The organism is Pontibacter ummariensis (assembly GCF_900188175.1).
GTDB lineage: Bacteria > Bacteroidota > Bacteroidia > Cytophagales > Hymenobacteraceae > Pontibacter > Pontibacter ummariensis.
This window is the reverse complement of sequence record NZ_FZOQ01000013.1, coordinates 1-185400: the sequence shown is the minus strand read 5'-3', so window position 1 is coordinate 185400 and position 185400 is coordinate 1. Positions and strand designations below refer to the sequence as shown.

Genomic DNA, 185400 nt, shown 5'->3' with positions numbered 1-185400 from the left:
GAGAACCGGAGGGAGGCTGCAGTAGAGATATTCGAATACATCGAGATCTTCTACAACAGAGAAAGGCTCCATTCAAGTCTGGGATACCGTACACCTGAGCAAATGGAAGAACTATTAAACTTTAAACCTTTAGCAGCTTAATCATTTGTCCACTTTTTTGTTGCAAGTCCAAGAGCGAGGTGCTCACCATTCTGACCCTCTATCACCTCTCTGGCTTCAAGTGCTTCGAGTACTACTATCAGCGGCTGGTGCTCGGGGAGCTGAAAAGCTTCTTCCCACGTGCCGTCTCTTACACGTAGTTCCTCTCCCTCTCCCGCCAGAGCTGCTTCCACGCCTTCCTACTGACCCAGTGCCGCTGCAGTCTCTCTGCCCGCACCGGCCACTACTACGTCGACTCCAAGAAACTGCCTGTCTGCCACAACCTCCGCATTCACTCCCACAAGGTCTTCGAGGGGATAGCCTCAAGGGGAAAAGGCTCCATCGGCTGGTTCTTCGACCTCAAGCTGCACCTGGTCATAAACCAGCACGGGCAGCTAGCCCGCTTCCTCCTCACCCCGGCCAACGTGGCTGACAACAACCACCGGGTGCTCAGTTATCTGTTCCAGGGGCTCAGGGGCAAGTGCTACGGGGACAGGGGCTACCTCTCCTGCCTGATAGAGGAGCTGCTGCAAGAGGGCCTGCACCTGGTCATAAAGGTCAGGAAAAACATGCTCCTCACGCTGCAAGACAAGCTCAACCTGATGAAAAGAGGGGGCATAGAGGCCGTCAATGACATCCTGATGACTGTCTGTGATATCGACCAAACCCGTCACAGAAACCCGCTTAACGCCCTGGTCCACATCCTCTCAGGCCTGACCGCCTACACCTTTCTTGACAACCAAAACAGAAGGTTTGACCTTGCCAGAGCATTGGCTTGATTCCCGAATTCACGTAGGAGTAGCGAAAGAAAGCATTTGATCAGGTTTGCCAGGGAAACGTATTATTCAAGCGGTATAAATAAATGTCAGCTTGCATCCTGACTGTTCACACTATAAGCAGTATTGTGGTGCGCAGGTATCAGAAAAGCGAGATGCTTGAACATTCCTAATATTAATCAGAGCTCTACTATTACTTGCTCAGGAACGTTTTCTTTCACTGTTAGCCCAGTTGAGGCCTTGCTTATAATCTTGTAACCGTGTCCGAAATTGTTTTCTAAAATATTTGCCTCTTTACAGTCTATTAATTGTACAGTGGTCCTGCTTTGCGTAAGCTTTATAGCATCAGTGTTTCCCTCAAGTACTATATTGTTTGTCTTTTTGAAACGGATAGATGCCACTGGGCTTCCAAAGGCGCCTATCCTGGTGTTGTTCTTGACAGTCCAGTTTTCCCTTGTAACCTTTTCGCTTGAATCGTGACAAACCAGAAAGGGGCTAGTCGTTGTATAAGTGTTGTTATGGATATAGATGTTACTTACATCTCCCCTGCCTGCAGCAGCGATTGCGACCATTACAGCTTCCAGTCTACAGTTTTGAATCTTCACATTTCGAACAAACCCCTGGTGGTTGTGCGGTTCCAAGTCGATTGAAGCTCGTCTGCCTTTATCCACCCAGACTTTATCAATAAGTAACCCATCAACACTGTTAGCCACGCCTATTCCTTGCCTGCCTGTGAAGCGTAGATGAAGGTTCCGAAGGACTATGTTTTCAGAAGGACTTGTGGTGCCGCCCACATACACCCCATCACCCCAGACGCCAAACACGAAGCAGTCCTCGAGCGTGATGTTTTTACACCCTCTGATATCGAATGCATGTTCGAGTTCCCAATAGGACCTGTAAGCAGGTGAGCCATGTAAAGCGCCATTGTCTTCTCCGCCCTGCCAGAAAGACGGAGTAAGTGTAGGTGTAGTGCCTATCACCCTTCCATCAATCGTGTTAGAACCCTCTACTCTAATTTTCCTAAGGGTAATATTAGTGCATTCGATTAACCAGAAATGTCTTCTTCGGGAATAATCTCCTTTATCGACGTTACCTCCATATGCTGTAGCAGGAGCTTTGGTATAGAAAGTGCCGCCTTCTATAATAAGATTATGTCTGTTTGTTAAATTGATAATTCCGTTCCTGCCTTGTGAATTATTCTCCAGGTCCCCCTCTGTCCAAAATCTTCCATCAGGGAACCTAATAATATTTGGTTTTGTAGGAGTGCCATCTGGGATAGCATCTAGTTGCTTTTGGATAGAAGCTGTCTGATCTACAGTGCTGTCTTCCGAAAGAGTAATCTGATAAACATCCCAAAGTTCTTGCACATTAGTGGTATCTACATTCGGGGTTGCTATCTCCTCAGCACAGCTGGTAAAGCCGATCAGGCAGATTATAGCAAGAATAGGGGTAAAAAGTTTGCTTTTCATTAGTCTATGGATTGTGCAGCAAATATGCGAAAATTCCTATAAACTTATTATATCTACTATATTAAATGTTTGCTTGTAGGCTAAGATGTACTATTGTTTCATGAATAGAATATGAGCTGTATGATATTAGCATAGTGCTTCTTTTTTTTTCGGAAGCAGGTATCTTTATGACTGTTCTTCTATTCCCAATCCTCAGTTTAAGCATCAGAACTTAGGCAGGAACGGGTTACTTTTAATATTTATATCCTTTGTCAGCACCTATACAGTAGCTGTACTTATCGGTGAGATGATCTTCATAAGTTTCATTCCTCCACAAGCGCTCTTACTCTTCTTATTTGCTGTTACTTCTGCGTTGTTTTTCCTCTTGGTGTTGCAGTTTGAGAACCGAGGCGGTCTGGGTAACTTTCTGTTTACCAACAAGCTGGTTTGCTTTACTGGCACGATTAGCTATGGGATCTACCTTTACCACTTCCCGATCTTTTACTTTTTTGGAATGACGCATGATCAACTTGCAGGGCGACCTGTTCCTCCGGACCTTGTTGTTGTGCCTTTGCTGCTTGTCTTTATAGTCCCGATCATTTCCTTTTATCTGCTCGAAAAGCCCTTGCTAAAAGTGAAGAGTAAGCTAGACAGGCCTAAAGCCCTATTTAGAGAACTTGCACCTGCATCCTGAATAGAAAGTGCTGTTAAGGCTTGCCAGTTCCTTCTAGTAAATACGCTGTTCAGTGCTAGAGCGCTTCAAGTGCTGCAAATCTGTAGGGCTGATTTTTGTAACGGCTGAGGTAGTTCAGGCATTGTTGCTTAAGCAGCTTAAGATACCTGCAGGTGAGCTTATGGCTTACTGTGGAGTTTCTGCATTTATCTAATAAAGCACTGCTACCGAATCACTGTTGTCTACAATTACCTCATACGCGCGTCCTGAATACTTGCTAGTAAAGTCCTCGCATAAATTCAAGTGAACGGTCAGTTCAAGAAAATGCTTCGGCTGCGGACTGTAGAGGTTCCCTGAATACATAGCCGTGCCTGAAGCGTTGTTGGGACAGAGCTTATCGCAAGAAAGTATTAAAGCTAAAGAAAGGCGACAGTACGATTGTATGTTTCCTAGTAAGACAAAAGCAGCTAGACAGAAGTGTCAGCTGTTTTTCCTGTTGTCAGACCCATTCAAGCTTAGAATTGATTATCAATATCCAAATTAATATAAATATATAATAAGTTTTGTAACAAAGTACTTCTAACAGTGGTACTGCATATTTATATAAAATAATACATTAATATAAATGGGGCGCCTGTATAGGGTATGGTTATACTCTATCTTGCTGAGCGGAAAAAACATATAACTTATGAGAATAAAAGAACTAGATGCTTTACGTGGGCTAGCCGCGATAGCCGTTTTCCTTTTTCATTTTCAACTGCTTGGCTACGGGTACCTGGGGGTACACCTGTTTTTTATGATTTCAGGTTTTGTCATATTCCTAACAGCAAAGAGCGTTAAAACACCTTTTGAGTTTGTCATTGCCCGTTTTTCAAGGCTTTATCCAACGTACTGGGTGTGTGTGCTCCTTACCTTTCTTGTGGTACTGTTAGATGGAAAAGGAGTAACGCTGGAACAACTGTTTTATAATCTGACTATGTTCCAGATGTTCCTTGGCCAGGAGAATATCGACGGGGCTTATTGGAGCTTAGCAGAGGAGTTGGTGTTTTACGGGATAGTATTTGGGGTGCTCGTAGTTGGTGCACTAAGGAATGTACGCCTTTGGACTAGCTTTATGTTGCTTGCAGCAGTCGGAGGGCTGTTTCTGAACCGGGAGGTCGAGATGCAGAAAAACCTGCAGGACGTAGTCAAGTACTTCGGACTGTTTGTGGCAGGGATTCTCTTCTATCAAGTGTATGATACCCCGAAACTAAAACTGGAGCATGTTATAGGTCTCCTGCTGTGTCTAATCATATCTACGCAGTATCCTTACGGCTGGTACCTGGATTATCACAATCATACGTATGAGGTGCTAATTCTGAGTACTTTTTTTGCTGTCTTCTCACTCTTGGTGGTGGGCAAACTGGCCTTTCTTAGCAAATATAAATGGCTCTTGTTTGTGGGGGAGGTTTCTTATCCGTTTTACCTGCTGCATGAGGAGATTGGCTTAGCCTTTCGCAGGCTTTTTCCCTCGGAGGATATTTTAGTGCATTGGGTCTTGGTCGGGGTAATCTTTGCAGGTATTGCCCTTGCGTCCTCACTTATTAATAAATATATAGAAAAAGAAGCATCAAGAAGTCTTAAAAACTATCTTAAGTCCTGGAGCAACAGGAAGCAAGGTGCTGCGAGCGGTGTTCCCATTACGCCTCCGGCTACAGAAAGAACAGCAGGGGAAAAAGCCGCAGCGAATGTCTCTCAAACACAGGCAGGCAAAGTAACTGTATCCTAAGGATACTGCTTATCGAGCCAAATCCTGCGAACGGTTGGCATCAATAGCGATCAGGATAAACAGCAAAATCGTAAATGACCATAGCGAAGAGCCACCGTAGCTAAAGAAAGGCAGCGGGATACCCACCACAGGGGCCAGGCCAATGGTCATGCCCACGTTCACCAGGAAGTGAAAGAAGATAATGGATACCACACAATAGCCGTAGGTGCGGGCAAACACGGACTTCTGCCGCTCGGCTATGCTGACGATGCGGATAAGCAGTAGCATAAACAGGCCGATCAGAACCGTGCTCCCTATCCAGCCGTGCTCCTCCCCAATGGTGCAGAAGATGAAGTCTGTGCTTTGCTCTGGCACAAAGTCAAATTTGGTTTGGGTACCCTCTAAAAATCCCTTGCCCCAGAAGCCGCCGGAGCCAATCGCAATCTTAGACTGTGTCACGTTCCAGCCATAGCCGAGGGGGTCTGCCTCCGGGTTGATGAGGGCTTTGATACGGTTCTGCTGGTGCGGCTGCAGAATGTTGTTTACAAAGAAGTCCACGCTAAAGACCATGCCCACCACGGCTACCCATAACAGGATCATGGTTTTAAAACGCTTTAACAGACGGTAGTCTAGCCAGGTGGCCAGACCCATCAAAAGGGTAATGGCAATGATCAGGTACAGCTTAGGTACAAGCAGCGTCAGGATAAAGATAGCGGCCGCAGTACCCCCTACGATCAGGAGCAGGGGCGACATGCCCTCACGGAAATAAGCCAGCACAAAGGCCGCGAACACCAGGGCCGAGCCGGTCTCGTTCTGCAGGATGATGATAACAGGCGGAAGCAGGGTGATTCCCGCCAGGATCATTTGGTCCTTAAACCGCTGCTGACGCAGGTTCACGCTGCTTAGGAACTTAGAGGCTGCCAGGGCTGTGGCGAATTTGGCCAGCTCTGCCGGCTGTAGACGAATGCCTCCGCCCAAGTCGAGCCAGGAGCGGGAACCGGCGATGGGTTTCGCTACGACTAAGGTAACCAGCAGGAGGAGTATAATGCTTCCATAAATAGGATAAGCCAGGTGCTCATACACTTTATAGTCCACCACCAGTAGCATCACAATCAGTACGACGGCTGCCGAAATCCACACCAGCTGTTTTCCCGAGTTAATGTCGAAACTGAGGATGTTGACCACATTGTCAGGACTGTAAACAGCAGCATAGATGTTCATCCAACCCAGGGCTACTAACAGGAAGTACAAGAGCACAGTAGGCCAGTCCATGTACTGAAGTACCCGGTTAGAGGTGCGTCGGCTTTTTGGCGCTGCTACTACTTTATTTCTAAGTACTTTCGGCTCAACACCCATTGTTCCATTGGTTTTCTAGACACGGAGTCTGTTAAATACTTCTCTATCATCAGGCCCGCGATAGGGGCTGCTGATTGTGCGCCGAAACCTGCATTCTCGACATACACGGCGATGGCAATTTTGGGGTCATCCTTTGGGGCAAAGGCAACAAACACGGCATGGTCCTTTCCCTGTGGGTTTTCGGCCGTACCTGTTTTACCGCACACCTTTATCCCAATCTTGTCTAGATTGGCGTTTCGTCCGGTACCTGACTCCACCACGGCTGCCATTCCCTCTACAACCGGCGTAAAGTGCCTGGACTCCACGGTAGTATAGTGGCGCTTCTGGTACTCTGGCAGCGGCTTCCCTTTTTCCCCTATCGAGCGGATAATATGTGGGGTGATATAATAGCCTCTGTTAGCGATGGTAGCCATAAAGTTAGCCATCTGCAAAGGCGTTACCCCTAACTCGCCCTGCCCAATGCTTAGCGAGTAGATGGTGGAGAACTTCCAGCGGTTTTCCCCATACACTTTGTTGTACATGTCCGGGGAGGCAATAATTCCTTGCTTTTCATTGGGCAGGTCTATGCCAAGCTTGGTGCCGAAGCCAAAGCTCGTGATCTGCTCGCGCCAGTCCGCCAGTCCAATAGCCGTGTCTTTGAACGTGTTCTTAGACTTGCCCTGGTTCAGCACAGCCCGGAACACCTGATAAAAGTAGGGGTTGCAGGAGGTCTTAATGGCAATGGACAGGTCGGTAGGGGCTTGGTGGGCGTGCGAGCACTTTACCAGGCTCTGGTTACAGGGGTACCCCGTGTTGGGAGTGATGATACCCTCTTGCAACGCTATAAGAGCCTGTGCCAGCTTAAAAATGGAGCCTGGTGGGTTGCTGCTGGCCATAATAGGGCGGTTGAAGAGCGTCTTATTCGGCTCGTTCAGCAGCGCCATATAATTCTTGCCGTACTCTTTACCGGTAAACAGGTTGGGGTCATAAAAAGGAGAGGAGACATAAGCGAGTACTTCGCCTGTGCTCGGCTCTATGGCCACCACACTACCTTTGGCTCCGTTCATGAGGTACTCCCCGTACTGCTGCAGGTCCAGGTCTATGGTGCTCACAAGATTCTCGCCGGCTACTGAAAGCGTATCATAGGCACCGTCTTTAAAGGAGCCTTTTTCCACACCACGCACGTTCACCATTTTGTACTTCACGCCGCGCTTGCCCATCAGGTACTTCTCGTACTCCAGTTCTATGCCGCTCTTGCCAATGTAGTCGCCGGGGCGGTAGCCCTTGTAGGTAGGGTCCTCCAACTGCTTTGGGCTAATCTCGGCAATGTACCCCAGGGCATGGGCCAGGCTTTGGTGCGGATAACCGCGTGCCGTGCGGGCATTGATGTAAAAGCCGGGGAAATCGATCAGGTTATCCTGTATGCGGGCAAAATCCTCTGTGCTTAGCTTTTGGTAAAAGGCAGAGGGCTGCACATAAGAAAAAGCGCGGGCCTTTTTCAGGCGCTCCCGCACATCCTCCAGGGGCAGGTTCACCAACTCCATCAGGCGCAGTGTATCCAGGTCCTTTACCTCTTTCGGGATAACCATCAGGTCATACACAGGCGTGTTCTGCACCAATAGTTTCCCGTTACGGTCGTAGATGAGGCCGCGGAAGGGGTACTGGATAACAGGTTTGATGGCATTGGTTTCGGCAGCCTGCTTGTAGCTGCTATCTACCACTTGGATGTAGAAAAGTCTTAAGGCGAACAGGACACCGACCACCAGGAAGATGCCTTGGATGACGTATTTTCTGTTTTCTAAATATTTCATCGATAATCTACGCGCTCTCTCTTAGGGGAGAAGAACAGAAGCTGCAGGATCACCATCACAGTAGTTGTAAACAGGGTGCTGAGCAGGATCTTGGCCAGCGTATACCAGGCATCTTGTAAGCTGATCTTCTCGAGGAAGAAAACAGCCGTATGATGCAACAGAATCAGCATAAGCGCATACGCCAGGAACCAGCGCCACCCCATCACGTGTATGTTGACGGAATCATTGGTATCGTAACCATCGCGCGGTGTCAGAAGGTTCAATACGAGAGGCCTTAAAAAGGCCAGGAGCACAGAAGCCGCTGCGTGTATGCCGATTGTGTCATAAAAAACATCCACTGTAAAGCCGGTGATGAATCCCAGGATAAGAAGCCACATCCGGCTGATGCCAATGGGGAGGAAAAGCAGGAAAGCGACGTAAATAAAGCAGAAGCCGGTGCCGAACAGCACCAGGTTGTCCACCAGTAGGATCTGCAGGGCCACGAACAGGATAAACTGTGCGATATGTTTTATGCCAAAGCTACTGTTCATCGTCTACGATACCTGCTTGTTCCTCCAATTCCTCACGTTCCTCCCTTTTAGTGCTCTCCACTACATACACATAAGACAGCTGGGCGAAATCAACGGACAGCTTTACATCGATGGTGTAAAAGCTCCTGTCCTGTTCTTTTTCCACGTTGCTGATGGTCCCGATCATGATGCCCTCCGGAAACACGGTATTAAAGCCACTGGTTACGATCGTGTCGCCCACGGCGGGTTTTACGTGTAGCGGAATATAATCCAGCGTGGCGGTGCGGTAGTCGCCCCCGGTCCACTTCACGGTGCCAAACGTATTACTCTTCTGTATTTTGGCTGATACCAGCATTTTAGAGTGCAGCAGCGACGTAACAGTGGCGTAGTGCTCAGACACGGTTTTTACCCGGCCAACCACCCCATCCGGCGAGATAACCCCCATTCCTGGCTGAATTCCGTCGGCTGTGCCAATAGCTAAGGTCAGCGTGTTGTTTGTGCGCCGCACCGAGTTGTTGATCACCCGCCCGGCATACAGGATAAACGGGTAGGCCTTGCTGCTGTCGGTAGCGGCATAATACGTGGTGTCCAGCTCCGCAACGCTGTCTGTAACCGCATGCAGGCGATACAGCATGAGCTCCTTCCGGAGCGCTGCATTCTCGCTGGCCAGGGTATTGTTGATGCTCGACAGCCGGAAGTAATCCGTTACGCCACTCTGGAATTCCAGTACCTGCCCCACGTATTTTGTTGCGGAGTTAAAGAACGCCGCACCTTGGTACGTATTATAACGCACAATCAGGTACACGCAGAGCACCTCCAGCAACAGGAACACGAGGAACGCACGGAACCGGTAAATAAATGCAAAGAGATTCCGCATGTAGCCCTGTTAGGTTAGCAGGACGTTCTTAAATCCTTCTATGTTTTTGATGGCGGCGCCTGTGCCACGCACTACCGCTCTTAATGGGTCTTCGGCAATGTGGATCGGGAGCTTTGTTTTGGCAGCCAGGCGCTTGTCCAGTCCGCGCAGCAAGGCCCCGCCTCCTGTCAGGTGAATACCGTTGTCGTAGATATCGGCAGAAAGCTCCGGCGGTGCGATCTCCAACGCCTTCAGCACTGCTTCCTCGATCTTCGAAACTGATTTGTCCAGCGCAATAGCAATTTCCTGGTACGTTACCTTGATCACTTTCGGAATGCCTGTCATCAGGTCGCGGCCACGGATCTCATAGTCGGCTGGCGGGTTTTCTATCTCGGTCAGGGCGGCTCCTACCTCGATCTTGATTTTCTCGGCAGAACGCTCCCCGATCAGCAAGTTGTGCTGGCGGCGCATGTAGTCCAGAATGTCTTTCGTGAAAACGTCACCGGCAATACGGATAGACTGGTCGCACACGATACCGGAAAGGGCTACCACGGCAATTTCTGTTGTACCACCCCCGATGTCCACGATCATGGAACCGATTGGCTGCTCCACGTCGATACCGATACCAATAGCGGCGGCCATTGGCTCCTGTATCATCCACACTTCTTTGGCACCAGCGTGCTGGGCAGAGTCACGCACGGCGCGCTTTTCCACTTCTGTAATGCCAGACGGGATACAGATCACCATGCGGTGCGACGGCTGGAACAGGCGGCGACCTGTGTCGATCATCTTGATCATGCCCCGGATCATCTCTTCAGCGGCGTGGAAGTCGGCAATTACGCCATCTTTCAGGGGACGAATGGTCTTGATGTTTTCGTGTGTTTTCTCGTGCATTTGCATGGCGTTGCGGCCAATGGCAAGCACTCGGCCCGTAGTACGGTCCACCGCAATGATAGAAGGCTCGTCTACTACTATTTTATCATTATGAATGATCAGGGTATTGGCGGTACCCAGGTCAATCGCAATATCACTTGTTAAGAAATTAAATAGTCCCACTAGCTATATTTTATATATATAATATTTCTGCTCAAAAACTTGCGGCAAAATTAGTCAATTTCAGCGGAATTAATAACGTGACAACCTATCTGTCATCAGAATAAAGTTTTTTCTAGGTCATGCCTAGCCCGCAAAAAGGCAGGATCACCTATAACAACGGCTGTGGCTGGGTAAAATTGGGTTTAAGGACGGGTTAGTTTTGAAGGTAAAAATGGTACTGCCGACCCTTAAAGCACAAAAAGCCCCGGCTTTTGCAAAGACCGGGGCTTTTTTTATATCCGCCGTAGTGCGTGGCTTAGTGCTTGAAATGGCGCACGCCTGTCATCACCATGGCCATGTTATGGGCATCGCAATAATCAATAGAGTCCTTGTCTTTGATAGAGCCGCCTGGCTGTACCACGGCTTTGATGCCCGCCTGATCCGCGATTTCCACACAGTCCGGGAAAGGGAAAAAAGCATCGGAAGCCATAACTGTCTGGCTAACGTCAAAGCCAAAGCTCTTCGCCTTTTCAATGGCCTGACGCAGGGCATCCACACGTGAGGTCTGACCCACGCCGCTGGAGAACATCATCTTGTCTGTTGCCAGTACAATGGTGTTAGATTTGGTGTGCTTGCATACTTTGGCGGCAAATACCAGTGCTTTTTTCTCTTCTGACGTTGGCTCGCGCTTTGTAACGGTTTTGAAGTCAGCTTCTGTTTCCGTGGCCAAGTCTTTGTCCTGCTCAATCACGCCGTTCAACAAGGTCTTGAACAGCTTGGTTGGCAATTCTACCGGCTTTTGCTTCAGCAGGATGCGGTTCTTCTTCGTTTTCAGCAGCTCCAGTGCATCTTCGTCAAAGTCAGGGGCGATGAGCACCTCGAAGAACAGCTTGTTCAACTCCTCGGCAGCAGCCAGGTCTACTGTTTTGTTGGTGATGATCACTCCGCCAAAGGCAGATACTGGGTCAGAAGACAAGGCGTTCAGGTAAGCTTCCTTTACAGAGTCTCCTGTAGCACAGCCACAGGCGTTCGTGTGCTTCAGAATAGCCACCACTGTCTCGTCAAACTCAGCGGCCAAGGCCACCGCAGCATCCACGTCCACCAGGTTGTTGTACGACAGCTGCTTGCCGTTCAGCTGCTCGAACAGGTCCTCCAAGTTGCCGTAGAACGTGCCTTTCTGGTGCGGGTTCTCGCCGTAGCGTAGCGGTGTTGCCGCGCGCACGCTTTGCTTGAATACGTCTTCGCTCTCATTCAGGTAACTGAAGATGTGGGTATCGTAGTGCGAGGAGATGTCGAAGGCCTTGGCGGCAAAGCGCTTGCGGTCTTCCATGTCGGTTGCCCCGTTCTTCGCCTGCAGCAATTCCACTACTTCGCCATACTGGTCGCGCGATGACACGATCAATACGTCTTTAAAGTTCTTGGCTGCGGCACGAATCAGAGAGATTCCGCCAATATCAATCTTCTCGATCACGTCTGCCTCAGAGGCTCCGGAGGCTACTGTCTCCTCGAAAGGGTAGAGGTCTACTACCACCAGATCGATCGGCGGGATTTCGTATTGCTCTCTTTCAGAAAGGTCACCTGCATTCTCTCGGCGGTGCAGGATACCTCCGAACACTTTTGGATGCAGGGTCTTTACACGGCCACCGAAGATAGACGGGTAGTTGGTCAGGTCCTCTACGGCGACTACGTTAGCGCCTTGCTCCTCCAGAAAGGCTTGGGTGCCGCCGGTAGAGTAAATAGTAACATTTTGCTGCTTCAGAAGCTCCACAAGGGGCTCCAGGCGGTCTTTGTAGTAGACCGAAATCAAAGCGGATTTAATTTGAACGGATTGCATTTGGTATTGCTTGGGTTGATTGTCTTTTAACTTACTTCTTCTCCAACAGCAGCTTTTCTACTACCAGGGGCAGGTGCTTGTGCTCTAGCTGCAGCACACGTGCCGCCAACTCTTCCGGAGTGTCCTGTGGCAGCACCGGGCAACGCTCTTGCAAAATAAACTCCCCTTTGTCGTACTCCTCGTTAATGTGGTGGATGGTAATACCCGACTCCTTTTCGCCGGCCTGTACCACTGCCGCATGCACATGGAGCCCGTGCATGCCTTTGCCGCCATACTGGGGCAGGAGGGCAGGGTGTATGTTGATGATGCGGTTCGGGAAGGCCTGCAACAGGTTCTGCGGCACCAGCCACAGGAAGCCAGCCAACACAATGAGGTCCGGCTGAAAGGACTTGATCTGCTCTACTACCTTGTTCGTGCTATAGAACTCGTCGCGGGAAAACAAAAGAGCCGGGACGTGGAAGGTCTCGGCTCTTTGAAGGGCATACGCTTTCGGGTTGTTGGAGAACAGGGCGGCCACACGTATCTCGGGGTGGTGCTCGAAGTGCTCCAGCAGGCGCTGTGCATTACTTCCTGATCCCGAAGCAAAAATGACTATGTTCTTTTTATCTGCTCGTTTCAAAATAGGGTACTGAAATGAAGCCGCAAATATAGGGCGTTTGCTTATAAAGTCAGCATAGGGGTACAGAATCTATTGCAAGAGGACTAAAAATTCTAGTGTAGCCCTTGGCTTTTGTTATGACCCTTAGCCAAGGTACTTTTCTATGGCTACAGCCACACCATCCTCTATACTCTTTAAGGTGACCTCATCGGCCACGGCTTTTACTTCTTCCCGGGCATTCCCTACCGCAATGCCCAGGCCCACAGCTTTTAGCATGTCAATGTCATTGTAGTTGTCACCAAAGGCCATGACCTCCGACAGATTTATACCGTAGCGGTTCTCTAGCAGGAGCTTTAGGGCTGTTGCCTTCGAAATAGTTTTGGGGGCGAGCTCCAGGTAGGTAGACTTCGACTTATAAACAAAGAGCTGATCACCGAAGCGCTCTGTTAAGGCTGCCGCCATGGCAGCGATTTCCTCTTCCGGCCCCATGCACATCACCTTATGAGCACCGGCCTCTGTTTCTTGCCACCTGTCCAGTACCGGCTGTAGTGAGGTTATCTGAGGGGAGGCCTTGGTGATCCGTTCCTCACGCTCGGCCCACTGGTCTGCCTTCGGAGCGTACCAGTAGTCTTCGGAGTACAGGCTTATGTGAATATCTGTGCCTTGCGCAAGTGCTAGGATAGCAGTGCAGGTAGAAACAGGTATGTGTACAGAGTCCAACACAGTAGGCGCAGCTGTGCTGTCCTCGTAAGAAAGGATATAGCCGCCGTTAAAGCAGATCATCGGGTGATGCAGGATGTCGAGCTCTTCCTGCAAATGGCGCATGGCGCTGGGCATACGGGAGGAAGCCAAAACCACGGGAAGCTCATCAGGGAGACTTTTTATGGTAGCAATAGTCCTGGGCGACAGTTGGCGACGGCTGTCGAGTAAAGTGCCGTCGATATCAGTACAGATAGCTCTTATCTTCATCGGTTTAATGCAAGCGTTGTTATAAAAGATAAAGATAGGCAGTTCCGGACTCTTAAGCCAACGGCTTGTTTTTCGCTTTTAACGACCAGATAAAGCGAAATATAGCTACCTGTTCTCCTTTTTCATCCAGCCCTATACTGCTGACCGTTACGGTTACACCCTCTCCTGTGGCTTTTGTCTGCGCTACGGCCTCCTGGAAAGGCTTGCCATCCTCGCATGTAAAGGCAACCGTACCTGCTGCTTTTTTGGTGAAGTCGGCCTCCATGTGTACCACCAGCATCGACACGGCTGGATCAGACTGGTAGGTATTCATCATGCAGAGAACACCTGTCGAGAGCTCGGCGGCCATGCTCAAGCAGGCAAAGTAAATAGAGCCGAATGGGTTTTTGTTGAGGTATTGGTACTTGATAGAGACCGTAGCCTGCTCCTGGGTAAGGGATGTAACCCGCAGACCAGCCAGGTAGGCCATGGGCAGCTTCGCCAGCATAAACAGTCTGAGTTTTGTAGGGGAGCCTATCAGATCTCTGAAAGCTGCCGTTGGATCTTTCTGGCTGTTCATGCTTGCGTTGTTAGCGTACTTTGCTGGATGTTTTTTCGAAAGTCAGGCCTTTGGAACTGGCGCAGGACTTCTAAATATAGGGAATAGTAGAAATAAATGCAGCCCTACTTTACTGTCTCTCTGCATGCCTTGCAGGTGCCTTGAGCGGAGAGGTGTAAGCGCTCCACGTCAAAATCTGTTGGTAGCGATAAAGTGGGTACGGGTACTTCGTTCAGGCAGAAAGTCTGGCCGCAGGCAGTGCAGCTAAAGTGAATGTGGTTGTGATGCTGGTGTTGATCGCAGGCTTCCTGAGAGAGGGCATACTTTACGGCACCGCTTATGTCGTTGATACTGTGCACCACCCCTTTTGCCTCAAAGGCATGTAAGGTCCGATAAAGCGTGACCCGGTCGTACTTATCTCCCAGTTGCTTTTCCAGGTCGGAGTGGGCCAGCGCAAAATTATGGTGCAGGAGTAGGTCCAGTACCTCTAAGCGGCAGCTTGTCTTCCGGAGGGAGTAACGCTGTAGTAACTCTAAAGCCTCTTCCTGCGGTTTCGCCATAGTGTATGCCAAAATTGTTTTAACCTGTGTTCTTACTCCTCAAAGGCGAAAACGGTTTTAGTGACATCTGCGCTTGCCGCTGTGCCTGCTGTTCTTGGGCCTTTGCACTCGTCTGTAGCAGACAAAAGAAGCATAGGAGAGGTAGGAAACGGGCATCCCTAAATAAGCTAGTAAGGAGGCTGCTGAATGTAAGGGGCTGTCTTTTACTTATGTGGCTGTACAAAGCGGGGCTAGTGGGAGGTGCTCTTATAAAAAGAGCATAGACAGAATGCCGGTGAGCATGATCAGCTTGTTCAGATTGCTAAGATACGTGAAGTCGCGCTTACGGTCTGCTCGCACCAGCTTTACTACCATCCAAATGCTGGGTAAGAGCACCAAAACGATCATGTAAGCATCAAAAAGCTGCTTGGTGGTAGGGTGCAGGACCACTACCAGCAGAAAGGCCTGAAAGACGGCGATTAGTGGATAGAGCACTAACTTGGCCCCACGGAGCCCCGCTACAATGGGCAAGGTGCGGCACTCAAAGGAAGCGTCACCCTTTACGTCCTCCATGTCCTTGATTATTTCGCGGATGAGGGAAATAAGTAGGGCAAACAGGGCATAGCCCAGCGTAATTTTGTTCAACCGGTCGTTGTACACGGCCACCACCAGCAGCATGGAGGCAGACAGCAGCGAAATGGCCACATTGCCAATGAGCAGCATTCTCTTTAACCTGTCTGAATAGCCCCAAAGCAGTAGCACGGCACCCAGGTTGATCAGGCCCACCTTCCAGGAAAGGAGGAAACCGATGCCTACCCCGATAAACGAGAGCAACAGGTGCGCAAACATTGCCCGGCGCCTGCGGATAGCGCGGCCCACCAAAAGCCGCTCCGGTTTGTTTATCGCGTCAATTTTAACATCATAGTAGTCGTTGATGATGTAACCGGCGGCGGCAATCAGCACGGTGGAGAACGTAAGCGCGAGGAAACCCGGTTCTAGTATTTTGCGCCATTGTACACCCTCCGCCAACAGACATGCCTGCACGAGTGCCTGGCTCAGAAAAACCAGCACCAAGTTCTGGGCGCGGATAAGCGTTAAAATAGGTTTCACGGGTTTTCTTACAGGAGGTGATGAAGGTACAAAGGTACGCCGGCTCGCGGATATGGCAATAAAAAAGCCCCTGAAAGGGGCTTTTCCTGTAACGGTAAAGTATGCTATGTTTAGACTCTTTTCACGTTTACAGCGTTGATCCCTTTTTTACCTTCTTGTGTGTCAAACTCAACACGGTCGTGCTGCTGGATCTGAACACCATTCAGGCCAGTAACATGCACAAAGAAATCTTCGTTTGTTTCGTCCTCAGTAATAAAGCCGAAACCTTTAGACTCGATAAAGAACTTTACTTTTCCTGTTTTCATAAAAAATGAATAATTGTTGGTAATTAAATTTACTGTAAACTAGAAATTAAAATCTATATATGCAATACGCCATTAAAATAAATCTAATATAATTTTATATAATAAGTACAAATACCTAAAACTACCAGGTATCCTGTGCTTTCATGATCATTTCTATGAGTTCACGCACTGCGCCGCGCCCACCTTTGCGGGTGGCGATGTAGGTGCTGATCTCTTTGATGTCATCAGCGGCATCGGCAGGGCATGCCCGGTAACCGCAGTGCTGCATCACCTCATAATCAGGCATGTCATCTCCCATATACGCCACCGTAGCCGGGTGTATACCCTGCATGTAGAGGTAGTCCTGGTAGGTGTCTACCTTGTCTTCGATGCCTAAAAAAATGTCCTCGATTCCGAGTTGTTCCAGTCTGTTTCGCACACCGGGTTCGTTTTTGCCGGAGATGATGGCCACCCGGTACCCCTGGCGCATGGCGTGCTTAATAGCGAAACCATCTTTGATGTTAAAGGCCCGTACCTGTTCTCCGTCCGCGAAACTGTATAGGAGGCCGTCCGTTAAAACGCCGTCTACATCAAAAATAAAGGTATTAATGCGGGTAAGGTCTGTTTGTGTAATGGACATGGTATGATAATGGACAAAGGAGTATTGGACAAAAGGTAAAAAAGGTGCCGACAGAGTGCTTCCGGGCCTCTAGGCGCCGCTCTGCCCTGCTTAAACACAAAAGGCTCTTCCGGTGAAGAGCCTTTAAAAGTATTAAAAATATAGTATATTCAGCTTATAGCGGATGAAAAAGCTTAGTCCTGGTTATCACGCCACTCATACACCCAGGCAGCCTGTATCTGCTCCAGGTGTCCTTCGTTGGCCTCTTCGCGCTTGCCTTCGAAGTTTGGTAAGGACAGGACCCACTCCAGTAAGTCCGTAAAGCGGATGCGGTAGATCTTTGATTCGGTGAAGTCGTCTCCAAACTTCTCGTATAACGCCATGGCAATGTCCTCGTAGTCATTCCAGTGTATCGGCGGCTCGTAGCTTTTATTCATCTGTTTTTTAGTCTTTTGTATCAAGGCGCCTTTTCGCTTACACTAAGGGCCTTCTGATCTATAGTTCTATTGAATGAGAGGCTTAGTGTCCCAGGAAATCCTGTTCTGGTATGGTGATCACAATGTCCTCGTTGCCCTGCACCACGCACTGGCAGCCTAACCTGGAGTTAATGCGCGGGTCCACGGCGCGGTCGATGTAGTCTTCTTCCTTGTCTGATATCTCGGGCAGGTCATCCATGCCCGCCTCTACATATACGTGGCAGGTACTGCAGCCGCACACGCCGCCACAGTTATGCTGCAGTTTTATGTTGTTGTTTAGTGCCACGTCCAGTACTGACTCCCCCTCCACAGCAGGATGGGTTTCGTCAGGCGACCCGTCAGCAAACTTAAAGGTTATATTTACAACTTTCATCTTAGCTCATTTTGAGGGCGCAATTTACAAAGGCCATGTGCCGAATCAAAACCGGTTAATTTGTTTCGGCTGCTTCAGTTAGACCGAAAGGCACTTTCAACTAGCCTTGACCTTTGCCCAAGCCATCCTCTGAGCTTTGGACCTGTATACTTTGCGTCAGAAGTTCATAAATTGACTGAAAGCGGGGATGCCCTTGCAGCATGCGCAGATGGTCCTGCAGCACGTTCGCATCGCGGCGCACGGCAGGGCCTGTTTGTACGTTGTACGGATCTTGCTGAGAAGCCTTGGCTACCGTTTCCTCTATCAAAGGTTGTAGCAGTTCTTTCGGCAGATGGGCCTCCTGCAGGATCTGCTGGCTTATGCCTAACAGGTGATTTGTGAAGTTGCAGGCAAACACAGCAGCTAAGTGCAGGTGTTTACGGGCTTCTGTGGCCACTACATGCACACTTGAGCTAAGACTGCCGGCCAGTACCTTTAAGGTATTTAACGTTTGCTCGTCCTGGGCTTCCAACAGGAGGGGGATGTGTGAAAAGTCAACTTGTTTGGACTTAGAGAATGTTTGCAAGGGGTAGAGCACTCCTGTTCGCGCACCTGCTACAGTCTGGAGTACCTGCAAGGGCTGAGAGCCTGACGTATGCGCCACGATAGTACCTGGCTGTACGTGCAGCTCGTCTACCACAGTGGCCAGTACGGCATCAGGCACTGCTACAAGTACTACGTCAACCGGTACGTTCAGTAAATCCAGTGAAGCCACCGGAAGCGCTCCGGGTAGCAAGCTTGCCAGGTCTTCCCTAGATTTGGGAGTGCGGCTGTAAACTGCTTTAACCTGCTGGCCCACTGTGGCCAGTGCTTGTGCCAGGTGCCAGGCTACGTTGCCTGCACCGATAATGGCTATGTTCATTTACCTGTTGCTTTGTTTGGAGATAATTTCCTGGTACAGTCTATGCAATTGTGGAAGGACTGCTTTGCTTGAGAACCTGCTCATGAAATCCCGCCGGATCTTATGGCTGTCGTAATGGCTGTAATTGTTTATCAGTTGCCTTATAGCTGTTGCCAGCCCTTTCGGATCATCTTTTTCTACCAGCAAGCCGTTTGTTTCATTCACGATGCTCTCGGGCCCGCCACATTTTGTGGCTATCACGGGCTTACCGCAAGCAATGGCTTCTGCATAAACATTCCCGAAAGATTCCTCAAAGCTTGGTAAAACAAAAGCGCTGCTCTCCTGAAACGCTTTAAGGGCTTCCTCCCGATTAACCTGACCAAACCATTCGATCCTGTCCGCTATGCCCAGTGCCTGAGCCATTTCTTTATAAGGAGCAAAGTTTCCGTTACCTCCTATTCTGAAGGTAACTTCAGTTGGTGCTGCTGTTGCCGTAAAGTCTTCAATTGCTTTCAGCAGCACATCGACCCCTTTTCTAGGTATGGCTGTCGTTAATGTTAAAAAAACAAATGGAGAGGGGGACGTCTGTAAACTTGCAGGTACGAAGAAGGCTTCGTTCAAGAAGTTAGGGATGACTCTTATGTTTGAGATGCCTTGCTTTTGCATGAGTGCAGCCTGTGCGGGGCTAATCGTGATGTTCACTGAAGAAGCGGTATAGGGAGCCTTCCAACTGCTTTTGAGTTTGCCTTTTTTGTCTGCTTCATACTGTGACGGGAAGGGGCTCATTCTTTCTGTAACGCAGAACGGAAGCTTTGCTGCTTTCGCAACTTCCATGGCAATCCGGCCCGCAGGGTGGTTTACCTGTGCGTGGATCAGATCCGCTTTACCATAGTCGGCCTCAAATGCTTTTAAGTTAAAGAGATTCGCTTTCACGATGCTTCCCATGTTGCCGCCGGCGATTTTATTAGACCATGTAAAGGCCGGCTTGTGATACTCTTTTAAATTAGGAAAGACTAACGCTTCGGATGGGCTTAACTTTGCTGAAGCCACTTTCAGGACGTTTTTAAAATGATCTTTACTCCACAGCAAATACTGTTGCTCCTGTTGCCCCCAAATACTAATCCCAACGTTCACCTCGCGATACTTTTGGCAAAAGGCTCTTGTCTGCTCTTTGATCATGATCCCATTCAAAAGGTTATCTTGTGAAGGATACCAGGAAGGAATAACGAAAACATTCATAGCAGTAAGAGTTTCGGAACCTGTAAGGTAACATATCCTTTAAAGGGTCCAAAACAACACGCCTGTTTATCTTGCAGTGGCATTTGTAAATGAGGCAGATGTTTTATACCCCTTGATTGTAACAAGCAGAGCCAGGTAATTAAGACTAATAAACTGTTTCTTCTCTAATGCCGGTGATTTCTGAGGCTACTTGCGAGAAAGAGCTGAAGTAAGATCCTAAGATCTTATTCGTCCTCGAAAGGCAGCACAGGTCTACCAAGGCATCCTGTATCCCTTGGGTTGAGTTTCTGTTATAAGATGTCTTCTCAAAGGTGATGATCCTATTTTTATACTTTCTTTTAAGTTCGCTTTCCGTTCGCGGGCAATCCGTTGCGAGAAAAAAGGTTGCGTTCTTGTCTTGCCGCAGTTCTTGGTCAATGGCTTCTTTGAATTTGTCCAGGTTACTGTACTGTAAGGCTTGACTGTGGTCTGTTCTTCTGATGTGGATCCCTATCGTTTGGCCAAAGCCTTGGGTTAATGCTGTAACCTTCCTGTTTAACCGATCGACTGGTACAAGGTTTTGCTTATAGTTTTGTTCCGGGTGTAACCGCCAGGCGGAGCAAACAAACGCGCTACCCTCATCTTTTAGTCTGGTTAGTAGTGGGGTGATATGTTGATAAGACTTTTGCTCAAAGTCTTTCATACCCGTAATCCTAGGTGGCGCAACGTCTCCTAAGGGCAACAAAGCGTCCTCTAAGTCCTCAAACAGTATCTCGCTCCTGATACCTAAAGCGAGTTTCGTAAAACTATAGAAGCTCTGTCGTAAGAGCGATGATGGGCGGGACCCAGGAAGGTAAGGGAACAAAGCCTTTTTCCCATAATGCTGGTTTTCTTCCAGTACTTTGAAATGCTTCGGCTGCTGAAAGAGGTCTGAAAACTTGCAATTGACAAAACGGTCTCTCCCCCAGAAAACGATTAACTGTTTATTCAGCTCAGAGGCTAATGCAATCGATGAGTCTACTGCTCTCATTCTGTTGCACAGGCCACCTACCGGCTTAAGGAAAAGGGAGGTTTTCTTCATTGTAACCTGATTGTCATGACAGCTTACCTCTGTACCGAGTTCTAAGTACTAAGGGTAGCACTTAACAGCTATTTCCGGGCAAGGCGAGGTGCTGCAACCATAAAAGTAAAGTTATTCCGAACTCTTAGCACTTTACACCCCTCATTTTTCGTAACAAACCTGTAAAAAATAAAACAAGAGAGGCCGGCCATGTACATAGCCTGCCTCTCTTGTTTTAAAGTATGAAGTAGCCTTAGGCGGCCTGCACCTTTCTTGGCTTTTTAGGGCGTGGGGCTTTCGCAGCACCTGGTCCTTCCTGGTTACGGCGTACAATGGCCATGGTAAAGCCAACTGCCATCAGGATGGTTCCTATCCAAAGCACGTTCACAAGAGGTTTTTCCATGGCTTTCAGGATGATGTAATCCTTTTGAGTAGCGTTAACACCAATCTTAAAGCGGTTATTCTCTGTGTCGATGTTCAGGAAGGTGATACGCAGGCCAAGGTCAGCAATTTCCTCTGGCAAGCGGCCCATCATCTGATCTTTGATCATCAGCACCGGATGGGCGTGGTAGTCCTTACGCTCTCCGTAAATCTTCATGTCGGCCTGCACAGCCACATCGCCCTCTCCTAAAACAACCCCAGGCACCTCCTTGATTGGCTCAATACCGTTGAACACAGCCACATAGTCATTCAGGATAATGGTATCACCGGCAGCCACTTCGTACTCCTGTAACTCACCCCAGTCTTTTTCCTCGCTTGGGTCTGGTACAGATGATACGTGCGAGTAAAGGTCTTTATCAGCAAAGTGCTTGATGTCCGGAGAGGCGAGCAAGCCCATGTTCGGGTTTACCTGAGCACGTGGGTAAAGGGTAAATTGGTCGTCGCCCTCACGCTCCTTGTATTCTACTTTGTAGTAGGTGTTCTCCGGAGAGTGCAGCTCCAGGGTGTCTCCTGTTTTAAAGTACACCTTGTCGTTTACCTTGATGTCTGCCCGGGCAATGGCCTTATACTCGTCTGCGGTAGGGAAAAGTAGCTCGCGGTTTACGTACTCCGGTACGTCTTTTACCTCCAGGTATTGTCCGTGGTAGCTAACCGTGTACTTGTCCATTTCCACGGGCGTGTTACGCCACAGCAGCACGTTATCACGGTTTATTTCCTCAGGAAACTCTCTGGAGTAAAGCATGCCAGAAGTGTTCTGAGAGATAATGTTGGAATAGCCGGAAGAGAAAAGAATACCGATCAGCATTAATGCAATACCGATATGCGAAACAGCTCCGCCTGAAAGAGACACTTTCTTGTGCAGCAGGTTCAGGATAATGCTCAGGTTGGCGAACACGGCAAACAGGGCTGCAACCAGCAAGGTGATGTACACCGGGTTGTCAACCGTTTCCGGGAATGCCCCCAACTTTGACAGCACAATGATCAGGCTGGCAAACAAAAGCGTAAGCATGCCTGGCAGCATAATGGAATCCAGGAATGAGCTTTTCGTTTTCTCGCCTTTTTGCCACCACAGTAGCTGCCCGATACCGGTAAGCAGAGCAATGCCCACACCGGCCCACAACTGGAACTTGGTATAGTGTTCAATCTGGTCTGCTGGCAAGGCTGCATTTGACTCAATGCCTATAAAGCCCAGGAAGGAGTTGTAAACCGGGATAGAGGTCGTTACCAAAACCTGGAAACCTGCTAAGCACAGCACCGCTGCACCAATGAATACCCAGAACTCACCGTTATAAGTAGAGAGCTCTTTTTCAGTGGTTGGGATGCTCTTCCACTTGTACACCAGCAAACCAATAGCTAGCACCGCGAAGGCTGCCAGGTAGGCAAACAGCTGCCCGGACAGGCCAAGGTCTGTGAAAGAGTGTACCGATGCATTACCCAAAATACCGCTACGGGTCAGGAAGGTCGCATAAAGGATCAGCAAGAAAGAGCTTATCACCAGAATGTAAGAAGCCTTCAGGCCTGACTTACCCCGACGGAAGGCTATCATGGTATGGATAGCTCCCACCAAAACCAGCCATGGGATGTATACGGCATTCTCTACCGGGTCCCAGTTCCAGTAGCCACCGAAGTTAAGCGTTTCGTAAGCCCAGTAAGCGCCCATGATAATACCCACTCCCAGAATACCGGCAGCAAAGTGTGACCATGGCAGCGCCGGCTTTACCCACTCCGTAAACTTACCTTTCCAAAGACCTGCCATTGCAAAAGCAAATGGCACCAGGGTAGCGGCAAAGCCCAGGAACAGTGTTGGCGGGTGAATCACCATCCAGTAGTTCTGTAGTAGCGGGTTCAGGCCCGTACCATCCTGCGGTACAAAGTTCGGGTCCATGGCAAACACCGGGGCATCTGTCATGAAATCACGCATCAGGATGAAAGGAGAGGAGCCGATTTTTACATCACCGATCACTACGCCCAGGATCATCGAGGTCAGGAAGAGCTGTACGAAGGAGAACATGGCCATTACCGGGGCCTCCCACATTTTGTTCTTCTTGCCGCTATTCATCAACACTACGCCCAGCAGCACGTGCCAGAAGATCCATAGCAGGAAAGAGCCCTCCTGGCCTTCCCAGAAGCAGGAGATCATGTAGTACACCGGCAGGTGATTGGAGGAGTGGCTCCAGGCGTAATAGTACTCGTAGCGATGTTCGTAAATGATATTAAACAGGGCAAAAACAACCAGCAGTACCGCGGCTCCGTGCACATAAAATGCACCACGGGCCAGGTTGCGCCAGCTGTTGTCTCCCGTAGCCTCTACTTTGGCACGAGAGGCCATAAAATATGCATAAGAGGATACAATGGCCGCTACAAAAGCCACAATCACACTCGCATGGCCAATATCCCCGATCAGCGTATTAATCATTTCTGATAGTTAAAAGTTTAACGTTATAAGTTGGTGAATATTAAGAGCCACTACTGTTAACTCTTAACTCTCAACTAAATTAAAGGCTTGCTGTATTCTGTTGAATTTCTTTTTCCACGTACTTGGACGGGCACTTCAAAAGGATCTTATCTGCCACGAACACATTGTTTTGCATGTTCCCAGTGATCACCACCTGCTCAGAGCGGTCAAAGTCCTGCGGCTTGGGGTTGAAGTATACCACCTGTTGTTCCACACGGTTGGTGTCCACCAAGGTAAACGTGAAGTAGTTCGGATCCACCAAAGGGTCATAGTTCATGCCCACGATATGGCCTTTGGCATCTTTCTTCAGGCGGCCTACCACGTGCACTTTGGTGGTATTACCGTCTTCGGCACGCTCAATGGCCTCGTCAAAAGAAACATAAGTACTTGCATCGCCCACAGAAGACATAATGATGCCAATGGATAGTGCGATGATAATGATTCCGATGATATGCGTCTTTTTCATCTTGGTTTGAAAATGAGTCCTCTTCTCCTGTTTCCCAACACGCTTTGGCGTATTATAAATCCAGGCGGGAGCTTATTGGTTAACTAAATCGTCTTTCAGCTGCTTTTCGAGTTTACCTACTTTCCGGTCCAGGGAGATCAGGTAGATGATCATCCCCACCAGCACGGTCAGGAGCACGGCTACAACCACGTAAATTTTACCGTCCTGGCGCAGAATATCCGCCATTTCTACTTCGGGCTGCGCGACTACGGTAACAGAGGCTTCGGCCTCTGTGGTTTGAGCCTGTGCTGGCTGTAAGCCGGCGAGGGCACTAAGCACAAAAAAGCAGCACAGAGCCAGTATTCTAAACAGTTTCATATAAGCGTTGTCTGAGTAATTCTAACCTTGATTTTACATTGATGATCCAGATGCCAAGAAGCGTCCAGCCAAGCACGGCCGGGTAAAAAACCACGCGCAGGCGGTTATCCAGGTCATAAGAGTTAAAGCCGGGATTGCCACCGTTGCCGGGGTGCAGCGAGTCTGTGAGGCGCGGCAGAATGAACAGCAACGGGATCAGGGCAGCGAAGGCAAAGATATTGTACACGGCGCTGATCCGGGCCCGCTGCTGTTGCTCCGCAAAGGAGCTGCGCAGCACCAGATAGGCAAAGTAGATCAGCAGGCCAATGGCCGCCGCGTTCTGTTTGGGGTCGTTACTCCAGTACTCCCCCCAGGTAAACTTAGCCCACTCCATGCCCGTAACAATGCCCAACACGCCGAAGAGGATACCCACTTTCGCGGACTCGTAGGCGACCACATCGTTGCGAACGGTAGGGTTGCGGAGGTATTTGATAGAGTAGATAACCGATATGAGCAGGATCAGCGTCATACCAAACCACATCGGCACGTGAAAGTACAGGTTGCGGATGGTTTCGTTCAGAATTGCCAGCCGGGGCACTTCTGTTAGCATGCCGGCCACTACTGTAAAGATCAGGAGCAGCACAGCCAGGACTTTCCACCAGTTCTTCTTCATTTTCATTTAATTAAGACACAAGTGCTTGGGTGCGGAGCCTAAGGAGATACTTGCCATCATGCCGCTCCAGTGTCTGTCTAATGTGTAGAACAGCATTCGTACCAATAATGTCTCCAATCAACACGTAAAATTTTAATCCTCTTGTCTCTGCCATTGCAACCTCATGATTGTCTGCAGTTTCCGCACTTTACCCTTTGGCGCTTGTGTATCACAAGCTTACGAACGCCAAAGGTACGGGAATAAGATATAAGAAACAGTGACAACGATCATGTTTATGGCAAGCAGCGTAAGCAGTTCGTCGAGGCTCAGGCTACGATCAAGGCCATCCAGCGCATTTTTAGACATCTTGATCAACATGAGCAGCATCGGCACGATCACCGGGAAACTGAGCACAGCCATCAGCGTGCTGCTGTTTGCGGCTTTGGAGGCAATGCCCGAAATCATGGTAAGGGAAGTGGAGAAACCAATGGCCCCGAGCAGAATAGAGAGCAGGAACATGGGCACGTCCTGCACGGGGTTGCCTAACACAAAAGCATAGAACACAAAGCAGATCAGGGCTAACACCAGCATCAGCAGGGCATTGTACATGATCTTGGCCAGAATAACTCCTTGTGGGCTTACGATCGAGTAAAAGTAGAGCAGGCGCCCCCTGTTCTCCTGCATGAAGCTCTTGGCGATGGCGTTAACAGAGGTAAACAGCAGAATGATCCAGAGCACGGCATTCCAGACAGGTACGGTAAGCACATTAGAGCGGAGGCCAAAGCTAAGATAGCACACAAACACTGTACTGCTGACGTAGAGCAGCATGCCGTTAAAAGCATACTTCTGTCGCCACTCTAGCACCAAGTCTTTCTGTATGAGGGATAAAACCTCTCTGAGTAGTACCATGTTGTAATTTTACCGCAAAGGTAAGACACAAATAGGTGGGAAGGTAGCCCTAGGTAGCTTATTGTTCGGTGCGGAAGGCGAAATGGCTTGGAAGGTGTAAAGCAGAGGGAGGCTGTATGCCTTCCTGAGCCTAAAAACAGAAGCCCGAACCATTACGGCTCGGGCCTCTGTTTTTAAAAACTGTGTCTGGCAAGTAACTGCCGGCAGCTAGTCTTTCTTCTTTTTCTTGTCGGACTTGTGCTTTACTACCTTCGCTTCGCGGTAGAAGATGATTTCTTCTGCAATGTTGGTAATCTGGTCGCCCACGCGCTCTACCTTTTTGATAATGGAGAGGACAGCCAGCGCTTCAGAGATCTTGTCTGGGTTGTCGCGCATGTAGGTTGTTACAATGCTGTCTGATTTGCGGTAGATCTTGTCTAGTGCTTTGTCCCGCTTGATGAGTGTTTTCGCCAGCACCGTATCGTTCTCTTTAAAGGCCTGGCGACACGTGGCGAACATGGCCAGCGCCTCTTCATACATAGGAAGCACCTTTGTTACCTCCAGCAGCTGTGGGTCTACGGGAGCCTCCAGTTTTTTAGAGAAACGGGCGATACCCTCGGCGGTGTCGCCAATGCGTTCCAGGTTTGCGTTTATCTTAAGTACGGCCAGCACCATGCGCAGGTCCACTGCTACTGGCGTGAACAGAGCGAAGAACTTCTCGCACATGCGGTCGATCTTCACATCAAACTGGTTTACTTTCCGGTCGCGCTTGATAATATGCTTGGCAAGTTCCTGGTCAGCATTAAGCATGGCCTCCCGGCCACTTTGCAACTGGTACTCTACCAGGTCCCACATTTCCAGCAGCTTTGTTTTGAGGCGTTCTAATTCGGTATCTATATGAGGCATTTATGATGTCTTTTAAGGGTGAGAGAACAAGTATACGGAAAACTTAATGTTTGGGATCAACCGAAACGGCCCGTAATATAGTTTTGCGTACGGTTGTCCTTCGGGCTTGTGAACATGGTCTTTGTTTTGGCATATTCCACCAGTTCTCCCATATAAAAGAAAGCTGTGCTGTCGCTCACACGGCCTGCCTGCTGCATGTTGTGCGTCACGATTACGATGGTATAATCGTTCTTCAGCTCGTAGATCAGCTCCTCTACCTTCGCCGTGGAGATAGGGTCCAGGGCAGAGGCCGGTTCATCCATCAAAAGCACCGACGGAGAGATAGCCAGTGCGCGGGCAATACACAGGCGCTGCTGCTGACCGCCAGAAAGCGCCAGCGCCGACTTGTGCAGTTTGTCCTTTACCTCATCCCACAGGGCAGCCCGCTTCAGCGAGGTCTCCGCGGCCTCTTCCAGCACCGACTTCTTTTTAATACCCTGTATCTTCAGGCCATAGACCACGTTTTCGTAAATGCTCTTCGGGAAAGGGTTGGGCTTCTGGAACACCATGCCTACCTCTTTGCGCAGTTCGTCTACCCGCACGTTTTTCTGGTAAATGTCCTGGCCGCCTATCAGGATTTGCCCCTCTACTCTAAACCCCTCAATGTAGTCGTTCATGCGGTTAAAGGTGCGCAGGAACGTGGATTTACCGCAGCCAGAGGGACCGATGAAGGCAGTAACTGCCTTCTCCTCCATGTCAATGTTGATATTCTTAAGGGCGTGGAAGTCGCCGTAGTATGCGTTGAGGTCTATCGCCTCCAGTTTACTTGCTGTTTTGCTCATGGGTGTTTTTACCACTTAACTTTTTTCTGCTGCCTGTTACGCAGGTATACGGCAATGCCGTTCAGCAGGAAGGTAATGACTAATAGTACGATAATAGCCGCGGCGGCATTGGTCAGGAACTCCTCCTGTGGCCGGGAGGTCCAGTTAAAGATTTGGATCGGCAGTACTGTAAATTCATCAAACGGCGAGGACGGTGTAAACGGTACGTACGCCAGGGCGCCGATCACGATCAGGGGAGCGGCTTCGCCCACTGCCCTTGACAGAGCCAGGATAATGCCTGTTAGAATTCCCCCGAAGGAAGCCGGTAACACCTGATTCCAGATGGTTTGCCACTTGGAGGCGCCAAGCGCATAAGAACCATCCCGCACACTGCGCGGTACAGCTTTAACCGCCTCCCGGGTTGTTACGATGATGATAGGCAGGATCAGCAGCGACAGGGTAAGGGCACCCGCCAGCAGGCTGCCACCCAGGTTCATCTGACGCACGAAGATCTCCAGGCCCAGCAAGCCGTAGATGATAGACGGTACCCCCGCCAGGTTCGCGATGTTTATTTCTATAAAGTTGTTCAACCTGTTCTTGCGGCCATATTCCTCCAGGTACACACCGGCTGCAACGCCAAGCGGAAACGCAATGAGGGTTGTTAGCACCAGAATCCAGAGCGTGCCTACCCAGGCCGTGAGTATCCCCGCGCGACTGGCCCTGCGTGAGGGCAGGTTCGTCAGGAAGTCCCAATCGATACGCGTGATGCCTTCCACAATAATGTCGATCAGGAAAACGGCCAGCACTACCAGTCCTATGAAGGTACAAAAGATACCGAAAACCTGAAAGGCTTTGTCTTTAAGCCTGTTGATGTCGGAGTTAGTCATATTTTTCCTGGTATTTCTTTTTGATCCAGAAGCTGAGGTTATTCAGCGCGAATGTGAAGACGAAAAGCGTGATACCCGCCGCGAAGATGGTCTTGTACTCCAGTGAGCCCTGCGGCACGTCTCCTAAGCTTACCTGTACAATGTACGTGGTGATGGTTTCGATGGGCACCAAAGGGTTCAGCGTGAGGCGGGGTTGCTGACCGGCGGCGATGGCCACGATCATGGTTTCGCCCACAGCCCTGGAAATGGCCAGGATCACTGACACCACAATGCCGGAGGAGGCAGCCGGCACCATCACGCCAAATGAGGTTTGTAAGCGGGTAGAGCCCATCCCGTAAGCGGCTTCCCGTAAGGAGCGTGGTACCGAACTGATGGCATCCTCACTCAGGGAGGAGATCATCGGGATGATCATTATACCCATCACAATACCTGCCGACAAGGCGTTGAAACCAGCCAGGGAAGGGATCAGGGTTTGCAGGAAAGGAGTAACGACGGTTAAGGCAAAGAAGCCATACACTACCGTTGGGATTGTCGCCAGCACTTCCAGCATGGGCTTTACAATTTGCTTCATGCGGGCATGGGCATACTCATTCAGGTAAACAGCAATGGTTAAGCCCAGGGGGAGTGCAACGGCAATGGCGATGGCTGTTGTCAGGAGGGTGCCTGCCACCAAGGGTAGAATGCCAAACTCCTTCTCGGCAAAAAGGGGAGTCCATTCATCCTCTGTCAGGAACTCTGCGAGCGACACTACCTGAAAGAAACTGATAGACTCGGATAGGAGCACCCAAATAATGCCGGCTGTGATGAGAATTGTGATTACGGCGGATAACCACAATAAGCCCTCGATAATTTTCTCTGATACTCTCAAGGTGCTGTTTATTTATAGGCGCAGGAGCGACGGCAGCTTTGGGCGCCATCGCTCCTGCGCATTATTGATCTGAATCTTACTTTTGAGCCTGTGGGGCGCTTGTACCTTTCGCAAACTGCTCAAACTTCTGTTTTTGCTCTTGGTACATTTCGGCTGGCATTGGGATGTAACCCACCTCCTGGCTCAGGGTAGGGGCGTTATCCAGGTAAAAGTTAACAAACTCTACTACCTCCGGGCGCGCTGAGGCCTTGGAGTTCACATAGATGAACAGCGGACGGGATAGCGGGGCGTAAGTTCCGTCTTTCACGGTCTCCAATGTTGGCAGGATAGCGCCTTGTCCGTTGCTGTCGTTCTGGTCATCTACAGGCACCACCTTCAGCTTGTCCTGGTTCTCCTCATAATAAGCGTAGCCAAAGAAGCCCAGTGCGTTAGGATCTGTTGATACGCCCTGTACCAGTACGTTGTCGTCTTCGCTGGCAGTATAGTCGCCGCGGCTGGCGCCACTCTCGCCTACGATCGCCTCTGTAAAGTAATCATAGGTGCCAGACTCTACACCAGGTCCGTACAGATGAATCTCTCTGTCAGGCCACTCCGGGCGGATCTGGTTCCATCTGGTGATGGTGCCCTGTGCGGCAGGCTCCCAGATTTTTTTCAGCTCTTCCAGGGTTATGTCTTTCACCCAGTCGTTCTCCGGATTCACTACTACTGTAAGTCCGTCATAAGCTACAGGCAGCTCTACATAGGAAATGCCGTTTGCCTGCGCCAGGCTGTCTTCTGAAGGCTTTATCTGGCGGGAGGCATCCACCACATCAATGTCGCCGCGCGTAAATTTCTTAAAGCCACCGCCGGTGCCAGACACACCCACTGTTACCCGCACATCCGGAGCCTCTGCACGAAACTCTTCGGCTACAGCCTCAGTGATAGGATACACGGTAGAAGAACCGTCTATTTGTATGTTGCCTGCTAATTCGCCTTCGGCACCTTCGTTGTTACCGCCACAGGCGCTGAACATCAAGGCACCGCCTAACAATACAGCGGCGTTTAATTTTGAATAGTTAAGCCTAAAGTTTAACATACAAGATGATGTTTTTTGGTTGAAAATGTTTTGTGTGAATGGCTTTAAACTTGTTCGGGACCTGGTTTACAGCTGATATACTAGAATGTTTATCAAGTAGTTATTTGTTGTGTCTGTAGTCCCCTTCAGTCCTTGTTATTGGGTGATTTGCCAGTGCAAAGTTGGGTACAACTTGGCACACTTTACACTGGCCATTGTTAAGTTATTGTTAAGCTTTTATTAAGCTTATAGGGCAATCTCTAACTGCCACCTGTACATGTAGATGTTTTCCAGCCCGGGTTGATCCTGTAGCGTAATGTCGCTTTGTACCTTCAGGCTGTGGCCCACAATGTACTTCGATACACCCAGTGTGTATTGCTCTTGTGGGCGCAGGCCTGTCTCTTCTGTGGGATTATAGGTGGTGTAGCGGGCTGCTACTTCCCAGTCTGTATCGAACAGGTACCCCCCCTGAATGTTAAAAGCACTACCTGTTACAAAAGTCTCTTCCACAATGCCTTCATCTGTTCTCAGGACCACTGGCCCTTCCGGTGCGGTACTGTTTGCATACTCTGCCATGGCCGAGAAGCCTCTGTACTTAAACATGGCGTCTGCAAAGAAGGTGCGCAGGTCGCGCTGCTCACTCAGGAAGTCTCCCAGCTGCCCCCTGGAGCGGGCGGCATCCTCATTATAATCAAAGGCGGCGGCAATGGCTAACTTAGGAGTCTCTTCGCGGTAAACGTCGCTGCCAACATAGGCACCGTCTCCCTCAAACTCCCCGAAAGGAAAGATTTCAAGTTTGGCTGTATAGTCATAGCCGCCATAGTTGTTCACAGCAATGTTACGCCCTTCACCTGTCGAGACGGAGGCTACCTCCCGGAAGATCACCTCGCCAATGCGATGTTCGTGGTGGAGTTGTACCCCTGCATCACGGTCTATGTTGAAGCGTCCGTTAAGAAGGCTCCGGTCCACAAACTGCATTTTCTGCGAGGAGATGATGCGCTCACGGTTACCGGGTAGTTTTGTCTGCCCTACCCACAGTTCCCAACGGGGGGCAAAGTGCCATTTTGCGACCGCGTCCAGCACGATGTTATTGGCAAAGTCAAACTGGGGAAGCAGGTCGCTGCCAATGTCATTGTTACTCAGGCCCAGCTCAATTTTATACTCCAGGTTAGGCGTATAAACAAAACCCTCAAACTTGAGGCGTGCCCTGCGGATCAGGAAGCGGTCGTCCCACTCTTCTGCTATGGGGTCTGTCACGCCCTGGTAGAGTGTTTGGAAGCGGGTACTGAACTTTAAGCTGAAAGAGGAGTCGGCGGCCATGAACTGAAGGCCCTTGCCAAATCTGGAGTTGTTGATGCTTTGTCCGGAAACGCTAACGCTCCACAGTATAGTTGTTAAAAATATAAATACGGTTCCTGTTAGTTTGCGGTAATTCACTTGTTTTAGGTTTTATGAAATGGTTTACTTGTTATTGGATGTCGTGCAATGTTAGAAGAGCGTGAGCACAAGTTTTCTGCACCCTAATGCTCCGGCTCTTTCTTAGAAGTTAAACTGGGCCTGCAGTCTTAGTCTGCTGCCCGACTGCCTGTTGTTAAGGTTTGCTGCGTTTCGGGTCGTGCGGCTGGCAATGCTGTAGTCTGCCACCAACTCAAAGTTCTTGAATGGCTGCCACTCGGTACCAACCTCGGTTTCCTGTACCAGATGGCTTGTCGCGTCGCGCTCATGCTTTTTGCCGCCTTCATAGTACTGCACTTTGGCGAAAGGTATCAGCACCTGGTTGCCAACTGTCTTTCTGTACATAACTTGGGCATAGCCGCCGTGTAAGGGCTTAACTTTTATAGAGGAGGTCTTCGGGTCAAACTCAGGGCCCTCGCCCACGTTGTACTCTGCCTGGAAACCGAGCGGCTGGGGATACACTGTTAAACTGCCTGCCACACGGCGGTCTGTAAACCCTTCCTTCAATAATTCTTCGGAGGCTACTGTTACGCCTGATGAGATTTGGTCTGGTGTTACCACGTACTTGCCAGAGTAAGCCTGGACACCTGGCTCAATAAACTGCCCATTGGGTAACTTGAACGGGTAAGCCAATCTGGCGGCAGTGTGCAGTTGGTCGTTCGCGTCTGGTTTGTTAGAGGTCTGGCCATTGAATAGGCCAACACCCAATACCCCATAGTCGCCACTGCCCTTTAGGCCGGAGCTGGTCAGTTCCTCGAAGCGCGTTCTTATTTCGGCTGGTGCCCAGTAGAACATCAGCCCCAAGTCACGCTCATTCGCGAAAGCACTGTTAATGGCATCGCTACGGTCCAGAGCCAAGCGATTACTGCTGGATTGCATGTTCTCAAAGCCGTAGGGAATCTTACTTTGCCCAACCCGTATCCGGAACTCCTTATTAGCGTCTAAAGCCAGGTCGAAGTAAGCATCGCGCAGCTGCACAAAGTTTAAGGCAGAGCCGCCAGGCGAGGAGGCAAAGTCAGGCTGTATATAGATAAAGAGCCGCTCGTGCACATTGCCGCTGAAGACGATGCGAGCACGTCTGATAAAGAAACCGTTTCCTGCGCCCAAAGACTTGTCGCACTGGTCACACTTCAATAAAGGGTTTGTTTCTAGCAGGCGGTTGTACCGTACCTGCGCGTAGCCCCGGATAGAGATGCTCTTGTACCAGGGCGTTTTAGCTGGTGTAGCTTCAGGTGGTGGGGTATAAGCTATATAAATAGTATCGGTACGTGGAGTAACGCTACTGTTTGTGATGGTCTCGGTTACAGGTACTGCGGCGGCAGCACTTTCAGTCTCAGGCGTCTGGCCTGAAACCTTGTTTGCCAGAAAACCGGCAGACAGGAAAAGAACAATAGCTCTTCCTAAAGCTTTCTTCACTTCTTTACTGATTAAGGTGAGATTTAATCAATTTCGGTTTACCTGTCTCTATAGCTATAGTGCCGAGGAGTTAATCCGGCCTGCATCAGGAAAGCGGCAGTTAGTCAGACTGCACTTGCTTTCGCTGCTGTAGCGCAATACAAAATAACGGCGCTACTGTTACTGCTTTATTATCGCAATGTTATGCTAATGTTAAGAAATACAAAGCGCCCTGCACGTGCTCAGTAACTGTAAGTTGCTGTGAGCCAATATTGTTTGTATTAGGCGTCTGCACCTGGCGGGAAAAACTCACAGAAAAACAGGCCGGATTAACATTGGGTTAAAACAACGGTAAAGCCTGGGTAACATTCAGGTAAAAGTGACTTAACAAATATCCCGGATACTTAACGGTATCATAACCCCACCTTAAAAATGGCTTAAAGTAGCCACTCTACCTTTGTTGCAGAAATCAAAGGAAACATGGGCTATGCATTGAGTGTCAGATCTTTTTCGCTAAAGGATGGCAGGCCTTCACAGGTTTCGCTCTTAAAGAAGTCACTAATTACTAAACTGGAGAATTCATGAAAGTAACGAGTAAGTTTTTGATCGCGCTGTTGCTGACAAGCTCAGTGTGCACCTTTACATCATGCAACGACGATGATGAAAAAGTTGAACCAGGCATAGAGGAGCCGCAAGGCCAGGAGATTGTTGTAACAGAAAGCGCGCAGGGAACAGGCACAGTGACCTGGACGGCAAACAACACTTACATTCTGGATGGTTTTGTGTTTGTGAACGACGGCCAAACGCTCACCATTGAGCCCGGTACCGTTATCAAGGGCAAGCCAGGCGAAGGGGAGAACGCAAGTGCTTTAATCGTGGCGCGTGGCGGTAAGATCATTGCCGAAGGCACCGCTGAGAAGCCGATCATCTTTACTGCACTGCAGGATGATGTTACCAAAGTGGATGACATGCCGCTTGACGCCAACGGCCTTTGGGGTGGTGTGATTGTCCTGGGTAAGGCGACGATCAACAAAGCTGGCGGGCAGGGCGCTATCGAGGGTATCCCGGCAGAAGAGGCGAGAGGTGTATACGGAGGCACGAATGATGCTGACAACTCCGGTGTTTTAAAGTATGTGTCTATCCGCCATGGCGGTACACTGATTGGTGCCGGTAACGAGATCAACGGCCTGACGCTCGGTGGCGTTGGCTCTGGCACTACCATCGATTACATAGAGGTGTTCTCGAACCAGGACGACGGCATTGAGTGGTTTGGTGGTACGGTAAACACCAAGCACCTGGTGTCTGCCTTCAACAACGACGACATGTTTGACTACGACCAGGGCTGGAGAGGAAACAACCAGTTCTGGTTCGGTATCTACAACGAAGGTGCCGGTGGAACTGGCGGTGAGTTCGACGGTGGTTCTAAGCCGGATGACGCTACACCGTTCTCGATCCCTACCATCGCGAACGCTACGATTATCGGTGGAATGAACCTGGATGGCCAAAATGCGGTGATGCTGGTGGACAACGCGGGTGGCAAGATCTACAACAGCATCTTCGCTGATTTTGCAGGAGGCCTGGTGGTAGAAGACCTGGATGATGCCAGTGTTGGCGACAGCCGTCAGCGACTGGAGACAGGTGACCTGGTATTCAAAAGCAACATCTTCTCTAACGTTGCAGACAACACTTTCGCGGGAATCACCGCAGTTGCCCCTAACCAAGGCTATCTGTTAGAGCACCTGAATGCGAATAACAACCGAGTTACAGCAGACCCTGTTCTGGCAAGCATCAGTAGACGCAACAACAAAACGCTGAGCCCACTGGCAGCTTCTGGTAGCGCAGCGCTTTCTGGTGCCACTGCACTGGAGGGTAGCTTCTTTACAAACGTCAACTACATTGGGGCTTTCGACAGCTCGAACAACTGGATGAAAGGCTGGACTTACCTGGATCAGCTTGGTTATCTCAAATAACAATAAGCCGGAGCCTGGGTACCCCGACTAAGGTGCCAGGCTCCGGCTTTCTTTTCCTGGATTTTCTCACCCAATCTATATTAAGATTATGTTACGAAAAATTACGAGCTTGATAAGCTTATTAAGCCTTACTGTATCTGTTGCTTTTGCACAAAGCGGCACCATCAGGGGGCAACTCACAAGTAGCGAGACTGGCGAAGAGCTAATAGGGGCTACCGTAGTGATAAAAGGGACGTCCAACGGCACAGCCACTGATTTGGACGGGAAGTTTAACCTGACAAACATTAAGCCGGGTACTTACGAAGTACAGGCCTCCTACATCTCCTATGAGCCCAAAACGGTAACAGGGGTTGTAGTAAAAGAAAACGAAGTAACAGTCCTGAACATTCCGTTGGGGGCTGCTACCACAAAACTGAAAGAGGTGGTGATTGAGGGCAGAGCCATTAAGAGTTCTGAAAACAACCTGCGCAACACCCAGAAAAAAGCGGCCGTGGTGATGGACGGCGTTTCGGCCGAACAGTTCTCCAGAAGCGGCGACAGTGATGCAGCCGCAGCCCTTACCCGCGTCACGGGTATTTCGCTGGAAGGCAGCAAGTACGTGTATGTGCGCGGCCTGGGCGACCGGTACGTAAAGACCTCCCTTAACGGAGCTGAAGTTCCCGGCCTTGACCCTAACCGGAACACCGTGCAGATGGACCTCTTCCCGTCTAACCTGCTGGATAACCTGACCGTTTCCAAGACATTTACCCCCGACATGCCGGGTAGCTTCTCCGGCGGCTTTGTGAACATTACGACCAAGGACTTCCCGGACCGGTTTACCATGCAGTTCTCTACTTCTGTTGGCTATAACGACCAGGCCTCCCTGAACGGCAAGTTCCTTAGCTCAAACAAAGGAGAGCTGGACTGGCTGGGTTTTGACAACGGCACCCGCGCTGTGCCAGATGAAGTAAATTATACAGTTCCCTTTGCTAGCTTTACAAACAAGCAGGATGCTGAGCGCATAGACGAGGCCACAAAGGCCTTTAACACAGAGATGGGGCCTGTCAGAAGAACAGCACCTCTTAACCACTCACATTCTTTCTCCTTAGGTAACCAGACAGAGGTGTTTGGCCGCCAGTTAGGCTATGTGGTAGGCCTGTCTTATCAGCGGAACTACTCTTATTACGACAACGGTACCTTCGGCCTGTGGGAACTTAACAGCGTGGGCGCCGAAGGCCTGAACAACAACAGTTTGTTTGAGGATGAAAGAGGGGTTGAGGAGGTGTCCTTAGGCTTTCTGGCTAACTTCGCCTATAAGCTAAACAGTAACAACAAAGTATCCCTGAACCTGATCAGAAACCAGAGCGGTAACAACTCCAGCCGCTTCCTGTTTGGTACTTTCCCTGCTACCTCAGGGGTATATGACGACCGGGCCATCTTCCAGTCCCGGGCCCTACACTACACGCAGCGCGCCCTGTCCAGCGCCCAGCTGAAAGGCGAGCACGTACTACCGGGCTTTAAAAACAGTAAGATAGACTGGCTAACCTCGTTTACCCTGTCGCAGCAGGATGAACCAGACCTCCGGTTCTTTGCCAACGATTACTATGTTAATGGTACCGACACTACTTACCGCATACAGCCTGCGGCCTATACCTTGCCGGCACGTTTCTTCAGAAACCTGGATGAAACGAACCTGGACGTGAAAGTGAACATAGAAACACCTTTTACGATCTGGAACGGCCTGGAGGCGAAAACAAAGTTCGGGGCGGCAGCCCTTGTGAAAGACCGAAAGTTCAGAGAGAACATTTACCGCTATAGATTTAACGATGGCTATGGCTACAACGGCAGCATTGAGAACTTCTTCGCTCCTGCAAACCTTGGTGTCGTAGCACGTCCGAGTGACGCTGAAAGCGGAGGTATTTATCGCTATGGCGTTTACCTGCAGGATGGCTCCCAGCGCACCAACAATTATGATGGCGAGGAGGCTATCTACGCAGGCTACGGCATGATCGACCTTCCCTTATCAGAGAAACTGCGCCTGGTAACTGGGGCGCGTGTTGAAGTAACGGACATCTTTGTGGAGAGCTTTAACAAGTCGCTGGAGCCGGGTGAACTTAACCAGATAGACCTTTTGCCTTCTGTTAATGCTACCTACAGCCTGACAGAAAAAATGAACCTGCGGGCAGGTTACTCCAGAACACTGGCAAGGCCAAACTTCCGGGAGATTGCCCCTTATACTTCCTTTGACTTTATCGGGGAGCCGGCCTTTACAGGTAACGCTGACCTGGAGCGAACAACCATCGACAACTTTGACGCGCGGTGGGAGTGGTACCCTAGCCTGGGCGAGTTCTTTGGCGTGAGTGCTTTTTACAAGAACTTCCAGAACCCTATTGAGCGCACCATCAATACGCTGGCACAGAACAACGAGATCTTTATTCAGAATGTGGACAACGCCAAAGTGTACGGCTTAGAGTTTGAAGTAAACAAACGATTGTCCTTTATCTCGTCCAGGCTGGATAACTTCATCGTTAGCTCTAACCTGTCCCTGATCAAGTCTGAGGTGAGCATCAAACCGCTGGAACTGGAGCAGATCCGCGCGGTCCGACCAGACGCGGATGACACAAGACCTTTATTTGGCCAGTCGCCTTTTGTGGCAAACGCCAGCCTGACGTATCAAAACGACTTATTAGGATTTGTGGCCACTGCCAACTACAACGTGTTCGGCGACAGAATCTCTGCGATCTCAGTAGGCGGTACGCCCAACATCTACGAGCGCTCCAGGCCAATCGCCAGCCTGGTGGTATCCAAGCGCCTGGGTGACTCCTTTACAGCAAAAGTGTCTGCGGACAACATCTTTAACCCTGATTTTGTGAATAGCCACGAGTACAACGGGCAAGAGTATATCTACTCGTCCTACAAGCAGGGCAGAACATTTGTAGTAGGAATAACCTACCTGGTGAACTAACACAATTACTGATTGCACATGTATGGGTGAGAAACAACGTGTCAATCAGGAATAGAGTGGCCTAGTCTCCCACTCTATGAAGCCCGCCGCTAGGCGGGCTTTTTTATTTCAGTCATCTTCTAAGAAGCGCTATTACAACAACGTTTCCCTATGCATATGGCAATCCCTTCTGAAGTTACGATGCCTTTACCTACTCGCTAAGTATTTTTCGTTGTAAAGTGACTGTTAAGAGAGCTAAGCAAAGGCGCTTATATCTTAATGTTCCCATATTATTGTCATAACATCCAGGTAAACCTGCCGCTATAGCTTTGCCAGCAAATAAACAAGCAAAGTTATGAGTTTGAAAAGTTCTACTGTTTTAAGAAAACACTTGGGGGCAACCGTTTTGCTGCTGCTGATCTGCTGCTATAGTGCCTTGGCACAGGCCCAGACAGTCAGCGGGAGGGTGTCCGACAGTAAAGGTACGCCACTACCCGGCGTTACGGTGCTGTTAAAAGGTACTGCTACAGGCACAGCCACTGACATGGATGGCTCTTATAGTCTCCGGAGCCCCAGGGCCCTTAGTACGCAGGACGTGCTCGTGTTCAGCTTTATAGGTTTCAAAACAACGGAAGTAGCTTACATTGGCAACACAACCATCAATATAAAGCTGCAGGAAGACGACAAGCTGCTGAATGAAGTCGTAGTGACGGCACTGGGCATAGAGCGTGAGCAGAAGGCCCTTGGCTATGCCACGCAAACCGTTAGTAGCGAGAGCCTGAACGATGCCCGCTCCAACAACTTCGCGCAGGCTCTGTCGGGCAAGGTGGCCGGACTAAGCCTGATCTCGCCTGGCTCGGGGCCAGTTAACTCCACAAGGATCTCCCTGAGAGGTGATAACTCCCTGAATCCGGATGGTAACAATGCCCTGATCGTGTTGGACGGGGTGCCGATGAGCAGCGAGATGACGAGCTCTGGCGTGAACAGCGCCTACGGAGCAGGCTCCGGCAACGATGTACCCATAGATTTTGGTAACGGCATTGCCGACATCAACACGGACGACATAGAAAGCATCACCGTACTAAAAGGGCCCAGCGCCGCAGCACTTTATGGCAGCCGGGCAGCAAACGGCGCCTTGATCATCACCACGAAGTCTGGCGCCCGCAAGCAGAAAGGCCTGGGGGTAACGGTTAACACCAACGTCAGCTTCAACGATGTGCTCCGGTGGCCTGATTTCCAGCATGAGTATGGGCAGGGGACGGAAAACCTGAACAAGGAAGGAAAGCCTTACTACTCTTACCGGCCCTCAGCAGATGGTGCCAATACCGGCAGTACCAGTAGCGCCTATGGGCCTAAGTTCGACGGGCAGTACTATTACCAGTACGATCCCACCCTGGAAGGGCAGTCGGTGGAGCGACAGCTGTGGAGACCTTACAAAGACAACGTGAAAGGCTTTTTTAGAACAGGGTCTACCATCACGAACAGCGTGGCTGTAGAAGGAGGGAACGAAAAGGGCTCGGCCCGTGCTTCTATCACCCATTCCAAAAACGAGTGGATTATGCCTAACACAGGTTTTGAGCGCATGACTGCTGCCCTTAGCCTGAACTACAAGGCCTCCGATAAACTAAGACTGAACTCGAAGGTTAACTTCACGCACAAGAAAAGTGATAACCTGCCGGCCACAGGCTACAACAACCAGTCGATCTCCTACTTCATCATTTTCCAGAATCCGAACGTGGACTTGGCCTGGTATGAGCCGCGATGGAAGAAAGGGCAGGAGCAGGTTGATCAGATACACCCTTTCAGCTCTTACATCGACAATCCTTTTGTGATTGCCTACGAGATGATCAATGCCCTGAATAACTACTCCACCATTGGCAACATCGCGGCCACCTATGAGTTCTCGCCAAAACTCGACCTGATGGTGCGCTCAGGCGTTGATCTAAGCAGCGAGGACAGGGAGCAGCGCCGCCCCTTCAGCACGGCCAACTTCCAGTACGGCTATTACAAAGAGCAGAACATTTTTGACTACGAGGTGAATACGGATGCCTTGCTGACTTACAAAGACAAGATCGGAAGCGACATCGACGTAAGGGCCTCCGTTGGGGGCAACACGATGAACCGCAAGTACAGGGGCACCAACGGGGTGGTAGATGGCCTGGTGATTCCGGGAGTGTTCAAACTCTCCAACGGTATCAGCACCCCTATGATGACGACATTGCACAAGAACAAGAAGGTGAACAGCCTTTACGCCCTGGCCTCTTTTTCTTACCAGGACAAGATCTTTGTGGACGTGACGGGCCGTAACGACTGGTCCAGCACACTGCCGGTGCAGAACAACTCCTTCTTCTACCCGTCTGTCAGCTCCAGTTTTATCTTAACTGACCTGCTGACCTTACCGAGACAAGTATCCTTTGCCAAGCTGAGGCTGTCGGCGGCGCAGGTAGGTAATGATACAGACCCCTACAAAACCAGGAAATACTACGGGCAGAGCGATTTTGCCGGCTCGGGCGCTGTGCCGACCACCCTGCACAACGTGGACTTTAAGCCGGAAATTACCACCAGCTATGAAGCAGGCTTAGAATACATGTTGCTCGGTGGCCGCATCGGGATGGACGTGACCCTGTACAGAAGCTTTACAAAGAACCAGATTCTGGACGTGCCGCTCGACCCTACCACGGGTTACAGCAGGGCCGTGATGAACGCCGGAAAAGTACGCAACCAGGGGGTAGAGCTGGTGCTGAACGCACAGCCTGTTGACAACCCCTTCTTTAAGTGGAAGTCTACCCTTATCTGGTCTAAAAACGACAACAAGGTGCTGGAGCTGGCCGATGGAATGGAGGATGAGCAGATCATCGCCTCTGGCGGTCAGGCCACCATTATTGCGAAAGTAGGCGGCACGACCGGCGATATCTATGGCTATGGCTTTGTCAGGAGCCCCGACGGGCAGATCGTGTATGACAAGGCGGGCCTGCCTGCCTACCCGGACAAGACCCAGTACATTGGCAATGCCTATGCCGACTGGAAAGGGGGCTTTTCAAACGAGCTGTCCTATAAAAACTTCCGGTTTAGTTTCCTGTTGGATGGCCAGTACGGCGGCATCGTTTACTCCCAGACACACCACAAGATGTCGGAGCAGGGCAAGCTGAAGCACACCCTGAAAGGCCGTGAGGAAGGATACATCATTGGCGAAGGCGTGGTAGATAACGGCGACGGCACTTACTCACCCAACACGACCAAAGTTAGCCCCATGGAGTACTACAAGCGCTACTACCGCCGCGCCAACGTGGAGTCTAACTCGTTCGACGCTTCTTATCTGAAGCTGCGCGAAGTGCGCCTGGAGTATAGCCTGCCAAAAGCGCTGCTGTCCAGAACGAAGTTCCTGAATGGTGCCAGCCTGGCCCTCTACGGACGTGACCTGGCGATGCTTACGGACTTTCCGATCTTCGATCCCGAGACAGCGGCCCTGAACGGTTCTACCATTATGCCGGGTGTTGAGATAGGCCAGATGCCTTCCACCAGAACATACGGTGCCAACCTAACCCTTCAATTCTAAACCCATCTTTCACATCCATTACAGAAGTAAAGGAACAGCCGGCAGTACCCGGTGCAGACGGCTGTTCTCCAAATAACAAGACCATGACAAGAAGCATAAAAAAGATATTGGTTTTACTGGTGGCCCTGAGCTGCGTTAGTGTGTCGTGCACAGACGACTTCGAGGAGATTAACCTCGACCCCAACCGGATAGAGAAGATTAGCCCCGGCACGCTGCTCAACCCCATTATTTATGAAATGGCGAGCTTCAATTCTTCCCGAAGCGACGCCTTCACCTTCGAGATCATGCAGGTGGCCCTGCCGTTCCCGAGCCCCTCGGGTGGGGAGCACCGCTACGACATCAGCGACAATGCCGGCAATTCTACCTGGAACACCTATTACCGCTGGCTTACCAATATCAAGGAAATGCAGGCGGCGGCCGTAGCTGCCGAAGACCCGAACTACGAGGCCATCGCCCTGACCCTGAATGCCTGGACCTACTCTCTGCTGACCGACTCTTTTGGCGATGTACCCATGGAGGAGGCAAGCCGCGGTGATGAAGGTATCCTGTACCCCCGGTTTAACACGCAGCAGGAGGTCTACACCAAAATCCTGAGTGACCTTGATCGGGCCAGCGGACTGTTTGACAGCTCCAGAAAGATGAACTATGGCACCGACATCCTCTTTAACAATGACGTGATCGGCTGGCAGCGCTTCTGTAATTCGCTGCGCCTGCGGTTGTTACTACGGGTATCGAAAAGAGCTGAGATGAACGCCAGCACCAGAATGGCCGCGATTATCAATGACCCGGTGAAGTACCCGGTGTTTACCAAAAACGAGGAGGCGGCTATTCTGAAGATATCCGGTATCGCGCCGCTGGTGTCGCCTTGGGGACGTGCTGTTGACTTCAGAACCGGACGCGCTGCCTCAGCCTTCTTTGTCGATAACCTGAACGCGCTGAACGACCCACGCCGGGAGAAGTTCTTCGGGGAGGCCACCTCGATGGATGGAAAGACAAAGTTAGGCTACAAAGGTATCCCGAGCGGCTATGCCGGTAATGATGCCCAGTTTGGCTTTGCCCCGTCTAACATGAACATTGCCCTGGTAACAGCCCCGATGATTTCGGTGATCATGAGCTATGCCGAGGTCGAGTTTATCAAGGCCGAGTTAGCGCAGAAGGGCCTTATCAGTGCGGATGCGAAAACGCACTATGAGAAGGGGGTAAAAGCCGCCATCGAGCAATGGGGAGCGGTGGTGCCCGCCGGATACTTCGAAAACCCGGCTGCTGCTTATGATGGCACACTGGAGCGCATCATGCTACAGAAGTACCTGGGCCTCTACTTCAACGATTATCAGCAGTGGTTTGAGTACCGCCGTACAGGCCTGCCTGTGCTCCCTACCACCGAGGCCATGCTGAACAACAAAGCGGTGCCTGTGCGCTTCCGCTATCCTGCCACGGTGCAGCAGATTAACAGCGCCAACTACCAGAAGGCCGTGGAGGTAATGGGTGGCGACGATATCAACACCAAAGTATGGTGGGAAAAATAACAGTTCCTCTAAATAATACCCTGAGGCGGGCGCTCCTGGTGCCCGCTTCTTGCATCATCCCAACCTTTTAATTAGTATGACCATGTCTCAGAAAAGAAGAACCTTTCTTAAATCACTTGGCCTTGCCGGTGTTGGTGTCACCCTTACGCCTAACCTGCTGCAGGCACAACCTAGGAAACCTGTTAGGGGAAAAGACCTGTCCATCGTTACCCTCTCCGGTAAAGTGCAGGCAAACGGTAAAGGCCTAGCCGGTGTGGCGGTGACCGATGGGTATAATGTGGTGCTGACCGATGCCAGCGGCAGGTATGAACTGGAAAGCAATGCCACAGCCGAGTTTGTGTATATCTCCATACCGCGGGGCTACGACTTCCCGAACGAGCAACGTGTGGCGCGCTTTTACCGGCGCATTAACCCTGACCGTGGCCGCTTTAAGGCTGATTTTACCCTCCAGCCACTCGCGCAGGACGATACCAGGCACAACTTCGTGGTGTGGGCCGACCCGCAGATCATCTCAGAGGCAGATGCAGCAGAACTAAAAACGAAGACAGCCCCGGACCTGAAGCAATTGGTAGGCAGTTACCCGAAGGACACCCTGTTTCACGGGGTGGGCTGCGGTGACCTGGTGTGGGACAAGTTCGAACTGTTCGAGGATTACCAGCAGGCTTTGGCTATTGCGGGTATCCCGTTCTTTCAGGTGATCGGCAACCACGATATGAACCTGGACGCGCGTACGGATGATGGCTCGGCAGAGAAGTTCAAAGAACTGTTTGGCCCCACTTACTACTCTTTTAACCGGGGCGAGATCCACTATGTGGTGCTGGACGACGTTTTCTTTATCGGCACCGCTAAAAAGTACATTGGCTACCTGACGGAGCGCCAGCTGGCATGGCTGGAGCAGGACCTGGCCAACGTAAAGCCGGGTAGTACAGTCGTCGTGAACGTGCATATACCGGTATATACCCACCAACACCGGCGCAACAAGGAGAAGGAAGAACCCATGGGGGGCGTGGTAGCTAACCGCCGGGAACTATACCGTATCCTGAAGCCCTATCAAGCACACATCATGTCGGGGCACACGCACTTTAACGAAAAGGTTTTTGAGGGTGAGAACATCATAGAGCACGTGCACGGCACTGTTTGTGGTGCCTGGTGGACCGGGCCGATCTGTTTTGACGGCACGCCCAGCGGCTATGGCGTGTATGAGGTAAACGGCAGCGACGTACAGTGGTATTATAAGCCCACGGGCTTTGGGAAAGAGCATCAGCTGCGGATTTACCCGGTAGGCGCTGTGCCAGAGAAGCCGGAGCACCTGGCCGTTAACGTCTGGAACTGGGACCAGGCCTGGAAGGTAGAGTGGTTTGAAGACGGCAAGAAAATGGGGGAGATGCAACGGGAAATAGCACTGGACCCGCTGTCGGTGGAGTTGCATGCAGGCACTGCCAAGCCGGCGAAACACAAATGGGTAGAGCCCCAGCTCACAGACCACCTGTTCTTTGCCAAGCCATCAGCCTCGGCTGAGCGCCTTACCGTGCAGGTAACAGATCGGTTTCAGAATATCTTTAAAGAGGAAGTGAGGTTGAAGGACCTGAAGTTAAGCCAGCGATAGCAAAGGTTTTGTCTCTGGGAATTCCATATAGGAGCCCAAGTCTAATAAAAGAGCCCCGGCGCAAGCTGAGGCTCTTTTTATGCAAAGGTGAATTGTCTTTTTCAGTAGCTTTTGGGTTTCACCTTCCTGTAAAATCAGGATAAGTGCGTCAGGGGGAGGGTACGCAGAAAGAGGCCTCGTCTAAAAGATGTAACGGATATCGCACCAAGGGATCACCTCCTGCTGCAGGGCTTTGAACTCGCTGATCCACCTGGCCTTTCGCTGGTACTGGTACCGGACGTTGATGCCGCCAAACTGGCTCTGCTTGGTTTCCTGGATCTTCGGAGCCCAGATCAGCTCTTCTGCCCTCGGGTTAATGGCAAGGTTGGCCTCGTGCTGCCACTGGTTATGCGTGAGAAAGATCACCTCACAGCTCATTTTTTCCTTTAGCTTGGGGTGCACCGCTTCGTTCAACTGCTCAAACAACTCTCTGTAATCCTCCAGCCATCCTCTGTAAACAATAACCGGCGAAAAGTTTACCTGCACGTCGTATCCGGCCTGGTAAAAGTCGTTGATGGCCGCTAAGCGCTTTGCCAGGCTATCTGTTCGCACGTCCACCAGCTTGCTCACCTGCTGGGGTAAAAGACTGAACCTGATGCGCGTCTTTTCCTGCGGGTCGTAGGAGAGCATCTCCTGATTTACAAACTTAGTGGCAAAGGTGGCAAAGGCTTTCGGGTGCTCCCGAAAGAAACCAATTGTTGTCTGTACGCTGTCGGAAAGCGAGGCATCCACAGACACATCAGAGTTACAGCCGATGTCATAGGTATAATACCGGGCATGTGTCTGGTTCGGTATTTTGGGCCAGACTTGTTGCTGCACGTGCTTGTCTACCGCTGCGAGTATTTCCTCAGTGTTGGTAAAAAGGGTAATCGGGTTTACATTCTTGTTCCGGTCTACATAGCAATAGGCGCAGGCCCCGAAGCAACCGTTGGCCAGGCTGGGAGCTATAAAATCTGAGCTGCGGCCGCTTGCCCGGCAGGTAAGGCTTTTTAAGCGACCCAGTACCAATACCTCCGATTTTACCTGGTAGTGGTTGCCCTCTAACAGAGGCAGCCTGTTGTGTTGGGCAATCTCTTGCTGAGCCGCCGCAGGATAGGCATGTAAAACCTTTTGCCCCCGCTCATTCAGGGCATCGGGCGTGTAAAAGACAGTAGTTGGGGCAAATTTATGCATACTCTCTACTAACAGGTAGCCCTCGCCTATGTTTAAGCGCTGAGACAGGCATAAGAGCGGCATGAGGACAGGAGCTAAAAGAATGTTTAAACGTTGGATTATATTGCCTTTTGTTTTAAACATTTTAGCTAAAAAGTTTTTGTTGTTAGTTAAATTCATCAAATTATGAGGTACTAATGTGGAACTTTACCGTAGTAGCGACCTCTTTATGCTTTTAACTGAATGCGAAAACAAGTAGTTGGTATACATTGACTTACAGGTGCGTGCCTGCTAAACCTCCTTCTCTCTGACACGCGGACCATGTCCGCGGGCACCCTGCTTTTTCTGACTCTTATTACTGAATCAATTACTTATGGAAAAAGAGCATTACTCATGCTTGCGAAGGCTCATATTCTTCTTTTTTTGCTTTGTTCCGGTTCTTTCCTATGCGCAGACCGAACAGGATGCCCTTATGATGGGGGAGCGGCAGCTATGCGCGGCTGCAACAATCAGCTACAACAGCTGGACCAACTACTGGGAAGGTACATTTAAACGCGATAATGAGAACATGGGCAGGGTTTCTACCAGATCGGCTGTGCTGATGGTGAACTACGGTATAACCCCTAAGCTGAATGTGCTAGCTGCTGTACCTTATGTTCGGACCCAAGCCAGTGAAGGTACGCTGGCAGGTATGGACGGTGTGCAGGACCTGAGCCTGTTCGTGAAATGGAAGCCTTGGGAGTGGCAGGGCGGTCATGAAACAATTTCGGTGTTCGCCGTTGGTGGTCTTGCTACTCCCTCTAGCAGGTATAACATTGACTTGCTGCCCATGAGCATTGGCCTGGGGAGCAGGGTATTGAGTGGCAGGGTGATCGCCGACGTGCAGGTAAAGCAGTTTACCGCTACGCTATCTGCTGCTTATTTACACCGAAGCAATGTAGAAATTGACCGCACGGCTTACTATACTGACCGGCTGATTAACTCGCGGGAGGTAGACATGCCCAATGCCACCAACTTCCAGTTACGCGCCGGCTACCGGACCCCGCGGCTAATAGCAGAGGCTGTTGTCGATAACATGACAACCCTAGGTGGCTTTGACATCCGCAGGAACGACATGCCCTTTGTAAGCAACCGGATGAACAGCACGAAGGTGGGCGTGGAAGGAAAGTATTACCTGGCTCGCCACCCGGCGCTGGGTTTTCATGCTGGTGCCTGGCACACACTTGCCGGCCGCAACATAGGTCAGGCAACCGGGGGCATGGCGGGGATGAGCTATATTCTGGATTTTACAACCAATACCATTAAAGATTAGGCACATGAAGAAGCACCTTGCCCTTATCCTTTCAGGCTTTTGCCTCTGCCTGCTGGCGTCTTGCGACAAAGACGTTGTAGAAAGCAATGCAGGCTACCCGGCGCTCGATCCCGCTAACATTGATGCGGACGCCGGTAGCTGGGCACCCATGGTTGTTTCTTCTGCCGCTGCGTTTTCGTTGCCTGCTCCCCAGCCAACCAGCAGCGCAGCGTACCAGCAGGAGTTACAAGAGCTTAAAGAACTCCGTTCTTCCTTAACCGAGGAGCAGAAACGCGTCATTAACTACTGGAAAGTAGGCAGTGTGGTGCGGTGGAATGAGATCATGCGTGAGCTAGTGGCCAAGCATAACCTGCCGCCCTACCAGAACCCTGATAATACCTACCCTGTGCCGAGCGCAGCCAATCCTTTTGCCTACCCCACCTTTCCTTTTTCCAATCCGCCTTATGCGGCCCGGGCTTATGCTTATGTGAGTGTGGCGCAGTACGATGCTTTGGTAATGGCGCACTATTTCAAGGAGAAGTATAAGCGGCCGGCTCCTTACCAGGTGGATGCCGCTATCAAACCGGCGGTGCCTGAAAGTGCGCTGGCGGCCTATCCCTCTGAAGACGCAGTAATTGCCGGGGCCTCCCTGGAAATGATGAAGCTGCTGTTTCCCGGGGATGTGGCGTACCTGACAGGGATGGCGGAGGAGGAAAAGAATTACCGCCTGTGGAGTGGGGCCAATGTGCGCAGCGACATCATAGCCGGCGACTCCCTGGGCAGGTGGGCTGCCCGTATGGTGATACAAAGGGCCAAGGCAGACGGTATGGGCGCAGCGGGCGGCAACCAGGAGGTCTGGGCCAGGCTGGAAAATGACTGCAAGGCGAGAGGGGAGACGCCCTGGTATTCGCTGGAGGTACCCAAGCGCCCGCCCATGCTTCCGCTGTTTGGGGAGGTAAAGCCTTTGCTGTTCGATAAGGCTGAGGTGCCGGCCTTGCGTCCTGGCCCTCCCCCCTCGGCTAACTCTGAGCAGATGCGCAAAGAGCTGGAGGAGGTCCTGAGCTATACCAGGAATGCAACCCGCGAGCAGATGCGCATTGTTAACTTTTGGGCTGATGGGGTAGGAACTTATACACCCCCCGGCCACTGGAATGCCATCGCCACGGAATCCTTCGTGAAAAAGCAGTACAGCGAGGTGCGGTGGGCCCGAAACTACGCCTTGTTAAATGCCGCCCTGATGGATGCGGCCATCCTGTGCTGGAACACAAAGTACTATTACTACAATGCCCGGCCCTGTCAGTTAGACCCAAGAATCAAAACGCTGACGGGGGTGCCTAACTTCCCGGCCTATATTTCCGGGCACTCGACCTTTAGTGGAGCAGCAGCCACTACGCTGGGTTACCTCATCCCCGAAAAAGCCGGGGAGTTTCAGAAGATGGCCCAGGAAGCATCTAACTCCCGTTTGTTTGGCGGCATCCATTACCGAGCAGATTGTACGGTAGGCCTGGAGACCGGACAAAAAGTAGGATATTATGCCATTGCCCGTGCCAGAACAGATGGGGCAGATTAACGCCTGGCTTTAAAGGCAACACTTTATACAATCATAATACCTCGTTTCTATTGCCTTAACATGCTGGTAGTAGTTTAGTGGCACATTAGTTATGGCACTAAATGAAGCGTTATGTTAGAATACGTTAAGATGATTTTAATGAAAGTGAGCTTCGACGAGACACTGTTCGAGAAAGAGTTAAAGAAAGGCTTAAACGTCCTTGAGGGAGACGAGAAACTACAACTAGCGCAATGGTGCGATGAGAGCTTTCCGCAAAGGCGCTTTTCTTTTACCCTAAACTGAGTATGTCTCACGTGGAGAAACGTGCTGTTTAAGAGGAGGAATAAAATGAAAAAGGGGCTGTTGTAAAGCAGCCCCTTTTGTGTTAGCATTTAACTGATTGGCACTTTCCGTAGAATGGCCTCTATAAAGTCTTTTGTCCGGATGCCATCCGCCTCGGCCTCATAGTTTAGAATAATGCGGTGGTTCATCACGTCATAGGCTACCTCTTTTATGTCCTCCGGCAGCACATAGTCACGGGCATCGAAATACGCTACGGTTTTAGCGGCGCGGTTTAAGGCGATGCTGGCTCGGGGCGACACCCCGAACTGAATGTAGGGGGCAAACTCATTCAGGTCATACTCTGCGGGGCGGCGTGTGGCAAACACCAACTCGATGATATATTTCTCCAGTGTTTCAGATATCTGCACCTGGTTAATCTCATTGCGGATAGCGAAGATGTCCTCCTTGCTTAGCACCTTGGTCACCGAGTCGGTATAGGTCATGTTGGCCATGCGCCGCATGATCTCCAGTTCGTCTTCCTTCTTTGGGTAGTCGATGTAGACTTTCATCATGAAGCGGTCTACCTGGGCCTCTGGCAGCGGATAGGTTCCCTCATGTTCCACGGGGTTCTGCGTCGCCAGCACTAGGAAGGGCAGGTCCAGCTTGTATGTTGTCTCCCCAATCGTTACCTGCTTCTCCTGCATGGCCTCGAGCAAAGCCGACTGCACTTTAGCCGGGGAGCGGTTCACCTCGTCTGCCAGGATAAGGTTGGCGAAGATAGGACCTTTCTTTACCTCAAACGCAGAGGCGTTCTGGTTGTAGATCATGGTACCGATCAGGTCCGAAGGTAACAGGTCCGGAGTGAACTGGATGCGTTGGAAATCCAGATGAAGCGCCTTGGACAAGGAGTTGATGGTGAGCGTTTTAGCCAGGCCTGGTACACCCTCCAACAGAATATGGCCGCCGGTAAACAGGCCAATCAAAAGGCGGTTAACCATATAGGACTGCCCTACCACCACTTTGCTGACCTCGTTAAAAACCTGCTTTATCTTTTGCTGGTGTGTCCGCACCCTTTCCGTATAAATCAATTCGTCTGTTGGCATAGGCTTCAGGTTCTGAAAAAACCCCTAAATATAGCTATAATACGACTTACCTACTAAGATATTATAAGGGGCTGGAGCACTATAACAAAAAAGCACCCCTAAAGGTGCTTTATGACGTGTTCAAAGTTCTTTCGCTTATGCAGCCACTACCATTTTGCCTTTAGGGCTCGGTACTGGGTCTGTAGTGGGATGCACCTGGCGTACCATCTGTAGCAGGCTGCTGATACAGGCCTCGTCCACTTCTACTGGCAGGAGCACCTCTTTGCTAGCGGTTTTCAGGTACACGCGGCGGTGGCGCGTCATCAGGAACAAGGCCAGAAAGAAAAGCGGTAGCAAGGAGAAAGAGGGGATAAAGAAACTGGTAACGGCACTTGCTATCCCGAGGTACAGGTACAGAAAATGCCCTGTGGCTTTCACGTCCCAGCCTGTTATGTCATCTAACAGGAGCGACTGGTTGTGGCGCAGCGCCCATGGCGCCTGCTTAAGGATCAGACGGTGTGTGGTCACCACCATTCTGTTATCCAGGGTTTGCGTGAGATACTGTTCTCCCGTAAACAATTTATTTTGAGCCATGATAGAAGGAACGTTAAGTTTGTTTAGGGTCAGGTTGCGTCGTAATAATAATCGTAACACTGCTTTTGGTCTTTCATCATAGAGTAGATTCCAAAAGCCAACAAATGGTTGCATCAATGGTGGAACAAATATAGCTAATATTTAAACTTCCCCGCTAAAACATGAATTTTATTAGGAAAAATTTGTCCCTCACTCTTAAAGCAATGTTTCAACGCCGATTTAGGATGTTAATAAAGTTTAAACAGAAATAAAAAACAAGCGCCCGGCCTGATCATCAGGCCGGGCGCTTGTTAACAGTGTGTGGGAGCTAGGCAGTCAGGTACAGTTCGCCTTCGTACCCATGCGCGCGCTGGTTCTTAAAGCGGGCAATGTCTGCCTGCATGTTATCGTAGATCTCCTGAATCTCTTCCGACTCTTCTGTCAGAGGCTTGATGTGCTCGCTTAGGAGTTTGGCTGCTAGGGGGTAGAACTTCGAATCGTCTGTGTTCTTCGCGTTTACCTTAAAGGAGTTAACAGAGCTTTCCAGCTTTTTCAGTGTCGGGTACTGTGACTTGTACTCCTGAATAGTGTCACGTAGCTTCTCCCGTATCATTAAGTACAGGTCCTCTTCAAACGTCATTCCGAAGTCATCATCCTCTTCTTCGTCGTCGTAATCGTTGTAAGCGAGGTCGTCGTCGTAGTCAAAATCGTCTCTCATGGCAGGTAAAAGGTTCTGTTTAAGTTGATAGTACGGGTTAATTCTCTGTTTGTGTCGGATGCCTTTGATTTTTGCCTCAAAAAAAACAGGCATGCCCTTCGCACAAGAACAGCCGGAAAAGGCAAAAGCGGCTGCATAATTAGTATTTCACGTGCTTATTTGCAACTGCCTACGGGCTCAGGGAGCACTTGTTGCCATACTTTTTGGGAAGGGCCGGCTTTTTGTCTGTATCGATCCTGATACTTAGTAAAAGCTATAAAAAGCGAGTGCCCCTGTTGTTGGCAGAGGCACTCGCTTTACTGGCATGTATAAGGTTTGTTTAAGCGAACTTGCGTTCGATCAGGCGGAGCAACTTACTCACGTGGTCCTGCTTTTTACTCCAGTCGTATTTAGATGCCAGGTCCTGCGTTACGTAGCGCTTGGCCACCTCCGGGGCAGGATAATCGTCCAGCGTTTTGATAGCCTGGTAGTAGGCCATGTTATCGCCGTTAAACAATTCATTGATAAAGCTGAAGCGCTGGTTGATGGAGATAGAGTTCTTGAGCGACTCAATTTTCCGGTTCGTGTGCGACTCGGCAAGGGAGGCACTGGACGCCTTCCGGAAGTTGTCGTTAAGTGTCGGCCGCACGTTTACGGGAGCATCCTCCGCATCCTCATCCTCTTCTGCCTTGCGGTACATAGGGCGTGCGGTTGGGGCAGAAGCTTCCCGCTGCGTGTTGTGTATCGGGGCCACAATTTCTGTTTCCCGTGCTGGGGCAGCCGGAGTAGCCTTCGGAACAGGTACAGGAGCCGGGGCTGCTGGTGTTGTTCCTTTGATCTCTTCCTCTGTAACCGGCAGCAGACTGTTAAATTTTTCCACCAGCTTGCTGAGCGGAGTGCGGCTGTCCGGGTTCGCTTTCACATACAGCGTGAAGCGGCTCAGGATATACTCCCGGTCACGGTTGTTTGGCGACAGGGTTTCCACAAAACCAGCAAACAGGGCCTTGTCAATGTCAATGTACTTCAGGTTTTCCTGCAGCTTAGGCAAAGTAATCTCCTCCTGTATGCGCAGAAACTTTTCCTCGAAAGTGGTAACGGGGGCCAGTACCACCAGGAACGTGTCGTAAATCGCTTTTTGCAGCAGGGGCTCAAAGGCATTGCGCTTCATGAGGATTTTGCGCGAGAGCACGTTCATGAAATTTACCAGCGCCTCTTTTACCTCCTCGTGCTCATAATCAAAATAAGGGCTGCGGAGGTTCGCCATCTCGTGGTGCCACTTCAGGAGCAGCTCCTTTATCACGAACAGGTTCACCTGCTTGATAGGGGTAAAGCCAAGTAGCTGGGGGCCGTTCAGCGTGTCATGCGTCGCGAAGTGGCGGTCGCATAACAGATTTGCCAGCTGTTTGCTGTAGCGCTCTAGGTGCAATTGATTATATTTGTCTTCCATTGTGGTCACTTTCTTCTGTAAAGTTATAAAATTATGCCAAAGTTGACGGTGCAAAACCTTGCCAACCTTGAAGTAAAGGTCGGGCAGGGGCAATCGCTGCTGAAGGCCCTGCAGGCCCAAGGCACCGATTGGATGCATGCCTGCGGAGGCAAGGGCCGTTGCACTACCTGCCGCATCATTGTGTTGCAGGGGATGGAGCACTTCGGGCCACTGACGGACCCTGAGATACGCTACCGCGAGAAGGGCCGGCTGAAGGATAACGAAAGATTGACGTGCCAGTGTACCCTAACCGGTGGCGAAGTTATGGGGAGGGTTCCTGACCAGACCAAGCTGCCGCACCTTACTTATACCAGTTAGTTTTTTTATTTAAGATGTTTATTGAACCGCGCGTTGGCAACGAGAACCACGCTACCAGAAGAGGATGGATTGAGGTGATCTGTGGATCGATGTTCTCAGGCAAAACAGAAGAACTCATCAGAAGACTGAACCGTGCCAGGATTGCGAAGCAGAAAATAGAGATTTTTAAGCCTACGGTGGACAAACGCTACCACGAAGAGGACGTGGTCTCGCACAATGCCAACTCTATCCGTTCTACCCCCATCGACTTTGCCCAAGATATGCTGCTGCTGGGTGGCAGCTGTGACGTGGTGGGTGTGGACGAGGCGCAGTTCTTCGACGATGGCCTGGCGGAGGTATGTGTTAAGCTGGCCAACAGCGGGGTGCGTGTTATCGCCGCCGGCCTGGACATGGACTACCAGGGCAAGCCCTTTGGCCCCATGCCTGCCCTTATTGCTGTAGCCGAATACGTGACCAAAGTGCATGCGGTATGCGTGCAGTGCGGAGATATTGCTAATTACTCTTTTCGAAACGCGCCTTCCGAGCATCAGGTGCTTTTAGGCGAAACAGACTCTTATGAGGCCCGCTGTCGCCATTGCTTCGTGGAAGGGATGAAGAAAAAGCAATAAACGTTGTGCGCCTGTAGTTTAGGTAATAGTTGCCAACTCAGAAGTCTGTTCCGAAATTCCAATGAAGTTACAAGTTATCTCCAGCTGTCGATCGTCTCTTCGCTCCCTGGTCCGGATGCTAGGCTTGGTCGTGTGGGTGTTCTCTTGCTTTCAAGGATATGCACAGAGCAAAGGACCGTTGGGGAGCTGGCAGGTGCACGTGCCTTACAGGCAGGCGAAAACCCTTGCCAACGCAGGCGATAAAGTGTATGTGGCTGCGGAGAAAGGCCTTTTCTACTACGACAAGGAGTTCAATACAACCGAAGCTATCACAAAGGTAGATGGCCTGCAAGCGCAACAACTCAGTACAATAGGCTACGATGCCGTAACAAACACGCTGGTTATTGCTTACGCCAATACCCAGGTAGACCTGCTGCAGGAAAATAAGCTCTATAACATCAGTGATATCTACCGCAAGCCCCTTGCCGGAGAAAAGAAGATCAACAGTATACGGCTGCATAACCGGCTAGCCTACCTCTCCACCTCCTTTGGCGTGGTAGTACTGGACTTGCAGAAGCGGGAGGTAAAAGAAACCTATAGTAATTTAGGGCCTTCCGGCGCGCAGGTTACTGTCAGCGCATCTGCCATACGACAGGATAGTATTTACCTGGCCACCGACCATGGCCTTCTGGCAGCCCCACTACAAGGCCTAAACCTGCAGGACTTCCATAGCTGGAAGAGACGTGATGAAGGGCTGCCTGCTACAAGTGCTGTTGTAGACCTGGCTGTTCTGGGAGAGACGTTGTATGCAGCTACCGCTACAAGCGGTACTTATGCCCTGAAGGGGAAAGCCTGGCAGGAGAACTTGCTGTTACCCAACACAAGGGTAAACAGTATCAAAGCCTCAGACGGATACTTGGCTGTGGCGACAACCGAAGGGCTGGTGCTTCAGAATAAAAGCGGACAAGTGCAGAAGCTTAACCACACGTTATTGGCGGCTCCGCAAAAAGCTGTTGTGGAGGCAGGCGTAGTGTGGGTGGCGGATAGCCGGAATGGTTTGGTGCGGTTAAACCAGGATGGAACCAGAGCCGAGGCTTTTGCCCCAGCCGGGCCCTTTGCCAGCGATGCCTTCCGCCTCTACGCCAGCCAGGGAAAGGTGTACGCCTTTAGCGGGGGCTACGACGAGAACAATCAGCCGAATGGAAACAAAGCAGGCTTTTACGTGTACAGCAAGGATTGGCAAAGTTACAACAGTACACTGTCTCCTAACCTGACTTTTTTCGAGGACTTGGTAGGGGCAACTTTTAACTCCCAAAACCAGAAGCTTTACATAGCGAGCTATGGCCGTGGCTTGATCGAGTGGAATGGGCCCGACGAGGTGAAGGTTTACAATGGCAGCAACAGCCCCTTACTCAGCGCACAATCTTACACAGAGAAAGAGCAGGGCATCCGTGTGACCGATGTCGCTACCGATACAGAAGGAAACGTGTGGGTGGTTAACCGCAGTCAACTCCCGAGTGCTCCCGGCTTACTGGCGCTGCGACCTGATGGCACCTGGACGCCTTTCGTACTGCCTGACATAGCAGATGGCAGTAACTTAGACCAGCTTCTCCTGGATGATGATGGGCAGAAGTGGCTTTCTGTAGCACGCAGGGCTAACCGGGGCAATGGTTTAGTCGTGTTCGACAGCGAGCAAAACAAAGTACGTCGTTTGGGCACCGGTGAAGGGAGAGGCGGCTTGCCGGACGGTGCCGTCTACAGCATGGCCAAAGACCGGAACGGTGATGTTTGGGTTGGCACCGGCAGTGGGGTGGGCGTGTACTACAACCCAGGCTACCTGTTTGAGTCGCAACCTTACGACGCCCGCATCCCGGTCATTGCCGGGCGCCCCTTACTGGACGGACAGACGGTCAGAAGCATTGCCGTAGACGGGGCTAACAGAAAATGGATGGGGACGGACAATGGCCTTTGGCTGTTCAGCCCGGAAGGTGACAAATTAATCCAGCATTTCACAGTTAAAAACAGCCCCTTGCCTTCTGACAAAGTACTGTCGGTGGCTGTGGTGCATGAGACAGGGGAGGTATTTGTCGCCACAGACGCTGGCATTGCCTCGTACCGGGCAGGAGCTACCGTAACGGAAGGGAAGCCGGAGTGCGCTGTTGTTTTCCCGAACCCTGTGCGCCGCGACTATACCGGCCTGATCGGTGTTTCAGGGCTCCCCAACAATGCTGACGTCCGCATTACCGATGTCTCTGGTACCTTAGTGTATAAAACGCAAGCGACCGGGGGCACACTTGCCTGGGATGGCCGCGATTATAACGGAAAACGCGTGAAAGCCGGAGTGTACCTGGTCCTGAGCTCAGGGCAGGACGGCGAGCAAACCTGTATCAGTAAAATAGCCGTACTGGATTAAATGCTAGTTAAAACAAGGGGAATCGTACTGAACCACATCAAGTACCGCGAGTCATCCATTATTACCAGGGTGTACACAGAGGCACTGGGGGTACAATCCTACATCGTTAACAGCGTGCGCAAAAAAGGCCCTGGTTCCCGAATCGCCCTGTTTCAGCCCTTCACACTCCTCGACATGGTGGTGTACACCTCCCCTAAAGGTGGCCTGACCCGTATTTCGGAGTATAAAACTGCCTATACTTTCTCCACCATCCCTTTTGATATCCGGAAAAGCAGCATGCTCCTGTTCCTGTCGGAAGTAGTGGCGCGATCCCTGAAAGAGGAAGAGGAGAATCCGCCACTGTTTAACTTCCTGTTCAACGCCATTGTGTTCTTCGACGAGCAAAGGCAGGGCTTCGAAAACTTTCATCTGGTGTTTTTATTGCAACTGAGTTACCACTTGGGCTTCGGGCCAGGTTCCGGGGCAGAGATCGTAGAGCAAGTGGCCTTCTCCAACAATGCACAGTCAGCCTCCTCGGCACCGCCTGTGTTGGCCCTGTTGTCGCATGAGGCCTATTTCGATGAGTTGATCCGGGAGCCGGAAAGGGCGGTGATTCCGAACGGGAAGGTGCGCAGAGAACTGCTAGACGTGCTCATCCGCTATTACCAGCTGCATGTAGACAGGCTAGGGGAGATAAAATCGCTGGCGATACTGTCAGAAGTATTGGCAGGTTAAGGAAACTCTTAAGGCCGAAAGCAAAAGCCCTGTACACGTGGAACATGTACAGGGCTTTTGCTTTAAACAGGTAAGGTGTCTTTACTTGATATCAAGGATTTCCATGTCAAACACCAGGGGGGCGTTTGGCGGTATTGCTCCCCTTGAGCCAGAGCGGCCATAGGCTAAGTGCGAGGGAATGTACAAGCGGGCTTTTTCTCCTTCCTGCATCAACTTCAATCCTTCGTCCCAGCCACGGATCACCATTCCTGCTCCAACTATAAGAGGGTTTGTGGGGCTTCCGCCTATTGTGCCTTTGTCGAACTCGGTACCATTTAGTAGCTTCCCTGAATATTTTACTTCAACTTCGTCACCGGACTCTACCTGAGGGCCTGTGCCGGGGGCTAGTTGCTCATAGTAAAGGCCGGAGGCTGTTTTGACCACGGCGGAAGTGTCCACGCCATTTTCCACCATATAATCCAGGAGAAGTCTATCGTCTATCTCGCGCTGCTTAATAGGGTCAAAAGGCTCTGTGTCGTCTCCACAGGATGCGAGCAGGCCAATCGAGAAAAGGAAGAAGAGCGCCTGTAGCAGGCTGCTCCTCTTGCCGAAAAATAACTTTATATGCTGCATAAGAATAATCTTAGCGTATTTTACTGCTTTTCTACATTTACCAGTTCCACGTCGAAACGCAGGATAGAGTTGGCCGGCATGTCTGGTCCGCGGTCCTGGTCGCCATAAGCAAGTGGCGAAGGAACCAGCAAGGTGGCCTGGCTGCCTTCTTTTAACTCGGCAATGGCCTCATCCCAGCCCCGGATCACCTGACCCTGCCCCAGCGTGAACTGGAAAGGCTCGTTTTTCGTCATCGGGTTGTTGCGTGATGACTCCAGCTCCTTGCCATCCAGGTGGGTGAGCGTGTAGTGTACCGATACCTGGTCACCAGCGTCTGCCTCAGGACCTGAGCCTGGCTTGGTAACGGCATAGTACACGCCGCCTTCTGTTTTCTGCACGTTCTGGAGGTTGTTCTCCTTGATGTACTGCTGGATCTTCTCGTCGTCGATCTTGATCTGCTTCTCGGCACGGGCCTGTGCCTCCTTCATCTGCTCTTCGAACATTTTCTGCTGATCAGCCATGGCCTGCTCGCGCGACTGTACTTTTTCTGCTTTCAGGAAGAAGGTGAGCTGTGAGCCCGGCTTGATGAAGGGAGGAAGTGGCTGTCCGAACGTTTTGGCGAACAGGGAGTCAGCGTTCACTTTGAACACGCCGCTATCCCCTGGTGATAGCATCATCAGGGCCTGCTCTAAGCTACCCTTGAAGGTAGGCTCCATTACCGGGATCATGATCGGCTGGTTCTGTGTGCGGGAGTCGAACAGTACAGAGTCCTCAGAGTTCTTGTACAGCATCTGCAGGGTCACGATCTCTCCGATCTTAGCACCGGTAGTATCTTCCGGGGCTACCTCGCCTTTGTTTTTGTACTCGCCGTCTTCCAGCTCGTAGACTTTATACACAAGGCCATCGGCCGTGGTATGGAACTCATCTTTATTGCAAGCCTGCAATAGTAGGGTGCCAGCTAATACCGGCAGCAAAAATTTTGTTCTAGATAGCATTGTATAAGTTGAGATAAAAAAATGTACTACTTGGTTGAAGCCTGCTGCAGTTTATCTTTGTAAAGAGGCAGCAAGCTCTCAAATTTAGCGACGGTAGCCTCCAGTGTGTCCATGGACATACCGCCAGCCGCATTCTTATGGCCACCTCCATTAAAGTGGGCCCGGGCAAACTCGTTTGCCGAAAAATCTCCTACCGAGCGGAAAGACATTTTAACGGCTTGTGTACGGTCGATGATCAGCGCTGCAAATACTATGCCTTCTATGGACAGGGCATAGTTCACAAGCCCCTCGGTATCACCGGTTTTGGAGTTATAAGCCTTCAGTTCATCCGCTGTGATAGAAATGTAAGCTGTGTTATACTCCGGCAGCACAACCAGCTTGTCTTTCAGGGCATAACCTAAAAAGCGCAGGCGCAGCTCTGTGGAGCTGTCATAGATCAGGCGGTGGATATCGGAGGTCTTAACCCCTATGTGCAGGAGGTCTGCAATGATAAGGTGTACATTTTTGGAAGTGCTGGGATGGCGGAAGGAGCCTGTGTCCGTCATGATGCCGGCATAGAGGCACTCGCCGATTCCTATATCGATGAGGTCGCCGTCACCCATTGCTTTGATCAGGTCATACACGATCTCAGCTGTGGCCGCGGCCTCGGTGTTCGCGTAGTCCAGGTCTGCGAAGTCCTCTGGCTGCAGGTGGTGGTCCACCAGTACCTTTGTCCCCTTCGCGTGCCGGATGTACTCGCCCATCTCGTTAATACGGGACAGGTTGTTGAAGTCGAGGCAGAAGATGACCTGTGCCTCATTGATGATGCGCTGCACCAGGGCGTCGTTGTTCTCCGAGTACACGATCACATCGTCGTTTCCCTCCATCCAGTTCAGGAAGTCCGGGTAGTCAGAAGGTGTGATCACGGTAACCCGGTGCCCTTTCTTTTTCAGGTACCCGGCCAAGCCCAGCGACGAGCCCAACGCATCCGCATCTGGTTTATGGTGCGTGGTGATCATCACCTCTTTAGGCTCTTTTAAGAGCTCTTTCAGAGCATTGATATTATGCATACTGTCAATTTAAATCCTCTGATTAATAAGGATATAAGGCGCGAATTTCTGAATAAAATACTTCTAAAACAATAAAATAGCGTTTAAGCCACCTCCTGGCCTGTTTTGGCAACCCTGCAGCGGTGGCAAGAGTTAATCAAAGTAAGAAGAAAAGTATGCGAATTAGGTAAAATGCCCTACTTTTGCAGCTTCATTTTTAGAAGTATAAACCATAACTATTGAAGAGACATGGCCGGAAACATCACATTTACTATGATCAAGCCTGACGCAGTGGCTGAAAATCACATTGGTGGCATTACACAGATGATTGAGGAAGGCGGCTTCCGCATCGTGGCAATGAAGAAAACAAAGCTGTCTGAGGAGCGCGCTGGTAAGTTCTATGAAGTACACAAAGAGCGTCCTTTCTACGGCGACCTTGTAAAATACATGTCTTCTGGCCCTATCGTGGCAATGATTCTGGAGAAAGACAACGCTGTGGAAGACTTCCGCAAACTGATCGGTGCCACTAACCCTGCACAGGCAGAAGAGGGGACTATCCGTAAGAAGTATGCCAAGTCTATTGAGGCAAACGCGATCCACGGTTCTGACTCTGATGAGAACGCCAAGATCGAAGGTGACTTCTTTTTCTCTGCCGACGAGCGTTTCTAAGCGTTAAAAGCATACTTATTGATGTAAAGCCGCCTAGCTGTAAAAGTTAGGCGGCTTTTGCTTTTATGCTATATTAGCACAGTGATATACCAACACTACCACTGACATGAAACAAGCTTTACTTTTTTTCTTCGTGCTTCTACTGGCGTTCGCGGGCGCGCAGGCCCAGCAACAGGTGGCTATTTACTATAACCAGAAATGGGAGGTCACCAGAAAAGAAAATGCCGCCTACACCCGGTTGGCGACTGTCCCCGACTCGCTTATCCGAACAGGGCAACTCTTTAACATGCTTTTCGATCAGGGGGTGTCTGATTACTACGGATCCGGGCAGGTAATGGCCAGAGGCAACTACAGCAGAGGGCTAAAACAGGGCAACTGGCTATTTTACTTTCCGAACGGGCAGCTGCAGGCACAGGGTAGCTACAAGAATAATGTGCCAGTAGGGTTATGGAAGTTCTGGCGCGAAAACGGGCAGGCTTTGCAGGAGGTGGTGTATGACTGGCCGAAGTTCAGGTTTCAGAGTTATTGGGATGAGAGCGGGACGCAGACCATCGTGAACGGAAAAGGTACCTACGTCACCTTGTTCTCAGGAGAAGACGGCCAGAGCCAGGCGCAACTGAAGGGTGATTATGCTGGAGGCGTCCGTGTGGGGAAGTGGCAGTACACCGAACTTACAAACGGCAAGGCCGGAAAGCCTTTAATAGAGCAGGTCTACAAAGATGGGGAGATGGAGAAGGGGTACGTTCAACAGCAGAATGCCAGGGTGGCGTATACCTCTGAAGACAGGTTCAGACTAGGGACCGACTTCCCTTACTTAGACAAGGTGGAGAAATGGACTGTGGATGAAACTGCCTTCAAGTCGAATTTCCCGCTGCTGGCCTACGTGTTGAAGTTAGACGTGCAGGAGGTACAGGAAAAGAATGAAGCGCAGCAGCAAGTAAGCTACTACCAAGTGGTACACCCTACAGCGTCAGGAACTGATACCTTGAAACTGGTTGTGGAACTGGTGCCTGATACCAAGCCAGAGTTTCCGGGAGGCGAGATGGCAATGCTGAAGTTCTTGGCCAGCAATATCCGCTATCCGGCAACAGCACAGCGGGCAGGGGTAGAAGGCTTCGTGGTGGTTACATTTACTGTGCAGCCTGATGGCTCCGTTGAAGGCATTAAAGTGATAAAGTCATTAGGGTACGGCCTCGACCAGGAATCAGTACGGGTCGTGAAGCTGATGCCAAAGTGGAAACCGGCTCTTGTCAACAACATGCCAGTTGCCACTACTTTTACGCTGCCCGTTCGGTTTTCTATAGTTCAGTCGCCCTCAGGAGGACTTTTGCCTACCCTGGGAGGACGAGCTTACTGATGGGGACTTCTCAAGACTTGGGCAGTCGTGCAGCAGTAGCAGAAACTTGCCTGCCGCGCGCGTTGCAGGGCGTAGTTAGGAAACAGGGATGCTTATGAAAACCCTGCTATCGCCTCAAACAAATTGTTGACATCGGTTCCTCTAAACTAAGCTGGTCCTATTCTGTGGAAGAGCGGTACTTTTGTTATCTTCCTCCTCTAAATAACGATGTATGAAAGCACACCTGTATACAATGGCTATAGCGGCCTTGCTTTGCCTGAATGGCTGTAAGCAGCATGATCCGGAGCCAGACTATTCGGGGCTGCAAAACCTGACGTACAGTGTGCAGCAAAAAGCGGGTAGTGCAGCAGGCGGTAATGTAGGCATCTCTGTTGCCCCTAATCCCTTTGTGCACGAGGTAAAAGTGAGCCTCTACGATCCAAACACAAGTACCGCTACCATCTCTTTTTCCGATGAAAGAGGGAAGTACACGAAGCGGATTGCGGTAGACTATGTCTACGACGGCATTAGCGTGCGTGCAGCGTTTGATGGTATGCCCAAAGGCGTCTACATTTGTGAGGTGCAGTTGGGAGGGCAAGTGAGCCGCTACCGTTTAATTAAAGCAAATTAAGAGGGGAGGCGGAATGAAAAACTTACTGTGTATGCTCGCCTTCCTGCTGTCGCTCGCTGCCAGCGCCCAGGAAAATACTTATGGCCTTACAGGCAGGTTTGGCGTGTTTGAAACCCTGGTTAACAGCAACAAAGAAGTGTTGCAGGATATTGACTACGCTCCTGGTCTGCAACTGGAATTAGGAATGTGGATGCACAAGCCCCTTACCGAGAAAGGTTTCCTGCAGCTAACCTACCTGATTTCGCTTGAAAGGCAAAGCGGTGGGACCATGCAGACCTGGGATGTGAACGAAAACCCCTGGGCAGACGTGAGAACGAGGTACGGCAACTTTACTGTGGGGCTCGCGGCACAGTATCTGCACCAAGTCAGCGAGAGATTTGCTATAGGGGCAGGTGCAGGGGCCAAGTATAAGCTCGCAGCCATTATGGCCACGCAGTTCCCCGGGACTCACGGGGGGAGCACTACTGAGTTGGATGAATTTTACGAGAACCATTACCACCGGAAGCTGCGCCTCTATTTGCCGCTGGGGGCGCAGTTGACCCTGGGACCACAAGTGCACCTGCTAGGGCAACTGCAACTATCGGTTATGAGTAGGCTTGCAGCCAAAGAGTCGGCTTTCAGAGAGCGTGACTTTGGCCTGGTATTAGGAGTGAATTATCATATTTGGTAGGGTCCTTATATAGAACACACATAAAAAAGAGTGGCCGGCACTTACAGGTGCCGGCCACTCTTTTTTATGTGTGCTTAATTAGTCTCTCGGGATCACAATACGCAGCCCTGGGCGAATCAGGTCAGGATTGCCGCCGATTTTGTCTTTGTTCGCATCATAAATGCGCGTCCAGGAGTTCGCATTGCCATAATGCTTGCTCGCAATCCCAGACAGTGAATCACCTGATTGCACGGTATAAACGTCCTGGTGCGGGCCAGGGCTCGTTTGCTTCTGCTTGTCCTCTTTATTATAAAAGGCCTTACTCGGGTCTCCTTCTGTACGGGAGGCCATGTCCGTGCCTTTACTGATCGGCTGTGTGCCTTCTGGCGTCTTTAAACGATCAGAGGATTGTACATTGGTGGTTGGTTTTTGGGGTTCTTCCTTGCCCTTCTTAAAAAAATCTAACAGTCCCATATTATAAATGCTTTTGTTCAAAATTTATTTCATGCAACCGGCATTACCCCAGTTGCTTACCTAAAGATACGCCTCTACAGAGGACTTAGTTGTGGCGCGAAGTTGCGTAACGGTGACGGTGGTGGGTTCGTAAGCAATGCCAGGCATCGCTTTTCATAAGGCGGAAGGGGTGCCTTTGCATAACCAACAGCAACAGATAATGAACAGAATAAACTGGAAGCAACCCTGGCAACTTCTGCTGGGCATGCTGTTCGTACTTTTTACCACCAGCTGCGGCGATGACGAGGTGGGGTCGGAGAACATGATATCCGGCGTAGAGAGTAAAACCTGGGTCGCTGTGGAGGAGCAGGAGGCCATAGAGCGCAACAGCATGCAGTTCTATGCCGATGGCCGCTTTGCACTGGGCGGCGAGGGCACCGTCCAGACCGGCACCTGGGCCTATGATGAGGCTGCCCGGCGTATTACCTTACAGTTTGAAGGAGACGAGACGAGCCTTACCTTTGAAGTACTCAGGCTAACAGACGAGGAACTGACTTTAAAGGCTGTGGATGGTTCTGTGTTAGAGCTGGAGGTAAAGGAGGTGTAACTCTTTCAGGAATTTAAAGTATAGTAAAACGGTTTCGATTGAGCGTCAGTAGGCAGGTGTGCCGGCTGACGCTTTTATTTTTTCAGCAAAGGGCGTACGGCCATGAGGCCTAAAGCCGGTCCAGGGGCCAGGAACAGGAATACCTGGGGCAGGGGGAGCTGTGTAAGCAGGTAACTCGTAAGCTGTATGCTGCCAATGGTGATGGCAAAGCCAACAGAAGTAACTACGGTGAGGGCGGTGCCTACTAAGTATGGCGGAGCCGTTTTAGCTGTAAGAGCAGAGAACTGTGGGGAGTCGCCGGCCACCACTATACCCCAGAACAGCAGAAAGGGCAGGAGCGCGAGAGGGTGCTGTAGGACCGCCACAGAGGCCAGGCAGCAGACACCGGACAGTAGTAGCTGTAGGAACGCCACTTTAGCGCTACCCCAGAACTGGCTAAGATAGCCTCCTCCCACACAGCCCAGTGCACCAGCTGCTATGGTCAGGAAGGCATAAAAAGAAACTTGCTCCTGGCTAAACTGAGGGTAAGCGTAGGCCAGCATCAGTGGAACAAAGGCCCACAGCGTGTACAACTCCCACATATGGCCAAAGTAACCAAAGGCAGCAGCTCTGAACGCACGTGACCGGAACACCTGCAGCATGTTGCTTAGCTCAAACCTGGTTCCTTTGCTTAAAAACGGGCCATCGGGTACCAGCAAGTACATCAACACGCCGCCCAGCGCCGCCAGGCCGCTGATAGAAACGAGCAGTGTTTGCCAGGGCAGTACAGCCCCAAAGCTGCGCAGCAGGTGCGGAAAAGCGGTGCCTAATACCAAAGCCCCCACCAAATAGCCAATGGCTTTTCCTAACCTGCCGCTGTACCAGCTGGCAGCGATCTTCATGCCTACCGGATAAATACCCGCCAGCAAAAAACCCGTAATTGCCCGTAGTGCCAGTATTCCCGAAATGCTGCTGCTGGCAGGCAGCACCAAAAGATTGGCAATGGCCCCGAGTATTGCGCAGGTCAGGAACAGGAGCCGGGGAGATACACGGTCTGCCAGCGAGAAGAAGGCAAAACAGAGGGTGCCTCCTATAAAGCCCAGCTGTACTGCCGAGGTTAAAAGGCTGAGTGCTCCCTCCTCCAGGTCCAATGAGCTTTGTAGCTCAGGCAACACAGCATTGCCGGCAAACCACAGCGATGTGCCGGCAAATTGTGAGAACACAATCGTGGGCAAAATGCGGGCAGGCGTGGCTACGGAGGCAGTGGACATGGCTTAAGTTTTTGAGGTAACAAGGTAAAGGTAGAGCGATTTTACGAAAAGGCGCAGAAACTGAGGGAGGTCAACCAAGCTCCTCCCTCAGTTTCCCTAACCGTAGATCGTTTCCGCGAATTTTTGTAGCGTCTTACGCGTTTCGTAGGTGCGCTCAAACATGCCCATGTGCCCCACTTTACTTATAAAGTAGACCATGCTGTTATCGGGCAGGTGGCACTGTGCCAAAGCTTTATCCATGGGCACCGCTCCGTCCTCTTTCCCGAAGATGAACAGTACCGGGTACTTTGCCGCTCCCAGTACGGCTGTTCTGTCGGGTCTGTCGCGCATGGCAGCCAGGGCACCGGTGATGCTTTCCTGGGGGGTAGCACGGCCTATTTCTTTCATTAGCTCGATCTCCTGGCGCAGACGGTCCCGATTCTCCTGGTAAAAAAGGGGCTCTACGAAGGGATTGATGAAGTTAACGACGCCATGGCGCTCCACAAAGTCGATGCTTTTGCTGCGGTTTTCCTTTTTCTCCTCTGTGTCAGGCAGGGCAGAGGAGTGGAAGAGGCAGAGCCCGTTCAGCATGGTGCTGTATTTTTCGGCAAAGGCCAGGCTCACATAGCCTCCCATCGAGTGCCCCACCAAAATACATTTTCGTACGCCTAGCTCCTCCAGCTGGCGCCTGACATTGTCTGCCATGCCTTCCATGCTGTAGCTGCTAACGTGCTCTGTGTTGTCTCCAAAGCCGGGGAGGTCCAGGGCTATCGTTCTGAATTGTGCTTGCAGCGGTTTTATAAACTCAGCCCAGACTTGCTTGCTCTCACAGAAGCCGTGCAGAAAAACTAACGTTTCGCCGGAACCGGCATCAAGGTATGTATTGGCCATAGAGTAATAGAATAGACGTTGTTTGAATCAGGATTTACGGGATTTTAAGATGAACAGGGGCTGTCTTCCCAAATTTAAGAACAGGAATTAAGCCTAGGCAAGTAAAGCAGTGTCAGAGTTAACATGCATAAAAAAATCCTGCTAGCCTGATACTGCTAAATAAAAAACCTCACAGGCTTTACAGCGCTGTGAGGTTTTGAAGACTTTTAACCTTTATTCTTTATCTAACTTTCACTGCCACGTTCAGGAGTTCGCGTACCGCGTTTTCGATATCAATGGGGGCAAAGCCGGCCTCGTGCTGTAGCTCCAGCTGAGAACCGTGCTCGAAGATTTTATCCGGAATGCCTAGGCGCTTCACCTGTGCAGCGTAACCATTGTCTACCATAAACTCCAGCACAGCGCTTCCGAAGCCTCCCTGCAGGCAACCGTCCTCTACGGTTACCACCTTGTCGTATTTCTGGAACACATGGTGCAGCAACTCCTCGTCCAGTGGCTTGGCAAAGCGCATGTCGTAATGGCCTGGTACCAGTCCGTCGTAGCGTAGTTTGTTACAAACCTCTACCGCGTAGTTTCCGACATGGCCAAAGGTTAAGATCGCCACTTCTTCCCCTTCCTGTATCGTACGGCCTTTGCCAACCTCAATAGCTTCCAGCGGAGTGCGCCATTCCGGCATCATGCCTTCGCCACGCGGATAGCGGATCGTGAAAGGTCCCATCTTATCCTGCGAGGCAGTAAACATCAGGTTGCGCAGCTCCTGCTCGTTCATGGGGGCAGATACCACCATGTTCGGGATACAGCGCATGTAGGCGATGTCGTAGGCACCGTGGTGGGTAGGCCCGTCGGCCCCGGCAAAGCCAGCCCGGTCGAGGCAGAACACCACGTTCAGGTTCTGCAGGCACACGTCATGCAATACCTGATCATAGGCGCGCTGCATGAAGGTGCTGTAAATATTACAGAACGGAATCAGCCCTTGTGTGGCCAGGCCTGCAGAGAAGGTAACCGCATGCTGTTCAGCAATGCCCACGTCAAACGCCCGGTCTGGCATAGCCTTCATCATAAAATTGAGCGAAGAGCCGGAAGGCATGGCCGGTGTGATACCCATGATCTTTGGGTTCTGCTCCGCCAGCTCTATCATCGTATGGCCGAACACGTCCTGGTACTTGGGCGGCTGCGGCGCGTCGTAGTGCTTCTTGTAGATCTCCCCTGTGATCTTATCAAACAGGCCGGGTGCATGCCACTTGGTCTGGTCTTTCTCGGCCAGGGCAAAGCCTTTGCCCTTGGTGGTAAGGCAATGCAGGATCTTCGGACCCGGAATATGCTTCAGGTCTTCCATTACCGATACCAGGTGATGGATGTCATGGCCATCGATCGGGCCGAAGTAGCGGAAATTCAGGCCTTCGAACAGGTTGCTCTGCTTCAGAATAGCCGCTTTTACGCCGCTTTCGATCTTAGAAGCAATGGCGCGGGCGTCCGGGCCGAACTTACTGATCTTGCCCAGGATCTTCCAGGCCTCATCCCGCATCTTATTATAGGTGCGGGAGGTGGTAATATCTGTTAAATACTCTTTAAGGGCACCTACATTGGGGTCAATGCTCATGCAGTTGTCGTTGAGCACCACCAGCAGGTTCGCATTGGCAACACCGCCGTGATTCAGGGCCTCAAAGGCCATGCCGCCGGTCATAGCCCCATCGCCGATAACAGCTATGTGCTGGCGCTTGTCCTCGCCTTTGTACTTGGAGGCAACCGCCATACCCAGTGCCGCTGAGATAGAGGTGCTGGAGTGGCCTACGCCAAAAGTATCGTACTCGCTTTCTTTTCTTTTCGGGAAGCCGGAGATGCCGCCGTATTTACGGTTGGTGTGGAACACGTCCCGCCGGCCGGTCAGGATCTTATGGCCGTAGGCCTGGTGTCCTACGTCCCACACGAGCTGGTCGTAAGGCGTATTAAACACATAGTGCAGCGCTGTTGTGAGCTCCACTACGCCCAGGCTGGCTCCAAAATGGCCACCATGTATCGAAACAACGTCGATGATGTATTGCCTTAGCTCCTGGGTCACTTGCAGCAACTGCTCCGGCTTTAGCTTCCGGAGGTCGGCAGGTGAGTTAATGGAAGCTAGCAGCTCTCCGGGTTTAATCATAGAATTGTCTTTATAGACTTCTAACAAAATATTTTGGCGAAAGTTTGCAACCTGAACCTGAATGTCCTTTGCCAACTCGTAAAGTTAATAAATTAAAAAACACAAGCTGCCAATTACCCAGGGTTGCACAGTGATTTAGGCTGTACGATAAATATAGGATAATGTGTATTTACTTGAGGAAAAAGCCGCAAGAAGGCCGACAGGAGCATTTCAGGTTATTTCCTTACCAGCATAAAGCTATACCTTTTTTAGGGGACAGTAGTTCCGGAAATAGTTTAGCCCTTCGAATTAAGCCAGGAGCGGGCCTAGACCTTGTAATCTGTTGGAAATGATTATTTTTGCGATCTGCGCAGCAGCACGCGCCATATAATACGTTGAAAAGGTGAGTTTCGAGATTAAATTACCGTTGTTTGAGGGGCCCTTCGACCTGTTGCTCTTTTTTATTGAGCGCGATGAACTTGACATCCACGACATTCCGATCTTCCAGATCACAAATGAGTTTGTGGGCTACCTGCAGCAACTGGAGCAGTTGAACATAGAAGTGGCCAGTGATTTTATCCTGACTGCCGCCACACTCATGCGGATAAAGGCCAAAATGCTGCTGCCCCGCACGGAGAAGGACGAGGAGGGCAACGAGATAGACCCGCGTGAGGAACTGGTGCAGCACCTGCTGGAGTACAAAAAGTACAAAAGCGTGATGCCCGACCTGACCTTAATGGAAGAGCAGCGCATGGCCCAGGAGAACCGAGGTAACATACAGGAGGAGCTGCAGCAGATAGCTAACGCCAACCATTTTGAGTACGAGCTGCAGGACCTGAGCCTTTATAAGCTGATGCGGGTGTTTGAGAAGGTAATGACCCGTTATGAGGAAGAGCAGAACAAGCCCAAGCATACCGTTATTACTTATCCTTATACCATCGAAGAGCAGAAGGACCTTATCCTGAACATGGTGCGGGATCGGCTGAAGGTTGCCTTCTCTCAGATCATCTCAGAGTTCCCGGATAAGATCGGGATGATCTTCAATTTCCTGGCTATCCTGGACATGTTGCAGCTAAACCTGATTGACATTGAGATAGGGGACGGCTTTAATGATTTTACCATTACCGTATCCGAAGGGCAGGCAACGCAGGTCATGCAGCTTTTAGTGGAGTAAGCCGTTTTATGCTCTTGTTAAACTTGCCTGAATAAAGATCGCCTGCTACCGTGGCTACCGAAAAGAGTGGTGCGCTACGGTGACCCAAAGGCAATTACCGGATGGATCAGAACAAAAAAACAATACTCAAAAGCTTTAGCCCGGTTAAGGTACTGATACCAGTGGTACTCGGTTTAGCGGCCACGGCCTGGCTTTTTATAAAAGACGACAGGATTAGTGAACTAAAGGGCATTGCACAGGCCAATGTGTGGTGGCTGGTAGCGGCGCTGGTGGTGCTGGTGGTGCGTGACGCCGGTTATATGTACCGCATCCGTTCCCTTACCGATAAGTTCCTGACCTGGCGCAACAGCCTGGACGTGATCATGCTCTGGGAGTTTGCTTCTGCTGTTACGCCTTCTGTTGTGGGAGGTACTACCGTTGCCACCATTATCCTGAATAAAGAAGGGATATCGCTGGGGAAATCGCTGGCCTATGTAATGCTCACCGCAGTGCTGGATAACATGTTCTTTATTGTGGCGGCCCCTATAGCGCTGCTGCTCACCCAAGGGCAGGTGTTCCCGACCTTTAATCTGGAGCCGGAGGATGTCGCGAAGCTGCAGTCTGCTTTCTATATCAGTTATGGTCTGATTGCTGTGTATACCATGGTCATGATCTATGCCCTCTTTGTAAAGCCAAGGGCGTTTAAGTGGTTACTAATTAAGCTTACCTCTGTTCGGCTACTGCGCAAATGGCGTGTAAATGCCTTTCAGCATGGCAACGAGATTATGTGGGCATCGGAGCAGCTGAAGGGGAAAGATGCCGGGTATTGGGCCCGCGCCATTATCTCCACCATCTTTGTGTGGAGTGCCCGTTACTTCCTGCTTAACTGCCTGATCGCTGCTTTTGTGGACGTGAGCCTGAGCGAGCACCTGCTGATCCTTTCCCGTAACCTGATCTTCTGGATCGTGATGCTGATCGCCATTACACCAGGAGGGGCCGGTATTGTTGAGATGGCCTTCCCAAGCTTCTTTGGTTTGTTTCTGGGTGCTTTCAGTACAGTCGTGGTGGTGCTGTACCGCCTGATCACCTATTACCCGTACCTGGTGCTGGGGTCTATCTTCCTGCCCAGGTGGATCGCCAAAGTCTTTGGCCGGCAACCACGGGAGGACGAAGTAAGCGTATAAGGAAACAGAATGAAGAGGGGGCATCGGAGAAGCAGTATAGGAAAAGCTATACTGCTTTTTCGTTTAGGGCTTGGAGGGAAGGCTACAGCAAGTTTATAGCGTAAGCAAAGAAAGATGAAGGTAAGCATTATTGGAGGTGGTATTGGTGGCTTGTGTGCGGCCATTGCCCTGCAGCGGCAAGGCATAGAGGCGACCGTATACGAGGCGGCTCCGGAATTAAAGCCGGTGGGCGCGGGCGTGGGGCTGGCTGCGAACGCGATACAGGGGCTCCAACGCTTAGGGGTGGCAGCGGACGTGATAGCGCGTGGCAAGCAACTGGAAGCCCTGGTGATCTTTGATGAGCAGGGCAATATTATCAGCAACATGGATACCCGACCGCTGAGCAGGAAATACGGAATCAATAATTTTGTCATCCACCGGGCCGACCTGCACGAAGTGCTGCATCAGCAGCTGCAGCCGGGCTCGCTGGTACTGGACAAGCGTTGTGCAGGCATCACACAGCCGGGAGAGCAGGTACAGGTCCTGTTCACGGATGGCACCCAAGCCACAGCAGACCTGCTTATTGCTGCAGATGGAATAAATTCAGTCGTACGGCAACAACTACTGCCGCAAAGTAAACCCCGCTATGCCGGTTATACCTGTTGGCGCGGCGTGGTGGAGAATCCTGGAGTCACGATCAATCGCATGATCTCGGCTGAGACCTGGGCCCCGCAGGGACGCGTGGGCATTGCTCCCCTGCAGGACAACAGGGTGTACTGGTATGCCTGCGTTAATGCGCCTCAGAACGATCCCCGGATGCAACAAATGACACCAGCGGACTTGGCATCGCATTTTGCTGACCTGCCTGCCGCCATACCTGCCATACTGGCTGCGACTCAACCCGAACAGCTTATCTGGAATGATATTGCCGACCTGAAGCCTTTGAAACACTTTGCCTATGGGCGCGTGCTCTTGCTCGGGGATGCTGCGCATGCCACCACCCCCAATATGGGGCAGGGCGCCTGCCAGGCGATAGAAGATGCGGTGGTGTTGGGGCAATGTCTGCAGCAGGAGAAGGACCTGCGCCTGGCGCTGGCATGGTATGAGAAGCGGCGCCTGGCCCGTACAGCCAAAGTAATCCGCCTGTCCCGTTTGTTAGGAGACGTATCGCAGTGGCAGAAGCCGCTGTTGCGTTACACACGGAACATGGTGTTTCGTGCCATGCCTAAAACCGTGACACAAAGCCAGATGGAGTGGCTCTACCAGGTTGATTTTTAGGGAAGCGAAAGGTGATTTTACCGCTGCATTTGCTTCTATAACGTAAAGCTAAAGCTAAGACAGCCGCTACAGAGCTCGGAAATTTTATGTAGTTTAAACCCTTATTACGAATACCTTATCTGAACAAGACCGAACTATGCTGAAAAACATACTATTCTTCGTGTTTGCCCTGCTGCTGTTTAGCTGCTCTGATAGTGATAGCTCCCTAAATGAGAAGCTAGAGGAAGCTGTAGTGGACGGAGAGGCAGGACCGGAGGGCTATAAAACAATACAGATGGCCGAACTGACCGACTTTGAGTGGGAAACCATGTATTACTTTCAGCCAAACGAAGATAAAAAAGTGATCAGCGATGCCATTGGTTTTAAGTGGGAAGGGGACGCTGTGCCTGAGAACCACCGTCGTCTTCTATTCGTGAATGGCGAGAAAGTAGTGTCTTACGTGGACTACTATTATGAGGAGCTCCCGCTTTTTGTTTACGGCTGCGAGGGCGACAGGTGGGTTTACCCGAAAAGCCGTACGGATTTCGCCTCCTTCAAGTACTGTGAGGGTGACAAGGAAGTCTATACCTTTATCCCGGTGCAGTGTATTGATAATATCCGGGAGTTGATGGAAAATAAGTGCCCGGAAGGCGAGGAAGTAGCATCTGTAGAATAAAGACAAGCCGGTCTTTGCCGGCTTGTCTTTGTGCACATAAAATGGGGAAATAGAGTAAAAAGTGCTATAGGGCCTTTTCGCCCTATTCAGCGCCTCATACCTACCGGCATAGAGCTCGTTTCGGTACTAAGAGTAGTCAGCGTAAATCAGTTCTGATGCTGTTACTTGTTCAAAGGCGCGCCTACCGGAATAGAGCAGTCATGCCCTAGTTCCCCGTGTGGCGGATTAACGTCGACTGCTATCACGCCTTTAGTGGATGGGGCCGGCGGAGCAACCGTTGGTTGTACGCCTAAATTGGGCTGTACCGGGAGGCTTAACGAAGCCCCAACGGGTATGTCGCAGCGGTGGTTTGGCTGTCCGTGTTCCGGATTAAGTCCTGCCGTTGCGCCCTGTGCCGGGGCTCCTGTTGGCTGGGCAGGAGCCGACAGGTTCAGGGGAGTTATAGCAGCGGAAGGCGTATTGGCCTTTTCCTCGGTTCCGGAGCAGGCAACAAAGCCAAGAACAGCAGCAGACAATACAGTGCGGGTTATGATCTTCATGGTGTAAAGGGCTGAGGTAAGGGTTTCATGTTCGCAGCATAGGCGTTTACTTATGCTGTTGTACTAAGTTAGTAAATTTGTAGACAAAGTTATGCCTTCACCTGGTTCCGGACTCTCTTTATTTTGCTAAAGCCTGTTCGTTTAAATTATTCAACCAACGCTCCTCGGGTTTCATAACTTTTCTGAAATAATGACGGGGACTAAGACGCCCCCGTCAGATAGTTTCGGGTAAAGGGCCGAAACAGTATTTTGAATGGAAGTTTAAAAGCCTCATTTGTTTAAACGATGCCGGTTTGCTACGATACCATCAGGTAGATAGTCCTGCCTCTATTCAAAGGCTACAGCAGTTACTTCCCGAACGTCTCGTTCTCAGAGAAAGGCATTTGGCGTATGGTGTATGTTTCGTGGGGCGGTTGCGCGTTGCTTAATAGTTCATGCAGATAAGCATACAGCACAAACACTTCATCCCCATAGCCTGTCGCTGCTGTTGGGAACACAGGGCCAGTCTCAAAGCTGTCGGCCAGGGTGGCTGAGTCCCACCTGTTTTCGCTCTTGAAAGACAATACCCTGCCAGGGTCTTGTCCGCCTGCGTTGTTCACTACAACCAGTTGTTTGCCATTCTCGCTCAGCAACAGGCCATCCGGTGACTCGAGCGGAGTATCAAGCTGAACCCGGGTGATATCAGCCGGGCTGTTTAGCGGAATCCTGTAAAGCGCATTATTAGCAGAGTGTGTCACCAGAAGATAGCCAGCAGGGTGGTAGGCGATCCCGTTTAGCCCGAAAGCGCCTTGTGGCGTGGTCAGGCTCTCGTACTCATAAAATACCGTGGCGTTCCCTGCCCTGTCAACTTTATAAATGACAGGGGAGAAACTGTCCGTTACGTAAGCGTTCCCTTGCTTATCCAGGGCAATGTCGTTGGCAAAATGGGACGGGTCAGGCCGTAGGGCTGCCAAGTCAACGAAATGGAGGGGAGCACCGGTTTTCAGGTCATAAATGCCTAATACAGCTGTTTGGCCTGCTGTAGCCGGGCTGGAGCCTGCTGCAATGCCTGGGTCTGCACCGGCAACGAGTACTCGCTTCCTGGCCTCGTCCACCTCTAGCCCCAGGCTGGCGATCAAGCGTTCGTCTGTGATAAAAGGGGAGTAGCTTCCGGAATAACTTACAGTGCCCACTGTCCCCTCGTAGGCAGAGGAGACCAGAAAGCGGCGATAGATGGCATCATGGCTCACCCCCTCCGGGTAAAGACCGGCCTCGGTAAAGGTAATGACCTCTGGTACACCCTTCGGCTTATCGGGGTCGCCGATCAAATCTTCAAAGTCATCCCAGAAATCGTCCGGGGAGCAGGAAAAGGACACAAGCCCTAGCAGAAGGAGCAGGAAGAAGGAGGCTTGCTTCCGGATAAAAGCGGTTGTTTGTAAGGATAACTGTTTCATAGCTTACTTTAGGTTTTAAAACACAAGAATTGAAAGGTAAACGACAGCGATGGAAGGCCCTGGCAGGCGGGTGAAGCAGATGCGGGGCTTCTTGCAATAGCACGGCAGAATGACTAAGTATACTCCGTCGTTCCAGAAGTAAGCTACTGAGTTGCTTTATTTCTTAGTAAAACTCCTGTTTTAGCTAGGAAAAGTTATGCTGTAGGCGGGTGAGGAAAGAACTGCTATTTGCTTGGCCTGTAACATGCTAAGCTAAGAAAAGGCTTATTGTTTATCCCTCTAAAGTAATAGCAAGAGCCGCTGCTTTAAGAAGTTCTGAGCGCATGAAGCAAGTCCCTTGCGGACAGCTTGCTAGTGGTTGGTTCGGGGTTATTCCTTGTATAGCAGGAATAAGTGCTACTTGCTTTCCGTACCCAAGGAAGGTACGAACAGCAAGTATGCCTTTCAGTGTTAAGTGGTCAGGGAGGGGAACTTTTGTTGGGTGAGCTTATCTAACCGCCAATGTATCATGGTCTCGTCTCTGTTCACCTTCTGCATCCCTAGCTTCTCCAGTATCCTCGCAGAGGGTGCATTGTGGATCAGGCACTTTGCTGTGATAGCTTTTACCCCCGGCTGCTCCAGCGCCCAGCCTGCTAAGCCTCTGGCTACCTCTAGGCCATAGCCCTTCCGGTGTTCCTGTTCTATAATGGCATAACCGATGTCTACTTCCCCTTCCGCGTTAGGTAGACCCTTGAAGCCGGCATCGCCTATTACGGTTTTGTTGCTTTGTAGTACGACCATCCACGACTCAAAGCCAGTCGGCTCCTGCACCAGTTCCAGGTTGTTAATGATCTTAGGCAGGGTCTCAAGGGCTTCCTGGTCAGGCCAGTAAGTAGTTGGTTGTAGCTGGAGCTCCTCCAGCACGCTTACATTACCCTGTAAAAGCGACTGTGCTACTGTAAGGGTAAAGGGAACCAGAACAAGTCTGTCAGTATAGATTCTTAAGGCGCTCATGTGGGTTTGTTTTGCGAAGGTAGTTAATAAGCTTAAGAGACGGCATCACTAAAGAGCATCCTATGGGCCAAAGGAGGTAAAGGTAACCGGAAAGACAGGCTATGAAGAGAACAAAGATGAGGGCAAAATGAGCCAGAACATCGGACTGTTGCAGGCGTAAAGTTTACTACATTTCCTCTTCCGCGTAGGTCTGCTAAAATGGCTGTCCTACTTTTGCTTTACACGCTACACCTTTGCCAATTTATTTTTTAGCTTATGCCTGTCATTCCTGCCACTGCTACGTCCTCCCCAAATAAGCCGGGCTTTAAAGAGGCCTTTTACTTCTGGCTGAAACTTGGCTTTATCAGCTTTGGCGGCCCGGCCGGCCAGATCGGCATCATGCACGCGTTTGTGGTAGAGCAGAAGAAATGGGTGTCTGATTCCAGGTTCTTGCACGCACTGAACTATTGCATGCTACTGCCGGGGCCGGAGGCGCAGCAACTGGCCACCTACATAGGCTGGCTGTTGCATGGCGTGCGAGGAGGTTTAACGGCAGGTATTCTATTCGTGCTGCCTTCGGTGTTTATCTTGCTGGGCCTGAGTTTGGTGTACGTGACCTATGGCAGTATTCCCTGGGTGGCGGCACTGTTTTATGGACTAAAGCCAGCCGTAGTCGCCATTGTAGCGTTGGCGCTGGTGAAGATAGGCAAGAAGGCTTTGGTCAGTGGGTTGCACTATGGCCTGGCCCTGCTAAGCTTTGTCCTGATTTACTTTCTGGAGGTGCCGTTTCCCTTCCTTATTTTGGGCGCTGCAGGCATAGCTCTCTTCCTGCTTCGCTTTTCCCCGCGAGTGCTTAAACAGCAAAGTGCAGAAGAGAAAAGACCTGACTATGAGACAGGATATTATATCAACAGCGCCTCCGCATTGCCCCAATCAGGATTCAGCTGGAAAAGGATGGCGAAACAGCTTTCGGTGGCTGCTTTACTTTGGGTAGTTCCTTTTCTCTTGTTCTACTTGTTGCTGCAGGAGACCGGTTTCTGGAACAGGCTATCCTTGTTTTTTACGAAAGCAGCCCTTGTGACTTTCGGCGGTGCCTATGCCGTGCTACCCTACGTAGCACAGGTAGCAGTTGAGAAGTTTAACTGGCTTAGCAGCTATCAGATGATCGACGGACTGGCCCTGGGGGAAACTACCCCGGGACCTCTGGTAATGGTGCTGGCCTTCGTCGGGTTTATGGCCGGGTATAACTACTTTGCCGGCTCTCTGCTCATGGGTACACTGGGGCTGCTGGTAACCACCTACTACACCTTTCTGCCCTGCTTCCTGTTCATACTTGTTGGAGCTCCTGTTGTAGAGAACTCGCAAAGTAACGTGAGGGTTAAAGCCGTGTTAAATGTTATAACGGCTGCTGTAGTCGGGGTTGTTCTGAACCTGACCGTTTACTTCGGCCAGGCGGTAGTGATTGGAGGCATTCATACCAACCTGGGGATAGACTATTTCGCCCTCGGCTGGATTGTCGTCTCTTTACTTGCCATGTACCGCTATAAAGTAGGAATGATTCCCTGGATAGGAATAAGCGCACTGGCTGGCCTGGTCATGTACCTGCTCGGCTATTGTCAGCCCTAAACTTTAGGGGTTACCCTGCGCCAGCACCTTGTGCTTTCTTGATTACGTTGTTAAAACCTATTAGCTATGCACAGTGCTATGGGTAGTCTTGTTGATTGATCTCGTTTACCATCTCCCGAAAGGCAATCCGCCCTTCTTGCATCACGGGTAAAATAGGCCAGATGTGCGGCAGCCCTTTTCCTACTATTACTTTAACGTCCACTCTGGCATCCCCCATCTTTTGAACTGCTATTTTCTGGTCTGGGTATGTGATGTCGTTTTCGGCAAGAAACATGACCACACGTGGGAAACTCGTGAAGTCTCCCTTAATTGGCGAAATCCTGGGATCCTCCAGATTACCGTTTAATGCGCACATGCTTTTAGCACTCAGAACTCCTGCTTTTGAAAGCATCGGATCAATCTTGTCTACCTGCTCTATTTCTGGGTTAGAAACAGCTGCGTCCATGACAGGGGAAATCAGTAGCAGTTGTGATGGTCGGGCTACTTTACCTTCTACGAGTCGTTGTGTCAGGCTTGTAACCAGGGTGCCACCCACAGAGTCGCCAAGCAAGGTAACACTGCCGGCATCATATTGGGTAAGAGCCTTCGCGTAGACCTGATCGATGTTTTGTGAAATGACGTCTATTTTGTGCTCGGGTGCTTTGGGGTAGTCCACCATCCAAAGTGTACAACCTGTGGTTGACACTAAGCGCCTGGCGGCATCCCAATGGTGGCGGGCCGGTCCATACACAAAAGCCCCGCCGTGGCAAAATATAATCAGGTGGCCATTAGAATGAGGAGTTCGTATTTCAGTGACCAGTGTTTCCGCAACCTTGAACTGCTCTAGCTGGTGTGGCCGGAATGCCTTGCTGTTTGGTGTATGCACATCCTCCTGACGTAGCTTCCTGTAGTCAATCGGGTCTTTCGAAAACTCCCGCTTAAGGCCCTTCAGTTTTATAACCAGAAGAGTCAGGTAATAGGTGAAGCTTTTCATCAGCGTAGTGGTGTCTTTGGTTTGTGCAGTGAATGAACATAAAGTTAGTGAGAGGCAGCCGAAGGGTGACTTTTGTGCTGCGTCAGATAAAAAGGCTCTTCTATTTTCTTTATTTAAAACCTTGAGCAGAATGATTGAAGCAGATTGCTGCCTCCTCAGGGTAGCTATTTAACTAGCTCTCATGTTGATATATGGAGCCTTGCTAAACTTGCCAAGAAAGCTTAACCTCGCAATTTGTAAACGGCTGCTACTAATCCTATGCAGAGGAGCGTCAATAGGAGAATATTTGCTGTGAATGGGATTCTCAGGTTTCTAATTTCTTTAGGATTAGTTACGTTCCCCGTTACTATTGCTAAAAGAATAGCATTCGTCATGGTCAGACCTTTATTAATAGAGCTCCATACTTTTCTAATTCCTGTCGTCATGGTTACAAGCTTGATGTATACTGAAAGTACTTAATAAAGGCATACGGTAAAACTAAATATTTCTATTTAAGATGTTTTAGTGTTTTTTAGTTATGCACAAGATATCGAGTCGTATAGGCTTCCTTACTCACAGAGCCGCTCCGCGTGTTACTAAGCAGTAAGCCCCTGTCATCGTAAGCGTATTTAGTAGTCATTGTCATGCCATTTGATGATGTATCATGCGACAGAGAAAAAGCCGGCCTAAAAACAGAAGAGCCACCCTGTAATCAGGGCGGCTCTTCTGTGTGAGTTATAACTGCTGTTAGGGTTACACCAGTTGGTGTTTCACCAGGTACTCGGCAATCTGCACAGCGTTAGTGGCGGCACCTTTACGCAGGTTATCGGCCACGATCCACATGTTCAGGGAGCGTGGCTGTGTTTCGTCCAGGCGTACGCGGCCTACCAACACCTCGTCTTTGCCGTGGGCGTCCTGCGGCATCGGGTACTTCAGGTTCTTTACGTCATCTACTACTACCACGCCTTCTGTCTCGTTCAGGATGTTGTAGACCTGGTCCAGCGTAAAGTCCTTCTCAAACTCTACGTTTACTGACTCCGAGTGGCCACCCATTACCGGTATACGCACGGCTGTAGCCGTTACCCGGATAGAGTCGTCGCCCATAATCTTCTTCGTCTCGAGGATCATCTTCATCTCCTCTTTGGTATAGCCATTGTCCTGGAACACATCGATGTGTGGTAGCACGTTCAGGTCGATCTGGTAAGGGTACGCTTTCTCACCTTCCTTGCCGGCACGCTCGTTCATCAGTTGGTCCACTGCCTTCACGCCTGTACCTGTCACGGACTGGTAGGTGCTGACTACAATGCGCTTCATCTTTAACTGCTCGTGCAGCTTGTTCAGCGCTACTACCATCTGGATGGTAGAGCAGTTCGGGTTCGCAATGATCTTGTCTTCTTTTGTCAGTTCCTTGGCATTGATCTCCGGTACTACCAGCTTTTTGCTAGGGTCCATGCGCCAGGCAGAGGAGTTGTCAACGACCACAGTGCCTGCTTCGGCGAACTTAGGAGCCCACTCGGTGGAGGTGCCACCGCCGGCAGAGAAAATTGCTATTTGCGGGGCAGCCGCAATTGCGTCCTGCATCCCGATAACCTTTATCTGTTTACCCTTAAACTCCATCTGTTTACCAACAGACTTCTCAGAAGCAACCAACAATAACTCTGTCACCGGGAAGTCACGCTCCGCCAGCACTTTCAAAATCTCGCCGCCAACCAATCCTGTGGCGCCTACAACTGCTACTTTCATTGTTTATGGGTTAAAAATGACAAATGGTTCGTAAAGTTTGGGTAGCCTAAAAGCCACCGGTTTTGTCCAAAACCTGTTGTGCCTCCGTAAAAGTTTCTGAGATAGTTCTATAAGCGAGAGGCCTGCCGGGCTTTGTCCCTTCGTTGCGCAAAGGTTGCCAACTCTCTTCGCCTTTGCAGGGCCTTAGGATACCGGGGCTTTCTTTTGCACAATCGCAAAGTAAACAAGTTTTCATCACAATTCTACAAATGAAGCAAACTTTACGCGCTATCCTTCTGCTACTTCCATTGTTTGCGCAGGCTCAGCTGCGGGAGAGTTTTACGGACGGGAACATTACCCACAGCCCCCCTTGGGCAGGAGATGTGGAAAGCTTTGTGGTTAACAGCGAAAAACAGCTGCAAAGCAATGGACCCGCTGTTACGGGTACCTTCCTGCAGCTGATCACCCCGTCACAGGCCGTGACCGGTACAACATGGGAATTCTGGGCAAACCCGAAGCTTTCCACATCTTCGGGCAACTATGCAGACGTGTTTCTGATGGCAAGCGAGGCTAGCCTGAACCAAGCAGAGGGCTACTTTGTGCGCATTGGAGGTACTCCGGATGAGGTGAGCCTCTTTCGCAAAGACGGGGGTAAAAGCCCGGTGTATCTGATCAACGGGGACGGTGGTACCATTGGCAGTAGCACGCATAATCTGGTGCGGGTGCGGGTAAGCAGAGACGTAAACAATGCGTGGACTTTAGCCATAGACCAAACGGGCACCGGGCAAAACTATGTGCTACAGGGTACTGCCACCGATGCCACTTACCAGCGCTCAGACTACTTTGGTGTGCTATTGAAATACGCTGCGGCAAGTAGCCAAAAGTTCTTCTTTGACGACTTTACGATCAGGGATGACCAGCCGCCACTCCTCGAAGTAGTAGAGCCTCTGAGCCAGGAAGAGTTGGCCTTGCGTTTTAACGAGCCCTTACAGCCTAGTCCGGCGCAGGAGGTGCAGCACTATGTCCTGAACGGAAGTCTGCAGCCAACGGCTGCCGAGCTAGTTGAGGAAGGAACGGTCAGGCTAAGGTTTGGGCAGAAAATGAATGGTGGTGATAACAAGCTGTTAATACGGAACCTGGCGGATCTGTACGGGAACCAACTCAAAGCCCCGATAGAAAGAACCTTCGCGTTTGTGCCCCCGGCTGCCCTGCCTGCCTATAATGAACTACTGATTACAGAGATCATGGCGGATGAAACACCTGCTGTGGGATTGCCCGGGCAAGAGTACATCGAGCTGTATAACCCGACAGACAAAGTGCTCTCGCTGAAAGGCGTCCGCTACTCCGACGCGACCTCCACGACCGTGCTGCCAGATGCACAGCTACTGCCGGGGGAACATGCGGTGGTGGTGCCAAAAAGCCAGGTGCAACACTTTTCTGAGTATGGCAAGGTGATTGGCATTAGCAATTTCCCCAGCCTGAATAACAGTGGCGAATTGCTACAGTTGCGCCAGCCGGACGGGCACCTGATCTATGCCGTTCATTACTCAAACAACTGGTACAAGGACCGGAGTAAGCGCGAAGGTGGCTGGAGCCTCGAAATGATTGATGTTGGGAACCCTTGTGCGGGTGTTGATAACTGGACGGCATCCACAGACCCACGGGGTGGTACCCCCGCCCAGGTTAACGCTGTTGCCGCTTCCAATCCGGATAATACACCTCCTTCGCTACTGGAGATAACCGCCCTTGCCCCGGATAAACTACAGCTGCGCTTTAACGAGCGGCTGGACAGTACACAGGCAGCTGCCATAGCTCATTATACTCTTAAGCCGGATGTACCACTAACAGAGGTGGAGGTAGCAAGGCCATTATTTGCGGAGGTTACCTTAAGCTTAGGCACTCCTTTGCAGGAGGGCCAACAGTACACGCTTACAGCCACAGGTATAACAGACTGTTCTGGTAACCTTAGCACCCAGCCCTTGACTGCTACCTTTGCCTTACCGGTTCCTCCCGAACCTGGAGACGTGGTCATCAACGAAGTGCTGTTTAACCCCCGGCCCAACGGAGTGGACTTTGTAGAGTTGGTGAACCGCAGCGAAAAGTACCTGAACCTGCAGTACTGGCAACTGGCCAGCACAAGCGGAGACAGCATCCGGAACAGGAAAACAATTACGGCAGAGAACTATGTGCTGGCACCGGGGCAGTATGTTGTACTTACCTCTGACCCCGGCAACGTTAAAATGAACTACCCGGCAGGTGAGCAGGACGCTTTCCTTAAAATGAGTACCTTGCCCAGCTATCCGGATGAGGCCGGCACGGTTGTACTGCTGCAACCCGACGGGCAGGTGGCCGACAAGTTTAGCTACAACGAGGGCATGCATTTTAAGCTGATCGATGACGTGAGCGGCGTATCCTTGGAGCGCCTGCGGCTGGAGGGGCCGAGCATAGCCGGCAATTTCCACTCAGCGGCTACTACTGTTTACGCCACGCCCGGTTATAAGAACTCACAATCGCAGGAGGGAGTGGCCGTGCGGCGGGTGTTTGAAGTAGCACCTCGTGTCTTTTCTCCGGACGGGGACGGCTATGAAGACTACACCACGATTAACTACCACACAGACAAAACAGGCTTGGTTGCCAACATCACCATCTTCGATTCAGAAGGTCGCCCCGTTCGCCAGTTGGTTCGGAATGAACTTCTCGCACAAGACGGTTTTTTTCGATGGAACGGACTCCGCGAAGACGGTAGCAAGGCTACTATAGGCTATTACCTGTTTTACATAGAGCTGTTTGGTTTGAACGGCGAGAAGCACGCCTATAAGGAGAAGGTGGTGCTCGGAGGGAGCTTATAAAAGGAAGCACTTGATAGGCCGGTATGCCTGAAAGTATTTGTCTCTGAACCTATCTATCGGAATTGATTAACATTTAAAGTTCCTCCATCCAAGTAATGCTGTATCTTGCGCCGCTTTCAGCAGGGCTGGAGCACTTAACGCCTGTTGCTGCATGGCAGCCTAAGTTGAGGAAAGTAAACAGTACGAATAACCATTCCGGGCTTTCTCACGATGGAGAACATCCTATACCTGTGCCTGTTTGCCTTTATGGCGGGCTTTATCGATTCTGTGGTGGGCGGAGGAGGCCTGATACAGTTGCCGGCTTTGCTGGTCTTTTTGCCGAACGTACCGCTTCCTGCTGTTTTCGGAACAGGTAAGTTTGCAGGCATTGCCGGTACCACAGCAGCCATGGTGCGTTATGTGCGTACTGTTAAAATCAATTATTGGGCTATTCTGCCGGCGGCAGGATCTGCTTTTGTCTTTTCCTTTTTAGGAGCCAGAGCATTGAGCCACCTGGATGCCGGCATGCTTAAACCGCTCATACTGGTGCTGTTGGTGCTGGTAGCCGTCTATACCTTTATCAAAAAAGACTTCGGGGCCCTGCACGCGCCAAAGCTGACGGCATCGAAAGAGCGCCTGTACGGTTTGTTGATAGGAGCGTGCATCGGCTTTTACGACGGCTTTTTTGGTCCGGGTACTGGCAGCTTCCTCATCTTTATCTTTATTGGCCTGTTCGGCTTTAATTTTTTGGCTGCTTCTGCCGCCGCTAAAGTGGTAAACGTGGCGACTAACCTTTCGGCACTGCTATACTTTGGCTACAAAGGCTACATCCTGTATGAAATAGCTGTTCCGATGGCCTTATGCAGCATCCTGGGTTCCCAGCTAGGCACCCGTACCGCCCTGAAGCGCGGAGTTGGGTTTGTGCGTGTGCTGTTCCTGGTCGTCGTGTCGGGTATTATCATCAAGTTTACGTATGACACCTATGGGGCCGACAGTGGTGAACTAACGAAACTGGCGACTACTGTACAACAGTGGCTTGGCCGAAAGGGGTAAGCCATTAGGACTAGCACTTAAAACAAAGAGAGGCGCAAAACTTTGCACCTCTCTCGAACATTTTCTATAAAAAAGCTGCTGGTCCTGCGCTACAGCTTTAACTTATTCCACCGGAATTTCGCCAGCAGCCCAGAACAGCGTGGTTTTCGCTTTGGCGTACTTCGCGCGCAGGGCATAAAGCTTGGCCTGTGCCTCCAGCAACTTTACTTCTCTGGCATTGATAAGGAACAGGGAACTTTCTCCACTCTCAAAGCGGATTTGCTCACCCTGACGCAGAGCGAGGGCATTGGCCACCAAGCGTTGCTGCAGCTCCAACTGCTCTTCCAAGGCCTGTAACTCGTTGTAGGCGGCCAGCACGGCATACTCAATCTCCCGACTTTGCTGCACTAGTTCCATGTTGTTGGCTTGAAGCTTTGCCTTAGTAAGTTGCAGCTTGCCACGTTCCTGCCGGAGAAAAAGGGGAACGCTAAAGCTAAGGCCTAACTTGTAATTGCCCTGCAGGTAGTCCTGCTCCATCACTTCCGGGTGCAGGTAAAAGTCGCGCTGCAGCACATTGTACTCTGCGTTCAGTTTGGGCAGGAGCTTATTAGCGGCATAACGCCGTTCCACTTCCAGTTGCTCTCCCTTCAGGCCTAGCTTCAGCAGATCGGGATGGTTTATTCTGGCAGCAGCTAGCAGTTCTGCTAGCTCTTCCTCTGTTACAGGGTTTACTTCTGCCCCCAACAGGGCAGGAATAGTACCCTCCTGCAGTTCCAGGGGTACCTGGTCCTCTGCCCACAGGTGCACGGCTACCTCTAGCCTTGCATTCTGCAGCGCCAGTAAGGCCTGTTGCAGCAATAACTCGCGGTCCTGCAAGGCCACCAGTGCCTCCACGGTATCAATAGCCGCCAGGTCTCCTTCCTGAACCCTTGCTTTCACGGCTTGTAGCCGCACGCCTGTCAACTCCATTGCCTCCTGGTACAGCTGCGCTGTCCGGTACTGTTGCAGCCACTCCCAATAGTCTTTGGTGGCATCCAGCAGCAACTTGTTAATCAGCTTGACGCGCTCTGCCTCGGCTATACCCTGCATTAGTTTGGCCTGGCGTATGGTGGCACGGCGCTCGTCGATGAACAGGCCTTGTCCCAGCGGAACGGATATGCCAGCATAGCTTAAGCCTTCAGGAGGCAGTACGTTCTCAGTGCTCAGGTACAGGCCGGAGTTTTTGTCGAAACCGGCTACCAACTCCGGACCGAACCAGGTGGGTATGCGCAGGGTGTTACTCCAAAGGTTATAATATTCTTTGCCGTTATACTCTTTGCGGTAAAGCTTACTGCTAACAGTAGGGTCGAAGGCACCCCGTGCTATCCGGAGCTCCTGGCGCGCCTGCTCCGTAAGCAGGGCCGCCTGGGAGGCAACAGGGTGGTACTGGAGGATGAGGCGGTGGTATTCCTGTAGGGTCAGCACCTGCACAGAGTCCTGTTCCTGCGCCTTTGCCAAGGGCACCCCGATTACCAGAAGTACCAGGGCGAACCACAGCCTTATATAACTATTCTTCAATCTCATGCTTCCGCTTATTCCTCGTAGCTTATTTCTGCTGTCTTCTTGGTTTCTTTTGTTGCAACTTTTTGGTCACCCGTATAGTCAGCCGGGAAGTTGTTCAGCTGGCGCCAGAGCTCATACCAGATGGGCACTGTGTTTAGCATGGCCCAGCCTTGCACGCCGGAGCCTACGCGGAGGGCATCAGGCCATTCTTCCCCGTCCGGGTCCGGCACTACCAGCAGGCGGTACTTGCCATCGGTGCCCGCATTGTCAATCACAGCCACCTCACCAGGGAAGGTGCCAAAGCTGGCGCCTGGCCAACCGGAGAATACCAGGGCAGGCCATCCCTCAAACTGCAGCCGCATGTCATCCCCCGGCTTTATCAACGGAAGGTCGAGGGCGTCTACATACAGCTCGGCGGCCATGTCCGGGTCGAAAGGCATGATGGTAGCCAGTGCCTCTCCCTCTTTCACCGTTTCCCCAATACCTGCTTTGAGTGTTCGCACCAGGTACCCGGCCTGGGGCGCCAGCACATGGTAGTACTGGCTTCTGACCTGCGTGCTGTTGTACTCGCTTTGCAGCTTGGCCACTTCTGCCCGTGTACCTAACACATAGGAACGGGTAGCGTTGAGCTCCGCCTCTGCCTTTGCGATCTTGTCGGCATACTCTGCCTGCAGCGAGTTAAGCTCGGTGCGGGCATTCTGCAGCTCTGCGCGGGTAGATGCGACCTTGTTCTCCAGCGATAGTAGCTTTGCCTGTGCCTCCTGGAGTTTCAGGCGGCGTTGCTCGAGTTCTGTCAGCGACTTAAGGCCCTGTTCGTATAGGCTCTCCTGCCGCTCAAACTGGGATTCGGCAATGGCTAGTTCTGTGCGTTGCGCTACCAGGTCTATGCTGTCGCTTTGCAGCTTCAGGCGGGTTTGCTCTACCTTGTTACGACCTTTCTGCAGGCTGAACACCAGGCCCTCGCGCAGCGCCTGAATCTGCTCCTGCATGGCTTCTGCTTTGGCCCCCGTTGCCACGGCCGACCCTTGCTTTGCCTCCAGCTGCTCTTCCAGGTTAGCTAGCAGGTTCGGGTCCAGGTACTTTTCCTTTATCTCCGCTAAGCTCGCAATGGTATCGCCTTTATTTACAAAAGTGCCCTCCAGCACATGCCACTCTACAATACGGCCTGCTATGATAGCCTCTACTGTCTGCGGCCTGTCCTGTGGCGAGAGGGCTGTTAAAACTCCCTGTGAACTGATGTTCTGCGTCCAGGGCAAAAAGAGGCAGAGCAGAATCACCAGAAAAATGCCCCCAATCCAGTAGGTGAGTACACGCCCCTGGCGAGGTGTCTGCACCTGTTTCATGGCCTCCAACTGCAAGTAGTCGGTTTGGCCAGTATCTTTTGTTGTCTTCGACATAATTTCTTTAGGCTGTTACTTCCGTTAGTTCTTTCAATAGGTCGTGCTGGCTCAGCTGCTCATAGCTGCCGGAGGCTACCAGCTGGCCATCCTGCAGCAGCAGTGTGCGGTCGCACAGCTCCATCACGTCCTGGTCATTGGACACGATGATCATCGTCCAGTTGAACTGCTCGCTGGCCAGTGTGCGCATCAGGTTCATCTTCTCCTTTTTGCTCATGCCTACCCAGAAGTCATCAATAATGAGCAAGTTCGGGCGCCTCACGATGCTGCGTGCCATCACTATTTTGCGGGCGATGCTTGCCGGTAGGCGCTGGCTCCCGCCTACGAGATAAGTCTGCAGTCCTTCCGAAAGCTCATGCACAAAATCAGCCAATCCCACCAGTTCTACTGCCCACAGCACATCCTGTAGTGGCAGGTCACGGCCCAGGGTAATGTTTTCCAGCAGTGTTCCGTCAAAGACCTGCTCTTTCGACATGTTGTCGCCTATCAGACTGCGCAGATTCCCGATGTGCAGGTCGCGCAGCGATACCCCGCTGTAGATGATGCTGCCCTCGTAAGACGGGTACAGGCCCAGCAACAGGCTGATAAGGGTGCTCTTGCCGGAGTTATTGTAGCCTGCCAGGCAGACATGCTCCGATGGTTTTATCTGGAAGTTGATGTTTTTGAGGACTGTTCTCTTCATGTCCGGATAGGTGTAGTTCAGCTTTTGAACTTGTATGCCGAGTCCGCCATTAAGCGGCAGTTCAGCGAGCTGTATGCCCTTTACCTCCTCGATAGGCAAGTCCGTTACATGGCCTATTTTATCCAGGCTTGTCAGCACGTCGTACACAGTGTCCAGCTTCACGATGATCTTCTCCACAGCTGTCATTATCAGGATGATGACGATCTCGGAAGCTACAAACTGGCCGATGTTGATCTCCCGCTGCACCACAAGAACAGCCCCCAGTACCAGTAAGCCGCCTGTGATAAAGGTCTTGAAACCCACAAAGCTGAGATACTGTGTCATGAGCACGCTAAAGTGCTCTTTCCGTACTTTCAGATAACTGCTCACATAGCCGTCGGTGCGCTCCATCGGCAGGTTGGTGTGGCCCACCAGCTTAAACGTGCTCAGAGAGCGAGCCATCTCCTCCAGCCAGGCTACCAGCTTGTACTTATACTTCGATTCCATCAGGCTTGTCTCGACGCCTCTGCTGCCAGTCGACCAGATGATGAAGACCAAAGCGATGACTAGTATGATTCCCAGGAAAATGAAGTAGGGGTGGTACAGCGAAAGCAGGATCAGGCCAAACACGATCTGGATAACCGCAGTCGAGAAATCCAGCAATATCTTGGCAAGTCCTTTCTGTAGCGACACCACGTCAAAAAAGCGGTTCATCAGTTCTGGCGGGTAGTACTGGTTCAGGGCCTCTGCCTGCAGGCGTGGGATGCGGTGTGCAAAGTCAAAAGCGGTTCTGGCGAAAATACGCTGCTGCAGGTATTCTACCAGCCACAGTTGCATCACCTGCAGGCCGCCTACGATCAGCAAGGCCAGCACGATCAAACCAATCAGTACCACGACCGACACGGATATCTGTCCGCCGGAGATAAAGCCGATGATGCTCTGTATACCCAGGGGCAGTGCCAAACTGATAAGTCCGGCAGCTACGGCATACACATAGAGATAGACAATTTCTCGTTTCTCTACTTTTAGCAGGGCCAGGAAGCGCTGCATGGGGGTTATATGCGTTTGTGTGCTACTACTAGCCATAGTTTTACTGTTTACTGTTGTACTCAACACTATCAACTGCAGAAAAGAGCAGGTGTTTTAAAAACTCCAGTGTTTCTTCTTTAGCGCGCTGCGTGTCTTTTATCTCTGTTAGCGACGGCAGGTGTTTTGCGAAATAAGGTTGCTGGTGCGCTGCATCCATGATGGTGCTGATGAGGGCGTGTGGGTAAGGATAAGCGGGGTTTATGTCCAGTACCAGTTGCGCTAAGTGACGGCACAGACGCTTTATCTCCAGAAAGTAGCCCTCTTTGTTTTCGGCATCCACCTCTTTGGTGTGGTACACCTTAGACGACTCCGCTACCACAATGCGGTACAGGATGCGCTCATCTATGTAAGCCACAGCCGGGTCGTCATCCTGTCCTGCTTTGGTCAAAACCTCCAATGCCCGGCACAGGCGCTGGCGCGGGTCCTGAATGTTGTGGGTCTGGAACGTAACATTATAGTCTACCCAGGCCCAGTACCACGACACCAGGTATACCAGCAGCTTATGCTTGTTCTCGAAGTAGCGGTAAACAGAGGCCTCGGTAGAACCGATCTCTGCCGCCAGCTTTTTGAAGGTGAACTGCTCAAAGCCTAACGCGTCGATCAGCTTGATGCTTTCCGTAATAATCTTTCTGCCCAGTTCCGTACTCTCCGGCTCCCGGAGGTAAGACTTATGACTCAGGTTGATGTGAATGCTAGTGGCCATTCTTCTTTTATGTTAATCCTTTCCGAAAGCTGGTCCTCTTTTTAAAGAGCCTTTCCCTGCTTCGGGGCTGCAAAGTTATGCAAGCTTTTGTTAATAATAGTAATACTATCATAAAAGTTTCTGTAACTATTATTTTTTACCTGTTTCTTTTGTAGCCCGCTGGTGGCCTTTTTATAACCTGGATCGTAATATTATTAGATTATTTTGTTTAAAAATTTACTTTTATAAAAGGTCTTTCCGCTGTTATCATGACAAACATTAATGAAATTGCGCCAGATTTGTACCGGATCAGCGTGTATGTGCCTGATTTCGACATGCAGTTTAACCACTTCCTGATCCTGGATGAGGAGCCGCTGCTCTACCACACCGGAATGAGAAGTATGTTCCCCTTGCTAAAAGAGGCCTTGGCCAAGGTAGTTGCCCCGGAAAAGCTCCGCTGGATTGGCTTCAGCCATTTTGAAGTGGACGAATGTGGCTCGCTAAACGACTGGCTGCAAATAGCGCCGCATGCGCAGGGTGTGTGTAGCGAGGTAGGGGCTATTGTGAACATGAGTGACTTTGCTATCAGGCCAGCAAAAGGTTTAACAAGGGCGGATGTACTGACTACGGGGAAGTACAGTTACCGCTTTATACCAACACCACACCTGCCGCATGGGTGGGATGCAGGCGTTATGTTTGAGGAAAAGAACAAAGTCCTGCTGTGCTCTGACTTATTTCACCAGAATGGCAACGTTACAGCCATTACAGATAAGGACATTATGGAGAGGGTGCGTACATCGCTGAGAGCGGGGCAGCAGTCTCCCTTAAGCGACTACATGCCCTATACCCACAAAACGGCGGGTATGCTGAAAGAGCTGGCGGCGCTACAACCAACCACACTGGCTACCATGCACGGCTCCTCCTACAACGGCAACGGTGCGCAGGCGTTGCTGGATTTGAACCTGGTGATGAAAGAAGAGCTAGGCGAAGAGAGGCTGGTACTGGAAAGCTAGCGTTCACCTCCCGGACTATCTGTTGATGAGCAGTTCTGTAAGCGAGGAAGCCTTTTGTAGCGGGTAAGAGCACAGAGGGGAGGAAAGGAACAGCCAGGCTATAGATGCCGAAAAGATAAACTACCTTTGCAGTACGCTTTTACCGTACGTACTAAAAGCAGGTACACTTATACAGTAGCATCTCCATGAAGTTTGAAGATTACCGCATCTCTGATGAAATAAAGAAAAGCCTGAGCAAGCTGGGCTTCAAAAAGCCAACCGATATCCAGTTTAAAGCCATTCCACCCATTATGAAAGGGGAGGATGTGCTGGCTATTGCGCAAACCGGAACAGGTAAGACTGCCGCCTTTGCTATTCCGGTGCTCGACCGGTTTCAATTTAGCAAAAACCGCAAACGCGGTGATGGCATTAAATGCGTGGTAATGGTACCTACGCGGGAGCTGGCGCTACAAATTACGGAAGTGTTTAACGAGATCGGACGCGGCACCCGCGTGAACACGTTCTGTGTGTTCGGCGGAGTGGAGCAGGGGCCCCAGATCGCAAAGCTGGAGGCAGGCATTGATGTACTGGTTGCCACACCTGGGCGCTTATTCGACCTCGTGAGCCAGGGGTATATCCAGCTGCACCGCGTAGAAGTGCTGGTGCTGGACGAGGCGGACCACATGCTGGACCTGGGCTTTATCCATGACATTCGCCAGCTGATCACGAAACTGCCCCGCAAGCGCCAGACCCTGTTCTTCTCGGCTACCATCAACGAAAAGATAAAAGAACTGGCCTATTCTCTGGTGAACAAGCCGGTGCGTATTCAAATTTCGCCGAAAGACCCGGTGTCCAAGAACGTGGATCACTCCGTGATGTACGTGGACATGGACGACAAACGCTTTTTCCTGGAGCGCATCGTAAAGGAGAACCCTGAGAAGAAGATCCTGGCCTTTGTGCGAACTAAAGTGCGTGCCGAACGTGTGGTAGCCGCCATGGAGCGCGCGGGTATCGAGGCAATTGCCATACACGGTGGCAAGGAGCAGAAAGACCGGCTGGACGTGATGCGCAAGTTTAAGAAAGGAGAGGTGAAGCTGTTGATCGCTACGGATGTAAGCGCCCGTGGTATCGACATTCCAAGCGTAGAGTACGTGGTGAACTATGACCTGCCGGAGCAGCCTGAGAACTATGTGCACCGGGTGGGGCGTACGGGACGTGGCACTGAGAAAGGCATTGCCGTGAGTTTCTGCTCGCCGGAAGAAAAGCCGATACTTGATGAGATACAAAAGTACCTGACGAAAGACATTAAGGTGCTGGAGGTAGACAAAGAAGACTACGAAGCCACCATCGACTTCAGCGCCGACGCCAAATATGACTGGAAAGCACTGTTGAAAGAGGCGGAAGAGCAGGAGAAGGCGGGCCGGAAAGGTAAGAAGAAGCGGTAAACACGTCTTATAACCACTACACTGGTCTTTATAAGTCAAAAATGTGCACGGCGGGCCCTGAAGCAGTAGGCTTCAGGGCCCGCCGCGTTTTAGTTTTCTATCCTCAAGTTGAAGGCCTTCGGAGGCACTAGTTTTTTACAAATCTCGTATAACAGAGTATTGGTAATAATTTAATTTATTTTTTAACTCGTGGAGGTGTGTGCCTGCCCGAATTTTAGAAAGGAGTGCGTTATGAGAAGAAGAGGTAGAAATTTCCTTTCAGATTTGTTTTATAACACTGGGGATCTAAATGAGAGAACGGTAGACGATAGCTTTGGCTTTTCCAGGCAATTCGCCGACACGGTTACAGAAGGCATGCTCGAAGATGAGCGCATTAAGCGGGCCAGATTAAAGCGGGAACAGGAAAGAGCCGCCCATCCGCAAGTCCCTCCCGTAGACAGCACGGCTGAAGAAAGCCCAACCCATTAGGAAGTCGGAACTACCCGGCATTGTTTTTTTAGTTCTGTACACCGTACACAGCGAAGACAAGTTACCCACAATCTTAATGAGCCGCCCCGCTCCCAAGCGGGGCGGCTTTGTTATGCAGCAGCCTTTTGCTCCTGAGCAGAATCAAATGCTTCGTATTTGCGTAAATGCTGTTTATCTCCAATCTTTCTAACATGAAAAAGATGTTATTACTCAGCCCCCTGTTTCTGTGCCTGATGGCAACAGTAGCGTTCCGATTCGTACAAAGCACAACTACGGCAGCCTTGGAGCTGGATGCAAAAGCCCGGTTAGGAGAGGGCGCGCTGTGGCATCCTACCGAAAATAAGCTGTACTGGATAGACATAGAGGGTGAGAAACTACATGTTTATGACCCTGCCACAAAAAAAGACACAGAGTTCCTGGCAGGCGCGCGCATCGGCACGGTAGTGCCTGTGCAAGGCGGAGGAGCATTAGTGGCCTTGCAGAATGGCATTCATAAAATAGACACCAAAACAGGCAAGCTGACTTTTATCGCGAACCCGTTGAAAGAGGGTATCCGGTTTAATGATGGGAAAAGTGATCCTGCCGGCAGGTTCTGGGTGGGCTCTATGGCCCTCGACTCAAAGAAAGGGGCTGCCAGCTTGTATCGGATGGACAAAGACAGGAGCGTACACGAAGTACTGGACAGCGTGACGATCTCCAACGGAATTGTTTGGTCTCCGGATAAAAAGACGATGTACTACGTGGATACACCTACTATGGCGGTGCAGGCCTTTGACTACAATAATGAAACAGGGGAAATCAGTAACGGCAGAGTAGTGATCCGCATTCCGCAGTCGGCAGGGGGGGCGCCGGATGGCATGACGATTGACGCGGAGGGTAAGCTGTGGGTAGCGCTGTGGGGGGCTGGAGCTGTTACCCGCTGGGACCCTGCCACCGGCGAACTGCTACAGCGGATAGAAGTGCCCGCCCCACATACAACTTCTGTTGCCTTTGGTGGGAAGAACCTCGATAAACTGTACATTACTTCTGCGCGTGAGTGGCTAAGCCCGGAGCAGCTAGAGAAATATCCTTTAAGCGGAGGCCTTTTTGTTGTAGAGCCCGGAGTGCGTGGCGTACCAGCTGAGTTTTATGAGGGAGCATTGTAATGCAGGGCGGTAGTGGGTACAAACGAAAGGGGGTGTGTCTTATAGCACGTTCCCTTTCGTTTGTAAGATGCTATTCCCGGATCAAGTTGCGAGCCTGCTGCACGAGTGCAGGATTCCCAGCCTCAATCGCTTGCTTCAGTTCACGCACATACCACTTCACCGTCCAGGTTAACTCCTCGCCAGGTTGTAAGGTCTGGTAAGGTCCCTGCGGTTCTATCTCTGTAAAGTTTGCGCCTGATTTCGCGACGTAGATCTCCACGTCGCCTTCACCCGGCGCCTGTTGTTGGGGTGCTACATCCTCAAACTGTTTTACCAACAGGAGTCCGTCGTTCGCGTAGGCCAGCCAGCCCTCGGCACCATCCGTTATCAGCTTTTCTCCCTCCGAGAGCATATCAGGCTGGAGCGACAGCCATACAATCCCGTCTTTTTCCTGCACAGGCACCGTTTTAAAGTGCTGCCCTTGCGTGAGGGGCTGCTTGCCCTTCGGGAAAAACACCAGCCCCTTTTTCTCTATCCTGGAGTTTTGCCAGGGGGCTACCTGCTGCACCGTATCAGCGATGTTTCGAATGGTATAGGTAATGGAAACGGCAGTATCCTCAGGCAACAGCGTGATGTCCTTTTCAAACTGCCAGCCCAGCTTTTCATCCCGCCGACTCACCATCCGCAGTACCTTGTCGGGTACAGTGGCAGTATATGGGGCGGCATCCAGGGGGTAGGAAGGAGGCCAACCCCAGGCGCCTTGCGGGCTAGGCCAGAAGGTGGATCCGAAGCTAAGTGTGTCGAAGGAGGCAAAAAGTTCTTTCCCTCCCATTTGCAGCGAGGTGATTCTGCCTCCCTTCTGTGGTGCTATTTCTACTTCTAAGCCTGCAAAGCTGAGCTGATAGGTGCTGTCCTGCCGGCTTTGCAGTTGCACTTCTGGTGCTCCCAGTTCTTCTACTGTCGCATCAGGTTGATTGCTGCAACCGTAAACGAAAACTACTGCAAATAGCAGGTTCATTGCACTTAAAGGACGTTTCATGAGAGGGTGTCGAGTTATGATGATTTGCTGGCATTAGCTGCCATCCTTTTTTGCTCCGGTCCTTCCCCGGAAATGGCGATTGCAAGATTGGCTACGCTTCCAGGTAAAAGACACCCACGAAAATAAGCAAGATATAAGTACGTCGCTTATTTCCCCGCCTTTACTTTCTCCAGCAGGCGCTCTATCCAAAAAATGAGGAAAAGCGCTACCAGGTTAATGCCAATGAACTTTTGGCTAGTGTCCGCTCCGAAGTCAAACTGGAAGGAGGAGAGTGCCAGGCGGAACTTGAAAGTCCAGGAACCCGTCATGTCCATTCCCAATCCCACCCGAAGGCCCGCCACATACTGAAAGCCGTAGGCCCCAAAAGCGAAGTAGACCACCTGCAGCACCTGGTTGGCCAGCGAAAGTACAAGCCCCCGTTCCGGCTTGCGGAACAACATCCGGCCGCAAAGTAGGGAGAACACGAAAAGGGCAGTGGCAAAAAGGGCAATACGCAAGACTTCCTGGGTAATAAGTACCTGTCCGCTGAACATGACCCAAAGGGTGAAGGCAATGCCTAAAATACCTCCCGCTATCTGGTAAACAGCGAGTGCTTTTACCTGGTTCTTTAGCTGTTTATTCACTGTAAGTCCTTAAAAAGACACTTGTTGCTACAAGTGTGCAGCAAAGGTAGCTAAAATTATACTCCCTGTAGCGTCATGAGGCAGCCGTGTGCTTTTCGGGTAGCGGAGCGATCGGGCTGAGCAGCACCTTGTCAATACGGCTGCCGTCCATGTCCATGACCTCCAGTTCAAAATCAGCGACAGTTAGTTTAGTGCCCACCTGCGGGATGTTGGAAAGCTCGTAGAGGATAAAGCCCGCCAGCGTGGAGTAATGTTCCGGAGCATTAGGAATCAACTCCAGGCCAAGCGTCTGGTTCAGGTGGTACACTTGTGTAGAGCCACTGACCAAATATGTGCCATCCTCACGGATAAATACGTCTGGCTCCAGCGACTCATTTACATCGGGCAGGTCCCCTACAATGGCTTCCATAATGTCGTGCAGGGTGATGATACCGACAATGGAGCCGAACTCATTTACCACAAAGGCCAAGTACTGCCGTTTCTGTTGGAAAAGCTTCAGGGTGTTCATGGCCAGCATATGCTCCGAAAGAAAGATGGGCTTGCTCAGGATGCTTTGTAGCTGCACGCTCTCACGGCTTATGCACTCAAAATAGTCCTTTACTGACAAGACCCCTACCACGTTGTCCAGGTCGCCCTGGCACACCGGGAACTTTGTGTGCGCACCCCTGGAGATGGCTTCCTGTATTTGCTCCGGCGTCCAGTTCAGGTCCAGCCACTCCACATCCGTGCGGTAAGTCATGAGGCTACGGTTACGTTGCTCGTACAGGTAAAAGATGTTGTCGTGTATGCGCTGCTCCTCTTTTTCCAGCACCCCCTCTTTGCCTGCTATCCGTATCATGTGGCGGAGCTCCTCTTCTGTAAGAGATGCTTCGGAGTCCTGTTTCTTGATGCCGAGCAGCCGTGTAAGAAGGCTGGTAGAGCCAGAGAACAGCTTTACCAGGGGGAAGGTAAGGACGGTGAACGCTTTAATGATAGGGGCAACAGCCAGGGCAATGCCATCCGGGTTGTTGAGGGCAATGGTCTTGGGGAGCAGCTCCCCAACCACAATGGTGAAATAAGTGATCAGGCCGATCACAATAACGATGGACAACTGGGGGGCATAAGGGGCTAAGGGGGCTACCGCTGCGATTACCGGCAACAGGTCATCAGAGAGAGCCGCGCCACCGTAGGCACCCGCCACAATGCCGATCAGCGTTATTCCCACCTGCACTGCCGAAAGAAAGTTCTCAGGGTCCTCCAAAAGCTGTAGCACCGTTTGGGCGCTGTAACTTCCCTCTGCTGCCTTCTGTTCTATGCGACTACGCTTCACAGACACCAGGGCGATTTCGGAGAGGGCAAAGAAGCCGTTAAGCAGGGTTAAAATAAATAAGACAAGTATTTCCATAGTTTAGCCGGAGGCCTTCTGTTAGCCGGGCGCTGTGTGAGCGTATTTGCTTGTGCATACGCACAGAAGCGCTTTTAAGCTGCTCTTTGTATGTTGCAGGTGGCTCTTTTGGAAAGGAGGGTACGTTCAGGCGTCCCTGAAGAAGAGTTTCGTAAGCTTATAAAAGAGGTCTCTGTTGTCTGCGACCACACGGTATGCTAACTCAAATACTTTACTTGCAAAAGGCACACGGTAGTACAGCCACCTCCCGGCCCTGAAGCCGCCGATCGCTAAAAGCTCAAAGGCCGCTGCAGCACTATGCAACTTCCGGCCGTCCTCCATGATGAGCCACACCGACCGCTTAAACTGAAGTTCACTGATCTCGTGAAAGCCTTCCGGCACCTCTTGAAAAGGGACGTAGCTTACCCTGTCACCAGTTTTGCGCTGCCACCGGCGCACCCAGTATTTGCAGAAGCTGCAGTCTCCGTCGTATACAAGTATGGGCTTTTCGGGCATGGGCTGGGAAGAATTTAAAATTAACGAAGGTGTATGCTGGCGTACAGGAGCTTGGTCTAATTTGTTTGGTAAAGCTTTTAGTTGGTTTTTTGCCTCGGCAGGTGGGGCTTATTTCTCCTTAGCGGAGGAAGGTCTTCCCGAGAAAAGAGATTTACCACCCCGCCTTCGGCACCCTTTCTTGAAAAAAGGAGGGGTGCAAAAGAATCAACACGGTTTTGTTTAACGGAACTCCTTCCCCCACTCGCTGAACGCTCAAATAAAAAGTTGTCATGCGCGCACTTGGCAGGCCTGTTTGCGCTGTAGCTAGCAAAGCTTTCTTCTGTTGTTAGTTTTCTCACCCCCTAATGCTATAGCTTTCACTGATAGGTTCCCGGTAAGAATCAGCTAAAAGCTTATACTGTCCAGTCATCCCGAACCTCGTGAGAAATCTATTCAGAATTCTGTTTAGATCTTTCATAAAGTTTGGGGTACCAGTGATACAGGGAAGAATCACTTGCTGGTCGAATAAGTAAGCTTTCGGGTTCTATTTGTGGATGTTGCGGTGCCCCGAAGGGTAGCCCGCAGTGGAGCGAGGAGCAGCCTCAGGCACACAGCGCTGGACGGAGAACGCGCCTCACCCAAGAAGGGCCTCTCCCATAGGCAAAGAGACCTCCCTCAGTTAAATAAGCGAACTGTAGAAAGCTAATCCAGGTCAATATCTTTCTTATCTGTCTTGCGCAACTCATTGATATAAGCCATCAGGTAGTCGAGCTCTTCATCCGAAATGACCTCTTCCTTAAAAGCCGGCATCATGCCCAAACCGTTTCGGATCTGGAAACGGATCAGAAAGCCTGGAACAGGCTTGTTGTTGATGGCGGGGGCGAGGCCAGCCGTCCCTCCCGGGTGGCACTTCTGGCAGTAGGCCATAAAGATCTTCTCCCCTTTAGCCACAGCCGGGTTTTCTAGGTTGATGGGAGAGAACATGGGGACACCACGGCGGGCCGTGCCGCAGTGGCTAAGCATGAGGAGTAAAAAGAAGCCGGCACTGAGTAAAAAGTATCGTTTCATAGGCCGGGCTCCGTTTTCGTGATTTTCCAGATAACCCCGGTTTCAACTTCCGGGTTAAGGTCTTCCTCTCCTGTTTCCATAATCCCGAAATCCACTATGTAGAGGCTCTCTCCATCTGGGGAGAACTTTACGCTTATGGGGCGCTCCAGCCCGCCTGTCATCAGTTTGGAGGCAGGAGCCACCATTTTACCTTTGTTGGCCGCAAACTCTGTCACTACGCCCGTTTCCACGTTTACCCGGATCACCTTAAAGCCTACCGGGGCCAGGACTTTGCCCACACCTGGTGCCAGGTCGCCGTACTGTGCTATAAAAGCTTCCCCTTTATACCCAAAGGCGTCACTACGGGAAAAGTCCAAACCGTTTGAGGAGGAGTGAACCCCCAGCTTGGCGACTGGCTTGGGCGGCTTGCTCGGATGCCTGGCAAGTATGGGGTTTGGCACCTTCTTGTTCGGGGCCTCATACCGTTCCCCGTCAATCAGTTCACCCCCGGCGTAATCGGGCCAGCCATACCACTTGCCCTGTTGTACCTCCCACAGGTTGTCGGCAACGCCCCAGACCGGGCGGCTGCCGCGTACATCGTAGGCGTTTTCGGTTACATAAAGCCTCCCCGCAGGTGAGAAGGCCAAACTGAAGGGGTTGCGGAAGCCCCAGGCCACGAGCTCGGGCGCTGCACCGCCATTCACTGGTATGCGCATCACAGCGCCCGAACAGGGAATGCGGCCTTCTATCACCTGGCCCTCCGTTGTGGCTGTGCCATAGGGCGAGTAAGCACCTGTCACGTGCTCGGCGCTTTCAGGCTCTGGCGGCAAATCGCTGACGTAATTTCTGCCAACTAGTACAATGTCTTCGCAGGGAATATCATGGAAATCAGGGTAGCGTTTCAGCCAGCCGTAGTCGTAGTTGTCGGGTCCCACCACGCCGGAATTCGTTGCCGTGCCCAACGAAAAGTAGAGTTGGCCATCGGCACTAATAACGGGACCGTTGGTATGATGGTCGCCCATGGTAGGGAGATCTTCTACCAGGCTGGTGATGTTGCCATCCGGGGAGATGCGCAGAATTCTGCCTCCCAGTAGTTCGCCCCCTTCTGCCACATAGAAGTTGCCCTTGTAATAAGTAATACCCGTCCAGGGCCCGTTCTTTACGCCTGTCGCAATAGTGGTGAGGCTGCCGTCCGGTTCCACGCGCAGTAGGCGGGGCTCAAAGAATATCTCCCCATACGAGTAACCGGACTCTATAACGTACAGGCGGCCCTGCGCATCAAAAGCCGCCCCTGTCGGGAAGGTGAGCCCAGTGGCTACGACCTCGGCCTGATACCCGGCAGGCAAAGCGATCGCCTCCGGGTCAACAGGGCGCACGTCCATGCGGATCCGGCCCTGGCCACCTCCGTCTGAGGACAGCAACCTGAAGCAACCGCTCAGAGAAACAGCCAGAAGCAGCGGAAGCAGGTAGTGTAAGGACTTCATGTTTGGGATATCAGGATTTTTAGTATAAATTATACCATGCGTTTCAGTACGGAACCTAACCTCTAAAGTTGAAATTACTGCTGCGACACCGTTCCCGGGCTTCGTTTTTACGACAAACGAGTTACTTATTGGAGGTGCTGCTTTGGGGAGCGGGGTTGTTTACCCTGGCTTTCCTGAAGCCGGAGGGGGAGCATCTGTTTAGCCTGTGTCCTTTTAGTTGGCTGTTGGAAGGTGGCTGCCCGGGCTGTGGGTTGGGGCACGGTATTGCCTATTTGTTCCGGGGTAATTTAGCGGCTTCCTGGGAGGCGCATCCGCTCGCGGTGCCGGCGGTAGTACTGTTGGCCGTACGCTGTGGCAAGTTGCTGCACTGGCAAAGGAATCATTTCAAGAAACAACCATAACAAGAGCATATGGCAAACATATTACACCTGATGCCCGACCTGGAGCCGGACGAAATGGACTTTGTGCAGTCGCTGGTGCAGGACATGCCCGAGGCCGAGGCCCGGCAATTTGCCAGCATCTACCGGGCCCGCCGCAAAGAGCCCCAGCTGGTGCTGATCACAACCCTGCTAGGCTTTGTCCTGCTGGCGGGCCTGCAGCGCTTTATCCTGGGGCAGATCGGGATGGGCTTACTGTACCTGTTTACGGGTGGGTTGTGCCTTGTCGGCACAATCATCGATCTGGTCAACTACAAGCGCCTGGCCTACGAGTACAATGTGAAAGAGGCACAACAGGTCATCCGGATGATGCGCTATTAGCTCTCTTGGTAACCGGGCCGTTAAGAAGGTAAAAGAGGCGGGCAGGTAAAACGGTTATCCTCCGTCAACTTTGATGAAACCGGAACGGTAAAGCAGGTTGCCATTGCTTAGCTGTAGGACGTAGTACCCGGCTGCCAGCCCGGACAGGTCCAGATCGAGGTCGATTGTTTGATTGAGCTGATAGCGCCTGACCAGTTTTCCGGTGGTGTTGTAAATGATGGCAGTGGTGGGGGAGAAGTTGAGGTTCTCCACTTTTAGGCTGGTGGTGGCCGGGTTCGGGTACAGGAAGGTGATGCCTAAGGCAGGGACCTCGAGGGCCGGGTTTTGCTGTGAGAGGAGCGTTTGGTTCAGGACCCAGTTCAGGGGGTCTACCTCTACTCCGGTTACGAGGCCATCTACCTGTACCAGGAGTTCTTCCAGCGGTTCGTCGTGCCTTGCCCGTATGGTGGTGGTGCCGGTTGTTGTCCGGATAAGGTACTGCAGGTCGGTTGCAAAGAAGGGCGTGGTGCCGCTGGTTGTTTGCCTGTTTAGGATCAGGAGTCTGTTTTCTTCCTGGTTCCACTCCACACTAAATAGCGGATATCCCTCGCCGCGGTACCACTGGTCGAAAAAGTAGTCCAGGTCTTTGCCGGTCGTCTCTTCAAACACCTCCTTCAGGTCGGCTGTTTGTGCGGTGCCTCCTGCAAATAACTGTAAGTAGTTTCGGAGCGCCTTAAAGAAGAGCTCATCGTTGTTTACCTCGAAGCGCAGCATGTGCACCACCGAGGCTGCTTTCTTGTAGGTTAAGCGGTAGTCAAAAAGGCGGTTTACGTTTAGGGTGTCGATAACCCGCACACTGCCAAAGGGGCGTTGCAGGGCCAGCAAATGCGCGTCCCGCATCCATTCCTGGGCCAGCGTTTCGTTAAAGGGCTGCAGGGCCAGGTACTCTGCGTAAGAGGCAAAGCCTTCGTTCAGCCAGATATCCTGCCAGCTGCCACAGGTTACCAGGTCCCCGAACCACTGGTGGGCCAGCTCATGGGCTGTAAGGGTATAAAAGAACGTGCTTTGCGTTGTCATCGTCTGGTGTTCCATGCCACCGCCTATAGGCGCCATGCTGTGCCCATACTTTTCCCGCCAGAAAGGGTACAGTGTGAACAGTTCGGAAAAGAGCTCGAGCAGGTCAGCTGTCTGGTTCAGTTCCTCCCGGTAGCGCTCCAGGGCACCGCCGTTGTAGACGTAGTTCAGGATAGGGACCGGGGTGGAGGCACCTTCTGGGTGGGCGTACAGCAGGTACTCCTCGTAGTTCGAGACCGCTACGGACACCAGGTAGTAGGCAATAGGGTAGCTGGACTTCCATTCGTACCGCTTCAGGTTCCCGGGTAAATCCACCACCTGGGTCAGCACCCCATTGGAGCCTACCTTGTTCTCAGCGCTTGTCGTGACGAATACATGCACGGAATCGGCCTTGTCGGTCAGCACTTGTTTGGTTGGCCACCACTCGTAGGCAGCATAAGGCTCGCTGAGGCTCCAGGTAACGGCGTTGTTCCACTCAGGCTCTGTCTCCGTGTCAAACCCGTTCCCGATAGCGGCTGAGGCTGCGTCAGGGGCAAAGCCATCGTAGTAAATTGTAACTGAAATGCCCTGTGCAGGGGCGATGGGGTTACTTAGCAGTACGGCTACATCGCTGAATTCGCGGACGATGTTTTGCTCGCGCCAGCCGTTAACCACCACAGAGTCGATCTCGAAGTTAGGGTGCAGTTCAAAGGCAAACACCGGCACAGGCTTTTCCTTTGCCTTGGCCGCCAGTGTCACATGGCCGGCAATGTACACGCTGTTTCGCTCCAGGTGCAGGTCTAGTTTATAAAAGGTGATGTCGTACAGGGCCATGAAGCGCTGATGCTCCGGAGAGGCCACTGCCTGGCGCTGTGTCCCGGTAGTGCGGCTTTCATAGCAACTGGCAGCGTGTTGTGCTTTGGCACTTAAGCTACAGAGGCAGGCACAAAGCAAGAGCAGAAACAGGGGCTTATAGCTTTTGGGCATAGGATCTGGTTTGCGGAAGCAAATGGGCTTAATAGGTGTAAATACGGAGAATTCAGATTTTAGAATAGCAATAGCGGTAAAAGGTTAAGCCGCTTTGATTTTAAAATACCGCTATCTGCCCTACATTTGTTTGTCCTTACACGAAGTAAAACCTAATAGCTTCTAGCACAAACAAGCATGGCCGATCTCTACCTGTCAGAAATCTATATCTATCCGATCAAATCCCTGGGAGGGATCAGCTTGCAGGTAGCGGAAGTGGAAGACCGTGGCTTGCGCTATGACCGCCGGTGGATGTTAGTGGATGCGCAGGGGAAGTTTCTGACACAGCGGCAACACGCTCAAATGGCTTTGTTGCAGGTGTCGTTGCAGCAGGAGGGCTTACTCGTGCGCCACAGGCAAGAAACGATAACGCCCCTGTCCATTCCTTTTGAAGCAAGCGCCCCAAGCCAGGATAAGGTTGAGGTAAGGGTGTGGGATGATACGGTACTGGCAGAAGAGGTAAGCGCTGAAGCCAATGCCTGGTTTACAGAGGCACTGGGGATGCATGCCCGGCTGGTACGCATGCCGGAACAGTCCTTGCGACAGGTGGACCCTCGGTACGCCACCCAGGGGGAGATTGTCAGTTTTGCCGATGGCTATCCCTTTCTGATTATTGGGCAGGCCTCTTTAGACGACCTGAACAGCAGGCTGGAGAGGCCAGTGCCAATGGACAGGTTCCGGCCGAACTTCGTGTTTCGGGGAGGAGTTCCTTTCGAAGAGGACACCTGGGTTGATTTTACAATAGGGGGGCAGCCGTTTAAGGGCGTAAAGCCATGTGCCCGCTGTATACTCACCACCGTTGATCAGGAAACAGCAGTAAAAAGTCCTGAGCCGCTGCGTACACTGGCTACTTACCGCCAGCAGAACAACAAGGTGATGTTTGGGCAAAACCTGCTACATAGCGCTACCGGCACCCTTCGGGTTGGCGACGCGGTAGAAGTACTTAGCCGTAAGTAGCCAGGCGAACCGCAGTTAATCTGCTTTGACCAGGGTAAGGGAGTTGCTACTTGCTCTTTTCTCTCCTGTACCTGTTACTGTAACATCTGTTCGGTCTTAGGGCTCCAGAGGGCTCTCGCCTCCCTCAGACTGCCGTGTAAGAGGGGCAGGTGGAGGTCTATGTGTAAGTAATTGCACTTAAATAATAATAACTTGTTTTGGTGGTAGGAGCGTAGCTTCCCCTTTACCGTTAATGTGCCTTTAAGGCAGTCTATTCTTTCTTACTTCTTCTTTAGCGAAACGGCTTCGCTTTTCTTCCTAATGATAAGGTTTTCAATGCTTTTTAAGCAGGTGCCTGATATCGGTCCGGCTGTGAAGATCCAGGGTGAAAAATAAATTCCGGCAGGTAGGTGTATCGCTTTGCCAGATGCCAATTGGATTGCTTTCTGAAACCTTTTTAAACGTTCCCTGTATTAACATTATCTTTCTTCTATAACCCCTGCAACAAGGGGCGTTAAGTTGCTGTTGGATAGTTGCTTGTAAAAGTTATAAAAGATGTCTTTAATGGTGTTTAGCCATTAAACTAAGGCGTGTGCAGCAGCTTGAAAAGAGCTTAGGTTTATGTGTCTGTTGTTAAGCCTGAATTTAGCGCTTTTTAAGAGTAACAGGGTGAATTAGGGGAAAAGAGTAACTTACTTATTTGTATTTTATTTATTTTATAATTGTATTATTTTGATTGCTTTGTGGTGGGTAACATAGGGTGCAACCGTTTATGTTTTTCTTTGCGACATAAATAGTTATATTCGTGTTCCAAAACAATGCTAACCTATTTTTTCCTAACCTTAATTTACTAACGTATGAAGAAGAGTTTACTGCTCAGTTTTATTTTTGCGCTAGGCCTCGTTTTGCAGGCATGGGCGCAAGAATCAAGGCTGGTAACGGGACGAGTAACTTCTGCCATTGATGGTAGCCCTCTTCCGGGTGTTACAGTATTGGTAGATGGCACCTCAATTGGAGCCAGCACGAACGTTGAAGGACGTTACAGTATCGATGTGCCGGCTGGTAAAAACACCCTGGTGTTTTCTTACATTGGCTTTGGCGAGCAACGGCTGAACATTGGCTCCCGAACAACTGTGGATGTTGCCCTGTCGCAAGACGATCAGCAATTATCAGAAGTAGTGATCACTGGTTACGGTACCACCATCAAGAAAGAGGTGACGGGCGCTGTGGCTACGGTAGATGCCTCTAAGATAGAGGACAGACCACTTCCTTCGGTGGATCAGTTGCTGCAAGGCCAGGTAGCTGGTGTGCAGTCTGTTGGTGCTTCCGGACAGCCGGGGGCTAACCAGCAGATCCGCATCCGTGGTATCGGCTCTATCAATGCCGGTTCTGATCCGCTTTATGTGGTGGATGGTGTGATCATCAACACAGGAGACGTATCACGACTAACAACTACCTCTAACCAGTTGGCGGGTATCAACCCGAATGACATCGAGAGTATCACCGTTTTAAAAGACGCTGCTTCTACCGCTATTTATGGTTCCAGAGGTGCCAACGGTGTGATCCTGATCACGACTAAGAAAGGCCGTGCCGGTAAAACAAGATTCAAGCTTTCTTCTGAGATTGGCTATACGGATCTGGTAGATGTGCCAGATGCTGGCGACTTCCTGAACTCAGAAGAATGGCTGGCACTTACCCGCGAAGGCCTTTTAAATGCCGGTTACGGGCCAAGCGTAATTGACCCTTTCTTAGAGTCTTTTGGTGAGGGGTCCGGTGTTGATACCGACTGGAGAGATTTGGTAACCAGAACAGGTACGCAACAGCAGTACAACCTCTCTGCCTCTGGCGGTAACGAAAAGACGACCTTTTACATTTCTGGGGGCTATTTTAACCAGGAGGCTCCAGTTATTGGTTCAGAACTTAAGAGGGTTTCTGGTTCCATTAGCCTGACGCACCAGGTAAATGATGACATCTCTTTCTTTACTTCCATCAATGCCTCTAATGTAAACCAGCAGACTCCGTCTAATGGGGGAGCTTTTGCCAACCCGGTGGGTGCTATTGGTTTCCTGCTGCCAATGCAGAATCCATTTAACCCAGATGGAACCCTGAATGTGTCCCGGGAAGGCAACCTTGGTTTCTCAGGCAACTATAACCCGCTGTACTTAGCAGAGAATGATGAACGGGACCTTTCTAACAGCAAGATAATCGGTGCTGGAGGACTGGAGTGGGATATAGTGGATAACCTGAAGTTTACTTCACAGATCGGTATCGACTACATCAGCTTAGAAGAAAGAATGTTCTGGAACCCTATCCATGGCGATGGCAGAACCTATAATGGCTATGGCTTCGACTATTATACCCGTATCTTCAACTGGACCTTTACCAACCTGTTGAACTACCGTTTTGAGGTTCCGGGAATAGACCAGCTGCAGGCAGACCTGACAGTAGGCTATGAGGCGCAAAAGTCTAATGGGTATTATATTACAAGTAGTGCTACTGATTTTCCTACAACTGATGGGTTGATAGGAACAGTCATTGCTTCCAGCCCTGTGGATGCCAGTGCGACAAACACAGACTACACCTTCTCTTCCCTTATATCAAGAGGGTCTCTTAGCTATGCTGACCGGTATGTAGTAACAGGTAGCTATCGTCGGGATGGTTCTTCCCGTTTCGGTGTTAACAACCGCTTTGGTAACTTCTGGTCTGTAGGCGTTGCCTGGAACATCGACCAGGAAGACTTTATGGAGCCGACAGAAGACTTCCTTTCTTCGCTGAAACTGCGTGCCTCTTATGGTGTGAATGGTAACGGTGATATTGGTAACTATGCTTGGAGGCCTTTGTTTGGCTTTGGCCTCAACTATAACCAACAGCCGGGCGGCGCCTTTACTGAAATTGGTAACACAGACCTTACTTGGGAAAAGAACAAGCCATTTAACGTGGGTGTAGATGTTGGTTTCTGGAGAGACCGCTTGACGCTTTCTGCCGACTACTATGTAAGAACAACAAGCGACCTGCTGTTCAACCGCCCGCTTTCCAGAACTACTGGTTTCGTAAACGTGCTGCAGAACATTGGTGAGATGCAGAACCGTGGCTTTGAGCTTTCGATTGGTGGTTACCCAATAACCGGAGGAGCCTTCCAGTGGCAGACCAACTTTAACATTGCTACTAACGAAAACGAGATCACCGAACTTCCTGACGGTGAGGATATCATCAGCGGAGCCTTTATCTTAAGAGAAGGCGAAGATTTCCGAACATTCTATGTGCGCCAGTGGGCAGGGGTAGACCCGCAGACAGGCGATCCGCTGTGGTTCAGAGACGCTTCCAGAACGGAGACAACAACAAACTATAGCGAGGCAGAGCGTGTGCTGTACGAAAGCGCGTCTCCGGATGCCTTCGGTGGATGGAGCAATACCTTCACCTACAAAGGCTTTGTACTGGAAACCCTTGTCAACTACAACTTCGGTAACTATGTGAGAGAAGGATGGGAGTACTACCTGATAGATGGTGCTTATCCGTATGCCAACAAGTACCGTAAAGTGCTGGACAGATGGCAGGAACCAGGAGATATCACGGATGTGCCAAGATACGAATTTGGCCTGAACAACAGCTCCAATGCCTTCTCAACGCGCTTCCTGTACAAAGGCGACTATATCCGCCTGAGAAACGTGACCCTGGGCTATGAGCTGAAAAACGAGTGGATCTCGAAAGCGTCCCTCACCAGAGCTTACATCTATGTGCGTGGCACGAACCTGCTAACCAAAACGTTTGATGACAACCTGCCAGTTGACCCTGAAACAGGGGTGAACAGTACAGCCAATGCTGACATTCCGACCAGCAGAGTGCTGACGGTTGGTGTAAACGTAAGTTTTTAATCTGAAATTTAAATTACCTAAGTTTATGAATAAGAAACTCATATATATGTCTTTACTCTCAGCAACTATGTTGCTGGGCTCGTGTGGTGAGGATTTCCTGGAGCAGGAGCCTTACGATGCGGTGCCAGTGGGAGAGGCGATAAATAGCCCTGCTGAGCTACAAACTGCCGTATTTGGTATGTATGCCTCGCTACGTACGGCAGACGCATACGGCAGAACGATCCCGGTTCTGGGAGATTTGATGGCAGATAATACGTACGTTGCCCCTCTTAACTCGGGTCGATACCTGGTACAGAACGTGTACCGTACGGAGGCTGTAACAGGTGAACCGAGAGAAATTTGGACAGCCTTGTATGCTTCTATTTTAAGGGCTAACCAGATCATCAATGCAGATATCCCTTCCACTCCTGTAGTAGAGCAGTTGAAAGGAGAGGCTTACGCCGTTAGGGCATTGGCCTACCACGAATTGGTGAAGTTCTTTGCGCAGCCTTTTACCGTAGCTCCTAATGCGCCGGGTGTGCCTATCATCACAGAGTTCGACCCGGAAAACCCAACTGATTACTATGTAGGATCGCAACCTTCTCGTAATTCGGTAGCTGAAGTGTATGAGCTGATCATTAGCGATTATCAGACGGCGTATGAATTAATGGAGGGGAACTTCGTTAACTCCTCATACATGAATAAATGGGCTGCCAGAGCTTTGCAGGCCCGTGCGTACCTGTTCATGGGTGCTTATGAAGAGGCAGAGGAAGCGGCGCTGGATGTGGTCACCAATAGTGGCTTTGAACTGGTTGAACTGGATGGCTTTCTAGATTACTGGGCAAGCCGTACTCCCTCATCAGCAAAAGAGGAGACACTCTTTGAGATCTCGTATGATGACATTGATAACGTTGGAACTAATGCACTGGCGAACATTTACAATCAGGCAGGTTACGGCGATATCCTGGCTACAGAGGAGCTGGTAAGCCTTTATGGCGAAAATGATATACGGGGAATCATTCCGAATGTGGATGATGAGGGTGCCCGTTACATCGTAGACGAAACAGACGGCGACACGATCAACATAACGGCAGCTCCAGTGATATTGGTTGGTGCGCGTGGTAATGTTGAGCCGGCTTATATTAATAATAAGTACCAGTATGTTTCCGGAGACCGGAATGAGGTGAAAGTGATTCGTTATGCGGAGGTGCTGCTGATCCTGGCAGAGGCCTATGCCAGAACCGGTGAAGAAGCAAAAGCACTGGAAATACTGAACGAATTAGCGGAAGCCAGAAATGCGGCCCCTCTTGTAGGTCTTGCAGGGGATGAACTACTGGAGGCAATCATTGTAGAAAGACGCAAAGAGCTTGCCTTTGAAGGACACCGCTTCTGGACCTTGGCTCGCCTAAACCTGCCGATCGAGCGTGAGCCGGAGCAGCCAGCTTCAACTGCGCTGATCGAGGTAGGCAACTTCAGACGCATCTTCCCGATACCACAAGCGGAGATTGATGCGAATCCGAACATCGAACAAAATCCTGGTTATGGGTTATAAGCCATAATTGATTTAGAAAAAATAAGGGGTAGGCATTGTGCCTACCCCTTATTTTTTGATCCCTTTTTGTATTTTGGGTGTTTAAACGGCAACAACAGAAAGAGAAATGAGAAAAAGCACCCTTGCTTTGCTTGGCACAGCCTGCTTTGTATCAGGAGCGTTTGTGACCAAACTGGCAGAAAATACGATTACCATAGACATGATGCGGGATGCGCAGAACCTGATGGGCTTGCACTTTACAGATGCCCAGCTAGACTCGGCCCGTGCAGATATGGAGGACTTCCGAAAAGATTATGAGACCATCAGGAAGCAGCCCTTGTCAAACGATGTAGCGCCTGCTCTGATGTTCAACCCCATTCCGGTAGGCTTTGCCTTTGAGCAGGGGGAGTCTTCTTTTGAAGTGGCCAGGCCCGCCCATGTAAAGCTGCCAAAGAAGCGTGAGGAGCTGGCTTTTTACACTGTCCCGCAATTAGCTGAACTGGTGCGTACGCAGCAGATCACGTCAGAGGAGCTCACCAGGTTTTACCTGGAGCGGCTGAAAAAGTACGGCCCTACGCTGGAATGCGTAACCACGCTCACAGAGGAATTAGCCCTGCAGCAGGCACGCCAGGCAGACAAGGAGATAAAAGCCGGTAAGTATAAGGGCATGCTGCATGGCATTCCGTTTGGGGTAAAGGATTTGCTTTCTACCAAAAAGTATAAGACTACCTGGGGGGCGATGCCTTACAAAGACCAGGTAATAGATGAGGATGCCACGGTCGTGCAGCGCCTGCAGGATGCCGGAGGCGTACTGGTAGCCAAGCTAACACTAGGAGCACTGGCCATGGGGGATGTCTGGTACGGCGGTAAAACACGTTCCCCCTGGGATCTCACGAAAGGGTCCAGCGGTTCGTCGGCTGGCTCTGCCTCGGCTGTGGCGGCCGGCCTGCTGCCCTACGCCATCGGTACGGAAACCCTTGGCTCTATTGTGTCGCCTTCCACTGCCTGTGGCACGACAGGCCTTCGTCCAACCTTCGGCCGCGTGAGCCGGAGCGGCGCCATGGCCCTGAGCTGGTCGATGGACAAAATCGGTCCGATTGCCCGCTCTGCCGAAGATTGTGCTATCGTGTTCAATGCCATTTACGGTCCGGACGGAAAAGACCAGTCGGTATATGATGTGCCTTTTAATTATAATGCTACCATCAATCCGAAGAAGCTGCGGGTAGGTTACCTGAAAAATGACTTTGACGGCAAGTACGGTTTCAAGGAAACAGACCAGGCCACGCTGCAGGTATTACGCGATGCAGGGGTAGAGCTCGTGCCAATTGAGCTGCCTGACCTGCCAGCCCGTGCCTTAACCATGACCATATCCGTAGAAGGTGCTGCCGCTTTTGATGAACTGACCCGTAGCGGCCGCGATAGCCTGTTGGTTGCCCAGCACAAGTACGCCTGGCCAAATACTTTCCGGGGAGCCCGCTTTATCCCGGCAGTGGAGTACCTGCAAGCGCAGCGTGTAAGAACCCTGCTGGTGCAGCAAATGCAGGAGAAACTGAAGGACGTGGACGTGTACATCAGCCCTTCCTTCGCGAGCAGCAACCTGGTTATAACTAACCTGACAGGGCACCCATGCGTGGTCGTGCCGAATGGCTTCCAGAAGAACGGGATGCCAACGACGATTACCTTTATGGGCAAGCTGTTCGGGGAGGCAGAGCTCTTGAGCTTCTCTAAGTTTTACCAGGATCTGACAAACCACGAAGAGCAGCACCCGAACCTGAACTTTACTAAGAAAAAGAAGGCATAGTATAAGCATAGCTAAAACCGCCACCTGCTGCAACCAGGCCCCAGGTGGCGGTTTTGCTTTTAAAGGACTGAATGCCTTATTTTACCTATCTACCTAATAATCTAATCACTGAAAGAACCATGTTTCTAAAACGAAAAGCGGTAGCCCTTGCCGCTTACCTGCTGCTTTGCGGAGGCGCATTGCAGGCACAGGAAGGCAAAATGGAGCTAAGCGTGGAGAAGATCATGCGCGACCCGAAATGGATCGGCACTTCGCCAAGTAATGTTTTCTGGTCGGAGGATGGCAAGAAGATCTATTTTAACTGGAACCCCGAAGGTAACCGGGAAGATTCGCTGTACAGTGTTTCGGCCGACGGCAAGAACATCCGCAAAGTAAGTGCGCAGGAGCGGCGCAACCTCCCTTCGCCCTGGGGCGACTACAACCGGGCGGAAACGAAGAAGGTGTATGAAAAGAATGGAGACATCTTCCTGTATGACATTAAGTCGGGCACGGCTCGGCAAATAACCAATACCGTGGAGCGCGAGGGGAACCCCGCCTTTAACCACAGCGAGCAGAAGGTGGTGTACGAGAAGGACGGGAACCTGTATGCCTGGAACATGGCCAGCGGGCAGACCGTGCAGCTGACTGATTTTAGAAAAGGACGCAAGGCGGCTAGCGAGAGCAGCGATGCACAGCGCGACTGGCTGAAGGAACAGCAGTTGACCCTGCTACAGATTGTGCGCGACAGGGAGGGTGATAAAGAGGCCCGCAAAAAGCAAAGGGAGGCAGATGCCCCAGCCCGTCCGAAGGAGATCTACGTGGATGACAAGGCAGTAGATAACATTACCCTGAGCCCGGACGAACGCTTCATCACCTACCGCCTGGTAAACCGGCCAAAGAGTGCGAAAGTTGCTATCGTGCCAAACTATGTAACGGCTTCCGGATACACAGAAGATATCAATACCCGCACAAAAGTAGGGGATGCCCAGAGTGCGTATGAGTTCTTCGTGTACGATACGGCAAAAGATACTGCCTTTGCAGTGTCGATGAACGAGGTAGTGGGAATTTATGACCAGCCGGCCTACCTCCAGGAGAAAGAGGCGAAGGCAAGTGCCGCGAAAGAAGTTTCCGGTGGCAAAGCGAAGAAGCCCGAAGTAAGGCCAACCATAATGTATGGCCCCTATTGGTCGGATAACGGGAAGCAGGCCGTGGTGGTGGCGCGCTCCCAGGATAACAAGGATCGTTGGATTATGAAGTTAGAGCCCGCCACAGGAAAGCTGACGCTACTGGACCGCCAGCGCGACGAGGCCTGGATCAACGGCCCCGGCATTGGTTATGGCGCCGGCGATATCGGTTGGATGCCGGACAACGAGCACGTGTGGTTCCAGTCGGAGGAAAGCGGCTATTCGCACCTGTACACGGTGAATGTGAACAGCGGCCAAAAGAAAGCCCTGACTAGCGGGAAGTTTGAGGTATCGGACGTACGTATGTCGGACGATAAGAAGCACTGGTATTTTACGGCCAACAAAGTACACCCCGGAGAACAGCACCTGTACCGCCTGCCACTGCAGGGAGGAGAGTTGGTACAGCTAACCTCCATGCAAGGGGCAAATGAGGTGAAACTGTCGCCAGACGAAAAGACGCTTGCCGTTCGCCACTCCTACAGCAACAAGCCATGGGAGCTTTACGTGATGGACAACAAGAAAGGGGCAAAGGCAAAGCAGGTGACCAACTCCCTGACAGAGGAGTTCAAGTCCTATGATTGGCGGGAGCCGGAGGTCATCACTTTTAAGGCAGAGGATGGGGCGGACGTGTACGCCCGCTTGTACCGGCCGGAGAAACCGGAGGCAAACGGACCGGCAGTGGTCTTTGTGCACGGGGCTGGCTACCTGCAGAACGCCCACAAGTGGTGGAGCAGTTATTTCCGGGAGTACATGTTCCACAACTTTTTGGCTGATCAGGGCTACACCGTGCTGGACATCGATTACAGAGGCAGTGCAGGCTACGGGCGCGATGTGCGTACAGGTATTTACCGCTTTATGGGAGGCAAGGATCTGAGCGACCACGTGGATGGCGCGAAGCACCTGGTGGAGAAGTATAACGTGGACCCGAAGCGCATTGGCATTTACGGTGGTTCTTACGGGGGCTTTATTACCCTGATGGCCATGTTCACGGAGCCGGATGTGTTTGCTGCCGGTGCCGCCCTTCGTTCTGTAACCGATTGGGCACACTACAACCATGGCTATACCTCTAACATCCTGAACACCCCTTATACTGACAGTACAGCCTATGCCAAGAGCTCCCCGATCTATTATGCGGAGGGGCTGAAAGGCGCGTTGCTTATTGCGCACGGCATGGTAGACACCAACGTGCACTTCCAGGACGTGGTGCGCCTGACACAGCGCTTGATTGAACTGGGGAAGGATAACTGGGAGCTCGCCGTGTACCCGGTTGAAGATCATGGCTTTGTAGAACCTGCCAGCTGGACGGACGAGTACAAGCGGATTTACAAGCTGTTTGAGGAGAACCTGAAGGAGAAAGACTAGGCGCAGTATCTGTGCAAAGTGTAAAAGGCGTGGGAGGTCCCCACGCCTTTTTTTATTATATCGGGTTGTTATAATATAAGGTGTAGCGAGGATTTTAGTTGAAAATTTATACTTCGGCCTGTTAAGGAAGAAGAAAAAAAATAGGATAAAAATAGCCCTGTTTTTCGCCCCTTTTTCTTCTGATAATGCAATAAGATGTTATAACATTAGATGAGTTAAATATACGAAAACAGCACGCAGAAGCACTTTTTGTTAATGATCGACAATTTGAGGGGAGGTTTTGTTGAGAAGATATCTCGTGTTAGCGAAGAAAAATGGACTACGTGAAAAAGCAAAAAAAGTTTTTGAAATTTAAGTTTAGGTCTTAATTTGGGATTCACTTTAAACAAACAATCACTAATCCTAATCTAATTTTATGAGAAAAGTTCTACTGATGAATTTGGCTCTGCTCCTGTTGCTTGTGAACCAGGCATGGGCGCAAAGCCGAACGATCACTGGTAAGGTAACTGACGCCGCAAGCGGGCAACCGCTGCCGGGCGTGGCAGTTATTGTAAAGGGCACCACTGCTGGTACAGCAACAGGTGTGGATGGCTCTTACTCGCTTAATGTGCCTGAAAAAGGCAACACCCTTGTTTTCCGTTATATCGGATATGAAACAAAGGAGCAGGCTATCGGAAGCGCAAGCACTGTAAACGTAGCGCTTGGCGTTAATAGTGAGCAGCTTTCAGAGGTTGTGGTGCAAGTGCCTTACGGTTCTGTAGCTAAAACAGCTTTTACAGGTTCTGAGGCTACCATCTCTAGTTCTGCTATCCAAAAGCAGCAGGTAACTTCAGTTACACGTGTGCTGGAGGGTTTGGTACCAGGCCTGCAGACTACAAACGGTGGTGGAGCCCCAGGTTCTAGTGCATCTGTGCGTATCCGTGGTATCGGCTCGATCAATGCCAGCAGCGACCCGCTTTACGTGGTGGACGGTGTGCCATTTGACGGAACGTACTCTTCTATCTCTACAGACGACATCGAGGCTGTTACTGTATTGAAAGATGCCGCTGCCTCAGCTCTTTACGGTGCGCGTGCCGCTAACGGCGTGATCATGATCACCACTAAAAAAGGTGGTAAAGGCAAGCCAAGAGTAGCAGTTAACTTCAGAAAAGGTGTTTCTGAGCGTGGTATTCCAGAATATGACCGAGTAAACTCTCAGGAGTACTACGAGTTGATGTGGGAAGCGATGCGTAACTCTTACGCGGCGTCTACAAACCCTGCTACGAAACTGCCTTACACGCCAGCCGAAGCTGCTGCTGCCGCCTCTAAAAACATTGCAGGACCAAACGGCCTTGTTTATAACCCTTTCAACGTTGCAGGTGACCAGGTAATTGATCCGGCTACTGGCAAACTGAACCCAAGTGCCCGTCTGCTGTACGAGGACAACTGGTCTGACGTACTGTTCCAGGATGCAACAAGAAACGACCTGAACGTAAGCATCTCCGGTGGAGCTGAAAACAGCGACTATTATATCTCTGCAGGCTACATCAATGAGGACGGTATTGCTAAGTTCTCTGACTACGACCGTTTCAATAGCCGTGTAAAACTGAATACTGCTGTTAGCAAAGCTGTAAAAGCAGGCATGAACATTTCTGCTACCTTGTCTAACTCTAACGGTAACTTTGCGGATGGTACTGCTACAGCAAACCCTTTCTACTTCTCCAGATACATGGGCCCAATTTACCCAGTATGGCAGCGTGATGGCGAAGGTGCCTTTGTAATTGACCCTGCTACAGGAGAGAGAGCACTTGACTGGGGTGTCCCTGGCCAAATGGGTTCAAGACCTTATGCCGGTAACTCTAACCTGTTAGGCTCTTTAGGCCTGGATGAGCGTTCTACAAGAAGAAGCGAAGCAACAGCAAACGCTTACCTGGAAGCTAAATTCCTGAAGAACTTTACGTTCAAGACGACACTTGGTGGTAACTACTACAACGGTCTTGGTACTACTTTCCAGAACTCGCTGTTTGGTGATGCTGCTAACGTAGCAGGTCGCTCTACAAAGTCTGATACACGCCAGATTTCTTACACCTTTAACCAGGTGTTGTCTTGGAACAAGCAGTTTGGCTCACACTCTATCAGTGCATTGGCCGGTCATGAGAATTACTCTCTGGAGAGCAGATTCATGTCAGCAACCCGTACAGGATTCCCATTCCCTGGTACGTCTGAGTTAGCGCCGGCTGCTACAGCAGGTGCATCCACTTCGTACACAGACGAGCATAAGCTGGAAGGCTTCTTTTCGCAAGTAAGCTACAGCTTCGCAGACAAGTACCTGTTATCTGGTAGCTTCAGAAGAGACGGTTCTTCACGTTTCTTTACAGACTCTCGCTGGGGTAACTTCTACTCAATAGGCGCTGGCTGGAGAATCTCTGAAGAGAACTTCTTCAACGCTGAGTGGGTAGATGAACTGAAACTGAAAGGTAGCTACGGCGAGCAGGGTAACGAGGACGTTGAAAACTACTATGCGTGGCAAGGACTTTATGGCCTGGGCTGGAACAACGTGAATGCTCCTGGTTCTATCGTTTCTTCACTGCCTAACACAAACCTGCAGTGGGAGAAAAACGCTTCCTTCAACGTAGGTGCTGACTTCAGCCTGTTCAATAAAGTGCAGGGTACAATCGAGTACTTTGAGAGAACTTCTGACAACCTGCTGTTCGAGGTGCCATTGCCAACATCTACTGGTATAAAGTCGATCTGGGATAACGTAGGTACCATGAAGAACTATGGATGGGAAGCTCAGTTGGGCTACAATGCTATCTCAACATCTGACTTCGACTGGAGAGTAGACCTGAACCTGACTAGCTACAAGAACAAGATCACAAAGCTGCCACAGGAAGAAATCGTGAATGGCACGAAGAAGCTGATGGTAGGACACTCTGTTTATGACTTCTGGCTGCGTGAGTACGCTGGCGTAGACCCTGCCAACGGTGATGCCCTGTACTACAAAGACGTGCTGGATGCAGACGGAGAACCAACTGGTGAGCGCACGACAACTAACGTGTACAACGAAGGCACTTACTACTACCATGGGTCAGCTATTCCGAAACTGGTTGGTGGTGTTACAAACGCGTTCCGTTACAAAGGCCTTGACCTGTCTGTGTTGCTTACATTCCAGAGCGGTGGCAAGTTCTACGACGCTAACTATGCTAACCTGATGCACAGAGGTTCTTACGGTACACACTGGAGCAAGGACATCCTGAACAGATGGCAGAGCGAAGAGAACCCAGGTGACGGCAAGACGCCAAGACTGCAGAACGGCATTTCTGGTCAGGACGGAGCTTCTACAAGGTGGTTGTTCGATGCTTCTTACCTAACTGTAAAGAACATCAACATAGGCTATACCCTTCCTAAGTCGCTTACTGGCAAGTTGGGTGGCGCTACACTGCGAGTATTCGGTGCAGTTGACAACGCCGTAATCCTGACGAAAAATGAGGGAATGGACCCACAGAGAAGCTTCAACGGTACATCAGATTATACTTACCCAATCTACCGTACTGCCACTGTAGGTCTTAATGCCAACTTCTAATTTAGATTTGATTTCAAAATGAAAAATATATTAAAAAAATTGAGCCCGTTGGCATTAGCGGTATTAATGCTAACAAGCTGCGAAAAAGATTACTTAGAGACTGCCCCAACGCAGAGTGTGGCCAGCGACGAAGTTTTCAAAACGGTTGATGGTGCTTTCGTAGCCCTGAACGGTACTTTCCGATCCATGTGGACCAGCATGGGCGGAAGCCACGGACACTTCGGACAGAAATCGCATGACCTGACGATGGACCTGATGGGTACTGACATTGTGCTGCATACCAGAGGGTACAACTGGTTTACCGGCGAGTATAACCTGTCTGCCTATGCATCCGCGACAGACGGTTCAAGATCAGGTCTGGCATGGGAATACTATTATAGAACGATCAGTAACGCGAACAGGATTATTGCCAACGTAGACAAGGCGACAGGTAATCCGGCAGACAAAGAGTACATTAAAGGTAATGCTTTGGCGCTGCGTGCTTACTCTTACTTCTATCTGGCAAACCTGTGGCAGCATACCTACAAAGGGCATGAAACTGCCCCTGCTGTGCCCTTGTACACAGAGCCAACGACAGAAGGCAAGCCTAGAGCAACTGTACAGGAGGTGTATGATCAGATTGTGGCTGACCTGACACAAGCCGAGACTTTACTGGCAGGAAAGACCCGCAAGCACATTTCCCACCTCAACGCTGCAGCCGTAAAAGGCATAAGAGCAAGAGTTGCTTTGCAAATGGAAGATTACGCGACAGCAGCTGCAAAAGCTAATGAAGCGCGCCAGGGACTGGCCCCAATGTCGGCAACCGCTTATACAGCAGGTTTTGGAAAGGCAAACAGCGAGTGGATGTGGGGATTGGAAATTCCTAATGACCAGTCTACTATTTACGCGTCTTTTTTCTCTCACTTCGACGCCAAAGTTGTTAGCTACGCTAGCCTAGGCCTGCAGAAAAAGATAACAAAGGAGCTATATGATCAGATACCTGCGGGAGACGTAAGAAAGTCTGTGTTCATAACTCCGGGAACAGGAACTGCAAAGCTGCCAGACTATAACCAGACAAAGTTTACGCTGCCAGTTGCAGGGTCTTGGGCTGCTGACTATATCTTAATGCGTGCCAGCGAGATGTACCTGATAGAGGCAGAGGCACTTGCCCGTTTAGGAAATGAAGGCGAGGCGCAAACAGTATTGAACGCTTTAGTGCAGGCCAGAAACCCAGCGTACAGTGCAACGCAAACTGGCTCAGACCTTATCAACGAAATTCTCCTGCAAAGAAGAATTGAACTGTGGGGTGAAGGCTTCTCGCTTCTGGACTTAAAGAGAACTAAGACAAACATTAAAAGGCCTGATGGTGATGGGAATCATCAAGCAGCTCTAGCTGTAGTATTTGAAAGAGCTATTGATGATCCAACGCTGTTATGGAGAATACCGCAGAGCGAAATCGATGCAAACGATGCTTTAGCTCCAGCAGATCAGAACCCATAAGGTTAAATTATAGTAAATTGGTTAGAAATTAACAGAAAGCCGCTCCATGCTATGGAGCGGCTTTTTCTATTTGGTGCATCTAATGGTGCTGCTTCTGCACCAAGCGTGCTTTTCCGGCAAAGGCGAGGACCCGGGAGTTGAGACGCGGTTGCGATTTGATCGGTAGAAGGCAACATGTGTCATGCCTAGTCTATCGGAGTGGGGAGCAAGAGGCCCCAGCCTTTGAGCAAAAGCAAGACGAAAGCAGCGCTTAAGTGCTCCTAAAGTACAGAGAGAACCCACAGGGAAAGGCATGCAGAGACATACTTCGTGTGCCTTTTTTGTTATGTTTTTAGTCCCCCTGTAGTGCGCATTTTACCAAATTCTGCGGGAGCCTACAATGGGAATGTCCAAGAAAGGGCTACTGATAGCTTCCTTAACACAGGGTGTATAAGTCTGTGAAATAAAGAATCGGCTTTGCTGGTGGCCACAAATTTTGAACTATAGATCCAGGTGAAAGTGGTCTTAGTCAAATATTACAATTTTCTAATGCTAATAAGTAAGGTGTTGGTACATAAGGTGTTATCAGAAGGGGTGAGCGAGGGTTTGTTTGTAAAGTGGGTTTAAAACGTTTAGAGGCTATTTTTTTTCGCTGCCTGTTTACATTGTGGTAACATTGGTTTACATTTGGGCACAATTAATCTACACATTTACCAACCAATCTTGTTTAACTTTATGAGAAAAGTTCTATTTATTGGTTTGGTGATGCTCCTAACGCTTGTAAGCCAAGCCTGGGCGCAAAACCGAACCATCACAGGAACAATTACGGATGCTAGTAGTGGGCAGCCATTACCTGGCGTAAACGTGGTAGTGAAGGGTACTACCGTGGGGACGTTTACCGGTGCCGATGGTAGCTACTCTGTTGGTGTTCCTACTGCAGAGGCAGTAATCCTGTACTCATTCCTGGGTTATGTGCCCCAAGAGATCAGCACTGCTGGTAAAAGCACTATCAACGTAAAGCTGGCTGAAGACAGCAAAGCTTTATCCGAAGTGATCGTGGTTGCTTACGGTACGGCCGATCAAAAGTCTTTTACGGGCTCCGCGTCTGCTGTTAAAGCCGAGGCCATCGAGAAGATCCAGGCAAACGACGTGACCAAGGCACTGGGTGGTTTAACACCAGGTGTGCAGGTAGTACAGACAAGCGGGCAGCCTGGAGCAACAGGTCAGATCCGTATCCGTGGCGTGGGTTCTGTGGCTTCTTCCTCTACGCCACTGTATGTTGTGGACGGTGCTCCTTACTCAGGCGATCTGAATGCGATCAACCCGAACGACATCGAGTCCATGACCGTTCTGAAGGACGCTAGTGCAGCCGCCCTGTACGGTTCGCGTGCCGCCAACGGTGTGGTAGTGATCACGACTAAAGGTGGCAAGGCCCCTAAGAAACCATCCATCACGTTCGGCGCTACTTACGGTATCTCTGACTTTGCCGTGAAAGATTATCAGTCTGTAAACACTGACCAGTACTATGAACTGACATGGGAAGCGCTGCGCAATGACGCTGTGGCGGACCCGACCAAATGGAATGGCAAATTTGCTTCTCCGGAAGAGTACGCAACCAAGAATGTGGTTAGCCGCATAGCTGGTGGTTCAGCTAACGGGCAGCAGTACAACCCATACAACGATGCAGAGCCAGTTGGCTTGAATGGTAAGTTGAAGAATGGGCTTACCGCTGCCTGGGAGGATGACTGGAAAGATGCCCTTTTCAGACAAGCGACCCGCCAGGAGTATGACTTCGGTATCCAGGGTGGTAACGAAAAGACAAACTATTACTTCTCTGGTAACTACCTGAATCAGGAAGGCGCTTTCATCACTTCTGGCTTTAAGCGCTATACTTCCCGCTTACGCTTGTCTTCGCAGGTTACGGACAAGATCAAGTTCGGTGTGAATGCCCTGATCGCCAACACAGATCAGAGCTCTCCAACATCCAGCGGTACGGCTTTCCGTAACGTTGTGTCCTGGGGAAGAAACATTGCGCCTGTGTATCCTATCTTCAGAAGAAGAAACGCTGACGGAACGTTTATTGACAACCCGACAGAGTTTGACTTCAATACTTCCCGTCCTTACGGTGGCAACAGCAACCCGGTAGGTACCACCGAGCTGGACATGCTGGAGCGCAATGTGCTTACCTGGAGCTTGAACACGTTTGGGGAGGTAAAGCTTCCTTTCAACCTGAACTACAAGACAACAATCGCACTTAACGGAGATAACACCAAAGACTTCACGTTCTATAACCCGCTTTACGGGGATGGTGCTGGTGTAGGAGGTCGTGGTACGCAGTGGAGAAGCTCTTACATGGAGTACACCATCAACCACATCCTGAGCTATAGCAAGTCTTTCGGACAGCATCAGGTGGACGCCTTAGGTGGTTTCGAGGCTTTCAACTACAAGTATGATTACCTGTATGGCCAGAAGACCAGCTTCCTGAACCTGCCGGGCTTAACGGAGTTGGACAACGCTTCTACTATTAACGCATTGAACAGCCAGTCTGACAGACGCTCTTTAATGAGCTTCCTGGGACAGGTCAATTACAACTTCCAGGACAAGTATTACCTGTCTGGATCCTTCCGTCGTGACGGTTCTTCCCGTTTCCACGAGGATAACCGTTGGGGTAACTTCTTTTCAATCGGTGGTTCTTACAGAATCACTCAGGAAGACTTCATGAACGCCCTTCCTTGGGTGAACGATGCGAAGATCCGTGCAAGCTATGGTACTTCCGGTAACGAAGGCCTGTTAACATCCGGAGGTGGAGCTGACTTCTATGCTTACAGAGGTTTGTATCAGACTGGTTATAGCGACTTATCCGCTCCTGGTATCATCCTGGATAAACTGGAGAACCAGGCGCTTTCATGGGAAAAGCAAGCTGCCTTTAACGTAGGTATTGATGCGACGATCTTTAACAAGGTGGACGTGTCCTTAGACTACTATGACAGAACTTCAGAGGACCTGCTGTTCAACAAGCCGCTTTCTCCTTCAACTGGTTTTACGTCCGTGTTCGACAACTTAGGTGCCATCAGAAACAGTGGTGTTGAAGTAAACGTGAACGCCCGTATCATCGAAGGGGACTACTTTGCCTGGGACGCGAACGTGAACGCAGCGCATAATAACAACGAGCTGACGAAACTGCCGCAGGAAACGATCCTGCAGGGAACCAAGCAGCTGAAAGTAGGCCATTCTATCTACGACTTCTACATTCAGGACTTTGCAGGCGTAGACCCGCAGACAGGTCTTAGCCTGTGGTACACCGATGTGAAGGATGCGGATGGCAATGTAACTGAAAGAACAACAACTTCTGACTACAGCAAAGCTTCCCGCTACTATGTAGGGACAGCCTTGCCTGACCTGACTGGTGGTATCACAAACAACTTCCAGTACAAGAACTTTGACCTGAGCGTGTTCTTCACTTACAGCCTTGGCGGTAAGATCCTGAACACTGACTACAGCAACTTGATGCACGGCGGTGAAAGAGCCGGTACTAGCTGGAGCGAAGATGTTCTGGACAGATGGCAGAAGCCAGGTGATGTGACAGACGTGCCAAGATTAGGTACAGCACAGACCCTGAACACTAACTCACAGTCTTCCAGGTTCCTGGTGGATGCTTCTTATGCACGTCTGCGCAACGTAACGCTGGGTTACACTTTACCACAGAGTCTGCAGGAGCGAATTGGCCTGAAGAACGCCCGCGTGTTTGTACAGGGTGATAACTTCTGGACACTGTTCAAGACTCCAGGCTTAGACCCGGAGCAAGCTGTTGATGGTATTACAAACAGCCGTTTCCCTGCACAGAAAACGTTCTCTGTAGGTGTACGCGCAACTCTTTAATGGTTGATTTTTTTAAAAGAATGAAAATTAAGAATATAAAATTTGCTGCAGCTATTCTTGGTGCTACGCTAAGCTTAACAGCATGTGAGAAAGACTACTTAGAGGCCGTTCCTTCTAACGCTGTGTCTTATGATCAGGCTTATAGCACCAAGAGCGGTATAGAGGCTGCTATGACTGGTATCATCCGCCTGATGCGCCAGGCCCCTGTAAACCAGGGTGGCGTAAGCCACGATAGCTATGGTGTTCCGTCTCTCATGATGACCTTCGACGTGATGGGGCAGGACGTGATGGCAAACAACAGCTGGTTCATCTATCAGTACGAGCTGGATAACAAGTTGGCGACATACCGCGGTACCCGTATCATCTGGGGGCACTCCTATAACCTGATCACCAACGCAAACAACATCATCGCAAACGCCAAGAATTTGCCTGATGCTTCAAGTGTAGAGAAGGACGGGTTTGAGGCGGAGGCGAAGGTGGTTAGAGCATTTGCTTACTTCAATCTGGCTCGTGTTTATCAGCACACTTACCTGAAAGACAAAAACGCGCTTGCGGTTCCGTTGATGCTGGACCCTGCTACTCCTCAGACAGAGGGCAAAGAGCGGGCAACGCTGGAGCAGGTGTATACCCAAATCCTGGCCGACCTGACGGATGCTGAGCAGAAACTTGGAACTTCACGCCCAAGCAAGAGCCGCATCAACAAGAACGTGGCGCAGGGCTTGCTGGCACGCGTGTACCTGGAGATGGGCCAATGGAATAAAGCAGCTGAGTTTGCTGCAAAGGCTCGTCAGGGCTATCCGTTGATGTCTGCCACTACTTACAAAGCCGGTTTCAACAACTACAGCAATGGGGAGTGGATCTGGGGCTTGCCGCAGTCTGCTGACCAGAATAATGCTTACGCCTCTTTCTACTCCTTTATCGACGGCCGTTATACAGTAAATGCAACGGGTAGCAGAACATATACCCGTAGAGGGTATAACAACCTGCGTGCTAACGATCAGTTCGTAGCCTTGTTCGACGAGGCAGACGCCCGTCGTGAGTTTCAGGAGGACGCCAAAGCCTTTACTACAAACAACGAGGGCGTAAAGGTTTGGAATTCTGATCGCTATACGATCACGAAGTTCAAAGACCTTGTGGACCTGGGTGGGCATATCGTGCTGATGCGCTCCGCTGAAATGCTGTTGATCGAGGCAGAAGCCAAGGCACAGCTGGGTGACTTCCTGGGAGCGCAGGAGCTGTTGCTGGAGCTGCGCCGCAGCCGTTATACCGATCCTGCTCTGGTGTTACCTTCACTTAACGTTGGAGGTGCCCTTCTGGAGGAGATCTATGTGGAGAGAAGAAAAGAGCTGTACGGGGAAGGCTTTGCCTTGTTTGATATCAAGCGCTTGCAGAAGCCGTTAGTAAGAGAGGGTAACCATACGGCTAAAGTTGGTACTACCCCAGCTAACTCAGACCTGTTCATCCACCAGATTCCACAGGCCGAAATGGACGCGAACCCTAAAATGGTGCAGAATCCATAAGGGGTCTATCATAAAAGAACAAAAAAGGCAGCTGTTTCAGCTGCCTTTTTTGTTTAAAAGCTGTAAGCAACCTTTACCCCGTCATACAGAGGCGTGTTCTCCGGTAAAACCGATAGGCGGTTGTCTTTCCGGTGCAACTCAGGTACCAATATCCCGATGCCCGTCCCTATGGCGTACCCGATCAGGTTATCACTCAGGAAGTGCTTTCCTGCCCGCAGGCGCAGATAACCCACCGTGGCGGGAATGGCAGCCGCGGCAGCCCAAACATAGGGCCTTGCCTTAGAGTCTGGGTTAAAGTCGTGAAATACCTTGGCGGCAAAAAACGTAGCGCTTGCCGTGGCGGCAACGTGTCCTCCATAGAACGAGTTGGTGGCATATTTATGCAGGCGGGCTTCCAGCGGCGCGTCTTCGGCATACACGCTAGGTCTTTTGCGGTCGATCAGGCCAGCCGATAGAGCGTAGAGGCCGCCTGCCATAGCCATTGCCTGCCCATACAGCAAGTAAACCTGCGGCGCGCTTTGCTGTATATCCTTATCCAGGAGTAGGAGCAGCGGTGTGGCAAAGGAGCCATAAAAGAAAAAATCGCTGGTGGTTTCTGCCTTCGCGCTGTAGTTTCCTGCTGCAAACCGATCAAAGCCGTTTACGTCCTGCTTGCTTATGCCTGCCAGGTCAGCTGCTGTGAGCCTGTCTTTGTTCTTGATAAACGTACTGCCCACAACAGTGGCACCGACTCCGCCTGCGATCACGGCGCCGTCGCGTAGCCAGTTTACTTCGTATGGTGATGAGGGGGCTGACTGACTCCACGCAGCGTAGGGGAGCGTCCCTATCAACACCATCCACAACAGTAGGACCCTCTTCATAAGGCACTAAAAAGAGTAGGTGAGCAAGGCCCCGTTAAAATAACGGCCGGAGACAGGGATGAGGCTAAGGTTTGTCTTGTTCGTTTTTTTGTGGAGCTGTGGTACCAGGATGCCGGCGGCGGCCCCGACGGCGTACCCGATCAGGTTATCACTCAGGAAGTGCTTTCCTGCCCGCAGGCGCAGATAACCTACTGTGGCGGGGATGGCAGCCGCGGCAGCCCAAATATAGGGCCTTGCCTTAGAGTCTGGGTTAAAGTCGTGAAATACCTTGGCGGCAAAAAAAGTAGCGCTCGCCGTGGCGGCCGTGTGGCCGGCGAAAAAGGAGTTCCGGGCATTCCCGTCGTTCTTTTCAGAGATGTCAACGTCCTCACTGTACACTAAGGGTCGCGTGCGCTCTACATTGCCGTTTGTTAAGGTAAAAATAGTGCCTGTTACCGCCATGGTCTCTACATACAACAGCATGACCTGTCCGGCTTTGCTGCCCACATTGTCGTTTAGCAGCAGTAGGACGGGGAGACCAAAGGAGCCATAGAAGGGAAAGTCGCTTACTTTCCTGGCGCTTTCCGAATCATAGCCAGCAGAAAAGCGGTCGAAGCGGTTCACATCACGCCTGTTGAGGCTATTGATCTGCTCCTCCGTCAGGCCGCTTTTGTCCGCGATAAGCGTAAGGCCGTAGTAGGAGAGGCCAACTCCTGCCGCAATAATGGGGGCATCTACTTTAAAGCTTGTTGCGTATGGAGAATCTGCCTGGCTGAATGCCTGCCCTGACAGAAAAGTGAAAAGTGTCGTTATAAATAAAAAGTGTCTCATAGTAAAAGAGCCAGATGGTATGTTTGGAATGTTCTTGAAACGACGCTCCTATTTAAAAGTTTTAAGGAAAAAGGCACTGTAGCCATCCCTCTGGAGGTTAAAGGAGGGGTTTGCCTTCCGCTTTCGGCCTTAGGACCGGCATGGCCTTCGTATCTGCAACAGCGCTGTGCATCCCCGCGATGTCTGTTTTATGTATGGCAGAATTGTCTTAGTTTTGTGCCTGCTGGTAAAAGCCAGTTGGTTTATACTTTGTACCTAAACCCCTAGAAAATGCCTTATTTATTTACTTCTGAGTCAGTGTCAGAAGGACACCCGGATAAAGTGGCGGATCAGATATCAGATGCGCTGTTAGATGAATTCCTCAAGCAGGACCCACAATCGAAGGTAGCGTGCGAGACGCTGGTAACCACAGGCCTGGTGGTGCTGAGCGGTGAGGTGAAAACAGAAGCCTACGTGGACGTGCAGCGCGTGGCGCGCGATGTGATCAAGCGCATCGGTTACACAAAGTCGGAGTATATGTTCGACGCGGACGCCTGTGGTGTGATTTCAGCCATCCACGAGCAGTCGGCAGACATTAACCAGGGGGTTGAGCGGGCTAACCCTGAGGATCAGGGAGCGGGTGACCAGGGGATGATGTTTGGCTACGCCACGAACGAAACGGACAACTACATGCCGCTGGCGCTTAGCATTTCGCACCTGCTGCTGCAGGAGCTTGCCGCTATCCGCAAGGAAGGCAAGGAAATGACTTACCTGCGCCCGGATGCAAAGTCGCAGGTAACGATTCGCTACAGCGATAACCACGTACCCGAGAAGATTGATACCATCGTTATCTCTACCCAGCACGATGAGTTTGTGAAGGCAGAGAACGAAAGCCCAGCCGCTAAGGATGCTGCCGAAAAGCAGATGGTCGATAAGATCAAGCAGGATGTGGATAACATCCTGATTCCGCGGGTCCTGAAACTCCTGCCAGAGCGTATTCAGCAGCTGTTCAACGACGATATCATTTACCACATCAACCCAACCGGGAAGTTTGTGATCGGCGGCCCACATGGCGACACTGGCTTAACAGGCCGTAAGATCATTGTGGATACCTATGGCGGGAAAGGGGCACATGGGGGCGGGGCTTTCTCCGGGAAAGACGCCTCTAAAGTGGACCGCTCGGCCGCTTATGCCGCCCGCCACATCGCCAAGAACCTGGTGGCTGCCGGTGTGGCTGACCAGGTGCTGGTACAGGTAGCCTACGCCATTGGGGTGGCCAAGCCCGTAGGTTTGTATGTAACGACCTATGGCTCTACTAACGTGAAAGATGCCAATGGCAATGTGATGAGCGACGGAGAGATTGCCGAGAAAGTTAGCAAGCTGTTTGACATGCGCCCTTACGCGATCGTGCAGCGCTTCGGGCTGCAGAACCCGATCTTCTCCGAAACAGCAGCCTATGGCCACATGGGCAGAACGCCCCAGCTGAAGAAAGTAGAGATCTCCCGAAACGGGCAGAAGGAAGAGAAGGAGTTCGAGACCTTTACCTGGGAGAAGCTCGACTACGTGGACAAGATTAAGCAGGAGTTTGGCCTGTAAGAGAATAATAACAGGAGTATTTCACATACTACAAACAGGAAGGGCCTGCTACACTTAGCAGGCCCTTCCTGTTTGTAGTCGTTCTCTGGGCAGGAAAGCTTGTCGTTCTTAGTTCCCGGCCAGAAGTATCATTCGCTTAGTGCGCTGTTTGCTTGTCCTTCAGCTTCTTTAGCTGGCGGCGCATCGCGTCCACAGCGGCGTCTGTCGCAGCCTCAAAGGAATCTGCGTTTTCCTGCGAAAAAAGCGTTGTGCCAGGTACAAACAACCGAACCTCTACCTCTTTATTATTAGTGCCGCTCTGGCTGCTGTTATCCTTGATAAAAACCTCTCCGTCTAGTATTCTGTCGTAGAAGGTTTCCAGTTTGTTCAACCTCTGCTGAATAAAGGACTTCAGCTGCTCACTGGCTTCGAAGTTGATCGAATACATTTGTACTTTCATAGTTGTGTCTTTTAATAGTTTAACTTACGCTTTTGGATGAGCTTTCTCGAAAATCGATTTAAGCTTCTCAATCGAATTGTGTGTATACACCTGCGTTGCTGCTAAGCTCGAGTGCCCCAGTAAATCCTTGATCGCATTCAGGTCGGCCCCCTTGTTCAGCAAGTGCGTAGCGAACGAGTGTCGCAGCACGTGTGGGCTGTTATGTTCGGAGGTTGTGATCAAGCTAATGTATTTTTTTACGACACGATAAACGAATTTCGGATAAAGGGGACGAGCCCTATTAGTAACGAGCAGTTTTTCCGAATAGTTATCGCTATGTTCCCTTTTCTTGTGCTCCAGGTAGCTTCTAATGCTCGTGATAAGGGAATCGTTGATGGGGATAACGCGCTCCTTGTTGCCCTTGCCAAGCACGCGAACGGTCTTGGCATGCAGGTCAATAGCAGCGTGGTCAATGCCAATGAGCTCGGCCAGGCGGATGCCGGTGCCGTACAAAAACTCCAGGATCAGCCGGTCGCGCTGCCCCTCAAAATTTTCTTCAAAGGTAAAGCTGTCCAGCAGGGAGTTGAAAGACGCTTCCTCCACAAAAGCAGGCAGCTTTTTAGAGGCCTTGGGCGCTTTAATGCGCAGCATGGGATTCACTTTGATCTGTTGCTGTGCCAGCAGAAACCGGTAGTAGGAGCGCAGGCAGGCAATCTTACGGTTGATGGAGCGGGGCTTGATGTTCTGCTGCACCAGCGTCAGTATCCAGGAACGGATAATGGTGTGGTCGGCTTCGGCAGCGTCCGTGATCTCATACACCTGTTGCAAGTACTGGGAAAACTGCCCCAGATCGGTATGATAGGAGGTGAGGGTATGCGGACTATACCGCTTTTCGTACTGAAGGTACTTAAAAAATAAATCCATAACTTAGTATACCTGATGTCTGAACCAGGTATACTAAGTTATGGAAAAATCAAATATCTTGTAAGAAAGACTAGTAGTTTTGCTCAGCGAAAAGCTTCTGCTTGTAAGCGGCTCTCTCTTTTTGCTTTCTCTTAGAAACAGATGGCTTCTCGAAATACGTTCTGGAACGCAGTTCTTTCAAAACACCAGTTCTTTCGAATTTCTTCTTAAATCTCTTTAAGGCACGGTCTACAGACTCGTTATCTTTTACGTTTACAATAATCATGTTACTTCTCGCTTCTCTTTAATTAGGGTTGCAAATTTAACTAAGCTTATACTTAAAAATCAACATTTTGACTAAAATTTTATCTTTCGTCTCTGATATAATGTACTTAGAGTAAAAGAGGAGGGTTTCAGGCCCCTTCTTTAAGTACATTACTTAAGTATCGCTCTGGCTATAACAAGCTTTTGTATCTCACTTGTTCCCTCCCCAATGGTGCAGAGCTTCGCGTCCCGGTAATATTTCTCGGCAGGGTAGTCTTTCGTAAAGCCATAGCCGCCAAAGATCTGCACGGCTTCGTTTGCCACCCTAACCGATACTTCGGAGGCATACAGCTTCGCCATGGCAGACTCCCGGTTCACATTCAGACCACGGTTTTTCATATCGGCTGCCTGGTAGGTGAGCAGCGAGGCCGCCTCTATCTCGGTGGCCATATCCGCGAGTTTAAAGGAGATCCCCTGAAAGCTGGAGATAGGCTTGTTGAACTGCTGACGCTCTTGCGAGTAAGCCAGGGCTGCCTCAAAAGCTCCCTGGGCGATGCCCAGCGACAGGGCGGCGATAGAGATGCGTCCGCCATCCAGCACTTTCATCGCCTGCACAAAACCTTCGCCTACTTCCCCGATCACCTGGTCTTTGTGCACGCGGCAGTCCTGGAAGATAAGCTCGGTGGTTTCAGAGGCCCGCATGCCCAGCTTGTCTTCCTTACGGCCTGCGCTAAAGCCCGGCGTGCCTTTCTCCACGATAAAGGCCGTCATGCCATGCGAGTCGCCCACTTCTCCGGTACGCACGATCACGACGGCCACGTTGCCCGACTTGCCATGGGTAATAAAGTTCTTGGCACCGTTAATTACCCAGTAGTCGCCGTCCTGTACCGCCACGGTGCGCATGTTGCCGGCGTCCGAGCCTGTGTTCGGTTCCGTGAGGCCCCAGGCGCCGATCCACTCGGCAGTGGCCAGCCTGGGGAGGTACTTCTTTTTCTGCGCTTCGCTGGCATGTTGCAGAATATGGCCCGTGCACAGCGAGTTGTGTGCCGCCATCGAAAGGCCAATGGAGCCGTCGATTTTGGCCAGCTCTGCAATGGCTGTCACGTACTCCAGGTAGCCGAAGCCGGACCCCCCGTATTCGGTGGGCACCAGCACGCCCATCAGGCCCAACTCGCCCAGCTGCTTGAACACCTCCACCGGGAACTCCTGGGTCTCGTCCCATTCCCGCATGTAAGGCTTAATGTGCTTTGCGCCAAAGTCGCGGACCATGTCTGCGATCATGCGCTGGTTCTCAGTAGTTCTTAATTCCATTTGTAGTTGTTGTTGCAGGTAAGGATGCCGTTTACGATTTAAGGCAATCGGTTGTTTACAAAGCTATACGAATAGAGTAGAACGGCAAATCCACTATATAGTTTTACTGGCATACAATGGCCTTAGCACCTGCAGCCTTTATTTTGACAGGGACTTTTATTTCTGTTATTTTGAGGCTTGTTAAACCTGCTATCGTAAGTGTACTAACACAGGTGCCAAAATTTAGGAGATGATACAGTTTTTGAAAAACTTGTTTGGGGAGAGTACTGCGCAGGAAACTTCTTTAGAAGCTGTCGGTGTGGACATGCACTCGCACATCCTGCCGGGCATAGACGACGGCTCAGAGAGCATCGAGCAGTCGCTGGAGCTGGTGCGGGCCATGAAGGAGCTGGGTTACCGGAAGCTGATCATGACGCCCCATATCATGAGCGATTTCTACCGGAACACGCCCGAGATCATTCGGGAGAAGCTGGCTTTGCTGCGACAGGCCGTGGCGGCGGAGGGAATAGAGATGGAGCTGGACTGTGCGGCAGAGTATTACCTGGACGAGGGCTTTCTGGAAAAGCTGGAGGAAGGGGAGGAGCTGCTCACCTTCGGGGATAACTACCTTTTGTTTGAGACCTCTTTCCTGAACGAGCCCCTGAACCTGCGCGAGGCCATCTTTAAGATGCGCGCCAAGGGATACAAGCCGGTGCTGGCGCACCCGGAACGCTATACCTACTTCTATGGAAAGTTTGAGGAGCTGGTGGCCTTGCGGGAGCACGGTGTGCTGTTTCAGCCCAACCTCAACTCACTGACGGGCTATTACTCGCCAGGGGCCAAAAACATAGCAGAGCGGCTGGTAGAAAACGGACTGGTCGATTTTCTCGGTTCCGATGCCCATGGCCTGAAGCATACGAATACCCTGCAGAAAGTGCTTTACAGCAAGCACCTGAGCAAGGCCCTGGCGCTTCCTCTGCGCAACAGCCAACTATAGAACCTCACAACCCGCACATAGCAGCATGATATTTGTAACAGGCGGCAGTGGCCTGATCGGAAGTTTCTTGATTTCAAAACTTGTACAGGAAGGGCGCCGGGTAAAGGCGCTCTACCGCGGGCAAATACCGGAGGTGCCCGGAGGCGAGCAGGTGCAGTGGCTGGAGGGCGACATTCTGGATCCGGCCTTTTTGCGGGAGTCCCTGAAAGACGTGCGCTATGTTTTCCACTGTGCCGGCCTGGTCTCTTATGCCCCCCAGGACGAAGAGCTGCTGAAACAGGTAAACATCGAAGGCACCGCCAACCTGGTGGATGCCTGCCTGGAACAGGAAGGACTGAAGCTCTGCCATGTAAGTTCTGTGGCCGCCATCGGCCGACCAAAGGGAGCGACAGTATTAACAGAAAGCAGCAAGTGGGACCAGGCAGAGGAGCACTCGGCCTATGCCAGCTCCAAGTACTGGGGCGAGCTGGAGGTGTGGCGCGGAGTGGCAGAGGGTTTGCAGGCGGTAATCGTGAACCCCTCTGTGGTGCTGGGCCCTGCCGACTGGAGCCGTAGCAGCACGCAGCTGTTCCGCTACGTGTACAACGAGAATCCTTTTTATACCGGAGGGGATGGCAATTTTGTAGATGTGCGTGATGTGGTAGCTGCCATGCATGCCCTGATGTTCTCGGATATCTCAGGAGAAAGGTTTATCTTAAATGCCGGGCAGCTGCCTTACAAAGAGTTCTTCGGGCAGGTGGCCCGTTGCTTCGGAAAGAAAGCCCCCGCCACCAAAGTGCCGCCAGCCTTGGCCGAAGTGGTGTGGCGCCTGGAGCATGTGCGCACCTGGTTTACAGGGGGGCGGCCGCTCATTACCAAAGACACGGCGCGGGTCGCCAAAAAGAATCATTTGTTCAGCAACGAGAAGATCCGAAAGGCGCTAAGCTTTGATTTCAGGCCTCTTTCTGACTCTATAAACTGGGTTTGCAGGGAGTTGCAGCAGCGCCAGCAGGAGGTAGGCAGGGCCGTCCGGTAAGTAAACTATTTACCGCGTTAAAATGTAGTAAGACAAAGGCTGTTTATGCAGCTGGTTGGATATTGGAGATGAAAGAAAACTTTGAAGAACATAGCGAAGAGCTAGAGTTAATACAGCGGTTCGAGCGCATGCTCGGCACCCAGGAGACTGTATTCTTTGACCTGACTGATTTTGAATATATCATAGATCATTATACCGCAAACTTTGATTACAAAAAGGCCTTAGTAGCCTGCGACTCGGCCATTGCCCAATACCCTTTCTCTACGGAACTTCAGATAGACAAAGCGCAACTGTTGGCGATGGCGGGCAATTTTGAAGAGGCGCTTGTCCTGATCAACCAGGTGGCAGAAGTAGACCCGGAGAACGCAGATGTGCAGCTGACGCGGGGGATTATTTTTACACAGCGCGGGGAGTTTCGGGAGGCGATTGATTACTTTAAGAAGGCCCTGGCCTTTGCCGCAGATGACCGCGACGATATTTACTTTAACATCGGCCTGGCCTACCAGACTTGGGGCAAGTTCAGCAATGCCGTAAAGTACTTTAAGAAGTGTATTGAACTGAACCAGGAGAATGAGGCGGCCATGCAGGAAGTCCTGTATTGCCTGGAGCTAACCAATGGGCTGAGCGAGAGCCTGCCTTTCTTTCAGGAGTTCGTCGATAAAGACCCTTATTCCTACATCGCCTGGTTTAATTTGGGCAATGTGTACAATAAAATGGGGGTGTACGACAAAGCGATTGCCGCTTATGATTACGCCACCATCATCAGGCCCGATTTTATCACGGCCTATAACAACATGGCCAACGCGCAGGTGTTCCTGGGCGAGTACTCCAAAGCCATCGAGTCGTTTAACGCCATGCTGGAGCACGGGTCGCCTACGGCGGAGATCTACTGCAATATCGGCGAGTGTTATGAAAAGCTGCACCAGTGGGACCTCTCCCGCAGGTACTATCAGAAGTCGGTGGACCTGGACCCGGACATGGACGAGGCCTGGTTTGGGATCGGGGTGATACTGGATGCGCAGGGCAAGTGGTACGAGGCGGTGCATTTCTTTAAAAAGGCGGTAGACCTCTACGACGACAGCGCCGATTACTGGGTGGCCCTGGCCGCGGCGGAGTACAACGTAGGGCATGTGGTGTCGGCCCTGGAGAGCTACGAACGGGCCGCAGAGATACGGCCGGATGATAAGAACATCTACCTGAACTGGTCTATTATCCTGTACGAGCAGGGCAACTTTGAGGAAGCTACCGATATCATTGTGAATGCCATAGAGCTGCAGCCCAAGGAAGCGGAGCTCTATTACAGGGCTTGCGCTTACATGCTTTCTGCAGGAAAATACCGCGAAGCTTATAATTATCTGGAAAATGCTTTAATTTTGGACTTCGATAAGCATAAGCTGCTCTTCGAGTTCTTCCCTGAACTGGAGTCGCAGCGTGCCTTGTCCCGTTTAATTGATCAGTATCGCAAATAGAAGTAGATGAATTACTCGCTGAAGAGCATTCCAGAGCGTGAGCCAAAGCCACGCGAACGCGGTTACACCATGGCCATGGACAAAGGCCTGAGTGTACGGGAGGTAGAAGACTTCCTGGAGGTAGCCGGAGATTATGTAGACATCGTAAAGCTGGGCTGGGCCACCTCTTATGTGGTGCCTAACCTGCAGAAAAAGCTGGATGTGTACAGGGCCGCTGGCATACCGGTGTACTTCGGCGGAACGCTTTTCGAGGCTTTTGTGGTGCGTGAGCAGTTTGATGACTACCGTCGGATACTAGACAAGTACCAGATGACCTTTGCGGAGGTGTCGGACGGATCGCTTGACATGGCGCACGAGGATAAGTGCGACTATATTCGCAAGCTTTCGGAGCAGGTAACCGTGCTGTCGGAAGTAGGCTCTAAGGACGCGGAGAAAATCATCCCGCCTTACATGTGGATCAAGCTCATGCAGGCAGAACTGGATGCCGGTGCCTGGAAGGTGATCGGCGAGGCCCGTGAAGGCGGTAACGTAGGGCTGTTCCGTTCTACCGGTGAGGTGCGCAGCGGCCTCGTGGAAGAAATCCTGACCAAGATCCCTTTTGAGAAGATCCTGTGGGAGGCCCCTCAAAAGGCACAGCAAGTGTGGTTTATCAAGTTGCTGGGCGCTAACGTGAACTTGGGAAACATTGCGCCAAGCGAGGTGATTCCGCTGGAGACGATCCGCCTGGGACTGCGCGGCGATACCTTCGACCATTTCTTGGATTTAGAAAAACCTTGCTAAGAGGTTAAAGTATAAGACTAAAAGTATATAAATTGCCCGTCGGTATGCCCGCACGGGCAATTTCTTTTTAAGGGAGCTATCCGAAGCTATCATTTAAAACATGGGAAGACGATCTGTAAGAGAGTACGTTTTACTTTTTTCTAAAGGAGTGGGCATGGGTGCTGCCGACGTGGTGCCTGGGGTTTCAGGAGGCACGATTGCCTTTATCACGGGTATCTATGAGGAGTTGCTGGACTCCATCAGGTCTGTGAACGGAGAGGCGATCAAGCTTCTGCTGCGTTTCCGGATAGCGGATTTCTGGCGCCACATCAATGGGAACTTCCTGGTGGTGTTGTTAGCTGGGATAGGTTTTTCTGTTGCGACCCTTTCACGGATTATTCTGTTCCTGCTGGATAACTACCCGGAGCTGCTCTGGTCCTTCTTCTTTGGCTTGATCGTGGCTTCGGCTGTGGTGGTAGGGAAGAAAATCACCCAATGGACTGCCGGGGTCGTCCTCCTTGGTCTGGCTGGGGCAGCCATTGCCTATTATGTCACGGTTGCCACGCCTACCCAGACTCCGGAGGCCTACTGGTTTATTTTCCTCTCCGGGGCGATTGCCATCTGTGCGATGATCCTGCCCGGCATTTCCGGGAGCTTCTTGCTCGTGCTGCTAGCCAAGTATGAGTTTATCCTGAATGCGGTGAAGGAACTGCGGGTAGGCGTAATTGCTGTGTTCGGGCTGGGCTGCATCGTCGGTATCCTCTCCTTCTCGCACGTGCTCAACTGGGCCCTGAAGCACTACCATAACGCCACCGTAGCCCTGCTGACAGGCTTTATGGTGGGATCTCTGAACAAAGTGTGGCCCTGGAAGGAAACCATAGAGACGTATACCGACCGGCATGGGGAAGTGAAGCCCCTGGTGCAGGAGAATGTACTCCCAGGTGCCTACGAGGCCCTGACCGGGCAGGAGTCTTACCTGGTGTATGCCATTGTGTTGGCCATCTTTGGCTTTCTGCTGGTGTACCTGATTGACCACTACACCGACGAGGGGAACACGGCATCTGTATAACATTTCAACTGTAGGCAAACACAACCATGCGCAAGTTCGGACTTATCGGCAAAAAGCTGGGGCACTCTTTCTCGAAGCGGTACTTCACAGAGAAGTTCCAGCGGGAAGGCATACAGGACGCAGTGTATGAGTTGTATGAGTTGCCCGCAGCCCAGGACCTGGCAAAGCTGCTACAACAGGATCCGGAGCTGGTGGGGCTGAATGTGACGGTTCCCTACAAAGAAGAGGTGATTCCGCTCCTGGACGAACTGGACCAGGCGGCGGCCAGCATAGGGGCTGTAAACACCATCCGGATCAGGAATGGCCGAAGCAAAGGTTTCAATACCGATTATGTTGGCTTTAAGAGCTCTTTGGAGCAGTTCTACCCCCAGGCAGAACGCGGCCAGGCCCTGGTGCTGGGCACAGGAGGTGCCGCGAAAGCTGTGTGGGCTGCCTTGGATGCCCTTTCCATTCCTTTTGTAAAGGTATCCCGTTCTCCCCAGCAAAATGAACTAGGCTATGAACAACTGACACCCGAACGCTTGCAGGACTACAACCTCCTGGTTAATACCACTCCTCTTGGCATGTACCCCAAGGTGGACAACTGCCCTTCTGTCCCCTACGAAAGCCTTACAGCACAGCACTACCTCTACGACCTGGTGTACAACCCGGAGGAGCCCCTTTTCTTGAGGAAAGGAGCAAAGGTGGGGGCTAAAACAATGAATGGCCTCCCGATGCTGTACCAGCAAGCGGATGCCGCCTGGGATATTTGGAACGGCTAGCTTATAGGTCCCCGCTCTTTTGCCTTGCTGCTTTTCGCCAGCCCTGTATCCAACCAGCCGCTTCCGGCAACAAATATTGCGTCTCCTGCCTATCCTCAACTCCAAGATTTACATATATTTACTGTGCTATAGGCGTGGCTTTTACGGGATAATGAAGGTCGCCTTTCTTACCGGATAAATATTTTTCTGTGCCCTTGCAACCAATGCGCCTTTAGAGGAATCTTAGGAGTGTATAAGGCATTAAACAGGCAGTTTTTGAAGCTCTTTACGAAACCAAAGTCAGACGAGGAGAAACTCATCGAGGGGTGCATTGCCGGCAAGCGGGAAATGCAGCGGCTCCTCTATGACCTGTACGCAAAGAAGATGATGATGGTCTGCCTGCGCTATGCCCCAACCACCTTCGAGGCGGAGGATATCATGCAGGATGCTTTTGTAAAGGTGTTTGCCAACATCGCCAACTTTAAAAGAGACTGCCCGTTGGAGTTCTGGATCCGCCGGATTATGGTGAACACAGCCCTCAAGCACCTGCGGGGCAAACAGTTGCTCACAGTGTCGCATGAGGCAGAAGAGGTCGGCAACCTGAGTGCGGAGGACTATAGCCTGTCTGGCTACAGCATGGATGAGTTGTTGGGCATGATCCAGAGCCTGGCACCGCGCTACCGCATGGTGTTTAACCTGTACGCCATCGAAGGTTACAACCATAAAGAGATCGGCGAGATGCTGGGCATCTCGGAAGGTACGTCTAAGTCACAGTATTCGCGTGCGCGGGCTATTTTGCAGAGCATGCTCACGCGGCAGGAAAATAACTATCAGGAACATGTCATCAGCAGCTAACAACATGCGCGGGAAACTGGAAGAGGAGTTTCAGCGCCATATGTACGACGCTGAGGCGTCTCCGCCCGCAGACCTGTGGGCCCGCATAGACCACGACCTGACCGTGCAGGAAAACGCGCTTTATAAAAAGCGGGTGGTATTCTACCGGCAACTTGCCGCAGCCTGCCTTGCCTTGTTGCTGCTGGCCGGGGGCTTTGCTGCTTTCTATCTAAGTGGCGGTCCAGCACCAGGGCATACTATCGCTGCCGTACAGCCAGAGAAGCCTGCCAGCGATGCAGTGGTAGAAAGACAGGAAACAGTGCCTGCTGAACCAGCGGCGCCACGAAATGAAACCTCTGCTTTGGCGCTGGCAGCTACGCCGGAAGAGCGCAAGCAGGCGACAGTGCAGCGTGCTGGAAGCACGGAGGGCTTAGGTGAAGCGAAGCGTAATGCCGCGGCACTTGTACAGGAGAGAAAAGCGACAAGTACAGCAGGCCTGGTAAGGATGGCACTTGCACAGGAAATTGAAGCCAGATCGGAAGAGGGGGGTAGCGTAGAGCCACTCGCCAGAGGACCGAAGGTGGAAATTGGTGTCGCTATGTCTAACCTGCTGTACGGCTCGGCACGCCAGGCCATAGCAGCTGTGCCGAAAGACGACTTTAATAAAGACAAAGCCTCGTCTTTTGCCGCTAGTGGCGCTAACCCTGCGGGTGAAAAAGGCTTCCTGGAGCTGAACAAGCAGGTAATGGACCGGGTGAAAGCTGTGGAAAAAGATCAGGAGGAAATGCTGCTGGCCTTTAGCAAGGAAGCCGAGACAACAGGAAAGAAGGATGGACAGGAGAACTCCTCAGAAAGCGACCGCTGGTCTTTGGGCATGGCCTACATGCCGAGCTTCTTTGACCAGAACGTGGGGATCTCAGGCCAGCGAATGGGAATCGCCTCCAGCCGGATGGGACTGATGCCGTCTGATTTCTCAGCGGTCACGGCTTCAGAAAGCAGAATGGATGAGGCGCGGAAGGAGTTCTCCGAAAATACAGAGCCGGGCTTCTCGTTCTCCTTTGAAGTTAAAACAGGCTTTAAACTAGCCAATAAACTTAAGCTGCTGGCCGGACTTGGCTTTAGCCAGAACAGTGCCCGCTCCAGGTCCAGCTATGTAATAGAGCAGTTCTGGGATCAGCCAGAGTCGGGAGAGCGTGTGTCGCCGGGGCCCACCACTATTTTCCTGCCCTCTATCAGCACCAATTTTGCGACAGACTCCATCAATGTTGCTAAAACGGATGCCTTCACGGTGAACTACAGGTACCGGCACCTGATCGTGCCAGTGGGGCTGCAGTACGAAGGCAAGCTGGGTAAGGAATGGTTCTGGTATACAGGAGGTGGGGTAGCTGCCAACATTCTAATGGGAACAACCATCATGGCCTCTACCGCTGATGTGAAAGACGTGAACTATGACGTGGGGGATGAGTCTCCCTTCCGCAAGCTGCAGTGGTCCGGGAACGTATCGGCAGGGGTTGGCAAGCGCCTGTCCAACAACATGTCAGTAACGGTAGGTCCGGAGTTCAGAGGCTATTTCGACACCCTGCTGGCTAACCCGGAGCAGGCCCAGGCACCACAGGGGAGGCCTTATACGGTAGGGCTTAACATGGGGGTTAACTACGACCTGGGCAAGGATAAGAACAGCAAATAATTTTTTCTTGGCCGTGCAACCCTTCCTGCTGTTGTGGGGTCATTCAAGTGAACGTGGGCAAAAGCATAACAAACCACTCAGCGTATGAAAGCTTTCCAGGATTTCGTTGATGCCTTAAGCATCATCCTGCGCCAAAACCTGTATGGCTGGTATGTGCTCCTGGGCTTGCTTTTTATCGCCCTCCTTTTGCCCCGTTAGGTGCAAGAAGCCACCGGATAGGGTATTATCTCTGCGACTGACAATACAAAAGCTATGAAAAAAACTGTCTTTCAGGGCCTGGTACTTCAGCGTGCCAGGCCTGAAGGCAAAGTCAATCCCTTAGCACCATGAAAAGCTTTTTATATATCACCTTTCTTTACCTCTGCCTGTCGTTGCTGGCGGTGAGCTGCTCTGAGAGCGCGCCACAGCCAGCGGAAATACAGGCGGAAGTGGTAGCACAGGACTGTGAGCAGGGGTGGTATATTTTAAAGCTGGAGGAGGGCCCTGAGGCCGATCAGAGCGGTGCCTTTGTAGGGCAGTTGCACGGTGGGTATGTAACCACAGACAATTTGCCCGAGGCTTACAGGCAGATGGGGCAACGCCTAAGCGTTGCGTTGGAGCTGAATGGAGAGCAAAGCCCCCGGTGCCCTACTGTGTACAGAATGTACCCGACAGTAAAGGTGATGAAGGTAAGCCAGGTGAGCTCGGACAACCGGTAAGAAAGTACCTAACAGTTCTATTTTTATACCATTTTTTGTTTTTGATTAGGAAGAGTGATGTGAACAGAGAGCCTGTCGTTTTATTGGCAGGCTTTTCTGTTTCCTGTAAGAAGCTCCTGCCTTACCGGATGCGCTTTGGGGTGGTATTTAACCGAATAATTGGGGAATTCCGTGCAATAATTTCGGGGAGAGGAGGTTTAGTATAGGACAATAACTTTCTGTGGACGAAAATATAGTGTTATATTTGGCGCTAATTAAACTATTACTTCAGGTTCAGGCTTATAGGTGCTCACTGTGTTGTTGAGGCAAACCTTAAGCCGGGATTAGTCGCGGCAAGTTCTCTTAAATCAGACACTGCAAGACCAACCTGCTCTTACACTTTTATATGCAACCTTCATACATCAATACCTTTTTGAGAAGTAAACTAAGCCTGGCAATCAGTTGCTGCTGCCTGCTGTTTGCCTCCACTTCATGCGAAGACCCGAATGAGCTGGGCCTGGAACTGGTAGACGACAACATCAGCGGTACTTATATCGATACCCTGACGGTGGATGTCTCAACTGTCTACCTGGATTCTGTTGCAACTTCGGGTACAGCTGCAGGTACAAGCAACCTGTTGGTGGGGCAGTACGTGACCCCTTACACCGGTACCACACAGGCAAACACCTTGTTTCAGCTAGGCCTGGGCAGTACCTGGACGGTGGAGGACAATGCTACCTTCGACTCCCTTAAGCTAATCCTGCCTTACAGTGGCTATAGCTATGGTGATACAGCCCGGGCACAGGTGTTTGAGGTGTACCAGCTCTCCAACAACATAAGCCCGCGAAAGTTGTCGCCTTACCTGTACAACGAGGAGCCTTATTCTTCCTTTTACGCTGCCGATGCCTTGTATAATGTAAGCAGGACAGGGGCAAAGGAAACGCCTTTGGCATCCTTCACGTTTCAGCCGCGACCCAACAGCTCTGATACCCTTAAAATTCCACTGGCTGCAGAGCTGGGCCAGGAGCTGCTGAGCCTGAAAAAGGCGGATGATGCAAGGCTAACAGAGGCGAACAACTTTATAGGCTACTTCAAAGGGCTTAAGCTCACGAGCACGCAAGGTGCTTCTGTGCTTGGTTTCCCTGCGGGGGCCGCTAAAGTAAGGCTGTATTATACCCAGACCAAGGATGGAGCGCAGGTAAAGGCATTCCACGATTTCCCGCTGAACAATCCCGCTCTGCAGTACAACCAGATAACCGCCGACCTTACGGGCACTGCACTAAGTGTAGTAGAACGAGGGGGAGCCCCAGTTCCGGCTGCTGAGACAGGCAACGTAAGCGTGGCGCAGGCGGGTACCGGCCTTTTGATCAAGCTGCAGTTCCCGCACCTGGACAAACTTAAAGATAAGTTAGATCCAAACTTTATCAACAAAGCAGTACTGGTGATAGAGCCAGTAAACGGAACGACCAAGTACCCTTATCCGGTACCTACTGCACTTGCTTTGTACCGTACAGACATGACCAACGTGCCGCTTGCCCAGTTAACCGGTGATTTTGACCCTACTGTACAATTAACGGCGGCCTATGTAGAGGGGGCCAGTGCCTCAGAAAAGGGACGTTATGTGTTCGGCATTACGCAGTACATCATGGAGCGCCTGCAGGACAACAGGGAAACAGGAGCTGCGCTGTTCCTGGCACCGCTGCCGGCTGTGTACCCACAGGAGGTAAGCCGTTTAGTGGTTGGGGGGCCTGAGAACCCTATCCAAAGCATCAAATTAAAAGTTTACTATACAGAAGTTAAATAAGCTCACAAGAAGATGACATTTCCTTTTCAAAACATACGCTTGTTCCTGAGCTTAGCTTTCCTCTTGCCTTTGTTTGTCTTCACTTCTTGCGATCGTGATGAAGAGGACGAAGAGGAGAACCTGCTAACAGCCTGGGAGGAAAGAGCCGCTTTCCCGGGGGCGGCACGTAGCAGTGCCGTGGTGTTCACTATAAACGGGGATGCTTATGTTGGTACAGGCCACACGGGCACCACGCGCCTCAATGATTTTTGGCGGTATGATGCGGAAAACAATACCTGGACGCGGTTGGAAGACTTCCCGGGTACAGCACGCAGTGGGGCAATAGGATTCGCGGCGAATGGCAAAGGCTATATCGGTACGGGTTATGACGGCACAGGAAACCTGAAGGACTTCTGGGAGTACGACCCTGCGACTAACTCCTGGAAGCAACTGGCAGACTTCCCTGGCTCCGCTCGCTATGGTGCCGTGGCTATGTCTATAAACAACGTGGGCTATGTGGGGGGAGGTTATGAAGGGAGCTACCTGAAGGACTTCTGGCAATTTGACCCTGCTACCGACACATGGGTGGAGAAGGCCAGCTTTTCTGGTGCCCGTCGTGTGAATGGTTTTTCCTTTGTCGCGAATGGCAAGGGCTATGTAGGCGGCGGTCGCAACAACGGCATCTACGAAGCTGACCTGCTGGAGTACAACCCTGCTACAAACCAGTGGAGAACCTTAAAGAACCTGGACAACATTGCACGGGAGGGAGAAACGTACCCGTCTCCGCGTGCTTATGCCACAGCTTTTGTTTTAAACGATAAGGCTTACCTGGTGGGAGGGAACACCGGAACCGGTTCCCCTTTGCAGGACATGTGGGAATATACCCCTGCTACGGATAGCTTTAGAAAGCTTGGCAATTTCAAAGGGGGAGCCCGGGAGAGCGCTGTTGGCTTCAGCTTAGGAGACTTTGGCTACATTGGCCTTGGGAACATCGGGAATTATCGCTTAGGTGATTTGTGGCGTTTTAATCCTGCTCTTGCTACTGCAGACTAAGAGTAGTCACTCAAAACGATAAAACAGCACGGCCTGCCGACTATCGGCAGGCCGTGCTGTTTTATCGTTAGGGACAACAGGCGCGTAAACTGCTATAAGGCTGTCGAAAGCTAAACTATGTACCCGTTTTTAATGTTATACTTTATCTTTACTTATCTGTAGACAGAACGAATGGATTTTCAGTTAACATCAGAGTTTAAACCAACCGGCGACCAGCCGAAAGCTATAGCCCAGCTCACCGAGGGCGTAAAAAACGGTGAACCTGCCCAGGTATTGCTGGGAGCCACTGGTACAGGTAAAACCTTTACTATGGCCAACGTGATCAAGAACGTGGGCAAACCAACACTGGTGCTTTGCCACAACAAAACACTGGCGGCGCAGCTGTATGGCGAGTTCAAGCAGTTCTTCCCGAACAATGCCGTCGAGTATTTCATCTCCTACTACGACTACTATCAGCCGGAGGCCTACATCGCTTCCTCAGATGTTTTCATAGAGAAAGACCTGGCCATTAACGAGGAGATCGAAAAGCTGCGCCTGCATACGACCTCTGCGTTGCTTTCTGGCCGCCGGGACATCATTGTCGTCGCCTCTGTTTCCTGTATCTATGGTATCGGTAATCCCGAGGAGTTCGGCAAGAACGTGTTGCACCTGGCCCCGGGCCAGCGTTACAGCCGCAACAACCTGCTGTATACCTTTGTGCAGATCCTCTACAGCCGTACCGAAGCGGAATTCACACGTGGAACATTCCGGGTCAAGGGCGATACGGTGGACATCTTCCCGGCTTATGCTGACTTTGCCTACCGCCTGTACTTTTTTGGGGACGAGCTGGAGGCGATCCATCGCATCGACCCGCAATCGGGGAAAAAGCTGTCGGATGAAAAGGCCGTTACACTGTATCCTGCTAACCTCTTCGTAACAGGCAAGGACACCCTGAACCAGGCGATCAGCGAGATACAGTATGACCTGGTGGCCCAGCACGAGTATTTTCTGAAGGAGGACCGGCCAGCGGAGGCCAAGCGCATCAAGGAACGCACCGAGTTTGACCTGGAGATGATCCGGGAACTGGGCTATTGCTCCGGCATCGAGAACTATTCCCGCTACTTCGACCGCCGCGCTCCGGGTGCCCGTCCTTTCTGCTTGCTGGATTACTTCCCGGACGACTTCCTGATGGTAATAGACGAGAGCCACGTAACCGTGCCGCAGGTGCGTGCCATGTGGGGGGGCGACCGCTCGCGCAAGGTGTCGCTGGTAGAGTATGGTTTCCGGTTGCCTGCCGCCATGGATAACCGCCCGCTTACCTTCAATGAGTTCGAGAGCCTAATGCACCAGGTGGTGTTTGTGAGCGCTACGCCGGGTGATTATGAGATACAGAAGTCAGAGGGCGTGATCGTTGAGCAGATCATCCGGCCGACAGGCCTGCTGGATCCGGAGATAGAGGTGCGGCCAAGCGCAAACCAGGTAGACGACCTCCTGGATGAGATCGACGAACGGGTAAAGACAGGGGCACGCGTACTGGTAACAACACTTACCAAGCGCATGTCCGAAGAGCTGACCAAGTACATGGAGCGGCTCAACATTAAAGTGAAGTACCTGCACTCCGAGGTAAAGACACTGGACCGGGTGGAGATTCTGCGGGAACTGCGCTTAGGCCTGATTGATGTACTGGTAGGGGTAAACCTGTTGCGGGAGGGCCTTGATCTGCCGGAGGTGAGCCTGGTAGCAATCCTGGATGCCGACAAAGAAGGTTTTCTGCGCGACCAACGGTCCCTGATCCAGACCATGGGCCGTGCTGCGCGAAATGATAGGGGCAAGGTGATCATGTATGCAGACCGCATTACAGGCTCCATGCAAAGGGCCATGGATGAGACGAACCGGCGCCGGGCTACCCAGATAGCGTACAACGAGGAGCATGGCATTACGCCACGCACCATCCTCAAGTCAAGTGACGAGATCTTTGAACAGAGAGCCACAGCTGAGGGCAAAGGAAAAAATGTAAAGATGTATACAGGAGTAGAGGGGGTGTCTGTTGCGGCAGAGCCTGTCGTGCAGATGATGAAACGCGAGGACCTGGAGAAGCTCATTAAGAAGACAGAGAAGCAAATGGAAGCCGCAGCGAAAGACCTCGACTTCCTGCAGGCAGCTAAGTTTAGGGATGAGCTAGCAGAGCTTCGTCAGTTGCTAAAGACGAAACGGGACTAGTACAGCGTTATAACAAGGAAAAAGAACACGCTTCTGTTTTATAAATTTTAAAACAGAAGCGTGTTCTTTTTAGTAAGAATAAGGTAGTACATGCATGAGGGCAGCCAGCGAAACGTGTGGTGGCCTTGGCGAATCAAAGAATTATATGTTACCATTTAACTCAGGAATATATCATTTTAGAAAAGGGACACCTGCTGATGCCGAGTTGTTGGCCGAAATCGGCTGGCGCACTTTTGACGAGGCTTTCGGCGTCTTTAACAAGCCAGAGGATATGGAGGCCTTCCGGCCTACCATGTATAGCCCGGAACTACAGGCAACTGAACTGACTGACCCGGAAGTTGAATTTGTGATTGTGGAGGTTGACAGTGAGACGGTAGGCTACATGATGCTGAGGACAGGAAAGGCCCCAGATGTAATAGCCGCCAACAAGCCTTTGCACATTAACAGGTTATACGTCGTGAAGAAGTGGCTGGGGCGGGGGCTAGGAAACAAAATGATAGACTTCTGCCTGGAGAAAGCCCGCCAAAACGGGCATGATGTGATCTGGCTCACCGTGTGGGAGCGCAATGAGCGGGCAAAGCGTTTTTATAAGAAACACCAGTTTGAGGAAGTAGGAGAGCTCGACTTTGTACTTGGTAACGATGTGCAGCGCGACCTCTACCTGCGCCGGGAAGTGCAAGGCCAACAGAACCCCTCTTAAGGCTTTAAAACCTGGTGTGCCTGTTCTACGCTGCGGAAGGTAGAACAGGACCAGGTCTTCTTCATAATTTTACTAGGTAGTCAGTGGCGGCTGAAAGCAGGAGGCGCTTGCCTTTCCTTTGTAGTGCTTTCAACTAAAAGATGCCTGAAGGGCGTAAAGGGTTGCATGCGAGGTAAAATAAACTGGAGAATTCTGAAGCAGGAATACTTCCCTTCGTGCTTGCTCGGTTCAGGTGCCTGGGATACAGGAGGATAGAAGGAAGTAAATCGAAGGGTATAAATATAAAATTATATTAATTTCTTGTTAAAGCTGCTGTCGGTTTTGTACATTCACTTGGTATAAACCTGTGGCTTTATGAGAAATGTATCTCTTTTCCTGCTTTTTTATCTCTTCGGAGTGGCTTCCCTGTTTGCGCAGACCACCACAGACGCCTTTGCTAAATACGAGGCCAGAGAGTACAGGGCATCGGCAGAGATGTTTGATAAAGCCCTGAAAGATGGGAAAGGAACCGGGGCAGATCATTATAATGCCGCCTGTTCCTGGGCTTTGGCAGGTAACAAAGAGAAGGCCTTTGCACACTTAACAAAAGCGGTGGAGAAAGACTGGGTCAACCTCTCTCATTTAAAGCAGGACGGTGACCTGAAGAGCCTGCACAAAGACAAGCGCTGGCCGCAGCTACTGGCACAGGTGGAAGCCCGGAAGGATAAAGTAGAGGCCAACTACAACAAGCCCTTACAGGCACAGCTCGAGAAGATCTACCAAACCGACCAATACTACCGCATGATGATAGATTCTGTTCAGAAAAACTACGGGACAGAGTCAGTGCAGTGGAAAGGGCTGCTGGATAAGATGCAGGCGCAGGACGAGGAAAACAAAAGGCAGGTGGTGGCTATTCTGGAAAAGCATGGCTGGCCGGGCAAAAGCCTGGTAGGGCCTACGGCTAGCATGGCTGCCTTTCTGGTGATACAGCACTCGGATAAGGCTACCATGGAGAAATACCTGCCCTTGTTACGGGAAGCAATCGAAAAAGGGGAGGCGTCTAAAAGCAACCTGGCGCTGATGGAAGACAGGGTGCTAATAAACAAGGGCCTGCCTCAGCTTTACGGCAGTCAGCTGCGGATGAACGCTGAGACAAAGCGGTATGAGCTTTATCAAGTGGAAGACGAGGCGAACCTGGATAAGCGGCGGGCAGAAATGGGCTTAGGCCCGATTGCTGAGTACCTGAAGCGTTTCGGGCTGGAGTATACTCCCAAGTCAAACTAATCGCTTACAAGCAAAGAGTGGGGCTTATTACACTCCGCTCTTTGCTTTTGAATCTCTCTTTTTATAGGGGATTTATAACAAGAGCAGCCCTTTTTCCCGCAGTTCGAACCAGCTAGGAGAGCTTAGGAACTCGGCAAAGTTAAGGTGCGCGTCCGCAGGAAAACTTTCCTCCAGCTGTTTTAGTGTAACAGGAGCGGCGTTGTCCTGGCTAATCTTCTGTAAGACATCAAACAACCATTGGCCAATGCTTGCGGTGGTTTTTACCTGAAAGTCCTCTGCTTTTTCATAAAAGGTAAGTAGGCAGCGCTCGATGGTCTGCCCCTTCTTGGCATACATCGTAAACTCTATTTCCGGCAGGCCTCCCAGCCATAGCACACGGGCGTTTCTGCGCTCCGCATCCGGTTTCTGTGGCTTTTGAATTGCGTCGTAGATCAGGTCGGGGCGAAGCTTGGTGCGCGGCACTTTAAAGTCGAACCAGAACGACAGCGGTTCCTCCAGGGCCACCCCGTGCATGTAATTGTAAATAGCTTTCGTCAATCCCTCTCCAAACAGGCTGTGGTCTGTGCCCTGCGGGTCTTCGTGCCAGAGGTCGTTGTTGGCAAAAGGTCCTTCTTCCGGACCTACCTTTACCACACCATACTTCTCCGGATTCTTCCCGATCGGGCTGTGAGCCGTCATGCTGAGACGGTGCCAGTAGCCGGATTGGATCACATTATTCAGAAACAGCTGCCGTACTATCTCCAGCGAATCCACTGTTTCCTGGGCCGTCTGAGTAGGGAAACCGTACATGAGGTAGGCATGCACCATGATTCCTGCCTGTGTAAAGGAGTCTGTTACCCGGGCCACCTGCTCTATGCTCACGCCCTTCTCCATCAGGGCCAGCAGCCTGTCAGAGGCTACTTCCAAACCCCCTGACACCGCAATACAGCCGGATGCGGCTAAGAGGCGGCACAGATCGGGTGTAAAGGTTTTCTCAAAACGGATGTTCCCCCACCAACTGATCTTCACCCCGCGTCTGATCAGCTCAATGGCCATGTCGCGGAGTGGGGCAGGAGGGGCTGCCTCGTCTACAAAGTGAAAGCCTGTCTGCCCGGTCTGGGCAATAATCTGTTCAATGCGGTCCACGAGCAGTGTGGCGGGTGCTACGTCGTAGCGGTTGATATAGTCTAGTGTGATATCGCAGAAAGAGCAGCGCTTCCAGTAGCAGCCGTGGGCAATGGTGAGTTTATTCCAGCGGCCATCGCTCCATAGGCGGTGCATGGGGTTGATCACGTCAATCACCGAAAGGTAGTCCTGCAGTTTCAGGTCGCTGTAGTCCGGCGTGCCTACTTCCGTGTGCGGGATATCAGGGTCTGTACTCCCATTAATATACTGCACCGCCCCCTCCTGAAGGAGAAAGGTTCGCTGCAATTGTTCCGGGCTACGCTGGCCCTGCAGGTACTCCAGCAGCTTGAGCCAAGGGCCCTCCCCATCGTCCAGCGTTACGGAATCAATGTACTTAAACAGGCGCGGCTCGCGCAGGCTACGCAATTCCGTGTTCGGATAGCCGCCACCCATCATCGTTTTAATGTGCGGATACTTTGTTTTGATGTACTGGGCCATGCGCAGACCACCATACAAATTGCCGGGAAACGGAATAGAAAAACCAACAACGTCAGGCTGTACCGCCTGCAGGTGCTCTTCCAGCAGTTCCAGCAGGAGCTGATCTACGAGGTTTGGTTCTTCCTGCAGTGCCTCTTCTAAAGGATCAAATTTGGTAGCCGACATCGCCAGGCTCTCAGCATAGCGGCTGAAGGCAAAGTAAGGGCAAATCGTTTCTTTAATCAGGTCACCCAGGTCTTCGAGGTACAGCGTAGCGAGATAACGGGCCCGGTCGGTAATGCCCATGCTGCCAAAGGCCCAGTCAATGTCTTCTACCTGATCGAAGCGGGAGGCCTCGGGTAGAAAGCGGCTGTAACTGATCTGCTGCGCCAGGGTATTGTCTTTGTTCTGCAGAAAGCGAATCACAGGCTCTATGGTATGCAGGTACTCCCGCTTCAGGCGCAGCATGCGAAGGCTGTTATCAGAGAGTTCATAGTTCCCCTGTTCTACAGCCTCGAAGATCTGTTTTAAGCCATTCCGGGAGAACATACGCAGCACCAGTTCAATCCCCATATCGGCCTGTTTTACCTCATAGGCACGCCCCTTCAGGAAACCTTTCAGGTAGGCAGTAGCCGGGTAAGGGGTATTAAGCTGTGTAAGCGGTGGTGTTATGAGCAGGATTTTTGGCTTCTCCAAGGTAGTAGACTTTTAACGATGCTGGCAACAGGAGCCTGTGCAAAAAGACAAAAGTAGGTATAATAAAGCTACTTGTAAACTGCCGCCGCTTTCTCAACAGGAGAGCGAAGGGGAGGGTTCAATGTTAACCAGGCCAGGAGAGGTGGCGGGAATGCCTGTATTTTAGAAAGGGTTCAAGGTACACAAAAGCTGTTTTAGAGGGGTTTACGGTGAGTCCGGCACAGCGGAGGGTCCTGCAAGCCTTCTTTGCCTGAGAAAGGGAAGCGGTAACAGACTCCCAGGGAAAAGGCCTGTAGAGAGCAGTTTGCTACTTCTAAGAGCCTTTCGTGCTTGTTTGGGGTACTGAGGAGTTTTATCTTTTGGTGGCCTTGTTCACACCGTAGTTCACGCCGGGTACGATGGCCAGTACGGTAACAGAGATCATCACGAAGAACACAAAGAAACTGCGGAGCCACCGGAGCAGGAAGTCAGAGGCCAGCCCGAAGGTATAGAGTTCCAGCGCAGAACCCAGCAGTAAACTGATGAGGGCGATAATCAGTAGCTTGCGCTTTAGCCTTGGTGTCAGGAATCTCTTATTCATTTGTACTTAAATCCAGTGCAATTTCGGTAGCTGCAGGCACAAACAAAAATCAGGGCCTTTCTTTTTCTGTTCCACTGTCTTTCGTCGGCCTGTCCGTTCTGTCAGCATGGGAGTTTTTGGGTGGCGCAGGTGGCGGTGCCGCTTGCTTTTGCTTTACTTTCTGCACGTCTGAAGAGTCGTCCTTGGTGCTCTCCTGCATTGGTTTCCTGTTCTGTTCGTCCGGCATGTCATTCTCCTTTTTATTTACCTGTTTTGTTTACGGGGCCTGGGTGTAAATGGTATCCTTTTTAACCCTTAAAAGTCTGTGACCGTACATTTACTAAGTAGCTTGCCCCGCAAAAGGCCGGCTAATGTTTTATTTGGATACGAAGAACACTATGAATAAGAAAAGCATAAAATCAGCAATATTTTCCCTGGCCGCCACCATGATGATCGGCTTGGGACTGGTCAGTTGTAACAAAGGTACCGAGCCAGGAGAAACGAATGTGGGCCGGGGAGAGATCTACGAAGACGAGGGGTCGATGGTCGTACCGGATGATGAAGGCTACGAGACCCGCTATGAGGACACAGCCAACCTGGAGAAGTACTACGACCACACCGACCACGAGAACCATGAAGACAACTCTAACAAGTCCCTGGGAGATGGCGCTTATGATGGAGAGGGCACTGGCGTAGAGCGTGACGAAATAGACCAGCGATAAAGGAGCATAACATAAAATCAAAAGGCCTGCTTCTGAAGAGAAGACAGGCCTTTTGATTTTGGGCTAGGAATGAAACTTAGTTAAAAACGAAGCCATTCGGGGCAATACCCGCAGTAAAGGTCTTTACCTGTGTTCCATCCGGGCGATACACGTACACGGTGCCGTTACCAGAGAAGCCGCCGGCATCCCCACCGTAGATGTAGCCTGTTTCCGGGTCTACATCAAGACCATAGAAGCTGCGGTCTAGGAAAACAGCGTTCGTGAGGCTGGAGGCGCTTATGTCCTGCACGAACGTTTTGCCATTGTACGTAAAGTATAGCTTGTCTCCGCTGCCGTTAATGGCTAAATTTCCCGGCTGGCTCTGGTTGCTGTCGAACGTGTAGCTGGCCTGTACCGTGTTGGTGCTTGGGTTGATCAAACTAAGCGCACCTGCCGTTGTCTGGTCGTAGTCGATAGCAGACCAATCAGGTGTGTAAACTACTTTTCCCGCGCTTAGTACCCACACGTTATTATTACGGTCTAATACCAAGTCGGTGGGAGCATCCGGAACGGTAATAGTTGCTTCTACCGCATCCGTGGCTGTATTGATAACAGAAACAGTGTTGTCGCCATTGTTCGTTACATACAGTTTGCCCCCCACTAAGAGAAGGTCTTCTGGCTGTGCGCCAATTTCAATTGTCTTTGTAACGGTATAGTCGTTCAGGTCAACCACTGCTACACGCCCGGGAGAGCTAAAGCTTACCCATTCTGTCACGTAGCCTTTGTCGTTGTTTAGCACCGTGAAATAACGAGGAAGTGCAACACCTTCTACAGTACCCAAAGACTGAAACGTGTTTGCATTTACCACCTCTACCTTGTTACTGTTGTTCACCACGATAAAAGCGCGGTCACTGGAAATGGTCAGGTCCTGTACCACGTCCCCCAAAATGCGGCCTTCGTTCTCCTTCGAGAAAATACCCTGCTGTATCTGATTGGTGTTATTGTTATAGAAAGAGATGGAGCCATTTGACTGCTGGAAGTTTCCTTCGTTCACAACGAACACACCGTCTTCGGCATAAGCGCCGCTAGGGCCATCATTGTCATCATTGCAACTAGTAAAGGTAAAAGCACTAAAAGCTAAGGATGCAGCCAGAAAGAGACTGCGGAAGTTGTTCAGGTTTTTCATGTATGGTTTTAAGTTATGGATATTAAGGTATTATAAAACGTAAGCTAAAGGTGTAGCCACGGGGCGGCATGGCCCTGTTAAGCATGGTTTGGTAAACTTCATCTGTTACGTTATCGGTGCGGAGGGTGAGCAGCAGCGTGTTTTGCTGTAGCTTGATCTTTCGGGTCAGGGCCAGGTTTAGCAGGAGAAAACTATCCAGGCTGTTTGTCTCGGAGTTGCTGGTGTAGCGCAGGCCGGTGTAGTTGAGGTTACCCAGCAGGCTCCACGCCTGATACCTGGCCTCAGCAGAGAACACCCCTTTGTGCAGGGGCACGTACATCAGCTGTTTGCCCACGTCGTTGCCGCTGCCTTCGTATACCTTCTGCTGCTCAGAGGACGTGTAAGTATAGCCTGCGTTCGCTTGCAAGGACAGCTGCCCTAGTTTTCTTTTTGCCGAAGCACTGAGCTCTACCCCTTTGTTTTCCACCTTTTGCAGGTTGGTGGGGCGCCAGGTTCCCCGTTCGTTTGGAGCCCACTGTATCCAGTTGTCGACCTGCATCAGGTAAGCTGTCGCCTCAAGGGTTAGTTCAGTCTGGTTCAGCACTGTCTTATGCAGCAGGCCTAGCTCAGTGTTCTTTCCTTGCTCCGGGCGGAGCTCCGGGTTGCCGGCCCCTAGCCAGAAGCGGTCGTTGAGCGTGGGTAGTCTATAGCTGCCGCTCAGGCTGCCTTTTATTGCCAGCAGGTCGTTCTGCAAGGGCTTATAGGTAAAACCAAAGGAGGGCGTGAGGGGCGGGTTGTAGTTTTCCGCGAAGGCCTGGCGCAGGTTCAGGCTCAGTTGCAGGTGCTCCAGCGGGTCGTAACGGAACAGGGCAAAGACAGAGGCGCGGCTTTCATCCTGCTCCCCGGCATAGCCATCGTTCTTCGCCTGGTAGTGCTGCAGGTTCAGCCCGCCTCGCAGGCTCCAGTGCCGCCCATAGGCATAGGTTTGCTCTGCCTGCAGCTGGTAGGCATCCACGTCCGACTCAGAATCGTTGTTGCGGTCGGTATAGTGCAGAAAGTCGTTGAAGTAAGCCAGCTTGATGTCTGTTTTGCCGAGCCAGCTTTCATGCTGCAGCGTTGCCATCAGGCGCCGGCTCTCGTCCCTTTGCTTTTCGTTGGCATAGACGGAGCCCATAGCAGGTTGCAGGTGCCTGTCTGAGAACGTGTACCAGCCATGCAGGGCCAGTTTCGTTTTGGGTGTTATGGCCCAGCCGATGTCCTGCGTCAGGCCGCGCTGTTCTACGGAGGCGTGCTCCTGGCGCACCTCCGGTTTTCCGAAGCGGCTCAGGTCCTTGAACTTATAGTCATTCTCGACCCAAAGGCTATAGGCGCTCAGGCCATAGCTAAGCTTTTTGCCACTGTAGCGCACACTGCCATTGCCAAAGTAGCGGCCAAAGCTGCCGGCCTCCAGCTTTATGTCTGCTTCCAGGCCTTTATGGTCGTCGTAGTCGGGGGAGCTAAGCAATATAGCCCCGCCAATGGCACCGCTGCCATAGTTTGTTGCCGCTGCGCCATACTGCACGGCCACCTCGCCAAAGCCAGTGACAGGCAAGGTGGAGAAGTCGGTTTGGCCGAGTGTGGCGGGAGCAATGTTTAGCCCGTTCCAGAGCACAGCGGTTTGGGAAGCGTTGGTGCCCCGGAAAGCCACCGACGAAATACCGCTTGCGCCATAGCTTTTAAAATAAAGCGGCGTACGCGCCTGCAGTGCATCAGCCAGCGTGCTGGAACTATAGGTGCTTAGGTAGGTGCTGTCCAGCTGCGTTACATGGCTACCCACGGCATAAACCTCGGCGGGCTTGCCAAAGATCTCTACCACGCGTAGCTGATGTGCCGTTGAGTCCTGTTGGGCAACAGCCGTGCTTGCCAAGCCGGCATAGCTGGCTATCAGTATACAGATAAAGAATATACGAAAAGGAAATCTTACCACGTATTTGTTCGCTCAAATCCCGAAGCATGCCGGCAGGTACAAAGGCAGGAACAGCGAACGCAGGCGTTGCGCGGCCGTGCAGCTTTTTACCCGAAAGCATACGACTAAAAAATGCCGGACTGGCAGGTCTCCTGGCTCTCTTCAGTTAGCCCGCCTTCCCACGCAGCGCTTGCTGCACAGTGGCCGTTGGTGTTAGGCTAACCCTTTTTATGAAGATGACAGTTGCGGGAACAGCGCAGGACTTACACCTGCTTCCCTTTTAAGGCAATACCTACGGTAATAGGTATCGCCACCAATCTGAGGGCAAAGGTACGTTAAAAAATAATGTGTTATGAATTACAGGCCATGAATTAAGGGGGAGGTTAGGTGCCTCGGTTTAACGTTACACTTAATACCACGTACCAACGAAGGCGTAAAACGAAAAACCAACAACTCAATTTGAAGCTGCCTAAGTCCTTTTACACCCGCCCCGACGTTGTGCAGATAGCGCAGGACCTGCTCGGAAAGCACCTGTACACCTGCAAAGACGGCATCCTGACGGGAGGGGTCATCGTGGAGACAGAAGCCTACTCCGGGATAGACGACCGTGCCAGCCACTCTAACAACAACCGCCGCACCGCCCGCACCGAGGTGATGTACCTGGAGGGGGGCGTGGGGTATGTGTACCTGATTTATGGCATGTACCACCTGTTCAACGTCATCACGAATGAAAAGGACAGGGCTGATGCGGTGCTGATACGTGGCCTGGAGCCAACAGAGGGAGTGGAGGAGATGCTGCTGCGGCGCAACATGCACAGCTTAAAGCCTAACCTAACCGCTGGGCCCGGTGTGCTAAGCAAGGCCCTGGGCATAGATAAAAAGCTTTATGGCGCCGACCTGACAGGTGACCTTGTTTGGCTGGAGGACAAAGGGCTGGTGGTGCCTCCGGAGGACATAGCCGCAGGCCCCCGTATTGGTGTGGACTACGCCGGGGAGGATGCGCAACGGCCCTGGCGCTTCTGGCTGAAAGACAACAAGTGGGTGAGCAAGGCAAGGTAAATAGTTAAAACCTTGTATTGCTCCCCGTAGTAGGCTTGTTTCTTTTTGTAGGCCAGCGTACTAGCCCCCGCATGCGGGAGCTGCCTACTTCTCTTCTTTCTTTTTTCCTGGTCCGGAAACGTGCCTTAACAAACCATACCTAAGAAGGAAACATTTGGGACAAGCTTTTAGAGCAAGATATTATACCTTTGAGTTCCGGATTTGCCAGGCTAAACAATGTACCCCTGCTTTTAAGCTGGGGGAGCGCTATAAAAGCACCCATTGGCCTGGTGGTGTCCGCTTCTGTAGCTCATTCTTGATTTATGACCTTTAGCACCCTGGATTTTGCTGTTTTTGGTGGGTACTGCTTGCTTATTATTCTGATTGGTGTCTATGTTTCCAGGGAGAAGCGGGGACATCATAAAACGGCCAGCGACTACTTCCTGGCGAGCAAGGCCTTACCTTTCTGGGCTGTAGGCGCCTCGCTGATCGCCTCTAACATCTCAGCAGAGCAGTTTATTGGCATGGCAGGCTCCGGCTTTGCGTTGGGGCTAGCTATCTCGGCCTATGAGTGGATCGCTGCCATTACGCTGGTCCTAGTCGGTATTTTCTTCCTGCCCATCTACCTGAAAGAGGGGATCTTTACCATGCCCCAGTTCCTGAACAGGCGCTATGATAACAGGGTCCGTACCGTGATGGCCGTTTTCTGGCTGTTGGTGTATGTCTTTGTTAACCTCACCTCCGTGCTCTACCTCGGCGCCTTAAGCATAGAGACCATCCTGGGTATTCCGATGGTGTACAGCATCATTGGCCTGTCCTTGTTTGCCATGATCTACTCCATCTACGGTGGTCTGAAAGCGGTGGCATGGACCGACGTGGTACAGGTGGTGTTTCTGGTGATGGGCGGGCTGGCTACTACTTACCTGGCCTTGTCGCTGGTGGGGAGTGGCAGCGTACTGGAGGGAATAGCTGTGCTGGGCCGGGAAGCCCCTTCGCACCTGCAGATGATCTTTGAGAAAGGGGAGTTCATGATCCCGGACGGCCGTGGGGCGATGCGCGATGCTTACCTGGACCTGCCGGGGCTGAGCGTGCTCGTAGGGGGCATGTGGATCGTGCAGTTCAGTTACTGGGGCTGTAACCAGTACATCACCCAGCGGGCCCTTGCTGCCAGGGACCTGGATAATGCCCAGAAAGGAATGATCTTCGCGGGCTTTATCAAGTTACTCATGCCGATCATTGTGGTGGTGCCGGGCATCGCAGCTTACGTGATCGTGGAGAAAGGCGCAAGCCCGGAATTTATAGGCACCATGACGGATGCTTCTACGCATATTATCAAATCCGACAGAGCCTATCCTGCTTTACTGCAGTTGCTCCCACAGGGGCTGAAAGGGCTTGCCTTTGCTGCGCTTACAGCTGCCATTGTATCCTCTTTGGCTTCTATGGCTAACAGTACCGCCACTATCTTTACCATCGATATCTACAAGCAGTTCATCAACCCAAAGGCTACTGACAGGCAGCAGGTAGAAATGGGCAGGCTGGTAGCGATTGCCGCATTCTTTATCGCTGCCATCGTGGCTCCTGCCCTACGTGTGCTGGATCAGGCTTTTCAGTATATCCAGGAGTATACAGGTTTTGTATCACCTGGCGTTACGGCTATTTTCGTGTTTGGCTTTTTCTGGAAGAAGACGACTTCCAATGCAGCCCTTGCTGCCGCCTGCCTTACCATTCCGCTTTCCGCTGCACTGAAGGCGGTGTATCCAGCCTTGCCTTTTATAGACCGGATGGGTATTGTCTTCATGCTCCTGTCTGCCCTGATGGTCCTCATCAGCCTGGTGGAGAACAGAGGGAAAGTCAATGACAATGCGATCAGCCTGGAAAAAGGCCTGTTCCGCACGAGTATGGGTTTTAACATAGGGGCTATCCTGATCTGTGGCATTACGGCGGCACTCTATGTTGTCTTCTGGTAGAGGAAGACTTTAGCCGCGTCTTTCCTGAGGCATGTGCCTGCTCATGGACAATGGAAGCTTTCTCTAGGAGCATTCTGCAGCACTCTTTCACTTCAGTACAAGCCCTACTGCTTTTATCTTGTTGCACCAGTTCTGGGCTGTTAAGTCCTGAAGTGTTCGTAGCGTTAAGAGAGGGGGCATAAAAGCCAGTGCAATTTAAGCCAAGCCCCAGGCACTGTTATACGGAAACCCAGCTTAGTGCAATAGGTTTTCTGTCTTGATTTCTTCTAAGCAGGGTACTATTTATGAGAATGAGATGTAACAGGAATGACCGTTGCTATATCGACATATAGTATTAGCCTGCGATGCGCTGTTAGTAATTTAAGCCTGGCGATAATGGAAAATAGGTAAATTATATATACCGGTTAAGCACAAACAGAAAGGGGATAAAGATTTAAATATGCCTGTTACGGAACACTTTATTGATATTTTTTCTTTAAATTAGAAATCGTAACCACCTCAGAATTTACTGCAAACATGTTTTTTAACAGGCTCATTTTGTTTGTGTTACTTCTCCTCGGAAGTGCCTCTCAAGTGCTTGCTGCACTACCAAAGCAGTATAAGTTCTCGCTGATAGATATCAACAACGGGCTGTCTAACAATCAGGTGAAATGTTTCCTGAAGGATAGCAAAGGTTTTTTATGGATAGGCACAGCTGCCGGCCTCAACCGGTACGATGGCTATAAGCTAAAGGTCTACAAGTACGATTCGAACGACTCTACCTCTATCTTTAGCAATAACATCCTGAAGCTATTTGAAGGGCCAGATGGAAAGATCTGGGTACAAACCTCTTTGGGTGCAAGCGTTTTTGACCCGATCACAGAGAAGTTTACACGTAGCCAGAAGAACTACGTCAAGCAGTACCAGCTTCCGCCTAGTGCGCATGTAGAGGACATTTACAAAGACCAGGACGGTAACTTTTGGTTTATAAGCACCGGCAACGGTATCACCAGATACAATCCCCATAACAGAACCTCTACGAACCTGAGCCACGAGTTTTCGGGCAAGCAGTCGATCAGCACCAGCTACGTTTCGGCCATACGGCAGAATTCAGCTGGTGATTACTGGGTGATTCACCGTAATGGCATTCTGGAGCGGCTGGATAAAAAGACGCTGAAGGTGGTGGAGCGGAATGACGATATCTATAAAAAATTTAATCAGAAGCTGCTCAACTATTCCTTTACGGTTGATAGCGATGATGACCTTTGGCTGTACATGCCAGATAACGGCGGCGGCGTGTTTTACTATAACCACAAAAAGAAGTCTGTTGATCACTTTTACACGGGGTCTGCGCCGCTGCAGCTGAACAATGACTTGGTGAAGGGCATTGTAGAGGGGGAGAAAGGGAAGATCTGGATTGGCACAGACCATGGCGGCATTAACCTCATTAATAAGAAGAGCTTCAAGGTCCAGTACATTCGCCACGACGAGGAGGTGGATAACAGCCTGGCACATAACAGTATCAACACCCTGTACAAAGACGAGAGCGGTATTATCTGGGTGGGTACGTTTAAGAAAGGGGTAAACTTTTACCACCAGCAGAACATTCGGTTCCCCCACTTCAAGCACCTGGCCTCTGTTAGCTCAAGCCTTCCTTACAGCGACGTAAACGCATTTGTGGAGGACGATAAAGGGAACCTGTGGATAGGTACGAACGGAGGGGGATTACTTTATTTGGACAGGAGTACGGGAGCCTACACCCGGTATACACATGACCCTGGTAATCCTGCCAGCATCTCCGGCGATATTATCGTTAGTTTGTTGATTGACAGACACAAGAACCTATGGGTAGGTACCTATCTGGGTGGGCTGAATAAGTTTGACGGGCAAACCTTTACGCATTTCAAAAGCGACCCTAACGATCCTAAAAGCCTTTCCGATAACAGTATTTGGGAGTTGTTCGAAGATTCGAAAGGCAACCTCTGGGCAGGTACGCTGAATGGGGGATTAGAGCTGTTCGACCCACAGACAGGCGGCTTCCGGCACTCCAGGGTAGGAGCTGGCGAATACCCGCTGCACTGTGATTATATTACGACCATTGTGGAGGATCGCCGCGGAAATCTGTGGGTAGGCGGGGGCTATGGCATCGATATCTTTAATAAAGAAACAGGTAAGAGTACCTACCTGGCGCATGATGCCAGCAAGCCCAATAGCCTGGTGAGTAATAACATTATGTCCATTTACGTGGACACGCATCACAATATTTGGGTAGGTACAACCGAGGGGCTGGACCTTTACAACGAAGAAGAGAACAGCTTTTTCCATTATACAATGGCCGACGGCTTGCCGAACAATACGGTCATTTCCATACAGGAAGACCGACAGGGGAACCTGTGGATGAGTACACCGAGCGGGATAACGAATGCCATCATTAAGCGGGGAAAAGGCGGGAAAGGCGTCACCGGTGTTAACTTCAGGAACTTTGATGAGCTGGACGGGTTGCAGGGCAAAGCTTTTAACGAGAATGCCTCTCTAAAGACGCGCAGCGGAGAAATGGTATTCGGAGGTCCTAATGGTATTAACATCTTTAACCCGGAGCATATTGGCAAGAACAGCACCGCCCCGCGCATCGTGTTCACCGATTTCCAATTGTTTAACAAGAGCCTGGCAGTAGGAGAGGTGCTCAACGGGCGCATCATCCTGCCCAAGTCCATCACTGAAACGGAGCACATTACGCTGGAGCACGATGAGAATGTCTTTTCCATCGAGTTTGCGGCCCTCAATTTTCTGCATTCTGAAAAGAACAAGTACAAGTACAAGCTGGAGGGCTTCGACAAGGAATGGCATACGGTGGATAACCTGCACCGCCGGGTGACCTATACGAACCTGGACCCGGGCGAGTACGAGTTTAAAGTAATGGCCTCGAACAACGACGGGGTTTGGAACGAGGAGGGGGCCAGCGTGCAGCTGGCAGTGCTGGCCCCTTTCTGGCTGACTACCGAAGCATTCTTGCTGTATATCGGCTTGGGCATAGTTGTGCTGATTCTGGCCAGAAGAATGGAGTTACAGCGGGCAAGGACCCAGTTCATCATAGAGCAGGAACGACGCGAGGCAAAGCAAATGCGAGAGCTCGACTTAATGAAGATCAAGTTTTTTACGAATGTAAGCCACGAGTTCCGGACCCCGCTGACACTGATTTTAGCACCAATCGAGAAGCTGCTGAAGACCACGGATAACGCGGAGCAGCGACAGCAGTTTCAAATGATCAACCGCAATGCCAAGCGGCTTCTGAACCTGGTAAACCAGTTGCTGGACTTCCGGAAGATAGAGGTGGATGAGATTAGCCTGAGCCCGTCTGAAGGCAACGTGGTGAAGTTTGTGAAAGAGTCGGTGCGTTCTTTCTCCGATCTTTCTGAAAAGAAAAACATTGGCCTCTCGTTCAAATCGAGCCTGGAGGAGTTGCAGGTGTCTTTCGACATGGACAAGCTGGAAAAGATCCTGTTCAACCTGCTGTCAAACGCCTTCAAGTTTACGCCGGAGAATGGCCGGATAGACGTGGAACTGGGCTTCTTCGATAACGATTCCTCATCAGAGGGCATCAAGATTCTGGAGATAAAAGTAAAAGACACGGGCATTGGCATTCCGAAAGAGAAGCAGGCCAAGGTTTTTGAACGCTTCTTCCGGGACGATGTGCCGAGTAACATGCTGAACCAGGGAAGTGGCATCGGCCTGGCGATCACCAAAGAGTTCGTAAAGCTTCATGGCGGTATCATTACGGTAGATAGTGAGCCGGGGAAAGGCAGCTGCTTTACAGTGTCTATTCCTGTAAAAGAAATAACGGCCCCTAACCTGACAATAGAAGAGGATGTAGTAGAGGAGGTTTCAGAGCAGGCAGCGGAGACCGCACCAGAGGTAAAGGTGCAGCATGCCGCAGGGATGGACAGTGGGCCTGCCGTGCTCCTGGTAGAGGATAACGAAGACTTCCGCTATTATCTGAAGGATAACCTGAAGGAGCATTTTACGATCATCGAGGCCAAAGACGGCAAGGAGGGCTGGCAGAAAGCATTGTCGCATATGCCGGATCTGATCGTGAGCGATCTGATGATGCCGCAACTGAATGGGATTGAGTTCTGCCAGAAGATAAAGCAGGACTCCAGAACCTCACACATCCCGTTTGTGCTGCTCACGGCCCATGCCTCTGAAGAGCAGAAACTGAAAGGCCTGGACATTGGTGCAAACGATTACGTCACCAAGCCTTTCAACTTCCTGATCCTGTACACCCGCATTAAGAACCTGATCGCGCAGCGCGAGATGCTCCAGAAGGTGTATGAGAAGAAGATAAGCGTGCAGACAAGCGAGAAAGAGATTGTCTCGCTCGACGAAAAACTGATCCAGAATGCGATTAAGGTAGTGGAAGAACACCTTTCGGACTCTGACCTCTCCGTGGAGGCCCTTAGCAAGGAGCTAGGCGTAAGCCGGGTGCACCTGTACAAGAAGATGACAGCCATTACCGGACAGTCGCCGGTGGAGTTTATCCGGAAGATTAGACTGCAGCACGCAGCGCAGTTGCTGGAGAAGAGCCAGTTAACAGTGGCCGAGGTGGCCTATAAAGTGGGTTTCAATAACAGAAAGTACTTCACGAAGTACTTCAAGGATGAGTACAATATTCTGCCGTCTCAGTATGCGGAAAGCAGGCAACAGGAAAAGCAGTCCTCCTAGCTATTTTCTCATCCTAAAAGCGAAAGGCTGAACTAGTTGCTGGTTCAGCCTTTCGCTTTTATTGCCTGTCTATAAAAGGCGGTACGAAGCTAAAACAGAGCGTTATTTCCGCTACAGCCACTTTTATAGCTGTTTATAAGTTATGTTAACGGCGTATTGTCATATCGGAAACATTTGATACCCCTCTTAGCGAACAGGTTTTAGTACCTTGCTGTTAACAAATGAGTGACCAGGCACTATTATAAAAACGAATGCGAGTAAAAGGTTTAGTTTATCTGCTGCTGTTCTTCATGCTTTCCTCTTTTGATGGGCCCTCCATTAAAAGTTATAAAAAGCTTGATGACGGCGTGGTGATCGAATTGCAAAAGGAAAAGAGTGGTGACCCGCTGTACTTAAAGCTACAGGTCGTGTCGGACGATATCATTCATGTGTCGTCTACCCCGATCAACTCCTTTGCCGGAGATCCCAGTTTGATGGTGATCAAAGAGGGGAAGAAGACGAAGGGCTGGACTGTTGCGGAAAATAAGGACGGGCTTGTGCTGGAAACGAAATCGCTGCAGGCACGCGTATCTGCCAACACCGGCGAGGTAACTTTCTTGGACAAGGCCGGCAACGTGATTCTGCAGGAGAGCAATGGGGGCTATCAAACCTTTAAGCCTGTCACGTTTGGCAAGGAGAAGGGCTATGCCCTGCAGAAGAAGTTTAAGGCAGCCCAGGACGAAGCCTTTTATGGCCTGGGGCAGCACCAGACGGGCCAGATGAATTACCGGGGTTCGCAGGTAGACCTGACGCAGTACAACTCGGTTGCCGTGGTTCCTTTCCTGGTATCCAGCAAGAACTACGGTATCCTGTGGGACAACAATTCCATCACTAAGTTTGGTGACGTACGGCAGGCCCAACCCTTAAGCGCTTTCAAGCTGTATTCAAAAGATAAGAAACCGGGTGGCCTCACGGCTACCTATGTGTCGGACAAGAAGGCGGGAAAAGCACCGATCGTGCGCCAGGAGTCGGAGATAGACTACGAGTTTTTGAGTTCGCTGAAGCAGTTGCCGGAAGGCTACTCCCTGGAGGGCGGTAAAGTAACCTGGGAGGGTTACCTGGAGAGTGATACCAGCGGGGTGCACCGCTTCCGGATGCCGGCCTCGGGCTATACCAAAGTATGGATTGATGGGGAATTGCTGCTGGATAAGTGGCGCGAAGCCTGGAACCCCGGCCTTTCTGTTTTCTCCAAGGAACTAAAGAAAGGGCAAAAGCACCCGATCAAGATCGAGTGGGACCCGGATGGCAGCCAGTCCTTTATTTCGCTGCGCTTCCTGACGCCACAATCTAAGGCGGAACAGGATAAGTTCGCCTTTGCCTCGGAGGCAGGCGATAAACTGGACTACTACTTTGTGAACGGCAAGAACATGGACGAGGTGATCAGCGGCTATCGTGAATTGACAGGTAATGCGCAGATCATGCCCAAGTGGGCCATGGGCTTCTGGCAGAGCCGGGAGCGCTACAAAACCCAACAGGAGATCCTCGACATTGTAGCGGAGTACCGCAAGCGCGACATTCCGCTGGACAACATCGTGCTGGACTGGTCTTACTGGAAAGAGGACCAGTGGGGTAGCCAGGAGTTTGACGAAACCCGTTTCCCGGATCCTGCCGGCATGATCGACCAGCTGCATAACAAGTACAACACGCACTTCATGATCTCAGTGTGGCCGAAGTTTTACGAGGGCATCGAGAACTACAAACTTTTCGACGAGAAAGGCCTGCTGTACAAGCAAAACATCCAGAACCGAGAGCGCGACTGGATCGGCAAGGGCTATGTGTCTACCTTTTACGACGCCTTTAACCCGGAAGGGCAGGAGCTGTTCTGGGAGCTGCTGGATAAGAAGCTATATAAGCTAGGTGTAGACGCCTGGTGGCTGGATGCAACAGAGCCGGATATCTTGTCGAACGCTTCTATCGAGCACCGTAAGTCGTTGATGAACCCTACTTATTTAGGATCGGCAGACGAGTATTTCAACGCCTATTCCCTGATGAATGCGAAAGGTATTTACGAAGGACAGCGCGAGACAAACCCGAACGACCGGGTGTTCATCCTGACCCGCTCTGCCTTCGGTGGCCTGCAGCGCTACGGGGCGGCCACTTGGAGTGGGGATATCTCAGCCCGCTTTGATGAGCTGAAGCGCCAGATTCCCGCCGGACTGAACTTCTCTGTCTCCGGCTTGCCGTATTGGACAACAGACATCGGGGGCTTCTTTGTGGAAGACAAGTACGATCGTCCGGATCCAAAAGGCGAAGCCCTGGAAGAGTGGCGGGAGCTGAATACCCGCTGGCACCAGTACGGCGCTTTCACGCCGCTGTACCGCTCTCACGGCCAGTACCCTTACCGCGAAGTATTTAACATCGCCCCGGAAGACCACAAGGCTTACCAGTCCATTGTGTATTACAACAAGCTGCGCTACCGGCTGATGCCATACCTCTACTCGCTGGCGGGCCACGTGTACCATAAGGACTATACCATCATGCGCCCACTGGTGATGGACTTCGCGCAGGACAAGAACGTGCTGAACATTGGCGACCAGTTCATGTTCGGGCCAAGCTTGCTGATAAACCCGGTAACGGACTACAAGGCGACGAAAAGAAACCTGTACCTGCCAGCCAATACCGGGTGGTATAACCTCTATACCGGGGCTTACCAGTCAGGCGGAAAGCAGATCGTAGCAGATGCGCCTTATGAGCAGATGCCAATTTTTGTAAAAGAAGGGGCTATCCTGCCATTTGGCCCGGAGATAGAATACACCACCGAGAAGCCAGCCGACGAAATTACCCTTTACGTGTATGGCGGAAAGGATGCTAGCTTTGACCTCTACGAGGATGAGAACACGAACTACAACTACGAGAAAGGCAAGTTTGCTTCCATCCCGATTAGCTATAACGAAGCATCCAGAACGCTGACCATTGGCCAGCAGCAAGGCGAGTTTGAGGGCATGCTGCAGAACAGGACCTTTAACGTGTTGTATGTGCGCCCAGACAAGCCAAGAGCGCTGCAGCTGGATGCCAAGCCAGACAAAGTGATTTCTTATAGTGGAAAAGCAACCTCTGTAAAGCTGTAGGAGCCAAGGCACGCCCTGACGAGTAAGTTCAAGTGAAAGGATTAATTATGTTTATATTAAGGTGAGTTTAGCTTGGTTGGAGGAAGGTATGTTGCCTTTCTCCAACTTCTTTTCGTGCTAACTAACCCTAGACATATGGCGTATCGCAACAATGCCGGAGGGGAGAAGTTCTTCTTAAACGGTAAATCGTTGGAGAGCCAAAAAGGCAGGGGGCTGCATGTGATATGGCATGTATACAAGCCGGGGACGGGAACCTTGAAAGCCATTTCCAGGATAAACGGATAGCAGGCGCTCACTAAAGAGAGCAGAACAGCGGGTAAACGAGCCAGAATCGAGCTGGGGACAGGCAGGAGCACGATTGACACAGGTGACAAAACCTGCCCTTTGTAACGGTAAAGATTGTAGACAAGGGCAGCCGCTTAATGCCACGAGCAGGCAGCAGGTCAAACCTGAAGATAAGCAGGAAATCCTTTATAGCTGGGGGTAAATGGTCTGCAGCCCTGCCAGCAGTCATTTAGAATGATTCCCTGCAGGGCTTTCAGAGGTATTTGGTCATAACCATCTTGCAGGCTCAGAAAGAGGTGGGCGAAGTGATGTTAACGCCGATTTCTGAGAGACTTAGTCTTGTCATTGTTACGATTAGCCTCGAAAAGTAGCAAAAAAACAGAGGATTGAAAGCAGGTATTCTTATCTTAAGGGTTTCAAGAAGCCACTTAGTGGGTACACACTAACTTGAGTAGGAAGTGCATGAACTTTTACGAACTGCCGGATGGCAACAGGACCTTGAGCTGGTGCCGCCTCCTAATTGGACAAAAAGCCCGGCGATACACTATATCCTTCATGCCCAGTGATTTTAGGGCATGGCACCTGCTAAACATGAAACAGATGAGAGTAGGCAATAACAGCTGGAGGGCGAAACCATATGACGAGAGTATCGGTCATGCCGGGAATCTTTCTTCAACTTCTACCTGCAACCGCTAACTGGCTGGTAGGAAGATGCATCGTATCTGAAACAACGAGAATTTATTATAAAAGATTATGGCTAGACCACGATTATTGTCTTTTAACCGGCTCATGGCTTTCAGTGCTATGCTGTCGTCGCTGGCCCTGGGGAGCACAGCTCTGGGGCAAACAAGAAAGTTGGGGCTGGAGGACCTATCGGCCTTTCAAAACCCAGGCAAGAGCTGGCAAGTGGTAGGCGATGTGCAGGCAGAATTGGGCAAGGAGAACAAGCTACAGACAGAACCGGGGAAGGGCGTATTGGTGAACCTGCCGAAGCGCAAGGGGGCAGGCAAGGACCTGTACACGGCTTTCGAGCACGGCGATGCAGACATAGAGCTGGACTACATGATGGCTCCTGGGGCTAATTCCGGCGTCTACCTGCAAGGGCTGTACGAGGTGCAGTTGGAGGACAGCTGGGGCAAGACAGACCTGTCGGCAGCCAGCAACGGCGGTGTGTACGAACGCTGGGACAGCTCCCGCCCCAGGGGGCAGGAAGGCTACCAGGGGCATGCTCCACGCCAGAATGCAGGCCGGGCACCGGGCTTATGGCAACACCTGAAAATATCTTTCCAGGCACCTCGCTTTGATGCGCAGGGCAACAAAGTGGAAAACGCTAAGATACTGCGCGCCGAACTCAATGGCGTGACCATACACGAGAACGTTGAGCTCTTTGGTCCTACACGAGGGGCCGACAGTGAGAAAGAGGTAGCCAAAGGGCCGCTGCGCCTGCAAGGCGACCATGGTGCGGTGGCCTTCCGTAACGTGACTGTGACGGAATATAAGACTCCCCAACCAGAGTTAGAGAACCTGCATTATGCCATTTACCCGGGTAGATTTGATGCTGAGCCCAATTATGCGAACCTGAAGCCAGAGAGCGAGGGGGCATCTGCCACCCTAAACGCGAACCTGGGCACGGAGGCCAGGCAGTATTTGCTGCGCTATACCGGCACCATGCTGGTGAAAGAGCCGGGAGAGTATACCTTTCACCTCACCACTCCTGGAGGAGGAGGCCTGGTAAAAGTGAACGGCAAGGAGGTGATGCCGATGAACTACTGGAACAGCACCGGTTCTGTGAAGCTGCCTGCCGGGAAGGTACCCGTAGAGGTGATTTATGCCAAGCAGATGGACTGGGCCAAGCCAGCCATGACGCTGCAGGTATCAGGGCCTGCTTTGCGTGAGTTCCTGATCAGTGACAAAGAAGCCCAACTGGCTGACGTGACAGACCCGATCTTAGTGGATCCGAAGGAACGGCCTGTGTTGCGCAGCTTTATTGATCTGCCCGGTGATCATCGTGTAACACATGCCGTATCGGTGGGCAGCCCCGAGCAGCTGCACTATACCTACGACATGGACAACGGAGCACTTGTGCAGTTGTGGCGCGGTGCCTTCCTCGATGCTACCCCTATGTGGCATGAGCGGGGAGATGGCTCATCGCGGGCTACAGGCTCGGTACAGCTCTTCGGTAAGCCGGCGCCGGTCCTGGCCAGGCTCTCTTCCGAGCAGCAGGCCTGGGTAACAGATACAACAGGGACCTCTTACCGGCAGAAAGGCTATAGGCTGAATCAGAGGAACGAGCCTACCTTTAAGTACCAGCTGTATGGCTCAAATGTGCAGGATGCCATCAGCCTGTTAGAAAACGGGAAGGGTATTCAGCGCCAGATCAGCGTGGACCAGCCCGCAGCCAACCTGTATGCGCGTCTGGCAGACGGGAACGAGATCGAGGAAGTATCGAAAGGGACTTACCTGGTGGATGGGAAGGCCTACTATATTCGCTTGGATGAGGCCGGAGGGGCGAAACCACTGGTGCGGAACATTGGAGGCAGGCAAGAGCTGATCGTGCCTGTACGCAACAGGTTGGTTTACTCTATTCTGTACTAAGCGCTGTAAATTAAAAGACAAGAATCATGAGCAATAGCAATAGAGGCAAAAAAATAGTCGGAGGTTTGCTCTTAGCGGCAGGCCTGCTTTTCAGTGCCAAACAGCAGGCACAGGCACAGGAGTCGCCGATGGAGGAGGATTTCTTCAAGATCATGCGCGTAAGCTCACCGGAGGGGACGCTGCTGGAAGTAGGCGGTCTGACGGTGCTTCCGAATGGTAACTTAGGTGTGTCTACCCGCAGAGGCGATATCTTTATCGTAGAGAACCCCACCTCGGCGCGCCCCTACTTCCGTAAGTTCGCTTCAGGTCTGCACGAAGTGCTGGGCCTGGCCTACAAGGACGGGGCGCTGTATGCGGCCCAGCGGGGCGAACTAACGAAACTAACGGATACCGATAACGATGGCAAGGCCGATGAGTTTGAAACCGTTTACGCCTGGCCCTTGTCAGGAAACTACCATGAGTACAGCTTTGGCCCTAAGATAGCACCGGATGGCTCTTTCTTCGTGTCGGCCAACCTGGGTTTTCCGGACCCCTGGTGGCATGCCAAGAGCCTCGTGCCGATGCGGGGCTGGATTATGCGGATCACGGAGGACGGTAAGATGGAACCCTGGGCCACAGGCATGCGCTCACCAGCCGGTTTGGGCATGGTGGACGGAGAACTGTTTTACGCCGAGAACCAGGGGGACTGGGTAGGATCGGGCGGTATCTGGCACGTGAAGAAAGGTGCATTTACCGTGCACCCGGCCGGACTACGCTGGGCCGACAGAGCAGACTCCCCGGTAAACATGAGGCAGGAACAGGTATTTGCCAAGATCGACAAACGTGAGGAGTTCGATGCCAGCGGACAGCCGGTGAAGCCGGAAAACAAGCAAAACGGGGACTTCGTGACCATGCACCAGATGAAGAAGGAGTTCCCCGGTCTACAGACACCTGCCGTTTGGTTGCCGCATGGCATCCTGGGCATCTCCAACTCCGAGATCGTGGCGATACCGGAAGGGAACTTTGGCCCCTTTGGAGGGCAGCTACTGGTAGGTGACCAGGGGCAGAGCAAGATCATGCGGATAGCCCTGGAGAAAGTGAACGACGAGTACCAGGGGGTAGCCTTTGATTTCCGGAGCGGGTTCCAGTCAGGCGTGCTCCGCATGGCCTGGGCACCGGACGGCTCTCTGTTTGTGGGGGAGACCAACCGTGGCTGGGGATCGGCAGGCGAAGCCAATGAAGGCTTACAGCGCCTGGTGTGGAACAGCAAGGTGCCATTTGAAATGCGCACTGTGAAAGCCATGCCAGACGGTTTCGAGATAGAGTTTACCAAGCCAGTGGACAGGAAATCGGCAGAGGACCTCGCTTCCTATGGCGTAGACAGCTACACCTATAAATATCACGCAGTATACGGTAGTCCGCCCGTGAACATGGAGAAGCTTCCTGTAAAGGGGGTAAAAGTATCGGAGGACGGCATGAAAGCGCGCCTTGTGGTAGACAACCTGCGGGAGGGCTATATCCATGTGGTGCGCCTTGACGGGGTGCGGGCAAAAGACAACTACTATCAGCTCGTGCATCCGGTAGGGTACTACACCTTGAACAACATCCCGCAGGGCCAGAAGCTGAGCCTGAGCGAGGCGAGCACCCGCAATTCAGCTGTGCAGGCCCAGAAGTCAGCTGCCAAGCCCGCTTCAAAAGCGCGGGCTAAAGCTGTCACCACGGCAAAGGTGGCGCCGGCGAAGGCGGTGGCAGCCAGGCAGGAGGCTCTGGATTACGAAAAAGACATCAAGCCCCTGCTGGCCAAGAATACCTGCACGGCCTGTCATAACCCTGACAAGAAACAGGTAGGCCCGGCCTTCAGAGAGGTGGCCAAGCGCAATTACACCAACCAGCAGATCGTCGAGCTCATCCACGAGCCAAAGCCTGAGAACTGGCCCGACTACGCCACGCCTATGCCGCCCATGCCGCAGGTGCCCAAGGACGAGGCCCTCAAGATAGCCGCCTGGATAAACTCACTCAAATAAGCTTTATTTGCTAAGCAACAGAACGTCTAAAGCCCCTGTTTCTTTAATTTGAGTCAGAAGCAGGATAGAAACCAAGAACTATGACACATAACCTTCAAGACATGAACCCTATGAGAAAATCTGTTTTCGCAGCCCTTGCCCTGGGGCTGCTCTCTTACGCCAGCGCCTCAGCCCAGACAAAGCAGGTGCCCCAGCCACCTAAGATGGTGCCGGAGATGACCGAGTTTTGGGAGCCTGAGGTGCGTGTGATCACGCCGGGCACGGTAAACAGCGCCGCCCCCTCGGATGCGATCGTGCTCTTCGACGGCAAAGACCTCTCGCAGTGGAAAGCCAAGAACGGCGGAGGAGAGGCCCCGTGGCCTGTGCAGAACGGCGTCTTTACCGTAGGTAAGGGGGACATCTCTACCAAAAAGGACTTCCAGGACTTCCAGCTGCACCTGGAGTGGAGCGCGCCCGACCAGGTAAAGGGCGAGAGCCAGGGAAGGGGCAACAGCGGCGTGTTTTTGCAGGACCGCTACGAGGTGCAGGTGCTCGACAACTACCAGAACCGCACCTACTCCAACGGGCAGGCGGGCAGCGTCTACAAGCAGACCCCGCCGCTGGTGAACGCCATGCGCAAGCCCTCAGAGTGGAACACCTACGACATCATCTACACGGCTCCACGCTTTAAGGAGGACGGCTCCCTGTTCACCCCTGCCCGCGTGACTGTGCTTCACAACGGCGTGGTGGTGCAGAACGACACCGAGCTGAAAGGACCGACAGAGTACATCGGCCTGCCCCAGTACAAGGCCCACGGCAAGGCCCCGATCACCCTGCAGGACCACGGCAACCCCGTGCAGTTCAGAAATATCTGGATCAGAGAATTATAGCACAGGCTACCGGGAGGGCTACAGGCTAGCCCTCCCGGTAGTTTTATACAAGAATCTACGGAGGAAATTATCTTAACAGAATTGAAAAGACTCGTTACCCTTGTTCTCGTGTTCGGGCTTGTGCTGCTTCACACGTTTCATGTTTTTGCGCAGGCGACAGTGAAAGTAGCCTGTGTGGGGAACAGCATCACAGAAGGAGCAGGGTTGGAAACAACTTACCCGGAGGCACTGCAAGCACTGTTAGGAGATGCCTACGAAGTGCGCAACTACGGTGTCAGTGGCCGTACACTCCTGAAGAAAGGAGATTTTCCTTACTGGAAGGAAGCAAAATACCAGGAGGCGTTGGCCTGGAACCCGGATATTGTGGTAATTAAGTTAGGTACAAACGATTCAAAACCCCAGAACTGGATCTACTCAGAAGATTTTGTGAAGGACTATGTCAAACTCGTGAAGTCTTTTAAAAAGCTGCCTGCTAAGCCGGAGGTGTTCTTAGCCTATCCGATCCCTGTTTTCGAAGACAAATGGGGGATTAACGAGGCGATCGTAAAGAATCAGGTGATACCGGCTGTGAAAAAGATTGCACGGAAGGCAAATGTTAAAACCATCGATCTATATACCCCCTTTACTGGGCAGGCAGGCCTAACATACGACGGGGTTCATCCCAATGAGGAAGGAGCTGCCCTCCTGGCTAAAGAGGTGTACCAGGAGCTCGTGGCAAACGAGGCAGCTTCTGTTAAGTAAACTGAAAAAGGTAAAAGAGTGCTATAGCGCTTCTAACTACTAGCCTGCCCACCTGCCCTGTAATAGCAGGTAAACCCTAAACTCTGTTCCCTTATTAAGGCCTGGATAAAAGTATTCTTAACACAAGCTATACATATGCTCTGCGGTGACGGAACAAGGTGAAAGCAGGCAGTGAAAGTGCTTAGAGCGAGCACAGAGAGAAGCTTGGAATACAATGACAGACCTATAAGCGTACGCTTATTTTTAGTAGCGTTAAGCTTTACGGTAACAGTATTTGGGCAGGGAAACAGTAAGGATGAGGTTTTTAACAAAGAAGTGGACTTTAGCAGAGAAACCTACCAGGTGCGTGATGTATGGGCGAAGAAGAGCAAGGGCACAACCAAGAAAGCCTTTAAAGCCACTATCCCGGCTTAGGATGCCGTGATGTTAAAACTAACAAACCGCAACACGAGTGCTACGTGGTATCATTCGGTAAAGCTTGTACAAGTTCTCTGGGTGTTAGTTAGTAAGTAGCTACTTCCTCCAGAGAGAACTGCCGAAAGGTTATCCTTGCTTCTTTTTTGTGAAAGAAAGAGCCTTAGGAGGTCGGCTTTTCTGGAGGGCAAGCACATAAATTAGGTTTAAATAACCTTGCAAAAAGAGCAAAGAGGGCCAAGAAGATAGTTCATGGCCCTTTTTGTTGGCTACGATCTCTTAAAAAATTTTACCTTCCGTAAGACCGCTTTTTTCGCAGTAGATGAGCCTGCTGTAGGCCGGTTTTTCCAACTTAGTTTATTGGATATATCTAATTAAGCACTAGTAAGTACTTACTAACTGAGACGAGGGCTTAGGGTGAGTGCTGCGCTGCTCTTTCGTTTGATAATAGGTGATTTAGTAGTAATGGTGTGGGAAGTACTCACAAACCGAAAGGGCCATTACGCCTGATTTGCTCTTAAGTTATAGATATTAAGCTAATATTAGGGTATGTTTTGTTAACAAGGCTTGTGTGCTGGCTGCTTCCAAGAACAGAAAAAGGGCACTGAGATCATGGCCTATGTGGTTTAAATGGCCGTTGAAAAGCACTTTTTTGCGTGTTAACAGGTAGTTCACACATTGGAAACATTTGATACCCCCCGTAAATTTTTCTCTTCCTTACATTAGATATAAGAAGTTCTGCTCCACTGCCAGGCCCTAAAGCATTTATGCTCCTGGCGCTAACTATTGGTGGTGTAGAATTAGTTGGATAAAAGTAAGAAGTGAACAGGATAACATCACCTGTATGGTGCGTAAAAGAGATGCCGGAATACAGGGTTTTGATGTTTAAACTGTAAAAAGAATATTTTTAGTATAAGGAATTAAAGTAGAATTTGCGCGGTTTACGCCCAACACAAGCAAAGCCTAAAGCTGTCGATCATCAGTTTTGGGGGAGGTAGGGGTCAGAAAGAACAAGCCAGAGTCGCAAATAAATTTAGCCAAGTGAAAATTTTATCTGTTTAAAACTAATTAGCATATGGAAGTAAACCCTTGTCGAGTGAATGATAACTTAATCTGTAAAAGCTTGATCTTTTAATTCAAAAACAAACCTTCTCAAATACACATTATGATGAAAAACATGTACTTACGCAGGGTAGACCTTTTGGCGGGCTCTGTTGGTAAATCGTCCAATGCTTGGAGGATGGTCCCAGTGCTACTGGCGATCTTCTTTCTTCATGCCTTTGTGGGGCTTGCCCAGACAACTAAAGCCGTAACTGGTAAAGTTACGACCGCGGGGAGTGATGTGGGCCTTCCGGGGGTAAACGTTGTGGTAAAAGGTACTTCGAACGGTACCGTAACAAACGGAAGCGGTGAGTTTACCTTACAAGTTCCTGAAGATGCCGTGCTCGTTGTGTCCTTTGTTGGCTTTAAAACCCAGGAAGTAAAGGTAGGCGGCCGATCGCAGGTAAATGTTAACCTGGCTGAAGATGACGAGCTTCTGAGCGAAGTCGTAATCACAGGTTACGGTGAAGTTAGAAAAAGCGAAGTAACAGGAGCGCAGACGACCATCGGTACAGAGGCCATCGAGAAAACGGTGAACACAACCATCGAGCAGGCGATACAGGGTAGAGCGGCCGGTGTATACGTAACACAGAACACAGGTGCTCCAGGTGGTGGTATCTCTGTGAACATCCGAGGTATTAACTCGATTGGAGGCACAAATGAGCCGCTTTATGTAATTGATGGGGTACAGATCCCTGGTTCAGTTTCTCCTTCTGGATCTAACCCGCTTTCCACATTGAACCCTTCTGATATCGAAAGCATGGAGATCCTGCAGGGACCTTCTGCTACAGCGCTTTATGGTTCAAGAGCGACCAACGGTGTGGTTCTGATCACAACCAAACGTGGTAAGTCTGGTGAGGTACGTGTAAACTACAGCTACCTGCACAGTATTCAGACTGCTCCTGAAAGACTGGAAGTAATGAACCTGCGCCAGTATGCGCAAATGGATAATGAGTACAAAGCGATTGCAGGTGGCAATGTTCGGGAAGACTTTTTAGATCCATCCTTATTAGGAGACGGTACTGACTGGCAGGGAGAGCTCTTCCAAAGTGCTCCTATGAACAAGCACCAGGTGAGCGTAAGCGGAGGTAGCGAAAAAACTACTTATTACCTATCAGGTGAGTATTTAGAGCAGGCTGGTATTGCATTGGGCTCAGGCTTTGACCGTTATTCTGTTCGTTTGAACCTGGATAACCAAGCTAAAAAATGGCTGACGATCAAAGGTAACTTTAGCTATGCGCAGACAAACGAAAGCTTGTCAACCACGCAGTCTGACATCATTACGAGAGCTATCCAGTTGGCTCCTCACATTCCGGTGAGAAACCTGGATGGAACATATGGTGGTGGTATCGTAACCGCGACCAGCACAGGCGAGCAGTTTTCGCCGCCAAACCCGATTGGTCTTGCTAACTTAACTCAAAACGACTTCACAAGAAGGCAGCTTTTGGGTGGTTTAACTGTAGGAGCTGAGATCATGGAAGGTTTAGACTTCAGTACTTCGGTAAATGGTCGTGTTGAGTTTGCTAATGGTACTTACTTCCTGCCAACTTATAAGTTCGGTTACCAGCAGAACACAGTAGCCGTGTTGAACAACACCGATAACCTGAACACTTATTGGAACTGGAGCCAAATGTTGCAGTACAGAAAGCAGTTCGGAAAGCACAGCATCAATGTCATGGCAACGCATGAATCGCAGGAGTCTTTCTGGAGACGCCTGTACGGTGAGCGACGCGGCTTCCAGACAAATGATGTGATTGACCTGGAAGCAGGTGACATCCTGACAAGTGTGGCCAGCGGTGGTCACGGTGACTGGGCCATGGAGTCTTACTTAGGCAGGGTCATTTACAACTTCGGTGACCGCTACATTTTAACAGGTGCTATCCGTGCGGACGGCTCTGTTAACTTCGGTCCAGAAAACAGATGGGGTTACTTCCCTTCTCTGTCAGCTGCCTGGCGAGTATCTGAGGAAGAGTTCTTTAATGTAGGCTTTGTGAATGACCTGAGACTGCGTTATGAAATTGGTCTGACAGGTAACCAAGGTGGTAGCGGTGCTATCTACGGTACACTTGCTCCTGGTCCAACGCCTTGGGGTACCGGCTTCATCGCCAACAGATATCCAAACCCTAACTTCCAGTGGGAAGAGACAAAGACAAGCAACTTCGGTATTAATCTGGGTATGTTTGAAAACAGAGTACAGTTAGAAGCTGACTACTACATCAAAGACACAGACAACCTGATCCTGCAAAGCTCCCTGCCTTGGTACATGGGTACAAACGGTAACGGTGCCATTCAGGCCCCTACTGTTAACATTGGTTCCCTACAAAACAAAGGATGGAGTGTTACTTTAAACACGGTTAACATTGACAACGGAAGCTTTGTGTGGCAGTCGAACTTTAACATCTCGCACTTTAAGACGGAGGTGAAGAGCTTGACTTCTGAAACCAGCCAGATAGACAAAGTTAACTGGTGGTTGAACAACTGGACTCAGCGAACTGTAGTGGGCCAGGCACCATGGTTGTTCTATGGCTACATCGAGGAAGGCATTTTCCAGTCAAGAGAGGAGCTGGAGAACAGCGCCCTGCCAGCCGACAACAATGGTGTTGAGTTCCCTATCGCGGAGAACAGCATCTGGGTGGGTGACGTGAAGTACAAGGACATCAACGGCGACGGTATTATTACTGGAGAGGACCAAACCTTTATTGGTAACCCTTACCCAAAATACTATGCCGGTTTCACCAACAGCTTCTCTTACAAAGGCTTTGACCTGAGCGTTCTGATTACAAGTACTTATGGCAACGACATTTATAACTATCTGCGCAACGAGAACACGAATCCGAACAACATTAACCTGGGTCGTAACTTGTTCGTTGGCGCGTTTGATTATGCTAAAGTAGAGGTGGATGCAGAAGGAAATCCTTACCTGTTAAATCCAAATACTACAGTGGCCAGAATGTCAGGCGGTAACAAGAACAACAACTTCCAGCGTCACACCGACAAGTACGTAGAGGATGGATCATTTGTAAGACTTAAGAACGTAACCCTGACGTATCGTCTGCCTTCTACCGTGCTTGAGAAGCTGAAATACATAAAAGGAGCAAACATAGGCGTGAGCGCACAGAACGTTTACACCCTTACGGGCTACTCCGGATATGACCCAGAAGTTGGTTCTTATGTAGGTGCAAATGCAAGCGCAGGAAATGCCGCTATTGGTGTAGACTATGGCCGCTACCCACTAACACCGGTTTATTCCTTTAACGTTGGTATTGATTTTTAATTAAAGACAAAGAGCAAGATGAAAAATAGATTCTTATATATAGGTGGGCTCATGGCATTGTCCGTTTTCTCGGGCTGTGAGAAGGAATTCCTGGAAAGGCCACCACAAGATACACTGGTGGATGCCAACTTCTTTAAAACCAATGAGCAGGTATTGGCAGCTACAGCTCCCCTTTACAGTGTGGTTTGGAAGGATTACGTGGATAAGGCTTCCTGGGCCTTAGGTGACTTAAGAGCCGGAACTACTTACAGGGCCTGGGGCTATAGAGATGACGTGTTGTTTAACACAACAGAAGTTTCTACTTCAAACAGTGAAGCCTATCGTACGTTCTGGATCGTGGTTGGGCAGGCCAACACACTCATTCAGAACATAAACCGCTACGCAGGGCCACAAGTGACGGAGGATATTAAGAAGCATGCCCTTGCCGAAGCAAGATTTATGCGCGCCACGGCGTATTCTTACCTGGTAATGAATTACGGTCCGATCCCGATCATCGAAAATAACCTGGAGAAGCTGAGCGACCCACAAGTGAAGCGGAACACTGTGGAGAGCGTTTGGGAGTTTATCACGCGGGATTATCTGTATGCGGCTGAGAACCTTCCGGCAAATGCTGTAGCACCAGGTAGAATTTCAAAATGGTCTGCTGAGGGCATGCTCGCCAGAACGTACCTGACCAGAGCCGGTGTAGGTGGTTCCATAAATCAGGAATACCTGAACAAGGCAAAGGAATATGCAGAGAGAGTAATCACGATGAGCGGGCATACCCTGCTTCCGGATTACGCTGACCTTTTCAGATATCCTTATGATAACAACGTTGAGTCCCTGTTCGAGCAGCAGTGGGTGTTCACTACAAACTATGGCTACGCGAACACCATGGTTTCGCAGATCACCTACAGCAATGATATCGCCAACGGTGATGGCTGGGGTGGTGACCTTAGTGCTTCCTGGTGGCAGTTGAGCCTTTACGATGGCCTGTTTGAAGATGGTTTCACGAATGACGAGCGTCTGAAAGCGACCTACATGCTGCCAGGCTTCCACTATCCTGAAATTACGCAGACAGTGAGAGACGCAAATGGTAAGGAGTCAGAGCAGGAGTTAATCTTCCCGGCACCAGCGGCAGATGCCGAGAACAGCTTTGCTAACATTAAAAAGTACGTTGTTGGTAAGGCCAAGGACTTGGACGGGCAGGCAATGTCGCAGCGCTACCCGAACGATACGTACATGTTGCGTTTAGCAGAAATGTACCTGATCTACGCTGACGCAGTTTTAGGCGGCAGTGAGTCTACAAATGATGCCAAAGCGTTGGAGTATGTAAACGTTATCCGTCAAAGAGCCGGTGTACCTCCTCTTGAAGGGCCGCTAACCTGGCGAGACGTATTTGAGGAGCGCATGAAAGAGTTTGCCATGGAAGGCTTGGCATGGTACGACCTGGTACGGATCCATTATTTTGCCCCTCAAAGAGCCTACGATATCATCAACAGCCAGGACCGGGGGATGTTCGTTGTTAAGCCAAACCGCATGCCAAACCCTACTTCCTGGACTTTCGCAAAGACAGAATGGTTTGAAGAGCGTACAGCTACTGCCAATTCAGGTAACTTCTTACTTCCAATTCCTGCAGCAGAATCGAGCCAGGCGCCATGGCTGAGAGATGAGCCAGTGCCTTACGAGTTTGGGGAATAACCTTGATGTTATAAATAAACAAAAGAACGTGTATATGAAATTTAGATATAAATCACTGCTGTTTCTCTTCCTCGCTTTTGTGATGGCAGGGGTATTTACAGGCTGTTCGGACGACGATGAGAACGGGCCGAACGGTGGTAAGCCAATGATTAGTTATGTAAGGGTTACAAGACCTGAAGCCTCAGACTCGCTTGTTACGAAAGCAGGCCAGGGAAGTATGATTGCTATTGTAGGACAAAACCTGAAGGATGCCCGTCAGATCTGGTTTAATGACCAGCAGGGAACCCTTTCGCCTACCTTTATCACAAATACTTCTATCATTACCAGAGTGCCCACTAATATCCCGACGGATATCACAAACCAGATGAAGATCGTTTTTGCAAACGGTGATTCTTTGGTTCATGATTTTACAGTGGATATCAGTGAGCCAGTGATCACAGGAATGCTGAGCGAATATGTGAACACAGGCGGTACTGCTACCATTCTGGGCAATTATTTCTACAAGCCGCTGAAAGTAACCTTTACGGGTGGTGTAGAAGGAGAGGTCGTTTCTGTATCAGATGATGCACAGAGGGTAGAAGTAAAAGTGCCAGAGGGAGCAGAACCAGGACCAATTACTGTTACCACTAACTTTGGTGAGACGGTATCTGATTTTTGGTTCCGCGATAACAGAAATATCATCGCCAGCTTTGACATACCACTTGCTACAGGAGTATGGCACGGTCCAAACTACATCAAGGCGGATGATCCTGCAATCTCAAACATCAACGGGAAATTTATCCGAATCAACCGTGAGCTTGGGGCCTGGGCATGGTTTGAGATGTATGTTGGCGAGGCAAGTGGAGACATCGCTAAAGAAACGAAGAACGTTCCGGCAGCAGCTCTTGCCAATCCATCAGAATATGTGCTGAAGTTCGAGATCAATACGCTGGCTCCGCTGACTGGTGCTGAGATCAAAATGTACATGGGGGCTAATATGCCAGGTGAAAGAGGTACTTTTAGCTACACTTGGAAGCCAAACGTGGACACAAAAGGCAACTGGGAAACAGTAAGCATTCCGTTTGATGAGTTCTACAAAGCCAACAAGGAGTTTGCCTATAACCCGAATGGTTATGGTGTGTCATTCCACTTCAGCGGTCCGCTTGCCGTTAATGCGAACTTCGCGATCGACAACATGCGAGTAGTGCCAAAAGCAGAATAAATCATTAATTCTTATAAAAGATATAAGTATGAAAAATTTCTATAACACAAGGCTGCTCTTGCTCTTATGCCTGCTGCTGTCGTTCACCGTCATAACCTCATGCGACGATGATGATGACGTTGATCCAAATGCAGGACAGGTGCAGTTGTTAAGCTTTGGCCCTACCGGTGTGCAGCACGGGCAAGAGATACGGTTCATTGGTCGTAACTTAAAGCAAGTGGAGGCGATTGAGTTTGAAGGTGCAACAGTTGCTAAAGCTGACTTCATCGAACAAACTTCAGAACTGATCAGGCTGATGGTGCCTGAGGAGACCATGGAAGGATTGGTAACACTAAAGCTTGCTAAAGGCGAGGATGTGGTGTCCAAGACAAGACTAAGCTTTGAGGTTCCGATCACCATTGCTACGGTAACGGAGGAAGCAAGACCGGGTTCGAACATTACCATTACAGGTACTAAGTTAAACTGGGTTGAAGGAGTAGTCTTTGAAAAAGATACGGTAGAGGAGTTTGTTAGCCAGTCAGCAACTGAGTTAGTGCTGCAGGTGCCAACAACGGCGAAGACTGGTAAACTGCTTGTAATTGGGGGCGGTACAGAACCTGCTTTTGTAGAAACAGAGAATGAGCTGATTGTTACTTTACCCAAGGCAGCAACTTTAGCTCCGGCTTCTATAAAGACAGGACAGAACCTGACCATTACAGGTACAGACCTGGACCTGGTAAAGAGCGTTCTTTTTGCCGGAGTTGGCGAAGCGAAGGTGACTGAGTTTGTAAAGCAGACGGCAACAGAGCTTGTGGTGGCTGTACCGGCAAATGCTAAGACTGGCAAGCTAAAACTTGTAGCAAACTCTGATGTAGAGGTAGAAACTACACAGGAACTGGCTGTTGTTTTACCTGCGGTTACTGCTTTAACTCCAAATGCTATCAAGCATGGCCAGAACTTAACTATCACAGGTACCAACCTTGACTTTGTAAAAGAAATCAAGTTTAAAGGGGTAGGCGAAGCGAAGGTGAGCGAGTTTGTAAGCCAGTCTGCAGATCGCATTGTGGTAACTGTGCCGGACAATGCCTCGAAGGGAACCTTAACCATCGTGGCGAAGTCTGGTGTGGAGACTGCTACTACGCAGGAGTTGACAATCGTTCTTCCTGCTATCACAACAGTTTCTCCTAGTCTAGTTGATCCAGGCCAGAATCTGACACTAAACGGAACAAACCTTGATCTTGTAAAGAGCATTGAGTTCCCGGGTGGTACAGTGGTTACCAACTTTGTTAGCCAGACTCCTACGCGCATTGTTGTAAAGGTTCCGATGAACGCCAAGAAGGGCGCTTTGAAGCTCGTAACACACAAGAACTATGCGATGGAGACCACTGCCATGGTTACAATTGTACTACCGGTTCTAGCAAGTGTAACACCAGAGCCAGTGATAGCGGGTAATTTCCTAACATTGACTGGTACTGAACTTGATCTGGTAAAATCAGTCGTTTTCCACGGAGGCGCAACAGTGTCTAATTTTGCAGCGCAGAATAATACCCAAATTGTGTTAAGAGTTCCTGCTAGTGCACAAACAGGGCTTCTCAAGTTGATCACGCAGTCTAATTTCGAGGTAACTACAGATAAGCGTGCAACAATCGGTACAGCAGCACCAAACATCTCTACTTACATTTATAATGAAGCGCTTGCTGAGGGATGGCAGAAGTGGAATGGTTGGGGAGCTCCAACGCAGGATGTGGCAAATACAGAGCAGGTTAGCCGAGGTGACAAAGCCATCAAGATTGTTTACGATGATGCTTATGGAGCATTCCAGCTGCACCCAACTAATCCTAACGTTTTGGCCGGCAACACGCACATTGTACTGTATGTACGAGGGGGTTCTCAAGACAGCCGAGTAGCCATTGCGGCTAAGAAGTCAGATGACTCGTTCTCTGCTGATGCGGCTTTCGATGTAAAAGCGGGAGAGTGGAAGCTTGTTGAAGTTCCAATCAGTGCATTGGGAGATGTTTCAGGAGGCATCAAAGAGTTCTATATTAAGAACTTCGGATCTAACCCTAACACTATCTATGTAGATGATCTTGGTCTTCGTTAAGAAGTGCTAAGTTTAAATTTAAAAAGGAAGAGCAGCAACGCTCTTCCTTTTTTATGTAACATACATGAGAAAGCAGAGACCTTGCTAGCAGAATTTTTTTGCTGCCTTCCTGTACTGCTTCGAACACTATTCATACATGACACTCTCATAAAAACAACCTCTTAATGATCCAAACTTTTACAAAGCTTTGCCTCATACTCCTCCCTTTACTGTTCTCTTTAGAAGTATCCGGGCAGAAGTACGAGGCTGAAAACGCCACGCTTAGCGGAGGGGCTTCTAAAATAGCCTGCTCCGGTTGCTCCGGAGGGAGCGCCGTGGCACAGGGGGAAGGGAGCATCACCTTTCCTGTAACCCTGGCAGCAGAGGGCTTTTATAACATTTATATAAGAGCGGCCGCACCAAACGGAGACAAGATCAACAGGTTCGAAATTAATGGGAATACCTTAGATTTCTCATTTAAACAAAACAAACAGTACACCACGCTGCAGCTCGTAAGAGCGCAAAAGCTGGCAGCAGGCCAACACCAGGTAAAAATTACCAAGTCGTGGGGGTGGATTGACATAGATTACATAGAATTCGAAAAAGTAGCTGGCTCGGACAGGTTCGATCTCAACCAAACCCTTGTCACACCAAATCCTACGCAAGAGGCAACAGCGCTTTATAACTTCTTGCTAGACAATTACGGGGATAAGATTATTGCCGGGGCCATGACGCTGGAGAGCTTTGATGAAGCAAACTGGCTAAAAGAAAACACCGGCATAGAACCTGCTTTATTGGGCATAGACTTTATGCACAGTGGCCGGAACTATACCTGGTACAACGACAAAACACCTATTCATGACGCTAAAACCTGGTATAGCCGTAACGGGATCCCAGCCCTGATGTGGCACTGGCGGGATCCCTCCCGCCAAACGGAGGAATTCTATACCAGGAACAGTTCTAAACCAAATGGCACTGCTTTCGACATAACCAAAATAGCTGATCCAAACTCTGCAGAATACCAGGCGATGCTGGCTGACATTGATTACATCGCCGGACTGTTAAAAGAACTGCAGGAGCAGAATGTGCCGGTAATCTGGAGACCCCTGCACGAAGCGGCAGGCGGCTGGTTCTGGTGGGGAGCAAAAGGACCAGCACCCCTTAAAGCCTTATGGCACCTGATGTATGACCGGATGGTTAACCACCATGGCCTGCGTAACCTGATCTGGGTGTGGACGAGGGAGCCGAACGATGATGCCTGGTATCCCGGTGACGCCTATGTGGACATTGTTGGCCGCGACATATACAAAGACGGGGACCATGGATCACAAACGCTGGAGTTCAGCGACATGAACAACCGGTATGGTGGCAAAAAGATGTTGACTTTAAGCGAGGTGGGCTCCTTTCCGGACGTGGAGAACCTGGTGCGGGATGAGGCTGCCTGGTCCTGGTTCATGCCCTGGTACGGCGCTTACACCCGCGATAGCAAATACAACTCTCTGGACCTTTGGAAAAAGATGCTGGGGCACGAATATGTCATTACCCTGGATGAGATGCCTGAGCTAAGCAGGTACGAAAGGCAGGACCAGGTTGAGGAACCATCTGAACCGACCGGCTTGTGGGACAAGCAAAAGGAGAAAGCATCCTTTATCGCCTATCCAACTTTAGTGGAGAGTACCCTCACAATTAACAGTATACGCAGAATTGATTTGGTTGCTGTATACAACACGCAGGGAAAGCTAGTGAGGCAGCAGAAAGTTGGGGCAAACGCAGCAACAGTTTCTTTGGCAGGCTTAGTGCCAGGCCTGTACCTAGTGAAAACGAACCAAAAGGGAGCTGCCGTGCAGGTAGTAAAGAAGTAAGCGAGGTACTGTTTTATCATAAAGCTTTAAAGTAAAAGTAGAGGAGCATCAAACAGAGCTTGTATCTTTCCTTTACACACACACATCATAGGATATGAAACACCTTTATAGTCTTCTACTCTTCCTGTGCCTGGCTCTCTTATTACTACCTGTGCTGTCGAGAGCACAAGAGCAGGAGTCTTATCAGTGGAAGAACGTGTCAATACAGGGAGGCGGCTTTGTGACAGGGGTAGTTTTTAGCCCAACAGAGAAAGACCTGCTGTATGCCAGAACAGACGTTGGGGGAGCTTATCGCTGGGATGCGACCAACAAGCAGTGGGTACCTTTAACAGACCATTTAGGTAGAGGGGAAGAGAACCTGACCGGGGCTCTGAGCCTGGCAACAGACCCTACAGACCCGGACAAAGTCTATGTTGCGGCTGGGCTTTATACACAGTCCTGGGCAGGCACAGGAGCCATCCTAACCTCCTCTGACAGAGGAAACACCTGGACGAAAACAAGTCTTCCGATAAAACTGGGGGGTAATGAGAACGGTCGTTCTGCCGGGGAACGCTTGCAGGTAGACCCTAATGCAGGGAACATTTTGTACCTGGGCTCAAGCACGGATGGGCTCTGGAAAAGCACAGATCATGCTGCCAACTGGAGTAAGGTAAACAGTTTTCCTGTCGCAAACAGTCCTGTAGGTTCAGGCGGTATTGCCTTTGTTCTGTTTGATAAGGGGAGCGGAGTGGTTGGGAGTGCCACGCAAACCCTGTATGCCGGGGTGCTGCAAAAAGGAACAAACCTATACAAGAGCACAGATGGCGGGGTAACATGGGAGGCCGTACCCGGGCAACCAACTTCTCTTATGCCGCACCAGGCTGCCTTGGCAGCAGACGGTACCCTCTACCTGACTTATGCAGATGCTGCCGGCCCGAATGGCGCAACAGCAGGAGCAGTAAAGAAATTTAATACGAATACAAACCAATGGACAGACATAAGTCCGCCCACAGGACAGGGGGGATACGCAGGGCTCTCGTTGGATGCCCAAAATCCTGGAACTATCCTGGTGTCTACACTGGATCGATGGTGGCCACGCGATGAGGTCTACCGAAGTACTGATGGAGGAGAAACCTGGAAAGCGCTCTTAAGCGCTGCTACCTGGGATCACACCCTGGCCCCTTACGCTACGGCCTCCAGTCCGCATTGGATTGGGGATGTGGAAATAGATCCTTTTAACCCCGACAACGCCTGGTTTATTACCGGTTATGGCGTGTACAACAGTCAAAATTTAAGGGCGGCGGATACAGGCAAGCCGACCCAGTGGATTTTTCAGAACAAAGGACTGGAGGAGACGGTGCCGCTAGACCTGATCAGTCCGCCCAGTGGTGCCCCCTTGCTCAGTGCCTTAGGGGACATAGACGGCTTTAAGCATGACAACCTGGAGGTGTCTCCGGCAGCAGGGCGCCTGGAACCAAGGTACGGAACCAACACTAGCATCGACTTTGCAGAGAAGCTGCCCTCCTTTATGGCGAGGACCTATAACAGTGCCGAAGGGAAGTACGGAGCTTACTCGATCAATGGCGGAATAACCTGGGTCCCTTTCAAAAGTTATCCAGCAGGAGCCACGGGGGGAGGGAAAATTGCTGTTTCAGCAGATGGAGCTACCCTTGTTTGGGCCCCTGATGGGCTTGCTAGTCTGTATTATTCCAGAAACAAAGGCAGCAGTTGGGCAAGCGTTACGGGCATAGGCAAACGGGGCTTGCGACCTGTGGCAGATCGGGTAAATGCCCAGAAGTTCTATGTTTACGACTGGGATGGGGGAAAGGTAATGCTCAGCACAGATGGGGGAGCCTCTTTTACCCAAGCCTATACGGATTTGTCTTCCGTGCCCGACTGGCAGGCAGGGGCGGCCGCTGTAGCAGCCGTTTGGGGCCTTGAAGGAGAACTGTGGCTGACGCACCCGGCTGAAGGGCTGTACCGCTCCACAGATTCAGGAAGAAGCTTTGTAAGGCAAACGAAGGTGCAGGAAGCCGTCAAGGTAGGTTTTGGAAAGGCAGCCGCAGGGGCAACTTATCCCGCTGTATTCATAGCCGGAAAAGTAGGGGAGGCGACAGGCTTTTTTCGTTCAGATGATGCCGGTGCTACCTGGCTGCAACTGAATGATGCGCAGCATCAGTTTGGTGGCGTGAATGATATAACAGGGGACCCACGGGTATTCGGGAGGCTCTACATTGCTACTTCAGGAAGAGGTATTGTATATGGGGCCAGAGTAGACTGTAACGGAACAGCCGACGGCACAGCCTATGTAGATGACTGCAACACCTGTGTGGGGGGCACAACTGGCCGAACAGACTGTACCGTGACAGCCATCGCACCCGAAAAGGGGTTAAAGTTGAGCTATACCCCTAATCCTTTCAAGGAGTCTCTCAATATAACAGCAGATTTTGCCTTCGAGTACCGCGTGGTGAATATACTGGGTGTACAGGTGGAAGCCGGGAAGAGCAGTGGTACCTGCACACTAGGTAAAAAGCTGAAGCCAGGCGTCTATACACTCGTCATCTGGGCAAAGGACAGAAGCAGGTCCATAAGAATTATCAAGTACTAAGGGTACCGGGCTGTGAGAAGCAAAGATTAGCTGTTTCAGGCATTGCCAGTTACCCGAATTATTATGTAGCTTTAAGATGGCTTTACCTTTCAAGCGCTTTGTCCCTGTACCCATTTGAGTGTTTGGTATATCGCAACAATTTGTAAAAAATATGCAAAGGAGAATTTATTTCTCTTTCATGTTGTTGAGGGGCAATGCGTTAAACAATGTTTTGGCGGTAAGCCTCTGTTAAAGAGAACCATAGCCTGCTAATGTATAACAGGTGATGGCAAAGACGAGCCTTTTTTAGAAATAAACAAGCATGCAGTTTTCCAGACTGAACAACCTCCTGCCCTTAGTCGCAACCCTTACCGTTTTCCTGTCCGGTTGCCAGAGTAGCCCTGCCAACGAAGGAAGCCTGACAAACCTTTCGGAGCAAGAGGTACCGGCAGAAACCCTTTTTAAGCTGTTGCCATCCGAGAAGACAGGGATCGACTTCAACAACGTATTGCAGGAGAACCCTTATGGGAACATCCTCATGTACCAGTATTTCTACAATGGGGGCGGCGTTGCTGTTGGCGACCTGAACAATGACGGGCTGCAGGATATTTACTTTTCCGGCAACATGGTGGGCAACCGCCTGTACCTGAACAAGGGGAACATGCAGTTCGAGGACATCACCCTGCCTGCTGGGGTGGCTGGCAGACCGAACAACTGGAAAACAGGTGTGTCTATGGCCGACGTAAACGGGGATGGCCTACTGGACCTGTACCTCTGCTATTCCGGAAACATGCCCCCCGAGGCCCGGACCAATCAGCTTTTCATAAACCAGGGACCGGATACAAAAGGTATTCCCGTGTTCGTGGACCGGGCGCAGGAGTACGGTTTGGCCGACGCCTCCTTTAGCACCAATGCTACGTTCTTTGATTATGACCGGGATAATGACCTCGACATGTTCCTGCTGAATCATAATCCTACGGTGTTCAATAACCTGGACGATACGAGCATAAAAGAGATCCAGAAGAAAACCCAGCCAGAAATGCGGGTAAAGCTCTTCCGGAATGATGGCGGCAAATTCCTAGACGTGTCTGATAAAGCTGGTTTGGCTGGCTCGGCCTTCACGTATGGCTTGGGTGCTGGGGTCGCGGATATCAACCAGGACGGCTGGGCCGATATTTATGTGTCAAACGACTATTCAGCACCAGACTACCTCTACATCAACAACGGCGACGGCACCTTCACCGACAAGATCAAGCAAAGCATCGGGAGCATTTCTCTGTACTCCATGGGCAATGATGTGGCCGACATTAATAATGATGGCTTGCTGGATGTGTACACGCTGGACATGCTGCCTGAAGAGAACAGACGGCAGAAGCTGTTATTCTCGCCCGACAACTACGAGTACTTTGACATTTTTGTAAGAGCCGGCTTTAACCCGCAGTACATGCGCAACATGTTGCATGTGAACAACGGGGATGGTACTTTCAGCGAGGTAGGGCAGCTGGCAGGAATCTCAAATACCGACTGGAGCTGGGCGCCTTTGTTTGCCGACTTTGACAACGATGGCTGGAAAGACCTGTACGTGAGCAACGGCTTCCTGCGGGACTTCACGAACCTGGACTTCATTAAATACAGGAGCTCTTTTTTCCAACGTGTGGGAGGGAAGATAGACCAGCGGGGGATACTTGACCTGGTTAACAAGATCCCGTCATCGAACGTGACCAACTACATTTACAGGAACAACGGCGACCTTTCCTTCAGCAACCAACAGAAAGCCTGGGGCATGGATGTCCCCTCCAACAGCAACGGGGCCGCGTACGCCGACCTGGACAACGACGGAGACCTGGACCTGGTGGT

145 protein-coding genes, 1 pseudogene and 1 riboswitch are annotated in these 185400 nt (G+C 51.0%); of the genes and pseudogenes, 76 read left to right on the top strand and 70 right to left on the bottom strand.

Annotated features, from left to right (window positions below):
- Positions 1 to 141: IS3 family transposase (locus CHB92_RS14980; RefSeq protein WP_144266320.1), on the top strand; the 141-nt coding region annotated here is incomplete at its 5' end.
- A 26-nt stretch (positions 142 to 167) separates the two neighbouring features.
- Positions 168 to 917, top strand: a pseudogene (locus CHB92_RS14970) (IS982 family transposase); the annotation flags it as partial.
- A 176-nt stretch (positions 918 to 1093) separates the two neighbouring features.
- Here the strand turns inward: CHB92_RS14970 and CHB92_RS14965 are convergent.
- Positions 1094 to 2383, bottom strand: a complete 1290-nt coding sequence (locus tag CHB92_RS14965) for a right-handed parallel beta-helix repeat-containing protein (RefSeq protein WP_089320031.1) — start codon at positions 2381 to 2383, stop codon at positions 1094 to 1096.
- Positions 2384 to 3723: 1340 nt separating this feature from the next.
- Here CHB92_RS14965 and CHB92_RS14955 point away from each other — a divergent pair.
- On the top strand, positions 3724 to 4803 hold the full coding sequence (locus tag CHB92_RS14955) for an acyltransferase family protein (RefSeq protein ID WP_089320029.1): 1080 nt from the start codon (positions 3724 to 3726) through the stop codon (positions 4801 to 4803).
- A gap of 9 nt (positions 4804 to 4812) precedes the next feature.
- Here the strand turns inward: CHB92_RS14955 and rodA are convergent, their stop codons facing one another.
- From rodA to CHB92_RS14805, 30 genes are all read right to left on the bottom strand, one after another.
- On the bottom strand, positions 4813 to 6138 hold the full coding sequence (gene rodA / locus CHB92_RS14950) for a rod shape-determining protein RodA (RefSeq protein ID WP_089320028.1): 1326 nt from the start codon (positions 6136 to 6138) through the stop codon (positions 4813 to 4815).
- Entirely contained in the window at positions 6102 to 7928 is a 1827-nt protein-coding gene (gene mrdA, locus CHB92_RS14945) for a penicillin-binding protein 2 (RefSeq protein ID WP_089320027.1), read from the bottom strand. The genes rodA and mrdA overlap by 37 nt, the downstream gene beginning before the upstream one ends.
- Positions 7925 to 8458 carry a hypothetical protein gene (locus CHB92_RS14940; protein WP_089320026.1) on the bottom strand — a complete coding sequence of 178 codons (534 nt, stop codon included), beginning with the start codon at positions 8456 to 8458 and terminating at the stop codon, positions 7925 to 7927. The genes mrdA and CHB92_RS14940 overlap by 4 nt, the downstream gene beginning before the upstream one ends.
- Positions 8448 to 9314, bottom strand: a complete 867-nt coding sequence (gene mreC, locus CHB92_RS14935) for a rod shape-determining protein MreC (protein WP_089320025.1) — start codon at positions 9312 to 9314, stop codon at positions 8448 to 8450. The genes CHB92_RS14940 and mreC overlap by 11 nt, the downstream gene beginning before the upstream one ends.
- A gap of 9 nt (positions 9315 to 9323) precedes the next feature.
- On the bottom strand, positions 9324 to 10349 hold the full coding sequence (locus CHB92_RS14930; protein WP_025608913.1) for a rod shape-determining protein: 1026 nt from the start codon (positions 10347 to 10349) through the stop codon (positions 9324 to 9326).
- Between the two features lie 295 nt (positions 10350 to 10644).
- Positions 10645 to 12162, bottom strand: coding sequence for a bifunctional phosphoribosylaminoimidazolecarboxamide formyltransferase/IMP cyclohydrolase (purH, locus tag CHB92_RS14925; protein WP_089320024.1), 1518 nt, complete (start codon positions 12160 to 12162; stop codon positions 10645 to 10647).
- Between the two features lie 31 nt (positions 12163 to 12193).
- Positions 12194 to 12781 carry a phosphoribosylglycinamide formyltransferase gene (gene purN / locus CHB92_RS14920; RefSeq protein ID WP_089320023.1) on the bottom strand — a complete coding sequence of 196 codons (588 nt, stop codon included), beginning with the start codon at positions 12779 to 12781 and terminating at the stop codon, positions 12194 to 12196.
- A 123-nt stretch (positions 12782 to 12904) separates the two neighbouring features.
- A complete protein-coding gene (locus CHB92_RS14915; RefSeq protein ID WP_089320022.1) occupies positions 12905 to 13729 on the bottom strand; it encodes an HAD family hydrolase in 825 nt (274 codons plus the stop codon).
- Between the two features lie 52 nt (positions 13730 to 13781).
- Positions 13782 to 14288 carry a PaaI family thioesterase gene (locus CHB92_RS14910; protein WP_245842603.1) on the bottom strand — a complete coding sequence of 169 codons (507 nt, stop codon included), beginning with the start codon at positions 14286 to 14288 and terminating at the stop codon, positions 13782 to 13784.
- Between the two features lie 104 nt (positions 14289 to 14392).
- Positions 14393 to 14827: a Fur family transcriptional regulator gene (locus CHB92_RS14905; protein ID WP_089320021.1), complete on the bottom strand. Its 435-nt coding sequence runs from the start codon at positions 14825 to 14827 to the stop codon at positions 14393 to 14395.
- 246 nt (positions 14828 to 15073) lie between these two features.
- Positions 15074 to 15916 (bottom strand): geranylgeranylglycerol-phosphate geranylgeranyltransferase, encoded by an 843-nt coding sequence (locus tag CHB92_RS14900; protein WP_089320020.1) that lies wholly within the window; start codon positions 15914 to 15916, stop codon positions 15074 to 15076.
- Positions 15917 to 16026: 110 nt separating this feature from the next.
- Entirely contained in the window at positions 16027 to 16221 is a 195-nt protein-coding gene (locus CHB92_RS14895; RefSeq protein ID WP_089320019.1) for a cold-shock protein, read from the bottom strand.
- A gap of 121 nt (positions 16222 to 16342) precedes the next feature.
- On the bottom strand, positions 16343 to 16840 hold the full coding sequence (locus CHB92_RS14890; protein WP_089320018.1) for a KdsC family phosphatase: 498 nt from the start codon (positions 16838 to 16840) through the stop codon (positions 16343 to 16345).
- A 173-nt stretch (positions 16841 to 17013) separates the two neighbouring features.
- Entirely contained in the window at positions 17014 to 17256 is a 243-nt protein-coding gene (gene iscX / locus CHB92_RS14885; protein ID WP_089320017.1) for a Fe-S cluster assembly protein IscX, read from the bottom strand.
- A gap of 82 nt (positions 17257 to 17338) precedes the next feature.
- Entirely contained in the window at positions 17339 to 17668 is a 330-nt protein-coding gene (locus CHB92_RS14880; RefSeq protein WP_089320016.1) for a 2Fe-2S iron-sulfur cluster-binding protein, read from the bottom strand.
- A gap of 100 nt (positions 17669 to 17768) precedes the next feature.
- Positions 17769 to 18569: a Rossmann-like and DUF2520 domain-containing protein gene (locus CHB92_RS14875; protein ID WP_089320015.1), complete on the bottom strand. Its 801-nt coding sequence runs from the start codon at positions 18567 to 18569 to the stop codon at positions 17769 to 17771.
- Positions 18570 to 19727 carry a glycosyltransferase gene (locus tag CHB92_RS14870; RefSeq protein WP_179223061.1) on the bottom strand — a complete coding sequence of 386 codons (1158 nt, stop codon included), beginning with the start codon at positions 19725 to 19727 and terminating at the stop codon, positions 18570 to 18572.
- Between the two features lie 205 nt (positions 19728 to 19932).
- On the bottom strand, positions 19933 to 20796 hold the full coding sequence (locus tag CHB92_RS14865; protein WP_106219126.1) for an O-fucosyltransferase family protein: 864 nt from the start codon (positions 20794 to 20796) through the stop codon (positions 19933 to 19935).
- 283 nt (positions 20797 to 21079) lie between these two features.
- Complete coding sequence (gene ccsA, locus CHB92_RS14860) at positions 21080 to 23683, bottom strand: cytochrome c biogenesis protein CcsA (protein ID WP_089320012.1); 2604 nt, start codon at positions 23681 to 23683, stop codon at positions 21080 to 21082.
- 79 nt (positions 23684 to 23762) lie between these two features.
- Positions 23763 to 24188 (bottom strand): cytochrome c maturation protein CcmE domain-containing protein, encoded by a 426-nt coding sequence (locus tag CHB92_RS14855; protein WP_089320011.1) that lies wholly within the window; start codon positions 24186 to 24188, stop codon positions 23763 to 23765.
- 72 nt (positions 24189 to 24260) lie between these two features.
- Positions 24261 to 24545, bottom strand: coding sequence for a CcmD family protein (locus CHB92_RS14850; RefSeq protein ID WP_219899075.1), 285 nt, complete (start codon positions 24543 to 24545; stop codon positions 24261 to 24263).
- Positions 24532 to 25197: a cytochrome c biogenesis protein CcsA gene (gene ccsA, locus CHB92_RS14845; RefSeq protein ID WP_089320043.1), complete on the bottom strand. Its 666-nt coding sequence runs from the start codon at positions 25195 to 25197 to the stop codon at positions 24532 to 24534. The genes CHB92_RS14850 and ccsA (CHB92_RS14845) overlap by 14 nt, the downstream gene beginning before the upstream one ends.
- 216 nt (positions 25198 to 25413) lie before the next feature.
- Positions 25414 to 26085: a heme exporter protein CcmB gene (locus CHB92_RS14840; RefSeq protein ID WP_179223060.1), complete on the bottom strand. Its 672-nt coding sequence runs from the start codon at positions 26083 to 26085 to the stop codon at positions 25414 to 25416.
- 207 nt (positions 26086 to 26292) lie between these two features.
- Positions 26293 to 26970, bottom strand: a complete 678-nt coding sequence (gene phoU / locus CHB92_RS14835; protein WP_089320010.1) for a phosphate signaling complex protein PhoU — start codon at positions 26968 to 26970, stop codon at positions 26293 to 26295.
- Between the two features lie 56 nt (positions 26971 to 27026).
- The gene (gene pstB, locus CHB92_RS14830) at positions 27027 to 27791 is read right to left on the bottom strand and encodes a phosphate ABC transporter ATP-binding protein PstB (RefSeq protein ID WP_089320009.1); all 765 of its coding nucleotides are present in this window, start codon (positions 27789 to 27791) and stop codon (positions 27027 to 27029) included.
- A gap of 8 nt (positions 27792 to 27799) precedes the next feature.
- Positions 27800 to 28657: a phosphate ABC transporter permease PstA gene (gene pstA, locus CHB92_RS14825; protein WP_089320008.1), complete on the bottom strand. Its 858-nt coding sequence runs from the start codon at positions 28655 to 28657 to the stop codon at positions 27800 to 27802.
- Complete coding sequence (pstC, locus tag CHB92_RS14820) at positions 28650 to 29525, bottom strand: phosphate ABC transporter permease subunit PstC (protein ID WP_089320007.1); 876 nt, start codon at positions 29523 to 29525, stop codon at positions 28650 to 28652. Before pstC ends, pstA begins: the two co-directional genes overlap by 8 nt.
- A 76-nt stretch (positions 29526 to 29601) precedes the next feature.
- Entirely contained in the window at positions 29602 to 30600 is a 999-nt protein-coding gene (locus CHB92_RS14815) for a PstS family phosphate ABC transporter substrate-binding protein (protein WP_144266319.1), read from the bottom strand.
- Between the two features lie 225 nt (positions 30601 to 30825).
- A complete protein-coding gene (locus tag CHB92_RS14810; RefSeq protein ID WP_245842601.1) occupies positions 30826 to 32016 on the bottom strand; it encodes a porin in 1191 nt (396 codons plus the stop codon).
- 102 nt (positions 32017 to 32118) lie between these two features.
- Entirely contained in the window at positions 32119 to 33450 is a 1332-nt protein-coding gene (locus CHB92_RS14805) for a porin (RefSeq protein WP_245842599.1), read from the bottom strand.
- A gap of 560 nt (positions 33451 to 34010) precedes the next feature.
- On the opposite strand from CHB92_RS14805, the gene CHB92_RS14800 reads away from it, so the two are divergent.
- The 5 genes from CHB92_RS14800 (at position 34011) to CHB92_RS14780 (ending at position 45010) form a co-directional block, all read left to right on the top strand.
- Entirely contained in the window at positions 34011 to 35399 is a 1389-nt protein-coding gene (locus tag CHB92_RS14800; RefSeq protein ID WP_089320006.1) for a hypothetical protein, read from the top strand.
- A 109-nt stretch (positions 35400 to 35508) separates the two neighbouring features.
- Positions 35509 to 38343 (top strand): TonB-dependent receptor, encoded by a 2835-nt coding sequence (locus CHB92_RS14795; protein ID WP_179223059.1) that lies wholly within the window; start codon positions 35509 to 35511, stop codon positions 38341 to 38343.
- Positions 38344 to 38677: 334 nt separating this feature from the next.
- Positions 38678 to 41878, top strand: a complete 3201-nt coding sequence (locus CHB92_RS14790; RefSeq protein ID WP_089320004.1) for a SusC/RagA family TonB-linked outer membrane protein — start codon at positions 38678 to 38680, stop codon at positions 41876 to 41878.
- An 83-nt stretch (positions 41879 to 41961) separates the two neighbouring features.
- Complete coding sequence (locus CHB92_RS14785) at positions 41962 to 43404, top strand: SusD/RagB family nutrient-binding outer membrane lipoprotein (RefSeq protein ID WP_089320003.1); 1443 nt, start codon at positions 41962 to 41964, stop codon at positions 43402 to 43404.
- Positions 43405 to 43486: 82 nt separating this feature from the next.
- Positions 43487 to 45010 carry a calcineurin-like phosphoesterase C-terminal domain-containing protein gene (locus CHB92_RS14780; RefSeq protein WP_089320038.1) on the top strand — a complete coding sequence of 508 codons (1524 nt, stop codon included), beginning with the start codon at positions 43487 to 43489 and terminating at the stop codon, positions 45008 to 45010.
- A gap of 180 nt (positions 45011 to 45190) precedes the next feature.
- Here CHB92_RS14780 and CHB92_RS14775 read toward each other — a convergent pair whose 3' ends face one another.
- Positions 45191 to 46285: a spore photoproduct lyase family protein gene (locus tag CHB92_RS14775; protein ID WP_317044181.1), complete on the bottom strand. Its 1095-nt coding sequence runs from the start codon at positions 46283 to 46285 to the stop codon at positions 45191 to 45193.
- A 289-nt stretch (positions 46286 to 46574) separates the two neighbouring features.
- On the opposite strand from CHB92_RS14775, the gene CHB92_RS14770 reads away from it, so the two are divergent.
- From CHB92_RS14770 to CHB92_RS25870, 3 genes are all read left to right on the top strand, one after another.
- Complete coding sequence (locus CHB92_RS14770) at positions 46575 to 47513, top strand: hypothetical protein (RefSeq protein ID WP_106219127.1); 939 nt, start codon at positions 46575 to 46577, stop codon at positions 47511 to 47513.
- A 4-nt stretch (positions 47514 to 47517) separates the two neighbouring features.
- Positions 47518 to 49062 (top strand): phosphatase PAP2 family protein, encoded by a 1545-nt coding sequence (locus tag CHB92_RS14765; RefSeq protein WP_089320001.1) that lies wholly within the window; start codon positions 47518 to 47520, stop codon positions 49060 to 49062.
- Between the two features lie 138 nt (positions 49063 to 49200).
- The gene (locus CHB92_RS25870; RefSeq protein ID WP_179223048.1) at positions 49201 to 49344 is read left to right on the top strand and encodes a hypothetical protein; all 144 of its coding nucleotides are present in this window, start codon (positions 49201 to 49203) and stop codon (positions 49342 to 49344) included.
- Positions 49345 to 49433: 89 nt separating this feature from the next.
- Here CHB92_RS25870 and CHB92_RS14760 read toward each other — a convergent pair whose 3' ends face one another.
- The 4 genes from CHB92_RS14760 to CHB92_RS14745 all read right to left on the bottom strand — a co-directional run bounded on the left by CHB92_RS14760 (position 49434) and on the right by CHB92_RS14745 (position 53122).
- Positions 49434 to 50426, bottom strand: coding sequence for an AAA family ATPase (locus tag CHB92_RS14760; protein ID WP_089320000.1), 993 nt, complete (start codon positions 50424 to 50426; stop codon positions 49434 to 49436).
- A 135-nt stretch (positions 50427 to 50561) separates the two neighbouring features.
- Positions 50562 to 50999, bottom strand: coding sequence for a hypothetical protein (locus tag CHB92_RS14755; protein WP_089319999.1), 438 nt, complete (start codon positions 50997 to 50999; stop codon positions 50562 to 50564).
- 307 nt (positions 51000 to 51306) lie between these two features.
- Positions 51307 to 51696, bottom strand: a complete 390-nt coding sequence (locus tag CHB92_RS14750) for a hypothetical protein (protein WP_089320036.1) — start codon at positions 51694 to 51696, stop codon at positions 51307 to 51309.
- A 319-nt stretch (positions 51697 to 52015) separates the two neighbouring features.
- Positions 52016 to 53122: a hypothetical protein gene (locus CHB92_RS14745; RefSeq protein ID WP_089319998.1), complete on the bottom strand. Its 1107-nt coding sequence runs from the start codon at positions 53120 to 53122 to the stop codon at positions 52016 to 52018.
- 33 nt (positions 53123 to 53155) lie between these two features.
- Between CHB92_RS14745 and CHB92_RS14740 the strand changes: the two genes are divergently transcribed.
- The 4 genes from CHB92_RS14740 to recO all read left to right on the top strand — a co-directional run bounded on the left by CHB92_RS14740 (position 53156) and on the right by recO (position 57193).
- A complete protein-coding gene (locus tag CHB92_RS14740) occupies positions 53156 to 53479 on the top strand; it encodes a 2Fe-2S iron-sulfur cluster-binding protein (protein WP_089319997.1) in 324 nt (107 codons plus the stop codon).
- A 14-nt stretch (positions 53480 to 53493) separates the two neighbouring features.
- Positions 53494 to 54087: a thymidine kinase gene (locus CHB92_RS14735; RefSeq protein ID WP_089319996.1), complete on the top strand. Its 594-nt coding sequence runs from the start codon at positions 53494 to 53496 to the stop codon at positions 54085 to 54087.
- Between the two features lie 61 nt (positions 54088 to 54148).
- Entirely contained in the window at positions 54149 to 56479 is a 2331-nt protein-coding gene (porZ, locus tag CHB92_RS14730) for a type IX secretion system anionic LPS delivery protein PorZ (protein ID WP_089319995.1), read from the top strand.
- The gene (recO, locus tag CHB92_RS14725; protein ID WP_089319994.1) at positions 56480 to 57193 is read left to right on the top strand and encodes a DNA repair protein RecO; all 714 of its coding nucleotides are present in this window, start codon (positions 56480 to 56482) and stop codon (positions 57191 to 57193) included.
- A gap of 81 nt (positions 57194 to 57274) precedes the next feature.
- Here recO and CHB92_RS14720 read toward each other — a convergent pair whose 3' ends face one another.
- Genes CHB92_RS14720 through CHB92_RS14710 form a run of 3 tightly spaced genes read right to left on the bottom strand, consistent with a single transcriptional unit; the run spans position 57275 to position 59828 of the window.
- A complete protein-coding gene (locus tag CHB92_RS14720) occupies positions 57275 to 57805 on the bottom strand; it encodes an FKBP-type peptidyl-prolyl cis-trans isomerase (protein WP_089319993.1) in 531 nt (176 codons plus the stop codon).
- 20 nt (positions 57806 to 57825) lie between these two features.
- Positions 57826 to 58779 (bottom strand): FKBP-type peptidyl-prolyl cis-trans isomerase, encoded by a 954-nt coding sequence (locus CHB92_RS14715; RefSeq protein WP_089319992.1) that lies wholly within the window; start codon positions 58777 to 58779, stop codon positions 57826 to 57828.
- 26 nt (positions 58780 to 58805) lie between these two features.
- Positions 58806 to 59828, bottom strand: a complete 1023-nt coding sequence (locus CHB92_RS14710) for a DHH family phosphoesterase (protein ID WP_089319991.1) — start codon at positions 59826 to 59828, stop codon at positions 58806 to 58808.
- A gap of 228 nt (positions 59829 to 60056) precedes the next feature.
- On the opposite strand from CHB92_RS14710, the gene CHB92_RS14705 reads away from it, so the two are divergent.
- From CHB92_RS14705 to CHB92_RS14690, 4 genes are all read left to right on the top strand, one after another.
- Complete coding sequence (locus tag CHB92_RS14705) at positions 60057 to 60476, top strand: nucleoside-diphosphate kinase (protein WP_089319990.1); 420 nt, start codon at positions 60057 to 60059, stop codon at positions 60474 to 60476.
- 106 nt (positions 60477 to 60582) lie between these two features.
- Positions 60583 to 61833 (top strand): energy transducer TonB, encoded by a 1251-nt coding sequence (locus CHB92_RS14700; protein ID WP_089319989.1) that lies wholly within the window; start codon positions 60583 to 60585, stop codon positions 61831 to 61833.
- A gap of 211 nt (positions 61834 to 62044) precedes the next feature.
- The gene (locus CHB92_RS14695; RefSeq protein ID WP_106219128.1) at positions 62045 to 62443 is read left to right on the top strand and encodes a T9SS type A sorting domain-containing protein; all 399 of its coding nucleotides are present in this window, start codon (positions 62045 to 62047) and stop codon (positions 62441 to 62443) included.
- Between the two features lie 13 nt (positions 62444 to 62456).
- Positions 62457 to 63113: a hypothetical protein gene (locus tag CHB92_RS14690; protein ID WP_089319987.1), complete on the top strand. Its 657-nt coding sequence runs from the start codon at positions 62457 to 62459 to the stop codon at positions 63111 to 63113.
- A gap of 78 nt (positions 63114 to 63191) precedes the next feature.
- Here CHB92_RS14690 and CHB92_RS14685 read toward each other — a convergent pair whose 3' ends face one another.
- The gene (locus tag CHB92_RS14685; RefSeq protein ID WP_089319986.1) at positions 63192 to 63566 is read right to left on the bottom strand and encodes a LysM peptidoglycan-binding domain-containing protein; all 375 of its coding nucleotides are present in this window, start codon (positions 63564 to 63566) and stop codon (positions 63192 to 63194) included.
- Positions 63567 to 63765: 199 nt separating this feature from the next.
- Between CHB92_RS14685 and CHB92_RS14680 the strand changes: the two genes are divergently transcribed.
- The gene (locus CHB92_RS14680; RefSeq protein WP_144266317.1) at positions 63766 to 64152 is read left to right on the top strand and encodes a lipocalin family protein; all 387 of its coding nucleotides are present in this window, start codon (positions 63766 to 63768) and stop codon (positions 64150 to 64152) included.
- Positions 64153 to 64226: 74 nt separating this feature from the next.
- Here CHB92_RS14680 and CHB92_RS14675 read toward each other — a convergent pair whose 3' ends face one another.
- The 3 genes from CHB92_RS14675 to dxs all read right to left on the bottom strand — a co-directional run bounded on the left by CHB92_RS14675 (position 64227) and on the right by dxs (position 68409).
- Complete coding sequence (locus CHB92_RS14675) at positions 64227 to 65402, bottom strand: MFS transporter (protein ID WP_089319984.1); 1176 nt, start codon at positions 65400 to 65402, stop codon at positions 64227 to 64229.
- 96 nt (positions 65403 to 65498) lie between these two features.
- Positions 65499 to 66272 (bottom strand): alpha/beta fold hydrolase, encoded by a 774-nt coding sequence (locus tag CHB92_RS14670; RefSeq protein WP_089319983.1) that lies wholly within the window; start codon positions 66270 to 66272, stop codon positions 65499 to 65501.
- A gap of 220 nt (positions 66273 to 66492) precedes the next feature.
- Positions 66493 to 68409: a 1-deoxy-D-xylulose-5-phosphate synthase gene (gene dxs / locus CHB92_RS14665; RefSeq protein WP_089319982.1), complete on the bottom strand. Its 1917-nt coding sequence runs from the start codon at positions 68407 to 68409 to the stop codon at positions 66493 to 66495.
- 382 nt (positions 68410 to 68791) lie between these two features.
- On the opposite strand from dxs, the gene CHB92_RS14660 reads away from it, so the two are divergent.
- From CHB92_RS14660 to CHB92_RS14645, 4 genes are all read left to right on the top strand, one after another.
- Positions 68792 to 69562, top strand: coding sequence for a segregation and condensation protein A (locus tag CHB92_RS14660; RefSeq protein ID WP_179223058.1), 771 nt, complete (start codon positions 68792 to 68794; stop codon positions 69560 to 69562).
- Between the two features lie 101 nt (positions 69563 to 69663).
- Positions 69664 to 70725, top strand: a complete 1062-nt coding sequence (locus CHB92_RS14655) for a lysylphosphatidylglycerol synthase transmembrane domain-containing protein (protein ID WP_089319980.1) — start codon at positions 69664 to 69666, stop codon at positions 70723 to 70725.
- Between the two features lie 114 nt (positions 70726 to 70839).
- Positions 70840 to 71982 (top strand): FAD-dependent monooxygenase, encoded by a 1143-nt coding sequence (locus CHB92_RS14650; RefSeq protein ID WP_089319979.1) that lies wholly within the window; start codon positions 70840 to 70842, stop codon positions 71980 to 71982.
- A 136-nt stretch (positions 71983 to 72118) separates the two neighbouring features.
- Positions 72119 to 72637 carry a hypothetical protein gene (locus CHB92_RS14645; RefSeq protein WP_089319978.1) on the top strand — a complete coding sequence of 173 codons (519 nt, stop codon included), beginning with the start codon at positions 72119 to 72121 and terminating at the stop codon, positions 72635 to 72637.
- Between the two features lie 161 nt (positions 72638 to 72798).
- Here CHB92_RS14645 and CHB92_RS14640 read toward each other — a convergent pair whose 3' ends face one another.
- The 3 genes from CHB92_RS14640 to CHB92_RS14630 form a co-directional block, all read right to left on the bottom strand.
- Complete coding sequence (locus CHB92_RS14640) at positions 72799 to 73176, bottom strand: hypothetical protein (RefSeq protein WP_089319977.1); 378 nt, start codon at positions 73174 to 73176, stop codon at positions 72799 to 72801.
- A gap of 347 nt (positions 73177 to 73523) precedes the next feature.
- The gene (locus tag CHB92_RS14635) at positions 73524 to 74609 is read right to left on the bottom strand and encodes a hypothetical protein (protein ID WP_089319976.1); all 1086 of its coding nucleotides are present in this window, start codon (positions 74607 to 74609) and stop codon (positions 73524 to 73526) included.
- A gap of 450 nt (positions 74610 to 75059) precedes the next feature.
- Complete coding sequence (locus CHB92_RS14630) at positions 75060 to 75602, bottom strand: GNAT family N-acetyltransferase (RefSeq protein WP_089319975.1); 543 nt, start codon at positions 75600 to 75602, stop codon at positions 75060 to 75062.
- A gap of 255 nt (positions 75603 to 75857) precedes the next feature.
- Between CHB92_RS14630 and chrA the strand changes: the two genes are divergently transcribed.
- A complete protein-coding gene (chrA, locus tag CHB92_RS14625; protein ID WP_089319974.1) occupies positions 75858 to 77207 on the top strand; it encodes a chromate efflux transporter in 1350 nt (449 codons plus the stop codon).
- Positions 77208 to 77283: 76 nt separating this feature from the next.
- Here chrA and CHB92_RS14620 read toward each other — a convergent pair whose 3' ends face one another.
- Both CHB92_RS14620 and CHB92_RS14615 read right to left on the bottom strand, forming a co-directional pair.
- Positions 77284 to 78180 carry an alpha/beta hydrolase fold domain-containing protein gene (locus tag CHB92_RS14620; RefSeq protein WP_218824263.1) on the bottom strand — a complete coding sequence of 299 codons (897 nt, stop codon included), beginning with the start codon at positions 78178 to 78180 and terminating at the stop codon, positions 77284 to 77286.
- Between the two features lie 732 nt (positions 78181 to 78912).
- A complete protein-coding gene (locus tag CHB92_RS14615) occupies positions 78913 to 79902 on the bottom strand; it encodes an aspartate-semialdehyde dehydrogenase (RefSeq protein WP_089319972.1) in 990 nt (329 codons plus the stop codon).
- Between the two features lie 248 nt (positions 79903 to 80150).
- Here CHB92_RS14615 and CHB92_RS14610 point away from each other — a divergent pair, with 248 nt between their 5' ends.
- Entirely contained in the window at positions 80151 to 82730 is a 2580-nt protein-coding gene (locus CHB92_RS14610) for a lamin tail domain-containing protein (RefSeq protein WP_089319971.1), read from the top strand.
- Positions 82731 to 82940: 210 nt separating this feature from the next.
- Entirely contained in the window at positions 82941 to 83762 is an 822-nt protein-coding gene (locus tag CHB92_RS14605) for a sulfite exporter TauE/SafE family protein (RefSeq protein WP_089319970.1), read from the top strand.
- A 102-nt stretch (positions 83763 to 83864) separates the two neighbouring features.
- Here the strand turns inward: CHB92_RS14605 and CHB92_RS14600 are convergent, their stop codons facing one another.
- The 4 genes from CHB92_RS14600 to CHB92_RS14585 are packed head-to-tail and all read right to left on the bottom strand — an operon-like array spanning position 83865 to position 89133.
- On the bottom strand, positions 83865 to 85304 hold the full coding sequence (locus CHB92_RS14600; RefSeq protein ID WP_089319969.1) for a TolC family protein: 1440 nt from the start codon (positions 85302 to 85304) through the stop codon (positions 83865 to 83867).
- 8 nt (positions 85305 to 85312) lie between these two features.
- Positions 85313 to 86680 carry an HlyD family secretion protein gene (locus CHB92_RS14595; protein ID WP_089319968.1) on the bottom strand — a complete coding sequence of 456 codons (1368 nt, stop codon included), beginning with the start codon at positions 86678 to 86680 and terminating at the stop codon, positions 85313 to 85315.
- 7 nt (positions 86681 to 86687) lie between these two features.
- A complete protein-coding gene (locus tag CHB92_RS14590) occupies positions 86688 to 88427 on the bottom strand; it encodes a peptidase domain-containing ABC transporter (protein ID WP_245842598.1) in 1740 nt (579 codons plus the stop codon).
- 4 nt (positions 88428 to 88431) lie between these two features.
- Complete coding sequence (locus CHB92_RS14585) at positions 88432 to 89133, bottom strand: TetR/AcrR family transcriptional regulator (protein ID WP_089319966.1); 702 nt, start codon at positions 89131 to 89133, stop codon at positions 88432 to 88434.
- A 248-nt stretch (positions 89134 to 89381) separates the two neighbouring features.
- Between CHB92_RS14585 and CHB92_RS14580 the strand changes: the two genes are divergently transcribed.
- The 4 genes from CHB92_RS14580 to CHB92_RS14565 all read left to right on the top strand — a co-directional run bounded on the left by CHB92_RS14580 (position 89382) and on the right by CHB92_RS14565 (position 93162).
- Complete coding sequence (locus CHB92_RS14580; RefSeq protein ID WP_089319965.1) at positions 89382 to 90125, top strand: oxygen-binding di-iron domain-containing protein; 744 nt, start codon at positions 89382 to 89384, stop codon at positions 90123 to 90125.
- A gap of 185 nt (positions 90126 to 90310) precedes the next feature.
- Entirely contained in the window at positions 90311 to 91549 is a 1239-nt protein-coding gene (locus CHB92_RS14575; protein ID WP_089319964.1) for a DEAD/DEAH box helicase, read from the top strand.
- A 231-nt stretch (positions 91550 to 91780) separates the two neighbouring features.
- A complete protein-coding gene (locus CHB92_RS14570) occupies positions 91781 to 92017 on the top strand; it encodes a hypothetical protein (protein WP_089319963.1) in 237 nt (78 codons plus the stop codon).
- Between the two features lie 191 nt (positions 92018 to 92208).
- Entirely contained in the window at positions 92209 to 93162 is a 954-nt protein-coding gene (locus CHB92_RS14565) for an SMP-30/gluconolactonase/LRE family protein (RefSeq protein ID WP_089320035.1), read from the top strand.
- A 70-nt stretch (positions 93163 to 93232) separates the two neighbouring features.
- Here CHB92_RS14565 and CHB92_RS14560 read toward each other — a convergent pair whose 3' ends face one another.
- From CHB92_RS14560 to CHB92_RS14545, 4 genes are all read right to left on the bottom strand, one after another.
- Entirely contained in the window at positions 93233 to 94159 is a 927-nt protein-coding gene (locus CHB92_RS14560; RefSeq protein WP_179223057.1) for a DUF4380 domain-containing protein, read from the bottom strand.
- Positions 94160 to 94326: 167 nt separating this feature from the next.
- The gene (locus CHB92_RS14555; protein ID WP_089319961.1) at positions 94327 to 94803 is read right to left on the bottom strand and encodes a hypothetical protein; all 477 of its coding nucleotides are present in this window, start codon (positions 94801 to 94803) and stop codon (positions 94327 to 94329) included.
- A gap of 73 nt (positions 94804 to 94876) precedes the next feature.
- The gene (locus CHB92_RS14550) at positions 94877 to 96187 is read right to left on the bottom strand and encodes a hemolysin family protein (protein WP_089319960.1); all 1311 of its coding nucleotides are present in this window, start codon (positions 96185 to 96187) and stop codon (positions 94877 to 94879) included.
- A 126-nt stretch (positions 96188 to 96313) separates the two neighbouring features.
- On the bottom strand, positions 96314 to 96682 hold the full coding sequence (locus CHB92_RS14545; RefSeq protein WP_089319959.1) for a thiol-disulfide oxidoreductase DCC family protein: 369 nt from the start codon (positions 96680 to 96682) through the stop codon (positions 96314 to 96316).
- On the opposite strand from CHB92_RS14545, the gene CHB92_RS14540 reads away from it, so the two are divergent.
- Positions 96681 to 96905: a hypothetical protein gene (locus CHB92_RS14540; protein ID WP_106219129.1), complete on the top strand. Its 225-nt coding sequence runs from the start codon at positions 96681 to 96683 to the stop codon at positions 96903 to 96905. The genes CHB92_RS14545 and CHB92_RS14540 overlap by 2 nt on opposite strands.
- A 458-nt stretch (positions 96906 to 97363) precedes the next feature.
- On the opposite strand, the gene CHB92_RS14535 is transcribed toward CHB92_RS14540, so the two are convergent.
- Positions 97364 to 97729, bottom strand: coding sequence for a c-type cytochrome (locus CHB92_RS14535; protein ID WP_089319957.1), 366 nt, complete (start codon positions 97727 to 97729; stop codon positions 97364 to 97366).
- Positions 97726 to 99192, bottom strand: a complete 1467-nt coding sequence (locus tag CHB92_RS14530) for a PQQ-dependent sugar dehydrogenase (protein WP_089319956.1) — start codon at positions 99190 to 99192, stop codon at positions 97726 to 97728. Before CHB92_RS14530 ends, CHB92_RS14535 begins: the two co-directional genes overlap by 4 nt.
- Positions 99193 to 99260: 68 nt before the next feature.
- Between CHB92_RS14530 and CHB92_RS14525 the strand changes: the two genes are divergently transcribed.
- Both CHB92_RS14525 and CHB92_RS14520 read left to right on the top strand, forming a co-directional pair.
- Complete coding sequence (locus CHB92_RS14525; RefSeq protein WP_245842597.1) at positions 99261 to 99593, top strand: DUF2752 domain-containing protein; 333 nt, start codon at positions 99261 to 99263, stop codon at positions 99591 to 99593.
- A 9-nt stretch (positions 99594 to 99602) separates the two neighbouring features.
- Positions 99603 to 99950: a TM2 domain-containing protein gene (locus tag CHB92_RS14520; RefSeq protein ID WP_089319954.1), complete on the top strand. Its 348-nt coding sequence runs from the start codon at positions 99603 to 99605 to the stop codon at positions 99948 to 99950.
- A 54-nt stretch (positions 99951 to 100004) separates the two neighbouring features.
- Here CHB92_RS14520 and CHB92_RS14515 read toward each other — a convergent pair whose 3' ends face one another.
- The gene (locus tag CHB92_RS14515; RefSeq protein ID WP_089319953.1) at positions 100005 to 101969 is read right to left on the bottom strand and encodes a M1 family aminopeptidase; all 1965 of its coding nucleotides are present in this window, start codon (positions 101967 to 101969) and stop codon (positions 100005 to 100007) included.
- 177 nt (positions 101970 to 102146) lie between these two features.
- Between CHB92_RS14515 and CHB92_RS14510 the strand changes: the two genes are divergently transcribed.
- The 9 genes from CHB92_RS14510 to CHB92_RS14470 all read left to right on the top strand — a co-directional run bounded on the left by CHB92_RS14510 (position 102147) and on the right by CHB92_RS14470 (position 123071).
- Entirely contained in the window at positions 102147 to 102965 is an 819-nt protein-coding gene (locus CHB92_RS14510) for an MOSC domain-containing protein (RefSeq protein ID WP_089319952.1), read from the top strand.
- 836 nt (positions 102966 to 103801) lie between these two features.
- Positions 103802 to 106816 carry a SusC/RagA family TonB-linked outer membrane protein gene (locus CHB92_RS14505; protein ID WP_089319951.1) on the top strand — a complete coding sequence of 1005 codons (3015 nt, stop codon included), beginning with the start codon at positions 103802 to 103804 and terminating at the stop codon, positions 106814 to 106816.
- Between the two features lie 46 nt (positions 106817 to 106862).
- The gene (locus CHB92_RS14500) at positions 106863 to 108347 is read left to right on the top strand and encodes a RagB/SusD family nutrient uptake outer membrane protein (RefSeq protein ID WP_179223056.1); all 1485 of its coding nucleotides are present in this window, start codon (positions 106863 to 106865) and stop codon (positions 108345 to 108347) included.
- Between the two features lie 106 nt (positions 108348 to 108453).
- Positions 108454 to 110127 (top strand): amidase, encoded by a 1674-nt coding sequence (locus tag CHB92_RS14495; RefSeq protein WP_089319949.1) that lies wholly within the window; start codon positions 108454 to 108456, stop codon positions 110125 to 110127.
- A gap of 119 nt (positions 110128 to 110246) precedes the next feature.
- Positions 110247 to 112652, top strand: coding sequence for a prolyl oligopeptidase family serine peptidase (locus CHB92_RS14490; protein ID WP_089319948.1), 2406 nt, complete (start codon positions 110247 to 110249; stop codon positions 112650 to 112652).
- 415 nt (positions 112653 to 113067) lie between these two features.
- Complete coding sequence (locus CHB92_RS14485) at positions 113068 to 116214, top strand: SusC/RagA family TonB-linked outer membrane protein (protein ID WP_089319947.1); 3147 nt, start codon at positions 113068 to 113070, stop codon at positions 116212 to 116214.
- Positions 116215 to 116280: 66 nt separating this feature from the next.
- On the top strand, positions 116281 to 117693 hold the full coding sequence (locus tag CHB92_RS14480; protein ID WP_179223055.1) for a RagB/SusD family nutrient uptake outer membrane protein: 1413 nt from the start codon (positions 116281 to 116283) through the stop codon (positions 117691 to 117693).
- Between the two features lie 714 nt (positions 117694 to 118407).
- Positions 118408 to 121551, top strand: a complete 3144-nt coding sequence (locus CHB92_RS14475; protein WP_089319945.1) for a SusC/RagA family TonB-linked outer membrane protein — start codon at positions 118408 to 118410, stop codon at positions 121549 to 121551.
- Positions 121552 to 121571: 20 nt separating this feature from the next.
- Positions 121572 to 123071 carry a RagB/SusD family nutrient uptake outer membrane protein gene (locus CHB92_RS14470; RefSeq protein WP_179223054.1) on the top strand — a complete coding sequence of 500 codons (1500 nt, stop codon included), beginning with the start codon at positions 121572 to 121574 and terminating at the stop codon, positions 123069 to 123071.
- 53 nt (positions 123072 to 123124) lie between these two features.
- Here the strand turns inward: CHB92_RS14470 and CHB92_RS14465 are convergent, their stop codons facing one another.
- Together CHB92_RS14465 and CHB92_RS14460 are read right to left on the bottom strand one after the other, a co-directional pair.
- The gene (locus CHB92_RS14465; RefSeq protein WP_089319943.1) at positions 123125 to 123931 is read right to left on the bottom strand and encodes a phosphatase PAP2 family protein; all 807 of its coding nucleotides are present in this window, start codon (positions 123929 to 123931) and stop codon (positions 123125 to 123127) included.
- Between the two features lie 6 nt (positions 123932 to 123937).
- Positions 123938 to 124741 carry a phosphatase PAP2 family protein gene (locus tag CHB92_RS14460; protein ID WP_089319942.1) on the bottom strand — a complete coding sequence of 268 codons (804 nt, stop codon included), beginning with the start codon at positions 124739 to 124741 and terminating at the stop codon, positions 123938 to 123940.
- 270 nt (positions 124742 to 125011) lie between these two features.
- Between CHB92_RS14460 and metK the strand changes: the two genes are divergently transcribed.
- Positions 125012 to 126316 (top strand): methionine adenosyltransferase, encoded by a 1305-nt coding sequence (metK, locus tag CHB92_RS14455; RefSeq protein WP_089319941.1) that lies wholly within the window; start codon positions 125012 to 125014, stop codon positions 126314 to 126316.
- Between the two features lie 136 nt (positions 126317 to 126452).
- On the opposite strand, the gene hpf is transcribed toward metK, so the two are convergent.
- The 4 genes from hpf to CHB92_RS14435 form a co-directional block, all read right to left on the bottom strand.
- Positions 126453 to 126755 (bottom strand): ribosome hibernation-promoting factor, HPF/YfiA family, encoded by a 303-nt coding sequence (gene hpf / locus CHB92_RS14450; protein WP_089319940.1) that lies wholly within the window; start codon positions 126753 to 126755, stop codon positions 126453 to 126455.
- Between the two features lie 24 nt (positions 126756 to 126779).
- Positions 126780 to 127658, bottom strand: coding sequence for a tyrosine-type recombinase/integrase (locus CHB92_RS14445; protein ID WP_089319939.1), 879 nt, complete (start codon positions 127656 to 127658; stop codon positions 126780 to 126782).
- 70 nt (positions 127659 to 127728) lie between these two features.
- Positions 127729 to 127923 (bottom strand): 30S ribosomal protein S21, encoded by a 195-nt coding sequence (gene rpsU, locus CHB92_RS14440; RefSeq protein WP_089319938.1) that lies wholly within the window; start codon positions 127921 to 127923, stop codon positions 127729 to 127731.
- Positions 127924 to 128072: 149 nt separating this feature from the next.
- Positions 128073 to 129212 carry an acyl-CoA dehydrogenase family protein gene (locus tag CHB92_RS14435; protein ID WP_089319937.1) on the bottom strand — a complete coding sequence of 380 codons (1140 nt, stop codon included), beginning with the start codon at positions 129210 to 129212 and terminating at the stop codon, positions 128073 to 128075.
- A gap of 229 nt (positions 129213 to 129441) precedes the next feature.
- Between CHB92_RS14435 and CHB92_RS14430 the strand changes: the two genes are divergently transcribed.
- The 14 genes from CHB92_RS14430 (at position 129442) to CHB92_RS14365 (ending at position 145436) form a co-directional block, all read left to right on the top strand.
- Positions 129442 to 130188 (top strand): tyrosine-protein phosphatase, encoded by a 747-nt coding sequence (locus CHB92_RS14430; RefSeq protein WP_089319936.1) that lies wholly within the window; start codon positions 129442 to 129444, stop codon positions 130186 to 130188.
- 25 nt (positions 130189 to 130213) lie between these two features.
- A complete protein-coding gene (locus CHB92_RS14425; RefSeq protein ID WP_089319935.1) occupies positions 130214 to 131203 on the top strand; it encodes an NAD-dependent epimerase/dehydratase family protein in 990 nt (329 codons plus the stop codon).
- A 68-nt stretch (positions 131204 to 131271) separates the two neighbouring features.
- A complete protein-coding gene (locus tag CHB92_RS14420; protein ID WP_089319934.1) occupies positions 131272 to 132672 on the top strand; it encodes a tetratricopeptide repeat protein in 1401 nt (466 codons plus the stop codon).
- Between the two features lie 6 nt (positions 132673 to 132678).
- Positions 132679 to 133452: a phosphosulfolactate synthase gene (locus CHB92_RS14415; RefSeq protein WP_089319933.1), complete on the top strand. Its 774-nt coding sequence runs from the start codon at positions 132679 to 132681 to the stop codon at positions 133450 to 133452.
- Between the two features lie 100 nt (positions 133453 to 133552).
- A complete protein-coding gene (locus tag CHB92_RS14410) occupies positions 133553 to 134500 on the top strand; it encodes a DUF368 domain-containing protein (protein WP_245842595.1) in 948 nt (315 codons plus the stop codon).
- 26 nt (positions 134501 to 134526) lie between these two features.
- The gene (locus CHB92_RS14405) at positions 134527 to 135261 is read left to right on the top strand and encodes a shikimate dehydrogenase family protein (protein WP_089319931.1); all 735 of its coding nucleotides are present in this window, start codon (positions 134527 to 134529) and stop codon (positions 135259 to 135261) included.
- Between the two features lie 255 nt (positions 135262 to 135516).
- A complete protein-coding gene (locus CHB92_RS14400) occupies positions 135517 to 136095 on the top strand; it encodes an RNA polymerase sigma factor (protein ID WP_089319930.1) in 579 nt (192 codons plus the stop codon).
- Positions 136079 to 137761, top strand: a complete 1683-nt coding sequence (locus CHB92_RS14395) for an outer membrane beta-barrel protein (protein ID WP_144266315.1) — start codon at positions 136079 to 136081, stop codon at positions 137759 to 137761. Before CHB92_RS14400 ends, CHB92_RS14395 begins: the two co-directional genes overlap by 17 nt.
- A gap of 326 nt (positions 137762 to 138087) precedes the next feature.
- Positions 138088 to 138459 carry a hypothetical protein gene (locus CHB92_RS14390; protein ID WP_089319928.1) on the top strand — a complete coding sequence of 124 codons (372 nt, stop codon included), beginning with the start codon at positions 138088 to 138090 and terminating at the stop codon, positions 138457 to 138459.
- Positions 138460 to 138871: 412 nt separating this feature from the next.
- Positions 138872 to 140242 (top strand): DUF4270 family protein, encoded by a 1371-nt coding sequence (locus tag CHB92_RS14385; RefSeq protein WP_179223053.1) that lies wholly within the window; start codon positions 138872 to 138874, stop codon positions 140240 to 140242.
- 12 nt (positions 140243 to 140254) lie between these two features.
- The gene (locus CHB92_RS14380; RefSeq protein ID WP_089319926.1) at positions 140255 to 141274 is read left to right on the top strand and encodes a Kelch repeat-containing protein; all 1020 of its coding nucleotides are present in this window, start codon (positions 140255 to 140257) and stop codon (positions 141272 to 141274) included.
- 171 nt (positions 141275 to 141445) lie between these two features.
- Complete coding sequence (uvrB, locus tag CHB92_RS14375) at positions 141446 to 143473, top strand: excinuclease ABC subunit UvrB (RefSeq protein WP_089319925.1); 2028 nt, start codon at positions 141446 to 141448, stop codon at positions 143471 to 143473.
- Between the two features lie 145 nt (positions 143474 to 143618).
- Positions 143619 to 144173: a GNAT family N-acetyltransferase gene (locus tag CHB92_RS14370; RefSeq protein ID WP_179223052.1), complete on the top strand. Its 555-nt coding sequence runs from the start codon at positions 143619 to 143621 to the stop codon at positions 144171 to 144173.
- 354 nt (positions 144174 to 144527) lie between these two features.
- On the top strand, positions 144528 to 145436 hold the full coding sequence (locus CHB92_RS14365; RefSeq protein ID WP_089319923.1) for a DUF6624 domain-containing protein: 909 nt from the start codon (positions 144528 to 144530) through the stop codon (positions 145434 to 145436).
- Positions 145437 to 145508: 72 nt separating this feature from the next.
- Here CHB92_RS14365 and CHB92_RS14360 read toward each other — a convergent pair whose 3' ends face one another.
- The 3 genes from CHB92_RS14360 to CHB92_RS25865 all read right to left on the bottom strand — a co-directional run bounded on the left by CHB92_RS14360 (position 145509) and on the right by CHB92_RS25865 (position 148519).
- Positions 145509 to 147713, bottom strand: a complete 2205-nt coding sequence (locus CHB92_RS14360; protein WP_089319922.1) for a B12-binding domain-containing radical SAM protein — start codon at positions 147711 to 147713, stop codon at positions 145509 to 145511.
- 352 nt (positions 147714 to 148065) lie between these two features.
- The gene (locus CHB92_RS14355) at positions 148066 to 148293 is read right to left on the bottom strand and encodes a DUF2798 domain-containing protein (protein ID WP_089319921.1); all 228 of its coding nucleotides are present in this window, start codon (positions 148291 to 148293) and stop codon (positions 148066 to 148068) included.
- Positions 148294 to 148342: 49 nt separating this feature from the next.
- The gene (locus tag CHB92_RS25865; protein ID WP_179223051.1) at positions 148343 to 148519 is read right to left on the bottom strand and encodes a hypothetical protein; all 177 of its coding nucleotides are present in this window, start codon (positions 148517 to 148519) and stop codon (positions 148343 to 148345) included.
- Between the two features lie 151 nt (positions 148520 to 148670).
- On the opposite strand from CHB92_RS25865, the gene CHB92_RS14350 reads away from it, so the two are divergent.
- The gene (locus CHB92_RS14350; protein WP_144266314.1) at positions 148671 to 148994 is read left to right on the top strand and encodes a hypothetical protein; all 324 of its coding nucleotides are present in this window, start codon (positions 148671 to 148673) and stop codon (positions 148992 to 148994) included.
- Positions 148995 to 149070: 76 nt separating this feature from the next.
- Here the strand turns inward: CHB92_RS14350 and CHB92_RS14345 are convergent, their stop codons facing one another.
- Positions 149071 to 150159: a DUF5074 domain-containing protein gene (locus CHB92_RS14345; protein ID WP_089319919.1), complete on the bottom strand. Its 1089-nt coding sequence runs from the start codon at positions 150157 to 150159 to the stop codon at positions 149071 to 149073.
- A gap of 22 nt (positions 150160 to 150181) precedes the next feature.
- Positions 150182 to 152104 carry a TonB-dependent receptor plug domain-containing protein gene (locus CHB92_RS14340; RefSeq protein WP_089319918.1) on the bottom strand — a complete coding sequence of 641 codons (1923 nt, stop codon included), beginning with the start codon at positions 152102 to 152104 and terminating at the stop codon, positions 150182 to 150184.
- Positions 152105 to 152208: 104 nt separating this feature from the next.
- A riboswitch (cobalamin riboswitch) is annotated at positions 152209 to 152416 on the bottom strand.
- A 126-nt stretch (positions 152417 to 152542) separates the two neighbouring features.
- Here CHB92_RS14340 and CHB92_RS14335 point away from each other — a divergent pair.
- The 17 genes from CHB92_RS14335 to CHB92_RS14255 form a co-directional block, all read left to right on the top strand.
- Positions 152543 to 153142, top strand: a complete 600-nt coding sequence (locus CHB92_RS14335; protein WP_089319917.1) for a DNA-3-methyladenine glycosylase — start codon at positions 152543 to 152545, stop codon at positions 153140 to 153142.
- Between the two features lie 302 nt (positions 153143 to 153444).
- Entirely contained in the window at positions 153445 to 155088 is a 1644-nt protein-coding gene (locus CHB92_RS14330; RefSeq protein WP_089319916.1) for a sodium/sugar symporter, read from the top strand.
- Positions 155089 to 155604: 516 nt separating this feature from the next.
- Positions 155605 to 159786, top strand: coding sequence for a hybrid sensor histidine kinase/response regulator transcription factor (locus CHB92_RS14325; RefSeq protein ID WP_089319915.1), 4182 nt, complete (start codon positions 155605 to 155607; stop codon positions 159784 to 159786).
- A gap of 251 nt (positions 159787 to 160037) precedes the next feature.
- On the top strand, positions 160038 to 162893 hold the full coding sequence (locus CHB92_RS14320; RefSeq protein ID WP_089319914.1) for a TIM-barrel domain-containing protein: 2856 nt from the start codon (positions 160038 to 160040) through the stop codon (positions 162891 to 162893).
- Positions 162894 to 163028: 135 nt separating this feature from the next.
- The gene (locus CHB92_RS25860) at positions 163029 to 163178 is read left to right on the top strand and encodes a DUF4982 domain-containing protein (protein WP_179223050.1); all 150 of its coding nucleotides are present in this window, start codon (positions 163029 to 163031) and stop codon (positions 163176 to 163178) included.
- 753 nt (positions 163179 to 163931) lie between these two features.
- Positions 163932 to 165773: a family 16 glycoside hydrolase gene (locus CHB92_RS14310; protein ID WP_144266313.1), complete on the top strand. Its 1842-nt coding sequence runs from the start codon at positions 163932 to 163934 to the stop codon at positions 165771 to 165773.
- Between the two features lie 26 nt (positions 165774 to 165799).
- Positions 165800 to 167776, top strand: a complete 1977-nt coding sequence (locus CHB92_RS14305) for a c-type cytochrome (RefSeq protein WP_089319911.1) — start codon at positions 165800 to 165802, stop codon at positions 167774 to 167776.
- Positions 167777 to 167886: 110 nt separating this feature from the next.
- Positions 167887 to 168645, top strand: a complete 759-nt coding sequence (locus CHB92_RS14300) for a 3-keto-disaccharide hydrolase (RefSeq protein WP_089320034.1) — start codon at positions 167887 to 167889, stop codon at positions 168643 to 168645.
- Between the two features lie 81 nt (positions 168646 to 168726).
- Positions 168727 to 169386: a GDSL-type esterase/lipase family protein gene (locus CHB92_RS14295; protein ID WP_245842593.1), complete on the top strand. Its 660-nt coding sequence runs from the start codon at positions 168727 to 168729 to the stop codon at positions 169384 to 169386.
- 204 nt (positions 169387 to 169590) lie between these two features.
- Complete coding sequence (locus CHB92_RS14290) at positions 169591 to 169800, top strand: hypothetical protein (protein WP_106219130.1); 210 nt, start codon at positions 169591 to 169593, stop codon at positions 169798 to 169800.
- A gap of 1177 nt (positions 169801 to 170977) precedes the next feature.
- On the top strand, positions 170978 to 174175 hold the full coding sequence (locus tag CHB92_RS14285) for a SusC/RagA family TonB-linked outer membrane protein (RefSeq protein WP_245842591.1): 3198 nt from the start codon (positions 170978 to 170980) through the stop codon (positions 174173 to 174175).
- 51 nt (positions 174176 to 174226) lie between these two features.
- Positions 174227 to 175855 (top strand): RagB/SusD family nutrient uptake outer membrane protein, encoded by a 1629-nt coding sequence (locus CHB92_RS14280; RefSeq protein ID WP_179223049.1) that lies wholly within the window; start codon positions 174227 to 174229, stop codon positions 175853 to 175855.
- Positions 175856 to 175889: 34 nt separating this feature from the next.
- Positions 175890 to 177056 (top strand): glycan-binding surface protein, encoded by a 1167-nt coding sequence (locus CHB92_RS14275; RefSeq protein ID WP_089319906.1) that lies wholly within the window; start codon positions 175890 to 175892, stop codon positions 177054 to 177056.
- A gap of 28 nt (positions 177057 to 177084) precedes the next feature.
- A complete protein-coding gene (locus CHB92_RS14270) occupies positions 177085 to 179136 on the top strand; it encodes an IPT/TIG domain-containing protein (RefSeq protein WP_089319905.1) in 2052 nt (683 codons plus the stop codon).
- A 164-nt stretch (positions 179137 to 179300) separates the two neighbouring features.
- Positions 179301 to 180977: a glycosyl hydrolase gene (locus CHB92_RS14265; protein WP_089319904.1), complete on the top strand. Its 1677-nt coding sequence runs from the start codon at positions 179301 to 179303 to the stop codon at positions 180975 to 180977.
- Between the two features lie 94 nt (positions 180978 to 181071).
- Positions 181072 to 183564 (top strand): hypothetical protein, encoded by a 2493-nt coding sequence (locus tag CHB92_RS14260; RefSeq protein WP_089319903.1) that lies wholly within the window; start codon positions 181072 to 181074, stop codon positions 183562 to 183564.
- A gap of 301 nt (positions 183565 to 183865) precedes the next feature.
- The coding region (locus CHB92_RS14255) for an FG-GAP repeat domain-containing protein (RefSeq protein WP_144266312.1) at positions 183866 to 185400 on the top strand (1535 nt) is incomplete at its 3' end.

Coding starts and splice junctions, on each gene's coding strand:
- CHB92_RS14620 (WP_218824263.1), bottom strand. CDS start 78,180: ATGAAAAGCTTCACCTATTACCTGACTCTTCTGGTTATAAAACTGAAG.
- CHB92_RS14465 (WP_089319943.1), bottom strand. CDS start 123,931: ATGAAGAGGGTCCTACTGTTGTGGATGGTGTTGATAGGGACGCTCCCC.
- CHB92_RS14655 (WP_089319980.1), top strand. CDS start 69,664: ATGGATCAGAACAAAAAAACAATACTCAAAAGCTTTAGCCCGGTTAAG.
- CHB92_RS25870 (WP_179223048.1), top strand. CDS start 49,201: ATGAAAGTGAGCTTCGACGAGACACTGTTCGAGAAAGAGTTAAAGAAA.
- CHB92_RS14370 (WP_179223052.1), top strand. CDS start 143,619: ATGTTACCATTTAACTCAGGAATATATCATTTTAGAAAAGGGACACCT.
- CHB92_RS14495 (WP_089319949.1), top strand. CDS start 108,454: ATGAGAAAAAGCACCCTTGCTTTGCTTGGCACAGCCTGCTTTGTATCA.
- CHB92_RS14740 (WP_089319997.1), top strand. CDS start 53,156: ATGCCAAAGTTGACGGTGCAAAACCTTGCCAACCTTGAAGTAAAGGTC.
- CHB92_RS14910 (WP_245842603.1), bottom strand. CDS start 14,288: ATGAACAGCCAGAAAGATCCAACGGCAGCTTTCAGAGATCTGATAGGC.
- CHB92_RS14720 (WP_089319993.1), bottom strand. CDS start 57,805: ATGCAGCATATAAAGTTATTTTTCGGCAAGAGGAGCAGCCTGCTACAG.
- uvrB (WP_089319925.1), top strand. CDS start 141,446: ATGGATTTTCAGTTAACATCAGAGTTTAAACCAACCGGCGACCAGCCG.
- dxs (WP_089319982.1), bottom strand. CDS start 68,409: ATGATTAAACCCGGAGAGCTGCTAGCTTCCATTAACTCACCTGCCGAC.
- pstB (WP_089320009.1), bottom strand. CDS start 27,791: ATGAGCAAAACAGCAAGTAAACTGGAGGCGATAGACCTCAACGCATAC.
- CHB92_RS14470 (WP_179223054.1), top strand. CDS start 121,572: ATGAAAATTAAGAATATAAAATTTGCTGCAGCTATTCTTGGTGCTACG.
- pstA (WP_089320008.1), bottom strand. CDS start 28,657: ATGACTAACTCCGACATCAACAGGCTTAAAGACAAAGCCTTTCAGGTT.
- CHB92_RS14535 (WP_089319957.1), bottom strand. CDS start 97,729: ATGAAACGATACTTTTTACTCAGTGCCGGCTTCTTTTTACTCCTCATG.
- CHB92_RS14320 (WP_089319914.1), top strand. CDS start 160,038: ATGCGAGTAAAAGGTTTAGTTTATCTGCTGCTGTTCTTCATGCTTTCC.
- CHB92_RS14305 (WP_089319911.1), top strand. CDS start 165,800: ATGAGCAATAGCAATAGAGGCAAAAAAATAGTCGGAGGTTTGCTCTTA.
- CHB92_RS14895 (WP_089320019.1), bottom strand. CDS start 16,221: ATGAAAACAGGAAAAGTAAAGTTCTTTATCGAGTCTAAAGGTTTCGGC.
- CHB92_RS14350 (WP_144266314.1), top strand. CDS start 148,671: ATGAATAAGAAAAGCATAAAATCAGCAATATTTTCCCTGGCCGCCACC.
- ccsA (WP_089320012.1), bottom strand. CDS start 23,683: ATGATTAATACGCTGATCGGGGATATTGGCCATGCGAGTGTGATTGTG.
- recO (WP_089319994.1), top strand. CDS start 56,480: ATGCTAGTTAAAACAAGGGGAATCGTACTGAACCACATCAAGTACCGC.
- CHB92_RS14790 (WP_089320004.1), top strand. CDS start 38,678: ATGAGTTTGAAAAGTTCTACTGTTTTAAGAAAACACTTGGGGGCAACC.
- ccsA (WP_089320043.1), bottom strand. CDS start 25,197: ATGAAGAAGAACTGGTGGAAAGTCCTGGCTGTGCTGCTCCTGATCTTT.
- metK (WP_089319941.1), top strand. CDS start 125,012: ATGCCTTATTTATTTACTTCTGAGTCAGTGTCAGAAGGACACCCGGAT.
- CHB92_RS14760 (WP_089320000.1), bottom strand. CDS start 50,426: ATGCCAACAGACGAATTGATTTATACGGAAAGGGTGCGGACACACCAG.
- CHB92_RS14815 (WP_144266319.1), bottom strand. CDS start 30,600: ATGTTAAACTTTAGGCTTAACTATTCAAAATTAAACGCCGCTGTATTG.
- CHB92_RS14595 (WP_089319968.1), bottom strand. CDS start 86,680: ATGTCGAAGACAACAAAAGATACTGGCCAAACCGACTACTTGCAGTTG.
- CHB92_RS14415 (WP_089319933.1), top strand. CDS start 132,679: ATGAATTACTCGCTGAAGAGCATTCCAGAGCGTGAGCCAAAGCCACGC.
- CHB92_RS14770 (WP_106219127.1), top strand. CDS start 46,575: ATGGAAAAAGAGCATTACTCATGCTTGCGAAGGCTCATATTCTTCTTT.
- CHB92_RS14940 (WP_089320026.1), bottom strand. CDS start 8,458: ATGAACAGTAGCTTTGGCATAAAACATATCGCACAGTTTATCCTGTTC.
- CHB92_RS14610 (WP_089319971.1), top strand. CDS start 80,151: ATGAAGCAAACTTTACGCGCTATCCTTCTGCTACTTCCATTGTTTGCG.
- CHB92_RS14285 (WP_245842591.1), top strand. CDS start 170,978: ATGTACTTACGCAGGGTAGACCTTTTGGCGGGCTCTGTTGGTAAATCG.
- CHB92_RS14550 (WP_089319960.1), bottom strand. CDS start 96,187: ATGGAAATACTTGTCTTATTTATTTTAACCCTGCTTAACGGCTTCTTT.
- CHB92_RS14880 (WP_089320016.1), bottom strand. CDS start 17,668: ATGAAAGTTGTAAATATAACCTTTAAGTTTGCTGACGGGTCGCCTGAC.
- CHB92_RS14855 (WP_089320011.1), bottom strand. CDS start 24,188: ATGAAAAAGACGCATATCATCGGAATCATTATCATCGCACTATCCATT.
- CHB92_RS14630 (WP_089319975.1), bottom strand. CDS start 75,602: ATGAGCGCCTTAAGAATCTATACTGACAGACTTGTTCTGGTTCCCTTT.
- CHB92_RS14330 (WP_089319916.1), top strand. CDS start 153,445: ATGACCTTTAGCACCCTGGATTTTGCTGTTTTTGGTGGGTACTGCTTG.
- CHB92_RS14420 (WP_089319934.1), top strand. CDS start 131,272: ATGAAAGAAAACTTTGAAGAACATAGCGAAGAGCTAGAGTTAATACAG.
- CHB92_RS14680 (WP_144266317.1), top strand. CDS start 63,766: ATGAACAGAATAAACTGGAAGCAACCCTGGCAACTTCTGCTGGGCATG.
- CHB92_RS14780 (WP_089320038.1), top strand. CDS start 43,487: ATGTCTCAGAAAAGAAGAACCTTTCTTAAATCACTTGGCCTTGCCGGT.
- CHB92_RS14545 (WP_089319959.1), bottom strand. CDS start 96,682: ATGCCCGAAAAGCCCATACTTGTATACGACGGAGACTGCAGCTTCTGC.
- CHB92_RS14865 (WP_106219126.1), bottom strand. CDS start 20,796: ATGAGAGCAGTAGACTCATCGATTGCATTAGCCTCTGAGCTGAATAAA.
- CHB92_RS14485 (WP_089319947.1), top strand. CDS start 113,068: ATGAGAAAAGTTCTACTGATGAATTTGGCTCTGCTCCTGTTGCTTGTG.
- CHB92_RS14575 (WP_089319964.1), top strand. CDS start 90,311: ATGAAGTTTGAAGATTACCGCATCTCTGATGAAATAAAGAAAAGCCTG.
- CHB92_RS14645 (WP_089319978.1), top strand. CDS start 72,119: ATGCTGAAAAACATACTATTCTTCGTGTTTGCCCTGCTGCTGTTTAGC.
- CHB92_RS14390 (WP_089319928.1), top strand. CDS start 138,088: ATGAAAAGCTTTTTATATATCACCTTTCTTTACCTCTGCCTGTCGTTG.
- CHB92_RS14515 (WP_089319953.1), bottom strand. CDS start 101,969: ATGCCCAAAAGCTATAAGCCCCTGTTTCTGCTCTTGCTTTGTGCCTGC.
- CHB92_RS14850 (WP_219899075.1), bottom strand. CDS start 24,545: ATGAAACTGTTTAGAATACTGGCTCTGTGCTGCTTTTTTGTGCTTAGT.
- CHB92_RS14365 (WP_089319923.1), top strand. CDS start 144,528: ATGAGAAATGTATCTCTTTTCCTGCTTTTTTATCTCTTCGGAGTGGCT.
- CHB92_RS14840 (WP_179223060.1), bottom strand. CDS start 26,085: ATGGTACTACTCAGAGAGGTTTTATCCCTCATACAGAAAGACTTGGTG.
- CHB92_RS14670 (WP_089319983.1), bottom strand. CDS start 66,272: ATGGCCAATACATACCTTGATGCCGGTTCCGGCGAAACGTTAGTTTTT.
- rodA (WP_089320028.1), bottom strand. CDS start 6,138: ATGGGTGTTGAGCCGAAAGTACTTAGAAATAAAGTAGTAGCAGCGCCA.
- CHB92_RS14705 (WP_089319990.1), top strand. CDS start 60,057: ATGGCCGGAAACATCACATTTACTATGATCAAGCCTGACGCAGTGGCT.
- CHB92_RS14745 (WP_089319998.1), bottom strand. CDS start 53,122: ATGGAAGACAAATATAATCAATTGCACCTAGAGCGCTACAGCAAACAG.
- CHB92_RS14275 (WP_089319906.1), top strand. CDS start 175,890: ATGAAATTTAGATATAAATCACTGCTGTTTCTCTTCCTCGCTTTTGTG.
- CHB92_RS14300 (WP_089320034.1), top strand. CDS start 167,887: ATGAGAAAATCTGTTTTCGCAGCCCTTGCCCTGGGGCTGCTCTCTTAC.
- CHB92_RS14540 (WP_106219129.1), top strand. CDS start 96,681: ATGGGCTGGGAAGAATTTAAAATTAACGAAGGTGTATGCTGGCGTACA.
- CHB92_RS14605 (WP_089319970.1), top strand. CDS start 82,941: ATGGAGAACATCCTATACCTGTGCCTGTTTGCCTTTATGGCGGGCTTT.
- CHB92_RS14510 (WP_089319952.1), top strand. CDS start 102,147: ATGGCCGATCTCTACCTGTCAGAAATCTATATCTATCCGATCAAATCC.
- CHB92_RS14905 (WP_089320021.1), bottom strand. CDS start 14,827: ATGGCGAAACCGCAGGAAGAGGCTTTAGAGTTACTACAGCGTTACTCC.
- purH (WP_089320024.1), bottom strand. CDS start 12,162: ATGCAATCCGTTCAAATTAAATCCGCTTTGATTTCGGTCTACTACAAA.
- CHB92_RS14445 (WP_089319939.1), bottom strand. CDS start 127,658: ATGGATTTATTTTTTAAGTACCTTCAGTACGAAAAGCGGTATAGTCCG.
- CHB92_RS14395 (WP_144266315.1), top strand. CDS start 136,079: ATGTCATCAGCAGCTAACAACATGCGCGGGAAACTGGAAGAGGAGTTT.
- CHB92_RS14435 (WP_089319937.1), bottom strand. CDS start 129,212: ATGGAATTAAGAACTACTGAGAACCAGCGCATGATCGCAGACATGGTC.
- CHB92_RS14650 (WP_089319979.1), top strand. CDS start 70,840: ATGAAGGTAAGCATTATTGGAGGTGGTATTGGTGGCTTGTGTGCGGCC.
- mrdA (WP_089320027.1), bottom strand. CDS start 7,928: ATGAAATATTTAGAAAACAGAAAATACGTCATCCAAGGCATCTTCCTG.
- porZ (WP_089319995.1), top strand. CDS start 54,149: ATGAAGTTACAAGTTATCTCCAGCTGTCGATCGTCTCTTCGCTCCCTG.
- CHB92_RS14585 (WP_089319966.1), bottom strand. CDS start 89,133: ATGGCCACTAGCATTCACATCAACCTGAGTCATAAGTCTTACCTCCGG.
- CHB92_RS14590 (WP_245842598.1), bottom strand. CDS start 88,427: ATGGCTAGTAGTAGCACACAAACGCATATAACCCCCATGCAGCGCTTC.
- CHB92_RS14475 (WP_089319945.1), top strand. CDS start 118,408: ATGAGAAAAGTTCTATTTATTGGTTTGGTGATGCTCCTAACGCTTGTA.
- CHB92_RS14775 (WP_317044181.1), bottom strand. CDS start 46,285: ATGCCGCTCTTATGCCTGTCTCAGCGCTTAAACATAGGCGAGGGCTAC.
- CHB92_RS14695 (WP_106219128.1), top strand. CDS start 62,045: ATGAAAGCACACCTGTATACAATGGCTATAGCGGCCTTGCTTTGCCTG.
- CHB92_RS14410 (WP_245842595.1), top strand. CDS start 133,553: ATGGGAAGACGATCTGTAAGAGAGTACGTTTTACTTTTTTCTAAAGGA.
- CHB92_RS14380 (WP_089319926.1), top strand. CDS start 140,255: ATGACATTTCCTTTTCAAAACATACGCTTGTTCCTGAGCTTAGCTTTC.
- CHB92_RS14615 (WP_089319972.1), bottom strand. CDS start 79,902: ATGAAAGTAGCAGTTGTAGGCGCCACAGGATTGGTTGGCGGCGAGATT.
- CHB92_RS14500 (WP_179223056.1), top strand. CDS start 106,863: ATGTCTTTACTCTCAGCAACTATGTTGCTGGGCTCGTGTGGTGAGGAT.
- CHB92_RS14735 (WP_089319996.1), top strand. CDS start 53,494: ATGTTTATTGAACCGCGCGTTGGCAACGAGAACCACGCTACCAGAAGA.
- CHB92_RS14280 (WP_179223049.1), top strand. CDS start 174,227: ATGGCATTGTCCGTTTTCTCGGGCTGTGAGAAGGAATTCCTGGAAAGG.
- CHB92_RS14430 (WP_089319936.1), top strand. CDS start 129,442: ATGATACAGTTTTTGAAAAACTTGTTTGGGGAGAGTACTGCGCAGGAA.
- hpf (WP_089319940.1), bottom strand. CDS start 126,755: ATGAAAGTACAAATGTATTCGATCAACTTCGAAGCCAGTGAGCAGCTG.
- CHB92_RS14325 (WP_089319915.1), top strand. CDS start 155,605: ATGTTTTTTAACAGGCTCATTTTGTTTGTGTTACTTCTCCTCGGAAGT.
- CHB92_RS14690 (WP_089319987.1), top strand. CDS start 62,457: ATGAAAAACTTACTGTGTATGCTCGCCTTCCTGCTGTCGCTCGCTGCC.
- CHB92_RS14915 (WP_089320022.1), bottom strand. CDS start 13,729: ATGAAGATAAGAGCTATCTGTACTGATATCGACGGCACTTTACTCGAC.
- CHB92_RS14965 (WP_089320031.1), bottom strand. CDS start 2,383: ATGAAAAGCAAACTTTTTACCCCTATTCTTGCTATAATCTGCCTGATC.
- CHB92_RS14710 (WP_089319991.1), bottom strand. CDS start 59,828: ATGCATAATATCAATGCTCTGAAAGAGCTCTTAAAAGAGCCTAAAGAG.
- phoU (WP_089320010.1), bottom strand. CDS start 26,970: ATGCCTCATATAGATACCGAATTAGAACGCCTCAAAACAAAGCTGCTG.
- chrA (WP_089319974.1), top strand. CDS start 75,858: ATGCCTGTCATTCCTGCCACTGCTACGTCCTCCCCAAATAAGCCGGGC.
- mreC (WP_089320025.1), bottom strand. CDS start 9,314: ATGCGGAATCTCTTTGCATTTATTTACCGGTTCCGTGCGTTCCTCGTG.
- CHB92_RS14700 (WP_089319989.1), top strand. CDS start 60,583: ATGAAACAAGCTTTACTTTTTTTCTTCGTGCTTCTACTGGCGTTCGCG.
- CHB92_RS14520 (WP_089319954.1), top strand. CDS start 99,603: ATGGCAAACATATTACACCTGATGCCCGACCTGGAGCCGGACGAAATG.
- CHB92_RS14570 (WP_089319963.1), top strand. CDS start 91,781: ATGAGAAGAAGAGGTAGAAATTTCCTTTCAGATTTGTTTTATAACACT.
- CHB92_RS14875 (WP_089320015.1), bottom strand. CDS start 18,569: ATGAACATAGCCATTATCGGTGCAGGCAACGTAGCCTGGCACCTGGCA.
- CHB92_RS14310 (WP_144266313.1), top strand. CDS start 163,932: ATGGCTAGACCACGATTATTGTCTTTTAACCGGCTCATGGCTTTCAGT.
- CHB92_RS14260 (WP_089319903.1), top strand. CDS start 181,072: ATGAAACACCTTTATAGTCTTCTACTCTTCCTGTGCCTGGCTCTCTTA.
- CHB92_RS14490 (WP_089319948.1), top strand. CDS start 110,247: ATGTTTCTAAAACGAAAAGCGGTAGCCCTTGCCGCTTACCTGCTGCTT.
- CHB92_RS14425 (WP_089319935.1), top strand. CDS start 130,214: ATGATATTTGTAACAGGCGGCAGTGGCCTGATCGGAAGTTTCTTGATT.
- rpsU (WP_089319938.1), bottom strand. CDS start 127,923: ATGATTATTGTAAACGTAAAAGATAACGAGTCTGTAGACCGTGCCTTA.
- CHB92_RS14600 (WP_089319969.1), bottom strand. CDS start 85,304: ATGAGATTGAAGAATAGTTATATAAGGCTGTGGTTCGCCCTGGTACTT.
- CHB92_RS14405 (WP_089319931.1), top strand. CDS start 134,527: ATGCGCAAGTTCGGACTTATCGGCAAAAAGCTGGGGCACTCTTTCTCG.
- CHB92_RS14265 (WP_089319904.1), top strand. CDS start 179,301: ATGATCCAAACTTTTACAAAGCTTTGCCTCATACTCCTCCCTTTACTG.
- CHB92_RS25860 (WP_179223050.1), top strand. CDS start 163,029: ATGGCGTATCGCAACAATGCCGGAGGGGAGAAGTTCTTCTTAAACGGT.
- CHB92_RS14345 (WP_089319919.1), bottom strand. CDS start 150,159: ATGAAAAACCTGAACAACTTCCGCAGTCTCTTTCTGGCTGCATCCTTA.
- CHB92_RS14560 (WP_179223057.1), bottom strand. CDS start 94,159: ATGAACCTGCTATTTGCAGTAGTTTTCGTTTACGGTTGCAGCAATCAA.
- CHB92_RS14565 (WP_089320035.1), top strand. CDS start 92,209: ATGAAAAAGATGTTATTACTCAGCCCCCTGTTTCTGTGCCTGATGGCA.
- CHB92_RS14755 (WP_089319999.1), bottom strand. CDS start 50,999: ATGGCTCAAAATAAATTGTTTACGGGAGAACAGTATCTCACGCAAACC.
- iscX (WP_089320017.1), bottom strand. CDS start 17,256: ATGAATAAAAGCTACGAGCCGCCGATACACTGGAATGACTACGAGGAC.
- CHB92_RS25865 (WP_179223051.1), bottom strand. CDS start 148,519: ATGCCGGACGAACAGAACAGGAAACCAATGCAGGAGAGCACCAAGGAC.
- CHB92_RS14750 (WP_089320036.1), bottom strand. CDS start 51,696: ATGAGAGACGATTTTGACTACGACGACGACCTCGCTTACAACGATTAC.
- CHB92_RS14955 (WP_089320029.1), top strand. CDS start 3,724: ATGAGAATAAAAGAACTAGATGCTTTACGTGGGCTAGCCGCGATAGCC.
- CHB92_RS14785 (WP_089320003.1), top strand. CDS start 41,962: ATGACAAGAAGCATAAAAAAGATATTGGTTTTACTGGTGGCCCTGAGC.
- CHB92_RS14270 (WP_089319905.1), top strand. CDS start 177,085: ATGAAAAATTTCTATAACACAAGGCTGCTCTTGCTCTTATGCCTGCTG.
- CHB92_RS14355 (WP_089319921.1), bottom strand. CDS start 148,293: ATGAATAAGAGATTCCTGACACCAAGGCTAAAGCGCAAGCTACTGATT.
- CHB92_RS14460 (WP_089319942.1), bottom strand. CDS start 124,741: ATGAGACACTTTTTATTTATAACGACACTTTTCACTTTTCTGTCAGGG.
- CHB92_RS14580 (WP_089319965.1), top strand. CDS start 89,382: ATGACAAACATTAATGAAATTGCGCCAGATTTGTACCGGATCAGCGTG.
- CHB92_RS14685 (WP_089319986.1), bottom strand. CDS start 63,566: ATGGGACTGTTAGATTTTTTTAAGAAGGGCAAGGAAGAACCCCAAAAA.
- CHB92_RS14765 (WP_089320001.1), top strand. CDS start 47,518: ATGAAGAAGCACCTTGCCCTTATCCTTTCAGGCTTTTGCCTCTGCCTG.
- CHB92_RS14715 (WP_089319992.1), bottom strand. CDS start 58,779: ATGCTATCTAGAACAAAATTTTTGCTGCCGGTATTAGCTGGCACCCTA.
- CHB92_RS14870 (WP_179223061.1), bottom strand. CDS start 19,727: ATGATCAAAGAGCAGACAAGAGCCTTTTGCCAAAAGTATCGCGAGGTG.
- CHB92_RS14800 (WP_089320006.1), top strand. CDS start 34,011: ATGAAAGTAACGAGTAAGTTTTTGATCGCGCTGTTGCTGACAAGCTCA.
- CHB92_RS14480 (WP_179223055.1), top strand. CDS start 116,281: ATGCTAACAAGCTGCGAAAAAGATTACTTAGAGACTGCCCCAACGCAG.
- CHB92_RS14640 (WP_089319977.1), bottom strand. CDS start 73,176: ATGAAGATCATAACCCGCACTGTATTGTCTGCTGCTGTTCTTGGCTTT.
- CHB92_RS14505 (WP_089319951.1), top strand. CDS start 103,802: ATGAAGAAGAGTTTACTGCTCAGTTTTATTTTTGCGCTAGGCCTCGTT.
- CHB92_RS14635 (WP_089319976.1), bottom strand. CDS start 74,609: ATGAAACAGTTATCCTTACAAACAACCGCTTTTATCCGGAAGCAAGCC.
- CHB92_RS14890 (WP_089320018.1), bottom strand. CDS start 16,840: ATGTCCATTACACAAACAGACCTTACCCGCATTAATACCTTTATTTTT.
- CHB92_RS14675 (WP_089319984.1), bottom strand. CDS start 65,402: ATGTCCACTGCCTCCGTAGCCACGCCTGCCCGCATTTTGCCCACGATT.
- CHB92_RS14530 (WP_089319956.1), bottom strand. CDS start 99,192: ATGAAGTCCTTACACTACCTGCTTCCGCTGCTTCTGGCTGTTTCTCTG.